The organism is Longimonas haloalkaliphila, from assembly GCF_055379825.1.
The window spans coordinates 1,234,387-1,465,072 of sequence record NZ_AP043948.1 but is presented as its reverse complement, the minus strand read 5'-3'; the positions used below and the strand labels follow the sequence as shown (position 1 = coordinate 1,465,072).

At 59.2% G+C, this 230,686-nt stretch carries 184 protein-coding genes, 1 tRNA gene, 1 other RNA gene, 3 pseudogenes and 1 riboswitch (1 of these 190 cut by a window edge); of the genes and pseudogenes, 99 read left to right on the top strand and 90 right to left on the bottom strand.

Annotated features, from left to right (window positions below; all coding sequences use genetic code 11):
* From atpA to ACZ48V_RS05770, 7 genes are all read right to left on the bottom strand, one after another.
* A protein-coding gene (atpA, locus tag ACZ48V_RS05800) for a F0F1 ATP synthase subunit alpha (protein WP_464542481.1) crosses the window boundary here: on the bottom strand, positions 1-89 show its 5' portion. The gene continues 1,543 nt to the left of window position 1, outside the view; only the first 89 of its 1,632 coding nucleotides appear in the window; its start codon is at positions 87-89; its stop codon lies beyond the left edge, outside the window.
* A 112-nt stretch (positions 90-201) separates the two neighbouring features.
* Complete coding sequence (gene atpH, locus ACZ48V_RS05795) at positions 202-762, bottom strand: ATP synthase F1 subunit delta (RefSeq protein ID WP_464542479.1); 561 nt, start codon at positions 760-762, stop codon at positions 202-204.
* Between the two features lie 62 nt (positions 763-824).
* Positions 825-1,334: a F0F1 ATP synthase subunit B gene (atpF, locus tag ACZ48V_RS05790; protein WP_464542477.1), complete on the bottom strand. Its 510-nt coding sequence runs from the start codon at positions 1,332-1,334 to the stop codon at positions 825-827.
* A 342-nt stretch (positions 1,335-1,676) separates the two neighbouring features.
* Entirely contained in the window at positions 1,677-1,907 is a 231-nt protein-coding gene (atpE, locus tag ACZ48V_RS05785; RefSeq protein WP_353562671.1) for an ATP synthase F0 subunit C, read from the bottom strand.
* Between the two features lie 109 nt (positions 1,908-2,016).
* Positions 2,017-3,177, bottom strand: coding sequence for a F0F1 ATP synthase subunit A (gene atpB / locus ACZ48V_RS05780; protein WP_464542475.1), 1,161 nt, complete (start codon positions 3,175-3,177; stop codon positions 2,017-2,019).
* A 1,007-nt stretch (positions 3,178-4,184) separates the two neighbouring features.
* Positions 4,185-4,661 (bottom strand): bactofilin family protein, encoded by a 477-nt coding sequence (locus ACZ48V_RS05775; protein ID WP_464542473.1) that lies wholly within the window; start codon positions 4,659-4,661, stop codon positions 4,185-4,187.
* 155 nt (positions 4,662-4,816) lie between these two features.
* Positions 4,817-5,710, bottom strand: coding sequence for a peptidoglycan DD-metalloendopeptidase family protein (locus ACZ48V_RS05770; RefSeq protein WP_464542471.1), 894 nt, complete (start codon positions 5,708-5,710; stop codon positions 4,817-4,819).
* 187 nt (positions 5,711-5,897) lie between these two features.
* On the opposite strand from ACZ48V_RS05770, the gene rpsT reads away from it, so the two are divergent.
* From rpsT to queG, 4 genes are all read left to right on the top strand, one after another.
* Entirely contained in the window at positions 5,898-6,149 is a 252-nt protein-coding gene (gene rpsT / locus ACZ48V_RS05765) for a 30S ribosomal protein S20 (RefSeq protein WP_464542469.1), read from the top strand.
* Positions 6,150-6,966: 817 nt separating this feature from the next.
* A complete protein-coding gene (locus ACZ48V_RS05760; RefSeq protein WP_464542467.1) occupies positions 6,967-8,460 on the top strand; it encodes a PKD domain-containing protein in 1,494 nt (497 codons plus the stop codon).
* 326 nt (positions 8,461-8,786) lie between these two features.
* A complete protein-coding gene (locus ACZ48V_RS05755) occupies positions 8,787-9,755 on the top strand; it encodes a PKD domain-containing protein (RefSeq protein ID WP_464542465.1) in 969 nt (322 codons plus the stop codon).
* Positions 9,756-9,912: 157 nt separating this feature from the next.
* Positions 9,913-10,896, top strand: coding sequence for a tRNA epoxyqueuosine(34) reductase QueG (gene queG / locus ACZ48V_RS05750; RefSeq protein WP_464542463.1), 984 nt, complete (start codon positions 9,913-9,915; stop codon positions 10,894-10,896).
* A gap of 41 nt (positions 10,897-10,937) precedes the next feature.
* On the opposite strand, the gene ACZ48V_RS05745 is transcribed toward queG, so the two are convergent.
* The 6 genes from ACZ48V_RS05745 to ACZ48V_RS05720 all read right to left on the bottom strand — a co-directional run bounded on the left by ACZ48V_RS05745 (position 10,938) and on the right by ACZ48V_RS05720 (position 17,995).
* A complete protein-coding gene (locus tag ACZ48V_RS05745) occupies positions 10,938-11,711 on the bottom strand; it encodes a 3-oxoacyl-ACP reductase (RefSeq protein WP_464542461.1) in 774 nt (257 codons plus the stop codon).
* A 63-nt stretch (positions 11,712-11,774) separates the two neighbouring features.
* Positions 11,775-11,881, bottom strand: a riboswitch (TPP riboswitch).
* 109 nt (positions 11,882-11,990) lie between these two features.
* A complete protein-coding gene (locus ACZ48V_RS05740; protein WP_464542459.1) occupies positions 11,991-13,337 on the bottom strand; it encodes an MFS transporter in 1,347 nt (448 codons plus the stop codon).
* Between the two features lie 201 nt (positions 13,338-13,538).
* Positions 13,539-15,077, bottom strand: a complete 1,539-nt coding sequence (gene lysS / locus ACZ48V_RS05735) for a lysine--tRNA ligase (protein ID WP_464542457.1) — start codon at positions 15,075-15,077, stop codon at positions 13,539-13,541.
* 218 nt (positions 15,078-15,295) lie between these two features.
* Complete coding sequence (locus ACZ48V_RS05730; RefSeq protein ID WP_464542455.1) at positions 15,296-15,865, bottom strand: hypothetical protein; 570 nt, start codon at positions 15,863-15,865, stop codon at positions 15,296-15,298.
* Positions 15,866-16,234: 369 nt separating this feature from the next.
* Complete coding sequence (locus ACZ48V_RS05725) at positions 16,235-17,209, bottom strand: Rossmann-like and DUF2520 domain-containing protein (RefSeq protein WP_464542453.1); 975 nt, start codon at positions 17,207-17,209, stop codon at positions 16,235-16,237.
* Positions 17,210-17,389: 180 nt separating this feature from the next.
* A complete protein-coding gene (locus ACZ48V_RS05720) occupies positions 17,390-17,995 on the bottom strand; it encodes a hypothetical protein (protein WP_464542451.1) in 606 nt (201 codons plus the stop codon).
* Positions 17,996-18,474: 479 nt separating this feature from the next.
* On the opposite strand from ACZ48V_RS05720, the gene ACZ48V_RS05715 reads away from it, so the two are divergent.
* The gene (locus ACZ48V_RS05715; protein ID WP_464542449.1) at positions 18,475-20,133 is read left to right on the top strand and encodes a S41 family peptidase; all 1,659 of its coding nucleotides are present in this window, start codon (positions 18,475-18,477) and stop codon (positions 20,131-20,133) included.
* Positions 20,134-20,549: 416 nt separating this feature from the next.
* On the opposite strand, the gene ACZ48V_RS05710 is transcribed toward ACZ48V_RS05715, so the two are convergent.
* A complete protein-coding gene (locus ACZ48V_RS05710) occupies positions 20,550-21,236 on the bottom strand; it encodes a phasin family protein (protein ID WP_464542447.1) in 687 nt (228 codons plus the stop codon).
* Positions 21,237-21,511: 275 nt separating this feature from the next.
* On the opposite strand from ACZ48V_RS05710, the gene ACZ48V_RS05705 reads away from it, so the two are divergent.
* Both ACZ48V_RS05705 and leuS read left to right on the top strand, forming a co-directional pair.
* The gene (locus tag ACZ48V_RS05705) at positions 21,512-22,678 is read left to right on the top strand and encodes a phosphopentomutase (RefSeq protein WP_464542445.1); all 1,167 of its coding nucleotides are present in this window, start codon (positions 21,512-21,514) and stop codon (positions 22,676-22,678) included.
* Between the two features lie 154 nt (positions 22,679-22,832).
* Positions 22,833-25,445, top strand: a complete 2,613-nt coding sequence (gene leuS / locus ACZ48V_RS05700; RefSeq protein ID WP_464542443.1) for a leucine--tRNA ligase — start codon at positions 22,833-22,835, stop codon at positions 25,443-25,445.
* Between the two features lie 226 nt (positions 25,446-25,671).
* Here leuS and ACZ48V_RS05695 read toward each other — a convergent pair whose 3' ends face one another.
* Positions 25,672-25,917, bottom strand: coding sequence for a hypothetical protein (locus ACZ48V_RS05695; protein WP_464542441.1), 246 nt, complete (start codon positions 25,915-25,917; stop codon positions 25,672-25,674).
* Positions 25,918-26,057: 140 nt separating this feature from the next.
* Here ACZ48V_RS05695 and bshB1 point away from each other — a divergent pair, with 140 nt between their 5' ends.
* The 7 genes from bshB1 (at position 26,058) to ACZ48V_RS05660 (ending at position 33,847) form a co-directional block, all read left to right on the top strand.
* Positions 26,058-26,822 (top strand): bacillithiol biosynthesis deacetylase BshB1, encoded by a 765-nt coding sequence (bshB1, locus tag ACZ48V_RS05690; protein ID WP_464542439.1) that lies wholly within the window; start codon positions 26,058-26,060, stop codon positions 26,820-26,822.
* Between the two features lie 442 nt (positions 26,823-27,264).
* On the top strand, positions 27,265-27,834 hold the full coding sequence (gene efp, locus ACZ48V_RS05685) for an elongation factor P (protein WP_464542437.1): 570 nt from the start codon (positions 27,265-27,267) through the stop codon (positions 27,832-27,834).
* Between the two features lie 135 nt (positions 27,835-27,969).
* Entirely contained in the window at positions 27,970-28,539 is a 570-nt protein-coding gene (gene accB, locus ACZ48V_RS05680; protein WP_464542435.1) for an acetyl-CoA carboxylase biotin carboxyl carrier protein, read from the top strand.
* Positions 28,540-28,669: 130 nt separating this feature from the next.
* A complete protein-coding gene (gene accC, locus ACZ48V_RS05675; RefSeq protein WP_464542433.1) occupies positions 28,670-30,013 on the top strand; it encodes an acetyl-CoA carboxylase biotin carboxylase subunit in 1,344 nt (447 codons plus the stop codon).
* Between the two features lie 106 nt (positions 30,014-30,119).
* Positions 30,120-30,497 (top strand): glycine cleavage system protein GcvH, encoded by a 378-nt coding sequence (gene gcvH / locus ACZ48V_RS05670; protein WP_464542431.1) that lies wholly within the window; start codon positions 30,120-30,122, stop codon positions 30,495-30,497.
* Between the two features lie 53 nt (positions 30,498-30,550).
* A complete protein-coding gene (guaA, locus tag ACZ48V_RS05665; protein WP_464542429.1) occupies positions 30,551-32,131 on the top strand; it encodes a glutamine-hydrolyzing GMP synthase in 1,581 nt (526 codons plus the stop codon).
* Between the two features lie 69 nt (positions 32,132-32,200).
* Positions 32,201-33,847, top strand: a complete 1,647-nt coding sequence (locus ACZ48V_RS05660) for an ABC transporter substrate-binding protein (RefSeq protein ID WP_464542427.1) — start codon at positions 32,201-32,203, stop codon at positions 33,845-33,847.
* A 61-nt stretch (positions 33,848-33,908) separates the two neighbouring features.
* On the opposite strand, the gene ACZ48V_RS05655 is transcribed toward ACZ48V_RS05660, so the two are convergent.
* The 4 genes from ACZ48V_RS05655 to rlmD form a co-directional block, all read right to left on the bottom strand.
* On the bottom strand, positions 33,909-34,694 hold the full coding sequence (locus ACZ48V_RS05655; RefSeq protein ID WP_464542425.1) for a queuosine precursor transporter: 786 nt from the start codon (positions 34,692-34,694) through the stop codon (positions 33,909-33,911).
* Positions 34,695-34,820: 126 nt separating this feature from the next.
* A complete protein-coding gene (locus tag ACZ48V_RS05650) occupies positions 34,821-35,876 on the bottom strand; it encodes an NAD-dependent epimerase/dehydratase family protein (RefSeq protein WP_464542423.1) in 1,056 nt (351 codons plus the stop codon).
* A gap of 47 nt (positions 35,877-35,923) precedes the next feature.
* On the bottom strand, positions 35,924-36,280 hold the full coding sequence (locus ACZ48V_RS05645) for a four helix bundle protein (protein ID WP_464542422.1): 357 nt from the start codon (positions 36,278-36,280) through the stop codon (positions 35,924-35,926).
* A 364-nt stretch (positions 36,281-36,644) separates the two neighbouring features.
* Positions 36,645-38,048, bottom strand: coding sequence for a 23S rRNA (uracil(1939)-C(5))-methyltransferase RlmD (rlmD, locus tag ACZ48V_RS05640; protein WP_464542420.1), 1,404 nt, complete (start codon positions 38,046-38,048; stop codon positions 36,645-36,647).
* Between the two features lie 298 nt (positions 38,049-38,346).
* Here rlmD and ACZ48V_RS05635 point away from each other — a divergent pair, with 298 nt between their 5' ends.
* Positions 38,347-38,715: a hypothetical protein gene (locus ACZ48V_RS05635; RefSeq protein ID WP_464542418.1), complete on the top strand. Its 369-nt coding sequence runs from the start codon at positions 38,347-38,349 to the stop codon at positions 38,713-38,715.
* A gap of 386 nt (positions 38,716-39,101) precedes the next feature.
* A complete protein-coding gene (locus ACZ48V_RS05630; protein ID WP_464542417.1) occupies positions 39,102-39,869 on the top strand; it encodes a hypothetical protein in 768 nt (255 codons plus the stop codon).
* A gap of 110 nt (positions 39,870-39,979) precedes the next feature.
* Here ACZ48V_RS05630 and ACZ48V_RS05625 read toward each other — a convergent pair whose 3' ends face one another.
* Complete coding sequence (locus ACZ48V_RS05625) at positions 39,980-40,690, bottom strand: response regulator transcription factor (protein WP_464542415.1); 711 nt, start codon at positions 40,688-40,690, stop codon at positions 39,980-39,982.
* Between the two features lie 580 nt (positions 40,691-41,270).
* Here ACZ48V_RS05625 and ACZ48V_RS05620 point away from each other — a divergent pair.
* Positions 41,271-41,498 carry a hypothetical protein gene (locus tag ACZ48V_RS05620; protein ID WP_464542413.1) on the top strand — a complete coding sequence of 76 codons (228 nt, stop codon included), beginning with the start codon at positions 41,271-41,273 and terminating at the stop codon, positions 41,496-41,498.
* Between the two features lie 106 nt (positions 41,499-41,604).
* Here the strand turns inward: ACZ48V_RS05620 and ACZ48V_RS05615 are convergent, their stop codons facing one another.
* Positions 41,605-42,132, bottom strand: a complete 528-nt coding sequence (locus ACZ48V_RS05615; protein ID WP_464542411.1) for a ComEA family DNA-binding protein — start codon at positions 42,130-42,132, stop codon at positions 41,605-41,607.
* Between the two features lie 105 nt (positions 42,133-42,237).
* Here ACZ48V_RS05615 and recO point away from each other — a divergent pair, with 105 nt between their 5' ends.
* Entirely contained in the window at positions 42,238-43,005 is a 768-nt protein-coding gene (gene recO / locus ACZ48V_RS05610) for a DNA repair protein RecO (RefSeq protein ID WP_464542409.1), read from the top strand.
* Positions 43,006-43,071: 66 nt separating this feature from the next.
* Here the strand turns inward: recO and rpiA are convergent, their stop codons facing one another.
* The 5 genes from rpiA to ACZ48V_RS05585 form a co-directional block, all read right to left on the bottom strand.
* Entirely contained in the window at positions 43,072-43,764 is a 693-nt protein-coding gene (gene rpiA, locus ACZ48V_RS05605; protein ID WP_464542407.1) for a ribose-5-phosphate isomerase RpiA, read from the bottom strand.
* Positions 43,765-43,945: 181 nt separating this feature from the next.
* Positions 43,946-45,175 (bottom strand): ABC transporter permease, encoded by a 1,230-nt coding sequence (locus ACZ48V_RS05600; RefSeq protein ID WP_464542405.1) that lies wholly within the window; start codon positions 45,173-45,175, stop codon positions 43,946-43,948.
* A 49-nt stretch (positions 45,176-45,224) separates the two neighbouring features.
* Positions 45,225-46,472 carry an ABC transporter permease gene (locus ACZ48V_RS05595; protein WP_464542403.1) on the bottom strand — a complete coding sequence of 416 codons (1,248 nt, stop codon included), beginning with the start codon at positions 46,470-46,472 and terminating at the stop codon, positions 45,225-45,227.
* A 115-nt stretch (positions 46,473-46,587) separates the two neighbouring features.
* A complete protein-coding gene (locus ACZ48V_RS05590; RefSeq protein WP_464542401.1) occupies positions 46,588-47,034 on the bottom strand; it encodes a GNAT family N-acetyltransferase in 447 nt (148 codons plus the stop codon).
* A gap of 121 nt (positions 47,035-47,155) precedes the next feature.
* On the bottom strand, positions 47,156-49,300 hold the full coding sequence (locus tag ACZ48V_RS05585) for an ATP-dependent helicase (protein WP_464542399.1): 2,145 nt from the start codon (positions 49,298-49,300) through the stop codon (positions 47,156-47,158).
* A 481-nt stretch (positions 49,301-49,781) separates the two neighbouring features.
* On the opposite strand from ACZ48V_RS05585, the pseudogene ACZ48V_RS05580 reads away from it, so the two are divergent.
* From ACZ48V_RS05580 to ACZ48V_RS05555, 6 genes and pseudogenes are all read left to right on the top strand, one after another.
* Positions 49,782-50,540: pseudogene (locus tag ACZ48V_RS05580) on the top strand (ParA family protein); the annotation flags it as partial.
* A 301-nt stretch (positions 50,541-50,841) separates the two neighbouring features.
* A complete protein-coding gene (locus ACZ48V_RS05575) occupies positions 50,842-51,804 on the top strand; it encodes a ParB/RepB/Spo0J family partition protein (RefSeq protein WP_464542397.1) in 963 nt (320 codons plus the stop codon).
* A complete protein-coding gene (locus ACZ48V_RS05570; protein ID WP_464542395.1) occupies positions 51,797-52,489 on the top strand; it encodes a DUF5683 domain-containing protein in 693 nt (230 codons plus the stop codon). The genes ACZ48V_RS05575 and ACZ48V_RS05570 overlap by 8 nt, the downstream gene beginning before the upstream one ends.
* 604 nt (positions 52,490-53,093) lie before the next feature.
* The gene (locus ACZ48V_RS05565) at positions 53,094-54,368 is read left to right on the top strand and encodes an aminotransferase class I/II-fold pyridoxal phosphate-dependent enzyme (RefSeq protein WP_464542393.1); all 1,275 of its coding nucleotides are present in this window, start codon (positions 53,094-53,096) and stop codon (positions 54,366-54,368) included.
* A gap of 276 nt (positions 54,369-54,644) precedes the next feature.
* Entirely contained in the window at positions 54,645-55,784 is a 1,140-nt protein-coding gene (locus ACZ48V_RS05560; protein ID WP_464542391.1) for a GNAT family N-acetyltransferase, read from the top strand.
* Between the two features lie 67 nt (positions 55,785-55,851).
* Positions 55,852-56,562 carry an HAD family hydrolase gene (locus tag ACZ48V_RS05555; protein WP_464542389.1) on the top strand — a complete coding sequence of 237 codons (711 nt, stop codon included), beginning with the start codon at positions 55,852-55,854 and terminating at the stop codon, positions 56,560-56,562.
* Between the two features lie 79 nt (positions 56,563-56,641).
* Here the strand turns inward: ACZ48V_RS05555 and ACZ48V_RS05550 are convergent, their stop codons facing one another.
* The 5 genes from ACZ48V_RS05550 to ACZ48V_RS05530 form a co-directional block, all read right to left on the bottom strand.
* Positions 56,642-57,295: a rhomboid family intramembrane serine protease gene (locus ACZ48V_RS05550; RefSeq protein ID WP_464542387.1), complete on the bottom strand. Its 654-nt coding sequence runs from the start codon at positions 57,293-57,295 to the stop codon at positions 56,642-56,644.
* Positions 57,296-57,306: 11 nt separating this feature from the next.
* Positions 57,307-58,020, bottom strand: a complete 714-nt coding sequence (purQ, locus tag ACZ48V_RS05545; RefSeq protein WP_464542385.1) for a phosphoribosylformylglycinamidine synthase subunit PurQ — start codon at positions 58,018-58,020, stop codon at positions 57,307-57,309.
* 395 nt (positions 58,021-58,415) lie between these two features.
* Positions 58,416-59,954, bottom strand: a complete 1,539-nt coding sequence (locus ACZ48V_RS05540) for an acyl-CoA dehydrogenase family protein (protein ID WP_464542383.1) — start codon at positions 59,952-59,954, stop codon at positions 58,416-58,418.
* 340 nt (positions 59,955-60,294) lie between these two features.
* Positions 60,295-60,822, bottom strand: coding sequence for a single-stranded DNA-binding protein (locus tag ACZ48V_RS05535; protein ID WP_464542381.1), 528 nt, complete (start codon positions 60,820-60,822; stop codon positions 60,295-60,297).
* Positions 60,823-60,872: 50 nt separating this feature from the next.
* Positions 60,873-61,337 carry a single-stranded DNA-binding protein gene (locus tag ACZ48V_RS05530; RefSeq protein WP_464542379.1) on the bottom strand — a complete coding sequence of 155 codons (465 nt, stop codon included), beginning with the start codon at positions 61,335-61,337 and terminating at the stop codon, positions 60,873-60,875.
* Between the two features lie 213 nt (positions 61,338-61,550).
* Here ACZ48V_RS05530 and ACZ48V_RS05525 point away from each other — a divergent pair, with 213 nt between their 5' ends.
* The 3 genes from ACZ48V_RS05525 to ACZ48V_RS05515 all read left to right on the top strand — a co-directional run bounded on the left by ACZ48V_RS05525 (position 61,551) and on the right by ACZ48V_RS05515 (position 64,604).
* A complete protein-coding gene (locus tag ACZ48V_RS05525; protein WP_464542377.1) occupies positions 61,551-62,732 on the top strand; it encodes a CaiB/BaiF CoA transferase family protein in 1,182 nt (393 codons plus the stop codon).
* Positions 62,733-62,831: 99 nt separating this feature from the next.
* Positions 62,832-63,608: a 5'-nucleotidase C-terminal domain-containing protein gene (locus ACZ48V_RS05520; protein ID WP_464542375.1), complete on the top strand. Its 777-nt coding sequence runs from the start codon at positions 62,832-62,834 to the stop codon at positions 63,606-63,608.
* Positions 63,609-63,671: 63 nt separating this feature from the next.
* Positions 63,672-64,604 carry a bifunctional metallophosphatase/5'-nucleotidase gene (locus ACZ48V_RS05515; RefSeq protein WP_464542373.1) on the top strand — a complete coding sequence of 311 codons (933 nt, stop codon included), beginning with the start codon at positions 63,672-63,674 and terminating at the stop codon, positions 64,602-64,604.
* A 27-nt stretch (positions 64,605-64,631) separates the two neighbouring features.
* On the opposite strand, the gene ACZ48V_RS05510 is transcribed toward ACZ48V_RS05515, so the two are convergent.
* Complete coding sequence (locus ACZ48V_RS05510; RefSeq protein WP_464542371.1) at positions 64,632-65,000, bottom strand: PIN domain-containing protein; 369 nt, start codon at positions 64,998-65,000, stop codon at positions 64,632-64,634.
* Entirely contained in the window at positions 64,997-65,290 is a 294-nt protein-coding gene (locus ACZ48V_RS05505) for a hypothetical protein (protein ID WP_464542369.1), read from the bottom strand. The genes ACZ48V_RS05510 and ACZ48V_RS05505 overlap by 4 nt, the downstream gene beginning before the upstream one ends.
* A gap of 93 nt (positions 65,291-65,383) precedes the next feature.
* On the opposite strand from ACZ48V_RS05505, the gene ACZ48V_RS05500 reads away from it, so the two are divergent.
* A complete protein-coding gene (locus ACZ48V_RS05500) occupies positions 65,384-65,647 on the top strand; it encodes a hypothetical protein (protein WP_464542367.1) in 264 nt (87 codons plus the stop codon).
* 32 nt (positions 65,648-65,679) lie between these two features.
* On the opposite strand, the pseudogene ACZ48V_RS05495 reads toward ACZ48V_RS05500, so the two are convergent.
* Positions 65,680-66,467, bottom strand: a pseudogene (locus ACZ48V_RS05495) (IS5 family transposase).
* Positions 66,468-66,718: 251 nt separating this feature from the next.
* Here ACZ48V_RS05495 and ACZ48V_RS05490 point away from each other — a divergent pair.
* Complete coding sequence (locus ACZ48V_RS05490; protein WP_464542365.1) at positions 66,719-67,228, top strand: LexA family transcriptional regulator; 510 nt, start codon at positions 66,719-66,721, stop codon at positions 67,226-67,228.
* A gap of 85 nt (positions 67,229-67,313) precedes the next feature.
* On the opposite strand, the gene ACZ48V_RS05485 is transcribed toward ACZ48V_RS05490, so the two are convergent.
* From ACZ48V_RS05485 to ACZ48V_RS05460, 6 genes and pseudogenes are all read right to left on the bottom strand, one after another.
* On the bottom strand, positions 67,314-68,234 hold the full coding sequence (locus ACZ48V_RS05485; protein ID WP_464542363.1) for a hypothetical protein: 921 nt from the start codon (positions 68,232-68,234) through the stop codon (positions 67,314-67,316).
* 8 nt (positions 68,235-68,242) lie between these two features.
* Positions 68,243-68,752: a hypothetical protein gene (locus ACZ48V_RS05480; protein WP_464542361.1), complete on the bottom strand. Its 510-nt coding sequence runs from the start codon at positions 68,750-68,752 to the stop codon at positions 68,243-68,245.
* Positions 68,753-68,768: 16 nt separating this feature from the next.
* Positions 68,769-69,473, bottom strand: a complete 705-nt coding sequence (locus ACZ48V_RS05475) for a GTPase domain-containing protein (RefSeq protein WP_464542359.1) — start codon at positions 69,471-69,473, stop codon at positions 68,769-68,771.
* A 290-nt stretch (positions 69,474-69,763) separates the two neighbouring features.
* A pseudogene (locus ACZ48V_RS05470) lies at positions 69,764-71,062 on the bottom strand (TonB-dependent receptor domain-containing protein); the annotation flags it as partial.
* A gap of 21 nt (positions 71,063-71,083) precedes the next feature.
* Positions 71,084-72,301, bottom strand: coding sequence for a TonB-dependent receptor plug domain-containing protein (locus ACZ48V_RS05465; protein WP_464542357.1), 1,218 nt, complete (start codon positions 72,299-72,301; stop codon positions 71,084-71,086).
* Positions 72,302-72,950: 649 nt separating this feature from the next.
* Entirely contained in the window at positions 72,951-74,393 is a 1,443-nt protein-coding gene (locus tag ACZ48V_RS05460) for a glycine--tRNA ligase (protein ID WP_464542355.1), read from the bottom strand.
* A gap of 364 nt (positions 74,394-74,757) precedes the next feature.
* Between ACZ48V_RS05460 and ACZ48V_RS05455 the strand changes: the two genes are divergently transcribed.
* From ACZ48V_RS05455 to ACZ48V_RS05375, 17 genes are all read left to right on the top strand, one after another.
* Positions 74,758-75,558 carry a DUF481 domain-containing protein gene (locus ACZ48V_RS05455; RefSeq protein ID WP_464542353.1) on the top strand — a complete coding sequence of 267 codons (801 nt, stop codon included), beginning with the start codon at positions 74,758-74,760 and terminating at the stop codon, positions 75,556-75,558.
* Between the two features lie 136 nt (positions 75,559-75,694).
* A complete protein-coding gene (locus ACZ48V_RS05450; RefSeq protein WP_464542351.1) occupies positions 75,695-76,951 on the top strand; it encodes a metallophosphoesterase family protein in 1,257 nt (418 codons plus the stop codon).
* 53 nt (positions 76,952-77,004) lie between these two features.
* On the top strand, positions 77,005-79,707 hold the full coding sequence (locus ACZ48V_RS05445; RefSeq protein ID WP_464542349.1) for an AAA family ATPase: 2,703 nt from the start codon (positions 77,005-77,007) through the stop codon (positions 79,705-79,707).
* A 214-nt stretch (positions 79,708-79,921) separates the two neighbouring features.
* Positions 79,922-81,070 (top strand): efflux RND transporter periplasmic adaptor subunit, encoded by a 1,149-nt coding sequence (locus ACZ48V_RS05440; protein ID WP_464542347.1) that lies wholly within the window; start codon positions 79,922-79,924, stop codon positions 81,068-81,070.
* Positions 81,071-81,115: 45 nt separating this feature from the next.
* Complete coding sequence (locus tag ACZ48V_RS05435; RefSeq protein WP_464542345.1) at positions 81,116-84,298, top strand: efflux RND transporter permease subunit; 3,183 nt, start codon at positions 81,116-81,118, stop codon at positions 84,296-84,298.
* Between the two features lie 54 nt (positions 84,299-84,352).
* A complete protein-coding gene (locus tag ACZ48V_RS05430) occupies positions 84,353-85,735 on the top strand; it encodes a TolC family protein (protein WP_464542343.1) in 1,383 nt (460 codons plus the stop codon).
* 206 nt (positions 85,736-85,941) lie between these two features.
* A complete protein-coding gene (locus ACZ48V_RS05425) occupies positions 85,942-86,412 on the top strand; it encodes an FKBP-type peptidyl-prolyl cis-trans isomerase (protein ID WP_464542341.1) in 471 nt (156 codons plus the stop codon).
* Positions 86,413-86,784: 372 nt separating this feature from the next.
* Positions 86,785-87,336: a fasciclin domain-containing protein gene (locus tag ACZ48V_RS05420; RefSeq protein WP_464542339.1), complete on the top strand. Its 552-nt coding sequence runs from the start codon at positions 86,785-86,787 to the stop codon at positions 87,334-87,336.
* A 459-nt stretch (positions 87,337-87,795) separates the two neighbouring features.
* Entirely contained in the window at positions 87,796-90,165 is a 2,370-nt protein-coding gene (locus ACZ48V_RS05415) for an ATP-dependent helicase (protein ID WP_464542337.1), read from the top strand.
* Positions 90,166-90,525: 360 nt separating this feature from the next.
* Positions 90,526-91,092 carry a hypothetical protein gene (locus tag ACZ48V_RS05410; RefSeq protein ID WP_464542335.1) on the top strand — a complete coding sequence of 189 codons (567 nt, stop codon included), beginning with the start codon at positions 90,526-90,528 and terminating at the stop codon, positions 91,090-91,092.
* A 61-nt stretch (positions 91,093-91,153) separates the two neighbouring features.
* Positions 91,154-92,071: a hypothetical protein gene (locus ACZ48V_RS05405; RefSeq protein WP_464542333.1), complete on the top strand. Its 918-nt coding sequence runs from the start codon at positions 91,154-91,156 to the stop codon at positions 92,069-92,071.
* A gap of 249 nt (positions 92,072-92,320) precedes the next feature.
* A complete protein-coding gene (locus tag ACZ48V_RS05400) occupies positions 92,321-93,919 on the top strand; it encodes a phytoene desaturase (protein WP_464542331.1) in 1,599 nt (532 codons plus the stop codon).
* A 236-nt stretch (positions 93,920-94,155) separates the two neighbouring features.
* Positions 94,156-94,533, top strand: a complete 378-nt coding sequence (locus tag ACZ48V_RS05395) for a putative toxin-antitoxin system toxin component, PIN family (RefSeq protein WP_464542329.1) — start codon at positions 94,156-94,158, stop codon at positions 94,531-94,533.
* 19 nt (positions 94,534-94,552) lie between these two features.
* The gene (locus tag ACZ48V_RS05390; protein WP_464542327.1) at positions 94,553-94,720 is read left to right on the top strand and encodes a hypothetical protein; all 168 of its coding nucleotides are present in this window, start codon (positions 94,553-94,555) and stop codon (positions 94,718-94,720) included.
* 713 nt (positions 94,721-95,433) lie between these two features.
* Entirely contained in the window at positions 95,434-95,727 is a 294-nt protein-coding gene (locus ACZ48V_RS05385) for a DUF5677 domain-containing protein (protein ID WP_464542325.1), read from the top strand.
* Positions 95,728-95,729: 2 nt separating this feature from the next.
* Positions 95,730-95,951: a DUF433 domain-containing protein gene (locus tag ACZ48V_RS05380; protein ID WP_464542323.1), complete on the top strand. Its 222-nt coding sequence runs from the start codon at positions 95,730-95,732 to the stop codon at positions 95,949-95,951.
* Positions 95,948-96,292 (top strand): DUF5615 family PIN-like protein, encoded by a 345-nt coding sequence (locus ACZ48V_RS05375; protein WP_464542321.1) that lies wholly within the window; start codon positions 95,948-95,950, stop codon positions 96,290-96,292. The genes ACZ48V_RS05380 and ACZ48V_RS05375 overlap by 4 nt, the downstream gene beginning before the upstream one ends.
* 379 nt (positions 96,293-96,671) lie before the next feature.
* On the opposite strand, the gene ACZ48V_RS05370 is transcribed toward ACZ48V_RS05375, so the two are convergent.
* Both ACZ48V_RS05370 and ACZ48V_RS05365 read right to left on the bottom strand, forming a co-directional pair.
* Entirely contained in the window at positions 96,672-97,454 is a 783-nt protein-coding gene (locus ACZ48V_RS05370) for a hypothetical protein (protein ID WP_464542319.1), read from the bottom strand.
* Between the two features lie 709 nt (positions 97,455-98,163).
* Positions 98,164-99,669, bottom strand: a complete 1,506-nt coding sequence (locus tag ACZ48V_RS05365; protein WP_464542317.1) for an SLC13 family permease — start codon at positions 99,667-99,669, stop codon at positions 98,164-98,166.
* Between the two features lie 475 nt (positions 99,670-100,144).
* Here ACZ48V_RS05365 and ACZ48V_RS05360 point away from each other — a divergent pair, with 475 nt between their 5' ends.
* The 6 genes from ACZ48V_RS05360 (at position 100,145) to ACZ48V_RS05335 (ending at position 108,653) form a co-directional block, all read left to right on the top strand.
* Complete coding sequence (locus tag ACZ48V_RS05360) at positions 100,145-100,513, top strand: Na-translocating system protein MpsC family protein (protein ID WP_464542315.1); 369 nt, start codon at positions 100,145-100,147, stop codon at positions 100,511-100,513.
* A 297-nt stretch (positions 100,514-100,810) separates the two neighbouring features.
* Positions 100,811-102,232, top strand: coding sequence for a proton-conducting transporter transmembrane domain-containing protein (locus ACZ48V_RS05355; RefSeq protein WP_464542313.1), 1,422 nt, complete (start codon positions 100,811-100,813; stop codon positions 102,230-102,232).
* Complete coding sequence (locus tag ACZ48V_RS05350) at positions 102,222-104,750, top strand: DUF2309 domain-containing protein (protein WP_464542311.1); 2,529 nt, start codon at positions 102,222-102,224, stop codon at positions 104,748-104,750. The genes ACZ48V_RS05355 and ACZ48V_RS05350 overlap by 11 nt, the downstream gene beginning before the upstream one ends.
* A 58-nt stretch (positions 104,751-104,808) precedes the next feature.
* Positions 104,809-105,162 carry a P-II family nitrogen regulator gene (locus ACZ48V_RS05345; protein ID WP_464542309.1) on the top strand — a complete coding sequence of 118 codons (354 nt, stop codon included), beginning with the start codon at positions 104,809-104,811 and terminating at the stop codon, positions 105,160-105,162.
* A 114-nt stretch (positions 105,163-105,276) separates the two neighbouring features.
* Positions 105,277-105,933 (top strand): carbonic anhydrase, encoded by a 657-nt coding sequence (locus tag ACZ48V_RS05340; RefSeq protein WP_464542307.1) that lies wholly within the window; start codon positions 105,277-105,279, stop codon positions 105,931-105,933.
* A 185-nt stretch (positions 105,934-106,118) separates the two neighbouring features.
* The gene (locus tag ACZ48V_RS05335) at positions 106,119-108,653 is read left to right on the top strand and encodes an ATP-dependent helicase (RefSeq protein ID WP_464542305.1); all 2,535 of its coding nucleotides are present in this window, start codon (positions 106,119-106,121) and stop codon (positions 108,651-108,653) included.
* A 44-nt stretch (positions 108,654-108,697) separates the two neighbouring features.
* Here ACZ48V_RS05335 and ppsA read toward each other — a convergent pair whose 3' ends face one another.
* Together ppsA and ACZ48V_RS05325 are read right to left on the bottom strand one after the other, a co-directional pair.
* Positions 108,698-111,076, bottom strand: coding sequence for a phosphoenolpyruvate synthase (gene ppsA / locus ACZ48V_RS05330; protein ID WP_464542303.1), 2,379 nt, complete (start codon positions 111,074-111,076; stop codon positions 108,698-108,700).
* Between the two features lie 192 nt (positions 111,077-111,268).
* On the bottom strand, positions 111,269-111,988 hold the full coding sequence (locus ACZ48V_RS05325; RefSeq protein ID WP_464542301.1) for a sialidase family protein: 720 nt from the start codon (positions 111,986-111,988) through the stop codon (positions 111,269-111,271).
* 348 nt (positions 111,989-112,336) lie between these two features.
* On the opposite strand from ACZ48V_RS05325, the gene ACZ48V_RS05320 reads away from it, so the two are divergent.
* The 9 genes from ACZ48V_RS05320 (at position 112,337) to ACZ48V_RS05280 (ending at position 121,232) form a co-directional block, all read left to right on the top strand.
* Complete coding sequence (locus tag ACZ48V_RS05320) at positions 112,337-113,569, top strand: FAD-dependent oxidoreductase (protein WP_464542299.1); 1,233 nt, start codon at positions 112,337-112,339, stop codon at positions 113,567-113,569.
* 167 nt (positions 113,570-113,736) lie between these two features.
* Positions 113,737-114,531, top strand: coding sequence for a VOC family protein (locus ACZ48V_RS05315; protein ID WP_464542297.1), 795 nt, complete (start codon positions 113,737-113,739; stop codon positions 114,529-114,531).
* Between the two features lie 182 nt (positions 114,532-114,713).
* Positions 114,714-114,786, top strand: a tRNA-Thr gene (locus ACZ48V_RS05310).
* A 126-nt stretch (positions 114,787-114,912) separates the two neighbouring features.
* Positions 114,913-115,392 carry a thioredoxin-dependent thiol peroxidase gene (gene bcp / locus ACZ48V_RS05305; protein WP_464542295.1) on the top strand — a complete coding sequence of 160 codons (480 nt, stop codon included), beginning with the start codon at positions 114,913-114,915 and terminating at the stop codon, positions 115,390-115,392.
* A gap of 133 nt (positions 115,393-115,525) precedes the next feature.
* A complete protein-coding gene (gene gatB, locus ACZ48V_RS05300) occupies positions 115,526-117,037 on the top strand; it encodes an Asp-tRNA(Asn)/Glu-tRNA(Gln) amidotransferase subunit GatB (protein WP_464542293.1) in 1,512 nt (503 codons plus the stop codon).
* Between the two features lie 98 nt (positions 117,038-117,135).
* The gene (locus ACZ48V_RS05295; RefSeq protein WP_464542291.1) at positions 117,136-118,542 is read left to right on the top strand and encodes a TlpA family protein disulfide reductase; all 1,407 of its coding nucleotides are present in this window, start codon (positions 117,136-117,138) and stop codon (positions 118,540-118,542) included.
* A 74-nt stretch (positions 118,543-118,616) separates the two neighbouring features.
* Positions 118,617-119,174: a class I SAM-dependent methyltransferase gene (locus ACZ48V_RS05290; RefSeq protein WP_464542289.1), complete on the top strand. Its 558-nt coding sequence runs from the start codon at positions 118,617-118,619 to the stop codon at positions 119,172-119,174.
* Positions 119,175-119,257: 83 nt separating this feature from the next.
* On the top strand, positions 119,258-120,028 hold the full coding sequence (tpiA, locus tag ACZ48V_RS05285) for a triose-phosphate isomerase (protein WP_464542287.1): 771 nt from the start codon (positions 119,258-119,260) through the stop codon (positions 120,026-120,028).
* Between the two features lie 154 nt (positions 120,029-120,182).
* Entirely contained in the window at positions 120,183-121,232 is a 1,050-nt protein-coding gene (locus ACZ48V_RS05280; RefSeq protein WP_464542285.1) for a beta-ketoacyl-ACP synthase III, read from the top strand.
* A 45-nt stretch (positions 121,233-121,277) separates the two neighbouring features.
* Here ACZ48V_RS05280 and ACZ48V_RS05275 read toward each other — a convergent pair whose 3' ends face one another.
* Entirely contained in the window at positions 121,278-121,574 is a 297-nt protein-coding gene (locus tag ACZ48V_RS05275; RefSeq protein WP_464542283.1) for an FmdB family zinc ribbon protein, read from the bottom strand.
* Between the two features lie 330 nt (positions 121,575-121,904).
* Positions 121,905-122,513 (bottom strand): isopentenyl-diphosphate Delta-isomerase, encoded by a 609-nt coding sequence (idi, locus tag ACZ48V_RS05270; protein ID WP_464542281.1) that lies wholly within the window; start codon positions 122,511-122,513, stop codon positions 121,905-121,907.
* 188 nt (positions 122,514-122,701) lie between these two features.
* On the opposite strand from idi, the gene ACZ48V_RS05265 reads away from it, so the two are divergent.
* Positions 122,702-123,079, top strand: coding sequence for a 2Fe-2S iron-sulfur cluster-binding protein (locus ACZ48V_RS05265; RefSeq protein ID WP_464542279.1), 378 nt, complete (start codon positions 122,702-122,704; stop codon positions 123,077-123,079).
* A 295-nt stretch (positions 123,080-123,374) separates the two neighbouring features.
* A complete protein-coding gene (locus ACZ48V_RS05260) occupies positions 123,375-126,230 on the top strand; it encodes a UPF0182 family membrane protein (RefSeq protein ID WP_464542277.1) in 2,856 nt (951 codons plus the stop codon).
* Positions 126,231-126,637: 407 nt separating this feature from the next.
* Here ACZ48V_RS05260 and ACZ48V_RS05255 read toward each other — a convergent pair whose 3' ends face one another.
* The 6 genes from ACZ48V_RS05255 to ACZ48V_RS05230 form a co-directional block, all read right to left on the bottom strand.
* Positions 126,638-127,729, bottom strand: a complete 1,092-nt coding sequence (locus ACZ48V_RS05255; RefSeq protein WP_464542275.1) for a hypothetical protein — start codon at positions 127,727-127,729, stop codon at positions 126,638-126,640.
* A gap of 101 nt (positions 127,730-127,830) precedes the next feature.
* Positions 127,831-133,431: a FlgD immunoglobulin-like domain containing protein gene (locus ACZ48V_RS05250; protein ID WP_464542273.1), complete on the bottom strand. Its 5,601-nt coding sequence runs from the start codon at positions 133,429-133,431 to the stop codon at positions 127,831-127,833.
* Between the two features lie 158 nt (positions 133,432-133,589).
* Complete coding sequence (locus ACZ48V_RS05245) at positions 133,590-134,933, bottom strand: CsgG/HfaB family protein (RefSeq protein WP_464542272.1); 1,344 nt, start codon at positions 134,931-134,933, stop codon at positions 133,590-133,592.
* Positions 134,934-134,948: 15 nt separating this feature from the next.
* Positions 134,949-136,040 (bottom strand): CsgG/HfaB family protein, encoded by a 1,092-nt coding sequence (locus ACZ48V_RS05240; protein WP_464542270.1) that lies wholly within the window; start codon positions 136,038-136,040, stop codon positions 134,949-134,951.
* A 441-nt stretch (positions 136,041-136,481) separates the two neighbouring features.
* Positions 136,482-138,734 (bottom strand): serine/threonine-protein kinase, encoded by a 2,253-nt coding sequence (locus ACZ48V_RS05235; protein ID WP_464542268.1) that lies wholly within the window; start codon positions 138,732-138,734, stop codon positions 136,482-136,484.
* Between the two features lie 418 nt (positions 138,735-139,152).
* Complete coding sequence (locus ACZ48V_RS05230; protein ID WP_464542266.1) at positions 139,153-140,406, bottom strand: FHA domain-containing protein; 1,254 nt, start codon at positions 140,404-140,406, stop codon at positions 139,153-139,155.
* 389 nt (positions 140,407-140,795) lie between these two features.
* Here ACZ48V_RS05230 and recQ point away from each other — a divergent pair, with 389 nt between their 5' ends.
* On the top strand, positions 140,796-142,634 hold the full coding sequence (gene recQ, locus ACZ48V_RS05225) for a DNA helicase RecQ (RefSeq protein ID WP_464542264.1): 1,839 nt from the start codon (positions 140,796-140,798) through the stop codon (positions 142,632-142,634).
* Between the two features lie 653 nt (positions 142,635-143,287).
* Here the strand turns inward: recQ and ACZ48V_RS05220 are convergent.
* The 7 genes from ACZ48V_RS05220 to ACZ48V_RS05190 all read right to left on the bottom strand — a co-directional run bounded on the left by ACZ48V_RS05220 (position 143,288) and on the right by ACZ48V_RS05190 (position 154,155).
* The gene (locus ACZ48V_RS05220) at positions 143,288-146,530 is read right to left on the bottom strand and encodes an SNF2-related protein (RefSeq protein WP_464542262.1); all 3,243 of its coding nucleotides are present in this window, start codon (positions 146,528-146,530) and stop codon (positions 143,288-143,290) included.
* A 411-nt stretch (positions 146,531-146,941) separates the two neighbouring features.
* A complete protein-coding gene (locus ACZ48V_RS05215) occupies positions 146,942-147,232 on the bottom strand; it encodes a GIY-YIG nuclease family protein (RefSeq protein WP_464542261.1) in 291 nt (96 codons plus the stop codon).
* 585 nt (positions 147,233-147,817) lie between these two features.
* Positions 147,818-148,024 carry a hypothetical protein gene (locus ACZ48V_RS05210; protein ID WP_464542259.1) on the bottom strand — a complete coding sequence of 69 codons (207 nt, stop codon included), beginning with the start codon at positions 148,022-148,024 and terminating at the stop codon, positions 147,818-147,820.
* Positions 148,025-148,201: 177 nt separating this feature from the next.
* Positions 148,202-151,567 carry an Eco57I restriction-modification methylase domain-containing protein gene (locus ACZ48V_RS05205; RefSeq protein ID WP_464542257.1) on the bottom strand — a complete coding sequence of 1,122 codons (3,366 nt, stop codon included), beginning with the start codon at positions 151,565-151,567 and terminating at the stop codon, positions 148,202-148,204.
* A 407-nt stretch (positions 151,568-151,974) separates the two neighbouring features.
* A complete protein-coding gene (locus tag ACZ48V_RS05200; protein WP_464542256.1) occupies positions 151,975-152,886 on the bottom strand; it encodes a LytR C-terminal domain-containing protein in 912 nt (303 codons plus the stop codon).
* Positions 152,849-153,652: a hypothetical protein gene (locus tag ACZ48V_RS05195; protein WP_464542254.1), complete on the bottom strand. Its 804-nt coding sequence runs from the start codon at positions 153,650-153,652 to the stop codon at positions 152,849-152,851. Before ACZ48V_RS05195 ends, ACZ48V_RS05200 begins: the two co-directional genes overlap by 38 nt.
* A gap of 296 nt (positions 153,653-153,948) precedes the next feature.
* Positions 153,949-154,155, bottom strand: a complete 207-nt coding sequence (locus tag ACZ48V_RS05190) for a cold-shock protein (protein ID WP_098061639.1) — start codon at positions 154,153-154,155, stop codon at positions 153,949-153,951.
* Between the two features lie 738 nt (positions 154,156-154,893).
* Between ACZ48V_RS05190 and ACZ48V_RS05185 the strand changes: the two genes are divergently transcribed.
* On the top strand, positions 154,894-156,357 hold the full coding sequence (locus ACZ48V_RS05185; RefSeq protein ID WP_464542252.1) for a sodium/proline symporter: 1,464 nt from the start codon (positions 154,894-154,896) through the stop codon (positions 156,355-156,357).
* Positions 156,358-156,424: 67 nt separating this feature from the next.
* Here ACZ48V_RS05185 and ACZ48V_RS05180 read toward each other — a convergent pair whose 3' ends face one another.
* The 3 genes from ACZ48V_RS05180 to ACZ48V_RS05170 all read right to left on the bottom strand — a co-directional run bounded on the left by ACZ48V_RS05180 (position 156,425) and on the right by ACZ48V_RS05170 (position 159,568).
* Positions 156,425-157,696, bottom strand: a complete 1,272-nt coding sequence (locus tag ACZ48V_RS05180) for a tetratricopeptide repeat protein (RefSeq protein ID WP_464542251.1) — start codon at positions 157,694-157,696, stop codon at positions 156,425-156,427.
* A gap of 71 nt (positions 157,697-157,767) precedes the next feature.
* On the bottom strand, positions 157,768-158,373 hold the full coding sequence (locus tag ACZ48V_RS05175; RefSeq protein ID WP_464542249.1) for a biotin transporter BioY: 606 nt from the start codon (positions 158,371-158,373) through the stop codon (positions 157,768-157,770).
* A 226-nt stretch (positions 158,374-158,599) separates the two neighbouring features.
* Positions 158,600-159,568 (bottom strand): Brp/Blh family beta-carotene 15,15'-dioxygenase, encoded by a 969-nt coding sequence (locus ACZ48V_RS05170; protein WP_464542247.1) that lies wholly within the window; start codon positions 159,566-159,568, stop codon positions 158,600-158,602.
* A 303-nt stretch (positions 159,569-159,871) separates the two neighbouring features.
* Between ACZ48V_RS05170 and ACZ48V_RS05165 the strand changes: the two genes are divergently transcribed.
* From ACZ48V_RS05165 to ACZ48V_RS05125, 9 genes are all read left to right on the top strand, one after another.
* Positions 159,872-160,312: an FKBP-type peptidyl-prolyl cis-trans isomerase gene (locus tag ACZ48V_RS05165; protein WP_464542245.1), complete on the top strand. Its 441-nt coding sequence runs from the start codon at positions 159,872-159,874 to the stop codon at positions 160,310-160,312.
* Between the two features lie 381 nt (positions 160,313-160,693).
* On the top strand, positions 160,694-161,323 hold the full coding sequence (locus tag ACZ48V_RS05160; protein ID WP_464542243.1) for a TetR/AcrR family transcriptional regulator: 630 nt from the start codon (positions 160,694-160,696) through the stop codon (positions 161,321-161,323).
* Positions 161,324-161,377: 54 nt separating this feature from the next.
* Positions 161,378-162,946: an efflux transporter outer membrane subunit gene (locus ACZ48V_RS05155; RefSeq protein ID WP_464542241.1), complete on the top strand. Its 1,569-nt coding sequence runs from the start codon at positions 161,378-161,380 to the stop codon at positions 162,944-162,946.
* Positions 162,947-163,008: 62 nt separating this feature from the next.
* Positions 163,009-164,208: an efflux RND transporter periplasmic adaptor subunit gene (locus ACZ48V_RS05150; protein WP_464542239.1), complete on the top strand. Its 1,200-nt coding sequence runs from the start codon at positions 163,009-163,011 to the stop codon at positions 164,206-164,208.
* 51 nt (positions 164,209-164,259) lie between these two features.
* Positions 164,260-167,460, top strand: coding sequence for an efflux RND transporter permease subunit (locus tag ACZ48V_RS05145; protein WP_464542237.1), 3,201 nt, complete (start codon positions 164,260-164,262; stop codon positions 167,458-167,460).
* A gap of 14 nt (positions 167,461-167,474) precedes the next feature.
* Complete coding sequence (locus ACZ48V_RS05140) at positions 167,475-167,612, top strand: hypothetical protein (protein WP_464542235.1); 138 nt, start codon at positions 167,475-167,477, stop codon at positions 167,610-167,612.
* Positions 167,613-167,677: 65 nt separating this feature from the next.
* A complete protein-coding gene (locus ACZ48V_RS05135) occupies positions 167,678-169,345 on the top strand; it encodes an Rqc2 family fibronectin-binding protein (protein WP_464542233.1) in 1,668 nt (555 codons plus the stop codon).
* Between the two features lie 47 nt (positions 169,346-169,392).
* A complete protein-coding gene (locus ACZ48V_RS05130) occupies positions 169,393-170,304 on the top strand; it encodes a cyanophycinase (protein WP_464542232.1) in 912 nt (303 codons plus the stop codon).
* A 133-nt stretch (positions 170,305-170,437) separates the two neighbouring features.
* Positions 170,438-171,079, top strand: a complete 642-nt coding sequence (locus tag ACZ48V_RS05125; RefSeq protein WP_464542230.1) for a hypothetical protein — start codon at positions 170,438-170,440, stop codon at positions 171,077-171,079.
* Positions 171,080-171,155: 76 nt separating this feature from the next.
* Here the strand turns inward: ACZ48V_RS05125 and ruvA are convergent, their stop codons facing one another.
* Together ruvA and ACZ48V_RS05115 are read right to left on the bottom strand one after the other, a co-directional pair.
* On the bottom strand, positions 171,156-171,764 hold the full coding sequence (ruvA, locus tag ACZ48V_RS05120; protein ID WP_464542228.1) for a Holliday junction branch migration protein RuvA: 609 nt from the start codon (positions 171,762-171,764) through the stop codon (positions 171,156-171,158).
* Between the two features lie 115 nt (positions 171,765-171,879).
* Positions 171,880-173,565 carry an NAD+ synthase gene (locus ACZ48V_RS05115; RefSeq protein ID WP_464542227.1) on the bottom strand — a complete coding sequence of 562 codons (1,686 nt, stop codon included), beginning with the start codon at positions 173,563-173,565 and terminating at the stop codon, positions 171,880-171,882.
* Between the two features lie 181 nt (positions 173,566-173,746).
* On the opposite strand from ACZ48V_RS05115, the gene ACZ48V_RS05110 reads away from it, so the two are divergent.
* Positions 173,747-174,697, top strand: a complete 951-nt coding sequence (locus ACZ48V_RS05110; RefSeq protein WP_464542225.1) for a sucrase ferredoxin — start codon at positions 173,747-173,749, stop codon at positions 174,695-174,697.
* A gap of 70 nt (positions 174,698-174,767) precedes the next feature.
* Here ACZ48V_RS05110 and ACZ48V_RS05105 read toward each other — a convergent pair whose 3' ends face one another.
* From ACZ48V_RS05105 to ACZ48V_RS05085, 5 genes are all read right to left on the bottom strand, one after another.
* Positions 174,768-177,161 (bottom strand): TonB-dependent receptor, encoded by a 2,394-nt coding sequence (locus ACZ48V_RS05105; protein ID WP_464542223.1) that lies wholly within the window; start codon positions 177,159-177,161, stop codon positions 174,768-174,770.
* Positions 177,162-177,432: 271 nt separating this feature from the next.
* Positions 177,433-177,966 carry a hypothetical protein gene (locus ACZ48V_RS05100; RefSeq protein ID WP_464542221.1) on the bottom strand — a complete coding sequence of 178 codons (534 nt, stop codon included), beginning with the start codon at positions 177,964-177,966 and terminating at the stop codon, positions 177,433-177,435.
* A gap of 222 nt (positions 177,967-178,188) precedes the next feature.
* Positions 178,189-178,815, bottom strand: coding sequence for an NAD(P)H:quinone oxidoreductase (gene wrbA / locus ACZ48V_RS05095; RefSeq protein ID WP_353561789.1), 627 nt, complete (start codon positions 178,813-178,815; stop codon positions 178,189-178,191).
* A gap of 64 nt (positions 178,816-178,879) precedes the next feature.
* Positions 178,880-179,902 carry a VOC family protein gene (locus tag ACZ48V_RS05090; protein ID WP_464542219.1) on the bottom strand — a complete coding sequence of 341 codons (1,023 nt, stop codon included), beginning with the start codon at positions 179,900-179,902 and terminating at the stop codon, positions 178,880-178,882.
* 95 nt (positions 179,903-179,997) lie between these two features.
* Positions 179,998-180,435, bottom strand: a complete 438-nt coding sequence (locus tag ACZ48V_RS05085) for a MarR family winged helix-turn-helix transcriptional regulator (RefSeq protein WP_464542217.1) — start codon at positions 180,433-180,435, stop codon at positions 179,998-180,000.
* Between the two features lie 229 nt (positions 180,436-180,664).
* On the opposite strand from ACZ48V_RS05085, the gene ACZ48V_RS05080 reads away from it, so the two are divergent.
* The 10 genes from ACZ48V_RS05080 (at position 180,665) to ACZ48V_RS05035 (ending at position 193,073) form a co-directional block, all read left to right on the top strand.
* Positions 180,665-180,994, top strand: coding sequence for an ArsR/SmtB family transcription factor (locus tag ACZ48V_RS05080; protein ID WP_464542215.1), 330 nt, complete (start codon positions 180,665-180,667; stop codon positions 180,992-180,994).
* Between the two features lie 25 nt (positions 180,995-181,019).
* Positions 181,020-181,262: a hypothetical protein gene (locus ACZ48V_RS05075; protein WP_464542213.1), complete on the top strand. Its 243-nt coding sequence runs from the start codon at positions 181,020-181,022 to the stop codon at positions 181,260-181,262.
* 3 nt (positions 181,263-181,265) lie between these two features.
* Positions 181,266-184,016 (top strand): ATP-binding protein, encoded by a 2,751-nt coding sequence (locus ACZ48V_RS05070; protein ID WP_464542211.1) that lies wholly within the window; start codon positions 181,266-181,268, stop codon positions 184,014-184,016.
* 28 nt (positions 184,017-184,044) lie between these two features.
* A complete protein-coding gene (locus ACZ48V_RS05065; protein ID WP_464542209.1) occupies positions 184,045-184,413 on the top strand; it encodes a response regulator transcription factor in 369 nt (122 codons plus the stop codon).
* A gap of 189 nt (positions 184,414-184,602) precedes the next feature.
* Positions 184,603-185,661, top strand: a complete 1,059-nt coding sequence (locus ACZ48V_RS05060) for a sensor histidine kinase family protein (RefSeq protein WP_464542207.1) — start codon at positions 184,603-184,605, stop codon at positions 185,659-185,661.
* 305 nt (positions 185,662-185,966) lie between these two features.
* Positions 185,967-187,973 carry an acetate--CoA ligase gene (acs, locus tag ACZ48V_RS05055; protein WP_464542205.1) on the top strand — a complete coding sequence of 669 codons (2,007 nt, stop codon included), beginning with the start codon at positions 185,967-185,969 and terminating at the stop codon, positions 187,971-187,973.
* 351 nt (positions 187,974-188,324) lie between these two features.
* Complete coding sequence (locus ACZ48V_RS05050) at positions 188,325-189,551, top strand: hypothetical protein (RefSeq protein ID WP_464542203.1); 1,227 nt, start codon at positions 188,325-188,327, stop codon at positions 189,549-189,551.
* Between the two features lie 95 nt (positions 189,552-189,646).
* Positions 189,647-189,949 (top strand): DUF4212 domain-containing protein, encoded by a 303-nt coding sequence (locus ACZ48V_RS05045; RefSeq protein ID WP_464542201.1) that lies wholly within the window; start codon positions 189,647-189,649, stop codon positions 189,947-189,949.
* 48 nt (positions 189,950-189,997) lie between these two features.
* Positions 189,998-191,740, top strand: a complete 1,743-nt coding sequence (locus ACZ48V_RS05040) for a sodium:solute symporter family protein (protein WP_464542199.1) — start codon at positions 189,998-190,000, stop codon at positions 191,738-191,740.
* 106 nt (positions 191,741-191,846) lie between these two features.
* Complete coding sequence (locus ACZ48V_RS05035) at positions 191,847-193,073, top strand: serine hydrolase (RefSeq protein ID WP_464542197.1); 1,227 nt, start codon at positions 191,847-191,849, stop codon at positions 193,071-193,073.
* A 114-nt stretch (positions 193,074-193,187) separates the two neighbouring features.
* Here ACZ48V_RS05035 and dcd read toward each other — a convergent pair whose 3' ends face one another.
* Both dcd and ACZ48V_RS05025 read right to left on the bottom strand, forming a co-directional pair.
* Complete coding sequence (gene dcd / locus ACZ48V_RS05030; protein WP_464542195.1) at positions 193,188-193,742, bottom strand: dCTP deaminase; 555 nt, start codon at positions 193,740-193,742, stop codon at positions 193,188-193,190.
* A gap of 52 nt (positions 193,743-193,794) precedes the next feature.
* On the bottom strand, positions 193,795-194,499 hold the full coding sequence (locus ACZ48V_RS05025) for a WbqC family protein (RefSeq protein ID WP_464542193.1): 705 nt from the start codon (positions 194,497-194,499) through the stop codon (positions 193,795-193,797).
* 503 nt (positions 194,500-195,002) lie between these two features.
* Here ACZ48V_RS05025 and cruF point away from each other — a divergent pair.
* The 6 genes from cruF to ACZ48V_RS04995 all read left to right on the top strand — a co-directional run bounded on the left by cruF (position 195,003) and on the right by ACZ48V_RS04995 (position 200,757).
* A complete protein-coding gene (gene cruF / locus ACZ48V_RS05020) occupies positions 195,003-195,890 on the top strand; it encodes a bisanhydrobacterioruberin hydratase CruF (RefSeq protein ID WP_464542191.1) in 888 nt (295 codons plus the stop codon).
* A gap of 3 nt (positions 195,891-195,893) precedes the next feature.
* Positions 195,894-196,868 (top strand): phytoene/squalene synthase family protein, encoded by a 975-nt coding sequence (locus ACZ48V_RS05015; protein ID WP_464542190.1) that lies wholly within the window; start codon positions 195,894-195,896, stop codon positions 196,866-196,868.
* Positions 196,865-197,566, top strand: coding sequence for an acyltransferase (locus ACZ48V_RS05010; protein ID WP_464542188.1), 702 nt, complete (start codon positions 196,865-196,867; stop codon positions 197,564-197,566). Before ACZ48V_RS05015 ends, ACZ48V_RS05010 begins: the two co-directional genes overlap by 4 nt.
* Positions 197,563-198,309, top strand: a complete 747-nt coding sequence (locus tag ACZ48V_RS05005) for a hypothetical protein (RefSeq protein ID WP_464542186.1) — start codon at positions 197,563-197,565, stop codon at positions 198,307-198,309. Before ACZ48V_RS05010 ends, ACZ48V_RS05005 begins: the two co-directional genes overlap by 4 nt.
* 106 nt (positions 198,310-198,415) lie before the next feature.
* Positions 198,416-199,540 (top strand): glycosyltransferase family 2 protein, encoded by a 1,125-nt coding sequence (locus ACZ48V_RS05000; protein ID WP_464542185.1) that lies wholly within the window; start codon positions 198,416-198,418, stop codon positions 199,538-199,540.
* 206 nt (positions 199,541-199,746) lie between these two features.
* Positions 199,747-200,757, top strand: coding sequence for a lipoate--protein ligase (locus ACZ48V_RS04995; RefSeq protein WP_464542183.1), 1,011 nt, complete (start codon positions 199,747-199,749; stop codon positions 200,755-200,757).
* A gap of 110 nt (positions 200,758-200,867) precedes the next feature.
* On the opposite strand, the gene ACZ48V_RS04990 is transcribed toward ACZ48V_RS04995, so the two are convergent.
* The 6 genes from ACZ48V_RS04990 to ACZ48V_RS04965 form a co-directional block, all read right to left on the bottom strand.
* Positions 200,868-201,920 carry a hypothetical protein gene (locus ACZ48V_RS04990; protein WP_464542181.1) on the bottom strand — a complete coding sequence of 351 codons (1,053 nt, stop codon included), beginning with the start codon at positions 201,918-201,920 and terminating at the stop codon, positions 200,868-200,870.
* Positions 201,921-201,985: 65 nt separating this feature from the next.
* On the bottom strand, positions 201,986-203,230 hold the full coding sequence (locus tag ACZ48V_RS04985) for a S1C family serine protease (protein WP_464542179.1): 1,245 nt from the start codon (positions 203,228-203,230) through the stop codon (positions 201,986-201,988).
* A gap of 65 nt (positions 203,231-203,295) precedes the next feature.
* Positions 203,296-204,462 carry a methionine adenosyltransferase gene (metK, locus tag ACZ48V_RS04980; protein WP_464542177.1) on the bottom strand — a complete coding sequence of 389 codons (1,167 nt, stop codon included), beginning with the start codon at positions 204,460-204,462 and terminating at the stop codon, positions 203,296-203,298.
* Positions 204,463-204,714: 252 nt separating this feature from the next.
* On the bottom strand, positions 204,715-205,248 hold the full coding sequence (locus ACZ48V_RS04975) for a hypothetical protein (protein WP_464542175.1): 534 nt from the start codon (positions 205,246-205,248) through the stop codon (positions 204,715-204,717).
* 90 nt (positions 205,249-205,338) lie between these two features.
* Complete coding sequence (locus ACZ48V_RS04970) at positions 205,339-206,298, bottom strand: hypothetical protein (RefSeq protein ID WP_464542173.1); 960 nt, start codon at positions 206,296-206,298, stop codon at positions 205,339-205,341.
* 33 nt (positions 206,299-206,331) lie between these two features.
* Positions 206,332-206,991, bottom strand: a complete 660-nt coding sequence (locus tag ACZ48V_RS04965) for an MBL fold metallo-hydrolase (RefSeq protein ID WP_464542171.1) — start codon at positions 206,989-206,991, stop codon at positions 206,332-206,334.
* Between the two features lie 345 nt (positions 206,992-207,336).
* Between ACZ48V_RS04965 and ACZ48V_RS04960 the strand changes: the two genes are divergently transcribed.
* Complete coding sequence (locus tag ACZ48V_RS04960; RefSeq protein WP_464542169.1) at positions 207,337-208,785, top strand: LptF/LptG family permease; 1,449 nt, start codon at positions 207,337-207,339, stop codon at positions 208,783-208,785.
* Positions 208,786-208,788: 3 nt separating this feature from the next.
* Positions 208,789-209,667: a phosphodiester glycosidase family protein gene (locus tag ACZ48V_RS04955; protein WP_464542167.1), complete on the top strand. Its 879-nt coding sequence runs from the start codon at positions 208,789-208,791 to the stop codon at positions 209,665-209,667.
* Positions 209,668-209,827: 160 nt separating this feature from the next.
* Here the strand turns inward: ACZ48V_RS04955 and ACZ48V_RS04950 are convergent, their stop codons facing one another.
* The 3 genes from ACZ48V_RS04950 to ACZ48V_RS04940 form a co-directional block, all read right to left on the bottom strand.
* A complete protein-coding gene (locus tag ACZ48V_RS04950; RefSeq protein WP_464542165.1) occupies positions 209,828-210,562 on the bottom strand; it encodes an SIMPL domain-containing protein in 735 nt (244 codons plus the stop codon).
* A gap of 134 nt (positions 210,563-210,696) precedes the next feature.
* Positions 210,697-211,794 (bottom strand): RluA family pseudouridine synthase, encoded by a 1,098-nt coding sequence (locus ACZ48V_RS04945; protein WP_464542163.1) that lies wholly within the window; start codon positions 211,792-211,794, stop codon positions 210,697-210,699.
* Entirely contained in the window at positions 211,787-212,974 is a 1,188-nt protein-coding gene (locus ACZ48V_RS04940; RefSeq protein ID WP_464542161.1) for an aminotransferase class V-fold PLP-dependent enzyme, read from the bottom strand. The genes ACZ48V_RS04945 and ACZ48V_RS04940 overlap by 8 nt, the downstream gene beginning before the upstream one ends.
* A gap of 296 nt (positions 212,975-213,270) precedes the next feature.
* On the opposite strand from ACZ48V_RS04940, the gene ACZ48V_RS04935 reads away from it, so the two are divergent.
* The 3 genes from ACZ48V_RS04935 to ACZ48V_RS04925 all read left to right on the top strand — a co-directional run bounded on the left by ACZ48V_RS04935 (position 213,271) and on the right by ACZ48V_RS04925 (position 214,712).
* Entirely contained in the window at positions 213,271-213,780 is a 510-nt protein-coding gene (locus ACZ48V_RS04935) for a Uma2 family endonuclease (RefSeq protein ID WP_464542159.1), read from the top strand.
* Between the two features lie 311 nt (positions 213,781-214,091).
* Positions 214,092-214,313 (top strand): AbrB/MazE/SpoVT family DNA-binding domain-containing protein, encoded by a 222-nt coding sequence (locus ACZ48V_RS04930; protein ID WP_464542157.1) that lies wholly within the window; start codon positions 214,092-214,094, stop codon positions 214,311-214,313.
* A 9-nt stretch (positions 214,314-214,322) separates the two neighbouring features.
* Positions 214,323-214,712: a type II toxin-antitoxin system death-on-curing family toxin gene (locus tag ACZ48V_RS04925; RefSeq protein WP_464542155.1), complete on the top strand. Its 390-nt coding sequence runs from the start codon at positions 214,323-214,325 to the stop codon at positions 214,710-214,712.
* 230 nt (positions 214,713-214,942) lie between these two features.
* Here the strand turns inward: ACZ48V_RS04925 and ACZ48V_RS04920 are convergent, their stop codons facing one another.
* Positions 214,943-216,034, bottom strand: a complete 1,092-nt coding sequence (locus tag ACZ48V_RS04920) for a type III polyketide synthase (RefSeq protein ID WP_464542153.1) — start codon at positions 216,032-216,034, stop codon at positions 214,943-214,945.
* Positions 216,035-216,038: 4 nt separating this feature from the next.
* Complete coding sequence (mazG, locus tag ACZ48V_RS04915) at positions 216,039-216,911, bottom strand: nucleoside triphosphate pyrophosphohydrolase (protein ID WP_464542151.1); 873 nt, start codon at positions 216,909-216,911, stop codon at positions 216,039-216,041.
* 234 nt (positions 216,912-217,145) lie between these two features.
* On the opposite strand from mazG, the gene ssrA reads away from it, so the two are divergent.
* Positions 217,146-217,516: a transfer-messenger RNA gene (gene ssrA, locus ACZ48V_RS04910) on the top strand.
* Between the two features lie 145 nt (positions 217,517-217,661).
* On the opposite strand, the gene ACZ48V_RS04905 is transcribed toward ssrA, so the two are convergent.
* The 8 genes from ACZ48V_RS04905 to ACZ48V_RS04870 all read right to left on the bottom strand — a co-directional run bounded on the left by ACZ48V_RS04905 (position 217,662) and on the right by ACZ48V_RS04870 (position 227,341).
* Entirely contained in the window at positions 217,662-219,158 is a 1,497-nt protein-coding gene (locus ACZ48V_RS04905) for an NADH-quinone oxidoreductase subunit N (RefSeq protein ID WP_464542149.1), read from the bottom strand.
* A 90-nt stretch (positions 219,159-219,248) separates the two neighbouring features.
* A complete protein-coding gene (locus ACZ48V_RS04900) occupies positions 219,249-219,548 on the bottom strand; it encodes a 4a-hydroxytetrahydrobiopterin dehydratase (RefSeq protein WP_464542147.1) in 300 nt (99 codons plus the stop codon).
* A 14-nt stretch (positions 219,549-219,562) separates the two neighbouring features.
* A complete protein-coding gene (locus tag ACZ48V_RS04895; protein WP_464542145.1) occupies positions 219,563-221,227 on the bottom strand; it encodes a complex I subunit 4 family protein in 1,665 nt (554 codons plus the stop codon).
* A gap of 80 nt (positions 221,228-221,307) precedes the next feature.
* Positions 221,308-223,302, bottom strand: a complete 1,995-nt coding sequence (nuoL, locus tag ACZ48V_RS04890; protein ID WP_464542143.1) for an NADH-quinone oxidoreductase subunit L — start codon at positions 223,300-223,302, stop codon at positions 221,308-221,310.
* 112 nt (positions 223,303-223,414) lie between these two features.
* On the bottom strand, positions 223,415-223,720 hold the full coding sequence (gene nuoK, locus ACZ48V_RS04885) for an NADH-quinone oxidoreductase subunit NuoK (RefSeq protein ID WP_464542141.1): 306 nt from the start codon (positions 223,718-223,720) through the stop codon (positions 223,415-223,417).
* Between the two features lie 67 nt (positions 223,721-223,787).
* Complete coding sequence (locus tag ACZ48V_RS04880; protein ID WP_464542139.1) at positions 223,788-224,300, bottom strand: NADH-quinone oxidoreductase subunit J; 513 nt, start codon at positions 224,298-224,300, stop codon at positions 223,788-223,790.
* Between the two features lie 414 nt (positions 224,301-224,714).
* Positions 224,715-225,473: a bacteriorhodopsin gene (locus ACZ48V_RS04875; protein WP_464543102.1), complete on the bottom strand. Its 759-nt coding sequence runs from the start codon at positions 225,471-225,473 to the stop codon at positions 224,715-224,717.
* A 227-nt stretch (positions 225,474-225,700) separates the two neighbouring features.
* The gene (locus ACZ48V_RS04870) at positions 225,701-227,341 is read right to left on the bottom strand and encodes a Ppx/GppA phosphatase family protein (RefSeq protein ID WP_464542137.1); all 1,641 of its coding nucleotides are present in this window, start codon (positions 227,339-227,341) and stop codon (positions 225,701-225,703) included.
* Positions 227,342-227,927: 586 nt separating this feature from the next.
* Between ACZ48V_RS04870 and ACZ48V_RS04865 the strand changes: the two genes are divergently transcribed.
* Positions 227,928-229,520, top strand: coding sequence for a S41 family peptidase (locus tag ACZ48V_RS04865; protein WP_464542135.1), 1,593 nt, complete (start codon positions 227,928-227,930; stop codon positions 229,518-229,520).
* A 414-nt stretch (positions 229,521-229,934) separates the two neighbouring features.
* Entirely contained in the window at positions 229,935-230,678 is a 744-nt protein-coding gene (locus tag ACZ48V_RS04860; protein WP_464542133.1) for a MotA/TolQ/ExbB proton channel family protein, read from the top strand.
* The last annotated feature ends 8 nt before the right edge of the window (positions 230,679-230,686 follow it).

Below are 230,686 nucleotides of genomic sequence, written 5' to 3'. Positions count from 1 at the left end.
ACTTCGTAGACGTCGGCATCGGCTTCGAAGCCACCCAGTTCACGCTTAAGGACAGATGTTACTTCATCTGGTCGAATGGAAGTAGACATAACGGAGTGGTGTTAAAGAGGTAAATGGTACAAAGGGATGCGCAGGTAGGAGCGTGGGCATCTGCGAGGGAGTGCGCAGGCGGCATCATCAGGCCGCGCCATGCTGTGGCCGTCACGGTGTGGCGGTCAGGTGTGCGTTGGTATGGAAGCGGTCGCGCAGTGCTTCCAGTTTGTGATGAACACTGCCGTCGTACACCTGGTCACCAATCTTCACAACGAGCCCGCCAATGAGAGACGGATCTACCGTCACCTCCATACGGATCGTAGCATCAGTCATCGTTTCGAGCGCCCGAGTGAGCATACGTGTCTCCTCGTCATCCATCTCATGCGAGATGCGCACGTGAGCCTCTACGATGCCCTCTTGCTCGTTTCGTATCGAACGATAGACCGACAGCATTTCATCGATCAGTGTAAGGCGCTTCTTGCGAGCCAGGAGCTTGAGAAAACGAAGCGTAAGCTCATCAACCCGATCGTCAAATAACGAGCCAAGGACCCGAGTTTTCTGATCGGCCGAGAGGACCGGGCTTTTAAAGAACCGGGCCAGCTCGTTGTTTTCTTCGAGCGAGCGCTGAATAAGCGCCATATCATCATCGATAGTATCGACGCGATCATTCGCTGTAGCTTCCTCGATCAGGGCCGAGGCGTATCGGGTTGCAACCGCACGTTGACTCATAAGACAAGAGGCCAGGCTGCAGAGCCGCGAGGGGCGCTACAGCGATGAAACGAAACAGACGATCAGTTCTCAGGCAGTTCGTCAATGAAGTTGCTCACCAACTGACGATGCCGATCGGCATCCAGGTCGGCCTGAACAACTTTGCGAGCTGCCTCAATAGCCAGGTCCGCCACTTCGTCGCGAAGGTCTTCGAGAGCTCCCTGCTTCTCACGCCGAATCTCCGCCTGCGCCTGGTCACGCATGCGGCTGATCTTGTCGCGGGTTTTTTCAAGCTCCTCTTCACGCAGTTCTTCAGCGGCCTCACGTGCCTCACGCAAGATCCGTTGCGCTTCGCGCTCAGCCTGGCGGCGTTTCTTTTCATTCTCTGCCTGCATTGCCTTGGCCTCTTCGAGGGCCTGCTCGGCACGCGTCATAGAGTCTTCGATGCGCGACTCGCGCTCGTCGAGCGCTTCGGTAATCGGTCCCCACCCAAACTTGTACAGGAGGAACAGAAAGATGGCGAAGGCGAGCGCTTTCCAGAAGAAGAGGCCCGCGGTCGGCTCGATCAGGCTTTGAGCAAGATAGAAGGCCATAGTATACGGGGAAAAACGATACGGGAAACGTAAGAAGGCGGCTACGCAAAGGCAGGCTCCTTCAAAACAAGAGAAACGTGTTCAGTGTCCATGCAGCGAGTCACACGCGGCGGCAGCCAAGCCAATCTTTGTGTAAGGATTAGCTGTTCTGCGTATTTTAAACGCATGAGCGGCTTAAGCAGGCGCATATAACGAAGTGTTACATGCACTTTGTCCACGCCCCAGGCGGGCACGTGGCCAAGCATCTCTACTGATGCAGGGATACTACTGTAGAGACACCGCTGCAGGCAACAGCGCGATTGAGTATGCGAGACGCCTGAAGGCGCAACGCAGTTGGCTCAATTACGCGAAGAGAACCAGCAACAGACAGATGATGACGGAAAAGAGGGCTACACCCTCAATCAGACCGGCAGATACAATCATAAGTCCGCGAATGTCGCCAGCAGCTTCTGGCTGGCGGGCTGCGCCGTCCATGGCCGAGTCAGCGAGGCGACCAATGCCATAGGCGGCACCGATGGTAGCGAGGCCGGCACCGAGGCCAGCAGCGAGGTATGCGAGAGCAGCAGCTTCCATAGTATTAGGGGTACGTTGTCGTGATGTAAAAACGAAGGTCATGCAGAATGCAGGGGCATGACGTCCCTGCCGCGAGCGCCCCAAAGGCGCGTACAGCGCATAGTGCGGATTAACCCGCAGCGGGTGCTGCAGCGGAAGATTGCGCCGATGCAGAAGCATCGGAATCATGATGCGAGGAGGTATGCTCCTCATCATGGTGCCCGTGCTCTTCAACGGCCATGCCAATGAAGAGCGCAGACAAAATGGTAAATACGTATGCCTGAATAAAGGCGACAAGCAGCTTCAGCAGCAAGATGAAAACGATGAATCCTGTACTAATGATGCCCGCTCCGAAGGATGCAGCGCTGCTTGCAAATAGAACATTGATAATAAAGATGATTCCGATCAGGCTGAAGATGACCAATGAGCCCCCCATCATGTTAGCAAAGAGACGGATGGCAAGCGCTGCGTGGCGCGTGATAAGCCCCAGAATCTCGATTGGGACAAGAATGACACGGATCAACACGGGCGCATCAGAAGGCCCCAGGAAGATATGCTTCCAGTGGTCGGCTGTAGCGTAGACCTGCCCAATTACAAAGGTAAAGAGCGCGAGCACCCCGGTCACGGCAAGGTTACCTGTAGCAGACCCAGAGAAAGGCACAAGCCCAAGAATATTGGCCGTGAGAATGAAGAAGAAGGCACTCAGTAGATACGGGACAAATTTCTTGTACTTGGCCCCGATGTTTGGCTTAGCCACTTCATCACGAATAAATACAATGATGACCTCCATCATATTCTGGAGAACACCACGGGGCGCCTCTTTTCGACCAATGCCACGCTTGTAACGGTTGGCAAGCGTAGCGAAAATCAACAACACGAGCGCCATTGCAGCAAGCCCGAACATGAAGTGGCGCGTGATGGAAAAGTCGGCAACGATGTGCCCGCCTTCTTCGGCAAGAGCTACTGGACTGTACAGGTGCGACTTGCTTGCTTTCTTTTCCGCGAGGGCTTCCGGATCAGTGACGAGCGTCTCGTCGTCCATCAGCCCATAGCTTCCGGAGTCAAGCAAGTTTTTCGTGGACGCAAAGGCATCAATCCCAAGATTTCCTTCTGCATCCCTTATCAGCATGATGCGTGGTAGCTCCACACTGAAGAACGGTTCGAAGTCAAGATAAAAACCGTCAGCAGCGTGTCCGACAACCGATCGGTCTACAATGTAATCGAGCGTAAGCCCATTGCTTTCGCTATCTTGATCAGGCGTCTGGGCGGAAGCGGGTGTGCTCAATGCCATGAGGCCAAACGCAGATAGCATTAGCCCGACAAGCAGAACGTAACGGAATGATAAGCGGGAGTATCGATCCACCGAGTCGAGTAGGTCAGTCTGAAAGAAACGTCAGGAGCATGTATTGCTGGTGTGCCTCCATATGACAGCTGTTTCGAGCACCACACTCAAAACGAGCGCAGTGACGAGCGCTATCACGAAAGCGGTTTTATGAACCGGGAGCATCGTGACTGCGAGAGCAAGTCCACCGAGAACGAGTGCCATACGAAGCAGGATGCCTCGCACCGTCGCACGTGTCGCATCTGTGATTGAAGACGCTCGAAGCGCGCCTTTGTGCGTCACAACGCGAATGAGTGTACTTGCTCCAACAATGCCAATCCCCAGGATTGCACTGAACCACCATGTAGAGAGCAGACCGTGCATAGCTTCAACGGCTCAACACCGCTTAACAACTAATGTGTGCTGGCGTAGCTGTTTCCGAGCCCGCCTTCTTGGCGAGTCAAGCAGAACTGAAGCCAAGCATCTGTGGCTGCATATCACACATCACAAAGTGTAAAGCACGAAGCGGTGGAAGACCTGTGAATAGCAGAAAATAGCTGCCTTATGCGATGAATAATAAATGAAAGGAGAGGTCTCAGCATCTACTTTTTTGGAGGCTCTCCTTCATGGTACAGTTCTTTCACAATGTATCCTACAGATATCACCGCCAGCAAACTGCCAACCATCACAAAAACGGGGGTTGTGTTAAGTGCGAGATCAACGCCCCACCCAAGCGCTGGGGGCCCACCGGCTGCTCCGACCAGGCGCCAGCCTAAGTCAAGATGTGGAGCAACATCGTGCCACGCGTCACGCCAAGGGGTTTCAGGTTTTCTCTGCTCTGCCTTGTCTCCTCGTTCTGGGTTGTCAGTGTCATTTGCATCCATTTTCAAGCCTCTTGCTGGGGTTCGAGTGGAGATGAGAAGTCACTGCGCTACGTAACAGGTCATCTCTCTTCCCAGCTCACTCTCACGCAGTGTTTACGACGTAGACTTCGTTTTGTCTTTCTTCGATGCTGAAGACGTTCCTCCGTCTTGCGACTTCTCGCCTGTAGGGGTCGACTTCTTCTGTCCGGGTGTTGTGTCTGGCACAGCTTCTGTTTCCTTGCTGGCTCCCATTTCTTCCATTGAGCAACTGCCTGTAAAAAGCGCACCCTCCTCTACAACCAGGCGTTTTGTGTGGATGTCGCCCTCAATGCGGGCCGTGCTCTTCAGCACCAAGCACTCGCTCACGCGCACTTCGCCTTGCACGCGTCCTGCAACGTCGGCATTGGTAGCCACAACCTCACCATCCACCGACCCACTCTCCGCGATAATAGCACGCCCCTCAACACGTATGGTCCCCACAATGTGACCGCTGGTCCGCACGTCGTTTTCGGCATGAAGCGTCCCCTCGAAAGTCGTTCCTTCTCCAACAAGGTTAATCTGATCCGATACTGCTCGCTTATTCTGTGACATATTCTTATTGTCTGTTTTTTTCGACGAGAAAATTCCCATGGGTTGTAGGCGATGGTTTTGAACAAAATTAGCCTGCAGTTTGCAAGCTGACCTATGCCAGTTTGGTGATTGTATCGCAACAGAATGTTGTTGCTATTTGCGATAGATCCGTGCTGCTACCAGCCCGCGATAAACGAACGAGGATCTTGTGCCAGTCCGTGGTGCCAAAGCTCAAAATGAAGGTGCGGTCCTGTTGTGATCTCGCCCGAATTGCCAGTAACGGCAATGACCTCTTGCTCCCGCACTTGTTCGCCAACTTGCTTCAGCACGCGTTTGTTGTGTTTGTAGACAGAGAGATAGCCACCTCCATGCTGCACAGCGATTGTGTACCCCCCTTCCTGCGTCCAGTCAGACAAGACCACGTATCCATCTCCGATTGTGCGTACGAATGAGCCCTCTTGCACAGCAATATCTAACGCGTAGTGGCCTGCACGCGGATCAAAGCCCCGTGTCGGATAGCCGGTCTCAACAGGAGGCGGTACGGGCATGGACAGTGCGGGGAGATCGTATTCGGCTGTGGCTGCCGGCGCGGCTTGCTGATCTCCGCTAAACCGGGTCAACGTAAGCGCGGGCTGTTCGTGTAGCGACCAGCTATCGCTACTTGGCGCCGGGCTGTAATCATCAACATCTGAATCAGCGCTCCCTTCGTCTCGTTGCACAGCTTCAGAGCTTCCGTCAACACCGCCCGTCAGTAGAGCCTGAAGTCGCTCAATATACTGCTGCTGTACGCTTAACGTGTCTTGCAAAGCAGCTACGCGTACGGCGTTGAGCTGTGCGCTACGTTCCATCTCTTCGGTACCGTACCCGGGAATAAGCTGGCGCAGCGGTGTAAATGCAAGGACACTGCCCGCTACGAGCATGGCTACAAGCATAGAACTTCCCCACATGACAAGGAGGCGGCGGGGATCCACTTGATATCGGCGCGGCTCTTCGACCGTACTCTCATCAAGAAGTAGAACCGTGTACGTTGTGTCGATGTCGCGAAACAGTTCTTTCAGGAACGCCCACATGACAGTATGATGCTTGGGTTAGGGGGAAGGCCTACGGCGCGTTGACGCCTAATTTATGGAGCATTGGGAAACATCCGGCATGAGTGCCGGTGGATTCTTCTGTTGTGTATTCAGCAAGGTTGCTGATTCGGCGCTATGCGCCAGCACACATACTTGAACTACGTCACAGACCCATTACACGTTTACTATGCCCCAACATAAATCTGCAAAGAAGCGCCTTCGTCAGAATGCCAAGAAACGAGTCCGCAACCGTGCGCAGAAGCGCAAGGTGCGCACCCTCGTCCAGAGATTAAAGTCTACAACCGATTCAGAAGAAGCGCGTGCTCTCTTGCCCGACGTTAAGAAGGGCCTGGACCGCCTCGTCTCCAAGAACCTCATTCACAAGAACAAAGCTGCTAACAAAAAGAGCAAGCTGGAGAAGTACGTAAACAGCCTGTAAGTAGCTTACATACCTCCATTGGGCCGCTCAACATAATTTGGGGCTCTCTTTGTAGTGCGAATAACTGCGAATAACACTGCAAGAAGCGACCTGCTGAAACGCATCAGGGTGGAACCCAACGGACCGAAATGAACCGAAAGCCTCTGCAAGGCATCATGGGTCCGACACGTATGTCCGATACGTCAACGGCTTCCCGCTCTCTTGAATGGGTGGGCGCTTGCCAAGTCTCTCTTGCTATGACTTTCCCCGCAGCTGTCGATCACTCTGGCTTCGTATATTCGTAAAAGTTGGCCCAAGGCCTTTGATTTTACGATACATCTTCATACATTTGCAGCAGTATTGCCTTGCTCCTTACAGCCATAACGTCAATACTGTGAGCAAGATATGACTGGCTTGAGCAGATACGGGACGTTCTTGCTATTAGCTTTTTCCGTTCTGCCACTTATTTTCACGACGCACAAGCCCGTGCGCAATTATCTGTGTGTGCGCGTCAAGGCTTCTCTTGCGTAAGACAACATGGCAACACGGATGAGATGATACAATCATCGCATTCTGAAAGTGATGTGTGCAGGTATGCACACGTCGCGCCTTCATCTTCAAATGGACATGTTCGCGAAATACCTTTGACCGTTAAATAGCGTTTCTCGCAGAATAGGTTAAGCCTCCTGTAGGCTTCAAGGCCACCCTGTGTGTCCTGACCATCGCATTTTGTCAGCGGTATTACAAATACAAAGCTCTCGGCTTGCTTTCATGCATGCTGAGTAGCGCTCAACGATTACCTGTCCGACACTGCCTCCTAAGAATCTTTTTCAGACCTATGACCCGAACACTTACTTCATTCCTCTTATCCATCGCTTTGCTGTTTGCCTTTACGGTAGACACATCCGACGCGCAGACGAAGCGGGCCGGCGATACGTTCTACCTGAAAGCGGGTGTTGGCCTTGTAGACTACGCCGGTGAACGGAGCCCGACGTCTGGCTTTGGCGACATCTTTGACACGGAAAAGTTTGACGAGAGCTTCCCGTTTGGCTTCCTCGGCGAGTTTGGATACAAATTCAACCCTAACTTCGGCATTGGTCTTGGTGTCCAGTATGGAGACTACCAGTTTGCTGGTGGTCCCGGACGTCCTGGCCTAGAGAGCGCCGGCATTACGACAGCCTACCTGACTGGACGTCTCGGTCTGGGTGCTCGCAGTTGGACCATCTCTCCGTACGCTGACTTTGGCGGCCACGTCTCATTCGGTGGCGAAGACACGGCCTTCGGTCCTACCGTGGCAGGTGGATTCGATATCGTTGTGAGCCGCCACACCTCGCTCTTCGTTGAGGCTCGCAGCCACCTCACGTTCCCAGGCGACGCGCTCGACAACCTTGAACAGGGCGACTACGACTCATTCGATGCGCTCACGATTATGCCTGCCCTCGGCATCTCGTACACGTTCCAGCCTGCAACAACGGCTCCTTCCATCTTCGCAATTGATGGACCCACCGAACTCGACACCGGCGAATCCGGAACGTTCTCGGCGACTGTCAACGAAGACGACGTTACCCGCCCGGTCTCCTACCAGTGGGACTTCGGCGATGGGTCGACTGGATCGGGTCTGCTGACGACGCACACCTTCAACCAGGAAGGACAGTACGAAGTGACCTTCACGGCGAGCAACGAAGCCGGCGAAGTATCGGAGTCGCTCACGGTTAACGTGACCGATCCGCCTGCTCCGGCACGCATTGCAACGATCAATGCCGATCCGAGCCCTGCAACCGCGGGTCAGGAAGTTACCTTCACGAGCAACGTGCGCGGCGACACGCCGATCACGTATGAATGGGACTTCGGCGATGGCAACACCGGTACCGGTGAAACCGCCACGCACACCTTCGATGAGGAAGGAGAGTACACGGTTACGCTCAACGCCTCGAACGACGTAGGCGATGACTCCCGCTCGCTCACGCTGATGGTCGAGCCCGATCTGCCGCCGATCTGCGGTACCGTTACGGAGCTCAACCCGGCATTCTTCGGTGTCAACTCCAGCACGCTCACGGATGAAGCCCGCGGCGCGCTCGAAGAGAACGCCGAAATCCTCGCTGAGTGCACGAACCTCACGGTTCGCGTCGAAGGCTTCGCTGCCGCTGGCGAGCGCAACCCGGATGAGCTGTCGCAAGACCGCGCCCAGGCCGTCGCTGACTTCTACGAAGAAAACGACGTGCCGGCCAACCGGATCACGGTGCAAGGCCGCGGTGCGATCGACGACGAGACCACGACCAAGAAAGCGGGTACGGAACAGCAGCGCCGCGTGGACTCAATCCCACAGCGCTAACCCGGACCGCACACGTAAATCGTAGCAGCGCATCAAGCTAAGCCGCTGCTACCGTGCATGAGCGAGCCTACTTCCTCCGGGAAGTGGGCTCGCTCTTTTTTTGTTGGTATATGCTGCCGCACGCTCCCGTGCATGCGCTCTTTCCGACATGTGTCAGGCGCCGAAACTGGATGACACTGCAGATCCTCTATTGGTATGCTGCGCTGTCCACCACATGAATGCTTCTGCCGTGCTCTTTCACTACAGCAGCTCGCCTTATTAAAGACTACGCGCCGCTCCCAATGCATTGCGCATCCCTTTTCCGTCGCATATCGCGCGCTTCATACTTGCCTGCTTCTGTTCAGGCGGTACGCCTTTTCTTTGCCCATGCGAGCGTGGCCTATTTTATGGCGGCAGGGTGTCTGTTCGTCATTCTTGGCGGCTGCACTTCTATGCAGCCGCCTCGCGTGCTTGCTCTCAGCGGTCCTGGCGAAGTCCCCATAGACACAGCAGCTGTCTTTGTCGCACAGATCAACAAACGGGCCACTGAGCACGTGCGTCTCGATTGGGACTTTGGGGACGGTACAACCGATGTCGGACTTCGCGCCGTTCACCGCTTTGCGCGCAGCGGCACATTTGCCGTCCGTTTCACCGCGACCAACGAAGCCGGGTCTGCAACACGTACCCATCTCGTTCGCGTGCAGCCCCCAACTGCGTCTCCTCGGATTGCGACTATTCAGGCGATCCCGAACCCGGTCGTCGTCGGACAGCCTGTAACCTACCAGTCGGATGTCCGGGGCGTAGTCGCGGAACGGCTCTGGAGTTATGGCGACGGAACGGAGGTTTCTGATGCAAACGGGGAGCACCGGTATCGGTATGCAAGCCCCGGTACGTATACCGTGCGCCTGTACGTGGCCAACGAAGCCGGAAGCGACACGCGCACGGTCTCGCTTACCGTGCAGCCCGACGTACCTGCGCTCTGCCGGGCTGACCTTGAAACCAACCCGGTTTTCTTTGCCTACGGCACCAGCCTCCTCTCTGACAGCGCCCGGGATGCCCTACGTGCTAATGCAGAGCTTTTTGCCACCTGTGCTCCTCTCCCCATTCGTATTGAGGCGTACGCTGGCTCCAGCGAGCCCCGTGCAGCCACCCTGGCCCACGACCGGGGCCGCGCAGTTGCGATGTTCTACCAGCAGCAGCGCATCGATCCAGAGCGGCTTCTGGTGAATGCGCATATTGTACCTGCTCCTGCCGGGAAGACGCGCAAAGGCGGGTTGTCCTTACAGCGCGTTGCCTCTCATCTCGTTAACGAATAGATACGCAAAGAGAGGCTGTACATCCCTATGTGGATGAGCTTCAGTTCGTGACTTTTACTTCGATGGGGCTACATCGCTTCGCTTTCCTTAACAACTCTACTCCTGATGGCTCGTTAGATTATCAGCTTTCTTTCGGATACACTGCTACAGACCAAGCATGGGCACCCCCGCTCCAACTTCTGACTTTGGCCGCACGGCTCAGCGACGTGCTGCACGGGCGCTTAAAGCGGAAGCGGCCCGGCTGGGCTTTGACGCGTGTGGCATTGCAACGGCAGAGCCGCTCGACGACGAGGCCGCGCGCCTTGAACAGTGGCTGCTCGAAGGCCGCCACGGTACCATGCACTGGATGGAGCGTCACTTTGACAAGCGCATTGACCCGACGCGGCTGGTGCCGGGCGCCAAAAGTGTGATCTCGGTGCTGCATAATTACTATCAGCCAGGTACGCGGCACGACGAGTCGGCTACGACCGGTAAGATCAGCCGGTACGCCTGGGGCGATGATTACCACGATGTGCTCAAAGACCGTCTCTACTTGCTCTTGCACTGGCTCGAAGAGCACGTCGGACAGTCGGTGCATGGGCGCGCCTTTGTGGATTCGGCGCCGGTGCTCGACAAGGCCTGGGCTGCGCGTAGCGGACTCGGGTGGCAGGGCAAGCACTCGAATCTGCTCAACCGCGAGATGGGTTCGTTCTTCTTCATCGGTGAGATCATCGTAGATGTGCCGCTGCCGGCGGACCATCCGGTCGAGGACTTCTGCGGCTCGTGCACCCGCTGCGTGGATGCCTGTCCGACCGATGCCATCTATCAGCCGTACGCAGTTGATGCCACGCGCTGCATCTCGTACCTGACGATTGAGCACGGCGGCGATGATGTACCCGAGGCGATCTCAAGCGACATGCAGAACTGGATCTTCGGCTGCGACATCTGCCAGGATGTGTGCCCGTGGAATAAGTTCAAGCAGCCCACGACCGAGCCTCGCTACCAGCCGCGCGAGGGCATGTCGGATACCGACCTGCGCGACTGGGTGGAGCTGGAGCTTGAGGAGTTTCGCGAGCGCTTCTCCGGCAGTCCCGTTACCCGCGCCACGTACGAAGGCTTTAAACGCAACGTCCGCACCGCCCTCGACAACGTATCGTCGTAGGCAGATGCGGACGGTTTTGCCTCTATCCAGAAGGCGAAGAGCTACTGCATTACGAGACCGCCATCCACAATCAGGTTTTGTCCTGTTACGGCCCGCGCCCATGGCGAGGCAAAGAAGAGCACGGCATCGGCCATCTCTTCGGGGGTAGTCACCGAGCGCAGCGGCGTGGAGTTACGGATGAGATCGAACACCGCGTCGGGCGTTGCATCGCTGGCGTCAGTGCGGTCGAGGAGTCCGCCCGATACCATGTTCACGGTGATGCCCTCGGGCCCGAGTTCCTGCGCCATGTTGCGCACAAATCCGAGCAGCGCGGCTTTGCCGGTGGTGTAGTCGTGGTACGGCACGACCGGGTTCTGAACCAGATTGGAGCCGATTGCCACGAAGCGTCCAAATCCAGCCTCTTTCATGGCCGGGCGGCACGCTTGTACCAGGTGGAGCGCGGCTTGCACGCTGCCCTCGAGCTGGGTCTGGTAGTCTGCCCACGACACGGTGTCGGCGGTCGCGCGCGCCTCGGCATCAAACTGAAAGTCGATCAGCGCATTGCTGACTACGGTAGTTACGGGCGTACCAAAGTGATCGGCGGCGGCGTCGACCATGGACTGCACGGCTTTGCGATTGCGCACGTCGGCCTGATAGGGGAGCGCGCGGTCGCCAATCGAGGCGGCAACCGCGTGGGCAGCGTCTTCGCTCTGGTAGTAGTTCACGACGACACGAGCACCTTCGCGCCCAAAGGCACGGGCCAGGGCGGCGCCGAGTCCGCGACTGGCACCGGTAATGAGCACGACCTGATCGGAAAGGGCAGGAGTAGTAGACATAGCAGGTAGTCGTTGGCTTAGAGAAATGCGAAGCCAGCGGCGCCCCCAAGGAAGACGTGCACGGGGAACAGCGGGAAGCTTTCCTTCGCCGGTACGACCCGGATCAGGTTCGAAGGGTGTATCTCTCAGCCCCGGCGCATTTCTGTGCGGGGGCACCCCCAGCCTCGCTATCGAAAAGTGGGTTCGGGGGATGCGACCGTCCATTCGTTGCACGGCAGTCCAGACGCATCCCCTGAACAGTTCCTAACGTACCACAGCGCACACGCAACCGCAACGGTTCTACGTGTCTTCGTGAGGCGTTGCCATCTTATCTGCTTTATCTGCCTGCTGATCTTCAGCGTCGGATTGCAATTCTTTAGGCACGACCACAAGAAGCCAGATCAGCCCAAAGGCAACTTGCGCGCCCGCAAAGAGCCGCACCGCCCCTGCCAGGTCGAGCCAGCCCAGTTCAAGCACCACGCTGGCTATGCCGATGGAGAGGCTTTCGGCGATCATCACCAGGAGCCACTCGGTGGCAAAGACGCGTCCGCGATAGGCATCGTCGGTGCGTTTCTGGAGGAGTACGGTGGCGAGCACCCAGTTGCCCCCACTGGAGGCATGCGCCATGACCACCAGCACAATAACCGTGAACAGCGCAATGCCTTCAGGCGCCCACGGCACCAGGCCTACCACAAAGTAGGCGCCTCCGCTCACCGCAATAGCGCTGCCCAGCACCATTGGCCATTTTGCTTGGTCCGTAAAGAGCCCCCGAGCAATGATCGGCCCGATGCCGGTGCCAATGCCGCGTGCCATGAACAGCACGCCGATGCCTGCTGCGATCGCCCCCGGCGACACCTGCTCGCCGATGAGCGTAAGCATGTACACAAGCCCGCCTCCGGCCAGCGCCCAGGTGGCTTTGGCTGTTGCGATGCGTGCCACGCGTGGATGTGCTCGAAGATGCGACCAGCCGTCCCAGATCTTGCGTGCGGCGGTGCGCAGCAGCGGATCGTCGGCGTCTTCGGTGTTTTGCGGAATGACGGTGCGGTAGACAAACCAGGCCGACCACAGATAGGTCAGGCAGTCAAGGATGAACACCGCCTCAATGCCAGCAAACTCCACCACGAATCCCCCCAGGGCAGCGCCCACCGCCAGCATAGTCGACCAGGTGGCCGAGGAAAGGGCATTCGCCGTCAGCAGTTCACGCGGCGCGGTGATGTTGGGGATGGAGGCGCTTTTCGCCGGCACATAGACCGATCCCACGACGACCTGCGCGGCGATAAGCACGTAGATGAGCGGCACGTGCGCCGCCTCTTGCACAAACAGAAACCCAAGCACAATAACGGACCGCAAGAGGTCAGCCCCAATCATGAGCCGGCGCCGGTTGTAGCGGTCTACGATAAGCCCGGCAACGGGCGCAGCCAGGGCCCACGGCAGCATCTTCGCAAGGAAGATCACGCCAATGGCGAGCGGCGAGCCGGTGAGCGTAGAGACAAGGGTGTAGAGTGCAATCAGGTTGAACCAGTCGCCCAGGAGCGACAGGCTGCTACCGAACCAGAGCCGGCGGTAGTTAGCGTTGGTACGTAGCAGTTCGAGGTAGCCGGCGCGGTCCTCAACGTCGATGTCGTGGTTGCGGGATCTATAGGCCATAGGGCCTGTGACATGATCCACTGGGCTCCAGGTTTCTGGCAATGCACCGTGCTGGGATTTCTCGCAGCAATGTTGCGTTCCGCATACAGCTGCGTTTCGTACATAAATGCAACCGGGTCCACCGAGCAACGTCGGTGGACCCAGCAGGGGATCGTGCTTTGTTGGTTGTACCCGCGGATTATACCGGCGGCGTGCGCGTTCTCACTGGCGTTCGGGGCGCATCAGGGGGAAGAGGATCACGTCGCGGATGGAGTCCTGATCGGTCATCATCATGGTGAGGCGGTCGATGCCGATGCCGAGTCCGGCAGCGGGCGGCATGCCGTATTCAAGGGCGCGCAAGTAATCCTCGTCAACGGGTGTGGCCTCATCGTCGCCCGCGTCAAGGAGGCGCACCTGCTCCTCAAAGCGTTCGCGCTGATCGTCGGGGTCGTTCAACTCGCTGAAGGCATTGCAGATCTCACGCCCAGCCACAAACCCCTCGAAGCGCTCCACGAGTCCGTCGGTTTCTCGGTGCTTCTTGGCGAGCGGACTCAGCTCAACGGGGTGATCCATCACGAACGTAGGCTCGACGAGCGTAGGCTCGACCGTTTCGCTGAAGATCTTGTCGTAGAGCTTGCCTGCCCCCAGGTCTGGGTCTACGTCGATGTCAAGTTCTTCCGTCACTTCCAGCAGCTCCTTGCGGGTGGCGCCATGCAGGTCGTATCCCGTTTCATCTTCGATGGCACCGAGAAACGTAACGCGGTTCCACGGGCGCTCGAATGAAACGGTGTGCTCGCCGATTGTGACGTCGGTGCTGTCGTGGAGTGCTGTGGCAACGGCCTCTACCAGCTGCTCGGTGAAGTCCATCATCCAGCGATAGTCTTTGTACGCCACGTAGAGCTCCATCATGGTGAACTCGGGGTTGTGGAAGCGGCTCAGCCCCTCGTTCCGGAAGTCTTTGCTGATTTCGTAAACGCCTTCGAATCCCCCAACCAGTAGCCGCTTGAGGTAGAGCTCATCTGCGATGCGCAGGTAGAGCTCCATGTCGAGCGCGTTGTGGTGCGTCGTGAAAGGCCGTGCTGTGGCTCCGCCATACACCGGCTGCAGCACGGGCGTTTCCACTTCAAGATATCCCTGCGCATCCAGAAACTGACGAAGGGTGCGGATGAGCGTAGCGCGCTGTCGAAAGACATCACGTACGTCAGGGTTGACTGTCAGATCTACGTAGCGCTGCCGATAGCGGAAGCCCTTATCGGTAACCTGGTTGTAAGTGTCGCCTTCATCGGTTTCCTTCACCACGGGGAGCGGACGCAGCGCCTTCGAGAGCAGCTGCATTTCGTCGACACGCACCGTTACCTCGCCCATGCCGGTGCGAAACACATATCCTTTCAGGCCTACGATATCCCCAATATCGAGCAGTTCGGTGAAGACCTCATTGTAGAAGTCCTCGCCGACTTCGTTTTTACGGATGTATGCCTGGATGGTACCCGACTCGTCTTGCACGTCGAAGAAGGCGGAGCCTCCCATCACCCGCATATTGGTAATCCGCCCGGCCATCGACGCGGTAAGCGTTGTGCCTTCGTCGGGGTCGTGTGCTTCATCGTCGAACGTCTCAAGCAGATCAGCGGCGTGGTTGTCTACGGGCCAGCTGTATGGGTACGGGTCGATGCCGCGTTGTTCAAGCGCTCGCCGCTCTTCGCGGCGACGCTGTTCTTGCTCAGAGCGCGTAGGTTCTGGTGAGGCAGACGCGGTGGAGTCCATAGGAAAACAGGAAATCAAAACGGTAGCGAGTAGGAGGAACCAGGTAAAAATAGAGACGCCCTCGCATTTGGAAGGCGTCTCTACAGGAGATCAGTAACGGGATACCAGGGGTCGCGTTCGCTGTTGCGGTACGGTTTCAGCGCAGTTTCAGCGTGTTCAGCACAATTGCGCAACGGAGATGAGGTGCGTGGGGGCTTGCTCTGGCCGGGTACCCGGCGCTATGCCGTCCACTGTTCAGCTTCAACAAGCAGCGTGTTGTGATGGGCGCGCAGAAGATCGGCAACCCGGTTACTCAGGGCACGTGCGGGGCTCTCCTTTTGCTGCGCGTTCGAAAGCGAAGTAAGCTGATTGACACTCTCGCTAAGCGCTTCAACGGCTTCGAAGAGCGCTTCAGGCCATGGCGGCGCGTCGCCTGCAACGGCAGGCTTCTCACCACACAGACGCGCAAGTCCGTTTCCTTGCATGTCAAGCTGCGCGCGGAGCAGCTTCGCTACCTCGTCGATTGTGTGCAACATCTCGTCGAGTTTCTCACGCTGTCCGAGCGAGAGCGCAGCCTCTGCCACGTGATACTCATGGCATGCCACACGCTCCACGATCTTTACGGTTGCCATAACAACCGACTGGAATGCGGCTCCAGTGTGGCGCTCTTCCAGAATGGACCGAAGTACAGCAAGGTCTGACGGGATGTGCTGGACGAGTTCGGCGGTACCTGCATCTTCGGAGTCACCGGAATGCAGTAGCATTTTGTCTTCGATCCGCTCACTGGGAGTGCGCGCAGGAGTATTCATATGCGAATGTAGAGTTATGACACAAACACGTGTGCTGCTATATCTTGGTAGGCCAACGTGAATAGCAGCAAGGGAAGCAGACGGTTGGCGCGCACCCTGGGTATAAGGATACGGACCGGGAAGAAGCCTGCGGCGCTCTCGTCTCAGAGAGCATCAAACTCGTTGAGACGATGCATCTCGCCACGTCAGCCGGTGGGGAGGCATCAACAGCATTCGTGGGGGAATGCTCAAGCACTACGCTTCATTATTGTATTGCAACATCCTGATGTGCGCTCTAACAGGGAGCGCTCTAACAGGGAGCGCTGCCGTGAAGCGTTGCATTGTGGGGCTGAGCATTTATACGCAGTATCGCAATCTCAGCGGAGGATGTCAAGCACTGTTATTTCTTCTACCTTTCTGGAGAGAGTTTTTCAGTATGTTTTGTACGCGTGCAGCGTCCCGCTGAGACAGCTTACCTGCTTGGCGCTGCAGTTGAACCATTATATTGGTTAGCGAAGCGTACAACCGTTCTATCTCTATATTTTGTTCCGTAATGCGGTTTGTGGCCTCCTCTTCAGGCAGTACATCGCCCTCTCTGGGGCTTTCTGATGAGGTATGCAGCGCTGCTATATGAGCGGCAATTGTTTCATGGTCACCGCGCGCTGCCGGCCCCGTCAGAGCATCGGAGCCGTTTTTTTGGATGTTCATCCATGTCCGTTCAACGAGGGGGCGAAGCGCATCAAACGCCTTATCAGGTTCCAGGCCGGCGTTCTCCCACACATGCTGCGCTGTAGCCAGAAGCGCAACAAATCCGTTAGACGCCAGCACAGCCGATAAGTGATAGAGCGGCTTCGCACCTGATTCAAGGTGCTGTGGCGAGGCCCCCAATTCTTTAGCAAGGGCCTCGCCATATCCGTATGCATTTTCATCACCTTCGATTGTCATCCATATTCCCTGAAATGCCGATGGAGGCGTGTGAGCAGTGAACGTCTGCAGCGGGTGAATGCTAAGTAGCGCTGCCCCTGCTGCTCGTAGCGGAGCCAATACCTCAGCAGCATGTGCCCCCGACGTGTGAGCCGCGATCCATGGGTCCGACAGCGACGCACGTGCTAATTCGGCGGCTACCTGGTCTAACTGCTGGTCGGGCACACAGATGAGAACCCGCTTTGTGGCTGGCGGGATCTGGGTTACGCTACTGCTTGCATACTCCGCACCTACTCTACTGGCAAGTGCCACAGCGTCAGAGCGTGTGCGGCTCACAATGCCGGTTATCGACGCTCCACGTTCATGCAGCGCACGTGCAAGTGCAGAGCCAACGGCTCCAGCTCCCACAACAACTGTAGGCTGTGCAACGACTTCTTTCATATAGGGTGGGGAATCATCGGACGTGCGGGGACACAGGCATGCCTGGAAAGCAGCGGAAAGCAGCGGGAAGCAGTCAGTGAACAGGGAGCCGCACGACGAGGCGATACCGTGTGCTCTCCCGATTCTCCCCCAACAGCGTGCCATGTTAGGCGGCTTATGTTTAGCCTGCTTACGTGCTCCTTACGCGTCTGGCTCGCGGGGCGCCTCTGTCGCGGTGTTTTCTGTTGCAAATGGCGCCTCGCCGTTTATTGCGTCAAGCAGTGCGTTGCGGTGGCGCGTACGCATCATGCGGATAGCCGTTTCAGGATCTGATTGAGCCACACACTCAGCCCATCGAAGGCTCATGTGCATCGCGTCGTGTACAGCCGTGTACACGTCGGGGTCAGCGCAGCCCCGCGCCGCAAGAAGCTGAGCGGCTTCGGGACTCCGGCGGGGCAGTCCTATTGTTGAAGCGGCAACCGCTTCGTCGTCTGAGGCGGCTCGCACCTCCCGTAGTGCCGAGACCGGAGCCCTGCGGGCAGACACCGCACGCGCGGTGTCCCACAGGTTGTAGCAGCGTTGCGACGGGGCCTCCTCTTGCCATGTTTGGCGAACGCACCAGCATGCAAATGCACGAAGCACATAAGACGACTGCTCCGATTCAAGGTAGCGTGCCAGCTTCATTTCATCGTTCAGCTCTTTGTTTGGCACCACAGAAGCAGGCTTCCCGCTACTCCGTTCAACAGCCACCGACCGGCCGCTGCGTCCATCAAAGATGTAGTAGTAGTCTGATATTCGCTTATTCATGGGTAGCGCCGCTGCCGATTAGCGTAGAGGCGATTGGCGTGAGAGAGCAAACTCTTATTTGCAACGCCTTCTATTTACAGGACATGTACAGGGTATAATGACCTGTGACCTACAATTTTAAGACGTATAGCGAGCATACGCATCACATACAATATCTTTCTCATCTCAGAGCTTCTCATCGCCAGCTGTTCCAGATGGTAACAGGATAGTCCACATTCGCTTCAAAGTACTGGCTGTACGCAACAAACCAGGTGTACAGGTCTTACCATTGTAGCCCATATATGCAAAGCGCCCCTACGATTGCAATCAAAATTGCAATCGACTGTGCAGTCAGCTGCAACCAGCGCTGCTCCTGTTTTCTTCTGTGGTAGTGTGCTCCGTTCGCCCTGTGTCTGCGCCCTGCACCCTGTGTCTGCGCCCTGCATGTATGTCTTACATCCGCACGACCCGTTCTCTTTACGCCTTACCGGCTGTGTCTTATGAGACATGTAACACGATACGTCCTTCCTGCCATTGGCCTGATCCTTCTCGGTGCCGTGCTTGGTGTGCAGGTAAACTCATTTACCTCTGACGATACGGCCTACGAGCAGCTTCAGAAGCTGGAGCGCTCCTTCGTTATCATTACGCGTCAGTATGTCGATGAGGTTGAATCCAAGAAGCTCGTGGAAGAAGGCATCGAAGGCATGCTAAACGCCCTCGACCCGCACTCCACCTACATCCCTGCTGAGGATGTGCAGCGCGTGCAGGATAGCTACCGCGGCTCGTTCGGCGGTATCGGAGTCATGTTTGAGGTCGTCGAAGACACCGCCCGGGTCATCTCTCCCATTGCCGATGGCCCGAGTGAACGCCTCGGCATCATGGCAGGCGATCGCATTGTCGGCATCGAAGACGAAACCGCTGTTGGCATCGGGACAAATGGCATTCAGGAGCGCCTGAAAGGCGAGGTAGGTACGGAGGTCACGATCACGATCTACCGTCCCGGTACCAGCCAGGAAGAGGACTACACGATTACCCGCGACGAAATCCCAATGTACTCGATCAACACGTCGTACATGAGCGACGACCGTACGGGCTACGTGAAGATCGACCGCTTCGCCATGACCACGCACGACGAGTTTATGGAGCATGTAGGCGAGCTCCGCGAACAGGGCATGCAGCGCCTCGTGCTTGACCTGCGAGGCAACCCGGGCGGTGTAATGCGCTCTGCCATCGAGGTTGCCGACGAGATGCTCGGAGCTGGCCTTTCGATCGTTGAAACGCGCGGTCGCGAGCGCTCCATGAACACAACGTTTAACGCAAGCGGAGGCGGGAGCCTCGAAGACACGCCCATCATCGTGCTCGTAGACCAGGGCTCTGCTTCCGCCAGCGAAATTGTGTCGGGGGCGCTGCAAGACCACGATCGGGCTCTCGTCGTGGGCCGCCGTACCTTCGGCAAAGCGCTCATCCAGAAGCAGTTCGACCTGGATGACAGCAGCCTGCTGCAGATGACCGTGGGCCGCTACTACACGCCCCTCGGACGTCTCATCCAGACGCCGTATGAAAATGGCGATCAAGAGCAGTACATCGAGCGCATGATGGCTGATCAGGAAACGGCCACCTTCGACCCCAGTGCCTACCGCGAAAGCGTTCCTGACTCGCTTATATTCCAAACCGAGCACGGACGCGAGGTCTTCGGCGGTGGCGGCATTATGCCTGATATCGTCGTGCAGCCTGATACGTCGAGCCTCACAAATTTCGTGTCTACGGTGAACATGGACTTCGCCTTTATCCGCAACTGGTTTGCACAGAACGAACAGCATGTACGCTCCTCGTGGGGCGATGACGCAGACGCGTTCCTCGAAGATTTCTCGACGCCCGACTCGCTTGTCACTTCCTTCTGGGAGTTCACAGAGGAGCGAGGTATGTCGTACACGAGCGATCCAGGTGAGGTAGCTCCAAGTCAGGGCACGTTCCTCTATGCCGACCGCACTAATAGCGAAGAGGCGCTACGCCTTCGCCTCAAAGGATTCCTGGCACGGCAGCTGTTCGGCCTCCGTACGGCCCAGCCTACGCTCAATGAAACAGATCCGATCTACCAGCACGCCCTGTCGCTCTGGGATGATGCCGAAGAGCTTGCCGCGTTGCACCCGCGGCGCTAATGCATCCACAGCGCTAAAGGCGCCCAAAGCAACACGCTCTTTCAACCAAGCCGCTCTGGCCTCTCTGCCAGAGCGGCTTTTTTGGTTCTTTGGGATGCAAGCCGGCATGCCTCTTTGCAACGCTCTCCTCGTCTACCACACTGTTTCGCCTTGAATGCAAGCCCCCTCTCACCTGCGGATGTCTTGCATTCAGCAGCAGGAGAGGCGCTTTTTCGTTCACCCGTTCCTCTCTCTACCTCTCTCTACCTCTCTCCATACCCCGATAGCTGCCATACCTGCGCCCCCCAACGGAGCATGCGAAGGGGAAATGCTAACAAACACGAAAAACCCGTCCCCCACATGGGGAGACGGGCCAGTATGCAGTGGTCGGGGTGGTAGAATGCCCCGCCCGCTAATGACGGGCCAGGCACTTCTCGCTACGCATCATCTTCCTGATCGTAGCTGATCGTTTCCTGCACCGTGTTATCCTGCTTGTGGATGATCAGCCGGCTCGGAGCTTGGGCCTTCGCAGCGTCGCGGGCAGCATCAACCGCTTCCTTCTTGGTTTCGAAGGTCTGCAGCGGCGCATCCGCACCGTCTTGGAGGAGGACCCACTCGTCTTCTCTATACGCAATGTGGAAGACCGGCATCTCTCCTGAGGCACGCTGGTCGAGCATGGCAGAGAGCGCATCAAGCTTCTCAGACAACTGCCCGACTTTGCTCGAAAGCCCCTGCACCTCTTCGCGGGTAGGCACGCCCAGGCGCCCCAGCGTATCGTTCAGCGTCGACGACACCGTCCGCTCCACCGTCTGGGCCGCATCCGATACACGCTTCGACACGTCCTCAAAGCGACGGTTGAACTCTTCCGTGATCGACTCCTGCTGCTTGTTCATCTCCGCAGCCGCGTCGTCGAGCTGCTTGCGGCGCTTCTCTTCATACTTCTCACCACGGTTGACCAGGTCCTTGAACATCCGGTCTCCTTCTTCCTCAACACGCGAGAGCGCACCAAGTCCAGCCAGCCATACCTCACGGCCGCGCTCTGTGAGCTCTTCAGGCAGCTTGCTGAAATCAACTGGCTTTCGTGAACCGTTCTCTTTTGCTTTTTGCTCTGCTTTAGTACCCATAGTAATCACCTCGTAAGTAGTTGTTAACAGGTCGTGCGACACTGTCTTTCAAGGGGTAGACATTTTGTTTTTACTGTCCAAGGCCCTTTATAACGCAGTGCGTCACAAGTTCCTCATTCATGACGCACAGCGTTATAAATGCACATATTCACATAACTCCTATAGAAAGCCGTGCATCTTCCTGCCATCTTATGAAAACCCTTTTGCTCATCCTCCTACCACAAATGTAGCGAAAGGCCTTTCGCTTTACCTCTTCCCTTAACCGGCTCAACGACATGCCTTGCTTTGTGACTATTGTACTCGACGGCGTTGGCGTTGGCGCTCAGCCCGACGCCGTGCACTACGGCGATCGTGGCAGCCACACGCTCGGGCACGTATGCGCCGCCCAGCAGCCGTCTCTGCCCAACCTGGCCGCTCTCGGACTCGGCCATGTTGCCGACCTCGACGGCATCCCCCGCGTTGACGCACCCACCGCTGATTACGGACGCATGCGCGAGGTTTCGGCGGGCAAAGACAGCACCACCGGACACTGGGAGCTGGCTGGAATCCATCTTGAGCACCCGTTTCCAACATATCCCGATGGATTTCCGGACACGGTTATCGATGCATTCCGGTCGCACGGCGGCGTAGACCGCGTGCTTGGCAACCGCCCCGAATCAGGTACGGTCATCATTGAGGAACTCGGTCCGGAGCATGAACGCACGGGGGCTCCGATCGTGTACACCTCGGCCGACAGCGTATTTCAGATTGCTGCCCACAAAGCGGTCATTCCGCTGCACGAACTGTACCGCCTGTGCAAGGTGGCACGCACCGAGGTCTGTACCGGCGAACACGGCGTGGGGCGCGTCATTGCCCGTCCGTTTGTAGGAACCCCCGGCAACTACACACGCATCTCCGAGGAACGCAAAGACTTCGCTCGCCGCCCCGAGACTCCGCCGCTGCAAGACAAGCTGCAGGAGCAAGGGATACGCACCGTCTCTATCGGAAAGATCGCTGATCTCTTTGCCCGGACCGGGTTCGACGAGATGATCAAAACGTCGAACAACAACGAAGGGGTCGAAGCGACCATTCAGACCCTGAGAAGCCACACACCGGCGTCGCCCCCTACGTTTGTCTGGACCAACCTGGTGGACTTCGACCAGGAGTACGGCCACCGCAACAATCCAGAGGGATTCGCAGAGGCCCTTGCGTCTTTCGACAGCGCGCTGCCCCGCATCCTCGACGCCCTTCCCAACGATGGCGTCCTCGTCATTACAGCCGACCATGGTAACGACCCCACCACTCCCAGTACCGACCATAGCCGCGAGTTTGTGCCCCTTCTCGCAGTACGCCCCGATGGAACCGGGCGTGCACTCGGACTCCGCTCCACCTTTGCCGATCATGCTGCAACCGTAGCCCGCTACTTCGACGCCTCTTTCTCGACAATGGGTACAGCTTTTTAGAACCTCCCAGCCCCCCGCATCCAACCCCCTAACACACAGTGTTTACACAGTCTTGCCGTCTCGTTACGGGGATGCGAACGAATCTTCGTACCGCGGCGGTCGTTGGGCTGTCGTGCTTGCTCTTATCGACGAATCTACCGGCTCTCGCTTTAATATGCCCGCTTACCCTTTCGCAGAGATCGAACCCAAGTGGCAGCGCTACTGGGAAGAGAACAACACGTTTCGAACGCCTGAGGACGTAGATCCTGACGCCGAAAAATGCTATGTGCTCGACATGTTTCCGTACCCGAGCGGTGCCGGACTTCATGTCGGTCACCCCGAGGGGTACACCGCTACGGATATTGTGGCCCGTTACAAACGGATGCAGGGCGTTAACGTGCTGCACCCGATGGGATGGGATGCTTTTGGCCTGCCGGCCGAGCAATATGCGGTAAAGACCGGAACGCATCCGCGCGATACCACCGAGCGCAACATCGATAACTTTCGTAGCCAGCTGAAACGGCTTGGCTTTTCCTACGACTGGGATCGGGAGATCAACACGACCGACCCCGACTACTACCGGTGGACGCAGTGGATCTTCCTGAAGCTGCACGAGCGCGGCCTGGCCTATCAGGCAGAGGTGCCGGTGTGGTGGTGCGAAGAGCTGGGTACAGTGCTTGCCAACGAGGAGGTGATCGACGGCAAGAGCGAACGCGGGGGCTATCCCTGCGAGCGGATCCCCATGCGCCAGTGGATGCTCAAGATCACCGAGTATGCCGAACGGCTGCTCGATGGGCTCGACGCCCTCGACTGGCCCGAGAGCACGAAAGAGATGCAGCGCAACTGGATCGGTCGCTCTGAAGGCGCTACGATCCGCTTCCCCCTGGCCAATTACGATGGCGAGCTCGAGGTCTTCACCACGCGCCCCGATACACTTTTTGGAGCCACGTATATGGTGCTTGCTCCCGAGCATCCGCTTGTTGATGCGGTGACCACCGAGGAGCACGCCGATGCCGTATCCGAATACCGCAACCAGGCCCAGAAAAAGAGCGAACTGGAGCGGACCGAGCTCCAAAAAGAGAAAACGGGCGTCCCTACAGGGGGCTATGCCGTCAACCCGGTTACCGAAGAGGAGATTCCGATCTGGGTCGCCGATTATGTACTGGCCTCATACGGCACCGGAGCAATCATGGCCGTGCCCGGGCAGGACGATCGCGACTGGGCCTTTGCCGAGAAGTACAACCTCCCTATCATACGCACTGTACAGCCACCCGAAGACTTTGAGGGGGATGCGTACACCGGTAATGGCCCGGCCATCAACAGCGATTTCCTGAACGGACTCGATGTGGAGTCGGCCCAAGACCACATTACTACCTGGCTCGAGGAGCATGGCCACGGGGAGGCGACGATCAACTACAAGCTACGCGACTGGCTCTTTAGCCGTCAGCGCTACTGGGGCGAACCCTTCCCCATCGTTCATGTGGATGGCGAGGCAAAGCCCGTTCCTGCAGATGAACTGCCTGTCGAGCTACCAGACATCGAGTCGTACAACGAGATTCTGGAGCAAGACGCCGCCCTGAGCCCGCTTGCTGCACTGGAGAACTGGGTGGAGACCACCGATCCGGAAACCAGCGCCCCTGCAAAACGCGAAACGAACACGATGCCCCAGTGGGCCGGTTCGTGCTGGTACTTTCTGCGATTCATCGATCCGCACAACGACGAACGGCTCGTTGACCCGGAGAAAGAGGCGTACTGGATGCCGGTCGATCTGTATGTGGGTGGGTCGGAGCATGCCGTTCTGCACCTGCTCTATGCTCGCTTCTGGCATAAGGTGCTGTACGACGCAGGCGTAGTATCTACGCGCGAACCCTTCCAAAAGCTCATCCACCAGGGCCTCATTCTGGGCGAAACCGAGTACACTGCGTACGTTGACGATGAAGGCCACTACGTATCGGCCCAGCACGTCGACGACGCAACCGACACGCGCACCGGCACCGGCGTTACACCGACTGCTGTCGATAAAGAAGCGATCACGAAAGACGGCGACCACTTTGTTCTGGCCGACCAGCCTGCAATAAGGGTCGACGCGCGTTCGCACAAGATGAGCAAGAGCCGGGGCAATGTCGTGAACCCGGACGATGTTATCGATGAGTATGGTGCAGATGCGCTTCGCCTCTATGAGATGTTCATGGGGCCCCTGGAGCAGGTTAAGCCCTGGAGCACATCCGACGTGGACGGCGTGTACCGCTTTCTCGGTCGCGTGTGGCGCCTCCTGGTTGACGCTGACGGCAACGCACAGATAGCAGACGATGCCCGCCCAAACCGCGAACAGCTACGCGTACTGCACGCGACCATACAGAAAGTCACCGAAGACATCGAATCCCTCAGCTTCAACACAGCCATCGCGAAGATGATGGAGTTCGTGAATGCCGCAAAGAAGTGGGATGCGGTGCCCCGGACTGTTGCAGAACCTTTCGTGCTTCTCTTGAGTCCCTTTGCTCCGCATATTGCTGAGGAGCTGTGGGCCCGTATGGGACATGATACGAGTATTGCCCACGCAGACTGGCCGTCGTTTAACCCGGACTACCTGAAGCGCGACGTAGTCGAGATGGCGGTGCAGGTAAACGGGACCGTGCGCGGTACTATTGAGGTTGCACCGGATGCGCCCGAAAAGGAAGTACTCGACGAAGCACGTACCGACGAAAACGTAGCCCGCTATCTGGACGAAGGTACTGTGCGGCGCGAGATTTACGTACCTGGACGCATCGTCAACTTCGTGGTTAAGTAGGTCTACAAAAGCATCTTCGCGTATTGCACGTTGCGAGGAGCGCTGGCGATGCCGCAATCTTGTGCCTCGCCGTTCGGAGCGAACGGGGATGGTGGAACGAACGGGCGCGGTGGGACGCACGCGATCGCACCCTCGGCGTACTTATTCGCTGCGCCCCCACCATCATGTCGGTTGCAAGCGTGCTCCTCGCATTGACAAATCCGTAGATGTATTTTTACTGGCCTACTTAGTTCGGATGTACGGTGTGCAGGTCGTACTCGTCGCCTGGATGAAACGTGTACCACACGATCATCGCATCGTCGGAAACGCCGAAGGGCATACCGGCCTGGCGGTACGCATCCCATACCTGGCAGTAGATACGCATCCCGATCGTCCAGGTGCTTTCTGATATCGGCTCTGCTGATGGAGACGGACGAAATGGCATCCGAAACTCATTCTTGTCGTTCGATGACGCGGAATTCTGTGAACGCATGCTCATAGAGCGAAGAGTACTCAATTTGGAAGTAAGAAAGTCGTTATCGCATTCCACGCGTGTTTTCCCATAGACGCTGGACTTACACGCAGCATTACTATCAATAACCGAAAATCGTGCCAGACTCTACCGACTCCTCTATGCCTCCTACGAATGTTGATGTACTTGCGCTCGGTGCCCATCCTGATGATGTTGAGCTCTGTGCGGGCGGCATCATGTGTGTACTTAATGAACAGGGCTACACGACTGCTGTGGTAGATTTTACTCGCGGCGAGTTAGGATCGCGCGGTACGCCTGAGGGGCGTATGCAGGAGGCCCGTGCTGCAGCGCGCATTATGGGACTCGCAGACCGGTCGAACCTCGGACTCCCTGATGGCAACATTGAGAACACGCCACAGACGCGTCGTCTTCTCATCGAGCAGGTTCGCCGGTATCGTCCTAAGATTGTGCTCCTCAACGCGCCGGAATGCCGCCACCCCGACCATTGCGCGGCCGCCGAGTTGGCTACCGATGCGCTCTACTACAGCGGCTTGCGGAAGATTGAGACGAGCGGGCCTGACGGAGATGAGCAAGCGCCGTGGCGTCCCCACCATATCTTGCACTACATGCAGGCTGTTCCCTTCGAGCCTACGTTCGTGGTTGACGTGTCGAGCGTGTGGGAGCGGCGCATCGACGCTCTCCAGGCCTTTGAATCGCAGTTCTACAACCCGGAGTACGAGGCCAGCTCCGACGAGCCAGAGACATACGTGTCGAATCCAGCGTTTTTTAAATGGGTGGAGGCTCGGGCCCGTACCTATGGCTATCGCATTGGGGCTACGTATGGAGAGCCGCTGCTCTACTACCAGGGCCCGGTCGGCGTACGCGACTTACCGGAGGCGCTCTCTATAGAACGCCCGTTTCGATAAGCCCACCCGCACCATCAGCGCATTTCATCATTGCGAAGAGTCATCATTGCGAAGAGCTCCGGGGTATCGCTGCGACTGTCCCGGTCATTTAGCTGACGTAGCCCTCCTCGAACCTATTTTTCCGCACTGGTCTTTGCAGGTCTTACTGCCTAAGGGGCAGCAAAAGGGCGTGAATTGCCTTCTCTGCTCCAGAGGCCAAGCGCTTCTCTATGGCCTTCGCGCAACAATTTGTTGCCTACTCCACTTATAGATCTGATGCGTGCCTGCAACAGATTGACACCAAGGGCTGCTGTGCTCTATATTGCATTTGGCTGTCTTTATTTTATAGAGCGATGCGTAGAACGATGCATAGAGCGCTCTGCATAGGACAGTTTTATCTGCGTAGCGAGCGCATTCTGTGTACAGGCCGCTCGCCAGTTTTCGGTAACTGATAGCTAACTCCATGACAAGTACAAGTGACTTCCGCAACGGCCTTACGTTCATCTGGAAAGATGATCTATGGCAGATCGTTGATTTCCTCCACGTGAAGCCTGGTAAGGGCGGCGCCTTTGTGCGCACTACGCTTAAAAACGTGCGCGACGGCCGCGAACTGGACAACACTTTTCGTGCCGGTGAAAAGGTCGAAGAAGTGCGCGTAGAAAAGCGTACGCACCAACTCCTCTATGAAGACGACCTCGGCCTACACTTCATGAATACGGAAACGTATGAACAGTTTTCAATTCCTCCTGAACGCGTAGACGGACGCGAGTATTTGAAAGAGGGCGCCGAAGTTGATATCCTGTTTCGCACCGACACTGAAGAGCCGCTGCGAACCGATATTCCTCAGAAGATGGACCTGGAGGTTGTTGAAACCACTCCAGGCGTAAAGGGCAACACAGCACAAGGCGGTTCCAAACCGGCTACGCTGGAAAGTGGGGTCGTGGTCGATGTGCCGCTTTTCATCAACGAGGGCGACCGCGTGCGCGTTAACACCCAGACCGGTGAATACGAAACACGTGTAGAGTCGGCTTAGAGCAGACACAGGCACTCTGCCTGTACTGGAACGCTCAAGACGTATGGATGCTTTGCTTCCGTACGCTCCTTTTTTGCATGCGGCGCCTTCAAGGCTCGTATGATTTTTCGTTTGTCTCATCCAGCCTCAAAACGCATGAAACTGTCCAAGATTCAAGAGCTGCTTCAGATGGTTGCCGAAAGCGGCGTCTCCGAAGTTGAAGTAGAGGAAGACGACTTCAAGATTACGATTCGCCAGAATGCCCCGACGGTCATGATGCAGCCGTCGTACAATCCACCAATGCATTCGTACGGCCCCCCGCAACCCTATGGCGCAGCCCCACAGCCGTATGGACAGCAGTCCCCGCAGCCGCAACAGCCTGCACCTGCTCCTGCAAGCGCTTCCCCAGAGCCTGCCTCTACGAAAGAAGCCCCTGCTTCGTCAGACACCGCTACAGGCGAAGATAACGACGAGCTGGGCGCGAATGAGGTGCTCGTTAAAGCGCCCATTGTAGGTACCTTCTACCGGGCTCCGTCGCCCGACTCGGATCCGTTCGTCGAAGAGGGCGACCGCGTTGGCGAAGGCGAGGTGCTCTGCATCATCGAGGCGATGAAGCTGATGAATGAGATCGAATGCGAGCAGCCTGGCGTTATCAAGGAGATTCTCGTTGAAGACGCTGAACCGGTCGAGTTTGACCAGCCGCTCTTTATCGTTGACCAGAGTTAGGCGACCGGCTCCCCGCACGCTCTCTTGCCTGTTTGCATGCACCTTTGCCTCTACCTTGCATGCAGGTAGTTCGTGCCTGGGCCTCCCCCCTGCTCTTCGATCGTTGTTTCACCTGACCCCGCCAGCCGTTTTGAAGAAAGTACTGATCGCCAATCGCGGCGAAATTGCCCTTCGCATTATCCGCACCTGTCATGAGATGGGCCTCCGCACGGTCGCCGTCTACTCGACGGCCGATGCTGACTCGCTTCACGTCCGGTTTGCTGATGAAGCTGTATGCATCGGACCGCCTGCCTCTGGAGAAAGCTACCTGCGGCCTGATCGGCTCATCGCAGCCGCCGAAGTGACCGGAGCCGACGCTGTCCATCCCGGCTATGGCTTCCTTTCCGAAAACGCTGAGTTCAGTCAGATCTGCTCTGATCATGACCTCACGTTTATTGGCCCCTCGCCCGAAACCATCCGGCTCATGGGTGAGAAAAGTCGCGCGAAAGAGACGATGGCCGAAGCTGGCGTGCCTGTCGTGCCAGGCTCCGATGGCATCGTTGCCTCAATGGATGAGGGCAAGCGTATTGCCAATGAGATCGGATATCCGGTCATGGTAAAAGCTAGCGCCGGCGGGGGCGGGCGCGGGATGCGCCTCGTGCACAAAGCCGAAGACTTTGAGCAGCTCTACGAGGGCGCTCGCTCCGAAGCCGACGCGGCCTTTGGCAACCCGGCCATATACATCGAAAAGTGCGTCGTACAGCCGCGCCACGTCGAAATCCAACTGGTCGGCGACGGCCAAGGCAACGTTATGCACTACGGTGAGCGCGAGTGCTCCATCCAGCGCCGCCACCAGAAACTACTTGAGGAGGCCCCCTCCCCGGTCATGGATGAAGACCTGCGCCACCGCATGGGTGAAGCCGCCATCCGAGGAGCATCTTCCATTAACTACGAGGGCGCTGGCACCATCGAATTCCTGGTGGATGCGGAAAAGAATTTCTACTTCATGGAAATGAACACGCGCATCCAGGTTGAACACCCCGTCACTGAAGAAGTCACCGGCTGCGACCTGATCGAACATCAGATTCGGGTTGCCATGGGCGAAACGGTGACGCGTACCGAACTTCCGATCAACGGCCATTCAATTGAGTGCCGCATCAACGCGGAAGACCCGGCGCGCAAGTTCAGCCCCTCGCCGGGTACGATCACAGCCTTCCACCAGCCCGGCGGACTCGGCGTGCGGGTGGATACGCATGCGTATACGGGCTACCGCATCCCGCCCAACTACGACTCGATGATCGCCAAGTTGATCGTACATGGCGATACTCGCGAACGCGCCATCAGGCGAATGAAGCGTGCACTTGACGAGTTCGTCATCGAAGGCGTAAAGACAACGATTCCCTTCCATCAGCAACTGATGGAGAACGCCGACTTCAAAGCAGGCACCTTCGACACGCAGTTTATGGAGTCGTTCACGTACACTCCGCCCGAGTAACCCCGTACCCGCTTATCCGTTTCAGGGCCCGCTTTCGCATGCGACATACGCTCGCTTATACGAGATAACGCAGGTCCTCCGTTTTATCTGAACCTTCCCTCCTGTTATGAGCTACCCCAACGACCTGTACTACACGCAAGATCACGAATGGCTGCGCGTTGAAGACGACGGCACCGCTACCGTCGGCATTACCGACTTTGCCGAAGGCGAATTGGGCGACATCGTGTTCGTCGAGCTTGAGCCCGAAGGCACCACGCTCTCCGCTGGCGATGTATACGGCACCGTAGAAGCCGTAAAGACCGTCTCCGAGCTTTACATGCCGGTGTCAGGCACAATCACCGACGTCAACATGAGCCTGGAAGACGCACCCGAGCAAGTAAACGAAGATCCGTATGGCGACGGCTGGATGATCGTCATCGAAATGGAAGACGAGACCGAACTCGACGACCTGCTCGATGCCGAAGCTTACACCGACGTTGCGTAACGTCGTGCCGCCATCTTTCTCTGTCGTCTTTCTCTGTTTGTGCCCTGTATCGCATGACTGACGAACGCATTCTTATTGTCGACTTCGGGTCGCAGTATACACAACTCATTGCCCGTCGCGTCCGCGAGGCCGGGGTGTACTCCGAGATCCATCCTTGCACGCGTTCCACCGAGGAGCTCGCCGCGCTGAACCCGAACGGCATTATCCTTTCGGGAGGGCCCTGCTCGGTGTACGATGACCATGCCCCCGACCTCAACCCCGACCTGCTTCGTCTCACGCGTCCCGACGGCACCCCCGTGCCCGTACTGGGCATCTGCTATGGACTGCAGTCGATCGCTTACATCGGAGGCGGAGCAGTAGAGGGCGCAGACCGACGCGAGTTTGGGCGGGCTACGCTGCGCATCCCCGAAAACCATCGCACCGACCCGCTCCTGAAAGGCGTTCCCGACGGATCGACCGTCTGGATGAGCCACGGCGACCACCTCACAGCGCTTCCTGACGGCTACACCGTCATTGCACAGACCGAGAACGCCCCCATCGCAGCGGTCCGACACACCGACCGGCCCCACTTTGGCGTGCAGTTTCACCCCGAAGTGGTGCACACTGACTACGGCGCGCGGCTGCTTGAAAACTTTGCGCTCAACATCTGCGGATGTACCGGCACCTGGTCGCCTGCCTCATTTGTGGAAACCCAGGTCGCTGCCCTTCGCGAAACCGTTGGCGATCAGCACGTCATTCTTGGACTCTCGGGCGGGGTCGACTCGTCGGTTGCAGCAGCGCTGCTTCACAGGGCAATCGGAGACCAGCTGCACTGCATCTTTGTCAACAACGGATTGCTTCGCAACGGCGAGTGGACCCAGGTGCAGGACGCCTTCCGCGGCCATTTCGATATGGACCTGCGTGCTGTAGATGCCACCAACCGGTTCCTTGATGCCCTGGAAGGCATCGACGATCCAGAGGAGAAGCGCGTGCGCATCGGCAACACGTTCATCGACGTGTTCACCGAAGAAACCGACGCGCTCACAGAAGACCTCGGCACCCGTCCAACGTTCCTCGCTCAGGGCACGCTCTACCCCGATGTTATCGAAAGCGTCTCGTTTAAGGGCCCCTCGGCCACGATCAAAACCCACCACAACGTGGGCGGCCTCCCCGAGGAACTTGACTTTGAGCTCCTGGAGCCATTTCGTGAGCTCTTTAAGGATGAGGTACGTGCTATTGGGGAGCTTCTGGGCGTTCCAGAGGCTATCGTAAACCGACATCCTTTTCCGGGCCCCGGACTGGCGATTCGCATTATGGGTGCTGTTACGCCCGAGCGTCTGGCTATTGTGCGCGCTGCTGACGCTATCTTTATCGAGGAGCTACGGGCCCACGGCCTGTACAACGACGTGTGGCAAGCTCTTGCGGTGTTGCTCCCCGTACAAACAGTGGGCGTTATGGGCGACGAGCGCACCTATGAGCACGTCTGTGCCCTGCGTGCCGTAACCAGCGTCGATGGGATGACCGCCGACTGGGCGCATCTCCCGCATGACATGCTCGGGCACACAGCCAACCGAATTGTCAACGAAGTGCGCGGCATCAACCGGGCCACGTACGATATTACCTCCAAGCCGCCGGGTACCATCGAATGGGAGTAGCTGGTTCTCGGGCTTGTCCCCGACGCTCCTGCTCCACCGTATTGCTGATCATCGAACGTATCTGAACCTATGTGGCGTTGGATTTCTGTAGCGCTTGTGCTGATGCTCTCACTCACGGCGCTTCCCTCTGCGCTCCACGCGCAGCAGACAAACGGCATCCCTGTGAATGAAGATGCTGAACTGCTCTTTGAGGAGGGGATCGCAGCTTTTGAACGAGGCGACTATACCGAGGCCTACCGGCGCTTTCGCGCCACTGTCGAGTATCCGCTCCATCGCCAGACCACCGCGGCGCTTCTCATGGGCGGGCGGGCACTCTACCGGGCCGGACGCTACAACGATGCGATATCGATCCTCGAAACGCTTCTCCAGCGCTATCCCGACACCAGCTACCGCTCGCACGCTAACCAGATCATCAGCTATGCTCGCGACGGCCAGCGCTCCGGGCAAGCTGCGCCCGACACGCTACATATCGGTATTATGCTTGACCTGAGCGGTGAAGAGGCAGCGCGCTCGCAAGCCTTTTTCAACGGCGTCCGCCTGGCTGTAGACCGCCACAACGGGGTCTCCCGGCGCTACGTCTTTCCCTCTGAGCTCGGCAGCGAAGCAGACGTGACGGTACACGACACCGCTGCCCTTTTTGATGAGGAACGTGCCGCTGACGAAGGGGCCACGGCTCTCGTTACCCAGCGCGACACGCTCTTTGTCGATTCGCTTCAGGCCGTCACAGAGCAGGTTGGACAGCCGCAGCGTGTCGCAAAACTACACATGCGGCACTTCTCTGCCCCCGATGGTCCCAATGAGCGCTCGCTTCGGGCGGCGGTCGACTCGCTTGTTCGCATCGATCGCGCAGATGTTATCATCGGCCCCTTTTACAGTCAGCAAGCCACGATTGCAGGGGATGCGGCCGAAGATGCTGGCATCGTACTCATCGCGCCGCTGGCAACCGAGTCCACCGTGTCAGCCGGGCGTAGCCACGTCTTCCAGGCCAATCCGTCGATTGAGATGCGGGGGCAGGCGATGGCGCGCTATGCCGCCGAGGCGCTGCTCATCCGCTCTACCGCTGTGGTCTACGAGCGGGGCAATCGCCTGAGCGAACGCATGGCAACCGGCTTCCGCGACGAAGCGCGCTCCATCGGCATGGACGTGCCCTTCACCTATGAGGTGCAGAGCTCGCGCACCTGGTCGCGCCTGCCCAATGCGATCCGCTCTGACACAACCATCACAAACGAGATGCTTTCAAACGCACAGGCCGTGTACCTCCCGTTCACTGGGCGCAACGCAGGCGGACGTATCCAGGAAGCGCTCATTGGGCTTGAACGCATGCGGCTGGGCATTCGTGCGCTCGGCAACTCGGAGTGGCACGACCTCAATATCGAACAGGAGGCCAGCAAGTTCACCGCCACATACACCAACGACTTCTACGTGAACACCGCACGCGACGACGTGCAGGAGTTCATAAGCAACCATGAGATCCTCACAGGTCGCGCCCCCGATGCAGAGTCTCCCACAGCCAAGCGCCTCGCATACACTGGGTACGACGTCGCTGACTATCTCCTGAATGGCCTCGGAGGCGACACGCGTATTCGTCCGTCTACACTCCGCAACGCGCCACGCTACAAAGGACTCGGGATTCGTCTTGACTTCAGCGGAGGCAATATCAATCAGGCGCTGTTCATTCATCGTTATCGCAACGACCGGCTGGAGCTGGTGCGGTAGTCTTCTGCATGCTGCGCAGATAATGAGCCGGGCTACGACTCACGCCCTACTGCTCCACGCCCTACTGCGATGTGGCTGGAGCAGATACAGACATCTCTTCGCTGGAGCGCCCCTTCGGATCGGCCTCAATCCACTCCCGCAGCCAGTGCTCGCAGACGTAAAGCACGGGCGTATCGAGTGCGGCAATGCCGATCTTGAATACATATTGTCCGAACACAATACCCTGCCAGGTTGACCACGCGATTGCTTCTGTCTGGGGGTTGCCGTCGATCTGCGGCCACCACACCAGTGCAATCGTCACTACCATCGTGGTGTCTACGAGCTGACTGAAGAATGTCGACCCGTTGTTACGGATCCACATGTACTTGCCCTTGGTGAGTCCACGCAGCCACTCAAAAATCTGTACGTCGATGTACTGGGCTGTGAGGTAGGCAATCATTGACCCGAGCACGATGCCGGGCATCAGCCCGAACACCATATCAAACGCCTCCTGCGACACCGGCGACGCCTCGTAGACGGGCATCTGCCCGGCAATCCACACCACAAGCGTAACAAATACGCTGACGACGAACCCCACCCCCACGACCGTGCTGGCACGCTTACGGCCAAAGAGCTCGGAAATTAGATCGGTTACAAGAAAGGTGACCGGATATGCAATAATACCCGCCGAGAGCTCCTGACCAAACAGCACGAAGAACTTGCCTGCAATGGCGTTGGTCATGACCAGTGCCCCGATAAACACACCGGCAAGCATCAAAAAAGCAATTTCGGCGCGAGTCGTACTGGATTCGCGGAGAACACTCGTATCCGCAGCAGAGAAGTGACTGGGTGGGGGCGAGTCGGGCACAGGGCGGGTGCAGGCAGGATGAAGAAAAACAAGACGCTTTTCCAATCAGCACCGGATGCGCTCCGTTCCAACGCTTCGGCTGCGTATCCAGCTTTTCCAATAGCAGTCCCCGGCATCAATCCGGTGCTACAGCCAGCCCTCATCGCGATACCAGGCGATCGTCTCAGCCACCCCGTCTTTGAGCGCGATCGAAGGGCTGTATCCAACCTGCTCCACTGCCTTGTCGCTGCTGCACATGGTGGCGGCATACCTAATCTCGCGGGCTTTCTCCCGGTTTAATGCGGGATACGCCCCCGACAGCTTGCCCCACAGTTCGGATGCGGCACCGACAGCTCCAACCATGAATGTGGGCACCGGCACCGTAACCGCCCATGTATCCAGAGCCTGCGTCGAGGCCTCTTTCACCTCATTCCACGCATACGGGCGCAGGCTGCCCAGAAAGAAAACGTCATGCGCGGCCTCGGGTGCGGTGGCGCACTGGATCATCCCGTCGACCAGGTCGCGGACGTGCACCAGGCTCACCGCCGGATCGCTCCCTCCGCCGACAACCGGACACACGTGGCTGTTCACCGCCTGGAAGAACGTGAGGATGTCGCGGTCGCGCGGCCCGTAGACTGCAGGCGGACGCACGATCGTGATCGGTAGTGTATCCCAGTACGAGGTGGGCATCTGATGCGTGCTGTGAAGCGCCTTTTCCATCTCGGCTTTGCTTCGCCCATAGCGACTCACCGGCTCCAGCAGAGCGTCTTCGGTAGCAACCCCCTCTGCGCCGCGTCCGACCGCAGCAAGACTGCTGGTTACAAGCACACGGTCAAGATCAGGGGCGACCTGCTTAATTGCTCCCAGCAGGTTCAGCGTGCCCCGCACATTGGCCTGGTAAAACGCATTCCAGTCTTCAGCGCGTGTGATTCCTGCCACGTGGTAGACCTCGTCAACGCCTCGCAGTCCCTCCCACAGCGCTTCTACGTCTGTCAGATCGCCCCGTACAGGCGTGATGTCGAGCGGGCCCAGCCACTTCTGTCGCGAACGCACCAGGCACCGCACCTCATCGTACCCGCGGTCGAGCAACGCCTCTACCAGATGACTACCCACGAAGCCTGTGCCTCCAGTAACGAATGCCGTTTTCGATTTCGGATTAGACGATTTCCGATTTCCGGTTTTGGAGTTTGGGTTGGGGGCCATCGTGGATCGTAGATGGAAGATGGAGGATTGCAGTGAGGGTTATTCCGTCACTTGGAAGGTGCGGAGCAGAAGGTGTCGGCACGCTGAATCATGCGCTGAAGCACGCCGCCGATCTGTTGGCAGGCGGTATCGAGCGTCTTGTATTCGGCTTCGTGCAGATAACCACACATGCGGGCATGATCAAGCCAGGCCTGTGTTTCCATCGATTCGCCAAGTGCTATCTTGATCTTGTTTGCGAAAGCAGCCTGGTATCGCCGCCGTGCCCAAGCTTCATCCATCATCGCACTCACGGCACGAGAAGAGCGCCTGATCTGGTCTGTTAGTGAGTAACGCTCCTCTTTTGGAAAAGAGAGTGAGCGCTGGAAGATTCGTTGGCAGTGGACAGACGCTACGTGATCAATCAATTGGCCACCGGAGTCTCCTATCAGTCGCCCCCCCTCTCCCTACGGGTTTCTCTCCCTTATCCAAGGGGGAGATGTCCACAGGATCACGCCTGCGGCGAAGCTCGAAGACAGAGGGGGTTTCAGCGAACCGTGATGAAGTAACCTAACATGGCAATCACTTACCATTGAGCTGCTACCGATTCGTTTAGCTTCTCGAAGCACTCGGCGATAGACACGCAAATCGCGAAAGCTCTGTATTGCGGCCATGATCGAATCGCTGCGAAGGAGAATGGGGGTAATCTGTAAGAAGACGGACACGCCGGGTTGTGTTACCATAACGTCGCTATCCCTCTATCCCCCAAAACCGGAAATCACCAATCCAAAATCAGATCGCTCGCAGCGATACCACGTTCTCAATATGTGGCGTGTGCGGAAACATATCGACGGGCTGCACAGCATCTATCTGATACACGTCGTGCAGGCGGTCGAGGTCGCGCACCTGCGTCTGCGGATTGCAGCTCACGTACACGAAGCGCTCAGGACGCAGCGATTCAATCTGAGACACTACCTTCTTGTGCATCCCGTTGCGCGGCGGATCGACGATAAGCACGTCGGGCGTACCGTGTGTACCCACGAAATCATCGGTGAAGACCGTCTTCAGGTCACCAGGCACAAACGTGCAGTTCGCAGCCTCATTCTGAGCCGCGTTGGCACGCGCATCCTCCACCGCCTCTTCGATAAGCTCAACCCCGACGACCCGCTCCACAGCATCCGACAGAAACAGCGAGATGGTGCCAGCGCCGCAGTACAGATCGTAGACCGTATCGGTAGGGCGCAGGTCGGCCATTTCGCGGGCCACCTCATAGAGCCGCTCGGCCTGTCGCGTATTGGTCTGGAAGAACGACTGCGGACTGATCGTGAACCGGTAGTCGCCGATCATGTCGTTGATGGTGCCGGGGCCGAAGACCGTCTGCGTGTCGCCCTCCACGTTGTGAGATTTGCCCATGTGGTTGGTATCCACAAAGGTGGTGACTTCCGGGAAGTCGCACTGCAAGAAGTCGGCAAAGGCATCGCGGCGCTCGGCATTGCGTCCGTAGGTCACGAGGTTCACCATCACGTCGCCGGTGCACTTGCCCTCGCGGATCACAAGATGGCGCAGGTAGCCTTCCTGCTCGCGGATATTCCACGGTTCCCAGCCTTGCTCTTTCACGAAGTCGCGTACGCCGTTCACAAGACGCGCGCTGAACTCCGATTGCAGGTGACACTCCTGCAGGTCTATCACCTTGTCGTAGTGCCCCGGCGCATGCATCCCCAGCGCAAAGTCGGTATCAAACTCTTCGCCCGTGCTGATTTCATCGGACGTAAGCCAGCGGTCGGCGCTGAAGTCGAAGTCCATTTTGTTGCGGTAGTAGAACGGGTCGTCCATTCCGATGACCGGGGGCACCTCTACACCATCAAACTCGCTATGATGCGCAAAGGCTTCCTGCACCGACTGCTGCTTCGCCTCCAGCTGGGCTGCGTATTTCACATGCTGCCGGGCGCATCCGCCGCAGGTATCGGCATAGCGACACCGGGGCTCGGTGCGCTTATCGCTGGGCTCGAGCAGCGTATCGAGTTTTGCCTTCGCAAAGTTCGATTTGGCCTGGTAGATATACGCCTTCACGCGATCGCCTGGGACGGCATCCTCTACAAAAATTACGTAGCCATCAAGCCGGGCCAGCGAGGCCCCCTTATCGGCAAACTTTTCGATGTCAAGGGTAACGAGGTCGCCGCGGGATACGGAAGCCATAGGCAGAAACAGTTGTGTACAAAAGACAGAACGCCGAATGCAATATGCATCCAGTGCAGCGTCCTGTACGCGGACACGCGGCGCGGCGTTGCAGACCGTGTTACGATGGTGTGTACACAGCGATCTGCTACGAAAAATGATTGCACCTTCGGGTACTACCCACTAATATGAATGCCGATATTACAATATTGTATACGTATATATTAAGATAAAAGCGCAGTTATCCACCATACTCATAGGCTTCCGGAAAGGAACCGATGATTACGCCTGTTCGCGCAGATGTAAAAAGAAGTCACTTATGGCTAATTCAACTTCCACTGACACGTTGAGCAATCTTCGGAAGATGCGTCTACTGTTTTCTTCCTTGCTGCTCATCCTGCCCATTCTGGGATGGATATCCGGTGTTGATCTTATCGGCTCTGGGATCATAGGCTGGCCGGTTTTAGCACTGTTCGTCATAGCATTTGGACGAGGATTTGAACTTGGCAGCCGACGCAGCGGAATCACACTCAGTATTCTCGGAATCGGGCCGGCCGTCGCACTGATGTCTCAGATCCTCCAGCCAGGCACCATCAACCCTATCGCTCTCTCGCTCTACGTAATTGCCTCGGTTTTTGGTGGATATCTATCAATAGTGTGCGTGAGGCGTTTACGTACTTCAGACTGACGAGCAAGGCCTCATCTATTATTTCATACTTGAATAGTCAGTTCTGCACCTACTTCCTTCTGCCCAAAGATACGTCAGGAGGGCTGCATCCCGAAGCGATATTCCAGAACGACATATAGGATATCCTGGAGCGGTGAATGTCGATTTCAGCATACTGGGCTCACTACGATGTCATTTACGTTATTTACAGCGCAACGGTGCAACAGATGTTACGATGGTATGCCGATGGATGCACAGGGATTGCCCCTCTTGCAAAATAAAGAGCCCCAGCATAGATTATATAGTACTTGTAAAAATCTCTGCTCTATCTGTCGTAGATCAGTCTGGGCTGTGGCCGATGAGCATATACATCTCAATTATCTCAATAGACCAACCAGTCACTTGTCATGCGGTACCCGCTTCCAGCATACTGTTATCTCGTTTTACTAACTTTTATTCTTATCCTCAGCGGCTGCGACTCGGTAGACTCTGCGGAAGACTTGCCTGATCCATATGCTGACATTCAGGTAAGCGATCCAATTAGTGCAAGCATTGACGGGCAGGCGGCCCTGGGGGGATCCGGGTCGTTTGACGAACAGGGCGCGATGGTCTTTCCATTTGACGACCTTGGATTTACGCTCACGGCCATCCAACTATTTGGCGAGGACGACGGAATCGCCCACAATCTCTCGTTTGTATATATCGGCGAGGACGGGCTCTCGGAGGGCACATATGACATTGGCCTCGACCTGCCCTGTCAGGACCTAACAGATTGCCGGCAGAGCGGGCTCTTCTTCAGTGAGCGTCTGATGACAAATTATGTGCGTGCAGCCTCTGACTCACTTCACAACTATGTGCTACAGAATGGAACGCTTACGGTAGCGCGTGCCCGTGATGAGGTGATCGAGGGCACGTTTGCCTTCGAAGCGGCCATAGAAGTGAGTACGTCAAGAAATGACTTGGAATCGTTTTACGATTCACTCCGGACAAATCCGCCCACGGGCGAACGCCGATACGAAGACATGCCGGAGTTTCCCCCGCAACATCGTGAGCCTCTCACACCGCCTGCCACCATCGAAGGGTCTTTTGCAGCCACGCCGGGCGAATTCCCCAACACGATGGGAAGCTCCTTTGGCTGGATAATGCAAGGCGGCATCTTTGGCAGAGCGCAGTAGCACGGACGCACACGCCCTCACGTAGCACCGCTCAACACGTAGTGAACCAGTGGAAGCGCCGTCCCATTGGAGCGTCGCTGCAATTGCCGCGTTGCTACAGTGGCTGTGCCCTACACCGAGAACTTGTACCCGATGCCATACACCGTTTCGATGTAGGTCGGATCGGTTGGATCAGGCTCAATCTTTTTCCGGAGCGAGGCCACGTGCCGGTCAATCGTGCGCGTGGTGATGTCGCCGCTGATGCCCCACACGTCGCGCAAGAGCTGCTTGCGGCTTACGGTGCGCCCGCGGTGCTCTATGAAGTACTCTAAGATATCGAACTCCAGCGTAGTAAACTCAACCGTCTCTCCGTTGCACCGTGCCGTCTGATTCTGAAAGTTGACCTCAACATCCCCAAAGCTAAAGCCGTCTCCGTCGCCGTCGCCTTCCTGGCTTCGGTCCAGCACCGCACGCACACGGGCAGCCAGCTCTTCAGCATCAAATGGCTTGGTCACGTAGTCGTCGGCGCCCAGTTCGAAGCCACGCAGCTTGTCGTCTTCGCTTCCCTTCACCGTAAGCATAATCACGGGCGACTTAACGCCGGAATTACGCGCTTCACGCAGGATTTCAAAGCCGGTCTTGTTCGGGAGCATGACGTCCAGAATCACCAGGTCGTACGGCGGAAGCGTTGTGATCTCTTGCAGCGCTTGCTCTCCATCGGCAACGCGTGACACATGGTAGCCCTTCAGATCAAAAAACTCCTCAAGTCCTGCGCCTACTTCTGGGTCGTCTTCTACAATGAGCAGGCGAGGGACGGTGGTAGTAGATGAAGTGTTATACATACCTACATGCATTAAATGACGGCATTGGCTGGTGGTTGAAAGCCGCTTTTCGCGCAAACAATTCTACGTTAAAGTGTGCAGAGCCCTGTATAATCGGCCTCGGTACATGCACACCAGCAAGGTCATTTCTCTCAACCGCATGTATCAATCAATACACACCGCGCATGTTCGCCCAATTATCCTCTAAGAGCCTGTTTGGGTTTTGGTTTGCAGGCGAGAGCGAGCGCCGCTGAAGCGAAAATTGGACCCCGATGGAGGTTCGTAGCCGGGGCTACGGGCCGACATCGGGGGCAATTTGCACCAGGGGCATGACCTTCGGCCCCAGTCCAGTGCCGCCGCTCGGAGCCCAAATTAAGAAATCAAAACAGGTTCTAAAACGTCGTGCATAGCCTGGATTGCAGAACATGACATAACATGACCTCTCCTCGCCGCTTAAGCCGGAATACCGCACGACCGCAGGGGCCGCCACGGGTCGTTATCACACAACGGCGCTTCCACAATAGACCCAATAGAACGCACACACGGCTGCATCGTTAGATACCTCGTAACCGAACTCTTTTTCATAATCCCTGCTGCCCCTATGGATGCACAGTTTTGGATGATCACGATCCCAACGCTGGTTGTCTTCTTCACGCTGGCCGCGCTGCTGCTTGTGCCCATCTGGCGGTTTCTGGACCGCGAAGAGAAGGTGAGCGAGCGCTGGACCCCCGAAACCGTTAGCGATCGCCTGCAGGAGCACGAAGAGCGTTTGAAAGCATACGAAGCGCAGAACGCTCCGTCCTCTTCACGTAACGATTCCGACGAGTAGCCGTCTCGCTGTGTATTGCTGCCTGGCCCTTCGGCTTATCTCGTGCTGTTTGGTCTGGAAGGATGCGAACGCAGTGCCTCTCTGCATATTCTGAGCGCGTACCCGTCTATGGAATCTGGATTACAATGTCGTCTTGGATGCGCTCAACCGTCTTCGGACCGATGCCCGACACGTTTTGCAGCTCTTCTACCGACCGAAACGGACCGTTTGCATCCCTATAGCTAATAATGCGCTGCGAAAGCGCAGGTCCGATCCCCGAAAGCCGTTGCAGCTCGGTCGCCTCCGCAGCATTCACGTCTACAGGAGGCAGCGGGGCTGCTGCCAGCGGAGATTCCGCTTCGTACTGCGCAGTGCTCGCAGCTGTAGCGGCCCCGGCCACTCTTTCTCCCCTATCTGCATATCCGAACTCCAGGTTGCCAATGCTGGTGCCAATGCTGGCATCGGAACGCGCCCTATCCGTGTGTACGGTGTCTGCTTCGGGCCACACCACGTGGTCTGCCAGTGGCGGGATCTGCTGCATCCGCCAGTGCTGCACTCCGGCCCCCAGCATCAACAATCCAGCCAGCACCAGCACGACAGTCGTTTCAATAGCTGTAATCGCAACGTAGCGTTGTATCTTGTAGAGCCAGCGCATCCCTCAAACAGTTTCTGTGTGGTGGACGTGTACAGTATAGTGACACTGCAGGCTGGCTGCCCGTAACGTATCTTCGTCCATCGCCCCGTCTTACCACGCACGCTCATGGCTCAGCGAGAAATTATCCGGACAGAAGCGGTTGTGCTTCGCGGACTCGACTACAGCGAGACGAGCCGTATCGCTACGCTGCTCACCGCGGCGCAGGGCAAGGTGTCGGTGCTTGCCAAGGGGGCGCGGCGAACGAAAAGCAAGTTTGGCGCCACGCTGCAGCCAATGGCCCACACGCAGGTCGTCTACTACCACAAGCCTTCGCGCAGCTTGCAGATGCTCAGTGAGAGCAGCCATGTGGCGACCTATGACCACCTCAGCAATGAATTGAACAAGATCACGCTGGGCTTGCGCATTGTAGAGCTCACCGATGCGCTCCTGAGCGCCGAGAGCCGCCAGCCTCAGATCTTTACGCTTTTGGTGCGTGTGCTGCACCGCCTCGATGCCGAGATGGACCGCCCCGAAACGCTGTGGCCGTTTTTCCAGCTTCGACTGGCACAGGCGCTCGGACTCGCCCCCGCGATACGGCGCGAGCGCGTCGAGGCTGTAAATGAAGAGGGCTGGCTTTCGCTTGCCGACGGGGGCGTGTACCCAATTACAGAACGGCCAAGCAGCGCACGGAAAGCCCCCCGTGCGGCCCTACGCGCCTACGCAGTTCTCGCGCGGGCCGATCTCGACACGGTGCTACGCATGGAGCTTACGTCCAGGCAGCGCCGCCATGTACAAGAGCTGGTAGATGCATACCTGCGTTACCACTTCGACGAGAGCATCCCCAATCGCTGCCGCACCGTGCTGGCCCAACTGAAGCGGCCTCCTGCACGGTAGTCCAACTTGGGTAGCAGAATGGGTAGCACACCCGGTCGGCGCTTGCAGGGGCAGCTGGCTGTGCTGCTAAGGTCTCGTGTGCGTCACGTTTCCATCGGCCTCGCCGCAGATTACATCGGTAGCCATGCCCAGGAACAGTCCGTGATCCAAGATACCCGGATGGTCGTTCAGTGTCCGGTTGAGCGCCTCCGGATCTTCGATGCCGTCAAAGTAAGCGTCTACGATCCAGAGAGCCTGGTCGGTAATCACCGGACCGTCTTTGGCCTGCCCCATGCGCAGTTCGGGGCGTCCGCCCAGCTCCCCGATGAGGCGTTGCACCGGCCCCACGGCCATCGGCACCACCTCAATGGGCACCGGACACTGACTCCCGAGCGTATCCACTTCTTTCGACGGGTCGATCAGCACCGCGAAGCGCTCGGCAGCATGCGCCACGACCTTCTCTCGCGTGTGCGCCGCCCCGCGCCCCTTGATGAGCCGTCCCTGCCGGTCTACCTCGTCGGCCCCGTCGAGCGCCAGGTCGAGGCGCGGCGTATCGTCGAGCGTGGTAAGGGGGATGCCGTATTGGTGTGCGAGGCGCTCCGCCGCAAAAGATGTTGGCACCCCCACCACGTCCAGGGCCTCCTTCTGAATGCGCGCCCCCAGCGCTTCCAGCGCACAGGCCGTAGTCGAGCCGGTACCCAGCCCCAGCATCATTCCAGATTCAACGAGATCGGCTGCCGCGGAACCGGCGGCTTGCTTGGCGGCGAAGGCGTCAGACATTCGTACAGGACATTGGGAGGGAGATAAAGCGTGTTGCGTGCTTTTTCTAACATCCTCGATGGATTACGCAACCGCAAGCGGAGATCCGGCAAATAGCGCTGTAAATGGCGCTGTGTCGCAGCAAACTGATCCAGCCCCTGCTCATGCCAGCCCCTGCTCATGCCAGCCCTACTCGTTAGCCCTACTCGTACCGGAGCGACTCGATCGGATCGAGGCGAGCAGCTTTGTAAGCCGGGTAGCCGCCAAACGCCAGCGCAATGACCGTCACACCGAGCACCGCCCCCATGGCCCAGTCCCATGGAAAGGCCATCCCGATCTCGAAGTAGACGGCAACCAGGTTGCCAAAGAGCCCCCCCAGCACGATACCAACCAGCCCCCCGATCTGGCACAGCACGACTGCTTCGAGCAGGAACTGCCCCAGCACGTCGCGCTTCTTGGCTCCAACCGATTTGCGGATGCCAATCTCGCGCGTACGCTCGGTCACCGACACCAGCATGATGTTCATGATCCCGATTCCAGCCGTTATTAGTGCGATCAGTCCGATACCGGCCCCTGCGATAGTCAGCGTGGCGGTAAACGCGTCGAAGGTGCTGCGTGCCGACTCGTTGGTCTCAATCTCGAAGTTGTTGGATTCCCCCGCATCTACACGCCGGATGACACGCATCTGACTGATAATCGCATCCTGTGCCGCAAGCATCTGCGCATCGTCGTCGACCCGCACGCTCACGCTGTTCATGTCGCGGCCCCCGTCGCCATAGGTCGCCAGAAGGTGCGTGATGGGCGCGTAGACGCGTGAGTCCGGATCGAGGCCGAGGAAGCCGCCTTTCTCTTCGAGCACGCCCACGACCTCCAAACGCACCCGGCCAATGCGTATCTCGTTGCCAACCGGGTCGGTATTCGGGAAGAGCGTTTCTGCCACCGGTGCCCCCAGCAGCGCAACCGGACGGCCGCGCGCCACGTCTTGCTCGGTGAACGGGCGGCCGCTTTCAAGCGAGAACCCGAAATTATCCAGAAAGAACTGATCGGCGCCGTGAAGCTCGATTGCAGCCTCTGTTTCAGCAAACCGCGAGCGTGTGCGTTCGCGGCTTGCAAAACGGTTCAGCACCCCGATATCGTAATCGGCTCCCACCCGCTCGCGCAGCGTCTCGACCTGGTTGTACGTAATCGGTGGCCGGTACGTGCGTCCGCCACGCGGCCCGACGAACTGGGCCCCGTGACGCTCTACCGAGAACGTGTTGGTCCCGTACTGTTGAATTGACTCCTGGAAATAGGTGTCGATCACTTCAACGGCTGTTACCGCGGCAATCACGGCGAACACGCCAATCACCATGCCTAGCAGGGTGAGGGCCGAGCGGGTAATGTTGGCCCGCAGCGAGCGCAAGGCCGACCAGAACGCTTCAATCAAACTCACAGGTACAGGGGGATTCGGAGCGGAAGGAATACGAAGAGGGAGATGGGGGCTACTCGTAACGGAGCGCCTCAATCGGACGCGCTTGCGCGGCCTGCCAGGCGGGCGCAATGCCAAAGAGGATGCCAACGCTCACACAGATGCCGAACGCCAGTACGACGATCTGCACCGGCAGCTGGGCAGCAAACCCGAGTCCTTCGCTGATGAACGTTGTAAGGCCATAGGTAATGCCCACACCGATCGCACCGCCAATCAGACAGACGATGATAGCCTCAATCAAGAACTGCAGTAGGATGGTGTAGCGCTTAGCTCCTACGGCTTTGCGGATCCCGATCTCTTTCGTACGCTCTTTCACCGACACAAACATGATGTTCATCACTCCGATGCCGCCCACGACCAGCGCAAGCGCCGTCAGGAAGATGCCCACGCCGTAAATCGCCAGGCGCACCGTGGAAAACGATGCCCGGATCTCGTCTTGCTGGTTGATCTCGAAGTTGTTGGCATCCATCGGATCCACCTGACGAGCTGTGCGCAGAATGCCGGTCAGTTCGTCTTCGGCAGCTGGCATCAGATCGGTGTCGCCGACTTTTACCATAATGGTGATGCTGCGCCACCGGCTCACGCCGAAGACGCGCTCAAACGAACGGAACGGGATGATCACGGTGTTGTCGTGGCTCCCATCATCTCCAAAGAGCCCGCTGCCTTCGCGCTCCATGATGCCCACTACGGTGCAGGGGGCGATGCCCATACGCACCTGCTGGCCGAGGGCGGCCCCCTGTGGAAAGAGCTCGTCGGCGATGCCCGCCCCGATCACACATACGTTGCGCGCACCGCGCTCGTCGGCATCGGTCAGAAATCGGCCTTCAGCAAGGTCTACCCCTCGGATCTGTCCGTACAGCGGGGTAGAGCCCGTGATGGAAGCACGCGCCGAACGGTCACGATGGCTCACTGTGCGGCCTGTGCCGGCCATTGGCGCTACAAAAGACGCGTAGGCCGACTGTTCTTGAATCGTGTTGACCAGGTCGACGGAGATAGCAGGACGGTTGGCCATCTCCCACCAGTCTACGTTGACGTTTGCCCCCCACGGAAACTTGCTCACGTACATCACATCGGCCCCGAGCGAGGAGAGCGTTTCTTCAAACTCCTCGTTGACCCCGCTAATGAGCGCGGCCATGAGCGTGACCGACACAATGCCGATGATGATGCCAAGCGTAGTGAGAACCGAACGCAGACGATTCGCCCAGATTGCATTCAATGCAATACGCAGGCCTTCTACGAGGTCGAATATGAAACGGCGCACGAGCAGAAGCAGATTGGTGCAGCAGGAGGATTCGATAGCAGCACCCGACCTACGTGTATCCTGAAACGATAGTTACAGTCCCATCTATGAGCCGGCCGCTTTGTGCTGCAGGGTGTTACTCCGGAAAGGAGCACGCGAAGCGCAGCCGGTAATCTTCGTGTTCGGCATTGTATCCGGCTTTCACCACCTGAAAGCCTTCGTTCAGCGCCAGGATCGTCATGCCCGGGTGCTTGTTCGGGAATGTATCGAACACAAACTCCCGGTACCCTCGGCCGCGCACCGCATCCAGCATCGCGTGCAGCAGCGCACGGGCCACCCCCCGGCGGCGCACGTCGGGGACGACCCCGCCTTTCGCGCTGTAAAACACTTCTTTACGCAGACGATAGCCCACTTTGAAGCCCGTGGGGGCCCCGTCCAGCCACGCCACCAACATAAGCAGATCGGTCCGTTCGAACGAGCGAATCACGTGCGTATCCCCAAAGATGCGCTGGTTAAGCTCGCGAATGATCTTACGCTCTTCTCGCGGCACTTCTACAATTCGAAGCGAAGCCGATACGTCCATGGCGAGGTCGGAAAGCAGGGGGAGGGCGGCAAGACGCGTAACGGGGGTGCTGTAAAACAGCGTGGCGCAACAAGTTGCACAATCATATTACCAGACGATGCAAGGCTCTAAAGAGAAGGCCCTAAAAAGGGAGACCATCGTCGGTGCTGGAGGGGGAGGAGTTGGAACGTTCCGGGTCGGGGCGTTCCGCATCGGCAGGGCCGGACTCTGGCGATGAATCTGCTTCGGGCAGGGATGCCGGACCGGCCTCTTCGGATTCGGTCAGCTGTTTTTGAGGCGGCCCCTCGACCAGCTCTACCGGCTCCAGCACCGACGGCGGCACGTCTTCTATGAACCGACTGGGCGATGCCATCGTGTCGCCGTAAAAACGCTGCGTTTGCAACATCGGATACGAGATGAAGAGGTTTTCCTCGGCTCGGGTTACCGCCACGTAGAGGAGACGGAGCTCCTCATCGAGTCCTTCCGGCTCGTTGAGTGCGTACTGTGAGGGCAGCGTGCCATCAACTGCATGAATCAGAAATACGGTATGGAATTCCAGTCCCTTCGCAGAGTGGATGGTCGAAAGCACCAGCGGCGGCTCGTCGTCATCGGTTCCCTCTTGATCGAGAGCCGAGAGCTCGATCGGATCGAGGGTAAGGTCGGCCAGGAAGCGCTGACGGCTCTCGTATCCGGCTGCCAGATGGCTCAGCTGCTCCAGGTCAGACGCGCGCTTCGGATAGTCGTCGGGGTAGGCGTCTTCGAAGAGCGGCGTGTAGTAGGTGAGTACCGCGTCAATCTGTTCGGGGAGCGGCGTCTCATCGGGGCGAATGCTTCGCAGGGTGTTCAGAAGACGCGTAAGCGTATCGAGATATCGCTGCGCGAACGGCCCTTGCTCGTCGACGACAAACGGCTCCCGATTGCCCCCGGTGAGCCAGTCGATGAGCGACTGTGCTGTTTTGGGACCGATGCCGTGAATCAGCTTCAGGATCCGGTTCCAGGCTGCGGCATCGTCTGGGTTTTCTGCCACGCGCAGATGTGCAAGCACGTCTTTGATGTGTGCTGCTTCATTCAGTTTAGTGCCGCCGTACTTCACATATGGAATGTTGCGGCGGTTCAGCTCGATCTCTACATCGTATGCGTTGTGACTGCTTCGGAAGAGCACAGCCTGATCGCTCAGTGGCACGCCCTGCTCGCGCAGCTGTGCTATCATCTGACCGACAAACTGCGCTTCCATCGACGTATCGGCTGCCGGTACAACGGCGGGTAGCTCCCCTTCGGTATTCTCGGAAAAGAGCGTCTTGTCGTACGAACGGTCGGCGCTCTCGATTAGATGATTGGCAAGCTCCAGAATGGGCTGCGTGGAGCGGTAGTTCTGCTCCAGCTTGAGCACGCGTGCCTCCTCGTAGAGCTTGGGGAAGCGAAAGATGTTGCGGAAGTCGGCGCCCCGGAAGCGGTAGATGCTCTGTGCATCGTCTCCTACGGCGGTAACGTTGCCGTGGACGGAAGTGAACTGCCGTACGAGCTTGGCCTGAAGCGCGTTCGTATCCTGGTACTCATCGACCAGCACGTGGCGGCAGCGAGACGCCACCTGCTGGCGCAGGTCGTCGTGCGTGGCGAGCATCTCATGGGTACGGCGCAGGAGATCGTCGAAGTCGAGCATATGATGCTCAGCCTTGTAGGCCCGGTACGTCTCCTGCAGCTCGCGCAGGTCGTCGTGCAGGTGCGTAAACTGCGGGTACTTTGCCTCGAGCACCGAGGCGAGCGAGCGATCGCGGTTCACGGTAGCCGAGAACATCGACTGGAGCGCGCGCTTGCTCGGAAAGCGGTCGTCGCGCTCGGTGTACCCGCCCCGGGTCCGGAGCATCGACAGCACGTCGGCTGCATCCGACGCATCCAGAATGGTAAACGTTTTCGCGAGGTTGATAACAGGTGCGTGGCGACGCAGCAGCTGTACACAGAAGCTGTGGAAGGTACCGCCCTGCACGCGCTGGCATCGCCCGTCGAGCAACGAGGCCGCGCGTGCCATCATATCGCGTGCTGCGCGGCGCGTAAAGGTGAGAAGCACAATGGAACGTGGGTCGAGTCCCGTCTCGACCAGGTACGAAAGCCGGTACACGAGCGTGCGCGTCTTGCCTGTGCCTGCCCCCGCAATAATCAGAAGGGCTCCGGGATCGGCTGTAGCCGCTGCGTACTGCTGATCGTTAAGCTCAGCGCGATAGTCAACCGTAAGCTGGTCGGGCGCAGGCGTGTCAGAGCGGTCGGACTGTAGGACAATGCGGCGGGCCATAGAGCGGGGAGAACCCTGGGAACGAGAATAAGAAGCTGCGCAACACGCGATGCAGCCGATGGTATGGAGGATGTAGCATCGTTAAAAATTACTTCGACCTGCACAGGGGTGATCCCGAAGTGATCTCACGTGCGCAGTAATGCCTGTGCTTGTACGCCGCTTGCCCACCGCTGTATGTAGCTTATATACAATGCGATGTGCAATGGTGTATGCAATGCTATATACAATGCGATGCTGCTACGTGGCAGGTGCGCTGCGCATCCCTTCGATAAAAACAGACCGGCTGCGGTGGACATTGCGGCTGGTTGTGTTGTAGGTTACAGGTAGTGTATATGGTTCGCGTTGCGCTCGTTGAGACCGGCACCGCTCTGTGAAGCGTCCTGTGAAACGCCACGAGCTCTACGCGTCTCTCCTACACGCGCCATCTCTGACGACCAAAATCACGCTGTATACGGGTTGCATTGAATAAGCAAGTTGCCTTATGGGAAAAGTCATAGCAGTTGCAAATCAGAAGGGAGGCGTTGGCAAGACAACGTCTGCCATTAACCTGGCGGCGTCGTTGGCGGCTACTGAGTACTCCACACTGCTCCTCGACATTGACCCACAGGCGAACTGTACTTCGGGCATCGGGGTAAACGTAAAAGACGTGGAGGCGTCGGTCTACGAGGCGCTTACCGGGCAGGTCGATCCGGAACAGGCGGTTGTAACCACGGAGATCCCGTTTCTCGACCTGATGCCGAGTCACATCAATCTGGTAGGAGCCGAGATTGAGATGATCGAGGTGGATGAGCGCGAGCGGATTCTGTCGAAGGTGCTGAAGCGCCTGCGTAAGAAATACGACTTCGTGGTCATTGACTGTCCGCCCTCGCTCGGCCTTCTTACGCTCAACTCACTGACCGCCGCCAACTCGGTACTGATTCCCGTACAAGCCGAGTACTTCGCCCTTGAGGGCCTCGGCCAGCTGCTCAACACGATCAAGATCGTGCGCCAGCACCTGAATCCGGAGCTGGAAATTGAGGGTGTACTGCTCACTATGTTTGACACGCGGCTCCGCCTTTCGAATCAGGTTGCGCAGGAGGTGCGTCGCTACTTTGGCGACAAGGTGTTTGAAACGATCGTGCAGCGCAACGTACGCCTTTCGGAAGCCCCCAGCTTTGGGAAACCCGTCATTCTGTATGATGCGTCGAGCAAGGGCGCACGCAACTATATTGCGCTTGCACGCGAGATCATCGAATCTAACGAGGCCTTTCTGGCTGAGAACGGCACGATGCTGGGCGGCACCGGTGCAGAGACCGACACACGCGCTGCCAAGAACGGAGCCCCGTCTTCCTCTCCCGCCTCCTCGCAGCCTGCAACGCCGGACTCTTCGAAGAAAGCAGATTCCCCTTCGGCGCCTTCCAAGCCGAAACGTTCGTCGACTCCGGCAAACGGGTTCTCGCTCTCCAGTTCGTAACCACAGTTTGTTTCTGACGCCCCGGCATGCGCCGTGCTCTCGCTCGGATGCACCGGTAGATCACCGTTGACTTTGAGAATGTGCACTTATGGCAAACAAATCTGCTCTTGGCCGTGGACTTAACGCGCTGCTGCCCGCCGACGACGAAAACGATGCGTCGTCAGATTCGGGTACGGTACGTCGCAGCAAACTGTATCAGTTTGAGGATGAGGACGATAAGAAGCTGGTCGGGCGCGTAGCGGACGTAGCTATTGAGGCAATTCGTCCGAACCCGTATCAGCCGCGTCAGTCGTTCAGTGAAGATGCGCTCGATGAGCTGGCGGCCTCCATCGAACAGCTTGGCATCATCCAGCCCATTACCGTGCGGGCGCTGGGCGACGACCAGTTTGAGATCATCTCTGGGGAGCGCCGCTGGCGCGCCGCACGCCGCACCGACCTGACCCATCTGCCCGCGTTCGTACGTAATGCCGACTCGGAGCAGATGCTTGAGATGGCGCTGGTCGAGAACGTGCAGCGTGAAGAGCTCAACCCGATTGAGATTGCGCTTGGCTACCACCGTCTCATGGACGAGGTGGGGCTTACCCAGGCCGAGGTGGCCGAGAAGGTTGGAAAGGGCCGTGCCACCGTGGCTAACTTCTTGCGTCTTCTGCGGCTTCCTCCTCGCATCCAGGCTGCGCTGCGCGATGGCGAGGTGGCCATGGGGCACGCCCGTGCTCTGGTGTCGCTCGACGATCCCGAGGCTCAGCGTACCCTGATCGATGAGGCCATCAGCGATGACCTCTCGGTACGCGACGTAGAGCAGCGCGTGCGCGACTGGCGGGCTGCTCAGGAAGAATCCGAACGCGCCTCCGAGTCCGACGTGCCCGACGATTCCTCCCCGTCATCCCCCAACCGCACCGAACTGCAAGTCGAAGACTACCGCAAGCGGCTGCGTTCCCGTCTCAGCACGCAGGTGCGCATCCACCATAAAAACGACGGCGAGGGACGTATCGAGATTGCGTATTACTCCGAAGACGACCTGGAGCGATTGCTTGACCTGTTGGATGCCTAAACTTCGGATGCAACTCGGGATTCCCACACGCCGCGTCCGCCCCGCTTCTGTTCTCCCTGTGTATGCCTTGTGGCGTATCGGACAGCTAATCGGTGGCGTGATACTGCCTGTGGTGCTGCTGATGGTGCTGCTGGCGCCGGCCGCTCTGGCCCAGCCTGATAGCGTACGTGCGGAGATTCTGCGCGAACGCGGCTATCCTGAGAACCACTCGCCTCGTGGCGCCCTATGGCGCGCGGCCGCTCTGCCCGGGTGGGGACAGCTCTACAACCGTCAGTACCTGAAACTCCCCTTCGTGTATGGCGGACTGGGTGGGCTTACGTACTATGCGATCCGTAACCACGACCGGTATCTGCTTCACCGGCGGGCTAACCAGTTTGTCGTGGGACGCGACGACAATCCAGACGGAAAAAACCCCTTCGCGCAATACGAAGCCCAGTACGACGAAGTCATCGACCGATTCAACCAGGAGGTCTCGGCCCAGGTCATCCGGCAGCAGCGCGATGCCTACCAGCGACAGCGCAACCTTACCATTATTGGCACCGGTGTCTTCTATGCGCTCACAATTGTGGATGCGTACGTGAGTGCCCACCTGCTCACCTTTGACGTCGGCGAAGGCCTATCAATGGACTTGGGGCCAGGTGCTATGCAGCCCTCCGTTCAGGCTACCGTGCGAGTTCGCCTCTAACGGCACGCTATATCAAGTACCCTTGTTATGGTCCTCTTGTCTGTTATCAGGAATTGAGCGTCCAAACGGAAAAGACACCAAGCTGCTCTACTTCTTGTGAAAGGCCATCCAAAACATCTCTCCGAGTACCTCTCGTTACCTTTTACATACTTTCGGCTCGAACCCTGCATTCCTCGCCCGTTGTATAGCGAACTGTGTGTTGCATTTCTTTTGGGGATGCACCACACTGCATTACACGTTGACTGACCCTTTATTTTACAACGTTTTATCGCTTGATAAGCGAGCATACCTATCTGCCGTCTAACCAGCCCGCACAGAGTACAGGCTCTCTAAGCAAGGTCTGCTTCGAGTTGCCCGGTGGGTTACAGTTTAAGATGCAACCTGGTATGTTACGTAATCCTTAAATAAGGGCTGTTACTTTCCGGGAGGCGTGCGCGTCTGTACTAATATGCGTACGCAAGTTAGTCAGCCCCCACATACCTGACTTCCCCGTTTGCATATGCGTAACGTCTCCACAGCTTGCCAGACGAAGGCTTGCTCTAAATAGTTGTTACGCCACGCTTGAAAGACGCGCTGCCACTGCCACACGTTGCTACCGCTTTATATGTCTGATTCTTCCTCTAACGCCGCACAAACCGACACGGCGGTTCGTCCCTCGCTCTTTGACAAATGCCATAAGTTTTTCGACCCCTCCGGCGATTATGCGAAGGCCAAAGAGGCGGACCTATACCCGTACTTCCGCCCGATCGAGCGCAATGATGGCACCCATGCCATCATGAACGGCGATGAGGTCGTCATGGCAGGCTCCAACAACTACCTGGGGCTCACGTCAGACCCCCGTGTACAGGAGGCTGCCGCCGACGCAATCAAAACGTATGGCACCGGATGCACCGGCAGCCGCTTCCTCAATGGCACGCTCGACCTGCACCTGGAGCTTGAGGAGCGCCTGGCCAACTTCATGGAGGCGGATTCGTGCATCCTGTACTCGACCGGGTACATGACGAACCTCGGGGTGGTGCAGGCCATCGCCGGAAAAGGAGACTTGATCTTTTCCGACAAAGATAACCATGCCTGTATCGTGGCCGGTACGCAGATGAGCTTCGCGGAAACGCGGCGCTACCGCCACAACGACCTCGATCATCTGGAGCAGATGCTTGAGCGCGAGTACGAGCGCAATCCCGATGCCGGCAAACTGATCGCTACCGACGGCGTGTTCTCGATGAGCGGCGAAATTGCCAAAGTGCCACGCCTCATCGAGCTGGCACGTACCTACAACGCGGCTCTCATGCTCGACGATGCCCACGCCATCGGCGTTATTGGCCCGAAAGGGCAGGGATCGGCGTCCACGTTTGGCCGGCTCGATGACATCGATCTCATCACCGGTACGTTCTCGAAGAGCTTCTCCTCGCTTGGCGGATTCTGTGTCGGTGATGCAGATGTTATTGAATACCTGCGCCATGAAAGCTCGCCCCACATCTTTAGCGCATCGATGCCCCCGGCCAACGTGGCAACCGTGCTGAAATGCCTTGATATTCTGGAGCAAGAGCCCGAACGGCTGGAGCGCCTGTGGGAGATCTCGGACTACATGCGCGAAGGCTTCCGCGATCAGGGCTTCGATATCTGGGATAGCGAAACGCCTATCATCCCTGTTGTTGTTGGCGATATGGAGACTTGCTTCCGCTTCTGGCGCGACTTGCTCGAAGAAGGGGTGTTCGTGAATGCCGTAGTGCCCCCCGCCGTACCACAAGGACAGTCGCTGATGCGCACTTCGTATATGGCCACTCATACCGACGAAGATCTCGACCGGATTCTTGATGCCTTTCACACCGTAGGCACCAAACACGGCGTCATTGGCACCAATGGCTCTTCAGCACAATAAGAGCCTGTTTTGATTTCTTAATTTGGGCTCCGAGCGGCGGCGCTGGACTGCAAACCAAAACCCAAACAGGCTCTAAAACCTGGGTGTAAGCGCACCTGTCGTTGCACGTGCCCTTGATTCATACACCATTTCTTGCGTTTTTGCACGCGCCTCTGTTTGCTTACAGAGGCGCGTGTTTTGTTTTAAGCCCATCCCTGTTGAGTGCCTGTTCAGCCCGTGGTGGCTATCTGGCATCTTGGCAGAACTCAGCTTTCTTGTTCTCTCCTACCGGTCCTCATGGCCTCTTCCTCGATTCGCATTCGCTCGGTTTCTTCTTCCTCAGACCGTGCCGCCTTCATCGACTGGCCCTACCAGTTCTATGCCGATGACTACCCCTACTGGGTACCGCCGCTCCGACGCGAGGAACGCGCTACACTCGACCCCACCAAGAATGCATTCTTTGAACATGGAGAGATCGAGCTTTTTCTTGCGGAGGACGAGCAGGGCACTGTGCGCGGACGCATTGCGGCCATCGTGAATGGCATGCACCTCAAGAAGTACGACGATGGGACAGGCTTTTTCGGCTTTTTTGAGTCGGAAGAAGATCCAGCCGTGAGCACAGCCCTCTTTGATGCGGCTGCTAATTGGCTCCGCGACCAGGAACTTACGCAGATGCGCGGCCCTGCAAACCCCTCGCTGAACGACGTTTCCGGACTGCTCGTCGATGGATTCGACCGGCGGCCGGCAATTCTCATGCCGTATAACCCTCCGTACTACGATGAGCTTATGACTGCGTACGGCTTCGAGCGCGTCATGACTATGTGGGCGTATTACGCCCACAAGCGCTATGCGAAATACGAACGCCTGCGGCGCGGCGTCAATATCGTAAAGCGCCGCACGCCTGGACTGGAGGTGCGTACGGTCAATCCCGACCGCCTGCAGGAGGAGGCTCGCACGCTGCTTGACATCTACAACGAGGCGTGGTCAGAGAACTGGGGCCACGTACCTATGACAGATGCCGAATTCAATCAGTTGGTTGATGGCCTGAAGCAGATCTACGATCCCCGCCTCGTCTACTTCGTAGAACACGAGGGCACCCCCGTTGCTTTTGCGATCTCACTGCCCGACATCAACCAGGCGCTGCAGCATGTTGACGACGGTCGTCTCTTTCCCACCGGGTGGTGGACGCTGCTTACGCGCGGCTACTATGGCATCAGTGAGCTGCGGATGCCACTTATGGGGATTCGAAAAGCCTATCAGGGCAAGGGACTTGACGTGCTTATGGTGCTTGAAACGATGGAGCGCGGCCCGGAATACGGCTACTATGGATGCGAAACCAGCTGGGTGCTCGACACCAATGAGCGCCTGAAGAACGCGATCGAATCTATCGGGGCTGTGCGCGACAAGGAGTACGCGCTCTTCGAATGCGCACTATAGGCCCTCCTGACTATCTCTGTCATTCACGCCGTTACTCACGCTTTCTGCACTGCCCCCCTCCGCTTTTGTGACCGACTCCGCTTCCATCCAGTTCATTTATTTTGACCTTGACGACACGCTGCTTGACCACCGCCACGCAGAGCGGGCTGCCCTCGGCGATGTTATTGAGCACTTTCCTGATCTGTTTACGGGCCATCCGCTCGACGCTGTACACACCACCTACCATGAGATCAACGCTCCGCTGTGGAAGGCATATGCATCCGGCGAGATCGAAAAGTCGTTTTTGAAGGCGTCTCGCTTTCGTCGCCTCCTGCAGGTGCTTGGCTCCGATGCTACGCGCAGCGCAGCCGTCAACCAGTACTACCTTGCCCGATACGCAGATCATTGGCGGTACGTGCCGGGGGCACATGCTGCATACACCCACCTTGCCGATGCTTACCGGGTTGGGATTCTAACCAATGGATTCGCAGAGATCCAGTCGCAGAAGATGAAGCAGTTTCCTACGCTGCAGGAGCGAGCTTCTTCTGTCGTTATCTCTGAAGAGACAGGCCACCTCAAGCCGCATCCCGCCGTTTTTACCTATGCCGCTAACCAGGCCGGTGTGGCTCCCGAGTCGGTTCTGTACGTGGGCGACTCATACAGATCTGATGTGCAAGGAACGGCCCGGGCCGGGTGGCGCGTAGCCTGGTACGTCCGTGGCGATACAGACGCGCATCCCGTTCCACACGGATTCACCTTTTCGTCGTGGGATGCCCTGTGCACGCGCCTGGCGCCGTAGTCACCATATCCTGCACATCACTACTCCGTCCGTACCTCGGTGACCCAGCGGTATACTATGGTGCGCTACGCGGCGTGCGCTACACCAATGTCATCATTGAGTCGATGAATGAAGACAGCGCACGGCCATCAAGCGCAATGGTGACCAGTATGCCCGCGATGGCACCGCCGATGTGCGCTTCGTGTGCGATCCCGCCTGCCTGGTCCTGTCGCTCGTTCTTCTGAAACGCATAGATCGACCCGACGACGTATCCCACCGCAAACAGTACAGCTGGAATGGGCAGAATAAAGAAGAGGTAGAGCATCTCCAGCGGGAAGAACAGGCAGAAGCCAAATACCACACCGCTCACCGCCCCCGATGCTCCAATTGCTGCATATTGGGGGTCCATGTAATGGTAGGTGAAGGTAACGGTGTGTGCCAGAATCTCACAGAGCACATAGAGCATGAAGAACTCCAGCGATCCCAGTATGCCTTCGAGAATCGGCCCAAAGAAAAACAACGTGATCATGTTTACCGCCAGGTGCGCCACGCTGCCATGCACAAATCCCGCAGTTAAAAAGCGGTAGTACTCATCATTCTCAAAGATCCGGTATGGCTGAAACGAGAGCGGGCCGAGAAGACGTGGGTTTACATATAGCACGTACCAACTCACCGCGATATTGGCAATGAGCAGCGACGTAGTTACGGGAACGTCGAACAACGAAATCGGACCGTCGAAGGGCATTTCGACCATAACAATTGGGGTCAAGCTGTGGCAAAGGCTGTGTTGGATGCTGCTGCCTGCAGCGACTCAAACAGCGGAAGTCCATCATCAGACCCGAGTAGCATCTCAACATGGCGCTCTGGATGCGGCATAAGGCCCAGCACGTTGCGCGTCTCATTGCAGATACCGGCGATGTTCTGCATCGACCCGTTCGGATTCGCCTCCGGATCTACGCGTCCTTCGGAATCGGTATATCGAAATACAACCTGGTTGTTGGTTGCCAGCGCAGCCAGTGTGTCGTCATCGGCGACGTAGCGCCCTTCACCATGGGCAACCGGGAGAGAAAGTACACTTCCGGGCGCATATTGGCTTGTGAACGGGGTGTCGGTGCGCTCCACCCGTACCGAGGTGGGCTTACAGACAAACCGGAGCGACTCGTTGCGCGCCAGCGTGCCCGGAAGCAGTCCGGCTTCGCAGAGCACTTGAAACCCGTTGCAGACCCCGAGCACGTAGCCGCCGTCATTTGCGAACGCTGTTACCGCCTCCATAACCGGCGAAAACCGGGCGATGGCTCCAGAGCGCAGGTAATCTCCGTATGAGAACCCACCTGGCAGAATGACTACGTCGAGATCATCAAGGTCCTTACGCTGATGCCAGACAAACTCGGCGTCATCGCCAAGCACGTGCTTAACAGCGTGGTAGGCATCGTGATCGCAGTTGGATCCAGGGAACGTGACAATTCCGAAGCGGGCCATGGGCATGGGGGCGCGTGAGTAGAGGAACGGATAAGCACGGAAAAGCGCTCGCAAAAGTCGGCCTGTGAGGCCTATAAGAAGCAGCTTGCAGAGCGTCTCCAGGCGCAACTTGAGTGTGGGCAGTTGTAAGCGAGCTACAGCGACAAAAAACAACGGTACTGGGACGTGCCATCCGACCGCACGCGGCCCAGGATACATGTTCAGACGCTGTCTAATTCTGATCTAAGGTACACAATACGTACAGAAGGATGCGTACGCAGTGCCCGTGAAAACCTCATGAGCCTGCCACGCATCCTCCTGCACGTTACCATCGTATGGTTTCGCCGTGTACCTTTGCTGCTACGGCGGCGTTACTGGCACCGTGTCGTTTGGCAGCATGGTATGCAGCGCGGTCGTTACGCATCCACAAAGTTCAGCCAGCTGCTTTCGTCATCGTCGTAGGCATCGATCGCGAGCGGTTCTGTCTGCGTCTCGTATGAGCAGAGCAGACTGCGCACGTCTTGCACGAACACGTTGAGTGCGTTGGAGATCAGGTCGCTACGGAAGCCGCGATCGCCCAGCTCAATGATGTATTCCATAACCGCCACGCGCCCGAGTGCACGTCCGAGTTCCACGCTCTTCCGCTGCGGCAACGTAGACGCATCTACGGTAAAGTCGAAGGCGCCGTCGAACCGGTCGGCAGCACGCTTCAGCGGAGCAAAGTCGCTCATGAACGCACCGAGGTTCGACACCTTGGCACGACGCATGTGCTTAAGCACCGTGTCGGTGATCTGCTGGTAGAGCACATCGTTCGACCCCTCAAAGATCTGGAACGGACGGCTATCCACGGTGGCACGCCCGGCAGGATGGTCGAGCCGGTATCCCTGTCCGCCCGAGAGCTGCAGGAAGGACTGCGCTGCGTCCTGCATCAGGTCGGTTACAACGGCTTTGGTTGCGTTGGGCCCGAGGTTGTCGGAGGCCATATTGTTTTCGATGTGCGCGGTTTCGCTGGTATGCAGGCACATGGCCGAGCAGGCTGTGAAGGCGGCCTGGATCCACGCCAGCCGCTTCTGGACCTGGTCGTGCTCGAAAAGCGACTTCGCGCCGACATGCCGCTCTTTGCAGTGCGCGAGCGAATCGTCGAGAATGCGCTTCAGAAAGCCCATCCCCATTCCCGGAAACTCGATGCGGCTGCGGTGCAGCGTATCGAGCATCATTTTAATACCGGTGCTTTCCGGTTCCAGCTTGTGCATCTGTGGAACCGTGAGATCCAGTTTGTTGCGTCCATAGGGGATAAGGTAGAGCCCCAGGTTCTCATAGATCTCCTCCACATCGACCATCTGCTCCGACTGGTTCATGTCGGCAATGAAGAAATCGATGTCGCGGCTAAGCTGTCCGCTCGACGACTTGCGGCGTGCTGTGAGCAGCCAAAAGTCAGCCCACCCGGTCAGGCCGGCCCAGTGCTTGGTACCTTCGAGATGATAGCCCTTCTCCGTTTCAACATATGACGTCTGCATATTGAGGGCATCCGTGCCATAGTCGGGCTCGGTGATCATGAGCCCGCCCATGTTTTTGTCTTTCAGGAAGCGCTCGAAGATCGGGCCTTTCACCTCTTCGTTAGCATACTTCGTGACAGGCTGCAGAAACAGCGCACCATTGATACCAAAGGTAAGCGAGAGTGCAAGCGATTCATAAGAGGCGGCTGCCAGAACGGCCTGGCATTCGTGGACATGGCCACCTCGCCCGCCGTATTCTTCAGGGATGAATGTTGCAAGCGGGGTCGCCGACTGCACTTCACGCATCATATAGGGCGGCAGACCACGGTTCACGCTCACCGCGTTAAAGTCGCCCCGCTCACGGAATACCGTGCGGAGCTTCTCACGAAATGTGTCAAGGAACGACGCAAAGTCGACCGACGAGCGCACGTCGTCGGAAAGGTACGGGGCAATGCTCATGGGTCGGAGCAGGCTGTTCGGAATATGGTACGTATATGTAACGGTACAGCTAATCCTCTCGAAAGATCGCCCAACCGGGCGGTGATAATCCACGAAGTCGAAATAATCTCTGTATAATCAACGCCAGGCACCATAATCACAGAAAGTGAGGCGCGCTCCCACAACAAATATGGGGATGCCCGTATGGGCACCCCCACATAATATAACTGTTCAGCGGCTAATGGCCGGCATCAGCCCGCACGGGTCGATAGCTGCATCTGTACAGGACCAGTGTACAGGACCAGAGGACTGCACGCCACGCATCCGACCGCAACGCGCCCTCTCAAAAACAGCCCTGACTCTAAAACGGAAGGTCATCATCGGGCTCAAACGAGTCTCCCTGCTGCTGTTGCTGCTGTTGACCGCCCCCACCGCCTTGCTGCGATTCTTTGCGGGGCTGTCGGGTCTGGTCGAAATTGCCGGGCCCCTGGTCCTGGTTCATGCCGTCGCCACCGCCCTGACCACCGGGGCTTCGGCTCTGGCGGGCGCCCTGGCCGTCGCCGCTCAGGAAGACCACCTCGCGCGCTTTCACCTCGGTGCTGTAGCGCTTGTTACCGTCTCGGTCTTCCCAGGAACGCGTCTGCAGCGACCCTTCGACGTATATCTGTCGTCCTTTCGACAGGTACTCGCCGCAGGTTTCTCCCAGGCGCGCCCAGGCAACCACATCGTGCCACTCGGTGGTGTCTACGCGCTCTCCATCCCGATTTGTGTATGAATCGCTGGTGGCAATGCGCATGTTGCAAACCGCTGTGCCACTGTTCGTGTAGTTGAGCTCAGGGTCTTGCCCCAGATTGCCCACCAGAATCACCTTGTTGACGCCACGTGCCATAATGTGTGCCTTGCTGTAAGTTACGTGTATTGTGAATGCTGTTCGCTTCGTTAAAACGGTATCCCGTCGCTGGGTTCAACCGGTACGGGCTCACCCTCCGAAGATTCATACGTGAACGCAGCCGGCGGTTCGTGAACAGCCTGCGCTTTCCGTGACCCGTTCTGCTGGGTCGGCCTTGCGCCGTTGCCATCGAGAAAGACGACATCGCGCGCTTTTACCTCGGTGCGGTACTTCTTATTGCCCTTGCTGTCTTCCCAGGAGCGCGTCTGAAGGCTGCCCTCCAGGTACACCTGGCGCCCCTTGCCCAGATACTCGCTGCAGATCTCAGCCAGCCGCCCCCATACCACTACGTTGTGCCATTCAGTCGTATCGACGCGACTTCCGCTGCGATCAACATACGAATCATTGGTCGCAACAGAAAATGTGCTTACTGCCGTACCGGTGTTTGTGTACTTCAACTCCGGGTCTTGCCCCAGACGTCCTACTAACACCACTTTGTTTATTCCACGTGCCATAATGATTCACCATTGGTCTGATAATGAAGGTTCCAACATAAAGCCTACGCCAAAGCACAGGCCATCTGGTAGACACACCTCTTCACAGTAACGCAACGTAAAATAGCTCCGTAATGACCGTGTAGCGGGGTGCACCCTTTTGCATTCCACGCAACGCACTGCTTTATTGCACTGCTTTATTCGAGTGCCCCTGCTCACTCATTCCTGCCCATTATGCTACATGACTGCACCGTTCTCGAACTCGCCAGCGTGCTGGCCGGACCCAGCGTCGGGCAGTTTTTTGCCGAGCTGGGGGCGACCGTCATCAAAATCGAAAATCCGCGTACGCAGGGCGATGTCACGCGGCGGTGGACAGCCCCCGGTGAGGCGCCGCCCGACAGCCGATCGGCGTACTTCTGTGCCTGCAACGCCGGCAAGCAGTCGGTTGCGATCGATCTATCGACCGATGCCGGACAGGCGCTGCTCCACGAGCTGGCCGCCGATGCCGATATCGTGATCGCCAACTACCGTCCCGGTCGCGCCGAAGCACTTGGCGCCGATCCCGGCACGCTGCGGGCGCTGAACCCGGCACTGCTGTATGGACACATCACCGGATATGGACCGGACAACCCGCGTCCGGGCTACGATGCCGTCATCCAGGCCGAAAGCGGATTCATGGCAATGAACGGAGCTGCCGACGGTCCACCCACCAAAATGCCCGTTGCGCTTATGGATGTGCTGGCCGCGCATCAGCTCAAGGAAGGGCTGCTGGTTGGACTCCTACGCCGCACGCAGACGGGGCAAGGGGGATACGTACCGGTGTCGCTCATGCAGGCCGCCGTTAGCGGACTCGCCAATCAGGCGACCAATTACCTGGTGGCGAACCACGTGCCGCAGCGGATGGGATCGGCGCACCCAAACATTGCCCCGTACGGCACGGCCTATTCGACCGCCGATGGGTCTGCTATCGTGTTAGCGGTGGGCACCGACCGGCAGTTTGCTGCGCTCTGCGAGGTGTTGGAACGCCTCGACTTGGCGACCGACGACCGCTTTGCCACCAACGCGACCCGCGTCGCGCATCGTGAGGCGCTCAATGCTGCGCTGCAGACCGCCATCCGGACGCACCTCCGCAACGCGCTACTGGATGCCCTGCAAGCCCGTACCGTGCCCGCTGGTGCCGTGCGCCCCCTCCCCGACGTATTTGCCGATCCGCATGCCGAGGATATGGTGATTCGAAGCGACGACGCGGCGCATCCCCCTGGACTCCGCCAATACGCCGCCGACGCCCCGACCTCGCAGATGCATCCGCCCCCACGCTACGCTGCCCACACCGAATGCATACTGCGCGACCGGCTCGGGCGATGCACCGACGATATCAATGCACTCGTGGATGCAGGCGCTGTAGTCTGTGCCTGAATCGAGACGGCCCACTCCGGATCTGCATAACAGAACTGCCGTATCTGGATGCGCACCTCATGTGCAACGTATGTCCCTGTCAACAACTGCCCTGCTTTCATGCCCCGTTCCCTGTCTCGCCTGCCCGCCTGGCTTCTGGTGCCGCTGCTCGTGGTGGCTACCGCGTGCGGCACCACCGAACCGGCTGCTGATGCGCCCGAAACGTCCGCGCCAGGTCGTGTAGACGTTGCCTACACCGAGATCTCCGACTCGATCGATCACGACGAGGAGTTGGAGGCGCTGATTGCCCCCTACCGCGACCGGATGGAGACCGAAGTAGAAACGGTGATCGCCAACGCCCCCGAAGAGCTCACCGAAGGGCGCCCTGAAGGACCGCTGGGTAACCTGGCTGCCGATGCGATGCTGCATCACGCCCGCGAGCTGTCGGAGGGGTCCGTGCACATGGCCATGACGAACAACGGCGGCCTCCGCATCCCCATTGGCCCCGGCGATATTACCGTGGGCACGGTCTACGAACTGATGCCCTTCGAAAACCGCCTGGTGGTGGTGACCCTCTCGGGCGCCGACGTCGTGACGTTTGCCGAGCAGATCATGGAGATCTACGGCGGCGAACCCATTGCCGGATTCTCCTTCCGCATCCATGCCGACTCAGGCGACATTGAAGACCTGCAGGTTGGTGGTACGCCAATCGATCTTGAAGCCGAGTACCGCGTGGTCACATCCGACTACCTCGCCGATGGCGGCGGTCCACCCGTGCTTGAAGAGGCACCCCGCGAGGAGCTCCCCATGCTGCTGCGCGACGCCTTCATCGAATACTTTCGCGACCTGGGCACCCTCACCGCTGAAATCGAAGGCCGCATCGAGCGCATCGAGTAGCTCCTGCAGCGTTTCGTAGTGGATGCGCACCGTTTTCTTCCATCTGACTGCTTTGCCCCTACCATGGCTACCACCCGACGCGACTTCCTCCGTACCCTCGCTGCCACCACTGCAGGCGCCGCTCTCTGGCCCGGACTCAGCATGGCAGCCCCCAGCGATCGCACGCACCTTGTCATTCTGCATACCAACGACACCCACTCGCGCATCGACCCATTTCCCGACGACGGCGGACGCTTTGCTGGACTCGGCGGCGTATCCCGCCGCGCAGCGCTCATCGACGACATCCGGGCGAGCAACGACCATGTGCTGCTCCTCGACAGCGGCGATATCTTTCAGGGCACGCCCTACTTCAACTTTTTTGAGGGCGAGCTTGAGTTCAAAAGCATGTCCATGATGGACTACGACATCGCCACGCTGGGCAACCACGACTTCGACAACGGCGTGGACGGATTCATGGAGGCGCTGCCCCATGCCGACTTCGAGTTTGTCTCGTCGAATTACGACGTGCACGGCTCTCCGATGGAGCCGCACGTCGCGCCCTACACTACGCGCACCTTTGGCGGGCTGAAGGTCGGGCTCTTCGGGCTCGGCATTGCATTTGACGGACTCGTCTTGCCTTCGCTGCACGAAGGGGTGTCGTACGAGGACCCGGTCGGCGTGGCTCGCGAGATGGTGCAGCAGCTCCGCGCGGACGGCTGTGATCTGGTGGTAGCCCTCTCGCACATGGGCTACCAATACGACAGCGATCGGGTGAGTGATGTGACGGTGGCCGAGCAGGTGGAGGGCATCGACCTGATTCTCGGCGGACACACGCATACCTTCCTGGATGAGCCGCACGTGGTACCCCACGACCACAGCGCCGAAACGCAGATCGCGCAGGTCGGCTGGGCCGGCATCCGACTCGGACGCATAGACGTGGTTGTCGATGGTGCCGGACGCGTGCAGCAGTGGGCCCACCACCAGTACCCGGTTGATGATCGGGTTCGGGTGGGGTAGCATGAGCTGCTTCCAGCCGAGCCATTTTCACACGCGGTATGGCACAGCCACGAACGCATGCACGTCGGGGTTGAAATCGCGTGTGTTGCGCGTGACGAGTGTGAGTCCGTGGCGCTGTGCAAGGGCGGCTTGGAATGCATCGGGTAGCTTCCAGCCGTGCCTGCGGCGCAGGCGAGAGGCAGTAAGCGCCGCTACTTTGTCAATTTCAAGTAGTGGGAAAGCATCGAGAAAACGAATAGCAGCCGGTTCCCCTTCGTCATCCATCCCCACAAGCACTTCGGACATGGTGACGACTGAGATCGCCACGTCCGCTTCGTGCGTGTCAACGAATGCACGTGCTGCGTCAATGCCGTTCAAGTAGTCAATAAGAATAACGGAATCCAGAAGCAGGGTCATGTCGTCTCTGCATTATTTTCTTGTGCTTCCGGATCCCAAGGACGCGTCCATTCAGCGCGGATGCGACGCTGATATTCAAGGCCATCGCCGCTCTGCCAGTGCGATGCGGCAGCATCTGCGAGTTCGTTCAGCGACGGCTCGTCCTGTTTCGTCTCTTCGTTCGCCTGAGACGCTGCGCTCGTCGATTCCAGGTCGAGCGCACGCTCAATCTCCAGCCAGTCCGCGTAGTCGATCTGGACGGCTACGGGCTGCTGGTTTTCGTCCGTGACGATCTTTTTGGGTATATCCATGACGGGGGTGCTGTCTTTTCATCGGTGTCTTGAGGGGATCTAACGCCGGTCTCGGGGATCTGCTCCGTAAGGGCACGCACCTCCGCGACGTTTATGCCGTGGTTGCATATCGTACTGCAGCCAGTCGCTATCGGATTATTTCAGCACGACGCGCACGAGACCATGAGCGAGACCTCTATTACAAACGTATCCAGTGACGAGTTGGACGACATGGAGAGCCAAACCGACTGGGAGGCCCTCCAAGCAAAGACGGATGCCGATATTCAGCAGGACATTGCTTCTGACCCTGACGCGCATACACTGGACCCAGACTGGTTCGAGACGGCGCAAAGGGTGGACACCTCCTTATCACCCTGATGACAAATTCGAGTCGTGAAGTGTCCTGTTCACTAGGCAGTGTTTGAAAACTCGAGTTTTCGAAAGCAGCGTCGGGTGAACGCCAGTTTGACCATGGCCAAGTAGCACCGAGCATACTTCTCATAGCGGGTGGCGAGCCGGCGACACTCTTTGAGCCAGCCGATCAGTCGCTCAATCACGTTTCGCTTTGCGTACATCCCCTTGTCAAATACCGGAGGTCGTCCCTTTCGGCGCCGCTTGCGCCCTCTTCCGGGGCGCCGTTCCGGGATCATCGCTTGGATCCCACGCCGCCGCAGATAGTGCCGGATGTGCTGGGCATCGTATCCCCGGTCGGCAACCAGCATGTCGGGACGTGTGCGCGGGCGGCCCGGCTGGCGACGCGGAATGCGTACCGTGTTCATCAGCGGCTTCAGATGAGGCCCGTCGTGGCGCTGGCCCGCAGAGAGACAGGCAGTTAGCGGCACCCCGCCTGAGTCACACACAAGGTGGATTTTGGTGGTCAAACCGCCTCGCGAGCGTCCAAGGGCCTCGCACGAGCCCCTTTTTTCTTGGGCGCTCCCGCAGCAGCTCGGCTGGCTCGAACGGAGGTCGAGTCAACCATCCAAGTCGCGTAGTCGATCAATCCGTGTTCGTCGAGTTCAATCTGCAGCCGGTCAAGGATCCGGTCGAACAAGCCAATCGCTTCCCACCGACGAAAGCGCGAATAAACCGTCTGCCACTTGCCGTACCGCTCGGGCAGGTCGCGCCACGCCGCCCCGGAGCAAAGAATCCACAGAATGCCATTGAACAGCCTACGATCGTCGAGGCGAGGCCGCCCCATGGTCTGCTCGGGAAACAGATCCTCGATCAGGTCCCACTGTGTGTCGGTGAGTTCGTAGCGGCGCATCGGAAAACAGAAGTTGGTGATCAGAAACTGGTACGGCAGTCGTTAAGATACCCAATCCAAGACTTTTCAAACAGAGCCTAATCAGATGCGGGTGGTGGACGTGCTCTCATTCTGTCTGAAGTAGAACCAAATGCCCACACGAAGAGTTTATCGCCGTGTTCTTCGTTCGCGAACACCGAACAACGATGCTTAAAGCAAAAGATCTTGTCGTTCTCCTGAAGCTGGTTGCGCTCAACGGCCAGCCCTGGACGTACCGGGAGCTTGCTTCCTCATTGGGTATGAGTGTGTCGAGCGTACACAGCGCGCTACAGCAAGCAGCCGACTCGCATTTGTACCACAAGCAGGACCGGCGTCCTGTTTTTCGGAATCTGAACGAGGTGCTGGTGCACGGGGTGCGTTACGTGTACCCCGTCACTATGGGGGCTGTGACGCGCGGTATTCCAACAGCACATGGCGCCTCGCCCATGATCGAAGAAATTCGTAGTTCAGAGCTCCCGCCGGTCTGGCCCACAGCGGAGGGAGATACGCGCGGATATGCGCTGGAGCCGCTCCACCCTTCTGTACCAGAGGCGGTACGGCAGGACCCAGCCCTGCATGAGCTCCTGGCACTCGTGGATGCATTGCGCATCGGACGGGCCCGCGAACAGAAACGATCTACCGAACTGCTCAGTGACCGTTTTGGAATGGAGAAGTGATACTCTTTCTATACCTCAGCAAAAACCAAAAAACGGCCATTGCGCTTGGCCCACTATTCAGGCTTCAAAAGCATCGCTTTTCGTTTTAGAATTCTACCTCGGTAGTCACTTGGTACTGGTAAGTACTTTTCCTATACTTGCTGAAATCAGCATCCACTTCGAGAAAGACTGGCACGTTGAATCCTGCGGCAATATCCAGCTTGTTCTGTGTTTCCGTCGACAAGTTGATAGTGAGTTCATGGTTTTCTAACAAATTGCTTTCCCCTTTGCGCATGTTGACAAGATGGCACAGGCTGTTATCATGCCATAAACGGTGCTCCTTGAGAAAAGCCTCGGCTTTCTCGGGAAAGGCCTTCCCACCAGAAAACTGGTTCTCCAAGGTTAATCCTTGCTTCAACTGTTTATGACGCTCGTTCGTAGCATTCGCTTTTGCCCCTGTGCCTTTATATGTACCATCAACACCTGCTTCGATGATGACTTTTTCTGTCGCATCCTCTACCTGTCGCACCTTCACACGCTTTGCACCTAATAATTGACACAGTCTAGAGAATAACATGTACTTTTCAAGAGGAAAGTGTTCAGTGACGGTGTCCAGTTCAGCATATTCGTCTTGATGATAAGGGTTTTGTAATAGTACCTTACCTGGACGCACCAGGTCAGCTCTCCGAAGTTGCTTCACGAGTGAATCAGTTGCATCTGTGGAAGTGCTCAAAACAGAGATAGCATCATTTGTCCATATCTCGTGTCCCTCGGGTTCATACTCAAGGCGCTCAACGTCCGTTTGCGTCAATACGAGAACTAACTCTCGCTTGTAAGGATCATCGGGTAACGTCATATCCATGTCGGGGTCCAGGCTTTTGGGATTTTTGATCAGCGTTGGAGTTTCACTTTGAGACTGTGCATCCCCTGCATCTTTTTCTTGGGAACTTCGGCTATGCTCAGATTGGGAATATAGAAATCCCTGCGGTGCCTTCAGACTTCTAATGTATTCTTGTACAGATTCCAAAAACGCATTCAGCCGCCGAGAAAATTTTTGTATAGGAGGTATGCCACGAGACTGAGAAGAGAGATGCCCGCCAGAGCCGTTATTACTTTCAGTATTTGGGACCCCTTTTTTTTTGTTGCTGCCTCTACAAGCAATTTGGGGAGCCGGGCTAAGGTTTGAGGCGGTGTTCGGTCTATAGTATCACAAATAGTCTGTATTTCCGAACTCACACGTTGCCCCCATTCCACGTCGGGGACATTCGGCCACTGGCCATAAACGGAGACAGTTGCTAAGCGCCCGCGCACGTCACGCTCCTCAACAGTTACCTCCACTACAAACGCAGATTCAGAGTAAAACACTTCTACATCTTCTAAGCTATCAAGTAGATCACCGTCATATGCAACAGCCGACATATCCTGCACGATTTTCTGGCGTCTGGGTGATCCCTCGGATATCTCACCTTCGCCAGAAGCAAAAAAGGTATCCGGGCCTTTAGTATCAAGGTTCTGCGCCCAGGCTTTCAGTTTAATATTATTCATTGGCAATCACGTAAAATTAATTATTAGAAGCATATGTGAGCATCTTATAAACCAGTTTTTTGGCTTCTTCTTTAGTGTCTGTTGAACCAAGAAAAAGCTTTGACCCTCCTCCAAAATTTGACCTTCTTTTTATTTCCCTATACTGACTTAGCGATCTGTAGTTGTCGTAGTAATTTCCCATTTTCATATGACTCGTGTTGACGTACTCCTCATCTTTGTCGCAGTGTGTGCCCACTAAATAGAGTCGACACCCTCCAGAGACATCATTGTCTTGCAGCCAGCGAGCAATATGACTGATGTCACTTTTCACACGTTCTATCGTCGCCCTGTCTCCTTTCTTGACGAGGTCAGCTCGAAAGAGATAGAACACCATATCTGCACTTTCTACAGACTTCCTCCATTCTGGTCTTGCATCTTTACTTCCAGAAACATCTATGGACTTTTCCATCCAAAAATCCAAGTCGTCTATGTGAATTCGGCTTTTATCGACTTCTTTTGGCAACTCAACAGACTTATACTCTTTGGGTACAGCCTCGGTACTCAAGAAAGCAAAGAGGTTTGTCTTACCGACTTCCCTCGCCCCAAGAAGGGCGAGTTTCTTACCTTCGAAAGCAAATTTAAACGCTCGATGGATGCGGCGCGTAAGAAGATACGACCCGACAAATCCTGCAGCCGCCGCAAGTGCCCACAGGAGAGGTGCGATAGGTAAAGCTAAAACCATGATTTGAAGATGTTAGTGATATGATCATTCTGTACTTGCAATGTATAGCAGAACGCACTTCTATGCAAGCAAGGATGGTATACGACCAAAGTTTGCCTGTATTCACATTCTTCAACGGAAGAGTGAGGAATTCGCCTAAGGCTGCCACAGTGCGAACTATGCAACAAGAGCGCTCTTCTGACTCATCATAGCCCCCAATGCCAAAAGGCCGCCCCGATACAGAGCGGCCCTTCTTGCGTTTGTGTGCTATGGTGGCGGTGGGCAGATGCCCCCACATCCCCCTGTACGCATCAAAACACGGCCGTAACCCCCAGTGAGAACGTGCGAGGAATGGGGACCTCGGCAAAGTCCAGTCCGCGGACGCCCGTGCGTTGTCCGCCTACGTTGATCTCCGGGTCGTATCCGCTGTACCCGTCGATGGAGAGCACGTTACGCGCGGCAAGGGTGAGGCGCACGCGTTCAATCCGTGCGGCCGCCGGACGCAGCGTGTATGCGGCGCTGACTTCGCGCAGTTTCAGAAATGAGCCGTCTTCGACCCAATGCTCGTGGACAAGCCGGGCAGCCGATGCGTACCCCGATGGCAAATCCCCTTCAAGTTCTTGCTGGTACAACTCCGTTACCCCTAAGACGGGCCAAGACCCTTCGTACCTCGTGAAGTTGAACACGTCGTGCCCAACAACTGCGTCCCACTGCATGCGCAAATCAAAATTGCGGATGCTCACGTCGTTGATCCACGACGCAACAAAGTCGGGATGCGGATCGCCGACAACACCCGGTTCTCCTATGCCCAGAAGTCCGCTCTGTCCTGTCTCGGAGGCAGAATCATCACGCAGACGCCAGAGCCCCTTGTCATCCTTGACGAGGATATTGCCCTCACGGTCCACCACGTTACCGGATGCGTCGCGGTCAAACTGAAGGCCATAGAAAACCCCGAGCGGTTCCCCATTGACCGCCCACAACCGCTCAAAAGAGTTCGGAAACCTAAGATTATCCTTTGGGAGGCCGCGCACCTCGTTACGGTTGCGGCTGAAGTCAATGGTGGTCGTCCAGCCCGTACGCGCCTGATCCACAACCTGCGCCTGCACCGACAGTTCGATGCCGCGATTGGTGAGCGTGCCCGTGTTTTTTAGGAGAGGCTGAAAGCCGAATCCCGTGCGCGGTCGGGTTGGGTCTAACCCCAGCTCCCTGCCCCAGGCCACCAACAGGCCACTGGTACGCTGCCTGTAGTAGGTGGCTTCCACGACCACGCGGTCGGTAAAGAGATGCGCATCTGCACCGATCTCCACCTCGCGCTGCCGCTCAGGTGTCACGCCTTCAGGCACGGCACGGTAAAAGGGAAGGACGGACGCCGGGCCGCCCGAAAAGCCGAGTGCACTTTGAAGCGTAAAGCGCGGAAACAGGCGATCAAGCCCTGCACCGCTCCAGAAATGCAGCTCAGAAAGCCTGTGAGTAAGGCGTGCACTCGGATAAAACGAAGCCCCGCTGTCTTCAAACGAAGGATACGTAGCAACCTGTAAGCCGCCCGTAACAACGAGGCGGTCCTTCCAGGTCAGCGTCTCCTGCACGAACCCACTGTACACATCGTAATCGGTATCGAACGTGCTGAAACCTTAGGAAAAGGGGTCCTCAGGCCTTCCTTGAATCTCCTCTGTGTCCGTCGTGCTGGTTTCGAGTTGCACGCTGCCGCCTATCAGTGTTGTGGAGCGCAGCGTACTCGAAAGGTCGGTGCTATAACTAACATCCAGTGTGCTACTGATGCGCTGCTGGGTGTAGGTGCTGCTGCGCGCAGATCGTGGACGGGCATCGGCAGGAGCGTTTGGAAACCTGAGGAAACCGGAGGGTACGATCGCAGTCGCATCCTGCGTATACGTATCCAGTCCGATCACGTAGTCGACACTCAGATTTTCCGTCGGACGCAGATTCAGGGCGGCGCTTCCGATAAATCGATCGGTGTCCTGTGTGAAGTCGAAGCGCTCCATGACTTCTAACGGGTTCAGCCGGAAGCCATCGTCAGGAAACGATCCATCAACGTTGGGGCGCGGGTCAAAGGTATTTGGGCCCGAGATAAATCCAGTCAGCGCACCGTATGCCCGATTGAGTCCGCCGTTGGGGATGTCTTGCGTGGTGCTCCGTGCGTAGGTGGCGCTTCCTGTAATCGCAGCCCAGTCGGTCAGTTGCTGGTCAATCCGTAGGCGTCCGTTGATGCGGCGGAAGTGATTGCCTTCGATAATCCCCTGGTTGGCAAAATGAGAGCCCGAGGCGCGGTAGCGTGTGTCGCCAAATCCGCCTGATATGGACAGGGCCTGCTCGGTGCCATAAGCCCGGTCGAAGATAAAGTCCTGCCAGTCCCAGCGGCGCTCGCCCTCGGGGAGTGGATTGCCGCTGTTATCCAGAAACTGGCCCTGTGCGTTCTGTGCCATGTTGACGTTGAGCGTGTTACGCACAGATTCAGTTTGAGCCCGGGTGGAAAACGTGACATGGGGCGCGCCGGAGGTGCCCTGCTTGGTGAAGATCTCCACGACCCCGTTGTTGGCGCGCGGTCCGTACCGTGCAGCACCTGCCGCCCCTCGCACAATGTCGATGCGATCAATGTCATGCAGCGCCAGATCGATGAGGCGATTCTGGGTTCCGCCGCCCAGGTCAATGAGCTCGCGCGAGGCGTTGCTTATGGGAATGCCGTCCAGCACATAGAGCGGGCTTGTGTCTCCGAGAATCGTGCTGGGGCCGCGGAGACGCACCGACATTCCGCCTGCCGGGGTTGCCGGAGTTCTGCGTGACGTAGGCCCCGGCGATTTTGCCTTGCAGCGCGCGGTTGACCGAAAACGCAATGGGGGCCATGTCTGTGCTGTCAACAGAAGCCGCCGTGTATCCTCGTTGCACAGATTGGGGCTTTGTATCAGATGTGTCGGCCACTGATGCAGAAGAGGGATTCGAAGCTTGTTGGGCCGTTGCTGTTTGAGCAATGAGCAGAATGCTGAAAAGCAGCCCAATGCTCAATGGTACGTACCAATGGTTCATACGGGATAGAATGTAAAAATGAAAGGGAAGAGATCGCTAAAGAAAAAAACGTGCTGTGGCGCTAAAAAACACAACAAAGAGGATGACTCAGTATCGCAGGAATGAAGACAGGCGTACTCCCATACACGTGCCGCTCCGGTGATCGCGATGGAGAGCGAGACACCAGAGCGGCTATGCGTTGTGTGGCGTGCAGCGGCACTGATTGGTGCGCACGCGCATTCGCCTGTGCCCAAAACTGAGGCGGGTAGTGGATAGAGGCTAAGTGATGAGACAGTTGCAAATTGCAGCCTCGTATCGGTCGAACCCCCTCTCCCTACGGGTTTCTCCCCCTTGGCCAAGGGGGAGATGTCCACGGGATCACGCCTCCGGCGAAGCTCGGCAGACGGAGGGGGTTTGCGCGGGCTGCAATCATGTAAACCGCATGTCAATCACTTAACATTGGACCGCTACTCTGAAGCGCTACACCTCCTCGCGGCTCCAGCCGGTGGAGTGGTCGTTGATGTAAGCGGTGAGCTGGTCGATGGCAATCCGGTCTTGCTCCATCGAGTCGCGGTCGCGGACGGTGACCTGTTGGTCGTCGAGCGTTTCGAAGTCCACCGTGATGCAGAACGGCGTACCGGCTTCGTCCATGCGGCGGTAGCGTTTGCCCATGGAGCCGCGCTCGTCGTACATCACGTTGAAGTGCGGGCGCAGGTCGTCTTCGATCTCGTGCGCGATGTCGGGCAGGCCCTTCTTCTTGGAGAGCGGGAAGATCGCGGCGCGAATGGGCGCCACCTCGGGGTGGAAGCGCAGCACCGTGCGCTCGTTGCCGTTGGCTTCGTCTTCGTCGTACGCATCACAGAGCAGCATCAGCACCGTGCGGTCGAGTCCGACCGACGTTTCGATGACGTACGGGATGTACTTCTCCTGGTCGAACGGATCGTAGTAGGTCATATTCTTGCCCGAGTACTCCTGGTGCCGCTTCAGGTCGTAGTCAGTGCGCGAGTGGATGCCCTCTACCTCCTTCCAACCAATCGGGTACTCGTATTGGATGTCTTCGGCGGCGTCGGCGTAGTGCGAGAGCTGCTCGTGCTCGTGAAAGCGCAGCTTCGAGGGGCGCACGCCCAAGCGCTTATGCCACGCCATGCGCTTTTCGCGCCACTCCGCAAAGAAGTCGAGCTGCTCGCCGGGCTTTACGAAGTACTGCATCTCCATCTGCTCAAACTCGCGCATCCGGAAGACAAACTGCCGCGCCACAATCTCATTGCGGAAGGCTTTGCCAATCTGCGCGATGCCAAACGGCACATGCTGCCGCGCCGGCTCGCGTACGTTGTGGAAGTTCACGAAGATGCCCTGGGCCGTCTCCGGGCGCAGGAAGATGCGGTCGCCTGTTTCAGCAACGGGTCCTACGTGGGTCTCGAACATCAGGTTGAACTGCCGCACGGGCGTCCAGTCGAACGCGCCGGAGCGGGGGGCGCGAATTTCTTCATCTTGAATAATATCGTACAGATCGCCCGCCATGTCATCGCTGTTGAGCGCGGCCACGAGGCGCTCGTATACCGCCTCGGCCTGCTCCATCTCGCCATCTTGACGCAGATCGCGGATGTGGTCTTCGATCAGCTCGTCAGCGCGGTAGCGGTGGTTCGACGCCTTGTCGTCGATCAGCGGATCGTTGAACGCTTCGGTGTGGCCCGAGGCCTCCCACGTTTTCGGGTGCATCATAATCGCGGCATCCAGCCCCACAATGTCGCCGTGGCCGTACACCATCTCCTGCCACCACAGGTCTTTCACGTTGCGCTTTAGCTCCACGCCCAGCGGTCCGTAGTCATACGTGGCCGCCTGGCCGCCGTAGATCTCGGACGACTGAAAGATAAAGCCGCGCTGCTTGGACAAGGACACGATGGTGTCGAAAAGGTCGCTCATATCGGTAGTAAGAGGGATTCGAAAGGGCCAGATACAACATAAAGTACGCCATGGGTAAACGCCGTACGATGTACAACGTAGGTTTCTTAAGCAGCGGATGCAATGCCCGGTGTTGAAAAGCCGGTGCAACACGCCGCCTGCGGGCGCATCCCCCTGTGGAAGGGACTTGCAAAACCCGTTGCCAGGTCGGATCTTACGTACTTCCGCAGCCGCTTATGCTGCTGCTTACACCCTCAGACTTGTTTTCTTACATCCTCTGCCTGTTATGAACAAGCGCGTGAAACGTCAGATGATCATCGCAGCTATCGTGCTTATCGCCATCATTGGCGGACTCTCTCTCATCGCTCAATTTGCATAACTGCATATGCGTTCTCCATGGCGGTTTGACGCGGCAGCGTGGCCGGTTGGTTTTCTGTTCTTTGCCCTCTTTGCCCTCACTGTGCTGGCCGTGCCGGTCACGGCGCAGGTCAATACCGAGCGCATGCGTAACCTGGATGTCGAAGGATTTAGCGCTACGCTCGGGGGCTCGGTAGCTCTACAAAGCGGCAATACCGAACTCATTGAAGTCGGGGTCGACACCCGCATGGATCTGCTCTACGCACCGCATCACCTGTTCCTCGTCAGCGAAGTGCGCTACGGACAGAGCGACGGGCGCCGCTTTCGCGACCGCTCTTTTGCACACCTGCGATACAACTACCGCTTCGGCGGGCCGCTCGTCGCCGAAGCATTCACGCAGGTCGAACGCGATAACTTTGCGCTGCTCGAGCTGCGTACGCTGGCCGGAGGCGGGCTGCGGCTGCGCCTTCTGGATTCGGAGCCTGCGCGCCTCTTTGCCGGCTTTACGCCCATGTTTGAGGGCGAGCGTCTCGCCCCCAACCGCGTAGGCACACATCCGGCCCGCACCGCTGCGATACGGCTGAGTCACTACGCGAACGCCCGGCTTCGTGTCAACGAACGCACCTTTCTGCTAAGCACCACGTACGCGCAGCCCCGTATCGACGCGTTCGGCGACATCCGGCTGCTCAACGAGACCCGCATCGGCGTGGGCATCACCCGTGCGCTCACCCTGCGCGTATCGCTGAACGTGCGCTACGACAGCCGCCCGCCCGGCGACGTTTCCGACTGGACGCTGTCCCTCACGAACGGACTTACCGTTTCGCTCTGAGCGCACAGCTCTGAGCGCACAGCCGTCCGAACGCCTCCGCGTGGCTGTATCCGTATGCCAGGGATGCCAGAAGCTCTCTTTTTCTGTGCGTCCTTCTGCGCGCCGTTTTGTGTCCTGCGCTTTTTCCGTGCATCACATGCCTGATCCTATGCTCACCCTGCTGCACCTGGCCGACGTTCACTTCGACACCGTGTACGCGGGGCGCACGCTCGACCTGCGCCGCCGCCTGCGCAACGCGCAGCACACGGCGTTCGAGCGTGCTGTAGACCGCGCAATCGCGGAGCCGGTCGACGCCGTTCTCATCGCTGGCGACCTCTTCGATGCCGACCGGCTCGGCCTGGCTACCGAAGACCGCCTCCTCACGCAGCTTGAACGACTCAACGAGGCCCGAATCCCTGTGGTCTACGCCACCGGTAACCACGACCCGGGCCAGGCCCGTGGACGCGTAGCGGCGCTCTCGTGGCCAGCCAACGTGCACGTAGTGCGCACCGACGAGCCGCAAACCATTACGCTGACCGACGCTGCCGACACCCCGATCGGGCGCGTCGTCGCCGTCGGGCACCCGCGTCCACACGTCTCCGAAAACCTGGCCATCCGCTTTCCGGAAGCCGACGACGAACTTCCTACCGTGGGCCTGCTGCATACGCACGTCACCTCAGCACAGTCGGTAGACGCCCACGACCGCTACGCCCCCTGCTCGGTCGACGATCTCCGACGCCCCGGTTATGCCTACTGGGCGCTCGGGCACATCCACCGGGGGCAGCAGGTCGACCCGGAGCTGCCCGCCTACTACGCGGGCAACCTGCAAGGCCGCCATCCCAGCGAGAACGGCGTGAAAGGCGGACTGCTCGTACGCATCCCCCCGAATAGCCCGCCCGATGTTACCGTACAGCCGTTTGCCCCCATCCGCTGGGAAACGCTGGTGCTTGACGATCTCGACCATGTGCAGTCGGTGGATGCGCTGACCCGTACTGCCGAGGAAGCGCTCCAGCCCGTGCAGGAGCAGGCCCTGGCCTCTGAGTGGATGATCCGACTGGTGCTGCGTGGGGCGTGTCCGCTTGCGCCCGAGCTGCACGATGCAGGCGAGCGCACCTATCTCACCAACGTGCTAGCCACCCGCCTGAACGTGCTCGACGTGGAGCTGAAGCTCGAAAACGTGACGCGCCCGGTGCCCGTGGAGCCGTACCGCGGCGAGCCGCACCTGGCCGGCGAGGTGCTGCAGCTCATCGACGAGGCCCGTGCCGACGACGACCTGCTCAACGAACTCGCCGACGACGTGGAGTGGGCCGACCACGAGCACGCAACCCCCGCTGCCCGGCGTAGCTACCTGCACACGCTTCTCGACGGCATGGACCGCCGGGCCGTTGCTCGCCTCATCGCCGACCCCGAGTAAGTAGCTGTTTCCGCCCCGTTCTCTACCCTGTCTCCTGATTACCCCCTGCCCGCATGCATGTAACCGCCTGCACCATCGACGCTTATGGTCCACTACGCGACTGCTCGTTCGAGCAGCTGGATGCGCCGGTTATTCTCGTTCACGGTCCCAATGAGGCGGGCAAAACCGCGCTGTTCTCATTTCTGAAGGCGATGCTCTACGGCATCTACCCCACCGCGCCCGATCGGCATCCCTATGCGCCCTATAACGGCGATGTCCTCGAAGGCGCTCTGCAGGCCCGGCTGCACGACGGCAGCACGCTCTCGGTAGAACGCCGCCTGCGAAGCAGCCCGTACGGACGCCTCACCAGGCCCGATGGCGACACCCGCACGCTCAACAACGAGACCCTGCCTCCGGTCGCGCATGTGTCGCGCCAGGTCTACAACGCGGTCTACGCCCTCACGCTCGGCGACCTGGTTACCTTGCACCAGCAGAACGCGTGGACGGAGATTCAGGACCGGCTCCTCGGGTCGCTCAGCGTGGACTTCGTGCGCCCTGCCCGTGCGGTGATCGACGAGCTGCACGACGAAGCCAATCAGCTGTGGCGCCCCGATCGGCGCGGCAAGCCCGAAGCGCAGCAGCTCCGCAAAGACCGCGACCAGCTATACAACGACCTCAAGAAAGCACGCAATCGCGACGAGACGATGCGCGCCCTGCGCGACGAGCTAACGGCTTGCACGCAGCGCATCGAATCGCTCGAAACCGAACAGAAGCAGCTGCGCACCGACCAGCGCCGTGACGAGCGCCTGCGTCCGGTCTACACGTTCTTGAAGCAGATCAAGCGCAACGAGGAGCGGGCCGGCGATCTCTCTTCCTATGCGCACATCGACCAGCCCGAAGACGAACGCACCGCACTCCAAGAACGCCTCAGCACGCTTGCCGAAGAGATGCGGGTGCTCACGCGCGAACGCGACACACACGCCGAGGCCCTCAGCGCCCGTACCGAAACCGACGACACCGTAGTCGCACACGCCGCCGAGATCGAGGCCTGGCCGCAGCGGATCGAGCGCATCGAGAACGAACGAGCCACGCTCGACGATGAACGTCAGGCGCTGCGGCGCGCGCAGGCCAGCCTCGAACAGGCCGCCGACTGCCTGTCTGAGCCGTGGCAGCCTGAATGGAGCGATCGCGTAGCCGCACTGCACTTGCCCGAGCTGCGCAGCCGCATCCAGCATTATACTGATGCCGCCGCCGCTCTGCGCGACGCCGAAACCCAGGCACGCACCCTCGGGCTCTTTGGGGAGGCGGAGCGCAGCTTTACCCCCGCCGTGCTTCTTGGCGTTGTGGGGATCACGCTGCTTACAATCGGGATTCTGGTGGATTCGACGCTCTCCCTCTCGGTCGGCGGCGCCCTCGCTGCCGCGGCAGGGGCGTGGGCCTGGCACACCCGTACGCACAACGACGAGCTCGACCAGCGCCTCGACGCGCTCGACCTCGATGCCCAGCGCCGCGAAGCCATGGCCCGCGCCGATGACGTACGCGCGTTTGTCGACGCCCTGCCTATCTCGCCTGCACGCCTGGAATCGCCCACGCTCGACCTGGCCCACGACCTGGAGCGCCTGCAGCAAGCGGTGCGCGGCGTCGGCAGCGCCCGCGAACGGGTCGAGCAGCGGCGCGAGCGCCTGCACCAAGAGCGTGCGTCTTGGAACGACCTGCTCGACGCCACGAACACCACCGCCCTCGCCGATGCCCACGACACCTGGCGAGCCCAGGTGCACGCCCTGCACGGCCGCCTGCACGGGGCCCAGGAGCGCGTCGCTGCAGCCGAAGAAGCACAGAACGCACTGCCCGACCTGAACGCGCGCATCAATACGCTGCAGAGCAAACACGACACGTACGCTGCCGAACACGACACGCTCTGCGTGCTCATCGAAGAGCTCGGCGACGGCGACTGGGAGGCCGGCGTGCAGGAGCTCGCCGAGCGGCGCACCGCCCGCCGCCGCGCCGACGACGCCCGCGACCAGCTGCAGCGCGAGCATCCCGACTGGGAGACGCTCCGCACCGAAATTGAAACGCTCGACGACACCGACGACGCACTGTCGTTCACCGATGAAGAGCGGGTCGAACGCACCGAGCGCCTCGAAGCTGTGCAGAACGAACTCCGCAAGGCCACCGCCCGCCGGGCCGAGATCAGCAAGGAGCTTGAGCAGCTGGCTGAAAAACCCACCATGGCCGTGCTACAGAGCGATATCGCCTCGGTCGAAGCGGACCTCAACCGTGTGCGCACCGAGCGCGACCGGCTCACCCTGCTGGCCACGCTCATCCGCCGGGCCGACCACGACTTTCGGATGCGCCACCAGCCCGACGTCATCCAGCGCGCCTCGGAGCACATCGCGACCATCACCAACGGACGCTATGAACGCATAGAGTGGCGCGAGGAGGATAACCGCCTTGTCGTCTATGCCCCGCGCCAGGCCGACCCGCAGCCAGTCGGACCTCCGCTCAGCCGCGGCACGCGCGACCAGATCTATCTGGCGCTGCGCATGGCCATCGTCGACCATCTCGATGCCGACCACGAGTCGCTGCCGGTGTTCTTAGACGAGGTCTTCGTCAACTGGGACACCGAGCGCCGCCAGGCGGGCTACCGCATCCTGCAGTCGTGGGAGGGCCGCCGTCAGGTCTTCCTCTTTACCTGCCACCGCCCGCTTGTGCGCGAAGCCCGCGAGGCCCTCGACGCACACGTCATCCAGCTCGATGGACCAAGTGTTTCCTTATAGCATTTTCTGATAGCACCCCTTGCCCATGGGGATGCGAACGCTTCGCATTCTCCATTATCTGCTCCTGGCCGGAGTATTCACAGCTCTGTAACGCCCTATGTTACCAGACGTCTAAACGGTCACACCACTGGCGAACCCTTTATGTCGGTCTGTATGTTTGTTTGAACGTGCATCACAGTTAGCCTTCAAGCTCCTTGATCGGTTTGAGTCTCTCATGAACGCCTCAGCACATATCATCTGGTGGAAACGCCCCGTCGCCTGGGTTGCCCTTGTGGGCGTACTGGCTCTGATCGGAATGCTACTGCTTCCGCAAGACGGTGCCTCAGAGAGCGCAGCCAGCGACGACGAGTCGGCCGAGTCTGCCCAGCCAGCAAACGCTGCGCTGCAGGTCGACGCCGTCATTGTACAGCCCACGCGCATCGACGAGCAGGTGCGGAGCACGGGCACCCTGCGTGCCGACGAGTCGGTCGACCTTGCTATAGAAGCATCAGGCCGCATCACAACGCTGCAGTTGCGTGAGGGCCAGATGGTGCGGGAAGGCGAGCTGCTACTTGCTGTGTCGAACGGCGACCTGCAGGCCGAAAAGCGGCGCCTTCAAGCAGAAAAGACCCTGGCCGAAGCACGCGAAGCGCGCCAGGCCCGCCTGCTTGAGGAAGGCGGCGTGAGCCAGGAAACCTACGACGCCACACGCGGCGAGGTCGAGGTCCTGCAGGCGCAGCTTGAGGGCGTCGAGGCACGCATCGAGCGGACGCAGATCCGCGCACCGTTTACCGGGCAGCTCGGGCTTCGCTATGTGAGCCGGGGGAGCTACATCTCTCCCGACACCCGCATCGCTACGCTGCAACGCACCGATCCGATGAAAGTCGACTTCTCGATCCCTGAAAAATATGCCGGACAGGCACAGCCCGGTCAGCCGGTCACGTTCTCGGTCCGCAACAGCGACGCCAGCTACACCGGCGAAGTTATTGCTATTGAGCCACGTATCAGCGACGAAACCCGCTCGCTCCGCGTTCGCGCTCGGGCCGAAAATGGCACCGGCAGCCTAAATCCCGGCTCGTTTGCCGACGTAACGCTTACGCTCGGCGCCATGGAAGATGCTCTGGTCGTACCCAACTTCGCGCTCGTCCCCAATCTGGGCGTGCAGCGCGTTTTTGTATACCGCGACGGCACCGCACAGCCGCAGGAAGTATCAATCGGGATGCGCACCGATCGCACCATACAGATCGTTGAAGGACTTGCCCCGGGCGACACCGTCATCACCTCGGGGATCCAGGAGCTGCGTCCCGGCCGCGAGGTCGCCTTGCGCGACATCTCCGAGTCGGCTCGTGAGCCTGCGACCGACGACTTCACCTCAGACGACTAATCATCTCCCGACCTACCACCGGATCTCCTACCGGCCCGCCCCATCATGGCCCTGTACTCGCTTAGCATTGAACGCCCCGTCCTCTCCACGGTGATGGCGACCCTGATCGTCATCTTCGGGGCGATCGGATTTTTCTTTCTGGGTGTTCGCGAATATCCATCGGTCGACCCGCCGGTCATTAGCGTATCCACCAACTACGCTGGAGCCAACGCCGACGTCATCGACGCGCAGATCACCGAGCCGCTTGAAGAACAGCTCAACGGTATCGAAGGGATCCGTACGCTCACCTCGGTAAGCCGCGAAGGGCGCTCCACCGTAACCGTTGAGTTCGATATCGGCTCTGACCTTGAGCGCGCGGCCAACGATGTGCGCGACCGGGTGTCGCGCGCTCAGGGCCGCCTGCCTCCGGACGCCGATCCCCCCACCGTATCGAAAGCCGATGCCGACGCCCAGCCGATCGTCTTTCTCAACATCAGCAGCGACTACCGCAACCTGCTGGAACTGACCGAACTGGCTGATAACCGCTTCAAGGAGCGACTACAGACGATTGAAGGCGTGAGCCGCGTCGACATCTGGGGCTCGAAAGAGTATGCCATGCGCCTGTGGATCGACCCGCAGCGGCTCGCTGCCTACCAGCTCACGCCCCAGGACGTACGCGCTGCGCTTCAGCGCTCAAACGTAGAACTGCCTTCCGGACGCATCGAAGGGCGTGATATTGAGCTTACGGTGCGCACGCAAAGCCGCCTTGAAACCGAAGACGACTTCAACGGGCTCATCCTGAAACAGTCGCCCGATGGTGAGATCGTGCGGCTTCAGGACGTGGGCTATGCCGAGATCGGCGCACGAAACGAGCGCACGCTGCTGCGACGCGACGGAACGCCCATGGTTGGCGTGGTGCTGCGCCCCCTGCCCGGCGCCAACTATATCGACATCGTCGACGAGTTCTATGATCGGATTGAGGTGATCGAAGCCGACCTGCCCGCCGACATCTCGCTGGGCATCGGATTCGACACCACGACGCAGATCCGGCAGAGCATCGCCGAAGTGCAGCAGACCATCTTCATTGCGCTGCTGCTGGTAATCCTCGTTATCTTTGGCTTCCTGCGCGACTGGCGCTCCACGATCATCCCGCTGCTGGTCATCCCCGTGGCACTGATCGGGTCGTTCTTCGTGATGTACATAGCCGGATTCTCCATCAACGTGCTTACGCTGCTGGCCATGGTGCTCGCCATCGGTCTTGTCGTCGATGATGCCATCGTGGTCCTCGAAAACATTTATGCTAAGCTCGAAGAAGGGCACGCCCCGATCGACGCAGGCATCATCGGCACCCGCGAGATCTTCTTCGCAGTGGTGGCAACCTCTATCTCGCTCGTCGTGGTGTTTCTGCCCATCATCTTTTTGGGGGGCCTCACCGGACAGCTCTTTCAGGAGTTCGGACTCGTCATTGCAGGCGCTGTAGCGATATCGTCGTTCGTGGCGCTTACCTTTACGCCGATGATCTCCACGCGGCTCTTAAAGAAGCGCGAAACACAGCCCTGGATGTACCGCAAGACAGAGCCGTTCTTTGAGTGGATCAACGAGAAGTACCGGCACTCCCTTGAAGTCTTTATGCGCAAGCGGTGGACGGCCTTCGGCGTTATCGCGGTATGCGGCATTATCATCGGCGGGCTCTACAGCGTGCTCCCCGAGGAGCTGGCCCCGCTCGAAGATCGGAGCAGCCTGCGTGCCTTTGCACAGGCGCGCGAGGGCGCTACCTATGAGTATATGGACTCCTACATCATGAGCCTCTACGAAACGGTGCAGCGGGAAGTCCCCGAAACGGAGGCCATAATCACCGTAACCTCTCCCGGATTCGGTGCATCCAGCTCCGTGAACAGCGGATTCATGCGCATCCAACTGGTTGAGCCCGGCGAGCGCGATCGCAGTCAGGCCGAGATCGCCGATGCGCTCACGCAGGCCGTGCGCCAGATGGATGGCGCGCGCGCATTCATCTCGCAGGAGCAGACCATCTCGGTTGGCTCGCGAGGCGGACAGCCCATTCAGTATGTGCTGCAGGCCCCGAATCTGCAGCTTCTCGAAGAAACCCTGCCCGCGTTCATGGAGCGCGCCCGGCAGTCCGACGCGTTTACCTTCCTGGACACGAACCTGAAGTTCAATAAGCCTGAGATCGACGTCACAATCGACCGGGAGCGGGCCGACAACATCGGTGTGTCGGCCCTCGACATAGCCGAGACCCTGCAGCTTGCACTGAGCGAGCAGCGCCTCGGGTTCTTCACGCGCGACGGCCAGCAGCGCGACGTTGTGGCTCAGGTGGAGCGCGCCGACCGAAACGAGCCAACCGACCTGTTAAACCTGTACGTGCGCTCCAACAGCGGCGAGCCGGTCATACTCGGCAACATCGTAAGCATCGAAGAGCAGGCCAATCCACCTCAGCTGTTCCGATTCAACCGGTTCCAGTCGGCCACCGTCGAGGGGCAGCTAGCCCCCGGATACAGCATTGCCGACGGCATCAGCGAGCTGGATGCGATTGCGAACGAAGTGCTTGGCCCGTCGTTTTCAACGGCTCTCGACGGCCAGTCGCGCGACTTTCAAGAAACTTCGAACCAGCTGCTCTACGTGTTTGGGCTTGCACTGGTGCTCATCTATCTGGTACTCGCCGCTCAGTTCGAGAGCTTCCGTGATCCGTTTACCATCTTGATCACTGTTCCGCTCGCGCTAACCGGGGCGCTGGCGTTCCTCTGGGTGTTTGGGCAGTCGCTCAACATCTTTAGCCAGATTGGAATCGTGATGCTGGTTGGACTTGTCGCCAAAAATGGAATCTTGATTGTCGAGTTTGCGAATCAGCGTAAGGCTGCCGGATTAAGCATCGACGAGGCCATCACCGAAGCTGCCGCCGTACGCTTCCGCCCAATTCTCATGACGGCCCTCTCGACCATCCTGGGGGTGCTTCCAATCGCCCTTGCCATTGGCGCCGGTGCCGAAAGCCGCATCCCGATGGGGCTCGTCGTTATTGGCGGACTGATTGTCGGCACCTTCCTGTCGCTCTACATCGTCCCTGCAATGTATACCTATCTGACCAGCGCCGACGCAGGCGCTAAGATGGCTACTGCGTCAGCCTCTGGCAGTACTGGCGACGGTATCGCTGGCGATGGCAGCGGACGTGCAACCGTCCCCGATGTGTCTGAACCCGACGTCTCCGACCCAACCTCAAGCGGCCCATCCGCATAAGCCGTACGAGCTCTCTTTTCGATAGTACCATTACTTGTTTAACGTTTTCTGTGTATGACCCATCGGCTCTGTGTGTGCGCCATCTGGTTTCTTGTCTGCCTGTCTGTAGGCGCTATGCCCGAGGCAGGGGCACAGGCGGTCGGCGCTTCGGGGGATGCGGACGAGCCGCTCCGCCTCGACGCTGTGCTGAACGAGGCCATGCGTAACAACCCCGACGTGCAGATCGCAGAGAACGAAGCCGCCATCGCTGCGCGCGATGCGTCACTCGGCAACGCCGGTTTTCTACCTGAGCTCTCGGTGCAGGCCCGCTACAACGAAACCATTAGCGACACCGAACAGCAGTTTCGTGGACAAGACAGCGAGGAGATCACCGGAGCCCGAACAACGAACACCGGGGCCGATGCAAATCTGTCGTGGCGCGTGTTTGACGGACTCGGGCGCTTTGCGACGCTCAGTCAGCTTCGTGCTGAGCGCCGCGCTGCCCAGGAGCGCAGCCGCTCTGCAACCGACCAACTCCTTACCGATGCCGCACTTGCGTACTACCGGGTAGCGCGTGAGCAGCGGCAGCGCACCGTGCTACAGGAAGCTGTAGAGGTATCGCAGGAGCGGCTCCGCATCGCTGAGCTGCGCAACGAAGTGGGCTCGGCCTCCGATCTGGAAGTTCGCCAGGCCCAGGTCGACCTGAACGCCGATCGGTCGGCCCTGCTGCGCCAGGAATCGGCTCTCGAATCCGCTAAGGCTGACTTGAACCGCGTACGAGGCCGCCGCACGACCGCCACGAACTTTACCGTCGACACAACCCTTGACATCGACGACACCCTGGTGCCTGAACAGCTGCGCCAGTCGCTCGAACGCACAAACCCGGTGCTACTCCAGGCGCAGTCGGCTCTGCGTGCAGCCGAACAAGAGCACCAGGCTATCCGGGCGGAGCGCCTTCCCTCGCTCGATGCAAGCGTCGGCTATGGCGTGAGCCGTACCGACTCAGAGAGCGGCTTTCTGATCCAGAGCACCAGCTACGACCTGACGTATGGGCTGTCGCTTCAGCTTCCAATTTTTACTGGATTCGAGCGGCAACGCCGGCGCCAAAACGCACAGGTGCGCATCCGTAACGCCGAACTGGCCGTGACCGACGTAGAGTCAGAGCTGCTCGCGGTGCTGACCCGCGCATACGCCGAGTATCAGAACCGGCTGGATGTCGTTGCCCTTGAGACCGAGAACCTGGAGATCGCAACAGCAAATGTCGATATTGCACTGGAGCAGTTTCGGCTGGGTGATATCTCCTCGATCGAGCTGCGTGAGGTGCAAGAGCAGGCAATCCGTGCTGAGAGTCAGCTGGTCGGTGCCCGATTTGAAGCCAAGCAGGCCGAACTTACGCTGCGTGAGCTCAGCGGCACCATCCAGGCCGACTTGCTTCCGCAGTCCAGTACCGGTATGTAGCCGCTATCGTACAGCACCTATCGTACAGCCGCTGTCCTCCATCCTCTGCAGAGCGTGTGAAGTCCTGCGTATAGATGCCTCACCCGGTTATTTTATATCTGATGATCGTGAAGATATGACGCGACGCACAACACCCGCGAATATCCTTCGTTAACGGTGTTGATGTTGTATTCGCATACATTCTTGTTGACAAACATCAATCACCTGTGGCTGAAGCAAAGAAAGGAGATACCGTACACATTCACTATACGGGGCGCCTGCAAGACGGGACCGTATTTGACAGCTCGCGCGAGCGCGAGCCCATCAGCTTCGAGATCGGAGCCCAGAAAGTCATTCCTGGATTCGAAAAGCTTGTAGAAGGAATGGAGCCCGGTGATACGAAAACCGGTACCATTGCTCCAGAAGACGGCTACGGCGAACGGCGCGACGACATGGTCATGGATGTTGACCGCGAGTCGCTGCCCGATGAGATCGACCCTGAAGTAGGGCAGCAGCTGCAGATGCACACGCAGCAAGGCCAGGCTGTACCTGTACAGATTACAGATGTGGAGGAAGACCACATCACAGTCGACGCCAACCACCCGTTGGCAGGTCGCACGCTTGAGTTCGACGTTGAGCTTATCGACGTTGAGAGCGGCGATTCCAACGAAGAGGGCGGCAACATCATCACGCCGTAGCTCTTTACCCTATACCCTTTCCGGCAGGGTGTTCGCGGTCTGGCCGCCCACGAGGCCGCATTAGTAGCATCCTGCCGGTTCTAAAAAGCCCACGCTCCTTGGAGGAGCGTGGGCTTTTTTACGTTACAAGGGTTAACTGCACCCCGTACTGTAGATAACTTCAGAACATGATACGTTTTTACCTCTCTTGAACACCCAAAAGCTTATTACCATCTGCCCAAATGTTTCAATAGTGTTATGTAGGAGACAATATGTAAAGGACCTGTACCTATTTACGCACATGCAGTACGAATCAAATTAGATGTCGCGTTAATAGGGCATGTTCACACCACTGTTTTTTGCTCATAACGACCCCACACCATGAAATCATTCATGAAGTCCCTCTTTTCTACGTTCGCTGCGAGCCTACTCCTCGTTGCCGGGTTTGCCGCTGCTCCCGCTACAGCACAGGATATGGGCGAGCCCGCTGAAGGTCCGACTGTGGTAGACGTCGCCGTAGAGGCTGACGACTTCAACCTGCTTGTCCAAGCACTGCAGGCCACTGGACTCGATGCTGCGCTGCAGGGCGACGGGCCCTTCACCGTACTCGCACCGACCGACGAAGCCTTTGAAGCACTCGGCGACGAGCTGGAGCGCCTACTGCAGGAGGAAAACATCCAGGAGCTGACCGATATCCTCTCCTACCATGTCGTGCCTGCGGAAGCGTACGCGGCGTCGGTAGTCGAAATGGAGGAAGCCCCGACCGTTCTCGGCAAACCGATCAGCATCATGGTTAACAACGGAACCGTCACCCTCAGCGGCGCCAACAGCGCTCAGGTGATCCAGACCGACATCGAAGCCTCGAACGGCGTTATCCACGTGATCGACACCGTGCTTCTTCCCCCGGAAGATGACGATGATGACATGAACGGCGGTGACTACTAAACGCCATGTAGTCTCTGCCAAAGCGTCTCTCAGCAGCGTTCCTTAGTAAGACGCTGGCCTGAGAACGCTGGTACAAACACGTTAATGCAAAGGCCTGCTGCTCTTGACGGAGACAGCGGGCTTTTGCATGTATGCGCACATGTGTGCATGGGCGAACACAATCCCGTGCTACCTTCGGTTTCCCAGGCTCATATCAACTTCATATCAACTCTCTGTCCGTCGATGCGTCGTGTTATACGGCCCGTCTACGCAAGATGCCCGTGTCAGAACAGTGTGCATTTGTCTGCAGATCGTAGTATCTTCGATGAACGTAGCAGCGCCGGTTTCGTATTGAATGGTGCCTTTTCAAATGCTGCTTCGTCTACTACACAGCCAGCTGCACGCCCCGCGGTGCCACCTGCAATGCCCGGGCCGCTCGCAGTCTCGTGCCCTCTTGTAACCTGTACTCCATCATTCCACATGGCGCGCCGTATCCAACTTTCCTCTCCTTCGCCCTCATCTATCGAACCTGACGACGGCGCCGTAGACCGCATTCTGGGCGGACTCAATGAGGAGCAGCGCACTGCTGTTACCGCGACCGACGGTCCGGTCATGATCATTGCAGGACCCGGATCGGGTAAGACACGCACCCTAACGCATCGCATTGCCTACCTGCTTGCCACCGGCAACGCCCGTCCGCACGAGATCATTGCGCTCACATTCACCAACAAGGCTGCCCGCGAGATGCGCGAGCGCGTGCAGCGCCTGGTGGGCGACCGCACCCGCGGCATGTGGATGGGCACCTTTCACAGCTCGTTTGCCCGGCTGCTACGTCGCGAGATCGACGCGCTGGGCTACTCCAGCGACTTCTCGATCTACGACACCGACGACAGCAAGAAGATCATAAAGCAGCAGATGAACCGGCTGCAGCTAAACACCGACGAGGTGAAGCCCCGCTCGGTGCAGCGTACCATCTCCAGCGCCAAGAACCAGATGGTCGGCCCGAACGAATATTCCAGCATGGCGCATGGCCGCCTGCAGGAAGCCACCGCCAAGGTCTTTCCAGCCTACGAAGCCGCTCTCAAACGCGCCAACGCGCTCGACTTTGACGATCTGCTGCTCAAGCCGGTGAAGCTCTTCAACCAGGAACCCGATATCCTGGAGCGCTACCAGGAGCGCTGGCAGTACGTGCACATCGATGAGTACCAGGATACCAACCACGTGCAGTACGTCCTGGCCAAGCAGCTGGCGGGCAAACACAAGAACCTGTGCGTTGTCGGCGACGATGCACAGAGTATCTATGCGTTTCGCGGCGCCGACATCAGCAACATCCTGTCGTTTGAGCGCGACTATCCCGGCACAACAACTGTCCGACTGGAGCGCAACTACCGCTCAACCGAGAACATCCTACAGCTGGCTGACTCAATCATCGAACAAAACGAGGATCAGCTTGAGAAGACGCTCTGGACGGACAATGACCAGGGCGAGAAAATCCTGCTTACCGAGGCGCTCTCCGAAAAAGACGAGGCCAAGAAGGTTGAGCAGAAGATTCGTGACCTACAGCTCCGCGAAGGACTTAATTACAGCGACTTTGCCGTGCTCTACCGCACCAACGCGCAGAGTCGTGCAATAGAGGAGGCGCTGCGCCGCGAGAACGTGCCCTATCGCGTCATCGGAGGCGTGTCCTTCTATCAGCGCAAAGAGATCAAGGACGTGCTGGCCTACCTGAAGCTGCTGGTCAACCCAAACGACCGGGCTAGCCTGGAGCGCGTCATCAACTACCCCACACGGGGCATCGGCGCAAAAACGCAAGAGCGGCTGCGCAACTACGCCCGCGAGCAGGGCATCTCGCTCTGGCAGGCGGTCGAACAGGTTGAACAGATCGACACCCTATCGACCCGCGCACAGAACGCCGTTGGCAAGTTTCGTTTCCTGATCGCCAAGTACATGGGTCAGGTGGATACCGAGCCCGTCGACGAACTGACGCGTGAGCTCATCCAGGACGCGGGCGTGCTGAGCGAGCTGCGCAAAGAGCACACGCGCGAAAATCTGCGTCGCTGGGAGAACGTGCAGGAACTCGTAAACGGAATTGCTGAGTACACAGCCAGCTCCGACAACGCAACCTTGAGTACGTTCCTGCAAGAGGTCGCCCTGCTTACCGACCTCGACGGGGATGACGACCCCGACCAGGTCACGCTCATGACCCTGCATGCCTCAAAAGGACTCGAATACCCGGTCGTTTTTGTTACCGGACTCGAAGAGGGGCTCTTCCCTCTGGCCAAAGCCACCCAGGAACGCACCGAGTTGGAAGAGGAGCGCCGACTGTTCTACGTGGGCGTAACACGCGCCGAGCAGCGGCTCTTCTTGAGCTGGGCCCGCAACCGGTATCGCTATGGGAAGCAGGAGCACAACACCCGTAGCCGCTTCCTTGACGAGATCGACAGCAGCGTAGTGAGTACCGCAGGCGGCGGCCGCCTGCGTCAGAAAAAGAACCGCTTCTCATCCTCCGGCTCCGGAGGTACCGATAACTACGACGATATGGACCCGCATTACTACCGGCAGAACCTGCGGGGCAATTCCTCAAAATCAAAGAAGCGACGCACTACGCGTACCGTAAGTGGCTCTTCAGGCAGTTCCTCGAAAAACAGTTCAGGACGCCGCGTCGTCTACGACGAAGGCGAAGGGGCCATCGTACCTGGCGTCCGTGTAGAGCACAGCAAGTTTGGAGAAGGCAAAGTGCAATCTGTTGAAGGCCGCGGAGACCGGGCTACCGCTGTCGTTTTCTTCGGCGGCGACATCGGCAACAAGAAGCTAAAGCTGAAATATGCCCGCCTGCGCGTCATCGGATGACCGGCACCACATAGCGTTTCGACCAACGTAGACCAGAGCTTATCTCCAGCCGCTCGCTTCCGTTCAGGCGCGCCTGCCTCAATCCATCTGGGCGTACTGACCTATCCACCATAGTGCCCTGTCGCACCTCGTTTTTGGGGCGGGCCGTCTTGTTCCACCTCATCCGTTATGCGGATACGGTTTTACCCAATCCGATCGCGCGCCCTTCAGCGATCGATATGGCGCACCAGTATATCGTCCAAAGATGGATACACCGACGCCCCAAATACAGGTAGCCACCTAATGTAGCATCCGGTACCCTACGTGTGGAATCAACATACAGACCTCCCCACACGAGCACGCTCTGCGGTGTTTCTGCCCATGACTATTCGACCGTTTCTCCCCTTTCTTGTAGCGTTTGCCCTCGCCGCATTCGTCTTTCCCGCCTCTGTCTCTGCACAGAGCCAGTGCAGCGACTGCGTCGGTAGCGGGAGCGACATCGCAGGAGCCCTCTTTCAAGGCGACGAGGCCCCTTGGAGCTCCTCAGAAGCGCGTGACCAACTCAACAGCCGCGCCGCTCAACTGAACGCCCTGGCATCTACGCCAGACGCGTCGCCCGCTGTGTCTCCCGCTGTGGTCGACGCTTTTGCCGCCGCGCCCCTCATGCATGCGCTGCTTCGAACCGAGGTCGCCGACTTTATCGAGCATACTTCCATTCAGGATGAATGGCTTGCCCACGGCCTGCCGCAGCCCGAAGCCGACGCCCTGATCAACGCTATTGCCGGACTCACCGCAAACGACCGCATCGATCCTGAAGCGCTCTACAACAGCCTGAACGTCTATAACGCAGCCGTCAAGTCGGCCAGTGAGGACTTCGTGGCCACCCCGCCTGCCTCATTCGTAGCGGTACGCCACGCGCTGCATATGCTGTCTGAGTCTACGCTATAACAGACCCTCCCCCCGCTTCACTGCACATGCATAACAGCATACTATCATAGTACCCTCTGTCATGATTATTTACTGGTTTCTCTTTGGTGTGGGGTCTGTGCTGGGGGGTGCGGGCCTTACGCCATTTTTTGATGCGCCGCCCACGGTTGCTCCGCAGGTCGCCCTCGCCCCGACCACTGCTGCTTCAGTATTCCCCATCGCAGTGCGTGCTTCGGATCCCGACACCACCGCGACCCACCCATCCACGACCTCCACTACAGCAAACGACCGCGAAGCGCTTCGCCTCCCCGTACCTCCTCGTCCCCGGAGCGTAACCGACCGCTCGGCCCCCGGACTGACTCTCAACACCCCCACTGCCTTTGGCGCCCGACTCGGACAGATCTACGGCGGCGCTAACTTTCAGCATCGCATTCGCTATGCGCGCTGGCAAGACGGCGTAGCAAGCGGAGGGGCCGGACTTGGCGATCCCTTTCGGTGGATCGGGCTCGACGTCACCGTCACCATACTCGATACCTACACCGATTTCGCAGAAGACAAGGCGCTCAGCTGGAAGCTCCACCGTCAGTTCGGCACGCGCTGGGCCCTTGCCGTAGGCCACGAAAACATGTGGCATACCAGCGGCACCGACGGCGGAAGCAGCCGGTACGCCGTCGCCTCGCACGTGCTTCTCCTGCCGTATGATGCCCTCTCTGCCCTCGTCGTAAGCGTGGGCCTCGGGAACGACCGCTTCCTCCCCGAATCCCGCTTTCAGCAGCGCGAAGACGGGATCAACCTGTTTGGCAGCGTAGCCGCACGCGTGCACCCTGGCATGCACGTCATCGCCAACTGGACCGGCCAAGACCTCGCGCTCGGCGTCTCGGTAACCCCCTTCACGCAGATCCCCCTCGTCTTCACCCCCGCTCTCGTAGACCTTACCGGCACCGCCGGAGACGGCGTACGCTTCTCAGCCAGCATGGGCATGGCCCTTACGCTCTGGTAGCCCGAAGCGGTTGAGCACTGTGGTTGAGCACTGTGGTTGAGCACTGTGGCTTGGAGGATGCACAGCGTCTTCTCTCATCGAAACGCATACAGCGGCATAGACAGGTATTGCAACATTTGGACGCTTTGCCTCGCAGGCGCACCGAACTGCATGAAACAGCATACCGTTTCGCATCCTGTACAGTATCGCTAAAGAGCATCTTTTCTTGAGCGCTCTTTGTTTCCCTTCCCCCCATAGCCGCGCCCAACTATGTCCTGGATGAACCGCCTCGTGCATCGCGACGATGCCTCACTCAACACGTCCACTCAGCCCGTATCGCCTGGCCCAGACGCCCCGCACGCCGTCGTTATCGGCGCCGGGCTGGGCGGGCTCGCTTCCGCCATTCGCCTGGGAGCACGTGGCTATCGCGTCACGCTCTTAGATCGCCTCGACCAGCCCGGCGGGCGCGCCCGCGTCTTCAAGCAGGATGGCTTCACTTTCGACGCCGGTCCTACAGTAGTTACCGCACCCTTCCTGTTCGAGGAACTGTGGTCGCTCTGCGGCAAATCGCTCGAAGACGACGTAGAGCTGGTGCCCGTCGACCCGTTTTATCGTATCCGCTTTCATGACGGCACGCACTTCGACTACTCGGGCGACTCCGACGTTATGGAGCGCGAGATCCGCAAGTTCAACCCGTCTGACGTGGACGGCTACCGGCGCTTCCTGGAAAAGAGCGAAGAGATCTTCGAGATTGGGTTCGAAGAGCTGGGCCATGTGCCGTTCCACAACTTGAGCGATATGCTTAAGATCGTACCCGCAATGATGAAGCTGGAGAGCCATCGCACCGTCTACAGCCTTGTCTCCAAGTACGTGAAGCACCCAAAAGTCCGCAAGGTGCTCTCCTTCCATCCGTTGCTGGTGGGCGGCAATCCGTTCAGCACCACCTCTATCTACACGCTCATCGCGTTTCTGGAGCGCAAATGGGGCGTGTGGTATGCCATGGGCGGCACCGGCTCGCTCGTAAGCGGCATGTCGAACCTAATCGACGGACTCGACGGCACGGAGCAGCGCTACAATGCCGATGTGGAGCAGATTCTGGTCGACGGCGGACGCGCCAGCGGTGTGCGCCTAAGCGATGGCGAGGTCATCGACGCCGATATCGTGGTGTCGAACGCGGATGTTGGCTACACCTACCGCCACATGATCCACCCATCGGATCGCAAAACGTGGACCGACGAGCGCGTGGAGAACATGAAGTATTCCATGAGCCTCTTTGTCTGGTACTTCGGTACCGACCGGCAGTACGAAGACATCGAGCACCACACCATCTTGATGGGCGAGCGCTACAAAAGTCTGCTCGACGACATCTTCAACAAACAGGAACTGGCCGACGACTTCAGCCTCTACCTGCACCGCCCCACCAAAACCGACCCGTCCATGGCACCCGACGGCCACGATGCCTTCTACGTGCTCAGTCCGGTGCCACACCTCGACAGCGGCGTGGACTGGCGCGTACAGGCCGAGCCATACCGGCAGTCGGTGGAAAACTATCTGGCCGAGACCATCATGCCCGACCTGGGCGAGCATCTCGTGACCTCCCGCATGCTTACGCCGCGCGAGTTTCAGATGGAGTACAAGAGCCTGAAGGGCGCGGCCTTTAGCGTAGAGCCGATCTTGCAGCAGAGCGCCTGGTTCCGCCCCCACAACGAGAGCGAAGACATCGACCACCTGTACTTTGCCGGCGCCGGTACGCATCCCGGAGCCGGCATGCCGGGCGTGCTCTCCACCGCGCGCGTGCTCGACAGCATCGTCCCCGACCCCAGCGCGTTGCGCCCCGTGTATCCGAAGAAAGCCTCGGTGGCGGCGTAACAAGAGAATACCTGGTAGTGGATAGACGCTAAATGATAAGGCGATTGGCCATCACGGCTTTGTCTTTTTCGAACCCCCTTTTTCAAGGGGGAGATGTCGGCAGACAGAGGGGGTTTGAGCAGGTTGCGATGACGTAAACCACATGTCAATCACTTAATATTGAACCGCTACCGAATACTTTTATCGACGACGTTCCCTCATACCGTCGCAGCGTGCTGCGGCGGTATGCGTCGTTGGTGGGTACCAGTACGTTCCAGGATGCGCTGGATGCGGCGCTTGACCATTACCAGATCTTGGTCTCGGACCAGACGGTTACCGAGTTTGACGATGTGGCAGGCCGGGATAAGTTCGAGGCCTATCTGAAAGCTGGAGAGCGAGAAGCATTTGAAGAACTGCTCCACCGCGAGGCAACATTTGTGGACGTTGCCCAAACGGTGGAGACCAGCCGTGATCCCGATGATGATAAGTTCCTGGCACTGGCTCTTGATGGAAAGGCAGAGGTCATTGTCAGTGGAGATCAGGACCTACTGGTGCTGGATCCGTTTCGGGGCGGACGCATCGTACAGCCACGGGCATTCGTCGAGGAATTTCCACCGGAGGAGGAAGCACTATAACCTGTCGTTGCACCTGACGATGGATCAGGGAATCGAACATCAGCAGAACATGCAGGACCGTTCGCTTGGTGTCGTACCAATCATGGCTCCAGATAACGAATACGGAATGCTTCTTCCGCTTGTCCCAGATATTGATGGGGCCCTGCAAAAAGTGGGGGCAAGAAAGGTTGTGTCTGTGGCGGCATAACCCAGGCAGAGACAGATCAACGGTGTACACTGATAGCAGTAGACGTGAAGAAGTGCGCTACACATAAAAAATGCCCCGACAGTTGATAAGACTTCGGGGCGTGGCTACAGCACGGGATCGCTTAATAAATCCCATAACCGCAGCTACACCTGTTCACGAGCCACACGGCCCACTGTTCCAACTATCACTGCGGGGACGGCTTTGCACGAAGTACCATCAGCCCGTCAACAACTCCGTCCAGTCAACCCGAATAAAGCGTCGGTGATAATGTAGTGCTGTGTCACAGGTGATTGTTTAGGTCGTTTGAGAACATGGAATCCCTCCCCCCAAATCCCCCCTCCTCTGAGGGAGACTTTATAAGGGCGTCCTATGGTTCCTTTCTCTTCGGGGAGGAAGGGTAGGATGGAGGGGAAAATACGCATCTAACCCCAATCATTCAGGTGTGATACGCCAGTAGCCGGGCAGAAAAATTCTATTGACGAGTGTCTGCCCGTGCCGTCGCAGTGTTGCTGTGGCGGCATGTGTCATTGGGGCCCCAACGGCGCTCCAGGATGCGAAGAACACGGACGGCATCCATGATCCTCTTGCCGAGCGTCTTGGAATATGTTTGATGCTGTGGAAGGTAAGTTGTACATTTCTTTTGGAGCGACTATGCTTAGGCTCACAAAGCCGTAAACGAAAACCGTTCTGACGAATCAAGAGTAGATTTCAAGTTGCTGGAGCACGAGGTGGGACTTGAACATCTCCGTCCGTTTTACCGCATGGCGAGTCATAGCATTCATGCAAATCCGAAAAGTATTGCTCACGACATTGGACTTATTAACCAAAATGAAGTCCTGCTATCAGGTCCGTCCAATACGGGATTTGCTGATCCAGGAGCCTGCGCAAGCATATCGCTTCATCAAGCTACAGGCAGGCAGATGAGTTCACAGTTATGGAGCCACGGAAGCATTTTCCCGGTCGATCCGTTCATCTGTTGCAGTGACACGCCATCACCTTGCTATTAGCTATGGACTGGAAAAAGCGAATCACGATCAATCCGAACCAGTGTGGTGGACGACCCTGTATTCGCGGGATGCGTATTCGAGTTGTAGACATACTCGACTTGCTTGCTGCTGGCCTCTCTCGCGACCAGATTCTAAAGGAACTACCTGATTTGGAGGAAGAAGACATCGAAGCTTCGCTACGCTACGCAAGTCGGCGTGTTGACCATCCCGTCTTAGCAGCATGACCGAGATCTGGATCGACGCGCAGCTCTCTCCTGCTCTTGCCGCGTGGATTAATCACACGTACGACGCCATCAAAGCCCAATCCGTTCGGGCCGTTGGCCTGCGCCATGCTGAGGACGAGGAGATATTTCAGGCCGCTCGGGAAGCGAACATTATCATGATGAGCAAAGACAGCGACTTTCTGAACCTTCTCGATCGGCACGGCCCACCTCCGAATGTGATCTGGGTTACATGTGGCAACACATCCAACCAGCGAATGCGAACAATTCTCAAGCAGACGCTTCAGCCGGCCGTGGAGATGCTTGAAAGGGGCGAAACGGTCGTAGAAATTGGGGATCTGTAAAAACTCCATAATCCCCCACGGCAGCCCCAAAGGCGTCCTACTGTGAACGTTACACCACGGCCTCCGACTTCTTCTACCACAAAGAAGGGCAAAGCCCAATCGTCATCGAAGTAGATGGCCGTGCACTGCTGTCCTCTGAACGGGTCACTCCCTTCACCCCACCCACCCGGGCAACGTGCCCAGTTCGATGCCCAGCACGAGCGGGCCGAGCGTGTAGGTGACGAGCGCAATCAGCACCACGAAGAGCAGGTTGAGCAGGAGAGCGATATACACCCACCTTCCTGGAACGAACAGTTCTCCGTTCCTCCGTAGTCGCTCTTCTCTCTACGTCTGGCACGAATGCCTCTTGACTGCCAGGTAGCCCCACGCTAACGAACACTCACGGAAGCTCGAACACGAAAACCTCCTCAGGTTTGAGAAAGGAATATCCGTACAGGTGTCCGCTCGCTTCCGACACCGTGAAAAGATGAATGGGAGCATCTAAAACATATGCCTCGGCACGCTGTCCGCTCCAGTCCCAAATTTCGAGTACGGGACGGTACGTATCGGCTTCAAACATCTCTTCCTCCTCTGCAAAAGGAGCTAACACGTACGCATATTGCTCCATCCCCTCAGCCGACAGCCGGTACGCACCTTCCGTTTCCCGGTGGCTAAAATCAGCACGGTCAGACTGAAGGGTTCCCGTATCATCATACAGGCGCACACGATCATGTGTAAGATATACTGCGATGAAGCCGTTACCGTTAGGGTTCGCCGCCAGCCGTTTCATGTACGACTGGTACTTTTCGCGTCCCTCAAGATCTGTTGTGGGGTACGTTCCAAACGGTCGTGCTTCCTCTTCTGCAATATTCAGGAGCAAAAACTCGCTCTGTTCATCGCCAGCTGGGGCGACCGTGGCCAGGTACGTGAGTGAATCAAGCCGAGTGACCGTGTTCAAGGGCCCCCGTTGTCCGTCATAAGGAAGCGGACGCTCATCAACGAGCTTGAAGGCTTCATCACCGATTGTAAACGTACGCACCATGTGGCGATTGGGGTCATCCACCTGGATCGTATCGCCAAACACGTTTACGGATGCTGCCGCAACAGGTGCACTGAACTCTTCAGGCCCTTCTCCTTGAACCCCCCACGTGTAAAGCGGCTCAACAGCTGGAAGGGAAAACACGGAAAAGAGAGGTCCGGGGGGACGGTTCAGCGCAATCATATGCGAAGTCGTGGAAAAGAGCCCCAGCGCGTTCACTCCAGCTCCAATATCCGCCGAGTGAACAGTTCTGAGCGTATCGTATGATAACTCTTCAGACGTTGGCGCTTCTTCTGCTGTCTCACAGCCCCACAAAAAGAGGAGTATCAGCAGAGCAGGACGTAGGAGGTAGCGCATAGAGGGTTTTGAGCATTTGTTCGGTTTATCTTCTATTATTGACGAATTGGCTCATCGCCACCTCCCCCACCTCCACAAGTGCTGGAATCGTAAGGATTCTGACCTGAAACCGAACTGCAATCACCATCTGGCTGGCAGCGCCAGAACGTATCACAGTTCCACCAGCAGCTCGTATAGGACGAGTAGCACCTGACGCTGGTGGGAGCAGGAGACTGCGCACAGGCTGTCTCAACTTGCATGAGTGACGCTGTGCCTGTAGTAGATGGGCTACCGAGACCTCCTAAAACCAAAAGGCCGCCTGTTAAGACTGCTATTTTCAAAAGTTTGTATAACATATCAGATTTATGCTTTGATTAGATTTATATTTACTATATACTACACCAAAATCGTATGCAATTTTTTTTCTTATTCAAATAATTTACAGATTAAAACATTTTTGTAACATTTGGGGCTTTACTGCCTCAGCAGGGCGTTGGCGCATGCTATTGGGACATGCTCACCCCACCCACCCGGGCAACGTGCCCAGTTCGATGCCCAGCACGAGCGGGCCGAGCGTGTAGGTGACGAGCGCGATCAGCACCACGAAGAGCAGGTTCAGTACGATACCGGCGCGGGCCATCTGCGGGATGCTCACGTCGCCGCTGCCGAAGACGATGGCATTCGGTGGGGTGGCCACGGGTAGCATGAATGCGCTGCTTGCCGCCAGCGCCACCGGCACGGCCAGCAAGAACGGATTCTCGCCAATCCCCACGGCCACCGAGGCCATAATCGGCAGAAAGGCCGCCGCCGTGGCTGTATTGCTCGTGATTTCAGTGAGTCCGATGATCGCAGCCGTCACGAGCACCACGACGAGTAGCAGGGGCCAGGTGCCGATGATCCCCAGCGCCTCGCCAAGCCACGTGGCCAGTCCGGTCGATTCGATCGCCTGCGCCAGCGAGAGGCCGCCGCCAAACAGAATGAGCACACCCCAGGGCAGGTCCTCCGCCGACGCCCAGTCGAGCACGAAGGTGCCCGCGCGCCAGTCCGCGGGCAGCACAAACAGCATGAGTCCGCCGGCCATCGCAATCCCCGCATCTGTAAGCCCGGGTACGATCGGTTCCAACAGCGGGCGCGTCATCCACAGCACAGCGACACCGGCGAACACGGTCGCCACCAGCGTCTCTGCGCGGCTCATTGCGCCGAGTTCCTGCAGCTTCTGCTGCACCAGCTCGCGTCCGCCTGCAATCGAGAAGCCCTCCAGCGGGTAAAGCCAGCGTGTCAGAATTCCGTAGGTCAGTGGCAGGCCAACCGCTACTATCGGCATCCCGATGCCCATCCACTGCGCAAACCCGATGTCGATGCCGTACGACTCGTTCATAAAGCCCGCCAGCAGCGCGTTGGGCGGCGTGCCAATGAGCGTGCCCATGCCGCCGATGTTGCAGGCGTAGGCAATGGCTAGCATCAGCGCGACCGCGAAGGTGTCGACCTGCGCCTCAGATGCACCCTCGCCCGACCGCGCCAGGGCCACCATCGACACGCCAATGGGCAACATCATCATGGCCGTGGCGGTGTTGCTGATCCACATACTCAAGAACGCACAGGCCAGCATGAACCCTGCAATGAGTGCCTTCGGACCCGTACCTACTGTTGCAATGATGCGCAGCGCAATGCGCCGGTGCAGATCCCACCGCTGCATCGCAATGGCAATCAGGAAGCCGCCTAAAAACAGGAAAATGAGCGGATTGGCGTAGGGCGTGGTGGCATCGCTCACGGAGCCGATGCCGAGCAGCGGAAAGAACACCACCGGCACAAGGGCCGTCGCCGGAATCGGCAGCGCCTCCGTAATCCACCAGATGGCCATGAGCCCCGCTACGCCCGCCGTGTGCCAGCCCGCCGCGTCGAGTCCGTCGGGCGAAGGAACGCTGAGCACCACTGCCAGCGCTACAGGTCCGGCAATGAGCCCAATGCGCTGCCGACGTGAATAGGGCGCGGATGTAGAAGTAGATGGCTTTATATCGGACATAAGAGATGCAAGCACATAATGAGGCAGCGATAGTCTTGTAATGAAAAACTACGTACTGCGTTCATGGAGGCGCCTGCTGTTCTGCAGACTGATTCCGTATCCTCCGGATAGCGCATGCGATTGTGACCCAGAGTGCGCAACGCACACCCGAGCGCGGATCTGACTGTATTGGACTGTATTGGACCGGCATTCGTTTTTAACCGTTGGGCACAATAAATTTGGGGAGTAGATAGACGCTACGTGATGAAGCGATTTGACATCGCAGCCTCGTCTCGATCGCCCCCCTCTCCCTGCAGGTTTCTCCCCCTTGGACAGGGGGAGATGTCCACAGGATCACGCCTGCGGCGAAGCTCGAAGACAGAGGGGGGTTCAACGGACTGTGATGAAGTAGCCTACGTGACAATCACCTACCATTGAACCGCTACCTAAATTTGCTTCCTATAACTCCAACGCGACCTGCACATACCTGCGCTCTATGGAAAACCGCACACAGGGCCAAGTTGAGGCGGCCATCACCGAAACGGTTACGAAGTTCGAGCGCGAGTATCTGGGACGTGGGCCGCAGGAGGCGCGCACGTTTCTTGTCAACAACCTTGTGGTTGTGCAGCTTCAGGGCATCTTGAGTCCTGCCGAGCGGCAGCTCAGCCACGAGAACGGAGGCGTGGAGCTTATCAAGCAGATGCGTACGCGCCTCATTGAAAGCTCCAGCGATGAGATCTGTCAGTTGGTTGCAGACGAGACCGGTGCCGTGGTCGTCAGTATGCACACCGATATCAGCGCACGCACAGGCGAACGCGTGTTCGTGTTTAGCCTGAATCGTGATCTGGAAGCGGACTTCAGCTGATAAGAGCACCGATAGGACCATGCGTAAATTTTCTGTGAGAGATGCATATCTATTTGCGACAGATAGGTGCATCCCTTATCGTCTGAATCGGTGTTGAGATGGAGCGCCACACGGGCGAGCCGGCTCTGCATCCCTCTTACATACCTTTTTGGCCCAAGCGACGCACAGGCTCACGCTGAGCAGGTGCAACGATTGTACGCCGACTTCCGACACTGCTCCTGGTGGTGTTGCGAGTCGGCTTTTTTATTGGGTACCCCACCTTTTGCGTAACTGATTGTGTAACTGCCCCCCGAATTGATGGCCCAACTCAGCACGCGATGTATCTGGCTGCTCTTTGTAGTGAGCGTAGGCGCTCTCGTTACCCACGCCGCAACGGGCCTTGAGACGTCTCTGGGCGCCCTGCTGCGCGTCGACGGTCTCACGATCATTATGGCTGTCGTTGTCACGTTCGTAAGCGGCATCGTACATAGCTTTGCTCGGCGCTACATGGCCGGTAGTCAGCACATCGGGCGGTTTTACGGGCGCCTGTTTCTACTTACGCTGGTCGTTCTCGTGCTAACAGCAGCAGACCACCTGGCACTTTTCGTAGCCTGCTGGGCGCTGATGGGCTGGCTTCTGGCCGACCTCATCGGACTTATCCGGGGCTGGCCGCAGGCACAAGCCGCTGCCCACCGGGCGCGCTGGTCGTTCCTCGGCGGAAGCGCTCTGCTGGCAGTGGCACTCGGACTGATCGCGCTGCACACCGGCGCCCATACGATCTCGCAGGTACTGCCTCGCATCGACATGCTGCCTGCGGGCACGCAGATCAGCATAGCTGCTCTCCTGATCGGCGCCACTATGATTCAGTCGGCGCTCATCCCTTTTCATGGGTGGCTGCTCTCCTCCATGAATGCCCCTACCCCTGTATCCGCTTTCATGCATGCCGGAATCGTTAATGCCGGAGGACTCCTGCTGGCACGGTTTGCTCCTGTTGTTGCTGCCTCGCCAGGCATCATGCTTGCGATTGTGGGCGTCGGCGCACTCAGCGCGCTGCTGTCTCAGGCCTGGATGCTCATTCAGGTCGATGTGAAGCGCCAGCTGGGCTGCTCAACCGTAGCGCAGATGGGCTTTATGGTGCTGCAGTGCGGACTCGGGTTCTTTGCTGCGGCTATTGCTCACCTCATCCTGCATGGCTTCTACAAAGCCTACCTGTTTCTGGGCTCAGGGTCGGGCGTTGCGATGAAGTCGCCGACACCGAAAAAACAGACTGCATCCGGCGCTCCTGCACTTGTCGTAACAGGTATCACAGCTCTGCTGGGAGGCGGACTCTTCATGCTCCTTACAGGCAAGTCTTTCACCGCCCCCGATGGCGGACTGCTACTTACGCTCGTGATCGTGCTGGCTGTGCTGCACGCTGCCCAGACGATGTTGCGTTCCACCGCACTTACAGCAGCAGCACGTGCCGTGGCTGTGCCGCTGGTGGTACTTCCAGCCCTGGTGCTCTATGCCCTCGTGTACAACGGCATCGCTGCACTCACCGCCGGACTGCCCATGGAAGTCGCTCCAGCCGAGGTTTCTGTGCTGCACGGCGTGGTTGGCCTCCTGTTCGTACTGGCCTACGTCGCTGTTGGGCGCGGATGGCACCGCGAGCGTCCGCGCCTCTATACCTTGCTGCTGAACATGTCGCAACCCGCGTCTTCTACCGTCACCACCCACCGCCCCGAGTACCATGCGAACTAACCTGTCTGCCCTTCGCGCCCGTGTCGAGAACGCCGCCAAGGTGCTCGGGCGCTGCTGGCCCCTTCAGTCGTACATCGCCGCAAACCCCCTGGCTGGACTCGAAAAGCGTCCGTTTGAGGAGGCCGTGCGCATCGCTAATGCCCTGTATGGCGGGCGCGGCTATCCAACGGCCGTCCAGCTTCGAGCAGCGTGGGAGTCCGGGGCGATCGATCCCGACCATCTGTCTGATCGGCTGCAGGCTCACGACCTCACGGCAACGCCCGAGCAGCTGCTTAACCGGATGGAGCGTGCGGCTGACGAGGGCGCCGAGCCTCCCGCTGATGACGCCCCGCTAAACCGCGCGATGGCGAAATGGCTCGCAGCGTTTGTGGATCAGGGAAACGCACCCTGGCCCATGCCCAACCGCCACAACGGATTCTACGCCGCCTGGCGCACCGTGGCCCCTCACGACACAAGCCTCCCGCGTCGCAACCAGCTTCGCGACCTGCCCGAACGTCCGCTCGAAGCGCTATCGGATGCGCTCTCAGGCTACGACGAGCCCCAGTGGGAGTCCATCTTACAGTATCACCTGACCGCCCTGCCGGGGTGGGCAGCCTTCGTCAAGTGGCGCGCGCAGGCCCGCCACGACGCCTGGCAGGCTACGTATCCAATTACCATGGCGGGCTACCTGGCCGCACGCCTGCACACCGCACGGGCTCTTGGCATCTCCATTCCCCCCGGCAATCCCCCCAACAACGCCTCCGACAACCTGGCGTCTCCCCTTAAGACGGCCCCCGAAAACGGGCAGCAGCCGTCCCCCCACGCAGCGCCCTGGCTCGAAGCGTGGGAAGCCACCTACCGTGGGCAGCTTCTGACTGATCTTGTGGATGCAGCATCCGGTACGGCGGACACCGATAACGCCTCCGCATCCACCCGTCCCGATGCCCAGCTGGTATTCTGCATCGACGTGCGCTCGGAGGTGATCCGCCGTCACCTCGAACAGACTGGGCCTTATGACACGTTTGGCTATGCGGGATTTTTCGGGCTTCCCATGCAGTACCAGGCGCATGGCAGCGACACCCGCTTTGCGTCGTGTCCACCGATTGTGGCTCCCAGGCACCGCATCCACGAAACCCCCTGCAGCGGACATGCAGAGGCGGCCGACACGCACGACAGATGGGCGGCCCTGGTGCAGGGCGGGCAACAGCTCGTTAAGTCGCTCAAAAACAACATCGCTGCCGCATTTGGCTTTGTGGAGGCGGCGGGCGGACTCTTTGGCGTGGCGATGGCGGCGCGTACGCTCGTACCTGGGTGGCTGCGCACCCGGCGCCAGGCCTGGGACGAGCGCATTCCGTCGTCGGATACGTTCTGCACCCTCTCGCTTGATCGCCGCTCTGAAGACAGCGAAAGCGACAACGGCGACGGCCTACCCGTTGGAATGACCACGGAGGAGAAGGCGTACTATGCCGAAGCAGCGTTTCGTCTGATGGGGTGGAAGCAGTTCGCGCCGGTCGTGGTCTTCACCGGACACGGCAGCGAAACCGCGAACAATCCGTATCAGTCGAGCCTTGACTGCGGAGCCTGTGCCGGACATGCCGGCGGCCCCAATGCGCGGGCGCTGGCGGCCATCTGCAACGAAGATGAGGTGCGCGATATGTTGCAGACGCGCGGCATAGAGATCCCCGACGACACGGTGTTTCTGGCTGCTGAGCACACCACCACAACCGATGCGGTGCGGCTCTTCCATCCACCTGCCCTGACGGATACGCTGACGGATGCGCAGGCCGCAATCGTAGAGCAGCTTCAACGCGACCTGCGCACCGCACAGGAAGCAGCTACGACCGAGCGCGCCCCAACGCTGAACGGAGCACGTCCGGCACACGCCGTAACAGACACCGCGCGCCGGGCCTCCGACTGGGCCGAGACCCGTCCGGAGTGGGGGCTCTCTGGCAACGCCTCCTTCATCATCGCGCCGCGTGCGCTGACCGCTTCCCTCAATCTGCAGGGACGCTCCTTTCTGCATGCGTATGACTGGCAGAGCGATTCCCGCGGTACGGCGCTGGAGACGATCATGACCGGACCGCTGGTTGTGGGCGAGTGGATTAACACGCAATACTACTTCTCAACGGTCGACAACGCCGTCTACGGAAGCGGATCGAAGATCACGCACAACGTAATGGGCAACGTGGGCATCTGGCAGGGCAACGGCGGCGACCTCATGACCGGGCTGCCGCTGCAATCGCTTCAGGTCGACGACCACACGCCCTACCATCATCCGCTGCGGCTGCTTGCCGTGGTGCAGGCGCCAACGGAACGCGTCGAACGCATCCTGACGCGCAACGTGGAGCTCCGCATGCTCTTCGACAATGAGTGGATGGCCCTCTCGGTCATGGATCCCACACAGAAAAACACTGTGCAGTACTACCATCCTGGCGGCACCTGGGAAGCCTCCGCAGACCCGGCTGCTCCCTATCGCTTTCCCCCGAACCAGCAAACATCAGTGCCCGACTCGGAGCCGGAGATCGCTTCAGCGGTATAGCGACACGCATCTACCAGCTCCTATGCCGACGCAAAAGTATAAAGAATAGACTGCTGCTATGAGTGATACCAACGAACCCACCGAACACAGACTGCATCCGCTCAAGAAGATTGAGATTGTCGTCAAGGGCAAGCGCGAGGAGTTCGTGCAAGACCTGCTTGAGCAGTCGGGCGTGAGCGGCTACACTGTTCACCGCAACGTCTCTGGCAAAGGCGCCAGCGGCTTCCACGAAGGCCAGCTCCTGTTCAACGACGAATCCGGGCTCGTCCTGTTTTTCGCGGTGAGCGGTGCAAACCGGATCCAGTCGATTATCGACGGGATGGCCCCGCTGCTGGAGAGCAGCTCCGGCGTTATGTTTGTATCGGATACGCAGGTGGTTCGCCTCAAAAAGTTCGTAGGCGACGACACGTAGTCCACAAAGCACAACAACGAGCACGCCCCTGCGCTCCCCGCAAAGCGGACCAAACGGCGACAGCAGCGCATAACACTCACTTGTTATGTCAACCTCATGTTCTGCTCTGTTGCTATGCCAAACGAACTGCTGAAGCGCAACCGCGAGTGGGCCGCCAAGCACGAGACCCACTTCTTCGATGACCTCACCGATGGGCAGTCGCCGCGTTTTCTGTGGATCAGTTGCTCGGATAGCCGGGTGCCTGCCAACGAGATTGTAGACTGCCATCCGGGCGATCTGTTTGTGCATCGCAACATCGCCAACCGCATCGACCACGACGACCTAAACGGGCTGTCGGTGTTGCAGTATGCGGTGGAGGTGCTGCAGGTGCCCCACATTGTCGTGTGTGGCCACTACCAGTGCGGCGGCGTAAAGGCTGCCATGGAGACGACCGACCATGGGCTCATCGACAACTGGCTGCGCCCGATTAAAGACTGCTATCACCGCTGCCACAGCGAACTTGATGCTCTTGCGGACGAGCAGGCACGCTGGGACCGGCTGTGCGAGCTGAACGTGGTAGACCAGGTGGAAGGCATTGCGCGCACGACGGTCGTCCAAAAAGCCTGGCAGCGGGGTCAAGACCTCACCGTACACGGCTGGGTCTACCATCTCTCTGAGGGACTCATTCAGAACCTGGGCGTTGAGATTGACAGTCCCGAACAGGTGCCCGCCATCTACCGCATCGCCCCGTCTCAGAACGAACCAGCCCGCGAGCCGTCTGCCAGCAGGTAAGCCGTCGCCGCATGCCGGGCTCTGGAACGGGGCTCTGGAACGGGGCTCTGGAACGGCCTGCCGTGGCTGCTGTCTGTATGGGTAGCTCACTTCTCGTGTGCTGCACGCCGGTACGCCTGCTTCCCGGTGCCACAGACCGGTGCCACAGACCCGGCTTTCGCTACCCTCTCACCTTTTCGTTTTCCATGCTCGCTGCTGAGACCCTCACGCCCAGCCAACAGCGCATCGTTCAGCACGGCGAAGGGCCCGCGCTCGTGTTTGCGGTGGCAGGCGCCGGAAAGACCACCGCGATGGTGCATCGCATTCGCCATCTCGTTAAGGAGCGCGGCGTAGCGCCGGGGCGCATCCTGGCCAGTTCGTTTAGCCGGGCCACCGTATCCGACCTCGACGGCGGCCTGCATGCACTCGGGGTGCGCGGGGTCGACTGCCGTACGCTGCATGCGCTGGGGCGCCGATGCATCCAGCACGCCGAAGCGCGCAAACACCTGCCGCCCCGGCTCGACGCGCAGTCCGTCTCGCCCGCCCACGCCGCGCAGTACCTCGCCGAACGAGCCCTACAGCAGCTGGCGCGCGAACGGGAAATCGATGTCGCCGACCTTGGCATCCCCCAGCCCGACCTTGTCGACCAGATCGGCGCCTGGAAACGTCAGCTCTGCTATGCCGACCTCAGCGCTGCGCATCTGCCTGAATCCGCCCAGGAGCACGCGTCGCAGGCCGACCACGAAAACGACGACTACCTCACGCTCTACCGCTACGCCGAAGACGAGCGCGCCCGCGAGGGCTGGGTCACGTTCGACGACATGCTGCGCGAAGGGTGGGAGGCCCTCATGCGGTTCTCGGCCGTGCGCGAGGCGGCTCAGTCTGCCTACGATTACGTACTCGTCGATGAGTTTCAGGATGTCAGCCGCGTGCAGTACCGCATGCTCGACGTACTCACCGCCCCGCATCGCAACTACATGGCCATCGGCGACGACGACCAGTGCATCTACACCTGGCGCGGAGCCGATCCGTCGTACATTCTCGACTTCGGCACAGCCTACGACGCCGAGGAGTATATGCTGCACGACAACTTCCGGTCGCCCGTGCAGCAGACTGCCCTTGCGAACCGCGTCATTGTCCACAACACCGAGCGCCAGGAGAAGCGCATCCAGTGTACGAAGGGATACGGAGGCACCACGCAGTGCACCGCTGCGCAGGATGCCGCCGAGGAAGGCACCCGCATCGCATCCACCATTCAGTCGCACCTGCGGGCCGGGCACGCCCCCACCGACATCGTGATTCTGGTACGCCAGTATGCCCAGACCCCTTTCATCGAGCAGGCGCTGCTGGACGCCGAGGTGCCGCACCGCATCGTAGGCAACACCCCTTTCTACGAACGGCCCGAAGTGCAGACGCTCCTGCAGTACCTCTACTGGGCCACGCTCGAAGCTACCGTGCAAGAGCGCGGCTGGTTTGCGGATCGCCGCAAGGTCGGGCCGTACCTCGACCGCTTTCAGACGATTATCCGCACGCCCAACCGATATGTTAGCTACGCTGTGCTTCAGAACGTAGCGCGCGCGGCCCGAACGCAGCAGACCTCCCTGCTCGACGCCCTCGCCGCACACACCGATCAGATGCACGAGCGCACCGTTGAGCAGGTAGAGGATTTTCTGGAAACCGCTTCATCGCTCACCGACCGCGTCAACGCCCCGGCCTCCGATACCCTCTCGTGGCTCATCGATACCATCGCGTACGACGACCACCTGCGGGAGCAGAGCGCGTTTCGGGATGTCGGCGAAAACCGGGTCGCCACCGCACAGTCGCTTGTCGGGTTCGCCGACGAATACGCATCGGCGCAGGAGTTGCTGCAGGCCATCTACCGGATCTCCCGGTCGCATGCCAACAGCGATCCGGCGGCCACGCTCACGCTGCGCTCCATCCACCGGGCCAAGGGCGGCGAGTGGCCCATCGTGTTCGTGCCCGGCTGCAACACCGGCACGTTTCCGCCCGCCGGCACCGAATCCGATACCCGCATGCTGGAAGAGGAGCGGCGCCTCTTCTACGTGGCTGTAACGCGGGCCCAGGAGGAGCTGCACCTCTCGCATGTGGCGGCGGACCCTCGCTCGCCATTTCTGGACGAGGCCCGCCCCGACGCCACCCTGGCGCAGTGCGATACGCTCCAGACGGTCGCCGAGACCGATCCAGCGTCGCTTACGCCGGGAGATGCGGTGCGCTTCTGCATGGCCGTGGGTACCCTCGGGCTTGCGCGTTACGTCCGCGCCTGGTGGAATCCGCCCGCAGGCTTCCGGGAGCGCCTCATCGAACGCGCTGATGAAGCCGAGGCGACGGTCAAAGAGAAGCTGCGGGAAGGCGACGCCACGGACTTACTTATCCCCGTCGCCAAACGCGCCGAGTCGGTGTCGGCCACACGCCCGTTCACGTTTGCCGCCTCCGCACAGACGGGCCGGATTGAGGTGTACCAGCGCGACCGACGCATTGGGTTTGTGGATACGGAGCGCAGCGACCAGCACGTGCCGCTTGATCTGTTCCCGTGGGACACCCTCACCGCCCACCTGGCCCGCCGCACCACCTCGGGCGAGACCCTCTACCTGCGTCCGGGCACGGCTCTAACAAACGGTGACCAGCCCCCCTCTGAGGACGCCCCATCCGCATCTCCCCTTACAGATGTGTTTACGGATGCATACCAGCAGGGCAAGAATGCGGTAGCGGATGGTATTTAGCAGCGTATTTAGCGGCCAGGCCGCCCACTTTTCTGCCCGCGCCGTTACGCGGGCTGGCGGCGCGACGCTTCAACGTCGGCGATGGTACGGATGGTACGGGCCACGCTATCCGGGAGCACAGAAATCGTATCGATACCGGCCTCGACCAGAAATGCCGCAAAGTCCGGATGGTCACTTGGCCCCTGGCCGCAGATGCCCACCGGAATGGCGCGGCCCTGATCCGGATCGTGCGCTGTGTCGATGAGCTGACGGATGCTTCGCGTGACGGCCTCATTCCGCTCGTCGAACAAGTAGGCCAGACGATCCGAGTCGCGGTCTACACCGAGCGTGAGCTGCGTAAGGTCGTTCGACCCGATTGAGAACCCGTCGAAGAGCTCAGAAAACCGGTCGGCCAGCACAATGTTGGACGGTACTTCAGCCATGGCATACACCTTCAGGCCATGTTCGCCCTGTTTGAGTCCCTGATCGGCCATGAGGTCGAGCACGCGGCGCCCCTCATCGGGCGTGCGGCAGAACGGAATCATAGCCACGATATTGTCGAATCCCATCTCTTGGCGTGCCATACGCAAGGCCCGGCACTCCAGGGCGAAGCCATCGGCGTAGTCGTCGCTGTAATAGCGCGCGGCTCCACGCCAGCCCAGCATCGGATTCTCCTCATCCGGCTCAAAGCCCTGTCCTCCGATCAGATTGGCGTACTCATTGGTCTTAAAATCGCTCATGCGCACAATAACAGGATGCGGATACTGCGCCGCCGCAATGGTGGCGATGCCCCGGGCCAGCGTTTCAACGAAGTAGTCCGGCTTATTGTCGTATCCGGCCGTTAGCCGCTCGATGGTTTTGCGGGCCTCCGCATCCTGCACCTGCTCAAACCGCGTGAGCGCAAGCGGATGCACTTCAATGATATTGTTGATGATGTACTCCATGCGGGCGAGCCCCACGCCTTCGACCGGCAGACGCCACCACTTCATCGCGACCGGCGGACTCGCCACGTTGATCATTACCCGCGTGTTGACTTCGGGAAGCGTGCTCAGGTCCTGCTCGTCTACGTCGTAGTCCAGCGTGCCGTCCAGCACCTGTCCTTCGTCGCCATCGGCACACGACACCGTCACCTCGCGCCCATTCTGGAGCACCTCCGTTGCGTTCTCGGTTCCGACAATGGCCGGCAACCCCATCTCACGGCTCACGATGGCCGCATGCGACGTGCGTCCGCCGCGATCGGTGACGATAGCGGAGGCCCGCTTCATGAGCGGCACCCAGTCCGGGTCGGTAAGCTCCGTCACGAGAATGCCCCCGTCCACAAACTTGTCGCGCTGCGAGGGATTCTCCAGGCGGCATACCGGTCCGGTAGCGATCGCATCTCCGATCGCTGCGCCGCGCACCAGCACCTCGCCCGGCTCTGTGAGCGTATACGAGCGGAGCGTGGCGGCCTCGCGCTGCGACTGCACCGTCTCTGGACGCGCCTGCACGACGAAGATATCGCCCGATTGGCCATCCTTTGCCCACTCGATGTCCATGGCCTGTCCGTAGTGTGCTTCGATGGACGCGCCCCACCGGGCAAGCTGGAGAATCTCGTTGTCTGTGAGCACGGGTGTGCGCTGCTCATCTGCAGGCACCGGCACCACCTCCGTCGACCCGCCCGCTGCGTAGACACACTTGCGGTCCTTCTGCGACAGCTGGTATCCGGTGATGGGAGCGAGCGCTTTGTTATCGAGGAAGGGCGTGTAAACGCGATACTCATCGGGCGTCACCTCACCGCTGACCACCCCCTCGCCAAGTCCCCATGCAGCGTTGATGACCGTAATGTCAGGGAAGCCGGTCTCCGTATCCAGCGTGAACATAACGCCGGCACTTCCGAGGTCGGCCCGCACCATCTTCTGGATGCCAACCGAGAGCGCAACGTCGGTATGGTCAAAGCCTTGTTCATTGCGGTAATAGATAGCGCGTTCGGTAAAGAGGGAGGCGAAGCATTTCCGCACGGCGGCGATCACCGCATCGATGCCCGACACGTTGAGAAACGTATCTTGCTGACCGGCGAAGCTGGCCTCCGGAAGATCCTCGGCCGTGGCTGAGCTGCGGACGGCCACATCCACGTTCTCCTCGTCGTACCGGGTGCCGAGCGCACGGTAGGCCTCGGTGAGCGCCTCGACAAACGCGTCAGGCAGTTCGGCCGTCTCAATCAGCGAGCGGATTTCCGTGGCAGTCTCGGCGGGCGTTTTCGCATCGTCCTGCAGCAGATCGAGAATGGCCGACCGCAGATTGGCCCCGTCTAACACCGACCAGAAGACATCGGCCGTAGTGGCAAATCCGTAAGGGACGCGCACACCCGCCTCAGCAAGATTTGTCGTAAGTTCGCCAAGAGAAGCATTTTTTCCACCAACGAGGGCAACGTCATCAGAGGAAAGCGTATCGAACCAGCGGATCATAGCACAGAAGGGTTAAACGAGCGGGTGTAAAACGAGCGGTTGTTAAACGAGCGAGGAGCAGAAGGCGAGAGCCCGACCTACAAGACACAGTATACGCTGCATTAAGGCAGACTTTCACCTTTTTGGAAGCGCTTTCAGTATATCGAATGCACCCTCAAAATGATGCACGCCATGCATGTTCTTACGGGTCGGTTACAGGCACTGCGGTCGACCTGTCAGGTTTTTTTGTTGCGCCCGTCGTTCCGCATCGGGTGCGATCGTTCCGATACGCACGTGCCGGGCGTCGTCGGCGGGCTCGAAGCGGGCCCAGCGCAAGCTCATCGCGCCCTGGTGTGCCGCGTGGGCATCGTGGCTTATCGCGTTGTCGTGAAGTGCCCTGTTGTCTACCGTGTAGCGCCCATCCAGCCACGTCACCCCCAGCGCCCCATCGTCAAGCACCACCGACGACAGAAATCCGTGCTCGGCCGGTCGCCCTTCGCCGTGCAGGATGAACGGATCCTCCCACGTAGCCCCACCATCGGGCGACCAGGCCGCGTGGATATTGTAGTGGTAGGCCACCGGACCGCTGCGCACGAGCCAGTGCGCAAAGAGCCACTCCCCAACCGGACGCACGCCGGGGGTGTCGGCCCAGTTCGCAAACCAGTCGTCTCCTTCGGCGACGGTCTGCGGTGCCATCCAGGAACTGCCGTCATAGCGCACAAATTGCAGCGCATGCCCGGCATCCGTTTTAGATAGATACGACAGCAGCAGGCGACCGTCCGCATCCACCGAAAGACGGGGCGCGAAGGTCTCGCCCTCAACGGGCGCCTCAGCAGGCAAGAGCGCGAGCCCGGGCGCCTCCGGCGTGCTGCACGCCCCGGGTCCCAGCGCGAGCATGGCGCATGCAATGAGCATAGCGGAAAGATATCGCATAGATCGGTTTGTCTGAGCGCTGAGGACACGACGCATGGTATAATCCAAGAATGGTGTTCTCCAAGAAACGAAGGCGAAGCGGCAGATGCCACATCACACATCAGATCACGATTTCTGGTTTCGGGATGCGCTGGACACTACAGGCAGCATCTACAAGTAGTACCTGCAAGTAGTGTCTGAAAGCAGTAGATGTGTGAAATGCCTGTCTTATCCGTGTTTAGCGGTGAACAACACAGGTGCTCAAAACTGAAACGGAGATCCACATTCACTCTTTGAAAGCGTTCTAAAACGCTTGCCTAAGCGTGACGGTGGTCGCTCGTATTCCCACCTATTCAGCCCCTTCTTCCGATGGAAGACGCTCCTACTATACTGGTCATTGGCGGCGGTGCGACTGGCACCGGCATTGCTCGCGACCTTGCGCTTCGTGGCATTAGCGTGATGCTTGCTGAGCGAAACGGCCTCTCCAGCGGGGCGTCGAGCCGGTCGCACGGACTGCTCCACAGCGGGGCCCGCTACGCCGAGGCCGATCGCACCGGTGCCGAAGAATGCATCGAAGAGAATCGCGTACTTCGCTCAATCGCTGGGGCGTGCATTCGCAACACGGGGGGACTGTTTGTTCAGCTTCCAGAAGACGACCCGGACTATTTCGAGAGCAAGCGGGCGGCCTGCGAGTCTATCGGTATTGAGACGCGCGTGCTCGACGGAAATGCAGCCCGGCGCGTCGTGCCCGGACTCTCCTCACGCGTTGAGCGCGCCATGTGGGTCCCTGACGGGGTCGTCTATCCCTCGCGCCTCAGCGCAGCCAACGCTGCCGATGCCGAGGAGCAGGGCGGCACGGTTTTTCCTCATGCCCCGCTTGAGAACCTCACCATCGAAGATGGGCACATCACGCAGGCCACGCTGGGCGGCAGCGTAGATGCAACGGTTGCCCCGCAGTATGTCATTAATGCAACGGGCGCCTGGGCCGGACAGGTGGCAGCGATGGCCGGCGTCGATGTCGAGATGGCACCTTCGCGCGGTGTTATGATCTCGGTAGTATACGACGCCCTCGGCCCCGCCCTCAACCGGTGCCGCGACCCCGACGATGGCGACATCATCGTTCCTCACGAGAGCGAGGTCGTTCTCGGCACAACGAGCGTCTCCGTCTCGGACCCCGATGCGTATGAGGAGGCCGAATGGGAGGTCGAGAAGTCGGTTCAGGAATGCGCTAAGATGCTTCCCCCGGTTGCTGAGGCCGCTGTGGTACGCACCTGGTGGGGCGTGCGTCCGCTGTACGCGCCCGACGAGCAGAAGAGCAACCGCCGTGGAATCTCGCGGGGGTTTTTCGTGCTCGACCATGCCGACGACGGGGTAGAGAACTTCTTGAGCATCGTGGGAGGGAAGCTCACCACCTACCGCCAGATGGCCGAAGCCGTGTCAGATCGCATCTGCAGCAAGCTCGGCGTAGAAGCCGAATGCCAGACCGCCACGCGTCCGCTACCCGGCGCCAACGACCCAGACCGGCTCGATGCGTTCGTGGCGCGCTACGACGCGCAGGGTCCTACCGACTCAGATGTGGTTAAGAACGGCGTGGCAGCCTGATTCTGCAGTGCGGTGCTGCCGTGGCGCCTCAGCTATCGATTTTCATGCAATGAAGAGGACTGGACGTTAGCGCATTGAATCCACAGTCTCGCAAGACGGTTCAGGAGACGTACGCTGCCGCGAGCTACCTGCTCGGCCCCCTGCTTTCCCTGACTGCTTTCTTGCCTATGCGCCCCACCCATATCCTCGAAACCAGCCTGTACGCGTCGGATCTGGAGGCGGTGCGCCACTTTTACGGTACCGTGCTAAACCTGCCCGTGGTGTTTGACGAGCCTAATCGCCATCTCTCGTTTCGGTGTGGCGACGGCATCCTGCACGTGTTCATCGCCGAAGTGACGCGTCAGACCGAATCGCTACCCGCCCATGGCGCCGACGGAGCCGAGCACGTTGCGCTCGCTGTTCCTTTTGGTCAGGTGGATGCGTGGCGAGCGCGCTTCAACCAGCACGGCATCCCTGTTGAGGACAGCACGACCTGGCCGCACAACGAACAGGCGGTCTCGATCTACGTGCGCGACCCGGCAGGCAACAGCGTGGAGCTGGCCACCCCCGAGCTGTGGGGGCTCGATGCAGGAGCCCGCGACGACGCCGTGCAGCGCATTCGCCCGCACGTTCCGGTCGAAACCGACGACCAGCGCCCCATGGAGCAGTTCCAGAGCCGCACGCTGCGTCCGCTATGCAAGCTACAGAACCCGCTCGTCCTGACGACGGTGGCGCGCTACCTGGCCAAGTACAACACGGGCGTAGCACAGATGGACCGCGCCGACCAGGCGGCGAAGGTGCGCAACCTGCTTAAGGAAGACCGCCGTCTGAAACGCACGCTCGTGGGCCTGATTGCCGGCCACTTTACCGCGGACGAGTTTGCGTTCTACCTTGACCATCAGCGCGAGGTGCGGCGCCGGCTTGTTGCGCTGCTTATCCAACGCGCATTAGACCAGCTGCAGGCGATTGTTGATCGCACGTGAGGCCCTGCTATGGCCAGGCCCTCTACGCCCCGAAAGCGCGTCAGGACCGGCAGACGGGCACCTGGGCCCCGCATCCGTAAATCCATGATGAAACTGCACTGCTGCCTGTACACTGACTGGATCATTTGTGAGAGCGTCGCGTGCATCCTGTGCTACAAACAAAAAGCTACAGAAAGAAAGCCGCCAACGTAGCTCAGTTGGTAGAGCAGTCCCCTCGTAAGGGACAGGTCACCGGTTCGAGTCCGGTCGTTGGCTCTGCAGCCCTGCCGTCCCTTCTGACGGCAGGGCTTTTTGCATTCATGTTGTACTCCTGGCTACGCGGGGGCTGTTACGCCCCGGCGCTGTTCATCCGCATACGCTACTTATTCCCCTTTGTACACGATGCCTCCTTCTATCGACCGCCTCAACGTAGGCACTGAAGCGCCTGATTTTACAGGGCCTACGCAGTACGACGAACCGCTCATGCTTTCGGACTACCGCGGGCAGTGGGTGGCGCTTTACTTCTATCCAAAAGACAACACCCCCGGATGCACCAAGCAGGCCTGCACGCTGCGCGACGGGTATGAGCGCCTGCAGGAGCACGGTATTGCGGTAATCGGCGTATCGGAAGACGGGGTGGACTCGCACACCGCGTTTGCAGATGAGTATGCGCTTCCGTTTCCGCTGGTGGCAGATCCCGAACACGAGATTCTGACGACGTACGGCGTGTACGGTGAGCGGAATCTGTATGGCAACACGGTTGTCGGCACCAAGCGCACCACGTATCTTATCGACCCCGACGGCGTGATCCGGCACGTGTTTAAGCGCCCGAAAACCGATGCGCATGTCGACGAGATCTTTTCGAAGTGGGAAGGGCTGTAGTAGAGCGCGCTGGCCTGGGCGTTGCGCCCGGTTTGCTGAACAATGCAACGGTGGTTAAGTTAGCAACTGAGTAGCGACGCCCCACCGTCGCATTCCGACTGTCCCACTCTTTTATTGTCCCACGCCCGCTTTTATGCTGCACGAGACGTACGAGCCCGTCATAGGGCTGGAGGTGCACTGCCAACTGCAAACAGAGGCGAAGCTATTCAGTCCTGAAGCCGCCGCCTACGGAGCGCCCCCGAACACGCACGTCGACCCGGTGAGTCTGGGGCATCCTGGCACACTGCCGGTCTTGAACGAAGCGGCTGTAGCGCACACGCTGCGCATGGGGTTGGCCACGCACTGCGAGATCGCTGAGCAGTCATTCTTTGCGCGCAAGCACTACTTCTATCCCGACCTGCCCAAAGGATACCAGACCTCGCAGTTCGACACCCCGCTCTGCTTTGGCGGCTACCTTGAGATTGATGCGGGCCCTGAAGACGACGCGTCGGGCGAGATGCCCCGCAAGCGCATTGGTATTACGCGCATCCACCTTGAGGAGGATGCGGGCAAGTCGATTCATGACCAGAGCGCCACGCACACGCTGCTCGACTACAACCGCTGCGGCGTCCCCCTCATCGAGATGGTTTCGGAGCCAGACCTGCGTTCGCCCCGTGAGGCGTATCGTTACCTGCACAAGGTGCGGCAGCTCGTGCGCTGGCTTGGCATCAGCGATGGAAACATGGAGGAAGGGTCGCTGCGGTGCGACGCCAACGTATCGGTGCGTCCGAAGGGGCAAACCGGATTCGGCACGCGCACCGAGCTCAAGAACCTGAACTCGATTCGCAATGTGGAGCGCGCGCTTGAGTACGAGATCAACCGTCAGATTGTAGCGCGTGAGCGTGGCGAGGCCGTGCAGCAGCAGACGCTGCTGTGGGATGCGGATGCGCAGCGCACCCGCACCATGCGCACCAAAGAGGCGGCCCACGACTACCGCTACATGCCCGACCCGGACCTCCCGCCAATCGTTGTACCGCGCGAGCGGATTGAGACGCTGCGCGAGGCGCTTCCTGAGATGCCTGATGCGCGACGCACGCGCTTCATGAGCAACCTGGGCCTGTCGGCCTACGACGCGGAGGTGCTCACCGAGGAGCGGGCCCTGGCCGACTACTTCGAGGAGGCGCTCTCTTCGCTCTTCAAGCGCACCAAAGGCGGTGATACGAAAGCACAGGCGAAAGAGGTAGCCAACTTCGTTATGAGCGATGTGCTTCGCACGCTCAACGAGACCGACGACACGCCAGACACGCTCCCCGTTACGCCCCGGCGCCTCGCCCAGCTTGTGTATCTTCGCCTGGAAGACAAAGTCAGCTCCAGTGGCGCCCAGGAGGTCTTCGAGCTGATGCTGGAGAACACCGACGACTCGGCTGGGAAGATCGCCGACGAGAACAACCTGATTCAGATTTCGGATCGTGGAAGCATTGAGCCCGTCGCCGCGTCGGTGCTCGACGACAACCCCGACAACGTGTCCAGCTACCTCGATGGCAAAGACGGGCTCCTGGGCTTCTTTATCGGACAGGTCATGCAGCGCATGGACGGCTCCCCGAACCCGCAGCTGGTGCGCGACGTGCTCTCTGAGAAGCTGGATGCGCGCGCCGAATCGGCGTAGCATACGTACCTGCTTACCCGCTGCCCTGAGGCACCTGCCTCGGGGCGCTCTGCGTGCCCGCGGCATTCACATTATTGTATCATTTATCTCATAGCATCGTGCGCATTTCATCACTTCCCGGGCTCTCCCGCTGGTCGTCCGGGCTTCTCTGTAGCCTGCTGGCCACAATGGTTCTGGTTGCGGCGTGTGGGTCCGGACAGGCCCAGGAGCAGCCCCGCATCGAAAGCGTATTCGAGGGGCAGATCACCGTTCACCCTGATGTCGACCCAACCGAAAACTACAGTGGGTTCACCGTGCTGGTCATCCAGCCAGTAGGGCGCAGCATTGATACGCTGGGAATTGCCCAGACCGACACGTCGGGGGCCTTCTCGATGACGATAAGCGCTCCGGAGCGGGCGGTATACCCCTACGTTGTACAGCGACGCGGGAACGTGCTGCACGAGGGAGAGCTCGTCGTTGCCGAAGGCGATAGCGCCACGCTTCGCATGCAGCTTCCGGTGCGCGGACTGGCCCGCATCCGCTCGCCTGAAAACGATGCGCTGATGGCGTACCGAAACACCATGGCTCTGCATCGCCAGACGATGGTCGACGGCCTGCAGGATGCGTATGATGAAGCCCGCATCGGGCAGAGCGTGCGCCAGACGAGCAGCATTCTCTGGGGACTGCGCGAGGGGTTTCCCGGCTCATACGTTGCCGACCTGGCAGCGGTCGAGTCGATCGCGATGATTCAGGGCTGGAACGACTCGCTGACCGTGGCGCGTGCGGTGGCCCTCTCTCCAACCAATCCGCGTTATGCCGAAGCGCTGCGTATTGCGCGGCAGGCTGAGGCGGAGCGCAACGGTAAAGTTGCTGCGCTCAACCTTCTTGAGGAGGCTATCGCCCAAGCCCGGGAGAGCGGGGCCGACACCAATGTGCGAGCGAGCCTGATGGCCGAGGTCGTGCGCACCCATCTCGACAGCTTAGACCGCGACGAGGCGCTGCAGGCTGCGCGCACGCTGCGCAGTGAGTACCCGAACACTGAGTGGGCCGAGTGGGCCTCTCGCGCCGAATACGAAGCCGAGAACCTGCTCCCTGGCAGTACCGCGCCTGACTTCAGCGTGACAACCACCGACGGCGAGACGCTCTCGTTAGACGCGATTGGAGAGCGCCCGGTACTGCTTGAGTTTTACCGCCCACAGAACGCACTCTACCGCGAGCAAATCCCTACGCGCAATGCCATCTATGAAGGCACTCAGTCCCAGGATCTGCAGATCATCTCGATCTCGTTAGAGCCCGACTCTGTGCTCAACGAAGCGTTTCGCGATGGCCGTTCGCTCCCTGGCCATCACGTGATTGCTCCTGAGGGTAACGAAAGCCCCCTACTTGAAACCTACAACATTGCATCCCTCCCCACACGTGTGTTGATTGATGCAGAGGGCCGCATTGTGAATAAGTACCTGGGCACGGCAATTGTCGCGCTTCAGGAGGACATCCGGACCTTAGATGCGAGCACGAGCGCGCGTTAGTGGATCTCTCAGTACGCGTTCGTGCCCTGCATACGGCTTACTTTCGCTATTGCTCACCAGCTTCCTTTGTTTGAATGGGTACCCTGTCTTACATAAAGAACTTCATCAAAGACCGCGACGTAGCGGCGATCACCCCCTCCTCATCGTACTTGGTTAAGCGCGTATGCCGCTGGATCAACTTCGACGCGCCCTGCACAATCGTGGAGTATGGTCCGGGCGACGGGGTATTTAGCCGACACATTGCACGAAACATGCATCCCGACTCATCGCTCGTGCTCATCGAAAACAACGATGGGTTTGTAGCAGACCTGCGGTCACTCGAAGAACAATACGAGCAGGTCACCGTGGTGCACGACCGCGCGGAGAACGTACAAACAATCATGGATTCGCTGGGCCTGGAAGCGGCAGACTACTTTCTTTCAGGCATTCCCTTCTCGTTCCTTGACGACGATATCAAGGACGACCTGCTACAGGATACGTTTGACGGGCTCTACGATGACGGCAAGTTTCTGGTCTACCAGAACTACAACCATATGGAGAAGCCGCTGCGTCGGTACTTCAAGCATGTTGAGAAGGAGTACGTCCTGATCAACATTCCTCCTATGTTCGCCTACGAAGCCCGCAAGCAGTAATCCCCCACAGGGCCCCCCTTTGGGCCACATTCTCCTTGACTCGCTCCATCTCGTCTCTCTATTTACCATAGCGCCTTACACGCATGCTTATTGCTGGAAACTGGAAGATGAACACCACGCTGCCCGAAGCGCAGTCGCTGGCCGGGGCCATTGCCAGTGGCGCCCTTGAACGACAACGCGTTCTCTCTGGCATCGATATGCTGGTCTGCCCGCCAAGCATAAACCTGCAGGCTGTAGGCGGAGAGCTTGCCGAAACGCCCGTAGCCCTGGGCGGACAGCACATGCATCATGAGAACGATGGGGCGTTCACGGGCGAGGTGTCGGCCCCCATGCTTGCGTCTGTCGGATGCACCTACGTTATCGTGGGCCACTCCGAACGCCGCCAGCTCTTTGGACTATCGGATGCGGACGTTAATGCCCAGGTAAAGCAGGCACAGGCGCACGACCTCACGCCCGTGATCTGCATCGGTGAGACGAAAGCGGAACGCGATGCTGGAGAGGCCCAGGCTGTCGTCCGTCGCCAACTCCACGCTGCTCTTTCTGATGCCGCTGTGGTGCCCGAGCAGGTCGTTGTTGCATACGAACCGGTATGGGCTATCGGTACCGGCGACTCTGCCACGCCTTCGCAAGCGCAAGAGATGCACGCATTCGTACGCGACGAGCTGGTGGCGCTTTCAACCGAGACTGACGCTGCCGGCATCCCTATCCTGTACGGCGGCAGCATGAAGCCTCATAACGCCGAATCCCTGCTCTCGCAGCCCGATGTTGACGGCGGACTGATTGGCGGAGCCAGCCTCTCGGCCGATGATTTTCTCGCTATTGCTGAAGTCGGAGCCGCTGAAGTCACTGCCTAAGAGCCTGTTTGGTTTTGGTTTGCAGGCTTCTCCGCACAGACTTCTGGCACCATGGTGCATCTTTCTGCAGCATGGTGCCAGCGCATGCTTACCCTGGAACCGCTTTCAGCGTACGCCGCGCTTTTGTCCTCTTTCTCCTTACCCCTCCACTCGCATGCCCACCGGAAGTATTGTCGGCTGGGGCCACTACGTCCCCGAACGCGTGGTCACCAACGACGAACTGTCAGAGTACATGGATACAAGCGACGAATGGATTCGCTCGCGCAGCGGCATCCGCGAACGGCGCTTTGCAGCTGACCATGAGACGACCGCTACCATGTCGATTGAGAGCGGCCGCCGTGCGCTTGACTGTGCCGGCGTAGCTCCCAGCGATGTGGACCTTCTTCTCGTTGCCTCTTCTTCGCCCGACTATCTTACGCCGCCGGTCTCCAGTCAGGTGCAGCAGGGGCTCGGCATGCCGACTGTTGGTGCCATGCAGCTCACGGTGGGATGCACCGGCTTCTTGTATGGCGTGGTGACTGCCGAGCAGTTTATCCAGGCAGGGACCTGCGAGACGGTCCTCGTTATTGGCACCGAGCTGATTAGCCGCTGGCTAAGCTGGAATACACGGAGCACCGCGGTGCTCTTCGGCGACGGCTCGGGCGCGGTGGTCATGCAGGCATCTGATACAGGCGGCATAGACAGTCACGTTCTGGGGTCAGATGGCAAGGGCGCTCAGCATATCATCGTACCTTCAGGTGGAGTTGCGCACCCCATCACGCACGAGCGCGTCGACAACGACGAGCCGACCTTAGAGATGAATGGGCGTGAGGTGTTTAAATTTGCTACGCGCATTATGGATGGCGCCGTGAAAGAAGCCCTGAGCACATCTTCGCATACCGTGGCAGACATTGACCTGCTGATCCCCCATCAGGCTAATGCCCGCATCATTCAGTATGCTGCCAACTCACTTGGGCTCAGCGACGACCAGGTCTTCATGAACCTCGACCGCTACGGCAACACCTCGGCGGCCAGCATCCCGCTGGCTCTCTCTGAAGCATTTGATTCCGGCTATGCGCAGCCGGGTGACACCGTCGCGCTTGTCGCTTTTGGGGCCGGACTCACCTGGGGGGCCACAATCATTGATCTGCCTGCCCCCTTACCGGCGTTATCGGTTCAGGCCCGTTCATCGCCGGCTCGCACAGATGCATCTGCACGATCCTGATCGGAATGCAAGCCCGCACGGCTGTGCTCACGCAGCCCTGTCTGACTATGCGTCGTCTGACGCACTGGATTTGCTCTTGTTGTCAGCCCCACTGCTTTCCGAGCTCGTGGTGCTTCCCGGCGTACTCGTCGAAGTCGTACCGTTCGACGTCCGGGACTTGCCTCTCCGTTTGTAATCGGTCTCGTAAAATCCACTGCCTTTAAAAATAAGGCCGGCGGATCCGCTGATGATGCGCTCTACAGGCTGTCCGGTTTCCGGGCAGGTGGTAAGTGGGTCATCGGTAATCGACTGCTTGATCTCAAACTTCGTTCCGTCTTCGCGACGGTACACGTAGGTAGGCATAACCGGGTTACAGCAAAAAAGTGAAAATAGGTCGTTATGGAAGGGCCTTGCTTCAACGCGTCGTTTAGGTAACGCCGAGCGCCTGCGTTGCACCTGCATTGCAGACGCTGCTTTGGGGAATTCAGAACGGACGCACACGGGAATTAGCGTGCTTGTTCCGCGCTTTAGCGCGAAGAAATGAGGCATGCCCTTCTGCAAGCGTGCAGCGCAGATGCCGTTTGGGCGACCGTCTTTTTCGGATCTACCGATGCACCTCTTCGCGCTACAGGCAGCGACTCAGCGCTTCTTGATTTGCTCCGAGACGCAATTGCCCGATTTGCGCGGCATGTTTTACTGTGCCGGACGCGCTGCTACCGAAGCAGTAAACTCATCCGTCGTCAAGCTCTCTGAGAGATCGTCTTGCTTAGATACCGTCTCAGGGAAGAGCGTATGCGCAGCACGCAGCACGCGCTCAATGCAGATGCGGAACCAGGCCGTGTATCGATCTGGGTGTTCATTGATATCGTTGATGAGCACTGTAGGCTCCATCCATGTCCAATCCTGTACTTCATCTGGGTTCGGGCGCACATCCGGCGTTGCTTTTCCAATGAACACATGATCGTACTCGTGTTCAATCATTGTGTCGGAAAGCACCGCCCGGTACGTAAACCGAAAGGCCGGGTGCAGCTCGCACTGGAAGCCCATCTCTTCTTGCATCCGCCGCTGAACAGCTGCTTCAACAGGTTCGTTCGGAAGCGGGTGGCTGCAGCATGTGTTCGACCACAGCCCTCCCGAGTGATACTTCTTCACGTTGCGCTGCTGCAACAGCAGGCGGCCTTTCGGATCAAACACAAATGCCGAAAACGCGCGGTGCAACCACCCCTGCTGGTGTGCTTCTAACTTATCGGCAAGCCCAACGGGGACATCGTGAGCATCAACCAGGACGACTTGGTTTCGCATATTAACACATTTGTTATAGTCTGCTGATGGTACTACACACACGCACTGCATGCGATCTGGATGCACTGTGCCGGCGTACCATTGTGACAATTGTGCATTTATTTTAACTCTCGGTCTTTCGGCTTACGAAAGCAACACCTGCTTCCATAGGTTACAGCTACTCTTTATCCAACAAACACTGTACTCTTATGCCAACACTTACGATCGAAGGAGAAGGAAGCTTCGAAGTTGAGAGGGGCACGCGACTGGTAAATGCGATCCGTGAGGCCGGGGTCGACATCGGGCACCGCTGTGGCGGCCATGCCCAGTGTACCACCTGCCGCGTTACATTCTCAGCAGGCGAACCCGATACGATGACACCTGCCGAGCATGAGAAACTGCACCAGATCAAGCAGTTCGGCGATATGCGACTGTCATGCCAGATCCGCGTTGACGGTCCGATGCACGTAACTCCCCTGATGCGTCTTGAAGACCAGTCGTGGGACGATACCGGGCCCGAACCCGCGGATTCCATTGAACCGGAAGACAATCCAGTCTCTATCGACTCACTCGAAAGCGATGCATAATCTCGTAATTCAGGCTCCATAGTGATGCTTAACAGCATACCGAATGCATGCTATAGACTGCTCCGGAAACGTGTCTGTGCGCGACTTCGGTGAAGGGGGCACATCGGTATAATTGACTGGGCACCCTTTCGTGTGCGTATTACGTCAATGTGTATGGAGTTGATTGGTCTGCAAGGGGGTAGGCAGCGAACCGTAACGGTCAACTACGCATTGCTATACATGGCGTAACGTGCTTCTTTTTTGAGAAGATGCACCTCGTGTCTTCCCCCTTGCTGTCTGTTGACTTTTCCACGCTATGTCTTTAATACGATCTAACCGCTGGGTTCAGGGACTGCTTCTAACGCTCGGAGCGTTTCTCACCCTGCTTCTTATCGCTCCCGGTATCTTTGTTGAGTACTTCTGGCTCAGCGAATTAGGATATGGGAGCGTTTTCTGGACCAAACTTGGCTTTCAGGCCACTATGTTTGGGCTGGTGTTGCTCATTGCCGGTTCCTACTTCGGCGGTAACATCTTGCTATTCATGAAGCGCCTACCTCCCTACTGGGCCTCCCAGCTCAGCCAGGGCGAGGAAGGCCCGCAACTGGGCGGCCGTCCTCTTACCGAGGGGCGGCTGAAACGCCTTGGGCTGGGCCTCGCTGCAATCTTCACGCTCCTCTTTGCCATCGGCTTTTCAGGCCGGTGGGACGAGCTCATGCGCTACTGGCATGCACAGCCATACGGGCGCCCCGACCCGGTCTTCTCGCATGACCTTGCGTTCTACATGCTCGAACTCCCGTTTATTCAGTCGCTTCAGAGTGGATTTGTAGGGCTCGTCTTTCTGGGACTGCTCATTCTCGTGACCGGATATGTGCTCGTCGGTGCCATTGGCGTGCGTAACGGCCAGCTTGAGCTACGCCCCTCTGCGATACAGCACATTGGCGTCAATGCCATTCTCCTGCTCATTGGATGGGCCTGGGGCTTCTACCTCGACCGTTATGAGCTCCTCATGGAGCGCAGCGGCGCTGTGTTCGGAGCCAACTACACCGATATCAACGTGGTGCTTCCTGCCCTCTGGGTTATGATCTTTGCCACGCTGTTTCTCGCTGTGCTGGTCGCGCTTAACCTGAAGCGATTCCGGTTCCGGCTTGTCTCCTACGGGGCCGGCCTCTACGTGCTTGTGCTTATTGCCAGCATGGTTGTGGCTCCTCGTGTGGTAGACCAGGTTCGCGTTATTCCAAACGAACTCCAGGTTGAGGAGCCGTACATCGCAAACAACATCGAGTTCACGCGTGAGGCCTTTGGCATCAACGACTCGGTTGAGCGCGAATACCCGGCCCGCACCGAGCTCGACCCGGAGGCCCTGCGTGCCAACGAAGATGTAGTGCGCAACGTACGACTCTGGGACCCTCGCCTTCTGGTCGACACATACGTACAGCTGCAGCAGATCCGTCTGTACTACCAGTTCTATGAAGTCGACGTCGACCGCTACGTTATCGACGGCGAGTATCGCCAGGTTATGCTCTCGCCCCGCGAGCTCACTCAGCGCCTTCCGTCCGGATCGGACACCTGGTTCAACCGTCACCTGCAGTACACGCACGGATATGGAACGGTTATGAACCTCGTAGCGCGAGAAGGCATCGAAGGCTCGCCCGAGTTTCTGATGCGTGACCTGCCGCCTCAAGTGATCGACTCCTCACTCGTGGTTGACAATCCGGCGATCTATTACGGCAGCCGCACCAACAACTACCGAATTGCCCCTACAGACGCGCAGGAGCTTCACTATCCTGCCGGGGATGAGAACGTGTACACGAATTATACGGGGGATGGCGGCATCCTGCTCGATTCTTTCTGGAAGCAGCTGCTGCTCGCCTATTACATGGGCGATTATAACATTATTCTGTCGCAATACCTGAATGAGGAAAGCCGCATTCAGATCTGGAACAACGTATCGGAGCGCGTTCAGCGCGTAGCACCCTTCCTCATGTTCGACCGCGATCCGTACTTCGTAGTTAGCAGCAAGCGGCAGTATTGGATTCAGGACGCTTACACCACCAGCCGGTCCTTTCCTTACAGCGAGTCAATTGAAGGGCATGGCAAGTACAACGGGCTGCAGTACATCCGCAACTCCGTCAAGATTGTCGTAGATGCGTACGACGGTGATGTTGGGCTCTATGTGATGGAGCCGGACGATCCCATCGTGCAGACCTACGCGTCTGCTTTCCCGGATCTGTTTCAAGAGTTCGACCAGATAGGGGCCGGGCTGCAACGCCACATTCGCTATCCGCAGGATATGTTTGAGTTGCAGATTGAACGGCTTCGCCGCTATCATATGCAGCGCCCGCAGGTCTTCTACAACAACGAAGACCTCTGGACACGCCCCATCGAGAACTACGACGGGCGCCAGGTCCGCATGGAGCCTTACTACATCATGACCCGCCTGCCAGGCGAGCAAGAGCTCCAGTTTATGCTCATGACTCCCCTCACGCCCGATGACCGCGACAACATGATCGCCTGGATTGCGGCTCGATCGGATCCACAAGATTATGGCCAGATCGTGACCTATAAGCTGCCTAAAGACCGGCTTATCTACGGTCCCAACCAGATTGAGTCGCGCATCGACCAGGACCCTGAAATCTCGCAGCAGATTGCGCTATGGGATCAGCGAGGCTCTCGTGTGCTGCGTGGAAACCTGATCGTGGTCCCCATTGAGGATTCGTTCCTGTACGTGGAGCCGATCTTCCTCATCGCCGATAACATTCGCATCCCGCAGCTACAGCGCGTAATCGTGTCGTACGACGAGTTCGTCGTCATGGAGCGCACGCTGAACCAGGGGCTGAATCGCATCTTCGGCGAAGAGGTGATTGAGGCTGAAGAGTCGATCGTTGCACAGGTGCAAGACACCCCCGATCAGCCTATCAGTATTGAGGATGCGCCCGGTGTTACGCCGCAAAATATCGGGCAGGCCCGCACGCTCATCCGGCAGGCCCGCCAGGCGCTGCAAGATGGCGACTTCGCTCAGTTCGGCCGTCGCTTCGATGAACTGGAGGAGCTTCTCCAGGATGAAGCCGACGAGGTCCCGACAGTGCCTACTGGCGCTCCGGATGAAGCAACACCGCCAAGTCCGGTGCCGGATGCCCCACCCACTGATGGTGCAACGCCCCAACAGCCGTAACCGGATAGCCTCTGGCTGCCAGCACGGTAACATATGAAAGCCCGCCCCGTCGCGACAAAACGACGGGGCGGGCTTTTTCTGTGGAGAGCGCACGTATGCAGCTTTCAGCTTCAAGACCTGTTGCACACGCCCTCACTTGCATACCCAAACCCGCGTGGCTCCTGAGCAGCGTCGTAGCGTACGCGCTGCGACCGGTTGCGGCCGATGTGCTTAAAAGTGCTTAGAACCTGTTTTGATTTCTTAATTTGGGCTCCGACCGGCGGCGCTGGACTGGGGCCGAAGGTCATGCCCCTGGTGCAATTGCCCCCGATGTCGGCCCGTAGCCCCGGCTACGAACCGCCATCGGGGTCCAATTTTCGCCTCAGCGGCGCTCGCTCTCGCCTGCAAACCAAAACCCAAACAGGCTCTTAGAGCCGCAAGGCGGTGCTCAACCCGACCTCAAAGCCAGTAAAACTCCCGAACGTGTACGCGCTGTTTGCACCTACCCGTATCGTCGAAAACTGCAGTTGAGGGGCGAGTTGGATGCGGACCGTAGTTGCTGTATCGAAACGAGTCGTCGCTGTGTAGTGCTGCACGTCGGAGCGCAGCCCGATATGCACCGTGTTTGTAAGCGTGCGTGCGTATCCCACGATACCGCTCCATACCGACGGGAGCACCTGCTGCGTGATTGGGTCGCCGGCCTCCACGCCGTCCTGCATGAGAAGCACCGGACGAAACCGGCTCTCCGGCCAGTTCTCGTAACGCGCTTGCATGCGCAGCGTTTGGGCGTCTTGCTGCCAGTAATACTGCGCCCGTACCGACATATTATAGCGCGCTTCAAACCGATCCAGATCGCCTTCGGTATCGGTACCGAAGTACGTCGTTGTCACGTCGAGAGCTACTGTCGAGGCCGGGCTCAGACGGTAGTCAAGACCTACCTGGCCCTCTATTTCGTTACCGGGCACATAGTCAACGCTGCTGGCCGCCAGGGGACGGTATCCGCCTTGATAGCGTCCGGTCAGCCCCATCCCCAAAACAAGGTCGGCGGAAACAGGCGTAATCCATGATAGCCCAGGCGCCACCGTCCATCCTTGCCCAAATGTAGGCACCTGAAACCGGTACGGACGCTGGCTGGTCTGCGCCGTTGTCTGCAGTTCTTCGTCGGAGAGTTCGTTCTCGCCAACCGGTACGTTTGTGTCCAGCGCCAGTACCAGGTACCCCTGCCGGGCAGGAACGAGATGCTGTACGTTGAGCTTCAGGTCGGTCGGGCCGGCTACGGTGGTCAGGGCATTCCCGCTTGCCTGTGCGTACTGCATTCGCGCTTGCGCAGATGTACGCGTTCCAATGGGCACGGTCGCCTGAATCGCCGTGCTCCACGCCTCAAGCGTAACGTCCCCATCGTTGACGCGCTGATACACCGGCGCAATGCGCACCTCAACAGGGCGCTCCTCCCCCTCGAGGCGCAGTTCAGGGGTCTGGGCCTGAGCTGCGGGCGAAGCAACAGCAACCAGCAGTGCCATGCAAAACCACACAGTGATGCGCGACACAAAGCACCGGCCAAACGGCATACGTACACAGTTCATCAGACTAAGCGTGTTGTGAAGTGAGCAAAAGTCGGGGGTTACCGCACCACCACCATTTTCTTCGAGGCTGTAAACGTATCCGTTCGGATCTGGTAAAAGTACGCCCCACTGGCCACGCGCTGTCCAGCCTCGTTGCGCCCGTCCCAGCGCACCGTGTGGGCGCCCGCGCTGTGCTCCCGGTCTGCGAGCCGGCGCACGCGCTGGCCAAGCACATTGTAGACATCAATTACAACAGGCGTGTCTGCACTTAGATCGTAGGCAATCGTCGTTCCTTCGCGTACCGGGTTTGGGAAGTTAGCATGCAGTGCATCTTCTACCTGCTGTAGGGGGATGCCATCGCTTCGCTGCTCTGCAAAGGATTCAGTGCCAACCACAATGCGATAGCGACGGGTGGTAGCCCCTCCTGACAAGTCAGCTGTGAACGCCTGGTTCTGCAGATCAACCGGACGTTCTGCATCAAGATCGATGACGTATCGCGAGAAGCCGTCGGGGAGCGTGCCCGTTTCGTTGAGGCGCACCCGCACGCGGTGATCAACCCGAAAGGCCCCGCCGGTCTGCGCCGCCACCTCGATGTCCCACGCATATCCTTCTGAAGGTGTAGAGACGTAGTAGCCTGCATAGCGCATTGCATCATCTACAACGTTCACACGCACATGCTCGCCCACGGGCGGTGCAGCCACAAAGGTACGAGGGAGTTCCGTATATTCATCTGTATGCCCATCTGCGTGTCCGCCTGTCCGGAAGCCAAGAAAGGTCTGCGTATGCCGGAGCGCGCGACCTTCAAGATCGGCGATAAGCTGCAGCGAGTATTCCGTCGCCTCGGTATCAACGGAGGCACGCACAGCTTCGCTGGTCTCATCGGACGCGACCGGCGGCACAACAATTGTGACGGGCTCCGGAGCCTCGTTGTACACGAAGTAGCCGATCCACGGATCAAGCTGCTGCCGGTTGTAGATATACTCAGGGGGCGCGTCGGGCGTTGGAGATCGGTAGGCGACGGGCGCCTGTATCACATCAGAGCGCGTGACCGCGTCCCAGGCCACTGCGAACCCGAAGGGCGTACTTATCTGGTTCCACCCTGGCTCCAACACCTGCTCATGCGGAGCATCCGCCGCGAACGACTGTCCGTTGTTCACCTCAAACGGCTCGCCCGTATCGGTAATGAGCCAGGCCGCTCTGCCGCGCTGGATCGTACGGACTTCCGGGAACTCGGCGTATCGCTCTTCGGCAGACTGCCACTCGAAAAAGCGCCACTGCTCAGGGCTGTACGGCCCGTAAGCCTCAGCCAGCACGTCGGTCGTGGCGCGCTCCTGCAGGTCAACCGGTAGCGCAATCATCCGGTACTGGTCGGATGCGAACGTGCCTTCTGCCGGTGTAGCAGGGATGCCAACTTGTACATGCAGCGGTCTCCGTGCAGCCTCTTCTTCAGGCGCCTGCGGCACCGTAACAGCCCCCTCCTCATCAGAGAGCGCAACGAAGAGATCAACGCCCGCCGTGGTCACGAGACCTGCTGGCACCTCAGCGGTCCAGCGCCCCGCTTCCTGGTCGGCAAGGGCGATCGATGTGTAATTCGACTGCCCTGCAACGCGCGCTTCAAGGCGCTGTCCGTCGGAAGGTATAAAATTATCAGATACGAGGACATCTACCCCGAATGCGGTACCTGCCGTTGCCTCACCGGGCTGTACGTCTACGTCGATTGCTTTGGCACTCAGGTCGAAGACAGAGATCAGTTCCTCGCCCGACCGGACATTCAGGCGCGTACCCTGGCGCCCTACCGTCTGCGGGGCAAACGCAAGCGTGATGCGGAATCCCTCGCCCGGCGCCACTTCGCTGTCGTCGCTGGTGCTGAGCACCCGGAAGTGCTCAGTGGATTCGAGCGTTGCGCTCAGGTCGGTGAGCACTGAACTGCCTGTGTTCTGCACCTCGACCTGCTGGGCATCCCCCCGAACCCCAACTGCTGTCGGGGGTAACGATGCGGATACCGGTTCAGGCGTGGCCTCCTCGTCAGGCTCAACGTCAAATGTAATCGTGCCTTCGCTCTCTCCTGCTGCATTCTGCAACTGATACGCTGCTGCGACCACGCCTGGCTCGGTTGGTTCTGCAAAGATAAAGCTGCCATCCTCATTCAGCGTAAACAGTCCCCCTGCTAAAGGCGTCGCAACGCCAGGGTCAACGGTCTCCCCACCCGTTGCATCCGCCGGCGCCAATACCGCTACAATAGGAGCTTCCGGAGTGCCAAGATCAGCACCGTTGAGAGCTCCCGGCGCTTCCACCGTGAGCGTCTCGTTTACCTGCACGTCGAAGCTGGCATCGGCAGCCACGGGCGCATCACCGGTTACGTCTATCGTGACCGTCGCTTCTGCAGAAGCAAGCCCCAGTACGTCGACGACCGTGTAGGTGAAGGCATCTGTACCAACGAAATCTTGGTCGGGGGTATAGACTACCACGCCGGCATCGTCACTGGATTCGAGGCCCCCATTCTCCGGGGCATCTTCGATCGTAAAGTCCTCAAGGTCTAAAGCTTCGCCAACGTTAGTCACCAGGTCGAACAGGTCAATGTCAACTGAGACGTTTGCCCCTGTAGAGGTAGTAAGATCCTCTGTCTCGGGGGGATTAGCATCGTCAGTCGTGAAAGCAACCCAATCGCCGGCCGTGGCAACGCCTTCTGCATCCGACGCTTCTATGCGTGCCTGATACGTGGTCCCGATCTCAAGGGCAGTAGCTGCCGCCGATATGGATGCGTTGTCGCTTCCCGTAAACGACCCGGCCTCAATGAGCTGTGGAGGCGCTGACTCGTCTACCGTCTCCAGCCGAAATGCATAGGAGATGTCGGTCTCCGTGTTGTATGGGTTGATGGTCGCGTTGAGAGTTGCCTCTTGAAAGCCCACATCAGCAGGCGCTTCAGTGAGAGCGCGTGGCGTAGCGCCTCCCTCAAACGCCCCCATGTCTACATCGCCAGCAAGCACGCGCGCCTCATCATTCAGATCAAGGGGAAGCGGTTCGTCCGTATCACCGCTGTTGTTGAGGTCGGTTGCATCGGGGGGAAGCAGCCCCTCGTTTCCTGCATCGATCGCAGACGAGTTACCAAGCAGCCGGTAGTCTGCGTCAAAAAGCGGATCCGTGTCGATATTGGCGCTTCCTTCGCCTCCCCAGCCGTTTTCGACGAGACTGTTGTTAACAGCTACGACGTCGCCGGAGGTGCCCTCTGCTATATGGATAGGCGCATCGGATCCCCAGAAAATGCTGTTTGCTATGTTAACGGATGACAGCCCGGTTTCGCTGTCGACCCCTATAAGTGCCTGTCCGGTATCGCCTGCCAGCGTACCAACAGCCGTATGCTGCGCCAGCGTGACGTCGAGCGATGCCCCATCCTGCGTTGTAAAAAACGCAGCAGACGGATCTGTCTCGGTCCCTTCTGTAGCCGTATTCCCTGCGAAAAGCACGTTCGCACTGCGCATGTTGAGTTGCACGCCTTCTCCGATACCGCCTGCAAGCAGTCCGCCCGCAATTGTGGAGGCTTGATTATCGATAAACGACACATTGGCAAGCTGCATGCCGTCGATGGATCCGCTTGCTTCTGCGCTCACGACCATTCCTCCGCCAGCGTCGGCTTCATTCTGCTGAATTGTGATACGCTGAAAGGAGGGCGCAATCGGCCCTTCGATCGCTGTAACATGGATTCCTCCTCCTGCTGTATTTGTTCTATTTCCTGCAACGGTCAGGTTAGAGAACCGGGCGCTGCAGCCATCACACGTCAGTCCGCCAGCGGACGGAGGCGGGGTGCCTTCAAACAAAAGACCGACAAACACCTCGTTATCGCGGATATGCAGATTGTTCAGTATAGCATCGCCGGCTACGTACACGCCGGCGGCGCGTGCCTGACTGCCTTCTGTAAAGCTGGTTTCCGGGCCTGTGCTTTCAAACTGGGGACTGTCGTCGAAATCCCCATCGGAAATGGTGAACCCGTCAAGCGTCGTTTCGCTGGTTGTGGCCGCTCCGATTCGCACGACTGTCTGACTGTTGGATTCGCCAAGCGCGCCACTGAGCCTGGTATTGTTGGTTGCCGGGTCGCTATTGCGCTGGTCGGCACTGGTTTCGTTTCCGGCAAAGCCACCAAGCACCGCCAGTGCATCCGGAATCTCGAAGCTGAGCGTGATGTCACCTTGCGCAAGGCCAGGGCCCTGATCAGGACGATATGTGCCTTCCGATACCCAGATATCGACGTCTTCCCCCAGTGCTCCGATCTCGAATCCATCAGATGCTGCAGCACGGGCATTTCGCACGGCCTGTAGCGGCGCCTGGAGCGTACGATACGGCACGCCCCAACTGCCGCCCCCGGCATCACCGGACGCGTTCGCGTCCACATAGATAATCGGGCCTGTCGGAACGGCTCCGCCCTCAAATGCGCCTATGTTTATCTGCTGTCCTACGACACGGGGATTTCCGTCCAGGTCGGTGTCGTAAAAGGGATCGGTCTCCGCAAAGGGATCTGTTGGGATAAGATCGGCGCGTCCGGCATCAACAGCTGGCGAGGCCCAGTTGAGGCGCACATTTCCTGCGGTTGTGGGCGCCTCGTTCGCATCTACAGCGTCTGCAAAGAGCGGTGCTCCGTCGATATTGCCTCCTTCATCAATCCCGATGTCTGCATCCCAGAATCCGCTATCAAACGCCCCCAGCACGAGAGACGCCTCAAACGAAGCCGCAACATCTTCAACCTGATGCACTTCGTTGCCACTGCCTGCGGCACGGTTTCCAGCAATAATGCTGTTGGTTACGTTGAGCTCTCCGTTCAGGATGCTGTGATAGAGGCCGCCGCCACGGCCGTCAGCGCTGTTGCCGTGCATGGTCACGTTAAACAGATCACTTCCTGCCGTCGCCGACGAAGACTCGTTGATGGCGAGCCCGCCCCCATCGGAGGCCCGGTTTCCGCTCAGCACCGTGTTTGCCGCGATGATCCCGGCGCCCGCACCCTCCCCCTGTGGACCGATATAAATCCCACCGCCGAGCTGTCCGGCTTCGTTCCCCCGAATCACAACATTGCGCAGCGCGAGGATCTGTGCTGCGTTACTGGGAGCCAGATGCAATCCGGCCCCATTGCCATCAGCATAGTTGTTCTCAATAACAAGGTTTGTGAGCTGGACGTCCGTGCAGGCCCCGCGGCACGCTATGCCTGCTCCGTTGGCAAAGTCGCCCCCGTTCGCGTTTCCACCTGAAACGGTAAGCCCGCCAAGCGCGGCTCCTGTCACGTTCTCAAACGCCAGTACCGTGTAGCTATTGCCGTTCCGGCTTCCATTCTGGTTGATATCGCCACTCAGCACGGTCGTAGACGGGTCTACCGGACTGGGGCGTTCGTCAATGCTTGTTTCAGTTCCTTCGAATCCGCCGTACACCGCAAGCGATTTATCGATGCGAAACGGCATCGAGCGGTCGTCTTCGGATGGATAGTACGTTCCGGCTGCAACCCAGATCTGGCTCCCTTCACTCGCATTGGCCAGCGCTGCGGCGAGACTCTGATAGGCGGTGTCCCACGACGTGCCCAGGTCATCGGGCAGCACGTCGGCAGGCGCGCTTGCATCCACATACACGATGGGGGCTTGGTCATCGGCATGTGCATGGCCAACGCTGCCTATGAGCAGCATAGCAACCAGCATGGCTACTCCACCTCGCACAAGTCTATGAGCGAGGGTTGGACGCCAGCGTTCAAAACAGTGTGCAATGCATCTTACTCGATACATGTCATCGGACGCGTATAGGGATGGGGATAGAGAAGCGTAGGGCGCCGTCTGCGTGTGGGGAATCAGGGCTCCGGACGAACGGGCGGGTCGGGCGGTAGTGGGAGCAACGTAGAGCCTGCGCCGTCTGCTTCTTCTGCGGGCGTTCGCTCAATGCCCTCAGCAAGGTCTTCGGCCCCGAGGTAGCCCCGCCCCATGTTGTTGAGACGCTGCTGAATCAGGGCGCTGGCAGACTGGAGGGGTTCGGCTGCTGCAGAGAGCGCGTTCTGGGCCGTTCCGCCTGCTTTGCTGAGCGCCTCAGCCTGTGTTGCTCGCTCGGCGGCTGTTGAAAAGCCCGGGTCGATCGTCGTGGCCTCGCGGTAGTGCTGGGCCGCCGCTGAGAAGTTGTCGCGGTCCTCTTCGAGCACTCCGCGGCTAAACGCCAGAAACGCATCCAGGCTTTCGGTAGGGACTGGCGAGATGGCAGCGCGCTCCGCATCCGTTAACGACACGTTGATGGCATCGAGCAGGGCGAGCACGAGGTCTTTCTGAAGCGAGAAGAGGTCGGCCAGCGAGCCGGTTTTAGCTGGCACGCTGGGGGTGCTGTCAGCGTTGAGCTCCAGCACGACCATATCCATGCGGATGTCGCGCTCCTGCGTTACGCGAAACGACCCGCCTGCCAGGCGCCCAGCGCTGAGCAATCGCCCCACGCGGGGTGCTGACCGGCGGTCAACGTAGTCGGACTGCCCAAACTCAACCTCGCGCAGAATCGCTTGCAAGCGCACCCGCTCCACAACGCGCAATTCATGCACATTAGCGAGATCGGTAATCATCATTTCGGCCAGGCCGCGCCCCAGCGGTTCGTACTGGTCAGACACGCCCCGGTAGTTAAACGGAAGCACAGCAAGGATACGGGGCGACACCTCCCGGTCGGCAATCGTCGCCTCGCGGGTCATCAGGCCCCGGATCTCGGTGCGGGCCTGTTGGCGCACGATCCACTCATAGCGTCCTTCCATGAGAGACCGGTAGCGTGAGGACTCGGGCACAGCATCGTACTGCGAAAACAGCTCCAAGGCTGCGTTTTCACGTCCTACGCTCTCGCTTGCCATCCCCAGATAAAACAGCGTTTTCGGGTCGTTGGGGACGTGTGCGTAGGAGCGTTTCAGGGTGTCGTACGCGCGGTTGGGTCGGCGCGTCTGCATGTAAATCGCTCCGAGATCACGTAGTGCTTCAGCATCCGACGGATCGTCGTCGAGCCGCTGTTGCAGCATGCGCACTTCGTTGCGGTAGTCGCTGGGATCTTCGCTGTAGGATAGCTCTGACGACGTGCACGCCGTGAGCATCAGCAATCCGCTCAGCGCAGCTACGACGGTGAAAAGTGGTTGGAGGGAAGGCGTTCGGCGGAAGGCAGCATGAGCCAAAGAAAGCATGAGCCACACAGGGGCTTAGTTCATAGTGCTCGACGAGGCTTCGCTGCTGCGGATATCGCCACTCAGAGCGAGCATAGGGCGCAGGCTTTCGGCCTTGCGCTCCGCACGTGCAAACCCACTGTCATGGTCGGTTGCCTCTATAAACTTCTCGAAGGCCCCCCGGTAGTCACCCCGCTCCATGCGTTCGAGCCCTTCTGAGTAGGCCATCATGGCATCGAGGGAGTTTGTTTCTTCTGTGCCGAGCTGCGTCTCTTCCATCTCGACATTAACAGCTCGCGTCACGTTCTGGCTGAGCTCCTCGATCAGCGTAAAGAACGACTCTGCTTCACCGGTCACCTCTTCGCCGAGCAGCACTTCGCCCGTTTCCACGTCCACCACGCGTGCGGTGATGCGCATCTGATCGTTCAGGATGATGTAGCTTCCAAATACCACAGCGGTTGCGCCGAGCAGCTCACCGGTACGTACTGCCGTCGACTGGTCGACGACGCCCTCCTGACGCTGCAGCTCCAGCTCGTTGAGCAGCCACTGAATGCGTTCGCGCTCGATCACTTTCAGATCGACTCCATTGTTGATGTAGTTAATCATCATGGACGGCAGCCCCCTCGTGAGCCCCTCGAACCGCTCACGCTGGTCGACCGAGTTGTTCGAGAAGTCCATAATCGCAAGCGTCTGCAGTCCTGGACTGGCTTGCTCTACGCTGTAGTCGTCTTGTACCTCACGGCGTGCATCGTAGTAGAGCCGGATGAGGGGCGGCGGCTCATCATCGGCGTCAAGCTCTACGATAGGCGGCTCAAGCCGGATGAGTTCAGCCATTGCCTCGCGCGCCTCAGCTTGCTTGTCCTTCGCGATGTAGGAGCGGCCCAGATAGCGAAATGCCTCGATGCGCGTTTCCGAATCGTATGCAGACGAATGTGCAATTTCGGAAAACAACGCAATCGCACGGTCGTAGTCCGCAAAAAGATATTCGTCTTTCGCCTCTTCCAGCGACACGTCTTGCGCCCATAGGCTGGATGCCGTAAACAGCAGAAGGAGCATCACAACCGACAGCGGCCGGTGCACCCGCATACTTGAGGGCTGAATGTATTGCGTGAAGCGTTTATGTTGCATAACCTTACCCTGTCTGCTCCTGAATCTATCGAAAGAAATTACCCAACGTCGTTATCCAACCTGGTTCGGCTTACGTAGACGTTCCTGCCCCCTCTGTCTCTGTTCCAGAGAAGACCATCTCGTGTGCCCTGATGCGGCTGTATGTGCCAGGCATGCCATGTAGGCCTGGGTGCCCATGCTTATCAGGTTTCACCCTGCTTACAACCGCTCCCTACTAAACACTACGCAAACAAGAACGGGAAGCGGACATTCATTTGCAATAATATATGCGCTTTTTCGCCTATAGGACTTACTCCGTCGGAGCGCGCGTGTGTCGTCGCGCCCTGCCTATTGCGTTACATGCAGTACCTGGATGCGACTATTCGGGATATGATAACGAGCAAAAAAAGCGCCAGACGCCATGACACAGAGAAGAGACAAGTGCCGTTAAGTTGATGCTGCTTAATCCGTGAACGTAATGAAGTACTCTACTTCCGTGAACGACGGCTCGACGTTGATGGTGTACGTGTACCCCGAAAACCGCTCTCGTTCTTCGTTCTCTCCACGCATGATACGCACCAGCCCGCGGCTCAAGATGCGGTCTTGCCGGTCTACGCGCACCTGCACCTCGTAGCTTCCCGGTTCAAAGGCGACCTGGCTCATCTCGAGGGTTGTTCGCCCCGTGTCTTCGCCATTGATCCAGACGCTTCCCCACGGGTCGGCATTTATGCTTACCGGATGCGAGAAGTGACACTGCATCTCGTTGCTCTGCCCTGCTTCGAGCGATACCGTCGTAGCAATGCGCCCATGCTCCGGATGCACGCACTCTACCCGCTGTGCTCCTGCTTCCAGCTGAAACCGGCCCCGGTCCGATGCCGACTCGCCTGCCACGCGCACGGTCCCCTCGGGCTGGGCTTGCACGACCAGCGTAGCAGGCGCCGCGTGCGCATCAGCAGGGGGCTCCTCAGGAGAAGCTTCTGGTTCGCGCTGCTGACGCTGCGTTTCTTCCGCGCCGCCGCCCGCAGCCGATTCTGTTGTTCCAACAGCTGTTGGATCCGCCACCAGCCTGGGTTCAAGTCGGATGGCCGGTCCGCTTGCCGCTGCCGTGAGGGTCGTGTCAAACGGCTCGTAGCCCGCCTTCTCGATGCGCACGCGGCGCTCCCCCGCCGCAATCAGTACCTCGCTGTCAAAGGGGGTCGACCCGATCGCTTCACCATCCACAAACACCTGTGCTTGCGCTGGATCTGTCTGAACAGCCAAGCGCACGTCGCCCTGCGTCAATGAGATACTATCCAGCACGTAGCGCTGCCCTTTCTCTAGCGTGAGAGTCGTGTCGATCGGCATGTAGCCCTCTCGCTCCAGCCGAACCTGCACAGCACCCACTCCCGCTGTAAGCGTGTGTGCCTGAAGCGGCGACGTGCCAACCGAGTCCCCATCCACATAGACCGCCGCACCCGATGGATCGGTTGTTACCGTGAGCGCAGCAGCATCCGATGATCCGCTTCCAGCCACCCACCACGTGCCTGCCAGGACCAACAGCAGCAGCAATGCCAGAGCACCTCCAAGCAGGCCGCGACGGCTCGACGCATTACGATGGGTACGGTTGGGCTCTTTTTCCGCGGCGCCGGCATGTACCTGGGTGGCTGTGCCAGAGCCCGTACCAGAGTCACTGTTTTCATCGGGCGTAGCAAGCACCGTCTGTGTGGACGCCGTGGCGGTATCCCCCGCCTTACCCCCGGTATCATCTACACTTGCAGCAGTTGCGAGCACCGTCTCCTCCGATGCTGGCTCTTCCGGCATATCCTCCACCTCAAACTCCGGTGGCGTCCCCTGCAGCGTCGGATCCTGTGGTTCGGGCATGCTGCCCCCCGAAACGTTCTCTCCTTCCTCAAACGCCTCAATGACCGCCATCATCTCTTGCGTGCTCTGGTAGCGGTCTTTCTGCTGCTTTGCTGTAGCCCTGGTAATCAGATCTACGAGCGGTTCCGGGATGTCGTCTCGGTACTCGGTGGGCGGCGGCAGCTTACCCTCTACGACTTTCCGCATGATATCGAAGTCGGTCTCGGCTTCCTCAAATGGAAGATGGCCTACCAGCATCTGATAGGCCACCATGCCAAGCGCGTAGATATCGCTGGTGTCGTCGACGGCCTGAATATCCGAGATCTGCTCGGGCGACATGTACTTAAGTGTGCCCCCTTGCCCGCCCTGCGTAACGGTCTTCCCCGAATCCTGAGTACGCATTTTTGCGATCCCGAAATCCGTGACTTTTACCATGCTGCTCTTCGTGAGCATGATGTTCTGCGGCTTGATGTCGCGGTGGATCACCCCGGCTGAGTGCGCATCGCCAAAGGCGCGCAGCATCTGCTTGAAGAGCGGAAGCGCCTCGTCCAGCGGCATCGGGCCGTCGTCGAGGCGGTCTTCAAGCGTTCCACCGTCCACGAACTCCATGACGATCAGCAGCCCCAGATCGGTTTCTCGGAGCGCGTACACGCTTACGATGTGCGGACTGTCGATGCGGGCCAGCGCGCGAGCTTCCGAACGGAAGCGATGCAGAAACATGTCGCGGTTTGCCTGCGACGGGTTCACGCGCTTGATCGCTACCGGCCGTGAAAGAGCTACGTCTTCGGCCTCGTAGACAACCCCCATGCCACCGCGTCCAATAACACGCTTGATGTGGTAGCCGTCTACCTCCTTGCCGATTGCCGAATCATCCATGTGCTTTATTGAGCCTCTACGTTTCTGCGCCGCATCTCACCTAATTATCTCTCGTTTGTTGTTTCTCCTCTTCTGTCAAGGTCTGCAGTGCTTGGAATACAATGCTTAGAGCCTGTTTGGGTTTTGGTTTGTAGGCGAGACCGAGCGCCGCTGAGGCGAAAATTGGACCACGATGGCGGTTCGTAGCCGGGGCTACGGGCCGACATTGGGGGGCAATTTGCACCAGGGGCATGACCTTCGGCCCCAGTCCAGCGCCGCCGCTCGGAGCCCAAATTAAGAAATCAAAACAGGCTCTTAGACTACAGTGCTTGCAGCAACGGTACTTGGACCATGTACTGAGCGTACCGGCTTTGATTTCGACCAATTACCAGTGCGGCCTACCCAGCGTGCCCTACAACGTACAAATTAGTTCACAAAGTTACGACGCGTTGTCGGATTCGGTGCGCTGGGCAATGTCTTCTTTATCGACCCCCCACGAGTCGGCCATCCGCTCCAGATAGGCTTCGGTGAAAGCCGGACGATAGATTGCTTTCTCAAGCGCACTTGGAGACTGCTCGCGCAGCGCTTTCCATCGCTTGTAGAGCACGTCAACCGAAGCTTTTTCTTGTGATGCTCCTCCTCCGCCGCCGAAGACTTTGTTCAGAAACCCATCGCCTTCTGCGCGGGCCGTTCGAATCGACTCGGGATTGAGCTTGTCGAGAAGCACGTCGCTTCCGTGGGCCACAGCCGACTTGTATCCATTTAGCAGCGACACCTCGTGCCAGACCAGTGTGTCTACGGCTTCCTTCAGGTGAGAGAGCCGCTTCTTCCGCTCGCCTTCCGAAACCTCCGGATCTAACAGATGAGCCCGAAGGTCGCGCAGGTTGGCAGCCCGCATGAAGGCCCGGTCGGGCGGATGCACCACCGTGTTGCCGCTAAACTCACGCCAGAACTTGCGCGGGATGCTGGTGGTGCGTGCCACTGCTTCCACAAGCACATTGATCACCTCGTCGACATGTGCCGGGAGATCAGAGGCTGGCTCTGTAGCTGCGCCTGATTCGTCTGTTGAGGCTGCTCCCGCTGGTGTCTCCCCCGAAACATCTGTACCGGCCTCTGCCCGCGCCTGCTGCGGCGTGTCGCCCCCCAGAACCATCGTAGCGAGATGCTTTACCGCATCGTGCTCATCTACCTTGATCCCGCCTGAACGGCTTTCCAGCACCTCTTCGAGCGTGCGCTTCAATTCGGATTCGCGCATGTCAGACGGGGCGTAGGTGTACGTCTCCATCATAGCATGAAGCGTACGCTTCAGCTCGCGCGCATGGCGCTCAAACGGATTCGACGGCTCGTCTTCATCCGCCAGTGCCGTCTGCTCCGATGATGGCATGAAGAGCGGTACGAACTCGATGTGAAAGCTCCCCATCGCAAACACGTCACCGCTGCGAAGCGTGTACGAGTCGTCGGCGCCCAGCTTCTGCCCGTGCACAAACGTATGGTTTTTGCTCCCCAGATCGCGCAGCTTGTACTCGCCGTCTTCGTGCACAACCTCAGCATGATGCTGGCTGATCTCCTGATCGGGAAGCGTAAGATCGTTGTCGCTCGCTCGCCCAAGGCGAATGCGTTCCTGCTCAAACAGGTAGTCGGCCGGGTCTTTGCCCTCATCGCCTTTGCGTTCAACCTGTAGTTTGATCGGCATCTGTGCGTTTGCTTCGATGAGTAAAATTGGAAAGGGGCGTACCGTGTGCACCACACCCGCAAAGAAAGGGCCACGCCCCGAACATACAATGCGCGTACAAAGAACATAACAAGCACGCATCTGGCTCTGCCACTGGTCATCGTTGGCACGGCGCAGCCCTCCATGAAAATACGCGCATATTGTACCGAGACGCGGACGCCCTACCTGTACCGGCTGCCCCCTTTCAGAGGCGTTGGGCCGCCAAACAATTAGGGTATTATGAAGGATGCGCACCGGATGGCTCCCCGTTAGAGTGCTTAGCCCAAACAGGAAAGGGACCTTGCGCAGCGCGCGCCGTTCGCATGGTGTCCATACGCTCCAGTTCTTCCCGCTTTCCATCCCTCACTTTTATGCCGCCTGAAACCGGTACTGCTCCCCTGCAGGTGTTACGTTCTGTATTCGGATACGATACGTTTCGTCCGGCGCAGGAGACGATCATCAATCGCCTGGTCGGCGGATCGGATGCGCTTGTTGTTATGCCCACCGGCGGCGGGAAGTCGCTTTGCTACCAGATTCCCGCACTCATCCGCAACGGCGTCGGCATCGTTGTCTCGCCGCTCGTTGCGCTGATGCAAGATCAGGTCGCTGCGCTTCAGCAGGTCGGTGTCGAGGCCGCCTGCCTGCATGCGGGGCAGTCGCACGAGGAGCGGCGCCAGCTTCGCGATGCCCTGCGCCAGAATCATCTCGACCTGCTGTACGTGGCGCCGGAGCGGATCACCCACCCGTCGTTTGCCCCGCTGCTCGACCGCGCACCCATCGCGCTCTTTGCGATCGACGAGGTCCACTGCATGTCGCAGTGGGGCCACGACTTCCGCCCCGACTATCTCAACCTGGCGAACCTGCGCACCCGCTTCCCCGACGTGCCGCTCATTGGTGCCACGGCCACCGCCGATACCGACACGCAGACCGACCTGCTCGACCGCCTACAGCTGGATGCCGAGGCCCTCTTCGTCACCGGATTCGACCGGCCCAACATCCGCTACACGGTCACACGCAAGAACCGTCCAAAGCGCCAGCTACGACGCTTTATCGAAGAGCGGCACGCAGGCGAAGCCGGCATCGTGTATTGCCGCACGCGCAAGAAGGTGGAGAGCACCGCCGAGTGGCTGGGCGAGCAGGGTATCCGCGCCGTACCCTACCATGCCGGCCTCTCGGATGCGATGCGTAGCGACCACCAGCAGCGTTTTCTGCAGGACGATGGACTCGTGGTCGTGGCTACGGTCGCGTTCGGGATGGGCATCGACAAGCCGGATGTGCGCTTCGTGGCACATCTCGACCCGCCGTCTACGCTGGAGGCCTACTACCAGGAGACCGGACGCGCAGGACGCGATGGGCGCCCGGCGGAGGCGTGGATGACCTATCGCTATGGCGACATCGTGCGCCTCCACCAGTTTTTAGACCGCAGCGAGGCAAACGACGACCACACGTGGGCGCAGCGCCATAAGCTGAATGCGCTCTTTGGCTACTGCGAAACAACCGACTGCCGCCGCCAGGTGCTCTTGCGCTACTTCGGCGAAGAGGCCCCTGAGCCGTGCGGCAACTGCGACACGTGCCTGCATCCGGTGGATACGTGGGACGGGACCGTGGCTGCGCAGAAGGTGCTCTCGTGCATCGCCCGTACCGGACAACGGTTCGGCGCGGGACACGTTACCGATGTGCTCCTGGGCCGCAACACCAAGAAGATTCGCCGCTACGGCCACGACCGCCTCTCGACCTACGACATCGGCGACGAGCTCAACAAGAAGGGGTGGAAGTCGGTGATCCGCCAGCTTGTGGCGGCGCGCTTTCTGGAGGTTGATGTGAGCGGATACGGTGCGCTGAAGCTCACCCCCGCGTGCCAGCCAGTGCTGCAGGGGGATGCTTCCGTTGAGCTGCGCAAGGACACTCAGAAACAGGCCCCGGCGTCTGGCAACAGACGCTCATCGTCGCACTCCGCCTCGGACGCCCCCGACCTGCCCGATACGCCAGAGGCCCGCACCCTCTTTGAGGCGCTACGCAGCAAGCGTACCGCACTCGCCAAGGCGCAGGGCGTACCGCCATACGTGGTCTTTCCCGACCGCACGCTCATCGCGATGGTGCGCGAGCGCCCCCAGACCCATTCCGACTTCGCCGACCTGCACGGGGTAGGTACCGTCAAGCTCGACCGCTACGCCGACGACTTTCTGCCGGTGATTGCCGAGGCGGAGTAGGTTATACCTGTTCAAGCACTGAACGTCTGCGTCTGCGGGCGCTCCTCATCTCTGGCTACTATGTGCGTTGATCCGCGAGCAGATCATACCACGCGGCCCGAGGGCACCCCCAAACGAACAGCCGTGCTAATCACGCAAAGACGACGCTGGGCGTGCGGGGGAGCGTTGAGATACTTCTGCCCAACGATCATCGAGCGTCAGGAGGACCTGACAGTGTAGGAGCGTGCTTGGCTTATGAATCTCTGCCTCCCTCCACAGTCATGCTGAACGCAGTGAAGCATCTCAGCGCTGTACGGTCGGGAAGCGGTGCCGCCGGGCGTGCAAGGGGGCGCACCGTCTGTACGGGGCGTGCTGGGCCTGTCGTGCTGGCGTTGAGATCCTTCCGCCTTCCGGCGTCAGGATGACCCAGGGGTGGGAGGGTGTGCCTATTCGAATGTCCAGCCTTCCCTCCCATGTCATGCTGAACGCAGTGAAGCATCTCAGCGCCGTACGGTCGGGAAGCGGTGCCGCTAAGCGTGAAAGGGGAGCCGCTCCGTCTGTACGGGACGTGCCGGGCCTGTCGTGCTGGCGTTGAGATCCTTCCGCCTTGCGGCGTCAGGATGACGTGGAGTGTAGGGACGTGCTGACTTGAGGGCACAGCCTTCCCCCACAGGTCATGCTGAACGGAGTGGAGCATCTCGGTGCTCAACTTCATTGCGATACGCCGACACAATCACTTCGCGGCGTTCAGTGGCACGAGCCTCACGCTTCATGCGGTGCGCCTCCAGTAGACGTTTTGAGACGTGTGCACGGACAATCTGCAACGCCCGGAGTGAATCGGGCTCCTCTTGCAACGCGTTTTTGAGGCGCGTGGTGGTATGGCGAGGAATAATACCGTCCTGGAATGCGCGAATCACGTCTGTGATATACTGGCGATCAGCCTTGGTGAATCGCTGATGCCTGCGCATGGCGCTTGATTTCAGACGGCGCACCACGTTTTCCTCGTTGGAGAGGCCCCCTGTAGCTCCTTGTGGTGTATCACGGGCCACCGCCTGTTCAAACGCTGTTCGATTCCGTTCTAAACAGTCATAAAAATCATCGGGGAGCGCAGTGCGTGGGGTATCTGGAGCGCATGCAAAGGCGTCAGCCGCCTCGAAAAAAGTGAGTTCGTGCGCCGCTTTGGACGTCCCAAGAAAGAATTGCTTCAGTGCGCCACGCCGGAAAAACGTGAGCAGCCCGTGTGGCCCCTCAGATGGACTCCAGGCTGTGCGTGCTTTCTTTGGCAACTTCTGAATCCGGGCGAAGCGCTCAGGTTCGTTGTCGCGCACGGTGCGCAATAGCTGCAGGTATTCGAGTTCCGACGCGATTTCGTCTTCGCCCTCATAGGTCGATGCCGTGTTCAAGCGTTCGTACAACTCGGCGCCAAACAACTCATGCGTAGACACCTCTTCCTCATCAGTCAGATACTGCGCGTCTTCGCCCAGCGTATCATGAAAGGCCTGGATCTTCCCCTTGATGTTAGCCTCCAGGTTGATCTGGGCGTCTGCCTGGTCGGTCGGGAAGAAGTTGTAGACGTAGATGTCGTCGTGCGCTGTCCCTACGCGGTTGATTCGGCCCACACGCTGAAGCACACGCGTTGGGTTCCACGGCAAGTCGTAGTTGATTACGGTGTTGGATTCGTGCAGGTTGATGCCTTCCGCCAGTACATCGGTTGTGATGAGCAGCCGATAGTCGTCACGGGGATTAGACGCAGTCGGATCGAAGTTCTCGGCAATGCGCTGCCGAGCTCGATTCACGCCAAGGGTTCCGTCGGCGTCGCGCCCGCCATCGCTCGAATAGAACAAGACCTGTCCCGGCATTACGTTATTGAGCGCCTCAAAGAGATACTCGCCGGTTTCCGCCGCTTCGGTAAAAACAAGCAGCTTTCCTGTGCTGAGTATGTCGTCGGAATGCAGCTGCTCGCGAAATGCATCCAGCTTCGGATCGTGCGTGACGGGCTCCCAATCTGCCTGGATCGATCGCAGCACCTGGAGGTCACGCTGCACGGCTTCCATGAGGCCATCGGTGAACGCCTCTGCCGGATATGCTGACACGCGATCGGCCTCGATAAGCGCATGCAGCCGGTCGGTGCGGTCGTTGTCGAGCAGGTCGAACACATCCACATCTTTACCGAGATACACCGTGCCTGAGGCGTACATCTCGATAAACCGCTCGTACGATTCGATAAAACGGGCCAGCGTTTGCTTAAATGCGTGAAAACTGCTCTCCAACCGCTTTACGATGATGCTTTTCATGAACCCGCCGATGTTTCGCTGCGACTGCTCCTGCAGCGGCGTCAGCTCGCCCGTGTAGTACAACAGCGGGGTGTAGCGTGCATACGCAAAGTCCTTGAGCCGCTCGATAGTGCGCCGGAAAACCTGCTCAAGCTCGTCGTCGAACGCGTAGATGATGCGACGTGGCGCCGCCAGGCTGGGAAATGATACGCCTTGCTTGTCGAGGTCCTCTTTGTAGTACCTCTCAATCTCGCTACGTGTGCGCCGGATCATCACATGCTTAAGCACCCGATCGCGTATGGCTTCGGAGACCTGTTGGGCCGTGGTTTCATGTTCGGGCGACTCGTTGGGGTACTGGTTCAGTGCTCGTGTTTGCTGCTTAAATAACCGCTTGAGGTCGGGCACGCCGGGAATCGTACTGCGGCGCGGCGTCTGGAACAGCTTCAGCAGGCTGTAGAGATCGCTGATGGCGTTGTTAAGGGGCGTTGCAGATACGCAAACCACCTTTTTCCCAAAGCAGATCTCGTGCAGCATCTCGTATCGCTGCGTATCCTCATTGCGAAACCGATGCGCCTCGTCCAGCACAATGGTGTCGTAGCGATCTGGGTCGCGGTGTAGCACCTGCTCCAGCTTCCCGAGCGACTCGACCCGGCATCCGCGAATCCCAAAATCAAGGAACGCCTCGCGCCACTGCTCTTCCAGCACGGGGGGACAGACTACGAGCGTGCGGCCCTGAATCTGCTGCAGGAGCATGGCGGTGATGTACGTTTTCCCCAGCCCCACCACGTCGGCAATGAACACGCCGTTGTGGGCCTCCAGAATTTTGCGCGCTGCGGTCACGGCCTGGGTCTGGTACTCCAGTTCCATGAAGCCCTCGGGACGGTATAGCCCATCATCCCGCAATTGATGGTCCAGGTTAATGTCTTCCTCGAAGTACTCGTACAAGAACTTCAGGTAGATGTCGTACGGGGTCAGCGCATCGTTGAGCCAGGTGCGCTGCTGCATCGTGTCGGCCACGTCGGGCGTGACCTCGACGCCCTGCTCCCAGAGCGTTTCAAACTGCTGCAGGGCGTACCGCACATCGTGGGGCTGCTTCAGCTCCACATTGAACTCGCGCTGTCCCACCAAACCCGACTCCGAGAAGTTGCTGGACCCGGTAATGACGTGGCCAAAATCGCGGTCGGCTTCGTGGTATCGCCCGATGTACACTTTCGCGTGCAGTGGAGCCGGATATGCACGAATCTCCAGCTTTCCCTCACGCAGAAACCGCATGAACGCGCGCAAGCCCTGTTCGATATCACGTTGTTCGCTGGCCGCCGCAATCTGCTGAATCACGTCTTCGGTAACCTGCGCACGGGTATCGGCATGCGCGGCAAAATCCATCGCCTGCTGCCTGCGGTGCATGTCGAGCAACTGCCCGGTGGTACGTCCGGTAGACAGCCCAACGAGCAGACGGATCTGGTCGACGTCGTCCAATGCCTCGTGGAGCCGGTGGAACCCGCTAAAGCGGAAGTAGCCCACCAGCACGTCAAAGTACTGCACATCGCTCAGGGTGTCGACAAAGCGATGGTAGAGCGATGCCTCTGCTTCGTTGGTAAAGAACGTGAGGTCGGTCGTGCGAAGGGATGCGGAAGGTTCTGACATGAACGGACGGTGCAGTGCGATATGAGGACTCGATGCATCTTTCAACGTAGCACACGATGGGTTCGAGTGCAACTGAGGATCACCCCGGATATCAGAGAATCCTCCTGTCGACCGGTGTACAGGGGTGTAGAGGCGGTGCCCTGCCACCAAGCGGGCAAGGGGGCCGCTTCGCATGTGAGGAGCGTGCCGGACGTGTGGTGCTGGCGTTGAGATCCTTCCTCCCGACGGTCGTCGGGCGTCAGGATGACTCGGGGTGGAAGGCCGGTGCCTGACTCATAAAGCGTCAACTCCCGTCTCCAGTCATGCTGAACAAAGTGAAGCATCTCGGCGCCGGACAGTCGGGAAGCGGTGCCACCCGGCGTGTGGGCGGTGCCAGGAGGACTCGGGGTTATAGAGGGTACTGTTTCAGAGTTACATCCCCAACAGCTCGTCACCCCAATCAGTCCATGTTGGATTGCCTGCTTCAATCAACGCAACCTTCTTTGCGCGCCGCCATCCTTTGATCTCCTTTTCGCGCGCAATAGCGTCTGCTGCACGGTCGTAGGTTTCGTAATGGACCAGACGCGTGACGTTGTACCGCCGAGTAAATCCTGGAATCTGCTTGCCTCGATGCTGGCGAAGGCGGTGCTCAAGGTTGCCTGTCATGCCAGTATAGAGCACGCGCGACCGGCTCGCCAGAATGTAAACGTAGTAGGCTCGCATAATGAAATGATTGCCGATATGTGGACGATTTTGTCTTCCATGGGACGTGTAGCAAGATACCGCGACGTATGGATTTGCGCAAGTTGATCAGTCAGAAGAACCAAGGGGTAGCTTGATGGTCGCACGCCTTCCCTCTGGTCATACTGAATGCCGTGAAGCATCCCAGCGCCTTGCAGTTGGGGTGCCCTGCCACCAAGCGGGCAAGGGGGCCGCTTCGCATGTGAGGAGCGTGCCGGACGTGTGGTGCTGGCGTTGGGATCCTTCCTCCCGACGGTCGTCGGGGGTCAGGATGACGCAGGGTGAGAGGACGGTGCCTGTCTTCTAAAGCCTCAACTCCCGTCTCCAGTCATGCTGAACGCAGTGAAACATCTCGGTGCCGTACGTTCGGGATGTCCTGCCGCCAAGCGGGCAAGCGGGCAAGGGGGCGCTTCGCGTGTAAGGAGCGTGCCAGGCGTGTCGTGGTGGCGTTGAGATCCTTCCTCCCGACGGTCGTCGGGCGTCAGGATGACGCAGGGTGAGAGGACGGTGCCTGTCTTCTAAAGCCTCAACTCCCGTCTCCAGTCATGCTGAACAAAGTGAAGCATCTCAGCGCCCTACGGTCGGGGTGCTTTGCCGCCAAGCGTGCACGAGGGGCGCTTCGCGTGTGAGGAGCGTGCCAAGCGTGTCGTGGTGGCGTTGGGATCCTTCCTCCCGACGGTCGTCGGGCGTCAGGATGACTCGGGGTGGAAGGCCGGTGCCTGACTCATAAGGCGTCAACTCCCGTCTCCAGTCATGCTGAACGAAGTGAAGCATCTCAGCGCCCTACGGTCGGGGTGCTTTGCCGCCAAGCGGGCAAGGAGGCGCTTCGCGTGTGAGGAGCGTGCTGGGCGTGTCGTGGTGGCGTTGAGATCCTTCCTCCCGACGGTCGTTGGGGGTCAGGATGACGCAGGGTGTGTGGGAGGATGCGCTATGTTCGTGCATTGCGCATGCCTACCCGTCAACAGCGTCGGCGGTGGCGGCTTCGACCAGGGCAATCTCGGCGTCGCTCAGGCCGTAGAGGGCGTACACGAGGTCGTCGATCGCGACGTCATTGTCTTTCGTAGCCGCTTTCACGTCCTCCAACGGTTCTTCCCGCAGTCGCTCGTGCAACCATAGCTGTTGCTCTGCTAAACCGGCCAGTTCTTCCTTCTGCGACTCCGTCAAATCAGGAATGGGAAATCGCTTCACATAGGGCGTTTGCATGCCCAGTGCCCCACCGCGGTACTGGTTCGCTGTATTGGTAAAGAAAAACCAGGCGATCCGTGCGTTCAGTAACGCGAGCAGATGCATACCGGCATCGGGGATTATGAACACTTTGTTGTTGGCATAATAGCCTTCATCATCCCATGTAAACGCCTGATACGTAGCAATTTCCTGGTACAGAATCTTCGGGCGCTCAAACTCTTCGTAGTACGCCACAGTGTCCTGAATTTCGTACCACTCGTAGGCCCCTGACTTTCGTCCCGGCCACTTTTTCCCGGAGGGCCAGTCGCGGGGTTTGGGCATGAGTTGCTCTTTGTACTGAAGCAGATGTTCTTTAATCGCCGGGTAAGCATCAATGTCTACCCCGCGCCGGGCAAAGATCACGTAGTAGCGCGGTTCGGGCGGCTGGTAGCGGTTGATGTCGCGGCCTTTCAGGAAGGGTTTGATGAGGTCGGCGCTGCCCGGGTCGGCGTCAATCAGGGCGCGCCGTGTATCCGCGTCAATCACGAACGCCTTGTTGCGTCCAGTTTTAATGCCGTAGTAGATACCAGTGTCACGCGTCTCCAGATAGTCGCCCAGCGGGGTGCCGGTGTCCTGCATCGCATCCAGCAGGCGCTGGGTGCGCTTGTTGACGAGCGACCAGCCTTTCGGTTGGAGCGAGCGCGTAAGCACCTCAAAGCGGTTGTTCTGCACGTAGGTGGGCAGGGCATCGTAGTCGAGTGCATCGACCTCTACCGCCTGAAACGCCTTGTTCGGCCCGGCCTTGTGCATCCGCACGATGCACGGATACGCGGTGGTGCCCTGAAACACCGGCAGGTCGCCAAAGTCGATGAGCTCCACCAGGCGCTTGGTTTCCATATAGCTGCGCAGGTGTTTGCCGTAGCGCGCCCGCATCCACTTGTTCGACACGATGTAGCAGAACACGCCGTTGGGGCGCAGCAGCTGCATGCCGCGCTCAATAAAGTAGACGTAGAGGTCGGCACTGCCGTAGTAGGTGCGGTTGTACTGCGTTTTGTAGGTCTTTTTTTGGGATGCGGAGAGCGTTTCCTGGCGCACGTAGGGCGGGTTGCCAATGACAATGTCGAAGCCCTCTTGCGCCTTCCACACCGCGCCAAAGTGGATGCGCAGATCGAAGCCGTCGTTGCCCATGAGCGTGTCCAGCAGCGCATCGATCTCGTCTTGCAGTCGCTCTTTCTCGGAGGGGTAGGCCGTGCTCACGTAGCGCTCCATGAGCGTATAGAGGCGCTCCTCCTGTTCGTTGTTCGCCAGGGTGCGCTGCATCTGACTGAGCGCATCCCCCTGTACAATTTTGTAACGGAGGTTGGGCAGCGGCTTGATCTGCGTGAAGTCGTCCTCGTCGACCACGAGCGAGAGCCACAGGCGCAGTTGGGCAATGTCTACCGCGCTGGGTTCGATGTCGACGCCGTGGATGGTGTGCTGAATGGCGTGGCGCTTGAGCGCGTAGGCCGAGCGGTCGGTGTCGTCGTCGAGATAGGTAGCCAGCACGCGGCGGGCCTGCACGATTTCTTGCATCATGCCCACCGGAAAGGCGCCAGAGCCCACTGCCGGATCGCAAATTTTGAGATCGGCCAGGCATCGGTCCAGATCGGCGGCATGCGTGCGAATAGCAGCGGGAGCGCGGTAGGTGCCGTCGTACTTGCCGCCGTCGGGATGGCTGCCGCTACGCACGCGCCGGTCGTGTTCGCGCCAGCTCTGCCCCTCGCGCACCAGCGCCGTAAGGGCGGCTCGGTCTACAGTTTCGGTGTAGGCGGATCCAGAGAGCGTGCCCTGCGCCCCGGGGGCCGGGCCAAACGCGTTCTGCTGACCGGCGTGCGTGCCCAGGCTGGTTTCTTTTGTGTTGATGGCGCTGTCGAGGTGGTCAATGAGGCTTTCCTGGCACATGTAGTGCACAATATCGCGCGGCGTGTAGAAGGCGCCGTGCTCCTTGCGCTCGCTCACGTCGAGCATCTTCTCGAACACCTTGCCGAGCATTTCGGGATCTACGGCCACTTCCTTATCGAGCGGCTCGTCTTCACGCACGGTAAAGTTGTAGCGGTCGAACGTGTCGAAGATGGAGCCGAACACGTCGTTGGGAAGATCCAGGGCTACGCGCCCCCGCCGAAAGTCGTTGAGCGGCTGAAAGAGGCCCCCATTTAGAAACGGAATGCGGCAGTCCAGGCGGCCAAAGTAGTTGCCGCGTCCCCGATCGGTGGCCAGTGCGTCGTAGAAGAGCGGGTCGAGAATGTCGCCGTAGAACGAATCGTACGCGACGTATTCCTGATCGTAGAGGCGGCGCAGAAAGTCGGTCGGTCCGTCGCCCCAGTCGTTGTGCTGACGCACGCCGAGCCATCCTTTTTTCTGGAGGAAGTAGAGGAAGACGAGCTGGCCCAGCAGCTTCTTTGCGAAGTCGGCGGGAGCGATGTTGCAACGCTCGAACTCCTCTTGCGTGGACGGGTGCGCCTGGCAGGCGGCCTGCACCGCATCGGCCAGCTCCAGATAGTGGTCGCGGTATGCTTCGAAGAAGGCTTCGGTGACCACGTCGAGGTCGAACGCCGTGTGCAGCGCATCGAGCGTGGGGCTGGATTCTTGCTGTACGAGCCCCTCAAACTGACGCTCGGGCGTGTGGGTGGGCTCGTCGGGACCGACCAGAAATGAGTAGCGGACGGGTGTAAGTTCTTTTTCGGTGCCCACGGTGCCATCGTCGGCAATGACGGTGCGATACTCGAGCTGCACCAGCGAGAGCCGCCAGGCGTCGGTTCCATCAGCGTAGTAGGCGACGAGCGCAGCTTCTCGGAACGGGCGGTTGTCGTCATTGAGGTACGTAGCCACGAAGTTGCGCTGCATGGTACGAGCGCGTTCAAGTTTATACGGCGCGTTGAGTTTGACGGCGAGCACGTCGAGTTCTTGTCCACTGGGGTCAACGTACTTGGCCAGCCGCTTGTACTGGGCGATGTGCTCGCGGAAGGCGGCGTAGATCCTTGAGCCCGAGCGGTGCCCGCGGTGCTTCATCTCGGCCCCCACGAGCAGGTTCTGCACGAACTGCCGCACGGTGGCTTCGTCGTAGGATTGCTCGAACGTGCGGGTAATGAGGCGCCGGGCTTCGCGAGTGGTCATGTAGATACGCAGGATGGGTGGAAGGGCAACAACGTAATCGTGTGAATGAGTCGTGGGACGGCTGGATCCAATCGCAGGAGGTGGATCCCGGCTTCGGTCTCCGCGCTGAGGGATTGTGTCCTACAAGGAGGCGCGTGCCGGGCGTGTTGGGCTGGCGTTAAGATCCTTCCGCCTTCAAGATCCTTCCGCCTTCCCGCGTCAGGATGACGTGGAGTGTAGGGACGTGCTGACGTGAAGGCACAGGCTTCCCACCCATGTCATGCTGAACGTAGTGAAGCATCTCAGCACCATACAGTGGGACTCACTGCCAACCCGTGTGCCCAGAAGCAGCGCTCCGCGTGTGAGGGGCATGGTACAGGCGGGGTAAAGAGACATGCACATGCCGACCAGCCACTTCTCGCCATCCCTCACTCCAACGCTTGATAATCTCGCCCAATGACCAGCGTGGCATCGATAGATGTGTTGGCCGCGGGCGGGCCGGGCATGATGCGGCGGCGATCCAGGCCGAGCTCGTCGGCCAGGATTTCGGCCATGTCGAAGGCATTGCGATGCAGATAGATGATTGTCTCGGGCGCAGTGCCCGTCGGCAGGTTGCCGATCTCGGGGACCTGCGCACCAATGCCCTCAATGCGCTCCTGAAACCGGGACGCCAGCCCGGCCTGTCCGACGCCATTCAGGACCTGCACGCGCAGATCCTCGATCTGGATAACGGGCTCGTGATGCGGATAGAGCGTCGGCTCAACGCCCCGCTCCGGATCGGCCGGCGCCTCGGTCGTCTGCTGCGGAGGCGCCGCTATATCGTCTGGAATCGAAACGTCGAAGGTGCTCCACTGCACGATCATCACGATCAGGATAATGACCAGCCCGGTCAGGATGCTAATCGTGGCGGTATTCCACGGGTCTGTGCTTCCGTTTTTTCGTGCGCTCGACGTGCCCTGCGCGCCAAGCTCGTCCATAATGTCTTGCATGCCCGTATTCAACGAGCGCACCGACTCGTGTAGGGCCGCCACCGACTGCGCCACGCTGGCATTGATGTCGGAAGGCTCCTGCGTCTGCTCGGCCAGTTTCCGCTGCGCGTCGGCCAGCGCCTCGGACGTCCGTGCCAGTTCGCTACCCGAATCGGCAATCTCATCGAGACGGCGGGTCAGCGTCTCGAAGCGACCAAGCTGCTCCTGCAGGGCCACAAGCGTCTCCGCCGCCTCGGCAAAGTTAATCGGCTTGTCGGACGTCGAGGCAGCGTCTTCGCCGGCGCCCGGCGCGTCGCCCTCCTCGTCGGGCCAGTTAGTCGAGGTCGGGGTCGAATCGGGAGAGGAGGGCATTGTTGCGGTCGTGGATGTGATTCAAAAGGGCAAGCGCAGCGGTCTGAGCCGTTGGGGTGTGGGGCGCAGCAGAGCGCAGTGTAGCAATCTGCGCGCGCGTCGCGTCGTCAAGTAGGGCATTCACCTCTTCAGTGGAAGGGCGGCTCTCATCGTCGGTTTCGGATGGAGCGTTATGGACCGCCGTCGGGGCGACCAGCGCCTCTGCAGGAAACGACTCTGCAGGGGACGACTCTTCAGGATGCGGCTCATCAAAAGGCTGTTCGCCGAGGGCCTGTTCGCCAGAGGAGGGCCGCCCCGAGGGAGGCGCTGGTGCCGGCTCCTCGTTGGCTGAAAGCGGATCCCACCCTATTGCAGGGCGCTCGGGCGCAGGCGGCGCATCATAGACCGAGACAAGCCACCAGAGCAGCTTGTGCAGCGTTTCGACGACGCGGCGGGCATCTTCAACCGACCGCTTCCACTCGGCATCGACGTGGGCGCCCACCAGGCCCGCCTGACGGATGCGGTGCATCCACATCTTGACAGGCGCCGGGTGCTGGTCGAGCCATGCTACAAAGGCCCGGTGCGTGAGCCGCTCGGCAATCGGGCGGTGCTGGGGCGGAAAGCCTTCGTAGGCCTCAATGGTTGCCAGTACCATGTCGAGCGCGCGATACGCCCGCCAGCGCGCCACGTCAGGATGCACCGATACGGTCTGCTCGGCCCGCACCGCCTCGGCACGAAGCGTGTCCCAAGCATCGGGCACGAATGCAAAAGCGTGTGAGGTCGACATACAGACGGCGGAGCGCGTGAGGAGTGTAGAGTATGCTCAACGTACAACACGCTGCCACATGAAGTCAATGCATGCTGTACCAGACCCGAAGGGATACGCTCAGCAGCGGGGTATGTCCTCCTCGCGCATCGAAATGCGCACTCGGGCACGGCGGCCACGCATCCACAAACATAAGAACCGGAGCAGCCAAACCGAGGCCGTTCTGGCGCTGCAACGCGCCCCCACAAACAAGAAAGGCCCAGCCGAAGCGACTGAGCCTTTTTTGCTGTACGTAGAATGGGGTGTTACCACGCCATTTATCGCACGCCATGGAGACGTTGCACGTTAACCGCGCTCAGTCCCTTCGGAGTTTCCTCCACTTCAAATTCGACCTGCTCACCATCTCGGAGGTCTTCACCCGAGACTTCGCTGTGATGAACAAATACATCTTCGCTTCCGTCGTGGCGCTCGATAAAGCCGTAGCCTTTTTCGCTACTGAACCACTTAACTGTTCCGTCTTGCATATAGGTGTGTTGGTTGGTTCACCGTCGGGGGCCTCAGGATGCAAAATGCAGCCTACTAAGAGGTCGAGGGTGATGTAATTAAAAATGTTGTTGTGCTTTCATCTACCTGTACTCTACGAAATGGTTCGGCACGCATGTTGCAAAAACGTTAATGTCTCCAATATCCCGGAATCCGCGCTCCTGCGTACGCTTGCAGCGCGCCCAGGCCCTGCCAGTCTCCAACTTTTATTATCGTCTATACACAGCATGTCCTGTCGGATAAAAGCCGCATTTAGAGAGGTTGACGGTAGGTTTAGGAAGGCGGTGCGCCGCTGCCCATCCTGGTATCTGACCGCGCACTTTGGACATTTTGCCCGACTAATCAGGTTGCAAACTTCTTATGTTAAAAAAGTGCGAACAGCATAATAACCGCTCGCCAGCCCGTCATTCCAGGCTGTGAATGCCACGGTGGGTGCCATCGGGGTCCCATGGGGATGCCTTTGCGAATGTCGTTGCAGAGGTCTCATCGCTGCGCATGGCTCGCAACATCCGGCCCTGCCTCACGAGTCCCTGCTCTCTTCTGCTGGACATCCCGCCGCGTGCTGGGTATGCTATGCAGTGCGGTACATATGCTATGCAGTGCGGTACAGATGTTCGTACAAACGTTCGTGCAGATGTACGTACGGATGTGCTTCGGCAGACGTCTTCGCACACGCTGCTTTCTTTCTGCTCTCCTTAAGCTACTCCCCCGAAAAACGTATGGACTGGGGCCTTGCACTCACGTTTGGCGGGTTCATTGTCGTGCTTGTAGGCATCGGTGCGTATTTCTACCGCACCACAGACACGCGCTATCTGGTCGACTACATGCTGGGCGGACGCACCGTTGGGGCAGTGCCGATGGCGCTTTCGGAAGTCGCCTCGGTAGCCAGCGGGTGGACGTTCTTTGCCTGGGTCGGCGTGGGGTTCTCGACGGGCGTGCACGGACTCTGGTTCTCGCTTTCGATGCTAATTGTGGTGGGGGTGCTCTATTACGTGGTAGCACCTCCCTTTCGCACAGCGTCTGAGGCGCTCGACAGTCATACCGTTGTCGACCATCTGGCTCGCACGGTGTCGTCGCGCTCGCTCGGGCACACCATCCGCGCCGTGGGTACCGTCGCTATTCTTGTCTTCATGGGAGCCTACGTGGGAGCGCAGCTTATCGCTGTGGGCGAGGCGCTTGACACGGGATTGAACGTGTCGTACGTGGCAGCGGTGCTAATTGGCGGCAGCGCGGTTGCGCTCTACACCACGTTGGGCGGGTTCAACGCTTCGGTGTGGACCGATGTGGTGCAGGGCGTGCTCGTTATTGCTGCAGTGGTGCTGCTGCCGATCGTTACGATCTACACGATTGGCGGCTGGTCGGCGTTCATCGCGGAGGCCCGTGCGATCGACCCAACGCTTCTGGCCCTCGATGGCGGACTCAGCGGATCGGCGCTCCTTATCAGCCTGCTGGCGTGGGTTACGTTTGCGTTTGGGGCTATCGGGCAGCCGCACAGCCTGATGCGCTTTCAGGCGATCCGCTCCACCGACCTCCTGCCCCGTGCCGCCGCCATTGCGCTCTCGTTTCAGGCGGTGCGCCTCACTGTCCCGCTGCTCATCGGGCTGTCGGGGCGCGTGCTCTACAGCGCCGCGCAAGACCCGGAGTCGGTTGCCATGCTCGCCCTCACCGACCTGTTTCCGGGCTGGCTCGCCGGGGTGCTGCTTGCAGGCATCATCGGCGCGATCTTGTCGACCTCCGATTCGATGATGCTTGTGGCTGCGGCCGACCTTACGCGCGGCTATGCCGCCTGGCGTCCGATGGTGTCGCAGGCCGCACTGATTCGCCTAAGCCGAAGCATCGTGGGCGTGCTGGCCGTAGGGGGCATCGCGATGGCATTGCTACGCCCCGGCACGATCTTCGATATCATCGAGTTTGCATTTGTCGGACTCGGAGCCACGCTCGGGCTCCCGCTTATGATGGTGCTGCTGTGGCGCGGCACAACCGGGGGCGGGGTGCTGGCGGGCGTGCTGGGCGGACTCGCCTGCACGGTGCTGAACCTGATGCTTTTTCCGGATCTCTTTCCGATGCTGGTATGGCCGGCTACGCTGGCGTGCATCGTACTCGGAAGCTGGGCGACGCCGCAGCTGTCTGTGCAGCACGGCGCCCGTACTGAGGAGGCACGCACGTCATCGCATGACGCTTGAAGCGATGACTGAGGCGCTCGTGTTGTCGTAACGTAGCTGCTTTGGGCCGGCTGCTTCAGACCGGCTGCTACGAACCGTAGGGCTGTTCCATATAGCGCTCGGCCCGGCGGTGGCTGTTGCTATGGTCGTCCATGCTCAGCACAATACGATACCGATTTAACGCCATTGCGCGGCGATCGGTAGCGTCATACACCATGCCCTGATAGAGCCGCCCCAATGCAACAAAGCGGCGATGCTCTACATGGTCGCGGGCATTGAGCCGCTCAATCTGAGCGAGGTATTGCAGGGCCTGCTCATAGTCGCGCCCTTGCACTCGCTCGCGCGCCAGATAGAAGTAGGCTTCCTGGGCCAGCGGCAGCGTGTACCCCGACCAGCCAGACTCGAAGCGATCGACCACCTCGCTAAATACTTCGCGCACCTGCTCTCGCTGCCACTGCCGCGCATGCAGGCGCCCTTCATAAACATGAAAGTAGGCATTTTTGGGATGCGCACGGCGTAGCCACTGCATATGCTTCAGGGCTTCGCGGTAGTCGTTCTCGTAGAGCGTATAGATCTGGGCCAGAAAGTAGCGTGCCTCAGACTGAATGTACCATCCCTCTTCGGCCGCCTGGTGAATCATGTCGAGCCCGCCTTCACGGTCGCCGCTGGGCAGCATCCACATAACCGCACGTGCTATGCGATACTGTTCGGGAATGATCGCCGCGTAGTAGTCGTACATGCCGCGTCCGAACGCAAAGTCATCGATGTGTGGCGCCTGGTCGCTGGCCGAGCGTACGTAGCCGATAGACCGCCGCCCGTGTCGCACTGAACTGATCCACTGCCCCCGGTTGGACTTGAGGCGCGCCTGTAGCGCCAGGGCAATGCCCTTGAAAAAGGTCGCGTCGAAGTGTTCGTCGTTGCTGTTCAGCAGCACATCCGACCGGTTGACTGTAGCCTCCATGTAGCGGTAGAAGGCATCGTCGTGCTCGGTATTTTCGAGATCGAGCAAGATGGTCCACCATACGTTCAGTCCGTTTAGGAACGGTCCTACCGGATGGTCGGGATAACGCGCCTCAATCGACGAGAAGATGGCCTCAGCCTCATCGAATGCCATGTTGTAGAGCGAGTCGAGTCCGCGTTTGCCCTCCTCGCGCACGAACGGATCGTCCAGAATAGAGCGGGCGTCGCCTACCTTGGGAGCGTCATTGGGTGCCTGTGCGTGGGCCACCGGAAGAAGCGTCAGTGCGAGCACAAGGGCTACGCCTCCTCCTATCCCAACCTGAAGAAACCGGCGTGCGAACCCGAGCGCGTGTAGTTTCATCGTACCCATCCCAAAAAAACGACCGTCTGCATGGATCATGAACATGCAGACGGTCGAACCAGTAGTTTGAAGCGTCAGTTCCGGCGTGCGGCTCGCTGCCGAAGCAGGTTCTATGCGTCGGACGTGCCCATCACCTGGCGCATTCCGCCAAAGAGGAAGCCGAGCACGCCGATCTTGGCGAGGTCAATCAGTGCAAAACGCAGGAAGCCCTTGTCAATTGACTCCATCCAGGTGGCGTGTCCGGCCACGTAGTGCAGCCACACGACCCCAGCGGTGAAGACGATGGCTGCCCCGATGAGCATCGACAGGGTGCTGCCCGTCAGGCTGTTCCACCGCTTGGTAAGCGCACCGGTTACGAATGCCGCGACCGGGTACGACAGAATGTATCCGCCCGAGGCCAGGCCAAGCAGATATGCGACGCCGGTGCCATCGCCCGCGTAGACGGGGACGAACATGCCGAGAGCCACGTACAGCAGCTGCGCAAGCATACCGTTACGTGCGCCCAGGAAGAGGCCACTCGCGTAGACCATCATGGTCTGCAGCGTAATGGGCACCTCCCAGAGGTAGAGGCGCATGTTTGCATCGGCCGCAAAAGCCGTGAGAAGCGCAAAACCGGTAATTCCTGCTACCTGCAGCGCGACGGAGGCATCTTCAGACCGAAGGCGGTCCATCCATGAGGTGCGGGAGGAGTGCAGCGAAAGGGCAGCCGTCTTCATACGATTCGGGTAGGATTGCACATACAGTAACGAGTGATGATGAGCAGAGTACAAAAGCCGGAGCAAAGTTTCCAATGGAGCTGGCTTCTTCTCTGCACCAATTTTGTGAAAGCGGTTCCTGTGCTTCTTGAGGAGTGCCTGATGAAGCTGTGTACCATGCACTCTGCACTACGCATTCCCCACGATGCTGCACAGGGCACAAGGGGAATGCGAAACGGCTGCGCACTTATCCAGCGGCGGGGGCTGTTTCGGGGCGCTCACGTTGATACATAGCCTCTACCACAAGCATGTGCGGCAACGTGAGCACGCTGATCAGGATAAATAGCAATGCGATCATCTGGTCCTGTGCCCCGAACGCCTCATTGATCAGGTAGAGTCCTCCCACTCCGATAAACGAGATAATCGTAAAGAGCGCCGCTTTGCGGTAGAAGTAGCCAAACGTGGCGGTGCGGCCGTGCCGCTGAAAGAAGCGCAGAATCTCCATCATGTGTCCGAGCGAGTGCCAGAGTCCAAAGTAGACGGCAAAGCCAACCAGCGGATGCGCCGTAATCAGCAGCAGTGCCAGCACAGCGGTGTTGAAGAGCTCGCGCGCAACGTCTTTGCCGCTGGCTGTGCCGACCTGTGAGAGCAGTCCCAACGAAATGGCATGCTGCGCCACGAGTCCACTAAGAAGCAGCGTAGAGGCAGTGGTTACACCGGGCCATTCGCTTACCCTCACATCCGCAATCGCAGCGAATATCGGATCGACCACCGCCGGAAACGCCACGATGGGCAGCCCCATCAGCAAGAGTCCGCGCGAGGCATAGAGCAGCGGATGCCAGGGAGCAGGAACGTTCCAATAGGCAAGGTCGGCCTGCCCGAAGTGGTACATGGTGAGCACCAGAAAGAGCCCCAGACTTACGACCGGACTGATCAGCCAGAGCACGCCGTACGCGGCCATCAGCGCAAGGTACACCCCGTAGAACTTCGCCTGGTCGCTCCACGACGACGTCAGACCGTACAGGTCGGCGGCTACCACATGGTCAACGGCCCCATGAGGGATTCCCGTAAGGGCAACAACCACCATAAGTATGACAAACGCAACCGAGCCCAGGCTGAGCGCTCCCCAAAACGAGAGAGCAGCCGTTAGAAGCGTGCATGCTACGACCAGCGCATATACGTTGGGACTACGAAGCGAAAGGGGGACATCGGACATAGCGTACGCATCCAGTGAATAAAGACGAAGATAATGATGCTATGTTATAGTATGGATCAAACCGCTTGACACATAGCCTGTTGTTTGACGATTCGGGAAAAGCAGAGGTCCTGCCCTACCTGACATTGGCACAGCATACCCCGACAATAATGTCGGACCATGCTACGTAGCGACATTTCGTGCGGTATTTAGCCATACGCAGTGTTTCCTTTTGCGTTGTTCCTGAACGGGATGCTGAACAGACGCTCGTATCTGGCGTTGCCTTTAATTCAACGTTGATGCTCATAAACCCCCTCGACCACTGTGGCTACAGCAAAAAAAGGCGATACAGTAGAAATTGAATTTATCGGGCGGTTTGAGGATGGCGATGTATTCGACTCCTCTGAAGAGCACGGTCCGCTCACATTCACCATTGGCGACGATGAGGTTATTCCCGGCTTGCAAGATCTGGTAGAGGGCATGGAGCCTGGCGAAACGAAAACAGGTGAGGTTCCTCCTGAAGCAGCCTATGGCGCGCGCAATCCGGACATGGTGAAAGAAATCAAACGTGACCATCTGCCCGAAGAGATGAATCCGGAGGTCGGTGCCGCGCTCCGACTGCGGCTCGACAACGGCCAGCGCGTGGAAGCTTTTGTGGCCCGCATGACCGAGGAAACCGTTACCATTGATGTCAACCATCCGCTGGCCGGTCAAACACTCACGTTCGAGGTAACGCTGAGTGCTATTGTTAATGAAGACGATTAATTCTCCTCTCTGTATGTTGCTGTTTCTGGCTCCTGCACCTGCACTCCCACAGGTTCAGGAGCTTTTAGCTTTTTGTGCCGCTATCGTTTGGTCTGCCGCAGTACGTCTACTGCATGCTCCACACACTACTGGTCCGAAACCATGCTGCACTCGTATCTTTGCTCGCCCTGCCCAAGGTGGCAACGTTTGAAGACGCATTGCAGCCGCGATGTTAGCGATATTGACCTGTGTCACGGCACCACATCTCTCACACACCCGCACTTATGGCGGTACCGTTACGTTTCAGCAGCTCGGCCTACAACTTGGTTAAACTATATGGTTGAATCCGAATGAGGCATCCAATAGGCTGTGAGTGATTTGTGTTATACGACGCCTGGCGACATGTCTCCCGCTTCAACCAAGCAGCAAATTTTTGATGCCGCTCTCGTCCTCTTTGCCCGCCACGGCAAGGCGGGCGCTCGCATGCAGCAGATTGCTGATGCAGCGCACATCAACAAGTCGATGCTGCACTACTACTTCAGCACCAAAGCCGACCTCTACGATGCCGTGTTTGCGCATGCAATGGAGCGGTTCATGGCATCGTTCGACCGTCAGGCGCTGCACGAGGCCGACTCGTTTTCCGAACTGCTCCGGCGCTTTATTTCGGGATATGTGGCGTTCTGCGCCTCGCATACGAATGCCATGCGCCTGATTGTCAGCGAAAACTTGCGTGGCGGTCCGCTCCTGGGCCAGCATCTAAAGCGGATGGCCGACGACGGCACCGACACGCCTCCGCGGATCTTCCGGGCCGCTATCGAATCCGCCATCGCGTCGGGCGAGATTCGGTCGGTCGACCCCGATCACGCGCTGCTCACCATCATTGCAGGCTGTATCTTTCCCTTTGTAGCACGCCCCACTGTCGAGCAGATGCACCCCGCCTCTGCCTCCGACTGGGACGCCTTCGTTGAAACGCGCAAGGTTCAGGTGTTCGACGTCGTGTACCATGGCCTGATGTCTCCCGATGTGTCCTGACGCGTCCTGATTTATCTTGACGTCTCCTCCTCTTCGTCCACTGTACGATGCTGTATGATGCGATTTTTACTCTCGCTTATCGGGTATGGCCTCCTTGCTGCAGGCGTCGTGCTTGCCAGCGGATGCTCACTTACGCCACAGATGGAAGCGCCCGACGCCGAGGCGGACCTTCCGGCTGCCTATGACACTCCGCTCCTTGAAGACGGACCGCTCTTTACCGAAGACGACTCGACCCGCTTCGACCCGGTTGACTGGTGGACGGCCTTTGAAGACCCGGCTCTGAACGCGCTTATCGACACGGCGCTCGTACGCAACCTCGACCTGGAGCGCACCCGCGCGGTCGTTAACGAAATCGCCAGCCAGTTTCGGATTGCACGCGCCCCACTCTTTCCACAGGCGATGGCGAACGGGGTCTACAACCGGCAGTCGCAGCCGGCGAACACCGGTATCGGTGGGGCGCTGGGTGGCGGAGGCGGCTCGGGGGCCGTGCCCGACCGCTTCACATTCGATACGTACAGCCTGTCGCTTTCCCTTTCGTACGAACTCGACTTCTGGGGCCGCCTGCGCAACCAGCGGGGCGCAGCGCTGGAGCGGTTCATGGGCTCGGTGGATGCGGTGCAAACTGCCCGCCAGCAGGTTATTGCTCAGACCATCAGCACATACTTCGAAGTGGCTACGTTAGAGCGCCAGATCCGGCTGGGAGAGGAGACTATGCGCGTCTTGCAAGAGCGCGTGGATCTGGCCGAAGATCGCTACGACCGCGGGCTGGTACGCTCGTTCGAGGTGTACGCGCTCCGCCAGGAGTTGCAGGCAGCCCAGGCTGAGCAGCCCCAGCGCGAGAGCCAGCTTGCCGACGCGCGAGGCCGCCTCTCTGTTACCCTTGGGCAGTTCGTAGGCAATGTCGGCGAGGCTCTGATGCAGGCAGCTCGATCTACCCCTCGCAACGAGGTCTTGACTGGCCTGCAGCCGGTCCCGCCCGGACTCCCCTCGGACCTCTTGCTGGCACGCCCCGACCTCCGCGCCGATGCCCGGGAGCTCAGTGCCGCACAGCGTGAGATTGGCGTGGCGCGGGCCAACCGCCTGCCCAGCTTCTCGCTCACTGGCGAAGGGGGTGTCCAGAACAGCACGCTCGACGACCTGCTCAACATCGACCAGCGCTTCGCGTCGCTGGTCGCGTCAATTGCAGCGCCGGTGTTTCAGGCAGGCCGCCTGCGCGCTGAGCAGCGTGCTGCCGAGGCGCGCTACGTGCAAGCGCGAGCTACTTATGAGCAGACGCTGCTTACTGCGCTCCAGGAAGTGCATGCAGCGCTCACCGCTTATGAAAAACAGCAAGAGCAGTACGCGCTGGTGCAAGACCAACTCGAACAGGCTGCGGCCAGCGCATCCGACCAGATGCACCGCTACGAGCGGGGCATCGGCGACTACGCCACGGCGCTCGATGCCGAACGCACACGCCTGCAGGCAGCGCAGCGCCTCGCCGCCGCTGAAGAAGCACTGGTCGGCAGTCGCATTGCACTACACCGCGCGTTGGGCGGCGCCTGGGTTGCGCCCCCCGAATCTAACGACCCCCGCCTGTTTCGTGATGTGTATCGCCCCCCTACGACAGACGCGCCGGCCAACTAACCACTACTTCCCTTTACCTCTTCACCGAGGCTACGTTCAGTAGCCCCCACCTTCCCCGAGCTATGCACAAATACAAGTCGTACCTGATTGGCGGCGGACTCATTGCAGGCAGCCTGGTGCTCGCCGTGCTCCTTGTGGCACTGCGCAGCGCTCCGCCGCAGGACGACCCCTCGGCTGAAGCGCCTATTGTATCAACCACCCCCGTTGAGCTGCGCTCCGGCGCGCTGAACGTCCGCGGTAGCGGCACCGTGCGCCCACCGCGCGAGATCGACCTGACTGCCGAAGTGGGCGGGCGCATCGTGTCGGTGAGCGATGCCTTCGTGAGCGGCGGCACCTTTCGCACGGGCGACGTGCTTGCCCGCATTGACCCGGCAGATTACCAGAGCCAGGTACGTCAGGCCCGGGCTGCCGTTACGCAGCGCCAGTTCGAGGTGCTGCAGGCGCGCGAGGAAGTAGGCGTGGCGAAGGAGGAGTATGAACGCCTACGCCGCCGCGCCGACGAGGCCCCCGAGCCCGACAGCACGGAACTGGGGCGGCTCCTCTTCCGCGAACCCCAGCTCCGGGCAGCAGAGGCTAACCTGGAGAGCGCCCAGGCCCAACTCGAAACCGCTGAAACGAACCTGGAGCGCACGGCCCTCGTGGCACCATTCGACGGACGCATCCGCACGACAATGGCGAACCAGGGCGCGTACGTAGCGCCGGGTTCGCCCATCGCGCAGCTTTTCAGCACCGAGCAGGCTGAGGTGATTGTCCCGCTGGAGTCGCACCGCGCCGCACTCATCGACGGGCTGTGGCGCAGCAGCGCGCGCCAGACCGACTCGCCGCGCTCCGCCACCGTGATGCTGAACTACGGCGGCGATACCTACACATGGAACGGATACGTAGACCGCGTAGAGGGCGCGCTCGATGCACAAACCCGCACGGTGAACGTCGCCGTGCGCGTGGATGCCCCCTACGATACACGCCCCGACAGCGACGCCGACGACAGTCCGCCGCTCGCGGTGGGCTCGTACGTCTCCGTCGACATCGAAGGGCGCTCGCTCGATACCTACTACGCCGTGCCACGCCGCGCCGTGCGCAATGACGGCACCGTGTGGACCGTCGAAGCTGATACGCTGCTTGTGATGCGTGACGTGACCGTGGTGCAGCATGTCGACGATCGCGCCTTCGTGACGGGCGACCTGACCGACGGGCGCCCGGTCATCACCGACGACCTCCCCGTCGTGAGCGACAGCATGGCCGTCCGGCTTGCCGACAACTGACCTATCCAGCGACATCCATCCGCATCCTCCTACCGTTCTCTCTGCACGCTCATGACCCGTATGATTGACTGGATGGCCCGCAATGGCGTGGCCTCCAACCTCCTGTTTGTTCTGATCTTTCTGGTGGGCGGTATCAGCGCGTTTGCGGTGGTGCAAGAGGTCTTTCCTGAGTTCAGCCTGGATGCAGTGCAGGTGCGCGTAGAGTACCCGGGCAGCACCCCCGAGGAGATCGAGGAATCGATCGTGCAGCGCATTGAAGACCGGATTCAGGGCGTGGAGGGCATCGACCGGATTCTCGCCACCGCCTCCGAAAACTTTGGGATTGTAACCGCTGAGCTGCAGCGCGGCGCCGATGCCGCTCAGGTGCGCGACGAGATCAAGCAGGAGGTCGACCGCATCACCGCATTCCCCGAAGAGGCCGAACAGCCTACCGTTACCGAACTCTCGAACCGGCGGCAGGTCCTGCAGGTCGCCATCTACGGACGTGCCAGCGAGCAGGCGCTGAAAGAAGCTGCCAAGCAGCTCGACCGCGAGCTGACGCAGTACCCCGAAATCTCACTCATCGAGCGCGCCGGCATTCGCGACTACGAGATCTCGATTGAGGTCGACCGCCAGACGCTACGCACGTACGGACTCACGCTTCCGGAGGTAGCCGGACTCGTGCGCGAGGGTAGCCTGGACCTTCCGGGGGGCGAAATCGAAACGGCTGACGAACAGATTCTCATCCGCACGAAAGGACAGAACTACACCCGGCAGGATTTCGAAGACATTGTGCTGCTCAGTCAGCCAAACGGTGCGCAGCTTCGCCTGGGCGACATCGCCACCGTCGTTGATGGATTTGAGGACGCAGACCTCATTACCCGGTTTAACGGCGAGCGTGCGGCGTTCCTGCAGGTCTTTCGCACCGGCAACGAGCAGGTGCTGCGCAACGTGGAGGTCGTACGGAACCACCTCGACACTGCGTTTCGACCGTCGCTGCCCGATGGTATTCAAGTTGGCATCTGGCAGAACCAGGCCGAAGACCTTGAGAGCCGCCTCGACCTGCTCATCAAGAACGGACTGCTGGGGCTCCTGCTCGTCATTGCCACGCTCATGCTATTCTTGAATCCGCGTCTGGCCTTCTGGACCTCGGTGGGCATCTCGCTCGCCTTCGTGGGCACCTTTGGCGTCATGTATCTGCTCGGCGTATCCATCAACCTGATCTCGCTCTTTGGCTTCATCTTATCAATCGGTATTGTGGTAGATGATGCAATTGTCGTGGGCGAGAATATCTTTGCCGAGCAAGAAAAGGGGGCCGCCCCTACCGAAGCTGCTGTAACGGGTACCACCCGGGTTGCTGCCCCCGTTATCTTTGCGGTGCTCACGACGGTCGCCGCCTTTGCTCCGCTGCTCTTCATCGAAGGCATCCTTGGCAAGTTTTTAGGCGACATCCCGTTTATCGTGATTGTGGTGCTTCTGCTCTCACTCGTTGAGGTGCTCTTCATCCTGCCGTACCACCTGTCGACCATTAAGAAAACGTCCGACGAAGACGACAACGCGCTTGTCCGCCGCCTCAAAAACGTACAACAGCGGTTTGCGGATGCGCTGGCTCGCTTTATCAACGGACCGCTGCAGCGTGCCCTGCAGTACAGCACAACCCAGTACGGCGTTGTGCTCTGCGCAGGCATTGCCGTTCTCATTGTGATTGGCGGGCTGATTGCAGGGGGGTACGTACGGTTTTCGTTTCTACCAAGCATTGAGGGCAAGCTCGTAACAGCTCGCCTTGAGCTCCCGGTGGGCGTGACCGCCACGCAGACGCAGCGCATCACCGACCAGTTGGAAGCCGCCGGGCGCGCAACAGCAGAGGATCTACAAGCCGATCTGGCCGCTTCGCATCCCGATATTGTAGCCAACGTATTCACCAGCATCGGACAGCAACCCCAGGCCAATGCTGGCCCCGCCGATGCCGGTCCTGGTCTCGTTGACCCGCGCCTGGCCGAGGTCTCGTTTGAACTGATCGACCCTGAAGAGCGCGACGTAACGGCGCGTACGTTTGAGCAAACCTGGCGCGATCGCTTCGAAGAGCCCGCGGGTATCCGCTCGCTCGCCTTCTCGGCCGACGTGGTGAACCTGGGCGATCCGGTCGCTGTCGAACTCGCGGCCGATGATGCGGAAACCCTCACCGGTGCGGTAGAGGCGCTGCAAGACTCGCTGCGCCAGTTCACCGGAGTCTTTGATGTCGAAAACGACCAACAAGCCGGCAAGCGCGAGGTGCAGCTGGCCCTGCGCCCAGAGGCACGCACACTCGGACTCACTCTGAACGATCTGGCGCAACAGGTGCGCGCGGGCTTCTTCGGAGCTGAGGCCTATCGCCTGCAGCGCGGCGAAGACGAAGTGCAGGTGTTCGCCCGGCTGCCCGAGCACGAGCGCCGTGCCATCACCGACCTGGAAACGTACCGCATCCGCACCGCCGAGGGCGCGTTCGTTCCGCTCGGCGATGTGGCCACCGCCGACATTGGCTTTGGCCCGTCGCAGATCAACCGGCGGGGCGGGCGCCGCGTCATCACCATCACCGCCGACGTAAACGAGGAGATTGTAACGGGACAAGAGGTGAACGGGGTGCTCGAAGCCCGCATCCTTCCCGCCCTGCAGGGTACGTTTCAAGGACTGGACTTCAGCTTCGAGGGTGAGCAGCGCGAGCAGCAGCAGGCGCTCGGGTCGCTGCTGGTCGGCTTCGCCATCGCGCTGTTTGCGATCTATGCGCTGCTGGCCATTCCCTTTCGGTCGTATATCCAGCCGCTCGTCATCATGAGCGTCATTCCGTTTGGGTGGGCGGGCGCTATTCTGGGCCATCTCTTGCTGGATATTCCCATTGGACTGCTTAGCATCTTTGGATTCGTAGGCCTCAGCGGTGTCGTGGTAAATAACTCGCTGGTCTACATCGATTTTGCCAATGAAGAGTTTGCCAGTGGGAAGTCGTGGCCAGAGGCGCTGGTGGCCGCCGGAAAATCGCGCTTTCGCCCCATCTTGCTCACGTCGCTTACCACGTTTCTGGGCGTCTTCCCGATCATCATTGAAACCAGCGTGCAGGCGCAGTTTCTGGTACCGCTGGCCGTAAGCCTGGGGCTGGGCATCCTGTTTACGCTTCCCGTAGTGATGCTGCTCATTCCCGCCTTTGCCATGTTGCAGTATCGATCCACCAAATACCTGTACACGCAGGTTCTGGACCGCCCCATGCCCACCACGTACGGTAGCCACTCCCCCGCGGCCTGATCGGGGCGTCCGGGTTGCCCGGTGCGTGGCAGGCCCGCTACTACGACCGGGTGGTGCGGGATCAGCGCGAACGCTACCACATCCGGCAATACATCGAAGCCAACCCCGCCCGGTGGCACCGCGACCGTAATCATTCCGGCTCGCCACAATGAGGCGGCACATAATGTGGGGACGGATCTCCCGGCTGTGTCTTCGGTAGAGCGCCTTCCGCTGTCTTGTGGATTCGGACTGCCTCCTCATGATCAACAGCTACTTTACGCTACGCGCACTGGTCGCCCACTGGCATGACGACCTCATCGGGAGCCGCGTACACGACGCATTCTCGCAGGTCAGAAACGAATTCTCGCTTGCACTGAGCGGCCCCGAATCCGACTGGATGCTCCGCACCTCGGTGCAGCGTCCGCTCCTGTTTCTGTTTCGCACCAGCGGCATCAGCAAGAAAAAGCGTAACGTAGCCACGCTCTTCGGCGACGCCCGCGGTCGCACCGTAACCGACGTGCGCATTGCCCATCTTGACCGCATGGTTCTGCTCGACCTCGACGACAGCTCTCGCATCGTGTGGCAGCTCTTCGGGGCCCGTGCGAACGTGTTCTGGGTGGATGCGGAGACCGGCACTATCCGCGATGCTTTTCGCAACGCAGACGCGCTGCGCGGCACCGATACGCCTACTCCGCGCGCCGCTCCCATGCCCGACACGCTCAACGACTTTCTCGGACGCTGGCGCGACAATCGTAATAAAGTCCGCCAGGCTATGCAGTCCGCTGTGCCGCTGTTCGGACAGCTGCTGGCCCGCGAAACCGTGCACCGCGCCGGACTCGACCCAACTGCCGACCCGGAAACCGTCTCATCCGCAGAAAAAGAGGCGCTTTTCGCATCCGCCCAAGACGTGCTGCACGACCTGGAGACGCCCGCCCCGCGTCTCTACGGCCAAGGTCCGTTTCCCGATGCGTTTGCGCTCATCCCGCTGCAGCACCGCACCGACGAGCGCGAGGCCTTCACCAACATCGACAACGCCGTGCGCGTGGCGGTGCGCCGCATGCTGGCGAAGCAGCACTTCGAGCGCCTCTACGGTCCGCTCGACGACGCCCTGACACGGGCGGCCGACCGGGCGCAACGCACCACCGACCAGATGATGCAGGAGCTCACGAATGAAAGCCGGGCCGAGGAGTACGAACAGTGGGCGCATTTGCTTATGACGCAGCCTGAGGTGGATCCTGGGGCACAAGAGGTGACCATGCCCAATCTATTCAGCGAGGACGAGGAAGAGATTACGATTCCGCTGGACCCGGCTAAGTCGCTCGTAAAAAACGCCGAGTACTACTACGACCGAGCCCGCCGCACGCGGCGTTCGCGCGAGGAGGCCGAGGCACGCCTCGACGACGCTATCGCACGTGCCGAATCCGCCCAGCAGCTTCTGGATGACCTGCATACCATCGACACGCTCGACGGTATCAAACGCTTTCGCAAAGAACGATCGGACGAGATCGCCCCGTTCATGGACCGCGGCTCGTCCGATGTCGACACGTTTCCGTTTCGGCGCTTTGACCTTGGCGGGGGCTTTGAGGTATGGGTCGGCAAAAACGCACGGCAGAACGACGAGCTTACGTTTCACACCGCGCAGAAGTACGACATCTGGATGCACGCGCGCCAGGTGCCGGGGTCGCACACGGTGCTGCACCTGCCCAACCGCGATGCCGAGCCGGGCCGTACGCGTCTGGTGCAGGCCGCCCAGATCGCTGCCTACTACAGCAAAGCCCGTGGCAGCGGAGCTGTGCCCGTCATGTACACGCGCCGCAAGTATGTACGCAGCCCAAAGGGCAGCGCCCCGGGCGCCGTGACCGTGCAGCGCGAAGAGGTGCTCATGGTCGAGCCGGGCCTGCCATAATTCATCGATCAACTCGTCCTTTCCCTCTTGCACGTACCTGCTCCACCATGCTTCAACCGACCCGCCCCGCCTCGGTACTCGCACACGTTTTCCTATTCACGATGCTGGGCACAGCGGTTCTATTCGGGGGATGCGACGGCTCACCCGGCGCGCAAGACATCGTCGCATCCCCGGCCCCAGATCGCGGCAGCGGGGTCTTGTTTATCATCGGTGGAGGCACTCAGCCCGCTGCCATGGTCGATCGCATGGTCACCACGTCGGGAGCTGACACAACCGGACATGCTGTGATCTTGCCAATGGCGACGTCCGATCCGATGGCCGCTATTGATGAGGTGCGCACGCGGCTACAAGATGCCGGAGCACGAACGGTAAAAGGCATCCACGTCCCCGAAGGGACTACGCCCAGCCAGGATGACCTTGATACCATCCGCTCTGCTCATCTCATCTACCTCACCGGCGGCGATCAACGGCGGTTTATGGATGCGGTGGACGGCACGCCCGTCATTGCGGCTATACGCGACAGCTACGACAACGGTGCGCTGGTTGCAGGCACCAGCGCCGGAGCGGCCGTCATGGGCCCGCGTGTTATCACCGGCGACGAGCGGCGCTACGAGGAGTATAGCTCCACCTTTCGCACCCTCGAATCCGACAACCTGATCTTGCGCGACGGCCTCGACCTGCTTCCTAACGTGATTGTCGACCAGCACTTTATCTACCGCAGCCGCTACAACCGCCTGCTTACGGCGGTGCTTGAGGATCCCTCAATGGTCGGCATCGGGATTGATGAGTCAACCGCCTTGCTTGTCACTGAATCGGAGGCCGAGGTGGTCGGCGAGTGGCAGATTGTGGTGATTCGTCACCCGGCCAGCACTACCCATACACAAGATAACCTGCTGGGCGGGCGGGGGCTTACCATCGACGTGTACCTGCCTGGAGAAACGGTCGAACTACATGAGTAGCATACCGCTGGCGAAACGTAATGCGCGTGGCACGCCCTATTCCCTTGTATGCAACCGGTATGCTCCGTACGTTGAAGTATATCCGTTACGCGTGCCTGAAGCGCATTCCTCTCTTGCCGGCTTTCTCGTGCCCATGCTACATCCCTGCTTTCGCTTCCCTTCCTCCCTTTCGCGTGGCTCGCTGCTGCTTGCTGTACTGGGTACCGGACTCATAGCAACGGGATGCGGGAGCTCTGAACCTGCGTCGGAGACCTCATCGCCTGTTCCCACCACACAGACGCCTGGCGACTTCGAGATGGAGCCCGAGCCGGAAGGACTGGCTGAGATTCGGCGCCCCGATGCGGGGGCTACGCGGGCTCTTCTGGAGCAAGCCCTGCGTGATACAGACGACATGACCTACGATGAGGTGCTCCGCTTTCTCGGAACGCCCGACCGGCGCAGTCAGCGCACGGTCGAGAATGCCTTTGCCCCGGGCCAGATCGACACGGTTTACACGCTTGCCTACGCTGGCATGCAGACGCACGTTTACGTACCAGGCGATACCGCCCGCAGCTTTCTCATTCAGGTGGAGCTGCGAGACCCGTTCTACACAACCCCGGATGAGCTGCGTGTGGGCATGGCCCCTGCCGACGTGCGCCGCACGCTGGGCGCTCCGAGTCGCGTCGAGTCGGATGTGTGGGTCTATGAACGTATTGGTGCCGCCGAAACCGACCTTCGCCTCCAGTGGCAAAACGACCGGCTTCGGGTCATCACATACGTGTTCTCGTTTGCTTGACACGCCCTCAACGAAACGCACCCCGAACGTGACGCTCAGGGGGGATGCGGCTATTCGTCGACCGGGTTAGATGGGACTACTCTTGATTGGCCTTGAGCGCTTTGCGCACCAGTTCGTCGGCTGAGTCGATATCAGCGTTGTCGCGCAAGACCACGCGGATGGAGCGCTCGGCATCCGCGCGCGAGAGCCCGAGGGACTCCAGCGCGGCAAGCGCATCGGACCGGGCGTCGGCTTTCGCATCCGACGAACCCGTAGGCAGCGCCCCATCATCGCCCAGATCCATCTCGGAGAGCGGATCGCGCAGCTCAACGATCAGTCGCTCTGCCGTTTTACGACCGACCCCCGATATGTCTTTGAGGCGCGCCGTATCCCCCTGGATGACATGGTCGCGCAGAGCCCGTGGCGACATCGCGGAGAGTGCCGAAAGCGCCAGGCTGGGTCCCACACGCGACACGCCACGCATCGTGTTGAAGATTGTGCGTTCGGCCTTCGTGGCAAACCCGTAGAGCGAGATGTCGTCTTCGCGCACGTAGTGCACCGTGTACAGATGCACCGACTCCCCTGTATCTGGCAGCTCCTGAAACGTAGAGGTCGGAATCTGGATCGCATAGCCAAGTCCGTCAACGTCTACGACCGCCTCTTCGGGTGTCTTTTCGACGAGCGTGCCAGATACGTAGGTAATCATGTAGTCAGGTACTCAGAATCAGGTAGACTGATGCGCACAGGTTCTCTCCCGGTGTCGCTGCGCTCCGCTGCTTCGGGCAACGCGTCGATTGTCCGCGAACGCGCGGGCAGCTTACTCATGCCGCCGGGCGCGTTGCACGGCGGGCCGCCTCGCGATCCCAGCGCATTACGATCGGGATGCGGCGCCCAACGCCAAACGCTTTGTCGGTAACCCGAATTCCTGGAGGCGCCTGGCGACGCTTGTACTCGTTCTGGTCGACCATCTGAAGGACGTGGTTGACCAGGTCGGCGTCGTATCCGGTCTCGGCCACGATCGTGTCAGCCTCCTGCATCTCCTCAATGTACCGCCTTAAGATGGTATCGAGGACCGCATAGTCAGGAAGCGAGTCGGTATCCTGCTGATCAGGGCGCAGCTCTGCCGACGGGGGCTTGTCAATCGTGTTCTGGGGGATGCGGTCCGTACCCGCTTGGGTGTTAATGTACTCAGCCAGCTCGTAGACACTTGTCTTCAGCACGTCCGACAGCACTGCGACGCCGCCGTTCGTATCTCCGTAGAGCGTCACGTATCCAACTGCCATCTCGCTCTTGTTGCCGGTAGACAGGAGCAGGTGGCCAAACTTGTTGGACAGCGCCATGAGCGTGATGCCCCGGCTTCGCGACTGGATATTTTCTTCAGCAACGCCTGCTTCCGTGCCCTCGAAAGCCCCCGAGAGCATCATGTCAAACGCGTCGACAGCCGGCGCAATCGGAATCTCTTTGAACTCGATCCCCAGATTGTGTGCCAGCTGCTCCGAGTCGGTCACCGACCCTTCCGACGAGATCTCCGACGGCATCGTGACGCCCAGTACCCGGTTGGGACCAAGGGCTTCAGCAGCGAGCGCACACGTTACGGCCGAGTCAATCCCCCCAGAGAGTCCGACCAGTGCTTTGTTGAAAATGCCCGTCTTCTCATAGTAGTCGCGAATGCCAAGGACCAGCGCGTCATGGATGTTCGCAATATCATCCGAAACGGGCTCAGGCTGCGGCGCAAGGGCATCCATGTCCACCACAAGCAGATCTTCCTTGAACCGGTCTGCCGCTGCCGCACACTCGCCCGAGGCGGTATACACCCGGCTGTCGCCATCAAAGACGATTTCGGTGTTCGCTCCAACCTGGTTCACAAACGCAAATGGCACGCCGTGTTGGGTCGTAGCGCCTTTCAGCAGCCGCTCGCGCTCTTTCGACTTCCCTACCGAGAACGGCGACGCACTGATGTTCAATAAGAAGTCGGGCTCCTGCTCGGCGAGCTCGGCTACCGGGTCGCGCGTGTAGCGCCGATGCGGTTCTTCCGGCAGGCAGTTCCACATGTCTTCGCACACGTGCAGCCCAATGCGCATGCCCCGCCACGCGACCACCCCCGCTTTCGGACCGGGCTCGAAGTGACGGTCTTCGTCGAACACGTCGTAGGTGGGCAGAAGCGCCTTGGTATGCACGACCGCCTCTCCCATGTCGCGCTCCAGCAGCAAAGCCGTGTTATACAGCGGACGGCCCAGGGTGTCGGGGTTGGGGAGAGGGGCCCCAACAATAACACCGATGTCAGATGGTATTTCGGTGGTGAGCTGTGCAATACTGTCTTGCACCGCTTCGATGAAGAGCGGGTTGCTAAGCAAGTCCTGAGGCGGATACCCTGTAAGGCAGAGCTCCGGAAAAGCAACCAGGTCGGCCCCCACATCGGCGGCCTGCTGAGCGTACGATACGATGCGTTCCCGATTGCCGTCGAGATCACCCACCGTCGGATTTATCTGAGCGAGAGCCAGCTTCATAGATGGTGAACTGGTTGGTCGTAATAGTTGAGATACATGGATCTGCATCTCTTAACGCGTGCGCAGGGCACGGTCGTTCCCGTCTCGATGTAGTATGTTTTGATGTAGCATAGCGCGTTGTAGTCCCCACGGAGCCCCGTTTTAGGCAGCGCATACAAAAAGCACGCGTTCCGTTCATCTTGTGCCCACCCGTATCGTGCCTTCTCCCCACTTCTGCTCTCGCGTTGCACGCAACGCTGAAACGCCAATCGCTGGCACCGCCACCGAGGCGGTGCACTGGCTCCTGATCGAAGCCCCTATGCCATGGGGCCAGCAGGCCCTGCCGGATGCAGAGTGGTACCCGGCCATCGAACCGGCACTGACGCGTTGGCGCGCCGACATCCCCGACCTGCGCGTGCAGCTTATTCGTCGACGCATCAAGACATGGGATACCCCGGGGGCAATCCGCTGCTTTATCGTGCGTACCGGATGCGCACCCGTGGTGCATGCCCGGTACGTATCCGCCTATGCCGACCTGCAGCATCTCGACGTCCCCAACCTGCTCACACGCGGACCGTCCGATCTTCCTGATGGCCCGCTCGTGCTTACATGCACCAACGGGCGCCGCGATGCCTGCTGTGCCAAGTGGGGGCGTCCCGTAGCCCAGGCCGCTGAACAGGTTCACCCCAAAGGCGCCTGGCAGACGTCGCATCTGGGCGGGCATCGGTTTGCCCCTACCGTGCTGGTTCTGCCTGCTGGAACGCATTATGGGTGGGTGGATGCCGACGCGGTGCCGGCCCTGGTCGATGCACACCACCGCAGACGCCTCTTCGACCTAAACCACTATCGCGGCAGGGTCCATCACCTGCGTCCGGTGCAGGCCGCGTGCATTGCGCTGCGCAAACAGCAGGCGGTGAATGCGTTGTCAGCCGTAGACGGACGCGTTGTAGCTCGGAAGTCTAACAGTTATAAGGTAGCCGTCGACTACAACGGTGCTGTATATACGGCATTTGTGCATGCTACGGAGGGCCCCTCGCTTATACACAGTTGCAAAGACGACACTCCTAAGCCAAGCACAGAGTGGCACGTTACGTGGGATGCAGACGCATCGCCTTTGAGCGAGCCCCCTACGAAAAAGCCCCGATCTGCCTGAGAGCAGACCGGGGCTTTTTCAGACACCATGTAGCGGTGACCTTTTAACACGTTGTGTACCAACGCAGGCGCTAAAACCCGTACTGGACGCGCACGAATGCACTTCGCCCGGGCTCAGGGATAAACGTCTGATTTTGATCCGCACGAAGCGCATCAAACCGGAATGAGCGTGCATTCAGATGCTCCCGGTACGTGGTATCGAACACGTTGGTCACGCCTACCCGCAGGGTTACGTTACTCAGCAGTTGAGCGCCGGCGGTTACGTTGGCCGTAGCAGACCCATCGGTCTCGCCTTCATTACGAATCGTCGCCACGCGCGTCTGTTCTGCAACGGCACGTAGCAATCCATCCAGAAAGAAGGTGTCACCTACCGGCATCCAGCGTGCCCCCAGACGGACTTGCGCGGGCATCACGCCATAGGCCGGCTCGTCTTCTTCGAACGACTCGTCACGGCCCCACAGGTATTCGCCGCTGGCTCGCACGCGCAGCGTCGGGTACACCTGTGCGTGCGCCTCGGCTTCAACGCCCCAGAAGGTCGCCTGGCCGTTCGCGTAGGCAAAGACCATGTCGGGGGTAAGCGGCAATGCGGAGGCTACGCCGGGGGCCTGCACGATCGTGATGTAGTCATCATGGTGACGCACAAACCCGGTAACCGAGCCGTCGAAACGTGGGGTTGTCGCTGCGAGCCCAAGATCGACCTGGTAGGTGCGCTCGGGGTTGAGCGTAGGGTTGCCCATGAACTCGTTCCCCCGCTGCGTGCGAGTAGCCCCCATGCGATCCCCAAACCGCTCCAGCGCCTCAGGAGCCCGCGCCGACGAACCCACTCCGGCTGTTATGGAGAGCGGAGCTACGAGCGGTACCGTAGCGCTGGCCGCAGCGCTCCACAGCACATCGGTTGCGGCCAGATCGCCGGTGAGCGTAAGCCCCCGTGCCACTTCGGCCCGCTCCCGAAATCCCTCTGTGATGCGCTGCGGATCGGTGTGCACCACGTCGAGGCGCCCAGTAGCTGTTGCCTCTGCCTGCCCGAAGACACGCTCCAGCTTGGCAAATCCGCCGATCTCAGTAGTACGTACGTCGGGCCAGACGATGTCGCGATGCATAACGGGTCCCTGGCTGCCATCATCGGCGCGCGGACCGCGCTCACGCGTGGCAGTGCGAAATGCGCTATATCCGCTCGTACCCACGTCGATCGCAAGGTCAGGAGCCAGCTGGAACTCCGCCAGCGCACGGCCGCCTACAGTGGCAATCTCCGTATCGTTGGTGATGTACAGCGCCATGGGCGGTATTCGATCAGGGTCAGGCTGCGCCGTTCGCTTGTTGTCGTTGTTCATCCGGTGCAGCGTCTGGTAGCCGTAGCCCTGCGCTTCGAAACGCTGCAGCGTACCCATGCCGTACCATTCGTAAGTCAGCGCACCGCGAATGGTTTCGAAATAGACCGCGTCGAGTGGACGTCCGGGGTAGGCGATATTGCCCTGGTCTTGGAAGCTGGCCTGAGCGCTCAGCCGAGAGGTCCCCGAAAGCTCAACGCCAACGCGTGCGCGCACCTCAGCCGACTCAAACTCGCCGCGGACGGTCGTTCCGTCACCTGCTGTGTAATCGTCGCCGGTGCGGTAGGCCCCGCCCACATTGTAGAAGACGCGTCCCGACCGTCCAAGCAGGCGTCCGTCAAGGTCAGCGGCGTCGCGGTTGCTCACAAAGCCAGTACGAAGCGTTCCGGTAGCCAGCGTATTGGGAATCGAGGCCCGTGTATCGACGCGGATGCTGCTGAGGCTGGGCCCCTGGGCCAATGCGTACGGCCCGCGCACCACATCCATGCGCTGCACGCTGGCCGGGTCTACATGGCTCAGCGGCGTATCCATGCGAGCGGGTCCGCCCCCAAAGCTGCGCATGCCGTCAATGAAGGTTGATACCTGCGTGCCAGTAAGGCCACGCACGTTCGGATCGAGCCCGAGTCCGCCACGCCGTTGCAGGTTGATACCTGTTACCGTCTGAAGCGCCTCGCCCACGTCTTGCAACGGCAACGCATCCAGTTCTTCTGGACCGATGCGGGTCGTGAGGCGCTCCTCAAGCGCCGTAGCAAAAACATCGACCTGGTCAAGTGCAATACGGGCCGGCTGCAGCGTGAACGAAGCAACGGTGGTTTCATTGGCATCGATCGTGACCGATCGTTCGGCGGCCTGGTAGCCAACGGCGCTCACGCGCACTATGTAGGTGCCCGGCGTGAGATCAACGATTTCATAGCGTCCGTCGCTGTCGGTTGCGGTGCCGCGCCCGGCATCCTCCACCACGACATTGACATCAGGCAGAGGGGCTTTCGTTTCGGCGTGGACTACGTCGCCGGTAAGCGTGCCGGTGGCCGGAGTCTGTGCAGATGTTGACACCGGAGCAGCCCATGCCACGCATCCAATAAGAAAAATAAAAACAGTGTAGGTGCGCACATAAGCACGCACAGATAACATATCCATAGGACTAAAAAAAGAGTATATCTGAGGAAAGAGTCGGGGAGCAGGAGCTCCTGATTCGATGAGATAGGGCTTCGGGCGATGCCTATAGTGTTGCAGGTGATAGCACTGCAGGTGATAGCACCACGTGGGTAGATGTCACGTGGATAGCCCCCACGCGAGCACATGCCACGCAGATATAGCTCACCCGTAGGGGTAAGCTTACCCGTGGTTCGCCCATGGGGTATCTGACTGCGTATCTGGCTGCAACGCCCTCCATCCCGATGTGCCCGCGTCAGACACGGGGCGGGTGGAAGATATCGTCGGCCTGAAGTGAAGAGAGGTGCATAGATCGTAGGCTGTACTTGGCCCGTACGTGCCAGAAGCGATCGGGCTGTGCAAGTATCGTGAGTACGAACTTGTCGAGCACGAGCACCGCATCATCGGGGCCGTCGGCGTCGTGGTCGCAGGTGCACTGTAGAGCGAGCGGGATGTCGTGCCCGGTCTCGTGCATGTCCGGCGGTATCGCGTCGTGGTCGATGCAGAAGCGGGCGGCTTCAGCAGAACGCGTATCGCCCTGGTGCGCGTCGTGCTGCGCTGCGGACCGAGAACCGGCCGCACGGGCCGCCTGCATGGCTGCGTGATGCGGACACACGTGGGGCCCTTCGCTGTGATGCGCGCAGGGCGACGCTATGCCAGTTGCAATGTATCCGACAACCGCCTGCCAGCCCCCAAGCGGCCCTACCAGTAGCATCGACGCAATCAGTACCAGCACGCCAAAGCGCGGCAGCACAGATTCATCTGCATGGAAACGGTGCGGGGTCAGCATAAGCACAAAGGCTACTTGCAACTACACACAGCCGTACCTACTGCATTGGATTCAGTTCACAGTTCTGCGAAAATCTATCTTCGCCCGCCTCTTTTTTGCCTATACGGTTGCCTACACAAAGCGGCAGCGCAGGCGTGCAAACGTGTAAACGAAGAGCAGCCCCCACTACGTAGCGGAGGCTGCTCTTGGTGGTGCATGGTGCGGCAAAAAAACCAGGGGATGCTACAGTCCTTTCAGACGTGCCGACACATTTGCGACGCGGCGCCCCAGATTACGGGCCGAAAGCAGCTCGTCTTCTACCGGCTGGCGCGAGCCGTCGCCACCGGCGAGTGTAGTCGGACCGTATGGCGTGCCGCCAACGCCCTCGGTGGTCAGAATATGCGGATTTTCGCCGTAGGGCAGCCCCACGAAGATCATTCCCAGGTGCAAGAGCGGCACCAGGCTTGTCAGGATGGTCGTCTCCTGCCCGCCGTGGATTGTGGCGGTCGATGTAAACATCGCGGTGGCTTTGCCTTCAAGCTCGCCATTCTGCCAGAGCGCGCCTGTCGTGTCGATAAACTGCTTCATCTGCGCGGTCATGTTACCGTAGCGCGTAGGCGAGCCCCAGATGATGCCGTCGGCCCAGCGCAGGTCGTCGTGTGTCGCTTCAGGATGCTCGCTTATTGCCTCCTGTGCCTGCACGTAGGCATCCTGGCCGCTCATCGCCTGGCGAGCGCTTTCCAGCTCTGGAATGCGTCGCAGACGCACGTCCGTGTCGTCGACACCCTCGGCGCCCTCGGCCACGGCCTGCGCCATCTGGTAGGTGTGTCCGTACGATGAGTAAAACGGGATAAGAACGTTGGTAGCCATAGTGGAATCAGTGTATCTGTGTAAAAAATAAGGATGCGAGGGCATGTAGCTCTCGCAAAGGTGATTATGCAACCGGCGTGGTTGCGGGTTCAATAGGAGCAAGGTTGGCTTCAATCGATGCGCGGTCGGGCTCCAGCGCCGGGGGCAGGGTCACTTTGTCGGCATCGGCCTCGTCGACCGAAAACGCGGCTCCGGTGTCCGTCGCAATCTCGATCAAGATGCCGCCCGGCACCCGCACGTAGATTGACGTGAAGTAGTGGCGGTCGATAATAGGCGACACGTTGAGTCCGGCCTGCGCGATGCGCTCGCGCCACGCTGCGATCGTGTCTTCATTCGGGGTGCGGAGCGCCACGTGGTGCACGCCGCCACGTCCGAGCCAGCCGCGGGGCGCATCCGTCGTTTCGATAACGTGCAGCTCCGCTGCGGATCCGCCTTCGCCGATCGAAAACACCCGGGCGGTTTCAGGGGGATGCGGAACGGAAGCCTCCCCGTCGGTGCTATCGGCGCGAACGGTGTAGGCCCGTTCGTCGCGCAACCCGAACACCTCGGTCAGCACATCGCGCGTGCCCGCTGTGGCGTCAACCGTAATCTCGACCGGACCCAGCCCCTGTATTGCGTACTTCGTATCCACGGGGGCCTGTTTCCAGGGCGTGGTATCTGGAACGCGGTCTATGTCGGCGCTGTCGTCGACCAGGTGAAGCGTCTGGTCTTCCTGGTCGTAGAAGGTAATGGCGGCGCGCCCCGCCCGCTGGTGTATGGGTGTGCGGCGCACCCCGACGGCGTCGAAGTGCGTTGCCCATGCCTGCAGTGCCTCCTGCCCACGCACCCGCAGCGAGGTACCTGTAATCAGACCCGACCCTGGGCGCTGCTCACGGGCCTGTGCAATGTCAAAGAATGTAAGATCGGTACCCGGGGTGCCGTGCGCATCCGCATAAAACAGATGATACGACGACGTATCGTCTTGATTCACCGTCTTTGCCACAAGCCGCAGGCCCAGGGTCTGGGTGTAAAACTGAACGTTGTAGCTGGCCCGCGTCGTGATGGCCGATACGTGGTGGATCCCTTTGAGCGTAAGGTCAGAAGCCATGAGAATGCAGAAGGTTTAGCAGAAGGTGTAGGAGTACAGGTCGTAGTTGGTAGCTGCCTGGCGAGCCAAGCGACCAGCGAGACAAGTACGTAGCGCTACGAGCGTGCAGCTGAATCGCGCAGGCGGCGAAGTAGTCTGAAGAGCGTTTCTTTCTCGTAGATTGAGAGATCGCTCATCAGCGTCTGAATCATGACGGCGTGCTCCGGGAACACCTGCTCAATGCGATCGCGTCCGTCGTCGGTAAGCCGAACGATCTGGATGCGGCGATCGTCGTCGTCAGCCCGACGCGTAACGAGCCCCTCCTCTTCCAGCTTGTCGAGCACGTAGGTCATGCTGCCGCTGGTTAATAGCACGCGCTCGCCCACCTCGCCCACCGGTAGGGGCCCCTTGTGCAACAGCACTTCGAGCACGGCAAACTCTTTCATGGTCAGGTCATGTACCTCCACCTGGCGGCGCAGCGGCGCGTCGACAGCATGTTGCGCACGGTTCAGCGCAATCCACACTTGAAGGGCCCGGCGGCGATCACGGTCCATACGGCATATCAGCTTGTTTGTATATGTTTATCTTGAGACCAAGATAATTAATCAGTGTGGACTGTACCGTTCCTTGCGCGACGACTTTGTTGCAGGTATGCTGTTTTCTCTGATCCTATTTCTCGTCAGCCAAGCGTCGCTGTTTCTGTGCCCTAAAAGTGTGAACGAAACGTAAAAAGATCGGTACCGTAGCAAATATTACGTAGTTGTTTGACCATTCTCCAAGTGCATGTCCGAGCCGACCAATCCTCCTCTGGTGCCTGAGTCTCAGATTGAGCGTGTAGCGCGGCGCCTTAAGATTATGGGCGACCCCGTGCGGCTGCAGCTGCTGAACCTGCTTCGCGTACATGGGGAAATGAACGTGCAGGAGCTCGTCGATACCTCAGGGCAGCGGCAGGCGAATGTGAGCAAGCATCTGGGCATTCTGATGCGCGAGGGCCTCGTATCGCGCCGCAAGGAAGGCGTGAAGGCCTTCTATTCGCTCGACGATCCCAGCCTGCCCGGCATCTGCGTCCTGGTAACGAACCAGTTGGGGACTGGCAACGCAACCTCTACCTGACATCCATCTAACGTGCATGTCTGTCATGGATACACTTGAACTGCGGCGCTGGCTGGGGGTGCTCTTCGTGGCAGGGTGCCTGTTACTGGGGTATCCTCTACTTACCGTGTACAGCGTACCTGCAACTGTAGGTGGTATTCCTGTACTGTACGCGGTGATCTTTGCAATCTGGGCTCTGCTCATTGGAACCAGCGCGTGGATGCTTCGCCGCCCGTCTGTCTCGCGCACGCCGACCGAACCTGCTGAGTCAGATGCCCCTCGCAGGTAGCATATGGACCCTACCCTGATTCTGCTTATTGCCGCCGCTTATCTCGGGCTACTCTTTGCGATCGCCTATTATGGCGATGAGCGCGCCGAGCACGGGCGCAGTCTCGTCAACAATCCCTATATCTACGCCCTCTCACTTGCCGTATACTGCACGGCCTGGACATTCTACGGAAGCGTAGGCTACGCGGCCACCGACGGCATCAACTTCCTGCCGATCTACATCGGCCCCACGCTCATTGCCATTCTGTGGTGGGTCGTGATGCGCAAGATCGTCCGCATCAGTGCACATGAGCGCATCACCTCGATTGCAGACTTCATCGGGGCGCGCTACGGCAAGAGTGCGCTACTGGCAGGTGTGGTAACGGTTGTTGCCGTGCTCGGCGTGGTGCCGTACATTGCGGTGCAGCTCAAAGCCATCTCGACCAGCTTCAGCGCGCTTACCGCCCCCCTTGATGCAGCCAACGCCACGTATCCCCCTGTACTTCGAGATACGGCGTTCTACGCAGCCCTTGCACTGGCGGTGTTTACCATCCTCTTCGGCACGCGCCATCTCGACGTAACGGAGCGCCACGAGGGACTGGTTGTTGCGATTGCGTTTGAGTCGGTCGTGAAGCTGGTGGCGTTTTTGGCGGTGGGGCTGTTCGTCACGTTTGGCCTCTACAACGGCATTGGCGATCTCTTCCGGCAGGGCGCTGCTGTAGCCGAGATAGAGGCACTGTATACTGTCGACGGAGCATCGGGCGCATGGGCCGACTGGATGTGGCTTACTGGCCTGTCGATGCTCGCGGTGCTTTTCTTGCCCCGGCAGTTTCAGGTTACGGTGGTTGAGAACGTCAACGAAGACCATCTGCGCAAGGCGGCCTGGCTCTTTCCGCTCTACCTGCTGCTTATCAACATTTTTGTGCTGCCTATCGCGGTTGCCGGGCTCTTGCATTTCGGGGATGCCACTCATGCCGATATGTTTGTCCTCGCCTTGCCATACGCCGAGGGGCACTCGGCCCTTGCCCTCCTGGCGTTTATTGGCGGGCTATCAGCCGCTACCGGAATGGTCATCGTAGCGGCCACAGCCCTCAGCACCATGATCTGCAACGACTTGGTGGTGCCTCTCCTGCTGCGCACACCGGGCCTGAACCTGGTCGAACGCACCCGCCTCACGGGCGTGATTCTGGGCATCCGACGTGTAGCGATCGTCGTCGTTATCCTGATGGGCTATCTGTACCTACGTGGCCTCGGCAATGCGCCCTCTCTTGTGGCGATCGGGCTCATCTCGTTTGCAGCAATCGCGCAGTTCGCTCCGGCGATACTCGGAGGCATCTTCTGGAAACGCAGCACTCGCGCCGGTGCGCTGGCTGGACTGCTGGCCGGTGTAGCCGTGTGGGGGTACACCCTGCCGCTGCCGCTGCTGTCAGACTCGGGCTGGCTGCCCGCTTCGTTTATCACCGACGGTCCCTTCGGCATTGCCGCGCTGCGCCCGTACGCCCTGCTGGGACTGGATGCTCTCAATCCGGTGCCACATACGCTGTTCTGGACGCTGCTGGTTAATGGCGGTCTCTACGTAGTGGTATCGCTTGCTACGCATCCTACTATGATGGAGCAGAGCCAGGCCACCCGCTTTGTCGACGTCTTTCACTATACCGATCCCCGTGAGTCGGCGGCCCCCTGGCGCGGCACCGCTCCTGTCGGCGACCTGCATGCGCTGTTGCGACGCTTTCTTGGCTGGCGTGCGGCCGAGCGGGCGCTTCATGCCTACCGTACCCGGCATGGACTCGAAACACTTCCCGAGACCGCCGACGAAGAGCTGGTCGACTACGTGGAAACACTTCTCGCCGGCGCAATTGGAGCGGCCAGTGCACAGGCTGTGGTGCGATCGGTGGCACAGGCCAAGCCGTTGCATATCAGTGAAGTCATGGAGATTCTCGATGAGGCCCAGCAGGTCATAGCCTACAGCCGCGAGCTGGAGCGCAAAAAAACGGAACTCGAAGCCGCTACCGACGAGCTGCGGGCGGCCAACCAAAAGCTCAAGGAGATCGACCAGCTCAAGGACGACTTTGTGTCGACGGTGTCGCACGAGCTGCGCACGCCGCTCACCGCCATTCGGGCCATCTCCGAGATCATGCATCAGACGCCCAGCCTAACGCCCGAACAGCAACAGTCGTTTGCCTCCACCATTATGCGCGAAACCGAACGGCTTACCCGGCTCGTAAACCAGGTGCTCGACCTGCAGCGCCTCGACGCCGCCCCCAACCTCAACCGAGCTCCGCATGACCTGCGTACGGTTGTGCGCAACGCCCTTAATGCGGTCCGCCCACAGTTTCAGCAACAAGGCATTGCGCTTCACGTCACCGTACCCGACGATCCGTGTCTGACCTCAATCGATGACGACCGCGTCACGCAGGTGCTGCTCAACCTGCTCTCGAACGCCGCCAAGTATAGCGCTGAGACCGATGCACGCGTCACCGTGCAGGCAACGCGCGATGCAGACACCGTTAGCGTAGCAGTTTCCGACAACGGCCCGGGCATTCCGGACGACCAGCAAGACGCGATCTTCGAGAAGTTCAGACAGGCCCGCAACCGCGTTGGCCCGCAGGCCGGTAGCGGACTCGGCCTTGCCATCGCCCGCCAGATTGTGCGTCAGCACGACGGTACCCTCACGGTTCGAAGCACGCCCGGACAGGGTGCCACCTTTACCGTATGCTTGCCCCGTTACGTGCCGGCCAGTGCAGCTGCTTCTGTTTCCACGACTTCTGCCTCTTAGTGCCTCTGCCTCATCCCCCGACTGCATTATGCCCCACGTACTGATCGTTGAAGACGAACCCAGCATCGTTACCCCGCTGCGTTTCCTGATGGAACAAGAGGGCTGCTCGGTACAGGTTATCGACGACGGAGCGCACGTTATGGATGCTCTCGACCAGCAGCTTCCCGATCTGGTTCTGCTCGACGTGATGCTGCCGTCACGTAACGGATATGACCTGTGCAACGCAATCCGGCAGCGCCCCGATGGGAACGACCTCGCCATCATTATGCTTACGGTAAAAGGACGTGAGGTTGACATCCAAAAAGGCTATGCGATGGGGGCCGATGCCTACATCACAAAGCCGTTTGCCGTAGCCGATGTCGTAGCCACAGCCCGGAAGCACCTGCCTGATGCGTAGCACTGGATCGAGTCCTGCACGATCTGACCCAAGAGGGGGCCTAACTTTACAGACGTGCATATCAACCGCCGTAGAGACATAGGCCGTACGGGCATAGGCATATAGAGATAGTCAGGTAGTCAGATAAACAGATAGGCAGATGACCCTCTCGTTTCGCTTTATTTTCTGGGTTTAGATGGATGCGTAGCTATGACGCCCTGGCAGCACGCTCTTCTCAATGCGATAGACGCCCCGGCCTTTGTGTGCGATGCAGACGCGCTGCTGGTGGCCTGGAATACCGATGCCACCCGAACGCTGAGCGGTGCCCTAAGCGTTTCATCTCCATCCCCGTCTTCTTCCTCATCATCCGCCGACGCCACGCCACGTCATTTCCAACTGCGCGGGGCCTCGTTGCTCGAATGCGTAAGTGCAGCCTCTTGGAAACAGCTCAAGGAAACCTCGACCTCCGAGTCGAACGCAGTCATTACCCAGATTAACGGGAGTCCCCGACGCCTACGTGCCCGCAAACTCACCGTAGACGAGACCGTCTACTGGCTTATCCGGTGCGAGGCGCCCACGGCCGTAGAAGCTATGCCTGCAGACGACCTCCTGCGCCGCCTCATTGAAGCAGTGCGCACGCCCCTCGCAAGTATTCGAGCGGCTATCGAAACCATGAAGCAATATCCGGGCATGGGAGCCGATGCCGCCTCCCAGTTCACCGATGTCATCGCCAGCCAGAGCGTCCGGCTTAGCGAACTCATCGAAACGACCGAGCACACGTACACCACGATCTACCAGCGGCGGCGCGCCCTCGAACCGATTGAGGGCGCGGCCTTGCTTGCCTGGACGCGCGACACCCTGCGTGACGTACTTGACATTCCCGTGGCTGCCGATGACGTAACAGGCGGCGCTCCGGTACGCATCGCCCCGCAGATGCTGCGCCAGGGCATCGCTTTTGTGGGAGACCGATTCGCCAACGCGACGCGAGGCGAAGCGCTTCGGGTGCGCCTCCACACTGCTAATGCACACACTGCCAGCGGCGTTGTGCTGCTCGACCTCTGCGCCGAAGGGGGCCATACGGTTACGGAGACCCGGCTTGATACCTGGAAGCAAAAGGTCATCCCGTGGCGCACCTCTATGATGCAGTTAACCCTTCAAGCGCTACTCGACCAGCACAACGCCCAGCTATGGGTTGAAGAGAACGAGCGGGGCTCCCTTCTCCGATTTGCATTTCCGCAGTCGCCCGCTTCCGAAAATGTGGAGGTGTAGCCTGTTTGTTTAGGTGCCTATACGCTTCCGAGCGTTGTTTCTCCCGCCAATAGACGAGGCATGAGTCCTCCATAGGTGGGCGCATACACCTGCGGGGACTTCCCGACACTATGCCTTCGAAAAAAATCAACACTTCCCTTGACAGCGTCTTCGCTATTGATTACGTTTCGGTAAATAATATTGCGAAGCGCTTCCATTATGCGCACTAAAGCAGGGTTTAGGAAGCGCGTGGGCCCCTTTTATTACTGGGCAGTAATCATTAAGTCGTTCGAGTAAATCGTTCAGAAAACGTACTTCTACCTACTATGAGTGAGCAATCTTCGCAAGTAACGGCAGCCTACTCGGGGCGCGACGACATGTACCCGCCCTCTGATGCTTTTCAGAAAAAAGCGCATATCGGCTCTATGGCCGAGTACGAAGCGATGTACAAGCGCTCCATTGAGGACCCGGAAGGCTTCTGGGGCGAGTGTGCCGACCGGATTGACTGGTTTGAGCCCTACGACACGGTCAAAGATGTCTCTTACGAGCCAGGTGACGTGCACATCAGCTGGTACGAAGGCGGTGTCACCAATGCCTGCTACAACGCCATCGACCGCCATGTGGAGGCCGGCAAGGGAGATCAAACCGCTATCATCTTTGAGCCAAACGATCCTGCCACCGACGATCCAGAGCATATCACGTACAACGACCTTCAGGAGCGTGTGGCAACGTTTGCCAACATCCTGAAGTCGCACGGCGTAGAGAAGGGCGACCGCGTCACGATCTATCTGCCTATGATCCCGGAAGCGGCCTATGCGATGCTGGCCTGTGCCCGCATCGGAGCGCCGCACTCGGTCGTGTTTGCCGGTTTCTCGCCCGACGCGCTCGCCGACCGCATCCAGGACTGTGAATCCCACTACCTCATCACGGCTGACGAGGGCAAACGTGGCACCAAGCGCGTTCCTCTCAAAGACAATGCCGACAGGGCGCTGGAGCAGTGCCCCGATGTAACGCACACGCTGGTCGTGCAGAACACAGGCGGTGATATCGACTGGGACGACGACCGCGACGTGTGGTATCACGAAGCGCTCGAAACGGTCGATGCTGACTGTCCCTGCGAGCCGATGGACGCGGAAGACCCGCTTTTCATTCTGTACACGTCGGGGTCGACCGGTAAGCCCAAAGGGGTACTCCACACGACCGCCGGATATCTCGTGTACACGAGCATGACCCACGAGTACGTCTTCGACCTGCACGAGGACGATGTCTTCTGGTGCACTGCCGACGTGGGGTGGATTACCGGCCACAGCTACATGGTCTACGGGCCGCTCATCAACGGAGGCACGCAGGTGTTCTTCGAAGGCACGCCCACTTATCCCGATGCCTCACGCCTGTGGAATGTCGTTGACAAGCACGACGTGAGCATCTTCTACACTGCGCCAACCGCCATTCGCGCGCTGATGCGCCAGGGTAAGGAGCATGTCGAAAAAACCCGTCGCGAATCGCTGCGCGTGCTGGGCACCGTAGGGGAACCCATCAATCCAGAGGCCTGGCGCTGGTACTACAACGTCGTGGGCAACGGTAATTGCCCTATTGTGGATACGTGGTGGCAGACCGAAACCGGCGGGATTATGCTAACCGGGCTGCCCGGCGCTGTCCCGCAGAAGCCCGGCTCAGCCGCAAAACCGTTCTTCGGTGTCCAGCCGCAGGTGCTTGACGCTGCCGGCAACGAACTCGAAGGCGCCTGCGAGGGCCTGCTCGTTATCAACGACTCGTGGCCCGGGCAGATGCGCACGGTGTACCGCAACCACGAGCGCTTTGAGAACACATACTTCTCGCAGTATGCCGGCAAGTACTACACCGGCGACGGCTGCCGACGCGACGAAGACGGCTACTACTGGATTACCGGCCGGGTCGACGATGTGCTCAACGTAAGCGGACATCGCATTGGCACTGCCGAGCTTGAAAGCGCGCTTGTAGCGCACGACTCGGTTGCCGAAGCCGCTGTGGTTGGCTATCCGCACGAGGTGAAAGGACAGGGCATCTACGCGTACGTTACTCTCATCAAGACCGAGGACCCGTCAGACGAGCTGCGCGGCGAACTGGTGCAGTATGTACGCAGTCAGATCGGCCCCATCGCCACGCCCGACCACATCCAGTTTACGGCGTCGCTGCCTAAGACGCGCTCAGGCAAGATTATGCGGCGCATCATCCGCAAGGTGGCCTCGCAGGAGTTTGATGACCTGGGAGATACCAGTACGCTCGCCGATCCTGATGTGGTGGAAGATCTCATCGAGAAGCGAAAAAGCGTGGATGTAAGTGGCGCACGCTAACACACGCCTGCACATGGGTATAGGGAGGAGCTTAGGGGATGCGTGCATCCGGCTTGTATCGGGCACATGTCGCGCATCCGCTCTCCCCCAAACCACCGAACGCCCAGCCGCGGGATGGAGCCCGGACTGAGCGCTCGAAAACCAACCATCGATAGTCCTGCAGGATGGAGCCCCGCACGCTGTCGATGACATAACAGATTACGGACCTGATACGCGCCCAAGCGCTGCCGCTTTTCTGCGCCCCACCAGATGGAGCTGGGGGGCGCCGGGCAGCGCACTGATATCGTAGCGTACCAGCCCTTCTGCACATGTACGCCCAATGACCTGCTGACTTGATCTATCAACACTGCCATGAAGCATACACAGAAATACCGAACGTCTGCTCTTTGGGGCAGTTTCTGCGCGTTTCTACTTCTTGCCACAGGATTAATATGGGCCCCTCCTGAGGCCAACGCGCAGTCGTTTGACCTGAGTGGGTTTGTGAAGTCAGAATATCTCTACGACTCGCGGCAAGTTGTAGCCGCCCGGGAAGGCGGCCTCCACCTCTACCCTGCTCCAGAGTCCGAGGCGACCGACGTCAGTAATCTCGGCTCGTTCCAGTTCTTTTCACGGATGCGCCTCGGCATTGGCGACCTGCCCGATGCGATGGGGGCCGAGGTATCCGGTTACTTTGAGTCGGACTTCTTCGGGGCCTCTGATGCCAACGTAAGCACCTTTCGCCTGCGCCGCGCTTTTGCCAAGATGACCTGGGACGACCGCGAGGTCCTCTTCGGGCAAGAATGGTCGCCCCTCTTTACCCTCGCTTCGTTTCCGCGTACCATTGCAACAGCCACCGGTGCGCCCTTTCAGCCGTTTGCGCGCCAACCTCAGATCCGCTTCACCTACAAGCCCGGTGCTTTCCACCTGATCGGCATTACCGCCTGGCAGCGCGATGCCTTTAGCGACATCCCTTTTGACGGAGTCTCAGGCATCAAACAGCAGCAGCAGGCGGCCATTCCGGCCCTGCATGGACACGCCCAGTACCATGGCGACAACGTAATGATAGGCGGCGGCGCTTACTTCAAAGCGCTGCGCCCGATCATCACCGAAGATCGCTTCTATACCGGGGCCGGCCAGGTGTACACCACCATCACAACCGAGCCGGCTACCATCCGCGCCAAGGCCACCTATGGCGCCAGCCTGTCTGACCACCTGATGACCGGTGGCTATGTCTATAACAACTTTCGTGAGGAGTTTTATCCGCTCGACGTTCTCTCAACCTGGATCGACATTGACGGCACCGGCACCCTCGCGCCCGGTCTGTTTGCTGGCTACCTCACCAATGAAGGCAGCCGCGACGAGGTAGGTGTGCCGGATACGCTTGAAGAAGCAGCTCGTGGATCAAACATCGACTACGTGTGGCGCCTGGCCCCGCGTCTGTCGGTCAACTACGACGCCCTCCGCTTTGCCTTTGAACTGGAAGTGACGTCTGCCAAATACACCGGAAATCTCGACGCCAACTACAAGCCCAACGCCGTCAGCGGCGAAGACCCGGTCACGAACGTCCGCGGCAATTTCTCGGTGTTTCTTTCTTTCTAACAAGCTATTCCTGCGAGGCGTTTTGCGCCTCTCTGTTGTACTCCCCGCTGTACGCACCCCCGCATACACTCTGCTGACTAACACCGCATCCGACCATGGCTAACAACGCTCCTGAGATAGATCGCGAAACATACTGGCGCACGCTCATGCGGCGCACGCTCATCCTGCTCACAGTCTGGTTTATTACCGGATATGTAATGAGCATATTTCTTGCTGAACCACTTAACAACATTGACTTTGGAGGGATTCCTTTTGGCTTCTGGATGGCTCAACAAGGAAGTATCTTCGTCTTCGTAAGCCTGGTGCTTATCTACGCAATTGCTACCGGACAGCTCGACCAGCAGGCCGGTGTCGAAGAAGATGACGACAGCACAGCCGCCCCTGGCGCAGCCCACTAAGCTTCCAAGCCGCATTCTCTCCTTGTTTAAATAAACGATCTCGTATCCATGAGCATTCTTGGTTGGACTACATTCTGGGTCGTCGTGACCTTCTCTTTATATATCGGTATCGCCATCTGGAGCCGCGTTACCAGCACCAAAGGCTTCTACGTAGCCGGGCAGGGCGTACCGACGCTTGCAAACGGTATGGCCGTTGGTGCAGACTGGATGAGCGCTGCCAGCTTTATTTCAATGGCTGGCCTCGTGTCCTTTATGGGATTCGACGGCTCGGTCTACCTGATGGGCTGGACGGGGGGCTACGTGCTCCTCGCAATCCTTCTGGCGCCGTTTCTCCGTAAGTTTGGCGAGTACACCGTGCCCGACTTTGTAGGAAAGCGCTACTACTCGAACTACGCACGCGTTATCGCAGCCATCGCGGCTATCTTTGTGTCGTTCACCTATGTGGCCGGGCAGATGCGTGGCGTAGGTGTGGTGTTCAGCCGCTTCCTCGGCGAACTCGTTGAGCCGTTGGCCGCGGGCATGGGGGTTGAGGTAATCACGATCGGCGTAGTTATTGGTATGGCCATCGTAGCTACGTACGCCGTACTTGGCGGCATGAAAGGCATTACCTACACACAGGTCGCCCAGTACTGCGTGCTCATCGTAGCGTACACCATCCCGGCTGTCGCTATTGGCTTCTCGCTCACTGGCAGCCCCATTCCACATATAGCTATTGGCGAGGTGCTTCCGCAACTTGACGGACTGCAGCAGGAGCTGGGGCTGGATATGTACAGCGGGCCCTTTGCGAATTTATCGATGCTCAATGTGTTTGCGATCACCTTTGTGCTGATGGCCGGAACGGCCGGGCTTCCACACGTTATCGTGCGCTTTTACACGGTTAAGACGGTGAAGAGCGCGCGCTGGTCGGCGCTCTGGGCTATCGTTTTCATCGCCATCCTGTACACGATTGCGCCTGCCGTAGCCATGTTCTCACGCTACGAGATCCTGCAGTCGTTCTCTGAGCTCGGTGCCATGGGAATGCTCGAAAGCCCACGCACCAGCTGGATTCAGACCTGGGCGGCTACCGGGCTCATCGAAACCAGTCAGTGGAGCGAAGGCATGTCGGCAAACGCGCTGCTCGATACGATCGACCGGGATATCATTGTGCTTGCTACCCCCGAGATTGCCAACCTTTCGCCCTGGGTCGTAGGTCTTGTTGCTGCAGGAGGACTCGCTGCTGCGCTCTCTACCGCGTCTGGTCTTATGCTGGTGATTAGCTCTTCGCTTGCACACGACGTGTACGGTGAGATCATCAACCCCGAAGCCTCCGAACAGAAGCGCCTGCGTGTAGGGCGCTTCATTATCTTCGTCGCGATCATCGGCGCTGGGCTCCTTGGGATCTATCCGCTTGGCTTCGTCGCAGAGGTAGTCGCCTTTGCCTTCGGACTCGCTGCAGCCAGTTTCTTCCCGATTCTTGTGCTGGGTATCTTCTGGAAGCGATGCAATAAAGAAGGAGCCATTGCAGGGATCGTGACAGGCCTCAGCTTCACGTTCATCATGATCATCATGATGCGGGCCCACGTTGCCCTTGCCGAGTTTGGCGTTACAGAGCCTGTGTTCGAAACCTTCCTTGGCATCAATGCACAAGGGATTGGTCTTGTGGGCATGATCCTCAACTTTGTCGTGACCTACTTCGTCACGATCAACACCGAGGAGCCCCCACAGGAAGTTCAGGACCTGGTTGAGCAGATTCGCTACCCGCGTACGCTAACTGCCAAGGAACTTGGCGAAGCGGCACAGTCTGACAGCTAAACGCGAACCAACCACGCTACGCGTCATACCCAACAGCGGCGCAGGGGGCCTACGTGCCTGCTGCGCCGCTGCTTATTTTAGTTTCTCCTACTCTGCTCGACCTGCTATGAACCGTCCTCGCCTTGGATGCGGCACCCACCTGCTTATTGCTTTCGGGCTTTTTGTGGTTGCCGTCGGCGTTATTGCCTACCAGAACCGGGACACCGTCTCGATGATGTGGGCCAACGTTACAGCCATGAACGAAGGAATGGCGCTGACTGAAGAGCTGCGCTACCCTGAGGATGTCCTGGACTACCTTGCTGCTCACCCCGAATCCACGTCGCTGGTTGCGTACGACGTGGGGCGCGCTGGCCAGGGCATTGCGTTTCAGGCAGAGGATACGCGGGCCATGGTGAACCTGTCGAATATTGTGGTGCTTGCCGCCTATGCTGACGCTGTCGCTTCGGGCACGCTCGACGCCGCCGAGCGTGTGCCGGTCGCCGACATAAGCCGCCGTACCCTTCCGGGCGTAAATGCACAGCCCCATCAGCGCACGCTTGAATACTGGGAGAGCGAGGGGGCCCTGGATGCCGACAGCACAATAGCTGTTTCTGACCTTGTGCAGGCCGTAGCTCGCTTCAATGACGACCCTTCGTTTGACTGGCTTATCGACGAACTGGGGCGTCCGGCGCTGGAGGCTCAAACAACGGCAATGGGCTTTTCGGTCGATGCGCTTCCTATGCCAAAAAGCGGGCTCTACCTGGAATGGGCCGAGGCCGCCCCTGCGCTACGGTCGCGGTCTGGTACCCCCCAGCCGGTCTCTACCGAGGCTGTATATGCTGCAGCATCGCGCTACGCGGCCGACACGACCTATGCTGGTGAGGTGCGCGATCGGTTTCGGACGCAGGGTACCAATCTGACACTGAGTGACCAGCGCCTGATGGCGCAGGGCACGCTCCCGAAAACGACGGCGCAGTCCATGGGGGACGTACTCGGGCGGATGGCCTCTGCCACTCCGCCTGATCCGCAGGCCGAAGCATTCGCGATGCTCGACCGCTCGGCTGGCCTCGACACGCTAACAGTTGGCATTGAGCGTGTCGCCTCCAAAGGCGGTGCGATGCCCGGCGTGATCAGCTTTGCCGGAGTTGCCCATTATGCCGAAGATCGTCCGCCCCGTGTAGTTGTGGTATTCATGGAAGACGTACCCCTGGCGGTCTTCTACCATCTCTTGCAGTCGGGGCTCGACCAGGGGCTGGGGCTGCAGCTACTGGGAGACGATGCCTTCTTCGAGCGAGCCCGCGAACGCTTTTCGCCCCGCGACGAACCCACCGAACCGGTTGCCAGCGGGTCGTGAGCGAGGCCGATATCCGGTATGAGCAGGCGCGTGCCGGAGGACCGGCACGACCGGTGCACCGGGCCACCTACGTACGCATTCCCCTAAACAATGCCGAGTGACCCATGCCCGGATCTATAGGCGAGGCAGGGTGATGCCACGCTGGCCTTGGTACTTGCCTTTCTTGTCGGCATAGGACGTCTGAGGTGCATCGCCCTGCATGAACACCACCTGCGCGATGCCTTCGTTGGCATAGACTTTAGCAGGCAGCGGCGTGCCGTTTCCGATCTCGATGGTGACGTGCCCTTCCCACCCGGGCTCAAGCGGGGTTACGTTCACGATGATGCCCGATCGCGCATACGTCGACTTGCCGAGCACGATGCCCAGCACGTCGCGCGGCATCTTGAAATACTCAACCGACCGGGCCAGCACGTAGGAGTTGGGCGGGATGAGAATGTGGTCGTCGGTGGTTGTTTCGACGAGCGCGCGTTCGTCGAGGTCTTTGGGGTCGACGACGCTGTTAAACATATTGGGCGTAAAGACCCGAAAGGCATCGGCTACGCGCATATCGTATCCGAACGAGCTGAGTCCGTAGCTTACCACATCGTCGCGCACCTGGTGGTCGACGAATGGGTCGATCATGTCGTGTTCGGTAGCGCGTTGGGCAATCTGGGCGTCGTTAAGAACCATGGGAGGTGTAGGTAGGGGAGTAACGTGGGTGGAATCGGTAGAGCGGCTGTGCTTATGACCCCTCGGGCGCTGTGAGTCCGTCGGTCATAATGCGGATGGCTTCGGGACCGTAGTTGAAGAGGCAGTCGATGGCGCCCATGCCCGACTCGAACCCCTCGAAGTTCTGCCGGTAGGTCGGATGGTCGTAGGGCGGAAGCACCGTGCACGGATCGCCTTCAGCGCGGTTGCTGGCTTCGTCGTCAGTTGTAATTCCGAGTTGACTGGCATGTTCATGCGCGATCCAGAGATGGGTCGCGCCGGTCTCTGCCCGGATCGCCTCCAACGTCTCGGCCCCCAGTTCAGACGCACGAACGAACGGCGTTTCAACCTGTGCGAAGGTGCACGTGGTGCGTGTGGTCGATTCGGCGATTGGCTGTAGCTCCTGGGGTGGGGCGTCGAAGAACGGCTTGAAGTCGTCTTCGAAGTACTCGAAGTACATGGTAGAGCGATAGTTATACATAAAGGCCCGCCAGTGGCGCTCGTGCCACGGCACGTTGCCATCGACCTGTACCTCGCGAGCCGGACGCCCATGCTGATGCGACCACATAGGCAGGCTGATCCACTGCCACCCGTTGGGATTGCGCAGCTTACTCCGGTTCTGCCGGGTCTGTCGGCGGTACGGCCAGGTGTCGGCCCACACCACGCGGTCGACCGCTGCCATAAGCGCTACGCTGTGCAACGGGGGAAAGTATTCAAGAGGAAGTAACGCTACCGTCATAAGGTATAGTCGTGCGTAAAATGTATCGGGAAAACAGACGTTATCCGGGTCAGACCTGCCTGGTCACAAAGCCAACCGCGTGTGCTACGACTTGATTGCCGGGTTGTTACATCGGTTGTTACAACGCAGTTGAAAGCGAAGCTTATGAACCGCTTCGCTTTTGTCTACTGATTGAGTATACTACACGTGCAGGTTCTGAGTGGTCTGCTCCTGATCCGCCATGGTGCCAGCTCGCATGAGGCCTTGCATGAGGCCGGTGCGCGGAGCAAGATGACGGGGTAATATGACAGAATATAGCTACGCCACGAACCAATGCTACATAGAACCACTTACATGAATCGGTGCGGCGCAGCGTGTACCACGGCCCCGTGCGTACGCAATGTGGCCAGTTTATTCTGAAAGCACCTCTCTGCTTCAGACTGTTCTGGTCCAGACTGTTCTGGTTGATACCCGCCAACGCCCTGCAGGCCTGTTTTCCTCTTTGTTGACCTCACCTTCGCTGTATGTCTTCCTCACCACGTACCGAACATCAACGTGTTGCCACCGTGAACCGGCTTTTTCTGGCTGCGCTTGCGCTATTTGCAGGCTCCATTTTGTTTAGCACGCTGGGCATGCTGCTTCTTCAGCTGATTCCCTCGTCGCTGTCGTATTTTGGCCCCTACCTGGGCACGCTGATCAGTGCGCCGACCTGGACGTACATGACCATGCTGCCCATTTTGGCGATCTTGATGTATGGCATGGATCTGGGCTGGAAGCGCATGGCGTTCTTTGTGTTCTGGGGCTGCTTTATTGGAGGCGCCAGCGAGTTGATGGGTACCATGAAATGGTTTGCTATCGGCGACCTGGTGCTGCCTTTCGGCGAGTATGAATACACGGCCTGGCTCGGGCCCAAGTTTGCCGACCATGTGCCTTACTTCATCCCTGCCTCATGGTTTGCGATGTCGATCGTGTCGTTCGATCTGGCACGGCGGCTCAGCGACACGCGCTGGGTATACCTGCTCGTGGCAGCTACCTTCATGACGCTGTGGGACGTGTCGCTCGACCCTGCCATGAACGGGGCCGGTGTGCAGAACGCGGTCGGGAGCGTCACCTTCTGGTCGTATCCGCAGGGCGGCTTCTACTACGGCATGCCCATTTCAAACTGGATTGGCTGGTTCATTGTGAGCTACCTCATCATGGTCGGCTACGAGTACCTCGGCGGGGGACTCGACACCCAACATCCATGGGCCCCTGCTGTTTACCTGCTAAACTGTCTCTTTCCGCTGCTCATCCTTACATTGCAAGGCATGTTCGTCGCCGTTATCATCGGTGCAGTAGCTACCGCAACCCCTTTTGTGGCGCTCTGGTGGAAGCGAGACACCGCCTTTCGGCTTATTCCCGTGAATGCGTAACGTATGTTTACCTCTGCCCCCGACGACGCCTACATGATGCAGGAGCCCGACGTCGTGGCTCCCGACTTAGAAAGCCGTGCTGAGCAAGACACCTGGCTCTGGCAGTCGTTTCGATACCATTCACGTACCTTCTCTATGGCAGCCCGCCTGCTGCCGAAGCGCGTGCAGATCCCTGTCGCCGTACTGTACCTGTTCTGCCGCAAGGTTGACTCAATTGCCGATCATATGGTGCTCGAAGAAGGCGCTCAGGCCGCCCTCAACGAGGTACATGCCACCTGGGATGCCCTCGATGCCACCCTCGCCGGCACCCCGCCTAATGCGCTGCTCTGGAATCGCTTGCACGACGTCAACCAGACATTTCAGCTTCGGCGCACGCCCCTCTATGAACTCCTCGAAGGCGCCATATGGGATCTCGAAGATCGCCCCATAACAACACTCGACGACCTTGTCGACTACTCCAACCTGGTTGGGGGCAGCGTCGGGGCTATGATGCTCCCTTTTCTCGCCGATGCTGACGCGTACGGCGACCTGGAGGCGGCCGCTCGTCGCATGGGCATCGCGATGCAGATCACGAACATTCTGCGTGACGTGGGCGAAGACCGCCGCCACCTCGACCGCATCTACCTGCCCACGAACTGGATGCAGGAGCACGGCATTGCCCCAGAAGACCTTGATGGCCCCGCACTGCCCGACGGCTACCCGGCTCTGCTTGAGGCCGTGATGCACGAAGCCGAGGTCCGGTACGCATCCAGCATGAACGCGATCGCGGCATTGCCCTGGGGGATGCGTACCGGCATTCGATCTGCGGCGCGTATGTATCGCGAGATCATGAATGAAGTGCGCGCCCTGGAGTACGACAACATTCACCACCGCGCTTATGTGTCTACACGGCGCAAGGCATGGTGCGTCTGTGCGGATACGTACGACCGCCGCAAAGCGCAGCTTAAACGCGATGCACGGGCCCTCGAATCAGCATGAGAGCTCTTGCAGCACATCTGGTACGTGCATGGATGTACTGGGACCTGAAGCGGTCTTTCCAGCGCATCGAGTGGCATGGCACCTGGCCGCCCCGGCTGCCAGCAGACCGGCCGCTCATTGTGTGTGCCAACCACCATCACTTCTACGACGGCCACCTGCTCTGGCTGCTCCTGAGCAAACGCCTCGACCGCGCCGGCCTGGTCTGGATGGAGGAATGGGAGCGCTTCCCGTTCTTTGCTCCCGTTGGCGCCCTGCCGTTCCCCACAGACGACGCCCGCGCACGCGCCTCAACCGTCCGACGCACAAGCCGGTACTTTCACAGACATCCCGATGCATCGCTCATATACTTTCCGAGCGGGGTGCTGCGTTCTCCTACCACAGGCATCGGCCCGTATTCCACCGACCGCTTCACCCGCATGCACCGGCTCTATCCCGAAGCGGTCTTCTGGCCCGTAGCACTTTACGTTACATGGGATGGCGCTCCTCATCCAGTCGCCATGCTCAGCGGCGGTCCGGTTGTAGACCTGGCCATGCACGCCGCAGGGCGCATCGAGACCCAGTTGCGCCACCGCTGGCACGCGCTCCGCGAAACAACCCATGCCCCCACGCATCTGTTGATGAACGGGCGCACGTCTCCGGCCGACCGGTGGAGCTTTGCCTGGATGTCCTCTTTCTTCAAGCAGCTGTTTCCTGAATGAACCCTCTTGCTCGCGTGCTCTACGCAATCGCGCCCCGCCTGCTCGCTCGCCCCACCCGAGCCCTTCGCGGCATGCTCCAGCTCTTTCTGGTGCCCCTGCTTTTTGCCTTGAGCGTATCGCTTGCCTCGACAACCAGCTCACCGCTCCTGCCGCCTGCCATGTCCGACTCCTCCCACATCTACTACGCGAACCAGGATGTAGACCAGCTTCGTGCTGGACTTGAAGCAGCAGGCGAGCGCAGCGATAAGCTGCTGTATCGCTACCGGCTTTATCCGCTAACGGAAGACGCCGACGTGCTCAGTGGCATTCCGTCTTCACTCGACGGCGCGTCGGCCCGCGAGCTGGCGCTGCTGGCGGGCCTCTGGGCCTACCGCGCTGGCGAGGCCTCGACCCTGGGGGCTATCCGCTATGGCCGCCGCTCGGTTAACCTGATTAACGCCGCCCGCGAGAAGGATCCACTCGACCCGTTTGTGCTGCTCATTGAAGGGCAGTCGCTGCTTTACCGGCCTTCCATGGCCGGAGGCAACCCGCACATAGCCGCCGATCGCTTTGAGCAGCTTCGTACTGTGCTCGGCATCAACGATGACGTGCCCATCGAGCAGGAAGAGGCGATGATCTGGCATTGGATTGCGCTGCAAGAGGCTAACGAAAACGACCGGGCCGCCTCGTTGCACGACGAGCTGGCCCAGGCGGATCTGCGCCCCCTGTACCGCCAGTTCCTAGAATCGCCGCCGCAGGTCTGATCTACTCTGATCTACAGGCACAACGCCTCATCCAGGCCTCTTCTGCCCAACACAGGCGCCAGGGCCACAAGCACTTCTCGATGTTCTCGTTCAACTTTCCTGATGCATGTCGCTCTTTGCAAGCTTGCTTATTGGTATTCATGTGTGTGTAGCCGGGGTGCTCATCGCAAACCTGATCTACCTGCGCACCAGCCGCCAGTCTGACGCGCCACCGCTCCCCACCGAACCGCCGCTCCTGTCGGTGCTCGTTCCAGCGCGCAATGAGGAAACAAACCTGCAGCGGCTCCTCCCGTCGCTGCTCAACCAGACACACCCAAACTTCGAGGTCTGGATCTATGACGATCGCTCGACCGATGGCACCGCTGCCGTTGTGCAGGGCTTTGACGACGACCGCCTGCACCTGGTGCCGGGAACGCCCCTGCCTGATGGCTGGCTCGGCAAGCCGCACGCCCTACACCGGCTCAGTCAGCAGGCTAACGGCAGCGCCTATGTCTTTCTGGATGCCGATACGCGCCTGAACAGCCCCGACGCACTTACGCAGTGGGCTCGCCAGTTTGCTGCACGCCCCGACCGGTCGCTTGCTACCGGACTCCCACTGTTGCGAGGCGGGGCATCCTGGATCGTTAGCCTCGTACCAAACGCCATCCTCACCGGACTGCCCTGGCCGCTTGTGAAGTGGATCTCTGCCCCCTCGCTCAGCGCGCTGAACGGACAGTTCTGGATGATCGACGCCGATACCTACCACACACACGAGCCGCACCGTGCTGCACAGAACGAAGTGCTCGAAGATGTGGAGATTGGCCGCTACCTGAAAGCGCAGGGCATCACCCCGTACCTGTGGGATATCCGCGGCGAGCTCACCGTCTACATGTACCCCTCCACACACGACGCCTGGCGAGGCTTTCGCAAAAATGCCTACCTGCTCATGGGGGGCCACCCGGCTGCGTTCGTGCCGCTGTTCGCCTTCTATGCAACCACGTTCGTCGTAGCCCCCTGGGTCGTGTCCTGGCTCTGGATTAGCGTGTTTAGCCTGAAAGCCGCCACCGACGCTTGGAACGGAATCCCGTGGTACATTTCGCTGCTCGCCCCCGTCTCCTATCTCGCCGGCGCGCTTATCCAGCTGGATTCGGCCTGGCATCACTGGACGCACAACGTATCCTGGAAAGGACGCTCTGTTGCCGCCCGCTCAGCCGCCTCCCCCTCACAGCCCGCGCCGCAGAACGAAAACTGATTTCGTGCCAGCATGCCCGGTCTCTCCGAAGAGACCCATCTTTACAGCCGTCCGTTGCGGATCTGTTGCGTGCTGCAAGACACCTCTCCGGTTCGCATTTCGTAATGCATGGCACACATGCATCTGTTGTCCTGCCGAAGCAACCGGATGCGCCTGTGGATTTCCCTTTTCATGCCGTTTGCTGACGTTTTCTGACCTGTCCGTCTATGCGCTACATCGATACCACACCGGTTAACGACCCAACGCTTAATCTCGCGCTTGAAGAGCATGTGCTGCGCACCTTTCCTGATGATGAGGACTACGTGGTCTTCTACATCAACGAGCCCTCGATCATTATCGGACGCAATCAGAATACACTTGAAGAGATCAACGCCCGCTACGTCGAAGAGAATGACATCCATGTCGTGCGGCGGGTCTCAGGGGGAGGCGCCGTCTATCATGACTTTGGCAATCTGAACTTCAGCTTCATCACTGACTACGCGCCCGACCGCCTGAACAACTTCGAGCACTTTACGCGCCCCGTTGTCCATGCGCTCAATGAGCTGGGGGTACCCGCCGATCTCAAAGGCCGTAACGACATTGTGGTCAACAACCGCAAAGTGTCGGGCAACGCGCAGTATTCAACCGGGCGGCGCATGTTCAGCCACGGCACGCTGCTCTTTGATAGCGACCTGGGCGAGGTGACCCGTGCACTCGACGTAAAGCAGAGCAAGATCGAGTCGAAGGGCCACAAGTCGGCTCGCAGCCGGGTCGCAAACATCAGCGAGTTTCTGCAGGATGCGTTTACCATGCACGATCTGCGCAAACACCTGCTGGAGTCGTTCAAGGAGACGCAGGATGTCTCGGTCTATACACCTGCCGAGGCGGACTGGGAGGCTGCCCGGGCGCTTGCCGATGAAAAGTATCGCACGTGGAACTGGAATTACGGCGCGTCGCCTGCCTTCGACGTACAGCGCGTGCGCCGCTTCGATATCGGCGAGGTGGATGTGCGCCTCAACGTGGACAACGGCACCATCCAACAGGCTACCATCTACGGCGACTTTCTGGGGCATGGCAACGTGGAGCATCTCGCCGATCGGCTTGAGGGCGTGTCGTACCGGCGCGATGCCATCGCTGACGCCCTGAGCGATGTGGACGTGTCGGACTACTTCGGCGGCCTGCGGCAAGCCGACTTTGTGGACCTGGTGTACGCCGGCGACGAAGCGGGCGGGGCATAGCAGGCGGGGTATAGCAGATCCCGTCCAGGCAGACACCATTCAGCGCTCTTGCAGCCCCCTGGCATAGCAGCACGTAGCAGCAATGCGACCGGGCGCCGATCTGCCGCCGGTTACGGCTCGGGCGTCCACCGGTAGGTTACCACCATGGGGGCGGGGTCAGACACGGCAATTGTAATGTCGTACCCCTCTTCATGGGAGTGCACGCTCAGGTCTTGCGGAAAGAAGTCTCGATTGGGCTGTGGATTTGCCTCAATGAGGCGACGCTGCAGCGCGCCATCGTCCCCGAACACATCAACCTGGATCCAGCCCGAGCGCACGTTCAGCACAAACAGACGATCGTCGATCAGATCGACCGACGGAATGAGCAAGGGAGGCTGGTGCGTGTCGCCGCGCAGGAAAGCATAGCTGCGCTCCAGCATGGGCGAGTCGAAGCCACGCAGCGCCAGCGTGTCGGGGGTGGAGGGGGCTGTAGACAGGTCGAGGGGCAGGCGATCTACGACCGGGCGGAGTCCTGATAGGCTCCATACCTCGTCGTTGTGCACCCGAAGGAACCCAGCATAGCGCCAGTACTCCTGGGGCAGCGTGTAGGCCGTCTGCATCGTACCGTCCCAGTCGTACTGGTAGATGGTAGACCCGATCTCTTCGCCCAGCAGCTTCAGGTAGAAGGCGTCAGGATGCGCGGCGGTATACGCAAGCGAAGCCTCGTCGGCTCGCTCGATGGCGAACCCGGCATCATCGAGCACCTCATCGTCTACCACGCCAACCAGGACGTCACTCTCGGCATTGAACACCCAAATCGTATCGCCCACGACGCCGGTCAGGTAGGGCACGTCGAAGCGGGTGCTGGCTACTTCGCGATCGTAGGTGCCGTCGGCGGCAATGTGGTGGAGGCTGTTGCGCTCCGCATCCGACACGATGAGCGACCCGTCGGGGCGGTGGTGCAGCGTGCGCGGGTAGCCGATCGGTTGGGCCCCGGTCGACTCAACCTGACGGACCCGGTAGAGCGAGTCGACCGGGGTATCCTGGGCGAGCGCACGCGAGAGGGAATCGGCAGGCGTGATCTCGTCGAAGCTACCGGTTCCACACCCTGAGGGCAGGCACCCGCTTACAAGCAATGCGAGCGTACCCCATGCAATGAGAACACGGTATACGGTAGAGGGCATAGTGTACTACAGAAGTTATTTGTTGAGCATCTCAGCGGTATACCCGCAAAAGAACTGTCGCCCGCCTACCCGCGCCGTCCGAGCGTAAGGACCGTTTCCATGCGCTCGCCGTCGCGCTCGATGACAAGGGACAGCCGGTCGCCGGGGCGAAAGTCGAACACGCGTGCTACGTAGTCGTCGCGGCCATTAATGCGTGTGCCGGCAACGTCGAGAATCACGTCGTACACCTGAAGACCTGCCTCGGCAGCGGGTGAGCCGGGGTCGACATCGCGCACCACGAGCCCGCGCGCCTCCGTCCGTCCGAGCGCCCGCGCGATGCGCTCATCGACGGGCACGAGGTCGAGTCCGGTGTAGTGCGACCGGTCTACGCTGCCCCGCTCGCGTAATTCGTTCAGGATCTCGACGGCGCGCGCCGCTGGTACGGCAAACCCGATGCCCACCGATCCGCCCGAATCCGAGAAAATGGCTGTGTTCACACCGATCACATCACCGAGCGCATTTACGAGCGGTCCGCCCGAGTTGCCCCGGTTGATGGCCGCATCGGTCTGAATCATATTGCGGTAGAGGCGTCCGTCGCGGCCCGACTGCAGGTTTCGGTTGGTGGCGCTAACAACGCCCACGGTAACCGACGGCTCGGCAGCCTCGAACAGGCCAAACGGATTGCCCAGCGCGATCACCCACTCGCCCGGGATGGGCGCGGTGTCGGTGTCGAACGTAAGGTGCGGGAGGTTGCCGGCTTCGATCTTCAGGAGGGCCAGGTCGGTGAGCCGGTCGCTGCCAACAAGCTCGGCGGTGTAGGTCTCGCCATCGGGAAAGTACACCTCGATGTCGCGCGCGTCGCTTACCACGTGTTCGTTTGTCACGATGTAGCCATCGGTCGACATCACGAAGCCCGACCCCATGCTGCGCGCCTCGCGCTCACGGTAGGGCTGGCGCTGCATGAAGTGGCGGAAGAACGGGTCGTTCAAGAACGGATCGCGAACGCGCTGCACCCGGCGCACGCCGATGCTTACCACAGCGGGTGCAGCGGTTTCGACAGCGCGCGTCACGGCGTTGCGGCGCGTATCAGCGATGCTGTCTACGGCAACGGAGGGGGGAGTCGACGGAGTGGTCTGGGTGTCGGGTTGGAGTGCTGCATGCGACAGGGCGGTGTCGGTCGCCTGCGCGGGGGGCGCCTCGACTTCGGCAGTGCTTCCCGGTGCTGAGCTGGAGGACGGGGGCGAAGACGCCCGTTCGCATCCCCCTATGCCCAGCATACCCAGACTCAGCATCGCCGCAGTGAGCAACGTAACCCAACTGTTGAGGGGCATCGCGTGCGTGTTGCTTTTACAGGGGCTACTACAGAAACTACAGATGCGGAGCGCTTGCGCCCCGGCTATGCCAGGTGCCCGGCGGCTTCTTTGAGCGCTGCAACGTGATCGAGACGCTCCCACGTAAACTCGTTGCGCCCGAAGTGTCCGTAGGTGGAGGTCCGCTGATACTGCGGCTTGAGCAGCTCCAGGCGCTCGATGATGGCGGACGGGGCCAGCTCAAAGGTCTCGCGTACCGCGTCGCGCAGGCGGTTATCGGGAATGATTCCGGTGCCGTTCGTGTCGACGTTGATCGAGACCGGCTCGGCTACGCCGATGGCATAGGCAATCTGTACGAGGGCTTCGTCGGCCAGCTGGGCGCCGACGATATTTTTGGCTACGTGGCGTGCGGCGTAGGCAGCGCTGCGGTCGACCTTCGACGGGTCTTTACCGCTGAACGCACCGCCGCCGTGGCCGCCTTTGCCGCCATAGGTATCCACGATGATTTTGCGTCCGGTCAGGCCTGCGTCGCCATGAGGACCGCCGATAACGAACCGGCCGGTCGGGTTCACATGCAGGACCAGATTGTCGTCGATCAGCTCCTCGTAGCGTTCGCCGAAGGCCCGAGGCAGCAAGACGTTACGCACGTCGTCTTTGATGCGCGACTGGCTGGTGCCCTCATCGTGCTGTGTAGACAGCACCACCGTGTGAATGCGGCGCGGCGTCATGCCGTCTTTCTCGTACTCAACGGTAACCTGGCTCTTGCTGTCGGGCCGCAGGTAGGGCATCTGGTCGGTCTCCTTACGGATGTGCGCCAGCTCTTTCATGAGCCGGTGGGCGTAGGTAATCGCCATCGGCATCAGTTCTTTGGTCTCCTGGCAGGCGTAGCCGAACATGAGACCCTGGTCGCCAGCGCCCTGCTCCTCTTTTCCATCCACGCCGAGGCTGATGTCGCTGCTCTGCTCGTGAATGCTACTGAGCACGCCGCACGAGTCGGCGTCGAAACGCAGCCGTGGATCGGTGTACCCGATGTCGCGAATAACGCGCCGCGCGGTTTCGCGTACGTCGACGTACGAATCGGTGGTCACTTCGCCCGCCAGTACGACGAGTCCGGTGGTTACCATCGTTTCGACGGCAACACGGCTTTGGGGGTCGTCGTGAAGCAGCGAATCAAGAACGGCATCAGAGATCTGATCGGCGACTTTGTCGGGGTGTCCTTCCGATACGGATTCAGAGGTAAAGAGGTAAGCCATGTGGGTTGAGGTACAGGAAACGGGGCAAAGGATGGTGATAAAGCAGGCTTGCATAGCGCGCTACTCAGAGCGGCATGCAACGGATCGGGCTATGAACGAGCACCATAGGTTAGGGTTCACCAGCGCCGCAAACAGCAACCTGCCCCGTATGATGGCGCGCGTTTTCCTTTGCCGTGCTGCATGCGGTGCATAGAGTGCATTAATAGAATGCATTAGTAGTGCATCAGTAGTGCATACAGGTAATCGGGAGCGCTACTCCTCCAGTCCGAAGTGCGACCGCACGCTCTCGTAATCAGACCAGTCGACGCTGCGAGCCTGTGCGGCTTGTGCATCGGCAACGACAATCTTGACGGTGCGCGTCTGCGCAAAGTCGAGCGCAAACGGGGCCGAGGCCTCGTAGAAGAGCTGCACGAGGTCTACGCTCCAGGCATAGCCGAGCGTGAGCGTGTAATCGACCGCATCAATGTCGGGCGACTCGTCGCCGAACGTGTACGGCATGGCCGTCCAGGTGTCGTTACCCGCCAGGTAGTAGGCCTGCACAAAGCCATTGTCTTCGACGCTGGGCGTAATCTCCGGAAAGTCGTAGTTCTGAAAGAGCACGAGCCCGCTTTCGTCTTCGATGGCGGTGTCTACGTCAAAGGTAACCTCCACAGTCTGAATAAAGGCGCCCTGTGCACCAGCCGGACCGCGCGGACCCTGAGGACCGGGAGGCCCTACGGGCCCTTCGCATCCAGCCACGAACGCGCTGAGAAGAAACACAAGCAGGAAGAGCGAAATGGTACGCATGGCGTTTAAGTAACGTTTGGAAAGTAGGGTGGGTAGAGTAGCTGGTGACATGCGTGTAGCCGCCCCACTCCCGAATATCGTCACATATCGCTACATGGGTGCTGCGTTTGCACCAATATCGCCTGTGCTCAGCACGGTATCGAGCGCATCGTTGCTCAGGTGGATGCGCACGTGGGCATCTGCGTTGAGCAGTTCGTCGTAGCTCCGGTCGACCACAGCCCAGCTCACACCCGGACTCTCCGGCGCGCCGTCTATCGCTCCGAGGTAGACGATCACGGCCTCGGGAGCTGCACCATCGGCGTGTTCGCCTGCCCCCTCCTCACGCAGATGCACCGGATGCGCCCCGTCCGTTGCGGGCGAGCCGCCGTCTGCCTGCACCCGCACGAGCGTCTGCGACGGCGTAAGCTCCTCGAAGCGCACCTCGCCCCCGAATCCCTCTGGAGCCTGTGTGCTGCTGTTCGACACGGCCTGCAGGGGATACGCTACGCGGCGCGGCTCTACAACACGGTTTAGCCGAAAGAGCGTCGGACTCGCGTTGTCGTTGGCGCCAATGTCGCCCTGGGCCAGCAGCGTATCACGCGTCGCGTTACTCTCGTGAATGTTGACATGTCCGTCGAACGTCAGCAGCGAGTCCAGCGACTTCTCGATTACGTGCACACTGCGGGCCGCACCGCGAGCGTTGTTGTCGAGCGCCCCCAGGAAGAAAGCGATGGGCCCGCCCGTGCCGGCATCGTTTTCGTGGATATGTACCGGGTGGATGAGCGGCGTGTCGACCGTGTCGTCGATCGCTACCGTCACGAGCATCCGCGATGCATCCAACTCCTGAAAGACCACCTCGCCCGCGAGCCCCTGCGGGAGGGTGCCCTCGCTGGACACCGCATCGAGCGGGTATGTAACCTGCTCAAGCAGCACCGGCTCGTCGCCGCCCACACCCTGGATCGGGGCCACCACGTCGTCGGCACACGCGGCCATGAGCACAGCGCCGATCAAAAGTGTCGCGGTAAGCAGTGCCGTAAGTGGCGTGCGCACAGAGTCTGACATGTCGGGCATGGGGGCGTACCAGATGTAGGAGGCGAGCAACGGCTATCCAGCAAAGCCCGGCACCTCGTTGTTCAAGAACGGATTGTGCTTGCGCTCGCGGCCGATGGTCGTCACCTCACCGTGCCCGGGGTAGATAGTCATGGCATCGCCCAGCGGCAGCAGCGTCTCGCGGATCGAGGCCATGAGCTGCGGCTGCGAGGTCTGCGGCAGTCCTTGCGTGCGGCCGATGGAATCGCGAAAGAGCACGTCGCCCGTGAAGGCGATGTCGTGCGCATCCGCCACCAGGCTGATGGAATCGGGCGAGTGGCCGGGGGTGTGCAGGATGCGAAACGTGGTGCTGCCCACGGTTACGGTGTCGCCGGGCGTGAGCGGCTTCGTGCCACGCTCCGGCGCCTCAATGGCCACCCCAAAGGCCTGCCCCTGCTGCTCGGCCTGCGCGTAAAACGGCTCGCCGCTCGGGTGCAGATAGAAGGCCCCGTCGTAGGTCGTCTCCAGGTGCGCGCAGCCCAGAATGTGGTCGATGTGCGCGTGCGTCAAGATCAGATGTGTAACCGTTAGGTCGTGGCCACTCACGTAGTCGTCGACCGCGCTGTACTCCTCTGCCGACGAGCACGAGGCGTCGATGATCGCGGCCTGGCCGTCCTCATGAAAGACGTACATGTTGGTCATGAACGGATTGAACGTGAACGACTGAATCGTCATGGCAGGATGCGGTGGCTGTGGGTAAGGACAATACGTGCAGGTGACGTACAGGTGCGCTGCGCGTGCTGAGTGGAGCCGTGCTGCAGTGGAATCGTCTTGTACGGGGCTGTCTTGCAAGCACTGTCTTGCACGAGACGATTCCGCAAAAGGCTGTACGACGACAAAAAGAGGAGGATTCGCGCGTGTGCTTCCCAATCGCTTGAACCGACCTGCAGGCCATACGTACAGATGTGCCAAACCGCCTACGCAGGCCTGCTTCGCTCTGGAGCTGGCCTGCGCCCGGTCTCGACCGCCTTCGATTGCGGTCTATCTGCAGTCATTCGATTCTACAGGTTAACGCGTAGCATGAAGCTCCACCGGCTTCACTGGTTGATGCTCAGCAAGCTCCCTGGCCCCTTCTTTGGGTGGCTGGGCGTGCTCATGTTTCTGCTGCTGATGCAGTTTCTGATCCGTTGGCTCCCCGAAATCGCCGGCAAGGGCATTCCCTTTACCGTCATCATTGAACTCATCGCCTACAACCTGGCGTACATGGTGGTGCTGGCTGTGCCCATGGCCACGCTACTGGCGGCGCTCATGGCATTTGGCCAACTGGTGGAATCGAAGGCCTACACGGTCATGAAAAGCTCCGGCATCTCGTTCGGACAGCTGGTATGGCCGGCGCTGATCGTGGGGGCGGTGCTGACGGGCTTCATGATGTACTTCAACACCGTGATGCTTCCTGAGGCCAACCACCGCGCCCGCATACTGTGGAGCGACATCCGCGCGCAGCAGCCGGGCTTTGACCTGCGGGCTGGCGTGTTCTACGACGGGATCGACGACTACAGCATCCTTGTGCGCGAGCGTCCGCAAGGCTCCAACCAGCTTCAAGGCGTTACCATCTACGACTACACCGAAGGGCGCCGCCGCCAGGCCGTGATCCGGGCCGCACACGGCACACTCGACGCTGACTCGCTCGGACGCGAGATCACGATGGTGCTCTACGACGGCGAGATGCACCGCCCCATGCCGCGCGATGCCGACCACCGCGAGGAGCGCTACGAAAAGATTCGCTTTTCCCAGCACACGATGCACCTCGACGTATCGGACTTCGGGTTTCAGCGCTCCAACGAAGACGAGGAGCGCCGCACCTCGCGTACGGCCCGCACCATGCGCATCAGCGGATTGCAGGCGGCTGCCGACTCGCTCTCCCGGCAGGTCGCAGACGACATCGATGAACTGCGCACCTCGCCTCACCGTCCATACGGCGATCGCGATGAGCAGCCCACCTGGAGCGGGTGGCCGCTGCCCGACACTACGGCACACGCCACCGAGGCGCCCCCCCTGCTCCGCGACCTGCCCTCCGACCAGATGTCGACCGTGGTCGATGGCGCCCTGCAGCACGCCCGCTCCATGCAGTCGCAGCTCCGAAGCACCGACCGTGGCACCAGCTGGAAGGAGCAGCGCATCCGTACCTACCGCGTCGAGATCATGAAGAAGTACTCCATCGCAGTGGCCTGTGTGGTGTTCATCTTCATCGGCGCTCCCCTCGGACTCAGCGTTCGAAGGGGCGGACTCGGCATCAGCGCAGCCTTTGCGATGGGCATCTTTCTCTTCTACTGGGTCTCGCTCGTGCAGGGCGAAAAAATGTCGACCCGCGGCACCATCGAGCCCTGGTTTGGCATGTGGATCGCCAACCTCATCATGATTGCGCTCGGGCTCTGGCTGGTCGTCTACATCGTGATGGACCTGCGCGCCACCCCCGCCCTGCGCACCCGCCTATGGAAATGGATCCGTTCGTTCTTTGGGGATACGTAGCGTATGTGCTCTTCGTCTGCCGGTCGCGACTCTGCACGCTCTCCCCTTGTTGCAGGAGGGGTCGCGCTGGCGGTTGTGCTTACCGTACTCGCGGGGCTCATTGCGTGGCGGACAAGCATCACGGCCCCGCATCCTGAAACGGAGGTCTTCGCCGGGGTCCACTACACCGCGCTCGATGTGGAGGCCGCCGGCTACCCGGGCCGGGGAATGGCTCACATCGCCCGCGTTGACCTTACCGCGCCTGGCGTTGAAGTCTTTGTGACGCCGATGGATGAGCGTGCGCTGCGCCGGGGCCAGCAGTACCGGCTGCACTACACCTGGCAGGTGGCCTGGCAGCACGACCTGGCGGTGGCGGTGAACGGCACGCTTTTCGAACCGCCCTCCATTGGATACTGGCCCTACAGCACCGCACGCGGCCACCACACCGCTGTCTCCAACGGCACCGTAAGCCACGTTAACCCGAGCAGCTGGCTGCTCTGGTTCGACGACGACCAGGTGCCCCACCTCACCGATGAGCGCCCCGTTCGCCCCGAGGTGCTCGACCGTGCCGTATGGGGGATTGGCGGGCTCGTACGGGAGCTGCACGATGGGTCTGTGCACGGACGCGTGCAGCGCAGCACCGAGGCCAATCGCTATACGATGGTCGCGATCAACCAAGAGGAGATGCTTTTCTGGATGGCCTCGTTCGAGCATGTGACCCGCGCCGCCGCCGCACAGATTCTGGCCGATCGCGGCGCACGCGATGGCATCGTGCTCGACGGCGGTGGCTCAACGACGTTCTACCTGGCCCGCCACACACAACCTGCACCGTGGGGACTGCGCCTGGGCGGGATGCGTCCGGTGGCCACGCATGTCGGCGTGCGGGCACAGCCGGTAGAGTGACAGGCGTGCTGCGCGAAAAGTCGCTCCCTGTGTACATCGGGAGCCTCCGCCCGCGCGAGGCGGAGCACAACGTAGCCACTGCGGTCTGCTCTGTGAGGCAGGCCGCCGCCACCGCGGCAGCGCGGTGCGCATGCCTCTCGTCCCCCAAACTACAGGTTCTTTAGTCCGCGAGCGTGAACACGACGCTCACACGGGCCTCGACTTCGATCTCGCCCGGGGCATACGCTTCCGGATCGGGCTCGGGAACGTCGGCACGCATAACAGCGCCACGGGCCATTTCGACGCGAGCGGTACGCGGGAACGAAAACGACTGCTCGTGGATGGTGTGCACCGCACCGACCTGCGCATCCAGCGCAGTGGCGAGCACATCAGCTTTGGCGCGGGCGTTGCGGGCGGCATCGGCAAGGGCGTCGTTACGCGCCGCCGTGCGATCGGCCACGTCGTACTGCACCGACTGCAGGCGGTTGGCCCCCGCTTCGATGATCTGCATGACAAGCGCGGGCACCTGGTCGATATCTTCCGCCTCAACCCGCACCGTACGAACGGCTTCGAAGCCGTCTTCGACCATGCGGCGGCTGTTCTCGTCTTGCACGCGGTGCGGACGTAGCTGCAGCTGCTCCATACGGATATTCGCTTCGTCGATGCCCATCTCACGCACAGCTTGGAGCGCAGCGCTTGCGGCCTCGCTGTTCTGCGTGCGGGCCTCGCGGGCCGTTTCAGCACGCGTTACCACCCCAAACCGGACGGTCGCCTTGTCGGGGGCTACGCGCACGGTGGCCTCGCCTTCTACGTGAATGGTGCGCTCGGAATCGGGCGTCTGGGCCATGGTACTGATGGGGATTAGAAAGGCAAGCGTGAGGATGCTAATCAGCAGAATGATGGGGCGTGCTTTCATGGAGGTACCGTCTGCCTGTGGAAGAAAATCGGGGATGCTTGGCCCTGTTGTGGATACCTGGGAAACGGCTCAGGCGCGCGGCTTCGTATGCGCACCCGTACGATTTGCATAACGGCCGTGCCAACGAAGCGGCGTTATGGGGCCGGTACGTCACGAATGCGCGACTGCACCGCCTGCATATCGTCGGGCAGCGGCGCGTTGAAGGTGAGGCGCTCCTCGGTCGTCGGATGCGTAAAGCCGAGATGCGCCGCGTGCAGGGCCGGGCGCCCGAGCGTGTCGAAGAGGCGGTCGAAGAACGTGCGCCGCTTGCCGCCCTGCGGTCCGTAGCGGATGTGCGCGCCGCCGTAGGTGTCGTCAGCCAAAATGGGGTGGTTAACATGCGCCGCATGCACCCGAATCTGATGCGTGCGCCCCGTCTCCAGCGTAAACGCCACGCGCGACACGTCGCCCAGATCTTCCTGAACGACATAGTGGGTGGTGGCCGACTTGCCGTCTTCGGCAGCTACCACCGCCATACGCGTGCGGTGATGCGGATCGCGGCCAATGGCCCCGGTAATCGTACCCTCGGTCGGACTCGGCGTGCCCCACACCAGCGCCACGTACTGCCGGTCGATGGTGTGGGCCTTAAACTGCTTTGCCAGATGCCGGTGTGCCACGTCGTGCTTTGCCACCACCAAGAGCCCCGTTGTGCCCTTATCCAGGCGGTGCACAATACCCGGACGAATCACCGGGTGGTCGGGGCGGCTTGGCAGTGCGTTCACCACCGAGAGCCCCACATCGTCATCCGAAATCTCGGGCGTGTCTTTGCTCATGCGTTCGCCCTGTACGTGGTGCAAGAGCGCATTCACAAGTGTGCCGTCACGGTGTCCGGGCGCCGGATGCACCACGCGTCCGGCGGACTTATTCACCACGAGCAAATCGTCGTCTTCATACACCACCTCCAGCGGCAGATCCTGCGGCACCGCCTCCATGGGCGGCTTCTCGATCACGCGGCACACAATCCGGTCGCCCGGCTCCACCGGATACGACTTCTTGACATCCGCACCATTCACCTTCGCATGCCCCTTTTTGATGCTGCGCTGGATTTTGGTACGCGAGGCATCCGGAAAGAACTGGGTTAGGAACTTGTCGATGCGGGGCATCGCGGTAAACGAATCGGGTACGCGGATGTCAACCACGTCGCCGTCGCTTTTGGTGTGGGCGGTCCAGTCGATGGTAGGGGCGTCAGGCATGGGTGGGGGTACAGATGCGTTTGAGGGCAGCGAGCGTGCGGTCGATCTCCGCTTCGGTGACGTAGTATGCCGGACTCAGGCGCAGCTTGCCGTTCCGACACGCCCCGATGATGCGTTCGTCGGCAAGCGCTTCGTATACGGATTCGGCATCGTCCACGTCAAGCGTCACGATTCCGCTTTCGGGGGGATGCGGCAGGTAGGCGTCCAGACCAAGATCGCGACAGCCATCGGCCAGGCGACGCGCCAGGTGCCGGGTGCGCTCCGCCGCGCGGGCGCCGCCAAAGGCATCGCGCAGCGTCAGCGCCGCATGCAGCGCCAGAATGCCCAGCGCGTTCATGGTGCCCGTGCGAAAGCGGCGGGCGTCGTCATGCAGGGTGAGTTCGTAGGCATCCAATTCCGTCCAATTCACCGGACCGTGCAGCCATCCGGTGGGCGGAGTGAGTTGCTCTTGCAGCGCCTTTCGCACGTAGAACACGGCCAGTCCCTGCGTACCCATGAGCCACTTGTGGGTGCCCGCTGCGAGGAAATCGATGTGGGCGGCCTCCACATCCAGCGAGAATGCCCCCAGCCCCTGAATGGCATCCACACAGAAGAGAATGTCGCGGTCGTGGCAGAGCGTGCCAATCGCTTCGAGATCTGCCCGAAATCCCGAGAGAAACTGAATCCATGACACCGACACAAGTCGGGTATCGGGCGTGAGCGTGCGGGCTACGTCGTCTACGCTAAACGTGCCGCGCTCGGTCGGAATGAAGTCGAGCGTCACACCCTGAGCCTCCAGCTTCTTGAACGGAAAGACGTTCGTCGGAAACTCACAGTCCGGCACCGCAATGCGATCGCCCGGCTGCCAGTCGAGTCCGTCGGCCAGCAGGTTGAGCGCCGCCGAGGTGTTCGGCGCAAAATCGACGCGCTCCGTATCCGCCTGAAGCAGATCGGCGACCTGCGTACGCGCAGCCTCGATCACGGCAAGCAGCGACTCAAAGTCGTCGATCTGTGCGGTGCGCGTGGTACCCTGACGCTGCTGCAGGTGGGACTGCACCGCCTCGGTGGCTGCTCGGCTCAGCGGACTCGTAGCGGCATGGTTCAGGTAGATGCGGTCGTCCGTGTGCGGAAAGTGGCGGCGCAGCGCGTCGACGTCGCCAGGCGGCACGGGGGGGCTCAGGGACACAGAGTAAGCTGTCATGCTGGCTTATCAATCATGAATGGATGTGAGGTGTTCAACCTGCATGCAATGGCGGGTGTTCGGTAAACAACCGGGAATCGGACATGGACGGAAGGACGTAGATCTCTCGCTCGGTAGGGCACAATGTAGATAGTAGCGTATTCCGCACCCCGTCATCCCGGACTTGATCCGGGATCCAGAATCGTGCATGTGAGCACAGCCGAATAAACGTAGATCCGTGATCCTGCTGTATGGGCACTCGTTTTTGCATTCAAACGGAAACGGACTTTACTCAAACGCACTACCTAACTGTAGCCATGAAAAACTTGAATGACGTGCAGTCCTACTGGCACGACGTGGCCAATGACCAGAGTCTGGATGATCTCCCGTATATCGTCGAGACGAACGCCCGCGGGCAGCTCCTTTTGCGGCATCGTTCAAATCGCCACTCGGTGCGTCAGGCTGCTATCATGGCTCTGCTGGAACGCCACACCGCTACTGGAAGAAGCTACTCCGAGTACGCCCTTGCCACTCCAGAAGGCGTGAAAGTCCCGGACGTGGTTTGGATGAGTCCGGAACGCGCTGATGCCATGGCGGCGACTGGCGATCCGAGTACGCTGGCACCGGAGATCTGCGTGGAGGTACTCAGCGCCTCCAACACGCCGGAAGAGATGGCCGACAAGCGCGCCCTGTACCGCTCCATTGGTGCTGAAGAAGTGTGGCTCGTGACCGACGACGGGCACATCCGGTTCTACCGTGATTCGGAGATGGATGGTTCTGAACTTATGCCGGAGTGTCCAGAAGGAATTCAGGCCAAACCAAAGTAACGCAGCAGGGGCGTGCGACTCTCAGAGGCTTCGATGAGTTAGTATTGTCTCACACGTGATTGTTTGGGGCATTGAGTGCACGAAATCCCTCCCCCTAAATCCCCCTCCTCTGAGGGGGACTTCATGAGAGCGTCCTAATAGCTCTTTCCTTCCCGGAGAGGAAGGGTAGGATGGAGAGAAAAACACGCATCTGAACCAATCACTCAGGGTTGGCGCGGTATTAGAAACCGTGAAGAGAAGTAGGACCTCTGCCCTGTGAGACCAGTTTTCTATATTTATGTAATCGTATTGATGTCTGAAAGGTCTTGGCTATGGAACGGCTAACACTCAAGAAAATGGATGGCTCGCTCGGTATCGTCCTATCCGACGACGCCGTGAACGCGCTGAATGCGAAAGAAGGAGATACGCTGTTTGCTGTGCAGACCGCTGATGGCCTGCATCTGACGTTGCACGATCCAGAAGAAGCAAACGCTGTCGAGGACGCGCGGGCGTTCATGGATACGCACGACGATGCATTTCGCAAGTTGGCCTAACCTAACACGATGGAAGAACCAATCTGGCTTTCGGAGTCGCTGGTGCGTACGCTTCACGCTGAATCGATTAGTCGATTTGGCGGAACGCCCGGTATCCGCGATCAAGGCCTTCTTCAGAGCGCACTGGCTCGTCCGCGCAATTTGTATGCATACGGCGGCGAATCCTCCATCTACAAATTAGCCGCTGCGTACGGGGTTGGTATCATCCGAAACCATGCATTTGTGGATGGCAACAAGCGCGCTGGGCTACTTGCCATCCGGGCGTTTCTCTTCCAGAACGGCTATCAGTTCGCTCCTGACCAACAAGCAATGGTTCGCATGGTCGAGGATATCGCTACTAAAGACGTGTCACGCGATGAGCTTGCGGACTGGATACAAGCGAATGCGGTGAAACGTTAAGAACCTGTTTTGATCTCTTAATTTGGGCTCCGAGTGGCGGCGCTGGACTGGGGCCGAAGGTCATGCCCCTGGTGCAAATTGCCCCCGATGTCGACCCGTAGCCCCGGCTACGAACCTCCATCGGGGTCCAATTTTCGCCTCAGCGGCGCTCGCTCTCGCCTACAAACCAAAACCCAAACAGGCTCTAAGAGGAGTCTGCAATTCCCCGCCCTACTTCCACACGTCCCCCCTCACCCGCCCCACTTCCACAACGCACCTTCAATCGTGAGGCCCGGACCGAAGGCCATGGCTACGCCGTGGGTGCCAGTTTGCGGGCCGTGCTCCAGCATGCGCTTCAGAACGAACAGAATGGTGGGCGAGCTCATGTTGCCGTAATTGCGCAAGACCTCCAGCGAGTCGTGGACGTCCGCATCCGACAGCTCCAAGACCTCCTGCGCTTTATCGACGATGGCGCGTCCGCCGGGATGAATCGCCCAGAAGTCGACGGCGGCTTCGTTGGGGACGAGCGCATCCACGTAGTCAGGCAGGTGGTCGGCAATGACGCGGGGCACGCGTGAGGAGAGCCCCATCTGGAAGCCCGTGTCGCCGATGTCCCACGTCATGTACTCCATCGAATCGTCGTCCATCGTGGTACGCGAGTCGACGTATTCGAGCGCGCCGGTGGGTACGGTATCACGCTGCGAGACGATGGCCGCGGCACATCCGTCAGCGAAGAGCGCGTTTACGACGGCGGTTTCGAGCGCATCGTTCACCTGAAAGTGGAGCGTGCAGAGTTCGGCACACACGATGAGCACGCGGGCGTTGGGCTGAGACTGGCAGAAGCTGTGGGCTACGCGCAGTGCGTTAAACGCCGCGTAACAGCCCATGAATCCGATAAAGGTGCGCTGTGTGGTGGGGGGAAGCCCCAGTTCTTTGACAAGATGAATATCGAATCCCGGCGCAAAAAACCCGGTGCAGCTTACGCCGATGACGTGCGTGATATCGGAGGCATCGGTATCGGACTGCGCAAGCGCCTGCCGGGCGGCGCGCTGCGTGAGCGGCAGGATCGCCTCGCGGTACGTATCATTGCGATCGGACGTAGAGGGCGCGGGTTCGAGCGACCAGGTAGGAGGGAAGAACGTGAACTCCGCCGGGTCGTCTTTGGCAAAGTCGGCAATGGCCGAGTGGCGCTGGTCGATGGCCGTGCCGCGGTAGATCGCCGGGATGCGCGCGCGCAGCCGCTCGGGCAGCGACGTGATGCGCTGCATGAAGGCAGCGGCCTGGGGCTGCGGCTCGCGCGTCGGGGGCGTGGCCGTTGCGATGGTGTCGAGCACCGTGGGCATAACATTACTGCGTGTTAAGTGGAGGGGCAGAGGCGAGGCGCTGCTTGGCTTCGTCCCAGAGCGCATCGGCGTCTTCAAGCGAGATGTCGTCCCACGATCGGTCGGATTCGTGGAGTTTCGATTCAATGTACTGGAAACGCTCCTGGAAGCGGGCGTTCGTGCCGCGCAGTGCGTTTTCCGGGTTTATTCCAACCTGTCGTCCATAATTCACCAGGGCGAAAAGCAGATCGCCAAACTCCTGTGCTCGGGCCTTGGCATCATCAGACGCGTCGGCCTCCCGAAACTCGGCCAGTTCCTCTTCGACTTTAGCCCAGGTAGTTGCTGCGTCAGGAAAGTCGAATCCTACACCAGCGGCTTTCTCCTGCATCCGAAAGGCGCGCAAGAGCGACGGGAGTTGGGCAGGTACGCCGTCGAGCGCCGACTTGAGCGACTCGCTCGCCGTTCCATTGTCGGATTCCTGCTGTTTGATGCGCTCCCAGTTGGCCAACACCTCGTCGGGATCCTCCGTCTCCATATCTCCAAACACATGCGGATGCCGCCGCACCAGCTTGTCGATCTCGGCGTCGATCACATCCTGCACGGTAAAGCGGCCTGCTTCTTCTGCGATCGTGCTGTGAAAGAGCACATGCAGCAGCACGTCGCCCAGCTCTTTCTGAAGTTCGGTTGGGTCGCCCGACTCGATCGCTTCGACGACTTCGTACGCTTCCTCGATGAGCAGGTGTTTTACGGATACATGCGTCTGCTCCCGATCCCACGGGCACTCCTGGCGTAGCTGCCGTACAATAGAAGCCAGGTCGGTGTAGCGCCGGATGTGCGCTTCCGGCTCGCTGTACTGTGCATCGTAGATCGGTTTGTCAGACTCCGGAGGGATGGACATGAGACAAGTAGATTGCTGTAGGCGCGATGGCATTGAAAGTACTCATTACATGCAACGGCTGCTTTGATGGCGGGTTGCTTCCTTATATCCTTCTTGTGCCATCTGCTGGACCAGATGGTGCCGTAGGATGCTGTTTTATGAGCGGCTCTGGAACAAAGGATAGCACAGTGCTTAAAGTCCTATTCCTAAAGGCAGAGTGCAATGCAATCTGCTGGCGGATGCTCTTTCACTTATGGGGATGACACGGCTTCGACGGGTGGTTAACGCGCGGCGGGCTGTCCTTCCGAGCTCCCTAATATGCTCGTTAATCTCGTTAGGAACCTGTAAATGCGGACGATTACACGTACGCGATGGCGGCGTAAAGCCCCCATCTGTCTCCTGTAGGTTTGTCTGTCGACTTGCCTGAGACATCATATTAGACAGAATAGTCGTTCGACATACCGGCTGCATGTCGACCGGCGAAACTTGATCAGCCTTGGCCCTTCCTTGGCCTCGTGGACCGGCCACAGGGAAGGCGCGACAGCTTAAAATAGATCCACTATGAAGGTAGAGGCTTGACACGGGCGGCCATTCGGACCCGGGTTCGACTCCCGGCATCTCCACAAGATATGCATGTACACGTTTGCACGTGTACATGGCAACGATACAGAACGCCCCGCAGCGGATAGCCGCTGTGGGGCGTTTTTTATTTGTTAGGTAATTGTTGGTAGCGAGAGCACCAAATTCGGTTGCAGCGTTGCGGGGTTGGCGTTACGGCGTTGCTGCCATCGCCCCCGCCTGTACGAAGAGTGATTCGGCAGCGCCTGCTACCCCGGTGAATGCGACGCCAAGCACAAGCAACAGCACCGCACACACAGCAATCGCCGCAGTGGATGATACCGAGAGATTCGAAAACGCCCCCGCGGGCACCTGCTTCGCTGCTTCCACCTCATCGGCAGACTGCATGTAGAAGACGTAGATCACACGCAGGTAGTAGTAGCCGGACAGTGCACTGAAGAGAAGCCCGATTATCACGAGCCAGGTCAGTCCCGCGCTTACGGCAGGCGCAAAAATGAAGTACTTGCCGATGAATCCGCCGAACGGGGGAAAGCCAATCAGGCTAAACATGAACACCGCCATTGAGGCGCCGAGTACCGGGCGCTTCAGCCCAACGCCAGCCAGGGAGTCGAGCGTCTGCTCGCGCCCTGCTTTGCCGTCCCACTCCAGCAGAGCGAGCACACCAAAAGCACCGAGGTTCATGATTGTATAGACGAGCAAATAGAAGAGCGCACCGCTGTATCCGGCGGTCGTGCCGCTTGCCAGCGCCACGAAGATGTATCCGGCGTGCGCAATCGACGAGTACGCCAGCATTCGTTTTACGTTGCTCTGGCGAAGCGCCATAATGTTACCCACGGCCATTGTGATGAGCGCAAGCACCGCGAGCACGAGACTCCATTGCTCAGGGGGCAGAGCAAAGAACAGGACCAGAATAAGGGATGCGAACGCTGCTGCCTTTGAGGCAGTCGACATATAGCCTGTAAGCGTAGTGGGCGCTCCCTGATAGACGTCGGGCGTCCACATATGAAACGGCGCCGCGCTCACCTTGAACCCGAATCCGACAAGCAAGAGTCCGACGCCAGTCCAGAACAGCGGTGTTGCGCCGTCCGGGAAGGCGCCTGCCATCTCAGGCAGATACATTGTCCCGGTTGTGCCATACATGAGCGCCATACCGTACAGGAAGAATCCTGTTGAGAAGGCCCCCAGCAGGAAATACTTGAACGCGCTCTCGATGCCTCCGGCATCGTCACGCAGGAGCCCGGCGAGAATGTAGAGGCAGACGGACATTGTTTCAAGGCCTACAAAGATCGAGATGAGCGTGTTGGACGTCGCCAACATAATCATCCCAACAGTGGAGAAGAGCAAGAGAGCATACACCTCGCCGTAATTTCGCCCCATACGTCTCAGATAGGAGGGCGACAGAATTACAGTAAAGATTCCGGCTCCCAGCACCAACAGGTTGATGTAGGCCGCGTAGCCACCGGTACGTATCTGGTCGAAAAACGCCGTTTCTGAGGGGGTTCCGAGCTGAAACACCTCCCATAGCATGCCAAGGGCAAGCGCGCCCCCTGCGATATAGGGGATGCTACGGTGCTTATTACGGAAGGCCTCCACCAATACAATGACCAGGCCGGCAAGGCCAACAATCAGCATTGAGAAGATGGCGGGCAGGTCGGCCCACATCGTGGAGAAGTAGCCCGAAAGATCCATAGGGTTGGTTCGCTAACGGTAGTGTGTGGAAGGCAGCGACAGGAATGACGCGCCGTAAAGTACTCAAGTGGTATGTGCAGTGCGCAGCACCTATGCGTCTGGAGCTACAGCATCGATACGGCGGGCCAGTTCGAGGTCAAGTTCGGTGACCTGGTCATCAGCGTCGTGTGTTGTCAGCGTAATGTCGACGCTGTTGTAGACGTTGAAGAGCTCCGGGTGGTGGTTCAGCGCTTCGGCGTGAAACCCGATGCGCACAATAAAGGCGACAGCTTCCTGAAAGTCACTGCATGCAAAGGCCTTGGTGATGGTGTCTTCTTCGAAGACCCACCCCTCCATATCTGAGAGTGCTTCTTGAATGTCGTCGTGCGAGAGCGGCGTGCGGTCAGCCATAAGAAGCAGTCGGTTTAGCGGGAAGAAGTATCGAGAAGGTCATTCCGTAGAGCAGCCGAGGCGTCGGTGCCAAATAGCGGAGCGGGTGTCTCAGGTCCAGCCTGTGTTGAAGGCGCTGCCAGCGCCTGAGCGCCAGTCTGGGCCTCAGCGGCGTCAACGGCTGCAACGCGCTTGGTCTCAATGGTCTCTAACAGGAAGTCCGTTGTCGGTGCCGTCTGGTTCAGGAACGGCTGCGGGAAGAAGCCCATCACGATCATCAGCACAGCAAGAGGAGCCATGAGCAGGAACTCGCGCGGCGTCATGTCTTCCATTTCAGCGTTTTCGGGGTGCGTGAGCTCACCAAAGAACGTCTGCGACACCATGTGCAGCAGGTAAACAGCGGCCAGAATAACTCCGGTAGTAGCCAGCGCGATAAGCATGGGACTGTCGAGGACTGTACTCTTAAACGCCCCAAGCAGAATCATGAACTCGCCTACAAAGCCGTTCAGTCCGGGGAGCCCAGCAGAAGCCAGCACCGACAGGATCATGAACGTGGTAAGGATGGGCACAGAGGTCGCGAGTCCGCCGTAATCCTTCATGAGGCGTGTGTGGCGGCGCTCATAGAGCATACCAACCAGCAAGAAGAGCGCACCGGTCGATATGCCGTGATTGATCATCTGAATGACGGCGCCCTGCATCGCTTCCGTAGTGAATGCAAAGATACCGAGCACCACGAACCCAAGGTGGCTAACGGAGGAGTAAGCAACGAGCTTTTTGGCATCGGGCTGTACCCGGGCCAGCAGGGCTCCGTAGATGATGCCGATTACGGCGAGCGCACCGATCAGGACCGCTGCGCTTTGGGCTGCATTCGGGAAGAACGGGAGGCAGAATCGGATGAGGCCGTACGTTCCCATCTTCAGCAATACGCCAGCCAGAATGACCGACCCGCCGGTGGGGGCTTGCACGTGCGCATCCGGAAGCCAGGTGTGGAGCGGAAAGAGCGGCACTTTGATCGCGAAAGCGAGCGCGAACACGAAGAAGAGCCAGGTTTGCGTGCCAAGCGGAATGGTGTACGCAAGCAGGTTGTACCAGTCGGTGGTAAAGCCGATGCCCTGTGCGGCGCCGGCTGCAAAACCGAGGTAGAGCACGCCACCCAGCATCAGCAGCGACCCTACGAGCGTATAAATCACAAACTTGATGGCAGCGTAGATCCGATCTTCGCCTCCCCATATGCCGATGATAAAGTACATCGGGATGAGAGTGAGCTCAAAGAAGACGTAGAAGAGCACCAGGTCGAAGGCGGTAAACACGCCCGTGATGCCTGTCTGCAAGATCAGCAGCAGCGCGTAGTAGCCTTTGTGGTTGCTATCGATGTAGTACCACGACGAGAGCACGACAATGGGACCGAGTAGCGTAGTGAGCAGCACCAGCAGCACGTTGAGCCCATCGATGCCCACGAAATACTTGGTGTCGACACCTTCTGGAAACCACCCGTCGACAATGTGCGCCAGCTGGGGGCCGGTAGCTGTGCTCACCGCCGGGTCGTACGCCATAAACAGCGCGATAGAAGCCACGAACGTTGCTACGGTCGTGCCGAGCGCCGTCCATTTAACGGCTCGTGCTGAGGGCAACGCTAAAAGCGCCAGCGCCCCCAAGAGCGGCAGAAAGATAACCAGTGATGTGAGCATGGCAGGATCCATGTATTCCGCTACGTTAAGCCGTAAGAAAACAGGTTGAACAGGACCTCTCTATCTGATCTATCTGAGAGGGATGCAAGGGCTTATCCAAAGACCATCAGTCCAATCACAAGGATGACACCCAGCACGAGCATAAGCGCGTAGTTCTGGATCAGCCCCGTCTGGATGCGACTCACGCCGTTGCTAAGCGACTGTGCAAGGGATGCGATGCCGTTGACAGCTCCGTCGATCATCGTAGTGTCCATCGGCTGCAGCACCTTTTTCGAGCCGTTGATGAGTCCATCGGCTAGCACCTCGTTGTACATGTCGTCAATGCGGTACTTCACGTCCCACAGCGTGTAGAGGCCACCGAGACGTGCCTTGAGGGCATCGTCGTATGCCATCGCCTGGTCTGACCCGTAGGCCTTGTAACCCCAGAAGGACCCTCCGATTGCAACGAGTGAGCCGAGGCCTACGAGCGCCCATTTCAGCGCCAGTGGCACCGAGGCCAACTCTGTCGGTTCAGCAACGGGGCCGCCATAGGGCTCACCGAGAAAGTGGTGAATCCAGTTCAGGTCTCCGCCCTGAATGACAGCGGGAAGACCGATGTATCCGCCGACGATGGAGAGTCCGGCCAGAACCCAGAGGGGCATGGTCATTGACGACGGCGACTCGTGCGGATGCACGGTATCGGCATCGGGCCAGCGCGGTGTGCCTTCGAATGTAAGCATGTAGGACCGCAGCATGTAGAACGCTGTCAGCAGCGCTGTAATGACGGCAATAGCCCATACTGCGTAGCCGTAGAACGCACCGCTGTAGCCCATCTCGAATGTCTTGAACAAGATCTCATCTTTCGAAAAGAAGCCCGCCAACAGCGGAATACCCGCAATGGCCAGCGTGGCGATGAGATAGGTCCACCGCGTAGAGGGCATGTAGTCTTTGAGTCCACCCATCGTGCGCATGTCTTGCGGGTCGAATCCGGCTACATTATGGCCTTTTTCTTCGAGCTCATGCTCGACATGCTCCATTGAGTGAATTACGCTTCCGGAGCAGAGAAAGAGGCAGCCTTTAAAAAAGGCGTGGGTTACAACGTGAAAGATGGCCACGAAGAACGCCCCAACGCCAGCCGCCATGAACATAAACCCAAGCTGCGAGACGGTCGAGTACGCCAGCACCTTCTTAATATCGTTCTGGGTGATGGCAATTGTGGCGGCTACGATAGCAGTTAGTGCACCGACGATCGCAATGAGAGCCATGATCGCCTCCACTTCGAGCACGATCGGCGACAGGCGCGCCAGCAGGTAGAGCCCGCTGGTAACCATCGTGGCGGCGTGAATGAGTGCCGACACGGGGGTCGGTCCGGCCATAGCGTCTGGCAGCCACACGAAAAGAGGAAGCTGGGCGCTCTTTCCGGTTGCGCCGATAAAGAGGAGGAGCACAATGAAGCTCAGCACACCCGTTTCAAGGCCAGGCCCTTCCTCCAGAATTGTACCGAAGTCAAGCGAGCCAAGGTGAAAAAACAGGAGGAACATCGCGAGCAGGAAGGCAAAGTCACCGATCCGGTTCACGATGAAGGCTTTGCTGGCAGCTGCGCTGTTTTTAAGATCTGTGTACCAGAAGCCGATCAGAAGATATGAGCAGAGCCCTACGCCTTCCCATCCCAGAAACAGCACCAACAGGTTATCGGCAAGGATGAGGTTAAGCATGGCAAAGATGAAGAGATTCAGGTACGCAAAGAAGCGCCAATACCCGGAGTCTCCATGCATGTAGCCGGTAGAGTACCAGTGGATGACGCTCCCCACACCGGTAACAACGAGCAGCATGATCAGCGATAGCTCATCGATCCGGTACGCAAAGTCGACAGATAAGTCGCCGGCTGCCATCCACGTAAAGTAATTGACGATGATCGCATCGCCGGGGTATGTAGCAAAGAGATAGACCGCGAGCGCAAACGGGATGGCAACCGCTGCGGTGCCTACCGCGCCAATGAGTCCTTCTTTCGTACGCAACTGCGGCTGAAACAACGGCAGTACGCCACAGACCAGTGCACCGGTCAGTGGAAGCAGAAGAATAAGTCGTACCAGCAGTTCGGGATCCATGCTCGGGGGCGTAAAACAGCGTTCGGATGGAGGCGGGACAGTCGTTACGTAGGGGGACGTTATTCAGCGTCCCCGCTGGCTACAATGCCAGATCAGGCACGTAGCTCTAAAATCAGTGTTTGAACAAGTTGATGTCGTTGATATTCACTGTGCGCTTGTTGCGGAAGAGTGCGATGATAATCGCAAGCCCAATAGCTGCTTCGGCAGCAGCCACCGAAATTGAGAAGAACACCAGCATCTGCCCGGTCGGATCGGCTAGCGACTGGCTAAACCCAACAAGGGCTACGTTCACCGCATTGAGCATAAGCTCGACGCACATCAGAAGCACAATGGCATTGCGCTTGATGAGCACACCAAGCACACCAATCGTGAACATTACGGCACTGAGTGCCAGGTACCAATCGAGAGCGACTTCCATGGGTCAAGCAGCGGAAGCGTGAACGTAGACAAACGAAGGCGACGAGCCAATGGCGAGCATGCCCATCCTATTCAAAACTACGCTGAGCAAGCATCACAGCGCCAATCGTAGCGGCAAGAAGCAGAATCGCTGCTACTTGCAGATGCAGCGCGTACTCCGTGAAGAGCATGATTCCCAGCGTCTCTGCTGACCCCGTTTCGGCGGTCATAACAGGGGTGGCAGGCTCTAATGAGATGTCGAACCCTACCAGGATGACATATAGCAACTGCACAAGCACCACAACGCCAAACAGGAAGCCAACTATAGGCCCCCATCCGATGTCGCGCGGACTCGGCAATGCATCAAGGTTCAGGAGCATTATCACAAATAGCACCAGCACCATGATTGCCCCGGCATACACCAAAATCTGAATGACGCCAATGAAAGAGGCGTTCATGGTCAGGTAGAGCCCTGCCACGCACAGCAGATTCAATATAAGCGAGAGTGCACTATAGATAGGGCTCCGTGCAATGAGGACGCCTACCGCTGAAGCAACAGCGATGATGGCGAGCGCAAAAAACGTAAATGATGCGAGAGCCATGAGTGCACACAAACGGGTAAGACATACAGTTACTCAGCAACAGGTCAGACCGTGGGCCGGCTATTTGACCTGCAACGCAAAGTAGGGAAGTCCCCCCGTATGGGCAAGCGTACAGGCGGTTAATCCCAGATGAATACGCTCTATCGGTGTGCTGCCGGCACACATTTACGCCCTGTTCACTGCTCGTGCGCACCATATTCATAGCACAAGCTCTCTTGGGATTCGACCTTTCACCTGCGCTCTTTAATCAGTGGCTGCCAACAGCAAAAAGGGTACATCGGTGGCCTCTGCTCTTGCAACACCGCTATGTCCATGAAGCCATTAAAAAAACCAAAGCCGAGCCTTGAAAAAGGCCCGGCTTCAGGTCGTGTTGTTCGTTGCGATGTTCGGCGTGTCAGAAAACCGCTTCAGGAGTTAGGCAGAAGCAGGGACTGTAGAAGGCGCCGACGTCACGGAGTCGGGCTCTTCTTTCACATAGAGCACAAGCAGGATGGTGAAGATATACTTCGCAATGATATCCAGTCCGCTATAGGCCCAGGAGGTTGCTCCTACTTCAAGCAGCGCAAGTCCTTCGTTGCCGAAGGCCCACACAATTGGATAACCGAGCCACATCACGACGGTGAGCAGCTTCAGCGTATTGAAGATATCTCCAGTTCCTTTCTTCTCAGCTTCGCGAGGCCATTCGACCAAGAGGTAGTACAGTACGCCGATGAAGAACGCAGTACTCAGGGCGTACCAGAACCAGCGCATCGCCAGGCTGCTTGTGGTGAGCGCAGCAGCCAGACCGGTCAGACACATAAACACGTCAAGCACGATTGCGGAGAAGATCTTATCGGTCGTGCTCCCCGCCAATAAGCCAAGCGCCAGTAAGATGAAGGGGGTTGAGAACGCCCAGGTGAGATAGCGCCCCCAGAGCGACAGCACTTCTTCGCCGGCCAGTGGGTGCCCTTCAGGCATCACGAGCGTGTCGATTGTTAACCCCGATGCCAGCCCCATGTAACTGGATATTGAAACGACCGAGATCATGAGCGTCGCCATCGTAATCAGATTGGCGCGCGAGTCTTTAATGCTGCGCGACATGAGCGCAATTACGATAATCGTGAGCCCTGCCAGTGCAATATTGACATAGATTGACGATGCCAATGCGGTATTTTCCAAGACCGCTTCATACATATTCATATTGCTTTATGTACCTATTGTAGGTAGATAACGAGTCGCTATTCAATGGCATTTGCTATCTAAGTTATATTGCCACTCACATAAAGAAAATAGTAGTCTGTACAAAGGCAATCTGCGCAAGCTGGTTAAGGTGATTGTTACATCACCGCGCCCCAACCAGCAGAGCCGCACTGTACATTTTCTGATAATGATCGGTATTGGACACTATCTCCTTATGCTCATCACATTTGCACTGAGACCCGAGGCAGGCGGTATGTTTCTGGGGGCTGTTCAGGGGGATGTGAGTGTTCGCCAACGGCGCCGTTAATTGTCACAGACAGGTGAAAGGCCTCCTCAAAGAGCTCTTTCACCTCGCGCACGGCCCAGGTCTCCAACTCGGGGTCGTCTTTCGTGCGCACGTCAATTGCAAGCGTCTCGTCGCTTGCCGAGGCAGACAAAACGGTTACGTTTTGGTAGTGACTCCGATCAAGCGCTTCGGCAATGCGAAGAATACCGGCAAGCTGGGCTACCCGCTTCTGGTCGCGTGGCGCCAGACGGCCGTAGTGAGGATGCGACGGCAGAGGGTGTTCAGCCCGGTGGTAGCGTGCCACGAGCGAGATAAGATCGACCTCCCCGTTGTAAAACCCCCGCAGGTCGGCGTGGCGTATCAGGTACCGTGAGTGCAGGTGGTGATCGGAGTGGCTTATGTAGTAGCCCACGTCGTGCAAGATTGCTGCATACTCCAGAAGCTCATGGTCTTCAGGCGGCCCGGCATACCGGTCGATACACTGCTGAAACAGGTAGAGCGCCGTAGCCGCCACATGCTGAGTATGCTTCTCATCCCAGTCAAACCGAAACGCCACCTCATGAATGCTCCGGCGCCGCACATCGGCGTATGGAGCAATTTGTTGCAGGCGCTTATGGTTTGCATCGATAAACTGTACCACCATCCCCTCACGAAGTGCATGCGCCGATACATGAATCTCTTCGAAAGGATGTTCACGGAGAAGTACGTCCAGTAAGACCGCCCCAGCCCCTACCTGCCCGACCCGCTTCATCGACACCGCCGGCAGCGTTTCCCGTTCTTCGGCGGTAGTGCCGATGATAAAGTCCAGCGTCTCCTGAAAGCGATCAATAGGCACATCGACCTCAAACACCGATGTGTCGGCCTCTCCGTTCTGGTCCAAACACACACGTGCCAGGCTCTTCACCGTACCCGATGAGCCGACAAGTGAAACAACCCCGTGCGTATCCATGGCCTCCAGCACAGGCGCCATCTCGGTACGAAAGTGGTTGCAAAGCGCTTCCTGGTTGGCCGCAGACATAGGGTCTGAATCAACAAAAATCTCGGTCATGCGAGCAGCCCCCAGCTTCAGGCTGGTAGCATAATGCACAGTGTTGCCCGTGCATACGACGAACTCAACCGACCCGCCCCCGATGTCAACGACCACCGACGGACGACTCAGATCGACGGCGCGGCGCACTCCTTCATAGATGAGGTGGGCCTCTTGAGCACCACTAATCGGCTCGATACGGAGCCCAATCTCGTTTTTCACCTGCGTGATGAAGTCGCCACCGTTGGCCGCTTCGCGGATTGCACTGGTAGCACAGGCTGAAAATGATTGCGCCCCCTGCCCTTTCGCCAGCAGATAGATACGTTTCAGTGCTTGCAGCCCGCGCTCCATGGCAGCGTCGGCCAACCGGCCTTCAGCTAACCCGTTATCGCCAAGACGCACCATCTCTTTCATGCGATCAACGACCTTGAAGCTGCCATTTGCATACGCATCCACAATGATGGCATGAAACGAGTTGGTGCCCAGGTCGATCACGCACACACGCATCGGCGCAGGCACCGACTGCGTTTCGTAGGTTGTATGAGGCACATGAGGACAGACAGCCCGAAGCATCGATTCATCCATAGATCGGCTGAGGAAGGTAAGGAGACGAAGTACACGTATCGTTCAATAGAAATGATGCGCAGCGGAATAAGTTACATATACGTGTTATGAAACCAGAAGCAGAGCTCAGCACGCCCCTCCCCACAAACGATCTCAAAAGCTCCTGGAAGCCAACAAGCCACCAGCAAGTTATGAGACGCTTTCCTTTATTTGTGCTTCTCTAAGTGCCCGCTCTGGCAATCTGAAACTCTCTCGGGCGAACGGCAGTCGCCCTTGCCCTTCTCGCCGAGAAAGCCCATCTCGGGCGGCAATGACCGGCGGTGCCATGCAACGCTTCTGACCCCTGATCCATGGCATGCTTCCACGTAAAACGACATCAACCTCCTTAGTGGTTTGATCTCTCATGCAAACTGGCCGCTTTCATTGGATACAGATATTGGATACAGACATTGGATACAGGGCAGTTGTGCTGAGACGAGTCCTATCGGCGTTCAACCTGCGTGACGGATCCCCTTGCTATGCCGATGGTATTTTAACAAGCCTTCTCTTTTACCAAGTCGGTGAATGATACATGCTTCGTAGTCTTCGAGTAGTGCTTGCCGCATTTGTTCTTATCGGAATCGGCTTTTTCGGCGGGCACGCACTTGAACGCACCTTCGGCTGGGGCGCGGCCCCCGACACCTATGATAAGCTCCGTGCAGCTATCGAGATTGCAGACCATCAGTACGTGGACTCGCTTGGCATTGACGCGCTCAGCCAGGAGGCCCTGCGCGGACTGTTTAGCGGACTCGATCCGCACTCGTCGTATATCGATCGGGAGCGCATGCAGCGCGTGCGAGAATCGTTCGATGCTGAATTTGATGGCATCGGCGTTACCTACGAGCGCATCCGTCCCCCGGGTGCGCCCGACACCGTAATGGTTGTCTCGGTTGTGCCTGGCGGCCCGAGCGATGAAGCCGGCATGCGAGCCGGCGACCGGTTGGTTGCTGTTGACGAGACCTCGCTCGTTGGGCTCCCCGATGAACGCGTGCAGGCTCTCTTAAAGGGGCCACGTGGCACAACCATTCATGTCAGCGTTCACCGTCCGCATCAGACCGTCCCCCTCACGCTCTCCATCACACGCGACCGCATCCCCCTGAACACGGTAGATGCCACTTACATGATCGACGAGCGCACCGGTTACATCAAGCTCAACCGGTTTGCCCGCACGACCCACGCCGAGGTGCGTGATGCACTGGATTCGCTCACCGAACAGGGCATGGAGCGACTCGTGCTCGACTTGCGTGGCAACGCCGGCGGACTCATGAACATGGCTGAGCGCGTTGCTGATGAGTTCTTGCTTTCTGGCCAACTGGTTGTATCGGCACGCGGACGCGGAGGAGCAATCCTCGATGAGTACCGCACTTCACGAAATGGCGCATTTGAAGACGGGCCCATGATGGTATTGGTCGACCGGCACTCGGCCTCCGCCAGCGAAATTGTAGCGGGTGCCCTGCAAGACCACCGGCGTGCCTTGATGATCGGCGAGCGCACCTACGGCAAAGGACTTGTACAGCGCCAGTACGATCTGGGAGATGGAAGCGGTGCACGACTCACCGTAGCACGCTTTTATACGCCTTCGGGGCGCATTATCCAGCAGCCGTACGATACCGGGAGCGCCGTTATGCGCACTATTGCCAATGGTGCCGACACCAGCCATGCAGACGACGAGCCCGGTGGGATTTCCCCCGACCATAGTATCGAATCTGATACGCTCTACCAGGTCGCTCAACGCTTCGCTCAACACCTCGCCGTTCGCGACTACATGCGCGCATGGATCGACCGACATACCGCGTCACTTGAAAACGCCTGGAAAGGACGCCCCGAGGCATTTCTTGAAACGTACACTGTGCCCGATTCCGTTGTGACACTCCTTGGCGCTGACCTTCGCTCCGCCTCGACTCGTAGAGCCGAACAAGCAATACATGACTATGACCATTTGACTGATACGGTACGGGGAACAATTCTGTTACGTAACTCGCTCACAGGAATGATTGCTCGTCGCGTTTTTGGGATCAAAGGATGGATCCGTGTGGAGAATCGCATAGACCCCACGATGCAGGCAACCCACCACCTGTGGAATCATGCTACAGATCGTGCTCAGGCCTACGCGGCTCGTTTTTGACAACATTCTGCACTGCAATCTTGATATAGCAGTCCATCTTGAATCGCCTGCCTCCCTCTGGCTATTGCTATCCAACAGCATGATATTCAGAGAGTTAGCCTGCTGATTCTGCTTGTCTCTCGATCGATTAAGATGAAGACAGTATCCGTTCTGACAGATTGCACTTGCAATCTTCATCGATACACGCGTTTTTAGTAATTGTTGGAATGTTTTAACGTCGCGCCATGCATTGGCATGGTCCTCATGCTCTTGTTGTGTGCGGCGCTCTCCCCACGTGTTGATAGAGGCGTTTCCGTACATGTCGACGCACCACGCGGACAATGCACCTTCAACGTACATCTTGGCCTCGCATGCTTTGCGCGGCAGGCCCTCACCTATTTCGCAGGAAACTGACTCCACTAAGGAACTGCCCCTATGGTCCATTTTAATGTGCTGATGCTCAAGTTCGCCCTCCTGATGCAGGATAACGGCGGAACCATAAATGTGCTGGTTGAGCGCTTTAACGACGGTGGCGAATGGATGTGGCCGGTGCTGATCTGCCTGATCATTGGCCTGGCAATCGCATTCGAACGCATCATCTCACTCAATCTGGCTGACATTAACACCCAGAGCTTTCTGCATGACGTAAAAAAGGCGCTTGACGAAGGCGGCGTGTCTGCAGCTGAAGAAGTATGCGCTGAAACGCGCGGCCCTGTTGCTTCTGTCTTCCAGGCAGGCTTGCTGCGTGCCGACGAAGGCATCGAGGCTGTCGAGAAGGCCGTTGTCTCATACGGATCCATCGAAATGAGCTTTCTTGAGCGCGGCCTCGTCTGGCTCTCCCTTTTCATCAGCGTAGCCCCGATGCTTGGCTTCCTTGGGACCGTTGTAGGTATGATTGAGGCGTTCGACGCGATCGAAACCGCTGGCGACATTTCGCCACGCCTGGTTGCCGGAGGTATTAAGATCGCTCTTCTGACGACCGCATTTGGCCTCATCGTTGGTGTCATCCTCCAGTTCTTCTACAACTACGCGGTATCGAAAATCGACCGCATTGTAGCTGAAATGGAAGATGCCTCGATCGAGCTCATCGACTCGCTCGTGCTTCTTGAAGCTGGCGAATCGGTCCTCGGCGACGACGAACTGCTTGAAGAGGACTTCAGCGACGAAGACGACAAGTAATCCTCAGC

Coding starts and splice junctions, on each gene's coding strand:
- ACZ48V_RS05255 (WP_464542275.1), bottom strand. CDS start 127,729: ATGGCACTGCTGGTTGCTGTTGCTTCGCCCGCAGCTCAGGCCCAGACC.
- ACZ48V_RS05080 (WP_464542215.1), top strand. CDS start 180,665: ATGTCCGAGCCGACCAATCCTCCTCTGGTGCCTGAGTCTCAGATTGAG.
- ACZ48V_RS05410 (WP_464542335.1), top strand. CDS start 90,526: ATGACTATTCGACCGTTTCTCCCCTTTCTTGTAGCGTTTGCCCTCGCC.
- ACZ48V_RS05125 (WP_464542230.1), top strand. CDS start 170,438: ATGCTACATCCCTGCTTTCGCTTCCCTTCCTCCCTTTCGCGTGGCTCG.
- ACZ48V_RS04960 (WP_464542169.1), top strand. CDS start 207,337: ATGAAGCTCCACCGGCTTCACTGGTTGATGCTCAGCAAGCTCCCTGGC.
- ACZ48V_RS05350 (WP_464542311.1), top strand. CDS start 102,222: ATGCGAACTAACCTGTCTGCCCTTCGCGCCCGTGTCGAGAACGCCGCC.
- ACZ48V_RS05360 (WP_464542315.1), top strand. CDS start 100,145: ATGGAAAACCGCACACAGGGCCAAGTTGAGGCGGCCATCACCGAAACG.
- gcvH (WP_464542431.1), top strand. CDS start 30,120: ATGAGCTACCCCAACGACCTGTACTACACGCAAGATCACGAATGGCTG.
- atpF (WP_464542477.1), bottom strand. CDS start 1,334: ATGGCCTTCTATCTTGCTCAAAGCCTGATCGAGCCGACCGCGGGCCTC.
- ACZ48V_RS05415 (WP_464542337.1), top strand. CDS start 87,796: ATGGCGCGCCGTATCCAACTTTCCTCTCCTTCGCCCTCATCTATCGAA.
- ACZ48V_RS05180 (WP_464542251.1), bottom strand. CDS start 157,696: ATGATCCATGCAGACGGTCGTTTTTTTGGGATGGGTACGATGAAACTA.
- ACZ48V_RS05760 (WP_464542467.1), top strand. CDS start 6,967: ATGACCCGAACACTTACTTCATTCCTCTTATCCATCGCTTTGCTGTTT.
- ACZ48V_RS04965 (WP_464542171.1), bottom strand. CDS start 206,991: ATGACGATTCAGTCGTTCACGTTCAATCCGTTCATGACCAACATGTAC.
- ACZ48V_RS05590 (WP_464542401.1), bottom strand. CDS start 47,034: ATGGACGTATCGGCTTCGCTTCGAATTGTAGAAGTGCCGCGAGAAGAG.
- ACZ48V_RS05105 (WP_464542223.1), bottom strand. CDS start 177,161: ATGGATATGTTATCTGTGCGTGCTTATGTGCGCACCTACACTGTTTTT.
- ACZ48V_RS05085 (WP_464542217.1), bottom strand. CDS start 180,435: ATGGACCGTGATCGCCGCCGGGCCCTTCAAGTGTGGATTGCGCTGAAC.
- recQ (WP_464542264.1), top strand. CDS start 140,796: ATGCCGCCTGAAACCGGTACTGCTCCCCTGCAGGTGTTACGTTCTGTA.
- ACZ48V_RS05220 (WP_464542262.1), bottom strand. CDS start 146,530: ATGTCAGAACCTTCCGCATCCCTTCGCACGACCGACCTCACGTTCTTT.
- ACZ48V_RS05775 (WP_464542473.1), bottom strand. CDS start 4,661: ATGTCACAGAATAAGCGAGCAGTATCGGATCAGATTAACCTTGTTGGA.
- ACZ48V_RS05265 (WP_464542279.1), top strand. CDS start 122,702: ATGCCAACACTTACGATCGAAGGAGAAGGAAGCTTCGAAGTTGAGAGG.
- ACZ48V_RS05650 (WP_464542423.1), bottom strand. CDS start 35,876: ATGGCCCCCAACCCAAACTCCAAAACCGGAAATCGGAAATCGTCTAAT.
- ACZ48V_RS05460 (WP_464542355.1), bottom strand. CDS start 74,393: ATGAGCGACCTTTTCGACACCATCGTGTCCTTGTCCAAGCAGCGCGGC.
- ACZ48V_RS05505 (WP_464542369.1), bottom strand. CDS start 65,290: ATGGATATACCCAAAAAGATCGTCACGGACGAAAACCAGCAGCCCGTA.
- ACZ48V_RS05040 (WP_464542199.1), top strand. CDS start 189,998: ATGAGCATTCTTGGTTGGACTACATTCTGGGTCGTCGTGACCTTCTCT.
- ACZ48V_RS05445 (WP_464542349.1), top strand. CDS start 77,005: ATGCATGTAACCGCCTGCACCATCGACGCTTATGGTCCACTACGCGAC.
- dcd (WP_464542195.1), bottom strand. CDS start 193,742: ATGGTTCTTAACGACGCCCAGATTGCCCAACGCGCTACCGAACACGAC.
- ACZ48V_RS05620 (WP_464542413.1), top strand. CDS start 41,271: ATGGATGCACAGTTTTGGATGATCACGATCCCAACGCTGGTTGTCTTC.
- ACZ48V_RS05615 (WP_464542411.1), bottom strand. CDS start 42,132: ATGCGCTGGCTCTACAAGATACAACGCTACGTTGCGATTACAGCTATT.
- ACZ48V_RS05170 (WP_464542247.1), bottom strand. CDS start 159,568: ATGTCCGATGTCCCCCTTTCGCTTCGTAGTCCCAACGTATATGCGCTG.
- guaA (WP_464542429.1), top strand. CDS start 30,551: ATGACTGACGAACGCATTCTTATTGTCGACTTCGGGTCGCAGTATACA.
- accB (WP_464542435.1), top strand. CDS start 27,970: ATGAAACTGTCCAAGATTCAAGAGCTGCTTCAGATGGTTGCCGAAAGC.
- ACZ48V_RS05420 (WP_464542339.1), top strand. CDS start 86,785: ATGAAGTCCCTCTTTTCTACGTTCGCTGCGAGCCTACTCCTCGTTGCC.
- ACZ48V_RS05050 (WP_464542203.1), top strand. CDS start 188,325: ATGAAGCATACACAGAAATACCGAACGTCTGCTCTTTGGGGCAGTTTC.
- leuS (WP_464542443.1), top strand. CDS start 22,833: ATGCCCGCTTACCCTTTCGCAGAGATCGAACCCAAGTGGCAGCGCTAC.
- ACZ48V_RS05325 (WP_464542301.1), bottom strand. CDS start 111,988: ATGCGATATCTTTCCGCTATGCTCATTGCATGCGCCATGCTCGCGCTG.
- ACZ48V_RS05100 (WP_464542221.1), bottom strand. CDS start 177,966: ATGCTGACCCCGCACCGTTTCCATGCAGATGAATCTGTGCTGCCGCGC.
- rlmD (WP_464542420.1), bottom strand. CDS start 38,048: ATGGCTTCCGTATCCCGCGGCGACCTCGTTACCCTTGACATCGAAAAG.
- ACZ48V_RS05340 (WP_464542307.1), top strand. CDS start 105,277: ATGCCAAACGAACTGCTGAAGCGCAACCGCGAGTGGGCCGCCAAGCAC.
- nuoK (WP_464542141.1), bottom strand. CDS start 223,720: ATGGAAGTCGCTCTCGATTGGTACCTGGCACTCAGTGCCGTAATGTTC.
- ACZ48V_RS05575 (WP_464542397.1), top strand. CDS start 50,842: ATGGCAAACAAATCTGCTCTTGGCCGTGGACTTAACGCGCTGCTGCCC.
- acs (WP_464542205.1), top strand. CDS start 185,967: ATGAGTGAGCAATCTTCGCAAGTAACGGCAGCCTACTCGGGGCGCGAC.
- tpiA (WP_464542287.1), top strand. CDS start 119,258: ATGCTTATTGCTGGAAACTGGAAGATGAACACCACGCTGCCCGAAGCG.
- ACZ48V_RS05390 (WP_464542327.1), top strand. CDS start 94,553: ATGGATCAGGGAATCGAACATCAGCAGAACATGCAGGACCGTTCGCTT.
- ACZ48V_RS05660 (WP_464542427.1), top strand. CDS start 32,201: ATGTGGCGTTGGATTTCTGTAGCGCTTGTGCTGATGCTCTCACTCACG.
- ACZ48V_RS05320 (WP_464542299.1), top strand. CDS start 112,337: ATGGAAGACGCTCCTACTATACTGGTCATTGGCGGCGGTGCGACTGGC.
- ACZ48V_RS05745 (WP_464542461.1), bottom strand. CDS start 11,711: ATGTCTACTACTCCTGCCCTTTCCGATCAGGTCGTGCTCATTACCGGT.
- ACZ48V_RS05510 (WP_464542371.1), bottom strand. CDS start 65,000: ATGACCCTGCTTCTGGATTCCGTTATTCTTATTGACTACTTGAACGGC.
- metK (WP_464542177.1), bottom strand. CDS start 204,462: ATGGCTTACCTCTTTACCTCTGAATCCGTATCGGAAGGACACCCCGAC.
- idi (WP_464542281.1), bottom strand. CDS start 122,513: ATGCGAAACCAAGTCGTCCTGGTTGATGCTCACGATGTCCCCGTTGGG.
- atpH (WP_464542479.1), bottom strand. CDS start 762: ATGAGTCAACGTGCGGTTGCAACCCGATACGCCTCGGCCCTGATCGAG.
- ACZ48V_RS04970 (WP_464542173.1), bottom strand. CDS start 206,298: ATGCCCGACATGTCAGACTCTGTGCGCACGCCACTTACGGCACTGCTT.
- ACZ48V_RS05070 (WP_464542211.1), top strand. CDS start 181,266: ATGGACCCTACCCTGATTCTGCTTATTGCCGCCGCTTATCTCGGGCTA.
- gatB (WP_464542293.1), top strand. CDS start 115,526: ATGCTGCACGAGACGTACGAGCCCGTCATAGGGCTGGAGGTGCACTGC.
- ACZ48V_RS05250 (WP_464542273.1), bottom strand. CDS start 133,431: ATGCTGCTCATAGGCAGCGTTGGCCATGCACATGCCGATGACCAAGCC.
- ACZ48V_RS05130 (WP_464542232.1), top strand. CDS start 169,393: ATGCTTCAACCGACCCGCCCCGCCTCGGTACTCGCACACGTTTTCCTA.
- ACZ48V_RS05450 (WP_464542351.1), top strand. CDS start 75,695: ATGCCTGATCCTATGCTCACCCTGCTGCACCTGGCCGACGTTCACTTC.
- ACZ48V_RS05500 (WP_464542367.1), top strand. CDS start 65,384: ATGCCGTGGTTGCATATCGTACTGCAGCCAGTCGCTATCGGATTATTT.
- wrbA (WP_353561789.1), bottom strand. CDS start 178,815: ATGGCTACCAACGTTCTTATCCCGTTTTACTCATCGTACGGACACACC.
- ACZ48V_RS05145 (WP_464542237.1), top strand. CDS start 164,260: ATGACCCGTATGATTGACTGGATGGCCCGCAATGGCGTGGCCTCCAAC.
- ACZ48V_RS05525 (WP_464542377.1), top strand. CDS start 61,551: ATGCTACATGACTGCACCGTTCTCGAACTCGCCAGCGTGCTGGCCGGA.
- ACZ48V_RS05540 (WP_464542383.1), bottom strand. CDS start 59,954: ATGAGCATTGCCCCGTACCTTTCCGACGACGTGCGCTCGTCGGTCGAC.
- efp (WP_464542437.1), top strand. CDS start 27,265: ATGACAAGTACAAGTGACTTCCGCAACGGCCTTACGTTCATCTGGAAA.
- rpsT (WP_464542469.1), top strand. CDS start 5,898: ATGCCCCAACATAAATCTGCAAAGAAGCGCCTTCGTCAGAATGCCAAG.
- ACZ48V_RS04865 (WP_464542135.1), top strand. CDS start 227,928: ATGCTTCGTAGTCTTCGAGTAGTGCTTGCCGCATTTGTTCTTATCGGA.
- ACZ48V_RS05630 (WP_464542417.1), top strand. CDS start 39,102: ATGCGGTACCCGCTTCCAGCATACTGTTATCTCGTTTTACTAACTTTT.
- ACZ48V_RS05515 (WP_464542373.1), top strand. CDS start 63,672: ATGGCTACCACCCGACGCGACTTCCTCCGTACCCTCGCTGCCACCACT.
- ACZ48V_RS05065 (WP_464542209.1), top strand. CDS start 184,045: ATGCCCCACGTACTGATCGTTGAAGACGAACCCAGCATCGTTACCCCG.
- ACZ48V_RS05260 (WP_464542277.1), top strand. CDS start 123,375: ATGTCTTTAATACGATCTAACCGCTGGGTTCAGGGACTGCTTCTAACG.
- ACZ48V_RS04925 (WP_464542155.1), top strand. CDS start 214,323: ATGGAAGAACCAATCTGGCTTTCGGAGTCGCTGGTGCGTACGCTTCAC.
- ACZ48V_RS05375 (WP_464542321.1), top strand. CDS start 95,948: ATGACCGAGATCTGGATCGACGCGCAGCTCTCTCCTGCTCTTGCCGCG.
- ruvA (WP_464542228.1), bottom strand. CDS start 171,764: ATGATTACCTACGTATCTGGCACGCTCGTCGAAAAGACACCCGAAGAG.
- ACZ48V_RS04950 (WP_464542165.1), bottom strand. CDS start 210,562: ATGAAAGCACGCCCCATCATTCTGCTGATTAGCATCCTCACGCTTGCC.
- ACZ48V_RS05570 (WP_464542395.1), top strand. CDS start 51,797: ATGCCTAAACTTCGGATGCAACTCGGGATTCCCACACGCCGCGTCCGC.
- ACZ48V_RS05560 (WP_464542391.1), top strand. CDS start 54,645: ATGGCCTCTTCCTCGATTCGCATTCGCTCGGTTTCTTCTTCCTCAGAC.
- ACZ48V_RS04975 (WP_464542175.1), bottom strand. CDS start 205,248: ATGCGTACCATTTCGCTCTTCCTGCTTGTGTTTCTTCTCAGCGCGTTC.
- ACZ48V_RS04985 (WP_464542179.1), bottom strand. CDS start 203,230: ATGCCCCTCAACAGTTGGGTTACGTTGCTCACTGCGGCGATGCTGAGT.
- bcp (WP_464542295.1), top strand. CDS start 114,913: ATGCCTCCTTCTATCGACCGCCTCAACGTAGGCACTGAAGCGCCTGAT.
- ACZ48V_RS04990 (WP_464542181.1), bottom strand. CDS start 201,920: ATGCCCTCTACCGTATACCGTGTTCTCATTGCATGGGGTACGCTCGCA.
- ACZ48V_RS05400 (WP_464542331.1), top strand. CDS start 92,321: ATGTCCTGGATGAACCGCCTCGTGCATCGCGACGATGCCTCACTCAAC.
- ACZ48V_RS05475 (WP_464542359.1), bottom strand. CDS start 69,473: ATGGTTTTAGCTTTACCTATCGCACCTCTCCTGTGGGCACTTGCGGCG.
- ACZ48V_RS04995 (WP_464542183.1), top strand. CDS start 199,747: ATGCGCTACATCGATACCACACCGGTTAACGACCCAACGCTTAATCTC.
- ACZ48V_RS04860 (WP_464542133.1), top strand. CDS start 229,935: ATGGTCCATTTTAATGTGCTGATGCTCAAGTTCGCCCTCCTGATGCAG.
- ACZ48V_RS05380 (WP_464542323.1), top strand. CDS start 95,730: ATGGACTGGAAAAAGCGAATCACGATCAATCCGAACCAGTGTGGTGGA.
- cruF (WP_464542191.1), top strand. CDS start 195,003: ATGTCTTCCTCACCACGTACCGAACATCAACGTGTTGCCACCGTGAAC.
- ACZ48V_RS05480 (WP_464542361.1), bottom strand. CDS start 68,752: ATGAATAATATTAAACTGAAAGCCTGGGCGCAGAACCTTGATACTAAA.
- ACZ48V_RS05245 (WP_464542272.1), bottom strand. CDS start 134,933: ATGCTTTCTTTGGCTCATGCTGCCTTCCGCCGAACGCCTTCCCTCCAA.
- ppsA (WP_464542303.1), bottom strand. CDS start 111,076: ATGATCCGCTGGTTCGATACGCTTTCCTCTGATGACGTTGCCCTCGTT.
- ACZ48V_RS05190 (WP_098061639.1), bottom strand. CDS start 154,155: ATGCAAGACGGAACAGTTAAGTGGTTCAGTAGCGAAAAAGGCTACGGC.
- ACZ48V_RS05035 (WP_464542197.1), top strand. CDS start 191,847: ATGAACCGTCCTCGCCTTGGATGCGGCACCCACCTGCTTATTGCTTTC.
- ACZ48V_RS05150 (WP_464542239.1), top strand. CDS start 163,009: ATGCACAAATACAAGTCGTACCTGATTGGCGGCGGACTCATTGCAGGC.
- ACZ48V_RS05275 (WP_464542283.1), bottom strand. CDS start 121,574: ATGCCTACCTACGTGTACCGTCGCGAAGACGGAACGAAGTTTGAGATC.
- ACZ48V_RS05530 (WP_464542379.1), bottom strand. CDS start 61,337: ATGGCACGTGGAATAAACAAAGTGGTGTTAGTAGGACGTCTGGGGCAA.
- ACZ48V_RS05000 (WP_464542185.1), top strand. CDS start 198,416: ATGTCGCTCTTTGCAAGCTTGCTTATTGGTATTCATGTGTGTGTAGCC.
- ACZ48V_RS05010 (WP_464542188.1), top strand. CDS start 196,865: ATGAGAGCTCTTGCAGCACATCTGGTACGTGCATGGATGTACTGGGAC.
- ACZ48V_RS04905 (WP_464542149.1), bottom strand. CDS start 219,158: ATGGATCTTTCGGGCTACTTCTCCACGATGTGGGCCGACCTGCCCGCC.
- ACZ48V_RS05695 (WP_464542441.1), bottom strand. CDS start 25,917: ATGCGTTCACAGAATTCCGCGTCATCGAACGACAAGAATGAGTTTCGG.
- ACZ48V_RS05005 (WP_464542186.1), top strand. CDS start 197,563: ATGAACCCTCTTGCTCGCGTGCTCTACGCAATCGCGCCCCGCCTGCTC.
- ACZ48V_RS05215 (WP_464542261.1), bottom strand. CDS start 147,232: ATGCGAGCCTACTACGTTTACATTCTGGCGAGCCGGTCGCGCGTGCTC.
- ACZ48V_RS05625 (WP_464542415.1), bottom strand. CDS start 40,690: ATGTATAACACTTCATCTACTACCACCGTCCCTCGCCTGCTCATTGTA.
- ACZ48V_RS05770 (WP_464542471.1), bottom strand. CDS start 5,710: ATGTGGGCGTTCCTGAAAGAACTGTTTCGCGACATCGACACAACGTAC.
- ACZ48V_RS04920 (WP_464542153.1), bottom strand. CDS start 216,034: ATGCCCACGGTGCTCGACACCATCGCAACGGCCACGCCCCCGACGCGC.
- ACZ48V_RS05365 (WP_464542317.1), bottom strand. CDS start 99,669: ATGTCCGATATAAAGCCATCTACTTCTACATCCGCGCCCTATTCACGT.
- atpB (WP_464542475.1), bottom strand. CDS start 3,177: ATGGCATTGAGCACACCCGCTTCCGCCCAGACGCCTGATCAAGATAGC.
- ACZ48V_RS04935 (WP_464542159.1), top strand. CDS start 213,271: ATGAAAAACTTGAATGACGTGCAGTCCTACTGGCACGACGTGGCCAAT.
- ACZ48V_RS04900 (WP_464542147.1), bottom strand. CDS start 219,548: ATGGCTGACCGCACGCCGCTCTCGCACGACGACATTCAAGAAGCACTC.
- ACZ48V_RS05045 (WP_464542201.1), top strand. CDS start 189,647: ATGGCTAACAACGCTCCTGAGATAGATCGCGAAACATACTGGCGCACG.
- ACZ48V_RS05715 (WP_464542449.1), top strand. CDS start 18,475: ATGAGACATGTAACACGATACGTCCTTCCTGCCATTGGCCTGATCCTT.
- rpiA (WP_464542407.1), bottom strand. CDS start 43,764: ATGTCTGACGCCTTCGCCGCCAAGCAAGCCGCCGGTTCCGCGGCAGCC.
- ACZ48V_RS05585 (WP_464542399.1), bottom strand. CDS start 49,300: ATGGCCCGCCGCATTGTCCTACAGTCCGACCGCTCTGACACGCCTGCG.
- atpE (WP_353562671.1), bottom strand. CDS start 1,907: ATGGAAGCTGCTGCTCTCGCATACCTCGCTGCTGGCCTCGGTGCCGGC.
- ACZ48V_RS05115 (WP_464542227.1), bottom strand. CDS start 173,565: ATGAAGCTGGCTCTCGCTCAGATAAATCCGACGGTGGGTGATCTCGAC.
- ACZ48V_RS05175 (WP_464542249.1), bottom strand. CDS start 158,373: ATGAAGACGGCTGCCCTTTCGCTGCACTCCTCCCGCACCTCATGGATG.
- ACZ48V_RS05155 (WP_464542241.1), top strand. CDS start 161,378: ATGATGCGATTTTTACTCTCGCTTATCGGGTATGGCCTCCTTGCTGCA.
- bshB1 (WP_464542439.1), top strand. CDS start 26,058: ATGCCTCCTACGAATGTTGATGTACTTGCGCTCGGTGCCCATCCTGAT.
- ACZ48V_RS05565 (WP_464542393.1), top strand. CDS start 53,094: ATGTCTGATTCTTCCTCTAACGCCGCACAAACCGACACGGCGGTTCGT.
- ACZ48V_RS05185 (WP_464542252.1), top strand. CDS start 154,894: ATGGACTGGGGCCTTGCACTCACGTTTGGCGGGTTCATTGTCGTGCTT.
- ACZ48V_RS05435 (WP_464542345.1), top strand. CDS start 81,116: ATGGCCCTGTACTCGCTTAGCATTGAACGCCCCGTCCTCTCCACGGTG.
- ACZ48V_RS05060 (WP_464542207.1), top strand. CDS start 184,603: ATGACGCCCTGGCAGCACGCTCTTCTCAATGCGATAGACGCCCCGGCC.
- lysS (WP_464542457.1), bottom strand. CDS start 15,077: ATGGACTCCACCGCGTCTGCCTCACCAGAACCTACGCGCTCTGAGCAA.
- ACZ48V_RS05730 (WP_464542455.1), bottom strand. CDS start 15,865: ATGAATACTCCTGCGCGCACTCCCAGTGAGCGGATCGAAGACAAAATG.
- ACZ48V_RS04940 (WP_464542161.1), bottom strand. CDS start 212,974: ATGACAGCTTACTCTGTGTCCCTGAGCCCCCCCGTGCCGCCTGGCGAC.
- ACZ48V_RS05240 (WP_464542270.1), bottom strand. CDS start 136,040: ATGCAACATAAACGCTTCACGCAATACATTCAGCCCTCAAGTATGCGG.
- ACZ48V_RS05210 (WP_464542259.1), bottom strand. CDS start 148,024: ATGCTTCACTTCGTTCAGCATGACTGGAGACGGGAGTTGACGCCTTAT.
- ACZ48V_RS04880 (WP_464542139.1), bottom strand. CDS start 224,300: ATGGCTCTCGCATCATTTACGTTTTTTGCGCTCGCCATCATCGCTGTT.
- ACZ48V_RS05520 (WP_464542375.1), top strand. CDS start 62,832: ATGCCCCGTTCCCTGTCTCGCCTGCCCGCCTGGCTTCTGGTGCCGCTG.
- ACZ48V_RS04945 (WP_464542163.1), bottom strand. CDS start 211,794: ATGCCTGACGCCCCTACCATCGACTGGACCGCCCACACCAAAAGCGAC.
- ACZ48V_RS05195 (WP_464542254.1), bottom strand. CDS start 153,652: ATGTCGACCTCACACGCTTTTGCATTCGTGCCCGATGCTTGGGACACG.
- ACZ48V_RS05015 (WP_464542190.1), top strand. CDS start 195,894: ATGTTTACCTCTGCCCCCGACGACGCCTACATGATGCAGGAGCCCGAC.
- ACZ48V_RS04930 (WP_464542157.1), top strand. CDS start 214,092: ATGGAACGGCTAACACTCAAGAAAATGGATGGCTCGCTCGGTATCGTC.
- ACZ48V_RS05535 (WP_464542381.1), bottom strand. CDS start 60,822: ATGGCACGTGGCGTCAACAAGGTGATTCTGGTGGGCAATCTGGGGCAA.
- ACZ48V_RS05355 (WP_464542313.1), top strand. CDS start 100,811: ATGGCCCAACTCAGCACGCGATGTATCTGGCTGCTCTTTGTAGTGAGC.
- ACZ48V_RS05345 (WP_464542309.1), top strand. CDS start 104,809: ATGAGTGATACCAACGAACCCACCGAACACAGACTGCATCCGCTCAAG.
- ACZ48V_RS05405 (WP_464542333.1), top strand. CDS start 91,154: ATGATTATTTACTGGTTTCTCTTTGGTGTGGGGTCTGTGCTGGGGGGT.
- ACZ48V_RS05090 (WP_464542219.1), bottom strand. CDS start 179,902: ATGGCTTCTGACCTTACGCTCAAAGGGATCCACCACGTATCGGCCATC.
- ACZ48V_RS05720 (WP_464542451.1), bottom strand. CDS start 17,995: ATGAATAAGCGAATATCAGACTACTACTACATCTTTGATGGACGCAGC.
- ACZ48V_RS05200 (WP_464542256.1), bottom strand. CDS start 152,886: ATGCCCTCCTCTCCCGATTCGACCCCGACCTCGACTAACTGGCCCGAC.
- ACZ48V_RS05725 (WP_464542453.1), bottom strand. CDS start 17,209: ATGAAAGAAGTCGTTGCACAGCCTACAGTTGTTGTGGGAGCTGGAGCC.
- ACZ48V_RS05740 (WP_464542459.1), bottom strand. CDS start 13,337: ATGGCCTATAGATCCCGCAACCACGACATCGACGTTGAGGACCGCGCC.
- ACZ48V_RS05440 (WP_464542347.1), top strand. CDS start 79,922: ATGAACGCCTCAGCACATATCATCTGGTGGAAACGCCCCGTCGCCTGG.
- ACZ48V_RS05490 (WP_464542365.1), top strand. CDS start 66,719: ATGCTTAAAGCAAAAGATCTTGTCGTTCTCCTGAAGCTGGTTGCGCTC.
- ACZ48V_RS05335 (WP_464542305.1), top strand. CDS start 106,119: ATGCTCGCTGCTGAGACCCTCACGCCCAGCCAACAGCGCATCGTTCAG.
- ACZ48V_RS05235 (WP_464542268.1), bottom strand. CDS start 138,734: ATGGATGATTCGGCAATCGGCAAGGAGGTAGACGGCTACCACATCAAG.
- ACZ48V_RS05550 (WP_464542387.1), bottom strand. CDS start 57,295: ATGGTCGAAATGCCCTTCGACGGTCCGATTTCGTTGTTCGACGTTCCC.
- ACZ48V_RS05205 (WP_464542257.1), bottom strand. CDS start 151,567: ATGACCACTCGCGAAGCCCGGCGCCTCATTACCCGCACGTTCGAGCAA.
- recO (WP_464542409.1), top strand. CDS start 42,238: ATGGCTCAGCGAGAAATTATCCGGACAGAAGCGGTTGTGCTTCGCGGA.
- mazG (WP_464542151.1), bottom strand. CDS start 216,911: ATGTCCATCCCTCCGGAGTCTGACAAACCGATCTACGATGCACAGTAC.
- ACZ48V_RS05455 (WP_464542353.1), top strand. CDS start 74,758: ATGCGTTCTCCATGGCGGTTTGACGCGGCAGCGTGGCCGGTTGGTTTT.
- ACZ48V_RS05290 (WP_464542289.1), top strand. CDS start 118,617: ATGGGTACCCTGTCTTACATAAAGAACTTCATCAAAGACCGCGACGTA.
- ACZ48V_RS05160 (WP_464542243.1), top strand. CDS start 160,694: ATGTCTCCCGCTTCAACCAAGCAGCAAATTTTTGATGCCGCTCTCGTC.
- ACZ48V_RS04895 (WP_464542145.1), bottom strand. CDS start 221,227: ATGGATCCTGCCATGCTCACATCACTGGTTATCTTTCTGCCGCTCTTG.
- ACZ48V_RS05025 (WP_464542193.1), bottom strand. CDS start 194,499: ATGACGGTAGCGTTACTTCCTCTTGAATACTTTCCCCCGTTGCACAGC.
- nuoL (WP_464542143.1), bottom strand. CDS start 223,302: ATGGATCCCGAACTGCTGGTACGACTTATTCTTCTGCTTCCACTGACC.
- ACZ48V_RS05075 (WP_464542213.1), top strand. CDS start 181,020: ATGGATACACTTGAACTGCGGCGCTGGCTGGGGGTGCTCTTCGTGGCA.
- ACZ48V_RS05705 (WP_464542445.1), top strand. CDS start 21,512: ATGCCTTGCTTTGTGACTATTGTACTCGACGGCGTTGGCGTTGGCGCT.
- purQ (WP_464542385.1), bottom strand. CDS start 58,020: ATGGCCCGCTTCGGAATTGTCACGTTCCCTGGATCCAACTGCGATCAC.
- queG (WP_464542463.1), top strand. CDS start 9,913: ATGGGCACCCCCGCTCCAACTTCTGACTTTGGCCGCACGGCTCAGCGA.
- ACZ48V_RS05635 (WP_464542418.1), top strand. CDS start 38,347: ATGGCTAATTCAACTTCCACTGACACGTTGAGCAATCTTCGGAAGATG.
- ACZ48V_RS05280 (WP_464542285.1), top strand. CDS start 120,183: ATGCCCACCGGAAGTATTGTCGGCTGGGGCCACTACGTCCCCGAACGC.
- ACZ48V_RS05230 (WP_464542266.1), bottom strand. CDS start 140,406: ATGCCGATCAAACTACAGGTTGAACGCAAAGGCGATGAGGGCAAAGAC.
- ACZ48V_RS05430 (WP_464542343.1), top strand. CDS start 84,353: ATGACCCATCGGCTCTGTGTGTGCGCCATCTGGTTTCTTGTCTGCCTG.
- ACZ48V_RS05315 (WP_464542297.1), top strand. CDS start 113,737: ATGCGCCCCACCCATATCCTCGAAACCAGCCTGTACGCGTCGGATCTG.
- ACZ48V_RS05710 (WP_464542447.1), bottom strand. CDS start 21,236: ATGGGTACTAAAGCAGAGCAAAAAGCAAAAGAGAACGGTTCACGAAAG.
- ACZ48V_RS04875 (WP_464543102.1), bottom strand. CDS start 225,473: ATGTATGAAGCGGTCTTGGAAAATACCGCATTGGCATCGTCAATCTAT.
- ACZ48V_RS04955 (WP_464542167.1), top strand. CDS start 208,789: ATGTGCTCTTCGTCTGCCGGTCGCGACTCTGCACGCTCTCCCCTTGTT.